The sequence below is a fragment of the Bacillus cereus group sp. MYBK15-3 genome (assembly GCF_051916765.1).
Taxonomy (GTDB): domain Bacteria; phylum Bacillota; class Bacilli; order Bacillales; family Bacillaceae_G; genus Bacillus_A; species Bacillus_A cereus.
This window is the reverse complement of the sequence record NZ_JBQAHG010000001.1, coordinates 634,387-865,072: the sequence shown is the minus strand read 5'-3', so window position 1 is coordinate 865,072 and position 230,686 is coordinate 634,387. Positions and strand designations below refer to the sequence as shown.

The window sequence follows — 230,686 nt, the reverse complement described above, 5'->3', positions numbered from 1 at the left end:
ACTTATTATTTAAGATACTTAAAGCAAATAAATCGAAAAACAATTGATTTAGAGCATCAATTAAATCAGTCAATGAAAAATAAAGAGATTTTCACATTGTTAGGCCTTGAGAAAAGCTTAGTATACTTTACAACGTCATTAAAGGCTAATAAAATTGTAATTCAAAAGTTAATGCGTAATAGTACATTTTTAAAAATGTATGAAGACGATCAAGATTTATTAGAAGATGTATTAATTGAAAATAAACAGGCTATTGAAATGGCGGAAATATATAGTCATATTTTAAGTGGAATGATGAATACTTTTAGCTCCGTTATATCAAATAATTTAAATAGTGTTATGAAACTGTTAACGTCAATTACGATCATTTTATCTTTACCGACGATGGTTTCTAGTTTCTTTGGAATGAACGTAAAGGTTCCGTTTGAAGGAGAAGCCCACGGTTTTGTAATTGTACTCATCATATGTGTAACACTATCTTTCACGTTAGCTTTTGTTTTTTGGAAGAAACGTTACTTTTAAAGATAAGAAAGCTGCTCTAGCATAGTTATACAACTACGCTAGAGCAGCTTTTTTGCTATGAAATCTCAAATTTTGAATAGAATATAACTTGTACAATGTAATGTATATAAAGGGTATGTATTCCATATAAGCCTTGTTCAATTAATGAAATGGGGTTAAAATTACATATTGTTAATGAAAAGTTGGAGGAAATACATCATGGAATTGTTTCAATTACCGAAAGCATTCCTGCAAATGAATACAATTTTTATCTCCATATTGATCGAAGCACTTCCTTTCGTGCTCATTGGTGTATTTATTTCAGGATTCATTCAAATGTTCGTGACAGAAGATATGGTGGCAAAATGGATGCCGAAAAACCGATTTCTGTCTGTTTTATTAGCTACTTTTTTAGGTATGTTGTTTCCGGGCTGTGAATGTGGAATTGTTCCGATTGTAAGACGATTAATTGGAAAAGGTGTTCCACCATACGCAGGGATTGCATTTATGTTAACTGGACCTATTATTAATCCAGTTGTATTATTTGCTACTTATGTTGCCTTTGGGAGTAGTATGCACATGGTATGGTATCGTTCTATTGTAGCGATTATCGTAGCCATTATCGTTGGAATTATATTATCCTTTATGTTTAAAGAACATCAATTAAGAGATGATCACTTCCCAGAAGTGAATAATAAGCGTCCACTGCGTAAAAAAATGTGGGATGTATGTACACACGCTGTTGAGGAATTCTTCTCAATGGGAAAATATTTAGTACTAGGTGCGTTAATTGCAGCAGCGGTACAAACGTTTGTACAAACTTCAACACTTCTTGCTATTGGACAAGGTCCGTTTTCTTCATCAGCTGTTATGATGGGACTTGCTTATATATTATCACTTTGTTCAGAGGCAGATGCATTTATCGCTTCTTCGTTCCAAAGTACGTTTTCAACAGCTTCACTTGTCGCGTTCCTCGTTTACGGACCGATGGTGGATATTAAAAATATGTTTATGATGCTTGCGACATTTAAAACGAAATTTGTAATTGTTGTTATAGTTACAGTTACTCTTGTTGTTTATGCAAGCTCACTACTCATTTATGCGATGGGGTGGTAGGTTATGTTTCGAGCATATATATTATTAGGTTTTACAATATTAATTGCGCAGCTTCATATTTCTGGTAACATTACGAAGTATATCAATATGAAGTATGCCTATTTATCAACAACAGCAGCAATTATTTTAGGTTTCTTAACGATTATACAAATTATCGTCGTTTTCCAAAAAGAGCACCAAAAGGAAAAAGAGAAAAATGATTGCAGTTGCGACCATAGCCATTGCGGGCATGATCATTCAAAAGATGAGAATACATGGTGGAAAAAAGCATTTTCGTACTCATTGTTTTGTTTTCCAATTATCTCAGGGTTATTTTTCCCAATTGCGACGCTAGATTCGGATATTGTTAAAGCGAAGGGCTTTCACTTTCCTGTTGCACAAGCAGAAAGTAAGGATCCATTTATGACAAGACAATTCCTAAGACCTGATACGAGCATTTATTACGGGAAAGAAGGATACCGCGGTGTAATGGAAAAAGGGAAGAAAGAGTTTGTTACGAAAGACAATATTAATTTGAAAGATGAAGACTTCCTAAAGGGTATGGAAACAATTTATAATTATCCTGGCGAGTTTACTGGGAAAAAATTATCTTTTAAAGGGTTTGTTTTTAGAGATGATTCTTCTAAAAAAGAACAATACTTCTTATTCCGTTTCGGTATTATACATTGCGTAGCAGATTCTGGTGTGTATGGTATGTTAGTGAAAAAACCAGAAGGCGTAGAGTGGAATAATGATGACTGGATTCAAGTAGAAGGAGAGATAACTACTGAGTTTTATCAGCCGTTTCATGCGAATATTCCTGTATTAGAAGTAACAAAATGGAATAAAGTTGAACAGCCGAAAGAACAATATGTATTTAGAGGAGCCGATTGATAAAATCGGTTCTTTTTTGTGGACTAAAAGTTCTGAATGTTGTTAATATTAAACGTGTAGTTCATTTAGTATAGTGATTATTGAAATATTAGGGATAGATCATTAAAGGGGTGATAACAATGACAGAAGTAAAGGGGAAAACAGCCAATGAGTCAAGGGTGTTCAAAACGAGCCGAGTCTTCCCAACAGATTTAAATGATCATAACACGCTATTTGGTGGGAAGATATTAGCGGAGATGGATATGGTTGCTTCTATTTCAGCATCCAGACATTCAAGAAAGGAATGTGTCACAGCATCTATGGACTGGGTCGATTTCTTACATCCTGTTCGTTCTTCAGATTGTGTTAGTTATGAATCTTTCGTAATTTGGACGGGAAGAACTTCGATGGAAGTGTTTGTGAAGGTAGTGGCTGAAGATTTAATTTCAGGTGAGAAGCGTATAGCGGCAACGTCATTCGTTACTTTTGTGGCACTTAGTAAGGAAAATAATCCAGTTCCAGTACCGCGTGTTATCCCTGAAACCGAAGAAGAGAAAGAATTACATCGTATTGCTGTGTTACGTGCAGAACAGCGTCATATACGTAAGGCAGAGAGTAAGAAAGTAGCCACATTGTTAACCTTTTGAGATGAATATTTAGCCATTTAAGTTACTATAGCAGTCGGAAATGGTTTTAAAATGAAAAGCGGACACCTAAAAATAGGTGTCCGCTTTTATAGTTTTTTCATCCACATATCATATGACAGTAGCTACTTAGCAGAAGCAAGCAGCACCGACGATGATTAAGAGGATAAATAATACGACTAATAGCGCAAATCCATTACCATGTGCGAAGCCCATTGTTATTTCCTCCTTTTATTTTAAGATACAACATACAATATGCAAATGAGCTATTGTTTGATATGGACATATATCATGCAATGACATATTTTCTTGAATGATAATGTAATAAAAAAGGGAAGATATAGAAATAACAGTAAGTGGAGAAAGGAATTTATCCATGAAGCACTTTTTCGCTATAATCCTTTGTTTAATAGGTGTATTCATTTGGATGAACATCGATGTGGAAATGGGGAAGGAAATGGCTAGTGAATATGAATTAGGACAAGTTCGATTAGGGGAATTTCAACTATATACGAACGGTGAAGAGTTATATAGAAAATTATTTGACGATATAAACGATGCAGAAAAGTATATATATATCCATTTTTATATTGTAGGAAAAGACGAAATAAGCCAAGAGTTTTTACAGTTATTAGAGAAAAAAGCATCTAGCGGAGTAGAAGTGAAATTGTCAGTCGATCGGGTAGGCGGATATAAGCTGAAGAAAAAGGTAATTAGCCGATTAAAAGAAAACGGTGTGAAGTTTACATTTAGTAAAAAACCGAAACTGAAAAATATGTTCTATTCTTTGCATCAACGAAATCATAGACGTATTGTTACGATAGATGGAAAGGTATCATACGTCGGTGGCTTTAATATCGGAAAGGAGTACCTTGGACAAAATCCAAAGTTTGGGCCATGGCGTGATTATCACGTGCGTATCCATGGTGAGGGTGCAGCGGATATGGAAAGAAAGTTCGCCGAAGATTGGAAAGAAGATACAGGAGAAAAAATGCCTATACATGAAAGTATACCTACATTAGGGAATGTGAAATATCAATATTTATTTTCAAATGGAAAAGGCTTATGGGAAAAATATGGAGCACTATTAAAGCAGGCTAAAAAGTCTTTAATTATCGCTACACCATATTTTGTACCAAGTAAAGAAATGGTGAAAGAGTTAAAAGCTGCATTAAATCGTGGTGTTAATGTGAAAATTCTCGTGCCATTTAAAAGTGATGCCATATTGTTAAAACAAGCTGCCTATCCATATTTGAAAGATATGTTACATGCTGGAGCGGAGATTTATCAATATCGAAATGGATTTTTTCATGGGAAAGTAACAATCATTGATGGAGAAATTGTTGATATTGGGACAGCGAATTTTGATAATAGAAGTTTTTATTTAAATTGCGAGTCTAACTGTATCATATATGATAAAACCGTTGTTGATGAAGTATGGAGTCGATTACAGGTAGACTTTCATAAATCAAAACGATTTTCTGAAGAAGATTTTGAGAAAATTAGTAGATGGGATTGGTTTTTAGCAAGAATAGCGAATGTTTTAGCATCATATTTATAGTATATGGACAAAAGAGAAGGGAGGCGCTTTAATGGACTGTATGAAAGAATTAATGAGATATAGTTATATGCTAATATACAAGGTTGGAGAGTATGCTGGAAAGGTCAGAGACGAAGAATTAAAAAATCTATTACAGCACCATTTACCATATATGTTACAAGCATATAATGAACAAGTAAATTTTCAAGAAGGAGAGAATGTGCAGCATATAACCTGTGAAACAACGGAGTTTGATTTGCATGAAATGGAAAAGGAAACAGTTAGTAAATATACAGGGGATATTCATATTGCAACCAGTTATATTGCGCACTTGAAACGATTAGCTTTAAAGTTTGCTCAAGTTGCAGTGGAAGTTGCTAATCCAGAGTTTCGCTCATTTTTGGAAAATTGTTTCCTGAAAATGAACCGTTACGCTTATAGTGTGTGGCAATATGTTATGAAGAAGGAATATAAGATTACACATCTATATGAAAATGAAAAGTTTGCATGAGAAACTAAGGCGAAATGGTATGCGCCTTAGTTTTTTTACGTCCATTGAGAGAAAAAACTAGTTTTATTGTGTATCGATTGGAAATGAAATAAAATCAGGTTTTGTTATCAGAAGATTTACAAAAATTTACCGTATATTTACTGTTTTTCAATCTCTCCTTTAAAAATAGAGAGTAATATGAGGTTGTACATATTCTATCACAAGGAGGAAACGCAAATGAATAAATGGGTTAAATCATTAACTGCTATGGCACTTGCAAGTTCTTTATTAATGGTAGGTTGTAGTAAAGGTGAGGACAAGAAGAAAGAAGACGACACAACAACACAACAAGAGGATAAAAAGGATAAAGAAACAAGCGGAACCGAGAAGTCTACTGATTCTAAAGAAAAGAAATAAAGTAATAATAAAGCTTCCTCTCATATATGAGGAAGCTTTTTTGTTGTAAATTGACTGAGATTATTGAAAAATAGAAAGAGAATGAAAGAGGGGGAAAACAAATGAAAGTATGTATATTGGGAGCAACAGGACGAGTAGGTTCAAACATAATTAATTTAGCATTAAAGGATTCAGCTGAAGTGACTGCATTAGCGCGTGATTTAAATAGAATAGAAATACAACATGAAAGGCTACGAGTGATAGAAGGTAATGTATTGAACGAAAATGATATAAAGAAAGTGATAGAAGGAAGCGATATAGTAATTAGTACACTTGGAACGGATCAAAATGGAACATTAGGGAAGAGTATGCCACAAATCATTAAGCAAATGGAAGAAGAAGGGGTTCGTAGAATCATAACAATAGGAACAGCTGGTATTTTACAAGCAAGAACAAATCTAAATTTATATCGTTTTCAATCAACGGAATCAAAAAGGAAAACGACAACGGCAGCGGAAGATCATTTGGCTGCATATAAAGTACTAAGTAATAGTAATAATTTATGTTGGACAGTTGTTTGTCCGACACATTTAATAGATGGTGAGGCGACAGAGGTATATCGAACTGAAAAAGATATATTGCCAGAGGGTGGATCAAAAATTACAGTGGGTGATACAGCACACTTTGCATGGGATCTATGTAAGAAAAACATATATGAAAATAGTCGAGTAGGTATTGCATATTAAAAAACCATCCCGAAGTCGGGATGGTTAAAAGATGATATAACACAAGAAGATGATAATCATAATGATTTGGAGAATTGCTTTCGCTACTGTACTGCTTAAAAAACCAACTACAGTAGCGACTCCAACTAGAAAGGCATCTTTTGGCGCTTTTTTATGCACTAGTTCTGTTATAAATACTGATAAGAACGGTATGATAATAAGTCCGAATGGTGGGAAGAAGAACGATCCGACAATGATAGAAATCATTCCGACACGTTCGCCCCATTTAGAACTACCGTATTTTTTTAAGAAATATCCATTTGCAATAAAATCAGCAACGAAAATGAAAAGAGTGAAAATGACTTGAATAATCCAAAAAGAAGTTGTTAATTCGCCTCCATTTATACCGAAATGGTAAATCAAATATCCAGCCCAGACAGCTAGTATGCCAGGGATAATTGGATAAATAAAGGCGAGAAATGAAACAATGAAACAGGCAATGATACAAATTGTTAATAAAACAGTCACTTTATAGCTCCTTTTTAATATCTAGTTTATGTACAGCAACTTTTTTGACTTGATGTCCATCAAGTTCTAATACTTTAAATTGAAAACCAGCATATTCAATGGAATAGCCAGCTTCAATATTTAAGTCAACTGCTTGAGAAAGAAGCCATCCTCCGATTGTATCTAAATCACTATCATCAATATGTAGGCCAAACATATCATTTACTTCAGAAATAAGCACCTTTCCATCTAAAACAGTAAGCTTAGGTGTACGCTTTTCAATCATAGGTGATTCATCCGCATCGAATTCATCTTGAATTTCTCCAATGATTTCCTCAAGAATATCTTCCATTGTTAAAAGTCCGGCAGTACCACCATATTCATCCATAACGATTGCCATCTGAACGCGATTTTTTTGAAGATGGACTAACGTTTTACGAATTGGAACTGTTTCAAATACAGTTAGAACAGGATGTATATAAGATTCAAGTGGTTTATAAATACCTTTCGTTTGATCATGGAATACTTCTTTCGTATTGATCATCCCAATGATATCATCTTTATCTTTTTCGATAATTGGATAGCGTGTATATTTTTCAGTAGCGACGATATCCATATTTTCTTCTAACGTATTTTCAGTAGATAAGCAAATCATTTCGGTACGAGGAACCATAATTTCTTTTGCAACTCGATCATCAAATTCAAAAATGTTATTTACATATTTATATTCGGTTTGGTTTATTTCACCGCTTTTAAAACTTTCACCTAAAATGAGTCGCAATTCCTCTTCAGAATGAGCAAGTTCACTTTCTTTCGCAGGTTCTAATCCAAGTAATTTTGTGAAAAATATAGCAGTACTATTGAGTAGCCAAATGAATGGGTACATAATTTTATCAAATAAAATAAGCGGTCTTGCAAATTTGAGTGTGATTGCTTCTGCTTTTTGAATTGCGAAAGACTTTGGAACTAATTCACCTAATACAACGTGGAAAAATGTAATAACACTAAAAGCAATAACAAAAGATAAAGTGTTAGCCATTGTTCCAGTAATATTAATTTTTTCAAAGAGCGGTCGTAGTATATGTTCCACAGTCGGTTCACCAAGCCAACCAAGCCCTAAAGAAGTGATTGTAATTCCGAGCTGACAAGCTGATAAATAAACATCTAAATTAGATAGGACGCTTCTTGCAGCTAAAGCTTGTTTATTACCTTCATTTGCAAGTTGGTCAATTCGACTTTTTCGTACTTTTACAACAGCGAATTCTGATGCAACGAAAAAGCCAGAAATAAGAATAAGTACAAAGATGAGAAAAATATTTAATATGTCCAAGCGTGTTCTCCATTCCAAGGTTTGGAATAAAGATGTCACCTCCTGCAATTATGTTATACTTTTATAATAAATCCAAATGAAAAGAATAGTCAAAGGAAAAGGGTAAATATTGGTATGTTTCTGTAATAGTTTTTGAATTTGCTGTTATTTTGTCCGCTATACAAAAGGAATAACCCCCTACTTTTAGATTATAGAGGGTTATTTTAAATTAAGGTTTCGGAACACTTCTCGTTAAAGTGTATGACTGTTGCTTGGAGTAGTTTGTGGTCCATAGTGTTTGAAGGAAAGAAAGTATGCTATATGGGATATAGAGTAGTAATAAGCCGATTGTAACAATTATGGGTGAATTTCCGCCAAATTGAACGATAAATTGTAACAGTCCATTTGCATGAAAAACGCATTCCATAAAAACGAATGAAAGAATAATGGAACCTAAAATTGATTTATGATTCGAAGTAAGCGCCAAAAACAATGTATCCACAAGAAAAGAATCATGTTTTATTTCATATTCATTTGTGTTTTTTAAGAAAGGAATCCATTTTTTTACTGCTTGCATAACGATAATCATGGAAGTACTACATACGATGATAAATGATGAGTAGTAAGGAAGGTTTATAAATTGTGCGACGTATAGAAGTAGTAATAAGACTGAACATTGTAATACCACAGTACAAAAAGAGTAAGGAATCCATTTCAATACAGTAGTAAACTTTTTAAACGAGTTAGGTACTTTGAAAAATAAATGGCCGATACCCAAACTTATGAAAAATCCGATCGCAAGGGTAAAAGTAAAACGAACAATCGATATAAAATATATTTCCCATATGTAAGGGAATAATGGTGTTGAATGATTAGAAGTATGTATCATTTGGTTTGCTGAGAAAAAGATAGATTCATGCATCCAATCAACCTTTGGAATTGATATAGAAGAAAGCTGTGCGAAGTTTTGAAAAATGCTAATAAATCCATTTTGATAAGAATAATTGTGTGTAATAAAAAGAGCTGGAATAGGACTTATGGAAAAAATAACAATAATACCAATTATAAATTTACATATATGTGAGCGTAATAAGGACATATAACCACCTACTCTTAGAATATTCAGAAAATTCTTATTCTTATTTTAGCTTTTTTTGAAAGAAGTTACAATATATTTTTCATTCAGTAATTCAGAGAGAAGATTTGATAGCAAAAATATGCAAGTGAAGGATTCATGAATAAATTATGACAAGAAAATGAATAATTTTCAGAAAAATAAAATAAATTATTTATTTTTTTCTGAAAATATAATATAGTTATGGCACAGAAAGTATTTTAACATAAGGAGGCTTTTTATGAGGATTAAAGGGAATTACGTGCCGAAAAGGGAAGTTTTACTGTGCTCAAGTTCGATTACGATAGGGGAAGCGTTAGAGCATTTAAATAAAACGGGGTATCGTTGTGTACCAGTTTTAGATGAAAAAAAAGAGAAATTTTTAGGGAATATATATAAAGTAGATATTTTAGAATATAAAGGATCACTTGATGAGAGTGTAATACAATTATTAAACGATAAAGAAGGATTTGTGAGAGAAGATTCATCTTTCTTTAAAGTATTTTTTACAATAAAAAAATTGCCTTATTTATCAGTAGTTGATGAAAAAGGGGTTTTCCTTGGAATTTTAACGCATAAAAAAGTTTTTGAGTTATTAGAGGATGCATGGGGTGTTCACTCTAGTAAATACTCTGTCATGATTGGAACGCAAGACTATAATGGAGCAATCCAAAAGTTATCGACAGTTTTAAAGAAATACACTGGTATTCAAAGTTTGATGACTTTTGATAATGATGCCTTATTAGTTCGTAGAATTATGTTTACATTAGGAGAAGAGTTTAACGACGGTGAATTAGAGACATTATTGAAAGATTTAGAAGATCACGGATTTAGAGTTGTGTATGTGGAAGAGATGAAAAATCCACGCGAAGTTGAAACGATAGAGTAACATACAAAAGCCATCTAAATTATATTAGATGGCTTTTGTATGTTACGTGTATAAAGTTATTTGAAAATAACGATCGAATAATAGGTGAGATTATAACAATATTTGTGTAAGAGAATAAAAAATGTAGATAATTTCGATTTTCAAAAAAATCAATTTGAAAATATGTTTTTATTTTGCAACTAAATATGTTACTATATGTGTGATAAAAACAAAGAGGTCTGACAACTATACTCCACGTAATAACACTCTAATGATTTAAAAATTCAAAAAAATCAAAAATTAAAATAATAATTATATTAATGATTAGAGTAAAAATAAGGGGAATGGAGAAATTATGGAGAAAGACACTGCTTTGTAAGGGGCATATTTTATCATCTTGAGCAGAGAGGAGGATGCATAGCATATTGTAAAATATAGAGATAAACAATGAAAAAGTGCTATGCAAATGAAGAGCATGAAGGGACGTTTAAGGCCAGGTGATACGGTAGCAATTGGTTTAATGCTATTTGCATTATTTTTAGGAGCAGGAAATTTAATTTTTCCGCCAGTTTTAGGTCAACAAGCAGGAGAGAATGTTTGGATTGCTACAATAGGATTCCTTGTAACGGGAGTCGGATTACCCCTACTAGCTGTAACAGCTGTCGCGTTTGTAGAGGGGGACTTGAAAGCGCTATCTTCTAGAGTCCACCCTATATTTGCGTTTATTTTCCCATTGATTAGTTATTTAGCAATTGGACCATTTTTCGCGATTCCTCGTACTGGAGCTGTTTCGTTTGAAATGGGTATGAAGCCTTTTTTATCAGAGGCAATGGTTTCAGAGTGGTACATGCTATTTCTTTTCACGATAGTTTTCTTCGGAATAACGTGGTATTTATCATTAAATCCATCTAAATTAGTGGATTGGTTCGGAAAGTTTCTTACACCATTATTAGTATTAATTGTGGCTGTTATTGTCGGAAAGGCAATTATTGATCCAATTGGAGAGCCAGCTGCGCCGTTAGCTGCTTACAAAGAAAATGCTTTCTTTGGTGGATTTATTCAAGGATATTTAACGATGGATGCAATTAGCGCGCTCGTATTCGGAATTGTCGTTGTACAAGTTATCCGCTCTAAAGGGATAAAAGAGAGTAGTCAAATTGCAAAAATAACAGTAGTATCAGGTATTATTGCTGTACTTGGTTTAACGTTAATTTATTTATCACTTGCTTATCTTGGTTCAACAAGTACATCACTTGGTATCTCAGAAAACGGTGGTCTTATTTTAACGAATGTTGTAAATGAGCTATATGGGACGAGTGGTAAAATTTTATTAGGGCTTGTTATTATACTCGCTTGTTTAACAACTTCTGTTGGGTTAACATCTGCGTGTGCGGGTTTCTTTACAAACTTATTCCCAAAACTTTCGCATAAAACGATTGTAACAATGGTATGTGTATTTAGTTTAATTGTATCTAACCTAGGTTTAACACAATTAATCGCAGTAACATTACCTGTGTTAATGATCATTTATCCAGTTGCAATCGTATTAATTGTACTTTCGTATTTCCATAAGTGGATTGGGAAGCGTAATACAATTTATATTGGAGCTATTTTAGGTGCATTGTTAATTAGTTTCTTTAACGGTTTAGAAAGTGCGAAAATTAAAATTGACGCGATTTCTAATGTACTACAAATGTTACCGTTATATAACGAAGGAATCGGATGGTTAATTCCATCATGTATTGGCGGGATTCTCGGTTTCTTCTTCTATAAATCAAATGAATCAAGTGAATTACAAAAGAAAGGTGCTTAGGCACCTTTCTTTTTTTGAAGGGGATTTTTGTATTTTGTCTAAGTAATAATTGGGGGGGATGATAAATGGCTAATTTTGAAGATTTTTTAAATTTGGATTTGAGAATTGGAACTGTAATACATGCAGAGGAATTTAAAGAAGCGAGAGTACCAGCGATTAAACTAGCAATAGATTTTGGAGAAATCGGGATAAAGCAGTCAAGTGCTCAAATTACGAAAAGGTATAGTCCAGAAGATTTAATCGGTCAACAAATCGTTGCTGTTGTAAACTTTCCACCAAAGCGTGTAGCTGGATTCAAATCAGAAGTGCTTGTGCTTGGTGGTGTTCCTGAAGCTGATGATGTTGTGTTACTTCAGCCTAATATGAAATTGCCAAATGGAACAAAAATTAGCTAGGGTGAAGGTAGGGGCTAATATGGATATCGGACGAGAATATTTGCAATGTGCGATTTCGAACTTTAAAGCAACAAAGAAACAAGGGGAGCGGGCACTTTCTCAATTATCATATGAACAAATACAATGGTCTTCTCATGAAGAAACAAATAGTATAGCGATTATTATTAAGCATCTTCACGGTAATATGCGTTCTAGATGGACGGATTTTTTAACGTCTGATGGTGAAAAAACAGATCGTAATCGAGATGGTGAATTTGAAGGATGCTATCACTCAAAAGAAGAAACCCTTATAGCTTGGCAAGAAGGATGGAAATATGTTTTTAATACGATGAATACTTTAACGCCGGAACACTTATTGAAGACGGTATACATTCGCGGTGAAGCACATACTGTCATGCAAGCAATTGAAAGGCAAATTGCTCATTATGCATTGCATATTGGTCAGATTATTTACATTGGGAAGATGTTAAAAGAAAATGAGTGGGAATGTTTAAGTATTCCGAGAGGTCAGTCTACGCGTTCTGTAGAGAAAAAACGTTCAACATAATAATAAGAAAGAAACCGATAAAAAATGGGAAAAAAGAAAGTCAGCCAAATAATAGATGGTTCTGTAATCATAAGAATACTGCCAAAAATAAGTCCATATATAATAAGAAAGAAATTGAAAAGTGTATTCACAGGGAGAAATCGTGAGATAAACACTTGCTGTCGTTTAAAACAATCACTGTGAAATAAATAAAAGCGGAAGTACCATGTGGCTGTAATAAGGTCTTTCTTTCTCACAATTCTTTTTTTGCATGTATGACAGATAAATGGTGGTTGCATTTCATTACGCTCCATTTTTTATTTTCATAATAATGTGAGACAAAAGTAGGTACAAAGTGTATGTTCCTATATACGCTCCTGCAATAAGGAAAAATGGATTCAGTAAAATTCCATGAATGCTCGTCATGAAAACTAAATCTTGTATTAAAACATCGTATATATTAATGGAAATAATTATACCGAGTACATACAGTGCCAAGTACGCAGAAATATGTAGCACAATAGCGATTTTTGGTTGCTTAGCGGACAAATAAAAAATGAATGATAGAGCAATTGGTAATATTCCTATTAATAGCTTCAATTCATTTCACCTCATTAACAATATAGCCGAAATTTTAACGGTCTATTCTCTAGGGCTTGTACATAACTTGAAATAGAGAGGTGATAGTATGAATCGGGGCTTTTTTTTTATGAAGTTTACAAGTATGCGTAAGTTAGTTTTATTTGTTATTACTACAATGCTAGCGACTTTTTTTCTTATTAGTATGATGGTAACCTCTATGAAAGAGACAAAGTCAACGTATTTATATAATTGGTTAAATGAGTTATCGATGAATGGTTACATGTATGTACTTGGAAAAGAGAATCATTATTTTACACAGGAGTATCGAAATTTGAATCAAGATTTTTCAATTTCTTCTTTTCTCTTTTCTATGGCTACAAATATTCGCTTTAATGATGTACGCAGTTTCGTCGGGAAAGAGCTCCCGGGGTTTGGTAAGTACGATACAGAAATTGTTATTGCGGGTGAGGGTACAAATTATTCTAACTTACCGATAGAGTCGAGTGTTCCTCTTGAAGAAGTGGTGAAGGAACGGACTAGTGGAACTGGACAAGTACCTAAACAAGATACGAGTAAAGAGAAAAAACAGCCGTCCCAAACGACTGGGAAGAGACAAGTTGCGTTTATTTATCATACACATAGCTGGGAATCTTATTTACCTTTACTTAACTTAACGAATGACCCGAATCCGAATAAAGCAACGAGTTCTGTATCGAATATTTCTATATTAGGAGATCGTTTCCGTGAACAACTAGAAGGTGAAGGGATTGGAGCTACTAACGATAAGAGTGATGTTGGTCAAAAGTTAATAAGTAAAGGTTTAAACAGTAATAGTTCGTATAAAATGTCACGAGAAATTGTGCAGCAAGCTATGGCTGGAAATAAAGATCTTCAATACTTTTTTGATTTGCATCGTGATAGTGCCCGAAAGAATGTAACGACAAAAACAATTGGAGATAAGTCATATGCAAAGCTTGCATTTGTAGTAGGGAAAGGAAATAAAAACTATGAAAAAAACTTACAATTAGCGACAGCTTTACATGAGGCGATTAATAAGAAATATCCAGGAGTGAGCCGTGGGGTCATTCAAAAAGGGTTCCAGACAGGAAATGGAATCTATAATCAAGACCTATCAGGACAAGCAATATTAATTGAAGTTGGCGGTGTAGATAATACAGAGGAAGAATTGAATCGATCAATTGATGCACTTGCTAAAGCATTTGGTGAATATTTTTGGCAGGCAGAAAAAGTGAATGGATAAAGTGAAACGTGAATTAGCCAGGACATCTATCGATAATTATTAGCGCACTTCAATCTTGAAAAAACGTAAGTGTAATGCTTGCGTTTTTTCTTTGTAATGGTGAGACGTCACAGAATAGACATAATTTGTCGTTGTTATAGTAATATCGAAATTTGTCAATTTATAGTAGGAGATTTACAAAGGAATTTTCGGGAAAGTAGAGAAAATCTTTTTATAAGGAAAACTTTTTATTATGAAACTGGTAGGGTGATTGAAGTGATTAGGGAAATCGAAATAGAAGATGCAGCATCATTTTTGCAATTAAGTAAGCAATTAGATGAAGAAACGAAGTTTATGCTATATGAACCAGGAGAAAGGAAAACTACAGCTGAGCAACAAGAAAAAATGATCCATCGATTTATGGAAAATGAATATGCAACAATATTTGTAGCAGTTGAAGATGAGAGAATAGTAGGTTTTATATTAGTGAATGGAAATAACATTCAAAGAAAGAGGCATGTGGCAAGCATTGTAATTGGTATTTTGCAAGAGTATAGCGGGCGAGGTATTGGGACGAGATTGTTTAAAGAGGTTGAGAAGTGGGCAAAATTACATGATGTATGGCGTTTAGAATTAACAGTAATGGCCCACAATACAAGAGCTCAGGCACTATATAAAAAAGCTGGATTTGAGAAAGAAGGTGTCAAAAAAGCTGCTCTTATTATCGATGGAAAGGGCATCGATGAGTATGAAATGGCCAAATTATTAAAATAAGAGGTCGTTATATGAAAAAAAGATGGGCACTACTTGGTATTGTAGCTGCAATAATTATTATTGGAGTAGCAGGAATCAATTATAAAATGTATAAGGATAAGCAGGCGCGGGAAGTAAGTGTAAATAGCATATTTCCGAAAGCGAAAGAAACGATTGCTAATATGGATGGGGATATTGCGGTAATTAATAATCCGAATTCAATGCTTGTACTTGTAAATAAAAGTAGGCGTTTACCAGATGGGTATAGACCGCCAGATTTAGTTATTCCGAAAGTGCGCTACTCTAGTGAAGGTGATCAAGAAAAGAAAAAGATGAGAAAAGAGGCAGCGAGGGCGCTTGAGGATATGTTTCAGCAGGCTGACAACGAGCGTATTTTTCTTTTTGCAGTTTCTGGATTTAGATCTTTTGATCGACAAAAAGCATTAAATACGATGTATAAAAAACAAGACGGGGAAGCAAAAACAGCAATGTCTAGCGCGGTTCCTGGCACAAGTGAGCATCAAACTGGACTAGCTATGGATATTACGTCTCAATCTGCTAAATTTCAGTTAGAGACGGTTTTTGGGGAAACGAAAGAAGGTCAGTGGCTTTCTGAAAATGCCCATAAATTTGGTTTTGTTGTTCGATACACAAAAGCGAAAGAAACGATTACGGGTTATCGGTATGAACCATGGCACGTAAGGTATGTGGGAAATCCACAAGCTACATATTTGTATGATAATCAACTGACGCTTGAAGAAGTAACAGAGTAAATGATTGAGGGGAGAGACGTATAATGACGATGTTATATAAGAAAAAAGTACATGCATATATTACAAGAGAAAAAGAGGGGGTTATGCAATTACTTGTTTTTAAACATCGTGATATACATGAAGCTGGTATTCAAGTGCCAGGAGGAACGGTTAATGAAGGTGAAACGTTAGAAGCGGCTATATTGCGTGAAGTACAGGAAGAATCCGGATTGCGTCATTTATGCATAGAACGTTTTTTAGCAGATTACATCATACATATGAAAGAAAAACAGGAATATGAAAAACGCCACTTTTTTCATGTAACTTTACTAACAGATGTAAAGGATACTTGGGAACATATTGTAAGTGCTGGTGAGGAAGATAAAGGATTAGTATTTTGTTACGAATGGGTTGATATTGCAAAATGCCCTGAATTAGCTGGGAAACAAGGTGAGTTTTTACATTTGTTAGATGAAGTATACGCACAGTAATGTAAGAGTCTGAAGCGAAGGTTAATGCGTTTCAGACTATTTTTATTTTTCGGGAAATTAAAGGTGTTTAAATAAGGATATTGAATTTCTTTAAAGGGATATTAATTTAGGATGTGTTGAGGTGAAAAATTGAAAAATTAAGGGTTATACGCTAAAAAAGTTCATATAAGGGAGAATATAAATGGAAATTCAGTTTAATCCAATCTTAAAAAAGGAATTAACAATTCAAGATATTCAAAATGAAATGGAATCTGGAAAGTTAACTTCAAAAGAGCTAGTAATGTATTATCTCTATAGAATCGCAAAGTATGATCAAGACGGACCGAAAATCAATTCAATTTTAGAAATCAATCCAGATGCTATTTTTATTGCAGAAGCGTTAGATTATGAAAGAAAGACAAAAGGCGTAAGGGGACCATTGCATGGAATACCTGTTTTGCTTAAGGATAATATTGAAACGAATGACTCCATGCATACAAGTGCAGGTACAATAGCTCTAGAACAAAATATAAGCAGTGAAGATGCATTTCTTGTTACTAAACTGCGAGAAGCAGGGGCAGTGATAATTGGAAAAACGAATATGACAGAATTAGCAAATGCAATGTCTTTTGAAATGTGGGCTGGATATAGTGCAAGAGGTGGTCAAACAATCAATCCATACGGAACGGGCAAGGATCATATGTTTGTTGGCGGATCTAGTACAGGATCTGCGATAGCAGTTGCTGCTAACTTTACAGTAGTATCTGTTGGGACAGAAACCGATGCTTCTATTTTGAGCCCCGCTGTTCAAAATTCTGTAGTAGGTATTAAACCGACTGTCGGTTTAATTAGTCGTAGGGGAATTATTCCATTTACTTATTCACAAGATACAGCTGGACCATTTGCTAGAACGGTAACAGATGCTGCTATTTTGCTAGGGAGTTTAACTGGAGTGGATGAGAAAGATGTAGTTACTCGAAAAAGTGAAAATAGGGCATATCGGGATTATACATCTTACCTTGATGCAAATGGTTTAAATGGAGCGAAGATTGGTGTGTTTAACGATGCACCAAAAGATTATTACGAAAATGGTGAGTATGATGAAATCTTGTTTAAGGAAACGATTCAAGTATTACGTAATGAAGGAGCGACAGTAGTAGAAAATATTGATATTCCTTCTTTTCATAGAGAATGGAGCTGGGGAGTTCCGCTTTATGAGCTGAAGCATAGTTTAGATAACTATCTTTCTAAATTACCTTCTACTATCCCGGTACATTCTATTTCGGAGTTAATGGAGTTTAATAAAAACATAGCAGAAAGAGCTTTAAAATATGGACAAACTAAGTTAGAGGGAAGAAAAGATTTTCCTAATACGTTACGAAATCCAGAATATTTAAATGCGAGATTAGAAGATATATATTTTTCTCAAGAACAAGGCATTGATTTTGCATTGGAAAAATATAATCTTGATGCGATACTGTTTCCTTCCTATATAGGTTCTACTATATGTGCAAAAGCGGGTTATCCGTCTATAGCAATACCAGCAGGGTATATGGAAAGCGGGAGGCCTTTTGGAATTACCATTGCAAGCACTGCCTTTAGTGAAGGGATATTAATTAAATTAGCTTATGCTTTTGAACAAGCGACAAAGCATAGAAAAATCCCCAACTTATCATGAATAGAATAAACAAAGAGGACAGGAATCCCTGTCCTCTTTGTTTTAGTGATTAAAGTGAAATATCGTTCTGCTCTGTCTTATGATATTTTAATAAACTAAAAGATAAACAAGCGGAACATAAAATAAGAATAGAAGCGATGATATAAATTGTACGAACACCGAACATATCAGTAATAATGCCAATGCTAAGCATAGATAGTCCAGAGGCTGTTGAAAGAAGTGCACCATGTGCTGTATACATTTTGGATAATAAAGCAGGGGCGACACTTGATTGTAAAACAGTCGTTTGGGAAATATCTCTAATTTGATAACATGGTCCCATTAGAACACATAGAAAAAGCGCAATAAATCCGCTGCTTGTCATACCGTATAAAAATGTAAGAATACTAAACATAAGAGAGCCAATCGACATAGATCGTATTAAATTGTTTTGAATATAGGAACTCATTTTCCAGGCTAATAGACCACCGATTAACGTGCCAACATAATAACTTGTATTAATATATCCCCACCATTCTTCGCCCTTATGAAGGATAGTCGTAACGTATGCCATCGTAATAGCACCAATCCATATTGTCCCTGCGAAAGTTTCGATTAAGTCCATATATGTAACGGTACGGAGAGAAGGATTTTGAAATAGGAGTTTCCAACCTTCCAATAAAACAGTACTTTTGGAAGAGGGAGAATCTGCTATTCTTTCAGTATGTATGGAACGTAATGAAAAATGTAATGCAATGCATCCGAAAATCATTAAAATGTTATTAATCATGAGTGTAGAAGTAGCGCCAATGAGAAGAACGACAATACTCGTAAATGAATAAGCAACGGCTTGCACAATTTGTGTTGAAAAGGAAAAGATACTATTTACTTTTACTAATTTTTCTTTCGGTGTAAGGCGCGGGAGAATACCGTATAATAACGGAGCACCCCACCCACTACATAATGAAATGACAAAAATAAAAGTTAATAGAGCTATAATGTTTGTGGATAAGACCGGGAACAAAATCATTAATAATAGTAAAAAGACTGTTTTCAGCCATTGGAGGGTATATAACAGCGTATAAGATGGAAAACGATTTATTATAAGTGGTGCAGAGATGTTAGCAATTAGATTTGTGATAACTTGTAATAATGGAAAAAGAGCAGTAATAGTAGCTGATTTAGTTGCTATATAAATATGAGTTGTAATAATCATTACATATACGATGTCAGCGAGAGTAATGCATATTTTGGAACCTAAATAGTAGATTAGTGACAGGTTTCTCAATAAGATTATCACCTCTATAAAAAATAGTATTTAGTAATTAGAATAATTGTAATTTAAAAATTAAAATTTTTAAAGAATTTAATTTTTTGTCACTTTTTGAAAGGGATTTTCATGTATAATGAAGAATATATTGATATAGTATTATATTAATGATCATTGTAACAGTGAGTATGTACAATAGCTTGTAGCAAACGCCCAAGTGTAAGAAAGGGCGGATAAACCATTCTTTTCTTCATATACATATAGAAAATGAGAAAGAAAGTGAGGGTTGCATATGGCTGCTTGGGTAATTTGGTTTATAATAGCTGGTATTTTATTTATCGCAGAAATGTTGTCGATTACATTTTACATGCTTTGGCTTGGAATTGGAGCTGTTGTCGGAGGTCTTATTGCTTTGTTTGCTCCTGATGCACTACTGTTACAAGTTACTGTTGGTGCAATTGTGAGTTTAACTTTGACATTCTTTACGAAAAGAATTTCAAAAAACTTTCGAGAAGCAAAAGGTTTTACTGATACAGTAGATATGCTTGTTGGTAAAAAAGGGATTGTTATGCAAGCGATTACAAATGAAGCGAATGGTATTGTGAAAGTGGATGGAGATACTTGGACAGCTATTGCAGATTCTTCAATTGATGCTGGAGAAAAAGTCGTTGTTATAAAGAGGCATAGTACTATATTACAAGTGAAAAAGGAGAGTGAATAAATATGGTAGCATTAACGTTAACGATTATATTCGCACTAATTGTAGTTACATTTATCGCATTAACAATTAAAATTATTCCTCAGCAAAAAGTTGGGGTTGTTGAAAGATTTGGTAAGTTTCAACGTATCATGCACCCAGGGTTAAATATTTTAATACCAATTGTAGATCGTGTTCGTGTATATCATGACTTACGTATTCAACAAACGAATGTACCACCGCAAAAGGTAATTACGAAAGATAATGTTCAAGTAGAAATTGATACTATTATTTTCTATCAAATTGTTGAACCAGAACTTGCGACATATGGTATTTCAAACTATGAATATGGTGTTCGTAATATTACTTCAGCAACGATGCGTCAAATTATCGGTAAAATGGAACTGGATGAAACGTTATCTGGTCGTGAAAAAATTTCAACAGAAATCCGCTTAGCGCTTGATGAAGCAACAGAAAAATGGGGCGTACGTATTGAACGTGTCGAAGTTGTTGATATTAACCCGCCAAAAGATGTGCAAGCATCAATGGAAAAACAAATGAAGGCTGAGCGTAATAAACGTGCGATTATTTTAGAAGCTGAAGCAGCAAAACAAGATAAAGTCCTTCGTGCTGAAGGGGAAAAGCAAAGTAAAATCTTGATGGCTGAAGGGGATAAAGAAGCGCGTATTCGCGAAGCTGAAGGTATAAAAGAAGCAAAAGAATTAGAAGCGCAAGGGGAAGCAAGGGCAATTGAAGAAATTGCAAAAGCAGAACAAAATCGTATTGAATTGCTTCGTGAAGCGAATTTGGATGAGCGTATACTTGCTTACAAATCATTTGAATCATTAGCTGAAGTTGCAAAAGGACCAGCAAATAAAGTCTTTATTCCGTCTAATGCAATTGAAACACTTGGTACTCTTGGGGCAATTGGAGAAATATTTAAAGAAAAACAAGTGAAGAAACTACCTTCAAATGATACAGGAAAAGAACAATAAAAGTGAGGAAGAGAAATGGGATACCATTTCTCTTTTTTTGCGTATATTCCGAAAAGCTTGTACATATCCATGTATAAAGAAGGTGATGCAGTGAAAAAGTATGCAACTCGAATACATGGGAAGAAACTGATTTCGTTACTCCTTTTATATGCGCTAATAGTAATTATGATAGCGTCGATTTTGACGTCATTTTTACATACAATGAAATCGAATTATGCAAATCAATGGTTTGGAAAAGTATCGATGCAAGGTTTTGTTCAAATGATAGAAAGTGAGAATCGCTATTACGGATTTGATTATTTTAAGAAGAATAAAAGAGAGTCAGTTGGAAATTTAATGTTCTCTATTGCGACAGATTTGAAAATTAAAGATTTAAGAACATTCGTCGGTAAAGAAGTACCTGGTATGTCAAAGTATTATTCTAATATTATCGTAGCTGGGGAAGGAACAAACTTGACGAATATCCCAAATGAATCTAGTGTACCGATTGAAGAAGTAACGAAAGAACGGGAAGTAGCAAAAGATAAAGTTACAGAAGCGGAAAAGAATAATCCGGTTCAGAAAAAGAACGGAGCGAAAAAAGGTGAAAGTGCAGTATATATTTATCATACACATAGCTGGGAATCCTTCTTTCCATTATTACCAGGGGCTACGGATCCATCAAGTCCAGATGTAAATGTGTCCTTACTAGGGAAACGTATGAAAGAGCAACTTGAAGGACAAGGAATTCCGGTAGTTCACGATAAAACGAATATGGGTGATTTATTAGCGAGTAAAAAATGGAAATGGCCGCAATCATATAAAGCGTCTCATGAATATGTAAAAGAAGCATTAGCACAAAATAATAAAATTGCGTTTCCAATTGATATACACCGTGACGATCAGCGTAAGAAAGTAACAACAAAAGTAATTAACGGAAAATCGTATGCAAGATTATATTTTATAATTGGGATGGAAAATGAAGGCCGTGCTGAAAATGAAAAAATTGCAAGAGCGATCAATAGTTATTTAGATGAAAACTACTACGGATTAAGTAGAGGGATTTTTCCAAAGTATAAAAAAGATGGAAATGGCGTTTATAACCAAGATTTATCGAAAAATGCGATGTTAATTGAAGTTGGTGGTGTTGATAATACGTTAGATGAATTATATAACACAATTGATGTGTTAACAGAAGCGTTTAGTAAATATTATTGGAATGATGCGGAAAAAGTGAATGGATGAGGGACGGGAGACCGTTCCTTTTTTATTTTGGAATCTTAAAAAGTGATATAATGGAATTTTATGAATGTTAAATAAAGGGAGAGAGAAACATGCAAATACTACTAATACGCCACGGAGAATCAGAAGCTGATATTTTACATGTGCATGAAGGTCGAGCTGATTTTGAGTTAACTGACAAAGGGAGACAACAAGTACAAAGACTTGTACAGAAAGTGAAAAAAGATTTTGCGCCAGATTTCATTTGGGCAAGCACATTAAAACGCGCTCGTGAAACGGGTGAAATATTAGCAGAAGCAATTGGTTGTCCAATTCAATTAGAAGAGGAATTAATGGAGTTTAATAATGGAGTGCAAGCAGGCTTATCATTTGAAGAAGCAAAGAAATATCCAGAGCCAAAGTTTCTTCATGACCGTTTTGAAAACGGAGAATCATTTATTGAGTTTCGAATGAGAATAGAAGGAATCTTTTCTAAAATTATGATAGAGAATACATATGATCGAATTGCAATTGTTGCCCATGGAGGCGTAATTAATAGTCTATTACGTGCATTTTTCAAAATGCCAATTTCAATGGACTACTATTTCAAAATGGGAGATACGGGAATAAGTTTAATTGAAATTGAGGGTGAACAAAAAACGGTGCATTTCATTAATGATACGAATCATTTGGACGGGATGTAAAGACTTATGTACAAAGTTGTATTTTTCGATGTTGACGGTACGTTATTAAGTGAGATTGATAGAAGCATGCACGAAAGTACAAAAGAAGCGATACGAAGGTTAATAGATAAAGGAATTCACGTAGTTGTTACAACTGGAAGACCGTATAGTTTATGCTCACAATTTAAGGAACTAGGTATAAATACGTTTATTTCAGCAAATGGTGCACATATAAAATGTGGGAAAGAAGTTATACATAAATCAGTACTTTCAAGCGAAATCGTTCATGATATTTCAAATTTTGCTGAATTACATGGTCACAGTGTTTCTTACTTTACAGAAGAATTTGCAATGAATAATATTGCTTCCAAAGATGAACGTGTCATGCGGGCGTTAAATGAAACTTTAAATTTAGAGCGGTATCCTGACAAAGTTAGAAACTTATCAGATGAGATGTATTGCATATGTCTGTATGCTGATGATACAGAAGCTCAAAAATTCATTGAAAGATATCCAGCACTTACGTTTGAGCGTTTTCATGGTTACGTTATAAATGTATTGGAAGATAGTAAAGTATCGAAGCTAACTGCAATTCAAAAAGTATTGGAACATTTAAACATTAGTAAATTAGAAGCCATTGCTTTTGGCGATGGTGGAAATGATATTGAGATGTTGCAGTATGTAGGATTAGGAGTTGCGATGGGAAATGGTGGAGAGGAGTTGAAGAGAAGGGCTGATTTCGTTACAACGAAGGCGAGTGAAGGCGGAATTTCTTATGCCTTAAAGAAGTTGCGAATTATTTAAAACTAATAGTTAGTCAGTGTGAAAAATCCTGTTTTAATAATGGCTTTTGTTAATATGTATACTGTTTTAGGGAATTATTTGAGCTCTCCTACTTACAATTTAACTGCAGAACAAATCCTTTATTTTCGCTTAGCAGGGCTGTTTGGTATGTTGCTGTCACCACTTGCAGGTCTTTTAACAAAGAGGTTTGAAGTAAGGAAAGTTCTTCAAGGAGGATTGTTGATTGTTATTTTTAGTCTAAGTTCAATGGGCTTTGTTTCGGATCTATCTCTACTTGTAATGATGAGTGTCTGTTTTGTAATAGGTATTGCTATATCCGTTCCGTCTTTAGTTTCTCTTGGAGGTCAATTAGGAGGGAAAGCAAGGGGAATATACTTTTATTTTATTTTTAGGTACTAGTATAGGACCTATCATTTCTATTTATCTTATGAAAATAGGAGGTTATGCTCAAACATTTATTTTATTAGGAATGATACTTTTTATTGGTTTTGTAGCTAATTAATGAATGAGTGGAAAATCACTCAAATAAAGGAATGCGAGGATCTTTCATATGCTCGCATAATAAAATATGAATTTGTCCACGATGATGATAAAAGTGTGCAACGATTTCAAGTAACCATTCAAAGCGCGAATAAGAAATCCCCCAATAGGCAGTCATAACTTTTGCTAATTCTATTTGGGAGTAGGAAAGAAATGTTTTAGAGAGAAGGTTGTATCCTTCAATCATCGTTTGTTGCATGTGAGCAACTGTTACGGGTGTATGTTCTATATAAAAGGTATGTAATTCTTTTTCTGAAATACCATTTAAAATGAGTAAATCAGCATGACAAATAAGAGAAAGATGTGCACACATTTCAAATAATGATCGTTTTGAGTGAATCGGTTGTATTTTTAAATCGTTTTCACTATATTGGTTAAGCATATAAATAGAAGTATCAATAGCAACTTTTAGTTGATGCAATGCAGATTGAACAAACATTGTAATTCTCCTCGTCTCCGTATATAATAGTTTCTTGAGGATATTATATCATACTCAAAATTCCGAAAATTCTAGTAGTTTGACTAGCATAATGAAAAGTATTATATTGTAAAAGGTCATATGAAACGTGAAATAGAATGGAATGCAATTATTGAGTTAGGAGTTAGACCAATGAGTTTGAAATATGGAAGAGATACAATTGTAGAAATTGACTTAAATGCTGTAAAACATAATGTAAAAGAATTTAAAAAACATGTAAATGATGAAGAAATTAAGATGATGGCTGCTGTAAAAGCGAATGGGTATGGCCATGGGGCAGTTGAAGTTGCCAAAGCTGCAATTGAAGCGGGAATACATCAACTTGCAGTTGCATTTGTAGATGAAGCAATAGAATTAAGAGAAGCAGGAATTACTGTACCAATTTTAATTTTAGGATACACACCAGTAGCGGCTGTAGAAGATGTAATTCAATATGACGTTATGATGACTGTTTATAGAGTAGAAGATTTACATGGTATAAATGAAATTGCAAACCGTCTTCAAAAGAAAGTACAAATTCAAGTGAAAATTGATACAGGAATGAGTCGTATCGGTTTACAAGAAGAAGAAGTTAAACCATTTTTAGAAGAATTAAACCGTATGGAGTATGTAGAGGTAGTAGGGATGTTTACGCATTACTCTACGGCAGATGAAATCGATAAATCATATACGAATATGCAAACAAGTTTATTTGAAAAAGCTGTTAATACAGCGAAAGAATTAGGAATTCAAATACCATATATTCATAGTTCAAATAGTGCGGGATCAATGGAATTAAGTAACACATTTCAAAATATGGTACGCGTTGGAATAGGAGTGTACGGTATGTATCCATCAAAAGAAGTGGATCATTCAGTCGTTTCTTTACAGCCTGCGTTGTCGTTAAAATCAAAAGTAGCTCATATTAAACATGCGAAGAAGAATCGTGGTGTAAGTTATGGGAATACGTATGTAACAACTGGTGAAGAATGGATTGCGACTGTACCAATTGGTTATGCTGATGGTTATAATCGTCAATTATCTAATAAAGGCTATGCGTTAATTAATGGGGTTCGAGTACCTGTTATTGGCCGTGTTTGTATGGATCAGTTAATGTTGGATGTTTCAAAAGCGATGCCAGTACAAGTAGGAGACGAAGTAGTATTCTACGGTAAACAAGGTGAAGAAAATATCGCAGTAGAAGAAATAGCGGATATGTTAGGTACAATAAACTATGAAGTTACATGTATGCTAGATAGAAGAATTCCGCGTGTCTATAAAGAAAATGACGAAACAACTGCAGTTGTAAATATATTAAGAAAAAACTGAATCATTTCGATTCAGTTTTTTTATTTTTTTATTCATATCAAATGCGAATATACCCTCGTTATGTAATACGGAGTAAACTTTGTGAAACACACTTTTTAGTTCAACTAAATTAAACTATCACCGGCAGAGATGACCAGTCCCGCAACAAAGATCTAATATACGAGAGTAGGGAAGAGCATCTTGTAAAACGAGGCTGGATAGGAGTATTAAACAAAATGTCCCCAATGTTTATTATAGATGTCTGCTAAAATATCATAATTAGAATAAATTGTTTTTTTAACATATGTATTCACCTAAAAATTAATTAAATTATAATAGTCATGCCTCGTGTTAATTTCAAAACCACATTGTGTATATAGTTTTAAAGCGTGGATATTTTTCGTTTCGACGTCTAACTCAATTGTTGAAACTCCTTCTGTAATAAGAGTATGTACTATATTACAAAGAATATCTTTTCCGTATCCTTTACCTTGATAAGAAGGATGAACGGCGAATCCTGATAGTGTAGTAGATTGCTCTTGTTTAGAAACTGTAATTGTTCCTATCACTTTTCCAGCAATAAGGGCACTGTAAACTTGATGGGAAGATGAATTCATCATTTTTTGTAACCATGTAGCCGTATTTTCTACTGAATCACCAAAAGCTTTACTAGAAATTTCAATAAGATCAAGAAGTGATTCTGAAGGTGCAAGAGTAAGCTGTATATTATTATCTGTTGTTTTTTGAATTTCGTTTGTTTTGAACTCCATACTATATTCACTATATAAATATGGTAACTTCATATGTTTTACAAATTCATTCCCAGAAATAGAATCCCCATTAATAATAAGAAGAGCTTCATCTGTCTCTCTATTTTGTATTTCTTTCATTGCAGTTTGTAAAAGGATAGTTCCGAAACGTTGTTTTCTAAAATGAGGATGTACAAAGCCTATTAGTTCAAGCTTTGTTGGTCTTTCGAAATCATACATATTTAAAGCGCCAATTAATTGAGTACCGTTATAAAGAAGAAAATCGTTTATATAATCTTCATTTCGATTTTTTAAAAAGTTGATATGTAAATCTGAAGAGTAATCAAGATTGTCTTGTTGCCCACAAATATAAGCCAAATCCTTCATTTGCTGTATTTCACTTTCTGTTACATAACGCTTTTTCTGAATATCCATTGTATACTCCCTCTCATTTGTATTTAAAAATAGGATGGGTGACTTAACCATTTCTTTAATTCCACATTACCTTGCACAGATAACAGTCGGTATAAATAACGATAAGGCTGTCTATATTCTTCTAATTGAGGAATAGACATAATTGTTTCGTAACCACTTTTAAAGGCATGCGCTTCTTTTTCGGTAAGTACATATTCTAGTCCGATAAAATCAAGTTCTCGCGGAGCAACAGCGTAAGCTTCACTATCTACTAAACCCGTAATAGTTGTACCGTCAGATAAAAATTGAGTAGGATCCATATCAATTAAGACGAGTGTAGATTCCTTTGGTACGGACAGGGAAGAAAGTTGTGATTCAAAGGTAGGGAATGCATTTTTTATGCTTTCATCATCGGAATAAAACATATTCACAAGCTCTTTACTCACGTTTAAAATATGTGATTGGAATTCATCTAGTGGAACTTGGAACGTGCCTGACGGATTTCCTATGAAATCGGCTTTAAATTTATGTATTTCTGCAAGTCCTTTTCCTAGGCTGAATAAAATAGAATCTGGTTGCTCGATCAAAGATTGAACTGTGTTACCTACTAACTTTTCGACCACCACAAATTCACGGCTATTTAAAACATGTTTTTCTAATATTGTTGGGATAGGAAGATTCGTATGTTCTTGCAGCAATGTATGTACAGTTTCTAAATGATGGACGTTCCTTGGATCAATTCCAAATAGATTTTTACATCCCCACCAAAAATCATTATTTGGTTCTTCATTCATTTTAGAAGCACGAACGATAACTTCTGTATCTTCTGTTTGAACGAGAAAAACATCACTTGCATGATCTTCATAACCTGGGTGCAAGGCTTGAACGGATAGAATAGGTGAATTGAATAGTTGTTGTAACATGAAAAGACTCCTTTTTCTGTAAATTCCATAAATTCATTATATAACAGATGATGTGTTATGAGGATAAAGATAAAAAGATAGACAGCATACTTACATTTATAGTGAAAACTCATTAAAAATATTATATTTCTCTATTTTTGTATGAATTGTCTAAAAATAATGGTGGTAATACTTGAATGTAAGACTCGTATCTTTAAATCTATGAAGAGTAAAAGTAAAATTAAGCATTCATTTATAAGATTGTGAATCACAATAATGTAGACTATAGAAAATATTTCTCAATAATAAAATGAAGAGAAAAGCATGAAGAAGTAGAATGCATTCATTTATAATAGACTTAAATTAATTAATATAATTAATTGTTAATTTTATTATATTAATTGGATAGGAGAGAATGTTATGGCAAATGTACTCGTAATAAATTTTCCTGGGGAAGGTCATATTAATCCGACTTTAGCTGTTGTAAGTGAGTTAATTCAGCGAGGGGAAACAGTTGTTTCTTATTGTATTGAAGATTATAGAAAGAAGGTTGAAGCAACAGGTGCGGAATTCCGAGTGTTTGAGAATTTTCTCTCTCAAATTAATATTATGGAACGAGTAAATGAAGGTGGGAGCCCTTTGACGATGCTATCTCATATGATTGAAGCATCAGAGCGTATTGTTACTCAAATTGTAGAAGAAACAAAAGAGGAAAAATATGATTATTTAATATATGATAATCATTTTCCAGTAGGACGTATTATAGCGAATATTTTACAATTACCAAGCGTTTCATCCTGTACAACGTTTGCTGTTAATCAGTACATTAATTTTCATGATGAGCAAGAATCAAGACAAGTAGATGAAATGGATCCATTATATCAATCTTGTTTAGCGGGAATGGAAAGATGGAATAAGCAGTATGGAATGAAATGTAATAGTATGTATGATATTATGAACCATCCTGGTGATATTACGATTGTATATACTTCAAAAGAATATCAGCCACGTTCAGAGGTATTTGATGAATCGTATAAATTTGTAGGTCCATCAATTGCTACTCGAAAAGAAGTGGGGAGTTTTCCTACCGAAGATTTAAAAAATGAAAAAGTGATTTTCATTTCTATGGGAACAGTTTTTAATGAACAACCTGCTTTGTATGAAAAATGTTTTGAAGCGTTTAAAGATGTTGATGCGACAGTCGTATTAGTCGTTGGTAAGAAGATAAATATAAGTCAATTTGAAAATATCCCGAAAAACTTTAAGTTGTATAATTATGTCCCGCAATTAGAAGTTTTACAGCATGCTGATGTATTCGTGACACATGGTGGTATGAATAGTTCGAGTGAAGCGTTATATTACGGTGTTCCATTAGTTGTAATTCCGGTAACAGGAGATCAGCCATTCGTTGCAAAACGATTGACTGAAGTAGGGGCAGGAATAAGACTTAATCGCAACGAGTTAACTTCTGAATTATTACGTGAGACTGTAAAGAAAGTAATGGATGATGTGACGTTTAAGGAGAATAGTCGTAAAGTGGGAGAGTCGCTTAGAAATGCCGGTGGATATCAAAGGGCAGTTGAGGAAATATTCAAATTAAAAATGAAGCCGTACGTAAAGATTAAATAGATGTTAAAAACACACTTACTTTTAATTTGTAAGTGTGTTTTTAGTATTACGCGTTACATGTGTTACATAAAAATAGCGATAAAGGAGAAACTTTTGTGTATATAAATCGATACCTTTGAATTAGTAGTAAAATTACGTTAAAATAATACTAAGAAAATATATAAGTTTTGGGGGTAATGAATGAAGAAAGTATTTGAATACGTATTATTAACAATTGGCTCAATTATAGTAGCAGGTTCATTAGAGCTTATTTTAGCACCTAATGGATTAGTAGATGGCGGGGTAACGGCTATTGCTATTATGGCAAATAAAGTTGCAGGATTGCCGCTTTATGGTGTGTTCTTAGGAATTAATATCCCAATTTTATTATTTACTGCAAAAGTAATGGGAAAGAAATTTTTTATCCGTACATCTTATGCGAATGTAGTTACAACACTCGGATTAATTTATTTAAAACCCTTTCCAGCAATTACGACTTCTGAGTTATTAATTGTACTTTATGGTGGAGTACTGTTTGGAATTGGTGTTGGGATTGTTGTTAAAATGGGTGGAGCAATTGACGGTTCGGAAATGTTAGCAGTTTGGATGAATAAACACTTTAATGTACCGATTAGTACATTTTTACTTGCAGTAAATGCAGTTATTTTCATCTTTGTTGCCATTTTATTTTCAATCGAACAAGCGATGTTCTCATTAGCAATTTTCTATATTGTTACGAAGATGATTGATTTTATATTAGATGGTATTAATCAAGGTAAGAGCGTTATGATTATTTCTGGTAAGAATAAAGAAATAGGCGATTTACTTATGAAAGAATTACAACTATCTGTTACGTATCTACATGGAGAAGGTGGTTTTTTAGGGGAGCATAAGAGAATCATTTATTGCATTACAAACCGATTCATTTATCCGAAAATGAAAGATCTCGTTCTCTCTGTAGATCCAGCCGCTATAATCGAAGCTTCCTATTCAACAGAAACGACTGGTGTGAAACGTCCGGGAAGGAAAGCTAGGTCAGGTGAATAACTAGAAGAAGGCTGTCCAAAAAGTTATTTTGGACAGCCTTCTTTTTTATTTTGTTGAATTGTTAACATGTTACAAGTTAAATCCACTGTTAAAAAGTTTCCTTGCAACTAGGAAACCAAGCGTCTTTTAATAATGTAGCCAACGTTTCAATTTTATTTTCTGGAATACTACCAAAGCCGAGTAATACGTATGATTCCTTACGTAAATCATTCACGAAATCATATGGAGAAAGTGGGTATAATTTAACGCTTTGTTTTTTAGCGGATTCAATCAGTTCATTTTCATTCATACTGTTATGGACACATAAAACAATATGAAGTCCGGACTGTTCGCCAAGAATTTGAACATTAGCCCCCATTTCTTTCATAATGGATTTTACTAACGCATGATGTTTTCTTTTATATAGTGTACGACTCCGATTAAGGTGACGTTCCCAATTCCCGCTTTGTATAAAGTTAGCAAAAGCAAGTTGTTGTATTGTAGCGACTGTTTGTTTGAAAATTCCATGCAGTTCTTGATATGTTTTTAAAAGGTGTGGTGGTAAAACAACATATCCCATTCGTAAAGAAGGTAAAAAAGATTTTGAGAAAGTTCCCATATAAATAACGCGTTCATTTGAATCAAGACTTTGTAAAGAAGGAATCGGCTTACCAGCGTAGCGAAACTCTCCGTCATAGTCATCTTCAATAATGTATCCGCTGCAATTATTAGCCCACTTTAACAATTCTAATCTTCTAGATAAAGGCATAATAATCCCGAGCGGAAACTGGTGTGATGGTGTAACGTATGCGACATTGGAATTTGTATTGTATAAACTAGAAATATCAATCCCTTTTTCATCCAATGGTATGGGATGAATTTGTCTATCACAGCTTTTAATGATTGCGTGTATACGGTGAAATCCAGGGTTTTCAATGCCGTATTCTTTTGTAGGGCCAAGCAGTTGAAGTAGCAGCCAGAGAAGTGGCTGCGTTCCGGCGCCAATCACAATTTGATCAGGTGAAGAATGGACACCGCGAGAATGATATAAATATGTTGATATATGCTCTCGAAGAGCGAATTCACCTTGAGGGTCTTCTTTGGCAAATAGTGCATTTTCGTATGTAAGTATGGATTCTTGTAATGCTCGTTTCCAATTTGTAATCGGAAATGCATTTTGATCAATAAGTCCTTGGCTACAATCATATTCAAATTTTTCGTCTATCAAATTGCTCGTCTTCTTTGCTGCATTTCGCTTTTTATTTGGGATAACGTCAATATCGAAATTTGCTACAAAAATACCACGTTTCGGTTTACTTTCTACATAACCTTCAGCTAATAATTGTTGATAAGCTGATTCAACAGTAATGCGGCTAATATTAAGTTGTGATGCTAAATTTCTGTGTGAGGGTAGACGTGTGCCGACAGAAATAGTCCCTTGTATAATTTCAGCTTTTATATATTCGTAAATTTGCAAGTAAATAGGTGTGTTACTTTGTAATTGCAATGGGATAGTAAAATCCATATAAAACTCTCCTTTAAAACTGGCCTTATAAAAAACACTTAAACTGTCACTTAAGTGAAGGGTAGTTACTTTCTATAATAATGATATAACATTTAGAAAATTAAATAAATAGTTAGAGGAGAGTTAAAAATGAATGTTAAAGAAGTAGTAACAGAAGAGCAATTACATGAAGTATTACCTGTTTTACAGCAATTACGAATGAAACTTTCAAAAGAGGAAACAAGCTCTTTATTTCGAAATATGAAAGAAGAAAATTATAAACTATTTTCGCTGCGTAATGAGAATGATGAAGTTGTTAGCCTTGCAGGTGTAGCGATTTGTACGAACTTTTATAATAAGAAACACGTTTTCGTATATGACCTTGTAACAGCAGAAGCACATCGTTCAAAAGGACATGGGAAAGTATTACTTTCGTATATAGAGAACTGGGGAAAGGAAAACGGATGTGAGTCTATCGTCCTCACGTCAGCATTTTCAAGAATTGATGCTCATCGTTTTTATGAAAGAGAAGGGTATGATAAGGTGAGTTATTCTTTTTATAAAGAATTATAAAAAATAAGAAGAAGCTGTCCTGCAAAAGTTGGGAACAGCTTCTTCTTATTTTTTAAGTTATTATTAAACCGTAAATAGGTTGTAAGTTATGGTATATGTATTTGAAAAGGTTATATAGTGTATTTTGTCGAATTGTTTTAATTTAATAAAGAGGATGATTGGAGCGCTTATACTTGAAAAAAATAAAGAAACTATCAATCCCTAATGATGCTAGAGTTATCGTCATATCTGATATTCATGGAGAATTAAATCTTTTAAAAGAAGCACTACATAAAGTTAACTTTAAAGATGAAGATTATTTAATTATTAATGGAGATCTTTGCGAGAAAGGACGAGATAGCCTAGGCGTAGTAAACTACGTTATGAATCTTGTAAAGAACAATTCAAAGGTTCACGTTGTTGAAGGGAATTGTGAAGTTTTAGTTGATGCTCTTCTAAATGAAAATCCTGGTCTTATTAATTATTTATGTACGAGGAAGCATTCAATTTTTAATGAATGGCTAGAGCAATTGGGTTTTTCAGTTCATGAGGGCACTTCAATTCGTGAAGTGAAAGAAGCATTGTTAAGTGAATTTTCACAAGAACTATATTGGCTAACAGAGTTGCCAACGGCGATTGAAACAGAAGATTATATTTTTGTGCATGCCGGTCTAGAAGATAGAGTAGATTGGAAAGAAACTGAGCGCAAAAATGCGATAGCAATGCCGGAGTTTTTCAATCAATCACATAAAGCAAATAAGTATGTAATAGTCGGTCATTGGCCTGTCGTGAACTATTCTGAAGAAGCACCGTCTAATAATCCAGTTATTGATAAGGAGAAAAAAATTATTGCAATTGATGGAGGAAATGCAATTAAAGAAGCAGGGCAATTAAACGTATTTATTATTCAGAGGAAACAAACGGGCGATACGTTTTCTTATACATATGTAGACTATTTTCCAGAGTACGAAGTAATAGCGGATTTTAATGCGAATTCAGAAATGCAGGGCGGAGTGACATATCCGTATTATTACATAGAGCCTATCGAGAAGATGCAAGATTACACCGTATGTAAACAAAAGGAAACGAATAATGTGCTCACTGTAAAAAATGAATATATGAAACAACTTAAGTCAGGTGAATATACAGTGAAAACCGATATTTCTTGTGCGCAAATAAGCGTTAGGAAGGGAGATATCGTTTCTCTCATTGATGATAGCTGTTCAGGATATGATTTAATTAAAAAAGATGGCGTAGAGGGTTGGATAGAGAAAGGGATTTTAGTTGAGATAGAAAAAGTGAAAAATAAAACATTAAGCTGAAATAGGAGGGATATAACCTCCTATTTTTTTAAAGGAGTAGATTGCTTGCTGTCTTTAATAAGTAAATAAATCGTACTTGGCAGAATGATAAGCGTCATTCCTAAAAGAATTGCTAGTATAGCATAACCTCTATAGGGAGCAGAAACGATAAAAGGAAGTATCGCTAAAAAAATACCTGCTATCATCATTGAAATACTACTAATATTTGAAGCTCTTTTTTCAAGGTATTTATCATTCCATTCTAATGAAACGGTTGATTTAGTCGTATCAATTTTGGAACTGAAATAACCTATTAATATAAATAAAAGCCCTAATGCTAAAAATATGAAATGATCAAGAGGAAGTGAAAAGCCAAGAGCGATGAGGGCGATGACAATATCGACAAAAAATAAGAATAGTAACATTGTGTTGCCGATCCAATGGAGAAATTTCTGGTTACTCGCTGCTTTAGATAAAGCTAAAAATACAAAGAATAAGAAGGAACATATAATTATATTTACGATTACAAAAGTGCTTTTATCCATTGTTGATGTAGGCGTTCCATTAAAGTCCCATTTCGTAACAATACTTAATGGTAAGAAGAAATAGAGAATAATATTTGTCATAATAATAGTAAGAAATAAAGCAATACTAAATCGTTTATTCATTGAATCACCAGCTTTCTAAATCAATAATTGGTACCTTATAACAAAATTATACAATATAATAAATGATATTTGTTTTGATTTTTCAGAAAAAATATTATAATTATATATGAAATAAAGAGGAATGCAGGAGGGAATTATGCAAAACGTTGTATTAAAGGGGAAGAAAGTTACAATTCGTACAATAGAAGAATCGGATATAAAAACATTATGGAATATCATATTTAAAGAAGAAAGCCCAGAATGGAAGAAATGGGATGCGCCATATTTTCCGTTCTCAATGCAAGAATACTCTTCCTATAAAGAGAAGATGCAAACTCGTTTGCAAGAAGAACCACTGTCAAATTTAATTATAGAAAATAACGGTCAAATTATAGGGACGGTCGGATTTTATTGGGAGCATAAACCGACGCGTTGGTTGGAGATGGGAATTGTTATTTATAATCCAACTTACTGGAATGGTGGCTACGGTACAGAAGCGTTAACGTTATATCGAGATTTATTATTTGAAAAGATGGAAATTGGTAGAGTAGGGCTCACGACTTGGTCTGGTAATGAACGAATGATGAAAGTAGCGGAGAAAATAGGAATGAGCTTAGAAGGTAGAATGCGAAAGTGTCGTTATTATAACGGAACATACTATGATTCTATTCGAATGGGCATGATTCGTGAAGAATGGGAAGCGCTATGTGTAACGAAGGGGTGAGAAAGATTGTACGCTATTATTGCTACATTTGATCGTGTGTTTACTAATAAAATTACAGAACTGCAAAATGAATTAACAAATGTAATTGGAACAAATCAACTAGCTGGAGTAGAACCTCATATAACGATTGCGGATTATAATGAGTTAGATGTTCATTTGTATACTGAGAAACTAGGGGAGTTTGTAGCTATTCAAGAAAATATGGACGCAGTAACTTTTCTTTCTGTTGGAATTTTTCCTACTAATGGAACGGTCTTTCTAGCGCCGACCGTTACCGATGAATTGTTAAAACTTCATTATTCTTATCATGATTATTTTAAAACTTTTCATGACAACCCAAATTCATATTACGTACCGGGAAAATGGGTTCCGCATTGTACAATTGCAAATAGATTACATACAAAGCAGTTTTTAAGTGTAATGGAATATATTTATGGAAAGTTTGATTTTGTAACAGCTTCAATTGAGAAATTAAAATTAATTAAGGTGAATTATGAAAATGGTTCTGCCATTTCTTCTAGTATATTAGCAGAATATAATTTAAAGAGAATGGAGACATCGAGATGACATATATAATTAGAGAAATGAAGCAAGAAGATATTCATGCTGTACAATCAGTAGCAAAAATAGCTTGGCATGATACATATGAAGGCATTATTCCAAGAGAAATTCAAGACAGTTTTTTAGACGAGGCATATTCTGATGAAAAAATGAAATATCGTCTTAAAAATACGCATTTATTCGTTGCGGAAGAAGAAGGAGAAGTAATAGGGTTTGCGAACTTTTCACCTGTTAGACTACAAAATGAAGCGGAATTAGGTGCGATTTATTTGTTACCAGATCAGCAAGGAAAAGGGATCGGAAGTGCTTTATTACAAAAAGGAATTAAAGCATTAAATGGGATACGGAAGTTGTACATACATGTAGAAGCTGCAAATGAAAAAGGAAAACGCTTTTATGAAGCGAAAGGTTTTGCTGAATTAGAGCAATTTGAAGAAGACTTTGAAGGACATATGATGCAGACAGTAAGGATGGTTTTATACGTATAAGGAGGACTAGTAATGAAAATTTTTGATTTTAGTGAAAAAGTAGGAAAGCACCTATCAGTATTTCAATCTAATTTCATCATGTCGAAAATATTAAACCATCGAGGGAATATACATATCGGTGCTATGCATTTACACGAGAATGGAATCATCGGTAATCATGAAGCAGTTGTATCTCAACTGCTTCTTATTGTGAAAGGAGCAGGATATGTATGTGGGGTAAATAAAGAAAAGATAAAGATAGAGGCGGGACAAGCTGTGTTTTGGGAAAAGGGAGAGCTCCATGAAACAAGTACAGAACACGGATTAACAGCAATTGTTATGGAAGCGGAGAATCTTGAACAAGCGATAGTAATGCCTATTATTCAAGGGGAGTTGTAAAAATGATAATTAAGGCGAATCAAGAAGATACCAATGAAATATTAAAATGTGCGGCTCAATCGCTTTTTGAAGGGACGAGAGGCAATTGTCAATTAAGTACCGAGAAAGCGATTGAAATTACAAAGCCGATTGTAGAAAAAGGAGCATACTATTTAATCGTTAAAGAAAAAAATAAAGTAATGGGATGGATATTAATAGGGGAAAATACAGACTATTTTTCTCGTGAAAAACTTGGATTTATATATGAATTGTACGTTTTCCCAGAATATCGCGGGAGAGGATTATCGCGAGAACTGATGGAAGCTGGTATCAAGGAATTAAAGGAGAAGTATTTAGAAATTCGGTTGAATGTATTTGCTGGGAATTTTGCAAAAGAGATGTACGAAGAGTTTGGGTTTGTTGAAAGGCAGGTAATTATGACTTTGAAGTGAGTATTATATTCTGAATGGGAGAAAACAATGATTTAGTGGCTACTTTATCGCTGGAATTTAAAGCGATAAAGTATAAAATAGATGGTTTGCCTTTATTTTATAGTCGATTTATAGAGTGTGCTTAAAAAACAAATAAATTAGTATTATACAATATATCGTTATTATAGTAAAAGAGAAATTTTGGAAAAATATCATTTTTTTGTTTAGAAATTTTTAAATTATTGATATAATCAATTTGTAGAATTGATTATTGGTTAATTTTACTATTTTTTAATTTTAAGGGGGATTTAATAATGGCAGGACAAATTCGTATGTCACCAGAGGAGCTTAAATCGAAAGCGACTCGATATGGACAAGGTGCAAATCAAATTGAGGACATTTTACGTCAACTACAAAACTTACAAAATGAATTAAGAGGAGAATGGGAAGGTCGTGCTTTCGAAGGTTTTGACCAACAGTTCAATCAATTAAAGCCAAAAGTACAAAACTTCGCACAGCTATTACAAGAAATTAATATGCAGCTTAATAAAACTGCAGAAGCTGTTGCTAGACATGACGAAGATCTTTCTCGTAATTTCGGTCTACAATAAGACAGATAAAAAGAAATATATAATTTAGCCATGCAACCATAAGTTGTATGGCTAAATTACTTTAAAACTAGAGTAAGATACGAAGTCTTTCATCAGATAGACTCGCAGTCGCAGGAGTGATAAGTAGTGAAAAAGTTCAAATGGAGCATCTTGTTGTTTATTATTTTAGCTCTTGTACTATCGACAGGGGTCTCCTATTTAGCATTAAATCAAAATGTTAAGAAAGCTAATGAGAATACTACACCAAAAATGACAGTTGCGTTGGTAAATGAAGATCAGGGCACTGTATTTGAGGGCAATAAAATAGCGTTTGGAGATCAATTTGTTAAAAATGTAAATAAAAATACGAAACAAGAATGGTACGTAGTTAGTCGCGGGGTAGCGGAAAATGGATTGAAAAATAATAATTACAATATGATGATTGTTATTCCAAATGATTTTTCTAGGAAAGCAGTTGCGATTGATTCAGAGATTCCAGAGAAATTAACGTTAAACTACAAAGTAAATGCAACTGGGAATAAGGATTTGAAAGCTGAGGCAGAAAATACAGCTTCTGTTATTTTAGAAGATTTCAATACGCAAATAATCGACGTTTATTTTGCGAGTATTATCGGTAAGCTACAAGGTGCACAAGATAATATAGGTAAAATAATTGAAAAAGGAAACGTTCAAACAACTATGTATAAAAAAGATATACATAGTCCGTTAGCAAATTACACAAGTCAATTTAAAACAGTACAAGATTATACAGGTGTTTCTGTTAATAGTTTCAAAGGATTTCAGGATGTTTTAAAAGGTTTCGGTCAAGCGTTAGATGAAGGGAATAAATCTAACAGTACGTATTTAGATGGTTTTAATAACTTTCAAAAAATGCAAACTGATAACAATTTGTTAGCGAATAATTTCACAAATCAATTCAATCAATATATGAATGATATGAATACAGGCGATGCTTTAAAGCAATTAAGTGCATTGGAATCAGCTAATAAAAGTATTTCAAATCAATTTACGTTTTCAGAGAAAGAACCAAATATTTTAACTGATGCTGCAGCGATTCAAAAATATTTAGCAGATGTAAAAAAACAAGTATCTGAATATGATACAGAACTTGCAGGAAAGTTAGAAAGTGATATTCAAGAGACGGTAATTAAGAAGTTAAAGCAATCTATGTCGAATGATGGAAAGCAAGAAATCTTCATAAATACATTAATGAAACAACCAGATGCTCGAATAAAGAAACAAATCGAGAATTTAATTGCGAAATTACCTAGTTTAAACATGGAAGAAATCGGTCAAAGTGATTTGCCAGATACAACGAAATTACAACTGCAAAATGTAATTCAATTTACAAAAAAATATAATAAAGAAAATAATTTTTATTATGATCCTGTAAATAAAATATCTTTAGGAAACGCTATTAAAGAAGTAAAGGATAGACTTTATACAGAGGGAATTACATTTAGTGATACTGCGAAAGTAATTAAAATGGAATCTGCACAAACTTTGAAGATAAGTATTCCGGAAGAGTTTGAACTATATGGAAGTACAGAAGCTTTGAAGATAGATGATGTGGATTACACAAGTATGTTTCTGGAGAAAAACGGAGAAATCACTATACCTCCTCGTAATGAAGGGGATATAAAAATTAATCTGAATGTGAAGTTAAAAGATCCAAACATCAATATAGATGTTTTCTCTCCTGTAATGTGGCAGTGGGAATTGAGTGGGACTCATAAACCTGAAAAAGAAAAACCTAACAAAGAAGATAAAGGAACACAAACGGAAAATAGCAAGGTGGAAAATGTGGTTCATAAATCACAGTATGGCATAATGCCGTTAGTACACAATGCTAAAAACCCTATTATTAAAAAAATGGAAAACACAACAGGGAAAGATAACGGAACTGGAGGAAACCCAGGAGGCGGAACGGGGAAAGATAACGGAACCGGAGGAAACCCAGGAGGCGGAACGGGAACAGACAACGGAACCGGAGGAAACCCAGGAGGCGGAACGGGAACAGACAACGGAACCGGAGGAAACCCAGGAGGCGGAACGGGAACAGACAACGGGACCGGAGGAAATCCAGGAGGCGAAACGGGAACAGATAACGGTAAAGTTACTGAAAGTACAACGAATCAAGTAGTACATCAAAAAGCAGAAGTATTAACAAAAAATATATCTAGTGTATTAATAAAAGAAGCAGTAGATACAGTCGAAAGTTATCAAGGTTTAATGAGCCTTTACGAAATGTATTATGGGATTGATTTAAGAACGAAAGATGTAGGTCCTAAGTTAGAAGAGGGAAGTTTAGATGCAATTGCGACGGATCAATCTTTGTACTACGTATTAAATAAACAAAGTTTAATTGATTTAATTTCAAATCTTGTTTCATCAAGTATTACTACAGAAATAAAGCAAGATATGTCAGGTTTAAAACAAAAAATAAACTCTTATCAACAATCTATTACTAGTGCGGATCAAAATTCTATGCTACTAGCGGAGAAATTAAATGGAACGACGCAACAAGCAACTAGTATGAATGAAAATTTAGGAGAGTATTTAAAAGGTTTAGCGAAATGGCGTGAGAATAGCTTAAAGCTAGTTGAAGAGCAGCAAGTATTAACAACAAATCATGCTGGTGAGCAAACAGCTATTTTATCGTTAGATTCTGGTATTAAATCATTAATGATGCAAAGTCAGTCATTGGTCGAAAGTTCGAAGCATAGTTTAGCAACTTCAGACGATGTATATAAAACATTTGATCAAATTAATGGACAAGCAAAAGAAATTCAAGACAGCGGAACGACAATTGTTTCAAAAGCTGATCTATTATTAAATGACTTTACGAAGAAAATGGAAGATGATAAATCATTCTCCAAAAACTTTACGAAAATTTTAGCGAATAGCCGTATTGGAGATCGTCAAAATGAGATGCTATATGACTTTTTAGCTAGTCCAGTTCAAAAGCAAAATGATGGAGTAATTGTAGCAGGAAATGCTTTTACACCGTACTTAATTGTATTAACTTGTTTCATTGTTGCATTATTTACAGCATACGCAATTGCGAATCAAGAAAAGAAACGAATGCAATCAGATCATTTTGAAGAGAAATTCTCATTAATTGATATGAATGTACCAACTACAGTAGTAGCTTTCGGTATATCAATTGTGGAAGGGATTAGTATAGGTATCATTTCTGGGCGTCTTTTAAAGTTCGGTCAGGATCAAAGTTTACTATGGATTGCGTTCATCACATTTATTATGATGGCGTTTGTATTGGTCTCAACCTACTTATTACGACAAATAAAAATGGTAGGAATGTTTATACTATTAGTATTTTTAAGCATGTACCTATTTTTAACTGAGGCAGTTGGAAGTAAAGTAGATCAAATGTCGTCTGTCGGAAAGATACGTCAATTCTCACCGCTTCAGTATATAGAAAGTTTTCTAAATGATTTTATTAGTGGTAAAGATACTGGGAAAGTTATTTTTGTCGTATTGTTTGTAATTGCCATTATTGGATTGGTTAGTAATCTATTTGTATGGCATAAGAAATGGGAGGAAAAAGAAGTAAATGATCAAACAATGGAGCATAGTGGCTAAGTTATCATTTCTCTCTATCCTTTTACTGTTTGTCGCGCTACCGATAAGGAGCGCGGCTGACAGTTATCTTGGTGATGATGGGAAGATTAAGTTTAAAGTGGATCGACTTGAAGAAAGCGACCAAGAAAAAAATAAAAAGGAACATAAAGAAACAGAATTAGATAAAGCATCGATTGAGTTATTTAACAAAGATATTGAGGAAGAAATTGAGAAAAAGAAAAAGAAAGAACAAAAAGATATGGAAGCTTTGCGAGATTCTCTTTTTACAAAAACAAAAGAGAATAATAGTGTTAAAGATACGAAAAATAGTTTGTTTAGCAGTGAATACATTGTCAGAAAAAGTGCAGATGAAGTAGCGAGTAATGAAACAATGAATGAAGAGCCAATTAGTATAACAATAATATTATTATTTGGCGGCGGCATTCTACTTATTTGCATCGGTATTTATACAGTTCTTCGTAAAAGTTGGAGGTAAAGCGATGGCAATACAAACACATATCAATGTGACAGTAGATTTTAGTAAATGGAATGGAAATACATATGATTTGCGTATTCCGAATCATCAATCTATTAAATATTTATTAAAAAACTTATTAGATACGCTAAAGATTGATAATCATGAAGGTTCACATTTTGTAATTAAAGTGAAAAATAAGTCAATTGTTTTAACAGATAATGATCGTTTAATTGATCACCAAATAACAGATGGAGATATTTTGCAAGTTTTATAAAGAATATTTTTTACTTTTAGTTATTTGAAAATAAGTTATTACGGGTTATAAAGAAAAGGAGAAGAGGATAAACATGACGGAAAAAATAATTCAAATTGATGCAATGAACTATCAATTTCAAATAGAAAAAGAAAATTGGAAATTGGAGATGACCAAATCTCAAACACGTATAAAAGACTTCCGTCAATTCGATATAATTACGGGCGAATCATCTGAATTTGTACCATTAACAATAGAAGAAACGGATGATATGTTTACGTTTCTATATCAAGTAGATAAAAAATTATATAAGTGGGACGATCTTAGCCGTTTTGGAAGAAATGAGAAATTAAGACTACTTCGGAATGTTGCGCAGTTTCGTAAATATTTAAATAAACGAATCACGTTCTTTTTACATCCAGACAATATAGTTTTTAATGCTAATTTAATACCAAGTATTATACATAGAGGAATTCGAGATATTGTTCCGCCAACCCCGTTATTAGAAGAGCAATTTTTAACACAATATAAGTGTCTAATTATTGCTTTATTCTCCCAAAAACATAACTTTGATGATTTGTATGCTGGGTTACTAAAAGATGCGAAAGAAACAACATTTGAACAGACCGTTGCTCAAATGGAAAGCTTAGATGCATTACTGCAGTTTCTTGATGACAGCTTTGAGAAGGAACAAACAAAAACAGAAAAAAATATGCAGTTAGTACCTAAAAAAAGCTATAAATCGTTTAAATACTTAGCTTTTTCCTTCATAGCGGCGACAGTTATTTTAGCTGCTCCTTTAATATATTTCACTTTTATAAAATTTCCTTACCAAAATAAATTGTTAGAAGCAAATGCAAGTTTTATAGCAACTGATTATGACAAAGTCATTACGCAATTGAATGAAGAGGAGTTTGAATCATTACCGATTGCATCTAAATATGAGTTAGCATTTGCATACATTACAGCTGAAAAACTAGGTGAAGCTCAAAAGAAATCAATTATGAAAAATATTAGTTTGAAAAGTGATGAAAAGTATTTGCTGTATTGGATGTATAACGGAAAAGGTAATTTTGATAAATCATTAGATTTAGCTAAGACACTTGATGATCCTCAGCTTATTATGTACGGCCTTGTTAAACAAATTGAATCACTGAAAAATAATCCAGATTTATCAGGGGAAGAACGTGATCAAAAGTTAAAAACATATGAGCAACAATTAGATGAATATAAAAAGAAATATGGCAATTCATCAAACGATAAAAATTTGTCGGACACAGAGAAAAAAGAGTAAGCAATTGATGAGACAGTTGAAAAGGAGCAGTGAACACGGATGGAGCAACTATTAGTATTGACTTATGGAGACAAAATATATAAGTGCACATTACATCCAAATGAGCAATCAATAGTGTCGATTGGAAAAGAGTGGACAAATGATATTACGAATCCAAGTTTAGAACAAGAAGTAGAGTTAAAGTGGAATAATGAAGTAAATGCTTGGATGGTACAGGATCAATTAATAGTATTCAATAAGGAAATTGAGATTGGGAAAACAAGAGATGTGAGCTTGAAAATCTTTATATCTATTGTTGGCACAACTAAAGTGTTTGATATTGGAACGAAACATTCTCTTACAGTGAGTCAAAACGATTACGATGATATTTCTATTACCGGGACTAGTGTAGATTTAATGCTATCTCGCGAAACGTTGTACGATTCTTTTAAAGTGAACGTGTATGGCGGGGATGTATTTCATAATTATACGAAGTTAAAAGATAGCGTTATGTTGGAATCAGGAGACGTATTATATTTTGATGGTATTTTATTGGAGATTGGTAGTGAAGACATTCAAGTACTTTCTTCAGAAGATAAAGTGAAATCTGCGTTACCTATTTTAGTAGAATCAGAAACGAATTATCAAAGTGGTTATCCAGACTATCATCGTTCACCACGTATTATTTACCGTGAACCAGAAGAGAAAATGACAATTGCAAAGCCTTCAAGTATGCCATCAAAACCAACGGAGCATTTAGCAAGAATCATTGCACCTTCACTTGTCATGATTGTCGTAACTGTATTACTTGCTATTTTCATGAAATATGGAATGTTTATTATCGCATCGATTGCGATGACATTAGTAACAATCATTGTTTCTGTCACATCGTATATTAAAAATTTGAAGCAATATAAAGTCGACATTGTTGAACGAGATAAAAGCTATAGAGAGTATATAAAACAAAAAACGAAAGATTTACATGCAGAAAGTGAAAAACAGCGTCACGCATTACATTATCACAATCCAAATGTAGAAGTAATACGTAATATGGCAGTTCAAGTAAATCCTAGAATTTATGAAAAAACAATGTTACATCATGATTTCTTAACATTTAGCGTTGGAACAGGACAAGCTAATACGAGTTTTGAAATTCAATTTAATGAAGAAGAGTTTAGTCAAACGAAAGATGAATTAATTGATATAGCACGTGAACTAAGACAGCGTTATCTATCATTGGAAGATGTACCAGTTGTAACAGATTTAATGAATGGACCAGTCGGTTATATTGGCCAACGTTCTTTAGTGTTAGAGCAATTACAATTATTAGTTGCACAAACGGCTTTATTCCATAGTTATTATGACTTGCAGTTTATTACTATTTTTCCGGAAGAAGAAAAAGAAAAATGGGATTGGATGCGCTGGTTACCTCATGGAAGTGTTCGCGATATAAATGTACGTGGATTTGTATACCATGATCGTAGCCGTGATCAAGTGTTAAATAGTTTGTATCAAATATTGAAAGAACGAAAATTAAAACTAGATGAAAAAAGTTCTACTAATGAAAAAATGTACTTTGCACCGCACTATGTCGTTCTCATTACAGATGAAAAACTAATATTAGACCATGTTGTTATGGAATTCTTTAATGATGATCCGAGTCAATTAGGTGTATCACTTGTATTTGTACAAGATGTTATGCAAAGTTTACCGGAGCATGTGAAAACGGTAATAGATATAAGAGATGCAAAACAAGGGAACATCATCTTAGAGCAAGGAGAGCTTGTTAACCGTCAATTTAAACTAAATCACGTACCGAAAGGGTTTAATTTAGAAGATATTTCACGGGCATTAGCACCATTAAATCATTTGCAAAACTTAAAAAATAGTATTCCAGAAAGCGTAACATTTTTAGAAATGTACGGCGTTGAAAAAGTAAAAGAACTGAATATCACAAGTCGTTGGGAGAAAAATGCAGCGCATAAATCTTTAGCTGTGCCACTTGGATTACGTGGGAAAGAAGATATCGTAAACTTAAACTTACACGAAAAAGCACACGGACCACACGGGTTAATAGCAGGTACAACCGGTTCAGGTAAATCGGAAATTATACAATCGTATATTTTATCTCTAGCAGTCAATTTCCATCCTTACGAAGTAGCCTTTTTACTAATTGACTATAAAGGCGGCGGTATGGCGAATTTATTCAAAAACTTACCGCATTTATTAGGAACAATTACGAACTTAGATGGAGCACAAAGTATGAGGGCGCTCGCATCAATTAAAGCTGAATTACAAAAAAGACAACGATTATTTGGGGAAAATGATGTAAACCATATTAATCAGTATCAAAAACTGTATAAAGAAGGCTTAGTAAGTGAACCGATGCCACATCTATTTTTAATTAGTGATGAATTCGCGGAACTGAAGTCAGAACAACCAGAATTTATGAAAGAGTTAGTTTCAACAGCGCGTATCGGTCGTTCACTCGGAATTCATTTAATATTAGCTACGCAAAAACCAAGTGGTGTTGTAGATGATCAAATTTGGAGTAACTCGAAATTCAAACTAGCACTAAAAGTTCAAAATACGTCAGATAGTAATGAAATCTTAAAAACGCCAGATGCCGCTGAAATTACATTACCAGGACGTGCTTACTTACAAGTTGGGAATAATGAAATTTATGAACTATTCCAATCAGCTTGGAGCGGAGCAGACTATGTAGAAAATAAAGAGGATAAAGAACATTTAGACGCAACAATCTATGCAATAAATGATCTAGGACAATATGAAATATTAAGTGAAGACTTAAGTGGACTTGGTAGCAGTAAAGAAGTAATAAGCGTACCATCTGAACTGGATGCTGTTATTGACTACATTCACGATTACGCAGAAATAAATGAAATTGAAGCGTTAGCTAGACCGTGGTTACCACCACTTCCAGAAAGCGTATATTTACAAGACTTACACGCTATTCAGTTCAAAGAAGCATGGACGAAAGAAAAGAAACCATTACAAGCAACAATTGGTCTACTAGATCAGCCTGAATTACAATCACAAACACCATTAACACTAGATATTAGTAAAGACGGACACGTAGCGGTCTTCTCAAGTCCAGGCTACGGAAAATCAACATTCTTACAATCAGTCATTATGGATGTAGCTCGTCAGCATAGTCCGGAGCATTTGCATGTGTATTTAGTGGACCTTGGAACAAATGGTCTTCTACCTTTGAAAGGATTACCTCATGTAGCGGATACGATTACGATTGATGAATCTGAAAAATGTTTAAAGTTTGTTGAAAGATTAACTCAAGAAATGAAAAATCGTAAACGATTATTAAGTGAATATGACGTTGCAAATATTGAAATGTATGAAAAGGCAAGCGGGAAAGAAATACCACATATTATTATTGCAATCGACAATTATGATGCAGTAAAAGAAGCGAAGTTCTATGAAAGCTTTGAAATGCTAATTATGCAAATTGTCCGAGATGGTGCAAGTTTAGGAATTCATACCTTAATTAGTGCAGGGCGACAAAATGCACTTAGAATTCAATTGTACAATAATATTAAAATCCAAACTTGCCTATATATGATTGATCAAAGTGAAGTAGCTAGTATTGTAGGGAGATCTGATATAAAAGTGGAAGAAACAGCAGGAAGAGCGTTAATAAAACTAGAATCTCCTACATTATTCCAGGTTGCACTACCTACGAAAGCAGAAGATGAATTACAGCAAATTCAATTATTACAACAAGAAGCAAATGATATGGATCGAGAATGGGATGGAGAACGTCCGAAGGCAATTCCAATGATGCCAGAAGTGATTGATATTGCTACTTATCGTAAAAATAAAGACGTTACAAAAGCTCTACAAGCAGCAAGAATTCCAATGGGGCTTGATTTTGCAAACGTAGAAGTTGTAGCTCATGATATTGCAGTGAATGATCATTTAATGATTTATAGTGTAGATGATAGTATGAGAAAACAAATTGTATCTAGCATCCTATCTCAATTGAATAAAGATTATTTTGAAAGTGTGACGTTGGTGGATACAGCAGAGTATAGTTTCGTTCAATATAAAGACGATGTGACGCACTACATTGTAGACGAAAATGAAATCAATATGCATGCGAAGTATTGGATGGAAGTAATTCGTGAACGAGCTCTTGAATTAGCACAAGCAAGACAAGAAGGTAGAGAAATTCCTGCATTCACAAAACAACTCATTATCATGACAAATGTTGAAGAGTTTAGTAAATTTGTTTATTTAGAAATGGAGGATGCAGCGACTTTAATTGATTTATCTCGTACAGTAGGTATTTACTTTGTATTAGCAGGTCACCACGACTACATGGACCGAAATCGTGAAGCTCTACCTATGAAAATGAGAAGTAAACTAACAGCAGCAATTATCGCAATGCCATTAAATGATCAAAGTATCTTCAATATAAAATATATAAGCAACGAAGCACCATTAGGTAAAGATGAAGTGTATTACTATCAAAAAGGGAACATAATGAAACTAAAAATGCCTAGAGTAACTAACGAGGTGACAGTATGAAATTAAAAAAGAAAGCTAAGGTGATGATAGTCGTGTCAATAGTGGCAAGTTTATTAAGTGGATGTGGTTTTGGGGAAAAGCAAATAGATTATAAGCCATTTGTCAAAGCTTTGGATGAAGGTGACATGAGAAAGGTTATGTCTGCGAGTGATGATGGGTATGCGTATGTGAAGGAACGGGTTATTGATTTTACGACAGAAAAAAATGGTGATGACAGAATTCATAATACACTATATCAAACTACTGAAGGTATATATAATTTGAAAGAAAATTTATTGTATGGAGAGACCACTCAAAAAATAACAAGTGATATTAAGAACATAAAAGATAGACATAAGGATAATAAATATAAAGAAGAAGAAAAATATAGCACTAGGTTCATGTATAAAGATAGAAAGGGTTACAGTACTGATTCGAGCTTGGATGTTTCACATGTAAAACTAATTTTTAATAGATTGCAAGGTGTTGGGAGTTTACAACTGAAAGTAGATGGAAATAAAAAGAAATTTAATGAACCAAATACAGTTGGTTTTACGTTAACGGAATCACAATTTCAAGAAATAATTAACGATAAATTGAATTTGCAATATGATAGTTTTGAAACAGCATCAATTGTATTTAATTTTAACGATTCTAAAGATACGAAACAGCATCCAATGCAAATAATACAATTAATAATTTCAATTGTATATGAAAAGAAAAATAGTGAGGGAAAATTATTAACACATACTCAGCAAATATCTGTGAATTTTAGTAGTAAAAAGGATAATGATCAGGAAGCCAAGCAAGATTATGTGAATTATGAAAAGTCTTTTCAAAATAATAAATCATTCTAAGGGAGCTGATTTTTTTGAAGAAAGGTGTGGAAAAAAAAGAGGATTTAAGAATAAACTCTGATATGGGAAAGTTAGAGCTCGCTGGGCAAGATATATATAATTTTAGAGATGGCAAAGAACCGTATAATAATATTGGGGAGGATGCCGAAGAGAAAAACGAAGATCTCTTAGAAAAAAAATTTAATGCAAGACTAATAGATTCAGCAGAAGATAAAGACACCGGATTTGCTGCTTACGCATTTAAAGATAATAAAACAGGAGAAGTTATTATTTCATATGTTGGGACGGAACCTGGAAAAGACAACAATAGTGATGTAGTAGTAGATGCAGAGATAGGTGTTCACAATTTAACAAATGCAAATAAATTAGCATTTAGTAATTGGGAACATGAATTAAAAGTAAAACAATATGACCAAGGAGAGGCATTTTATGAAAAAATGAAACAATATGCTAATGGTAAAACTATTAGTATAACAGGACATTCTTTGGGCGGAGGTATTGCAAATACAGTAGCATTAAGGCATCAAAAAGACGATATTGATGTTTTAACACTAAATCCAGCTCCAGTTTTAAATCGAGATGTAGATAAATTCGGTAATGGGTTTGATATGAAAAATGTTCGGAATATCATTAATCAGAATGATCCTCTACATATTGGGATAAAGGCAGCAGACTTCACACTTCCAGGAAGAATGTATAAAATTCCGAATCAAGCAGGACACTCATATGCTTTTACAGAGAAGGATTATGATGAGAATGGACATCTAATATGGATTGATAAACTAACAAGTGATAATGACACGGGGTGGGATGCTATCCCGGGGTTTCTGGAATTTGCTCAATCTGCTGGGGCTATTTACACAGGAACTATACATGATGTATTTCATAGAAAAGTTTCTATACATGAAGAAAAGATAGCTGGAGTTACACTTAATTTGATATTAAGTGCAACGCCAATTTCTACTATTATAAACGGAATATTAGGTTACTCGGACATTGTACAAGGTAGCAAGGAGCTTGAAAAGCTAAAAGATAAAGTTCAAGAAGGTTTTTCAAGATTAAATACAAAGTATGAAGGGCTAAAATCTCAAATTACAGCAGAAGCAATCCAATTTAGTATAATGGCTACAGTTGAAATAAAAGGAGCGATAGATATCGCTGTAGAATGGATTGAAACAACTTTAGCGAAATGTAAGGAAAAAGTTTTAGAAGTATTAGAGTCTGTATTTAATACTGCTATAAATTTTTTAGCTGGAAGTGTTGTAGTATATTTAGCTACAAGTGAAATTTTAGAAATTGCAAAAGAAGTTGCAGCTTCTTACGTGCAAGATTTACTAGATTTGTTTAAAGGAGATTTTGTAGTTGATACAAATGTAGCTGCAATTGTATCTGAACATATATTAAGTCATCGTCACTCATTGTTAAATCTTTTTATGAATGACAACAGCAGGGGGATAAACCGTTCTTTATTAGGTGAAATTGCTAAAGATGTGAAGGAGTTATCAAAAGATTTAAAGCAATTAAACGACGATGTTTCAGAAGCGGTATTTTCTATGTTTGCAAAAGACGAAGAATTAGGAGCAGTTTCATATTATTAAAACTCCAAGTTTATAAATTTAAAAGAGAGGGGAATGAAGGTGGATTTACATACAATAATGTCAAGAGTTCATAGTACATTTCCAGCTAGTGGTGGACGAGAACAAATTATAAACGTTGTAGTGCAATTGGAAAAAGCAGCTGCATCTTTAACGGGGGATATTAGAAGGTTAGAGAGTAGTATTGATAGCACATTACAAGGAAAAACACGTGAGGCATTTATTGATCGTATCCGTCAATTAGAGAAAAAAAGACAAAAAATAGAAGAGAAAATTAGCGTACTAAAAGGGACAGTGAATTAATATGAAAGACTATATGGATAAAGTATTACCTTTAGGCAGTGTTGTAAGATTGGGTCTTAAAGAAGAGGAAGATGTGGAGTATGTAATCACTACGAGAGGTTTATTACTTGATGAAAACACATTCTATGATTATGGTGGAGTGTTGCATCCAGTGGGTTTAACCGAAGAAACGTATAAATTATTTAACCACACGGATATTGCAGAGGTTAAATTTGAAGGGTATCGAAATAAAATTGAAGGTCAATTCGCAGCTAAGTTTAAAATGTGGCGAAATGAGTTTGTTGAAAAAGTAATTGAAAAAAATAAAAAGCAACAACAAGCACAAGAGTTAGAAATAAAGGGAAAAAAAGAAATTTAAAAGGAAATAAGCTTTCCTCTTCCAAAAATGGAAAGAGGAAAGCTTATTTTGATTGAATAAGGGTGTCAGTATGAAGTTAAAGAAGAAAGCTAAGATGATAATAGTTCTGTCAATAGTAGCAAATTTATTAAGTGGATGTGGTTTTGGGGAGACGAAGATAGAGTATGAGAGATTAGTAAAGGCATTGGATGAAGGTGATATGAAGACGGTTATGTCTGCGAGTGATGAAGGGTATGTGTATGTGAAAGAAGAGGTTAGGGATAGCACTTTTATTGAGGATAATAATAAGCAAATAGGAGTAGTTTATCAAACAACGCAAGGTATTTATAGTATTAAAGATAATATTCTTTTTGGTGAGGCACAAAAGAAAGTCAATACTCCAGTTGAGGATGAAAAACATAGTGACAACCCACAATATAAAGAAGAAGTTGTATTCAAGTCAGATATAAGATACGAAAATGGACAGCTAGAAGCTTCAAATCGAGGGAAAGATATGTCTAATATAAAATTAATGCTTAATAGAGTGCAAGGAATAAAAGAATTGAAACCAAATGTGAATAAAAAAAGCTTCAGCCAACCAGCTACGATAAGCTATAATTTATCAGAAATTCAATTTAAAGAGATATTTAATGGGAATTTAGAATTAAAGTATGGGAAGTTTAGTTATGCAACACTACTAATTGAATTTAATTCTGCTAAGGATACAAAGGAAAATCCGATGGAAATAACAGAGATAACAATTTCGATAGGCTATAAACAAAGAAATGAAGAAAATAATATGATTAGGCATGATCAAGAAATAACAACATATTTACGTAATAAAGAAGAAAATAATCGGAAATCAAAAAAAGATTATTTACAATATGAAAAGAAATTTAAAGAAAGCCATTAATATATATAAGGGGGAGAATATGGCGAACGAGGAAGATTATAAATTAAGTAGTGATGTAGGAAAATTAAGATTATCGGCAAGAGATATTTATGATTATAATGCACAAGAAAAAATATAATAATTCTGATCCAATAATAAATAAATAGAAATTACAAGACAACTTTAATGCTAATCTTATAGTTTCTGATGATATTCATTCAGTAACTGGATTTGGGGCATATGCTTTAGAGGATAGAAACACGCATGAAATTTTCATTGTATACGTTGGAAACCAACCGAGCCAAATAGGCTATTTAGCAACCGATGGAGCAATTTGGCTGCATAATTTAACTAATTCACCTATATTGGGGTCATTAGCGGAATTTCAGTATAGTCAAGCAGAAAAATTTTATGAAAAAGTCAAGGCGGGTAATAAAGGAAAGAAGATAACTTTACTAGGGCACTCTTTAGGTGGCGGAGCAGCGAATACAGTTGCATTAAGACATCAAGAAGATAATATAAACGTATTAGCTTTAAATCCTGCGCCTGTTTTAAATAAGGATGTGGTTAAGTACGTATACGGGACCAATATGAAGAATTGCCGCAGTCTTATAAATGAATATGGTCCTTTGGATGGCGCCATTAAAGCCACAGATTTTGTAATACCTGGACAGGTTTATAAAATGGAAAATGGGGATATTTCGGTATTTTTATAGTTAGGAAAAAGTTATTCTAAAAGGAGTAAGTTGGGTGAATCATAGACGCAAGAAAAAGAAACCGAAACAAATAAGAAAAGAAGCTGTTCAGATAAAACCGATAGTAGAAGAAAAACCACTAAAGAAGAGTAGCAACAAGTTAGTTGATATTCTCCTAGGTATTCTTCTTTTTCCAATTCTTATATGGGCTGTCTTGGAAGGTTGTACAACACAAGTAAGCAAAGGGAAGACTTTCCTTATTATCGTTTTCTTTCTCTTAATTGCAATAGGGTTATCTATGATAGGAAACAAATAAGGGGGAGTGCAGATGTTTAAGAAGAAGGAGAAAAAAAACATTTACGTTAGATTGGTAAACACACAAGGGGAAATCATTCGAGAGTTTAATTGTACAGAAAAAGACTTGCGAAAAGTAAAAGAAAATGGTACTGAAATTCGTTTGGTTGGAGATAACTCATATGAGATGGTAGCAACCGATGAACAATTACAAAAACTAGCAAGAGCTGAAGCAGAAATCGAAGCGGAAATTAAGGCATGGGAAGATGCTTTAAATGAGAGTTTGGATGAACGCGAAGAAAGAGAAGCGAGACAGAAAGAATTGAAAGAAAAGAATAAATGGAGTACAAAGAAGAAAGTAATCGTATTTGGATTGATATTTTTTGTATTTATTGGATTACCTATTATCGAAGGGTATCAAAATAGTAAATTAGTTGAAGAAGGTACATCATTAAATGCAGAAATTGTAGGTAGGCATGTAGAGAAGGAATTCATGTTTACACACCCCACATTAGTAGTTGAGGTAGATGGTAAAAAGCATAATGTATGGGTAAGTGAAGAGACATATAACGGAGCAGAGTGGTTAGGTAGACTAAAAGTCATCAAAACAAAAGATGGTAAAGTTGAGAAAGACCCTAGATATGAGGGGAAAGACTTAATTACGAGTTATTAAGCAGTATGTTTTTAGTATTCGCTTCTCTCAAATTAAATAACATTATTATTTGCAAAAATCGAATCCATTAAAATAAAAAACAAATTTTAAATAACTGTAATAACCTCCTAGCATATTGTTGATGGGAGGTTATCACCTTTCTGAAGATAAAATTAAAGCTATATTATCTCGATACAATTGTGATGACAGTAACGTTTTTACTAAGTGAGTGCAATTTCAGAGAAACAAAAATAGAGTATGAGGGATATGGTTAAGTGAAAGAGAGAAGAATATTTAGAGCTTTTGAGGAGAAAGAAGGCTATTTGAACTATCAAAAGTATTCTGATTATGTACGGTAATTAATATAGAGATAATATTATCTGAATATAGTTACACAAAGATGAATGTACTTAAAAAGTTAGGAATGTAATGGGATTTTAGTGAATGAAAATTATTTAAACTGTATAGAAGGTGAAAAGTCAGGATGTGGAATATAAAAGAGGAAGATTTAGAAGCATTTCGGATGACATGCAGAAGGCGTTTAAGTCTTGAAGGTGCGACGGGATTTATGCTCGGAACGATATTTTATACTTCATTATTTATGGTTATTATTTTTATAGGAGGAATAGATTATTATACTACCTTGTTTGATAAGGTAATTGTTAGGATTGAATTAGTGTTATATGGTTTGCAAGTAATGTTTTTAATTCTATATTTATTCCCTAAAGCTCGTTATAAATTTCAAAAATTACAAACGCTCGTTATATTATTATATGCATTTCAACTTGGAACTATCGGATGCACGTTATTTGTTCTTTCTGGAATGATTGAGCATTCAATTGATCTCAATACACGTGTTTATGTAGGTCTATTAGTATTAGGTGGAATTATTGTTCATATTGTGACAACAGTTGATACATTTAAACAAGCAAGCGAAGGTGCATTTAGTAGTGGGGACAAATCAGATTCGTTTTTTAGTAAAACAAAGGGACATGTTATACAAGGTGCTGTAATTTATGTGTTAATTCTTCTTGTTTTGATTTATATAAATAATAATTACTCATTAAACACAATGTTTGGTTATGTTATGTGTAATGTTGTTATGTATGCAGTAGCCATTGGAGCGGCAGAATTCCAACTATTGGCGTACTGTAGATTTAAATCCAAGTCATTTAATATGTCATGGGAAGAGAATGAGAGAATGCGAAAGCGAAATACAAAATCTAAAACGAAAAGTAAATAAGGGTGAAATGTATTACTTTCCAAAAAGGAACATAATGAACTTAAAAATGCCTAGAGAAATCAACGGGGTGTCAGTATGAAGTTAAAGAAGAAAGCCAAGACGATGATAGTTCTGTCAATAATAGCAAATTTATTAAGTGGATGTGGTTTTGGGGAGACGAAGATAGAGTATGAGAGATTAGTAAAGGCATTGGATGAAGGTGATATGAAGACGGCTATGTCTGCGAGTGATGATGGGTATGCTTATGTGAAAGAAGAGGTTAGGGATAGCACGTTTGGGGCGGAAAATGATAATCGCATTAGCGTTGTATATCAAACAACAGGAGGAGTATACAATATTAAAGAAAAAAAGTTCTATGGAACAACTTTGCAAGAAATTGCTAGTTCATTAAATAGTGAGCAAAAAAAAGAAGAGATTGTATATAGAACTAGTATTAAATATGAAGATAATCAATCAAAAAGTCCAAATCAAAATTTGGATGTTTCGAATGTTCGATTTATATTTAATAGATTAAAGGGAATAGATAGTTTAAGACCAAAAAAAGATAAAAAAAGATTTAGTGAGTCATCCAAGGTAACATATTACTTAACTGAATCGGAATTTCAAGAAATAATTAATAATAAGTTAAAGGTGGACTACGATAAATTTGATGAAGCAATATTATTAATGGAATTTAGTTCGGCGAAAGATTCAAAAGAAAATCCAATGGAATTCACTACAATAAGCATCACAATGGGATATGAAAAAAAGAATAAAGAAGGCCGATTAATAAGGCATGATCAAAAAATAGCAATCTATTTAAATACTAAAGAAGATAACGATAAAGCTTCTAAAACCCGATATGAGGAGTATAAAAAACAATATTTGAATAATAAGTAATGTATAAAATAAGGGGAAAGGTGTAGTTATGGCATGAGTAAAAGGTTAGTTAAAAAAATAGTTATTGTAATGACAGTAACGTTTTTACTAAGCGCGTGCAGTTTCGGGGAAAAAATAGAATATGAGAGATTAGTAAAGGCATTGGATGAAGGTGATATGAAAACGGTTATGTCTGCGAGTGATGATGGATATGCATATGTGAAAGAAGAGACTAGCGACAGTACTTATGAAGAAAAAGAAGATGGTGAACATAGCAGGATAATATATCAAACAACCCATGGAGTATATAATGTGAAAGAAGACGACTTATATGGGAAAACAACTCAAAAGGTTGTTACTGATATAAAAAATGATAGAAACGTTGGTAGTAATCAAAATTACAAAAAAGAAACGGTCTATAGTACAAATTTAAAAAATGAAAAATCCCGTTCAGTAGCCCAGGATCAAGCTATGAATGTTTCATATGTAAAATTAATGTTTAGAGGATTAAATGAACTTAGTAAATTGAAACCGAGTGGAGATACAAAAAGATTTAGTGAACCGAGCATAATAAGCTATGATTTAACTGAATTACAGTTTAAAAACATCATGAATGATAAGTTAAATTTAAAATATGATAAATTTGATTCTGCAATATTGATGATTGAATTTAATACGCCTAATGATACAAAAGAAAATCAAATGAGAATAACACAAATAACAATATCGGTAAATTATGAAGAAAAAAAAGAAGATAAGCTTATAAAACGCAATCAAGAGATTTCAACATATTATCATACCAGGGAAGATAATAATCAAAGCTCTAAAAAAGAATATGTAAATTATGAAAAAGAGTATATAAATCAAAAATAATATATTTTAATTGAATTTTGAGAACGATAAATGTTGTGAAGATATGAGTAAAGGGGTAGTGAAAAATAGTTACTGTGATAACAGTTATGTTTTACTGAGCGCGTATAGTTTTGGTAAATCAAAATAGAGTATGAGAGTCTAATAAAGGCATTGGATGAAGGTGACAAGAAGACGGTTATACTTAATTGAAAGAAGAATATTTGGAACTTTTGAGGAAAAAAGACACTACTTGAACCATCAAAAAGCATTCTGATTAGATGATTATGGTAATTAATATGGTAATGATATACCTAAAAGATTATCTGAATTTAGTTGTACAAAAATCTATGTACTTAAAAATATTAAGAATGGAATAGAATTTTAGTGGATGAAAATTATTTAAACTGTATAGAAGGTGAAATGTCAGGGTGTGGAAAATAAAAGAAGAAGATTTAGATAAATTTCGAATAACATGTCAAGGCCGTTTAAGTCCTGAAGGTGCTACGGGTTTTATGCTTGGAACAATATTTTATATTTCAATATTTATGTTTATTATTTTTGTAGGGAATTTGAATTACTACAACAATTTTTTTGATAGAACAATTGTTAAAACTGAAATTGTGTTATTTAGTATTCAAATTATATTTTTAATTATATATCTATTTCCGAAAGCATGTTTTAAATTTCAAAAGTTACAAACGCTCGTTATATTATTATATGCGTTTCAGCTTGGAACGATATTATTTGTAGTTTCGATTGTCTCTGAAATGGCTGACAATTCAACTGGTAGGATGTATACTGGGCTACTATTTGTAGGGGCAGTTATTATTCATATTGTAGCAACGCTAGATACATTTAAACAAGCAAGTGAAGGTGCGTTTAGTAGTGGTGAAAGATCCACCTCTTTTTTTAGTAAGACAAAAGGAGCTATGATTAAGGGGGCTATAATATATGTATTAATACTACTTATTTTGATGTATTTTCAAAATGATTATTCAATTGATTTTTTTGTTATGTATGGAGTGGGAACTGTATTAATGTATGCGGTTGCAATTGGAGCGGCAGAATTCCAACTATTGGCGTACTGTAGATTCAAATTTAAGTCATTTCATATGACGTGGGAAGAGAATAAGAGAATGCGTGGGAGAATTCGAAAGCGAAATAAGAAATTCAAAACGAAAAATAAAGTGAAACTTTAATCAGTGGGGGTTTTCTTCATCCCCCACTGATTATTAGTTGAACCAATCGGACTTTAATGGGCAGTTGATCCCCCACCTAACTTCTTTGCTTTCGCTGCATTTTGAGGTGGGGGTCTTACTGCCCATTAAAGCGGGATAAATAATATATTAATAGAATTTTAGTGCGCGAAAAATAATTGAAACGTATAGAAGGTGAAGGGCCAGGATGTGGAATATAAAAGAAGAAGATTTAGATAAGTTTAGGATGACATGTAATGATCGTTTAAGTCCTGAGGGTGCTACAGGATTTATGTTTGGAGGAATACTTTATAGTTCAATAGCTGTTTTTTCTATTATTGTATCAGGTGATTGGGATTACTGTATGGTCCTCCTTAATATAGGAATTGTTAAGCTGGAAGTGTTGTTATATGCTCTGCAAGTAATTTTTTTCATTCTATATTTATTTCCAAAAGCTCAATTTAAATTTCAAAAGCTACAAACACTTGTTGTATTATTAAATGCATTTCAAATGGCAATAATCTTACTCGTAGTTTTGATTGGTACTAAAATGGCTAATAATTCAATTGATCAGATTACATTACTGTATGCAGGATTGTTATTTTTAGGAGCAGTTGTTGTTCATATTGTTACAACGCTTGATACACTTAAGCAAGCGAGTGAAGGTGCGTTTAGTATGGATGAAAGATCCGCTTCCTTTTTTAGTAAAGGAAAAGGAAAGATGATGAAGTGGGCTACACTATACGCAGTAACTATTCTTATTTTGATATATTTTCATAACGATTATGGGTTTGATGATTTATTTATGTATGTAGTAGGGACCTTTTTAATGTATACGATAGCAATCGGTGCAGCTGAATTTCAGCTATTAGCATATTGCAGATTTAAATTTCCATCATTTAATAAAACGTGGGAGCAACATAAAAGAGAGACTCCAAGATATCGAAAGAAAAATAAAAAAGGTAAATCGAAACGTAAGGCATAAAAAAAGTGCGTATTGTACGTTTTGATGATAGAAAAGTAATTATTTACAGGAGAGTATTTTCACTTCTAAAAGAAAATTTAATTATGTAAGGTGATTAAAGTGATTAGAAGGTTATCTGATCGAAAATGTAGAGTGGGTAGTGTGATGATGAAATGAACAAAAAAAGTGTTTCTAAAATAATTCCGATCATAATAGCAATCAGCCTACTACAAGCATGTAGTTTTTTTGAAGAAAAGATAGAGTATGAGCCATTTGTTAAGGCATTGGATGAAGGTGACATGAGAAAGGTTATGTCTGCGAGTGATGATGGGTATGCGTATGTGAAACAAAGAGGTATATATAGTACATATGAACAAAAGGAAGATGGAGAGCATAGAAAAACAATCTATCAAACTTCGGAAGGGATATATAATACGAAAGATAAAAGTTTATATGGAAGTACAACACAAGCGGTTACTTCAGCAGTAGACAGCAAAGATAATAAAAAAGAAGGTGTTTATCGTACCAATATTATGTATAAAAATGAAAAGGTGCAAAGTCCGGATTCAAATCTAGATGTTTCATATGTGAACTTAATTGTAGATCGTTTAAAAGGGATAGGGAAACTAAAGATGAAGCCCGGGGATGATATAAAAAAGTTTGATCAGCCTAGTACTGTTGGATACAAACTAACTGAATTAGAGTTTCAGAGTATCATTAATGATAAGTTGAAAATACAATATGATGAATATGATGGTGGATCAATCGCATTGCATATGGATTCTAAAAATGGTTCAAAGCAGATATTGGAAGTAAGTATTGTAATAAATTATAAGAAAAGAAATGATGAAGGCAAGTTAGTAAAATACATATCACAAATACATACATCTTTTGATAGTCACCAAGGTAATAACCAAGATGCGAAACAGGAATATATTGATTTTAAAGCAAAGTATAATAAGACGCAGTAATATTTAGAAGGGCATTTGTACGTAAAGATAATAGCGACATAAGTGTGATAAATGTTTCATAAATATAGTGGAAAGAATTTGAGGATAAACGCCCCAATTGCTGGAGTAGATGCAACAACTGGGGCGTTTATCTATCTAAATTTAGCTTGAATACATAACATGTTTTAGTTAGAGTCATTGCTCCGCAAGTAGCTTCTTTATCTTCATAATAACAGTATGAAATTGTGTATAATCTGCTTTTATTGTTAAGTTATAACTATTTCTGCTTATAAAGTACCCCTTATTATCGATACATCGTCCACATCCCAATGTCTTTAAATCCTAGTCGTTTATAAATTCGTCCAGCAGCTGGATTGTTATAAAATAAACAAAGTGTTCGGCCTTCTTTCGTAAAGTCTTGAATCATTTTTTGTAATAGGAGTGAAGCAAATCCATTTCCACGATAATTCGGGTGTGTACATACACCAACTACCATAGCGGATAATGAATTTTCAGCAGAAGTAGAGGCGGATGCGATGATTCCACCGTCTTTTTCAATATAATATGTACGTCCTGTATTTGTTTCAATAGATTGTCGTAAAATTTTTTCTGATTCATGAGCAGTTCGGAATTCAGTGATGCTACTTCTTAATTGCATAATTCGATCTACATCATCTATTGATGCAAGTTTAATCGTTTCATGAATAGGCGTGTCATGTAAGTTGTTGCCATTTAGACATTCACAAAAATACATATCACTTTTGACACCTAGTTGAATAGCAGGAGAAGTTTCAAATTTTTTTACGATAGTTGACTTACCAGATAGTTTAAGCGGCTTATACGCTGAAAGAAGTGCCTCATAATCAGTGGTAACAAAGTCTTCTTTACTATATGGTATAAATGAATCGTGGAATCGGAGTAAAATTGATTTTAATGTTCCATTCTCTTTAAATACTCCCCATAGTTCTTGAAAATCTGTGTCATAACCGAAAGCTTCAATATCTCCAATAATAAACAAGTTAAGGGCTGCTTCTTCTTTTAGGTAAGCGAATACTTGTTCATGATCTTTCTTTGTTAATTTTCGCATCATAACGAATCGACCTCTTTTTTATTTTTCTAAATATTACAACTTAAGTTTTTTGAAATCAATATTAAATTTTATGTTTAGTTCACAAACTTTCGGAAAAACTAGGAAAGATATGACAAAGGAGGTTATGAACGGTGGATCATCCAATTCAAGGGTTAATGAAAGCAGCAATGGAAAATTTAAAAGAAATGGTTGATGTAAATACGATTGTTGGAGAGCCTGTTCAAACGGCTGACGGTGGTGTGGTGTTAACGGTTTCTAAAGTAGCGTTCGGTTTTGGAGCAGGAGGTTCTGATTTCCAAACGAATGATGGACAAAGAGCGAACGGTAACGCTGCATTTGGTGGCGGTAGCGCGGGTGGTGTTTCTATTACACCAGTAGCATTTCTTGTGGTGAATAAAGATGGAGTAAATATTCTTCATCTACAAAATGCGACACATTTAGCAGAAAAAATGATTGAATTAGCTCCACAAACAATTGATAAAATTCAATCGATGTTCCAAAAAGAAGAAAAGAAAGAGGGAAATCATCATCCTCAAAACCCAGATGAAATCCTTTAAAAACGCCTGCTTATGAGCAGGCGTTTTTTCTTGTAATCACTATGTAATAAAACACATGAAATTGTAAATAGTTTTTGAAGTTTTTTCTATGTTTCTAAAATTTTTCATGTTAAAATATGCTATAGAATTGAAACATATAAAACGAAGGTGGCTAGGTGCTTTGTCTGGAGGATCTGACCAAGTAAAGAATATGATATATATTAATGGTAATCGTCGAGGTCATTGTTTTATTACATCAGGAATTACGTTTAAAGAGTTTGCGAGTAACATCCCTTCACCGCTTCATCAAGTGTTGCTTTTGAAGCACAACTTTGAATGGACGGATTTTCATTATCATACTTTATTTGAATATGTTGAGGAAGAAAATATACATAAGTTAATTCAAGCAGAGATTGATGAATTTGATGAATTTTGTTGGGTAGATTTTGATGATGCAAGCGATTTAGATGAATTAGAGCCGAAAGAAATTGCAGAATTATTATATTTGGCTCACAAAAAAGAACCACTTGCAAGAACATTCTTTCCGCTGTTGAAAAATCGATTTGTTTATTTTTCACATGATGACGGATGGTACAACAAAGTGTATTATCGTAGAATTGCTGATTTTGTAGGAATGTTAAGTAAAGTCATTCCGTATAAACTCGGTGCTTTCGGTAAGAAACGTTTTTCTTTCTTCCAAAAATCAAAAATTTTCCCAGCAATTTCAAAAGAATTGATCATGGGACTGATTCCACTAATGGAAGATGGTCTTTACATAGATCTAGCAGGGAAGATTGAGTCAAGAAGAGGTCTTGAAATTCCGGTATATGTAGTTGGTTCGTATGAAAGTACGGATGAGGTGTTAGATAATATCGATGAATTGAAAGAGGAAGCAACAGAAACAGGTTGGCTCATTTTTGATAAGAAAGAACAAGAGTGGCAATGGGTTGTTGACTAAGAAAACTTGGCGTATGAAGTCAAGTTTTCTTGTCATTTGAAAGGAGTACAAATGAAGAAATATTATACAATTGTGGGTATTATAAGTATTATTCTCGTGGCAATATTACTTATAACTTGTCCGAAAGAATCAGATTTTAAAGTGTATGTAGAGGATAAGTATGCGTTGAATTGTAATGAGAGTAGTTTTGAATGCACGCAAAATGTAGATGGTAAAAAAGAAAAACTACAATTTGAAAGTACAGATGCACGAAATGGTGTATTCTTTATGACTGTAAAGCAAACATTTAAAACAGAAGCTGGTGTTTCAAAAGAATATAGCGGAGTAGGAATGTTTGGTACATTTCTTTTTGTTTCAGAGAAGACTTTCTAGTAATAGAAGGTCTTTTTTTTATGCTTATGTTCATATAGATGAAGTAAGACAAGCATAGGAGGGATAGCGATGAAGAACACATGTATCGTTTGCGGTGGTGAGGAGTTTTTTTCCTCAACGTTATATGCACGTACGAAACAAGATTGGGCATATGCACCAAACATGTATCGATTTGAAAAAGTATTTATTGAGCATCGAGATGAAGAAAATTATCCAGTGTTTCAAGAAATTACAGCGAAACATTGTTGTGGATGCGGTCATATTATGTTGTATCATGAATGAACACACCAAGTATAACTTGGTGTGTTTTTTTAAAACGCTGACAAAGCAAGCGGATAAAGTAAAGTAAATAAAACAGAAAAACTACCAAAACCAATTGCTGTATATCCAAGTGTTCTTGCTCCGAAATTGACAGCTAATAAGCCGACTAAAATCGCAAGAGAGCCGAGTGTAACCGGATAAAATGCAATTGAGAAAAGCGAAAGAAATAAAGCGACATAGCCTACCATTGCACCGGTATTTGTACCTTCTATTTCATTTGCAATTTCTTTACGCTTATGTCTAATCGGAATGCCAGCTGGTGATATTTCAGCTGCATACTCTTCGTTTTTTTCACCACTTTTAAAATGATGATTTCTCTTTCTTCGCATGTACATCCCTCTCTTTCAATTGGGTGTACCTATAGTATCTTACATAAAGAGAAGAACATGAGTATGAGTTAAACCCAAGTAAAGCAAAAATTGGAGAATAAAGATTCCATTATTAGCTTGTACATCTCCTAATGAAGATAAACAGGAATTTTGGAAAATGATGTAGAATGAAATGAATGATAAAGCGTGAAGGTAGGGGAATGTATGACGAAATTTAATTGGCATGAATCAGCAGAAAAGAAATGGGATAGTAGTGCAGAGTTTTGGAATCAAAATAGTCAAGAGATGTGGGACAGTGGTAGCAGAAGTACAATTATTCCGTTTTTTGAACAATACGTGAAGAAAGAAGCACAAGTGCTCGATGTTGGTTGTGGTGATGGCTACGGTACATATAAATTAAGTCGCGCAGGCTATAAAGCAGTGGGAGTAGATTTATCGGAAGTGATGATTCAAAAAGGTAAGGAGCGCGGAGAAGGACCGAATTTATCTTTTATAAAAGGAGATCTTTCTGCATTACCATTTGAAAATGAGCAATTTGAATCAATTATGGCAATTAATTCTTTAGAATGGACGGAAGAGCCATTACGAGCGTTAAATGAAATAAAGCGTGTGTTAAAGAAAGATGGATATGCATGTATTGCAATTTTAGGACCGACAGCAAAGCCACGAGAGAATAGTTATCCTCGCTTGTACGGAAAAGACGTTGTTTGTAATACGATGATGCCTTGGGAATTTGAACAGTTAGCGAAAGAACAAGGTTTTAAAGTTATAGATGGCATCGGCGTATATAAGCGCGGAGTAAATGAGAAGATGTTAGGTCAACTACCTACAGAGTTGCAACAATCGTTAACATTCTTATGGGTATTTATGTTAAAAAACGTATAAAGAAATGAAAGAATTTTTAGGAGGTAAATAAGTGCAGAAAATACAAAAAACTGATACAATATCATCAGAACCAATTAAAGGGGGACTAGGGTATATGACAACTACTACAACAGTGAAATCCGATATTGAAATCGCACAAGAAGCGAGTATGAAGAAGATTCAAGAAATTGCAGCTGATTTAAATATTTTAGAAGATGAATTAGAGCCATACGGGCATTATAAAGGTAAGTTATCTCTTGATATTTTTAAGCGCTTACAAGATGAGGAAGACGGTAAAGTTGTTTTAGTAACAGCGATTAACCCAACTCCAGCTGGAGAAGGTAAATCAACAGTAACAGTTGGTTTAGGTCAAGCTTTTAACAAAATTGGTAAGAAAACAGTAATTGCACTTCGTGAACCATCTCTTGGACCGACGATGGGATTAAAAGGTGGAGCAGCGGGTGGCGGTTTTTCACAAGTCGTACCTATGGAAGACATTAACCTTCACTTTACTGGAGATATCCATGCGATCACAACTGCTAATAACGCATTAGCAGCGTTTATTGATAATCATATCCAACAAGGAAACACACTTGGAATTGATACACGTAAAATCGTTTGGAAACGCTGTGTTGACTTAAATGATCGTGCCCTTCGTAACGTAGTAATTGGTCTTGGTGGACCAGTTCAAGGTGTACCACGTGAAGACGGTTTTGATATTACAGTAGCATCTGAAATTATGGCGGTATTCTGCCTTGCAACAGATATTCAAGATTTAAAAGCGCGTCTATCACGCATCGTAGTTGCTTATAACTTTGCAAATCAACCTGTAACGGTTAAAGATTTAGGTGTAGAAGGTGCGTTAACATTATTATTAAAAGATGCATTAAAACCAAACTTAGTACAAACGTTAGAAAATACACCAGCTATCATTCACGGCGGACCATTTGCGAATATCGCTCACGGTTGTAACAGTGTTATCGCTACAACAATGGCAGCAAAATTAGGTGATTATGTTATTACAGAAGCTGGATTCGGTGCTGATTTAGGCGCTGAGAAGTTTTTAGATATTAAAGCTCGTGCAGCTGGCATTAAACCAGAAGCAGTTGTTATTGTTGCGACGATTCGTGCGCTTAAAATGCATGGCGGCGTTGCAAAAGATCAATTAAAAGAAGAAAATGTAGATGCATTAGCAAAAGGTATGGAAAACTTACAGAAGCATGTTGAAACAATTCAAAGCTTCGGTGTGCCTTTCGTAATTGCAATTAATAAATTCATTACAGATACAGATGCAGAAGTTACATACTTACAAGAGTGGTGTAATGAGCGTGGCTATGCAGTATCCTTAACAGAAGTTTGGGAGAAAGGTGGCCAAGGCGGAGTTGACCTTGCTGAAAAAGTACTAAAAGAAATCGAAAAAGGTGAAAACAACTACGCACCACTTTATGAATTAGAATTACCCTTAGAAGAAAAAATTCGTACAATTGCTCAAAAAGTATATGGCGCAAAAGATATTGAATTTGCTCCGAAAGCACGTAAGCAATTAGCTCAATATGAAGGAGAAGGTTGGAGTAACCTACCAGTTTGTATGGCGAAAACACAATACTCTCTTTCTGACGATGCAACAAAATTAGGTCGTCCATCTGACTTTATCGTTACAATTCGTGAGTTAAAACCATCTATCGGTGCAGGCTTTATCGTTGCGTTAACAGGTACAATGTTAACAATGCCAGGTCTTCCAAAACAACCAGCAGCACTTCAAATGGATGTAAATGAAGATGGAAAAGCAGTAGGTTTATTCTAAAAGGTTGTAATTCATCTCGTTTATCTGTAAACTATATATACATCAAGTGGCGCCTTTCCATCGAAAGGCGCCTGTTTTTTGGAGGAAATTATGTTTGATCCAACTGCTTTTGACAATTTAAAAGTAATCGTAGAAGGTGCTGTGTATGATTTTGATCTACATGGAGATATTCTTGTAACAGATCGAAAAGATATGATGGATCTTGCTTCATTAAGTCGTATATATCATATCTCATTTCAATTAACAGAACCGTTTGAACCATTAGTAGAAGCAACATTTTCATTATCTGTGGATGCAAAGAACTTGTCTGGTGAAATACTAGAAGTGCCTCAGTTTACACCAGGTTGTGAAATGAAGCTAGCATTTTCATTCCCGTTAGAGCAACCAGAAGTAAAATGCGAAGAAATTGAAACATTAATACGTTCTATATGGGGAAAAGAAAGAATGATTATGCAGAAAGTTTCATACGAATATAATAAGCAAGCGATTTCATATCATAATAAGGTAGAGATTCTATTTCAAAAAGCGATTACAGAAGACCATGTTGATGATTTAATAGCTGTTATTTCACACATGATAGAAACGGTGCGAACAATACAGCATTTTCTTCAAAAATAGAGATAAAGGAGAAAAACAAATGATAAAAGATATGCAACCATTTTTACAACAAGCTTGGGAGAAGGCTGGTTTTAAAGAGTTAACTGAAATTCAAAAACAAGCGATTCCAACTATTTTAGAAGGACAAGACGTTATAGCTGAATCTCCAACTGGAACAGGAAAAACATTAGCGTACTTATTACCACTTTTACATAAAATTAATCCTGAAGTAAAACAGCCACAAGTTGTTGTTTTAGCGCCAACACGTGAACTTGTAATGCAAATTCATGAAGAGGTTCAAAAGTTTACAGCAGGAACTGAAATTTCAGGTGCATCTTTAATTGGTGGTGCAGATATTAAGCGCCAAGTTGAAAAATTAAAGAAACACCCAAGAGTAATTGTCGGTTCACCAGGCCGTATTTTAGAATTAATTCGTATGAAAAAGCTAAAAATGCATGAAGTAAAAACAATTGTATTTGATGAGTTTGATCAAATTGTAAAGCAAAAAATGATGGGCGCAGTGCAAGATGTAATTAAATCAACGATGCGCGATCGTCAATTAGTATTCTTCTCGGCGACAATGACAAAAGCGGCAGAAGATGCGGCACGTGATTTAGCAGTTGAACCACAATTAGTACGTGTAACACGTGCAGAATCAAAAAGCTTAGTTGAGCATACGTATATCATTTGTGAGCGACGCGAAAAAAATGATTACGTAAGAAGAATTATGCATATGGGCGATGTAAAAGCAGTTGCTTTCTTAAACGACCCATTCCGTTTAGATGAAATTACTGAGAAATTGAAATTCCGTAAAATGAAAGCAGCGGCTCTTCATGCAGAAGCAAGTAAACAAGAGCGTGAAGCGACAATGCGTGCTTTCCGCGGAGGGAAATTAGAAATTCTACTTGCTACTGATATTGCAGCGCGCGGTATCGACATTGACGATTTAACACACGTAATTCACCTAGAATTACCAGACACAGTAGACCAATATATTCACCGCTCAGGACGTACTGGACGTATGGGCAAAGAAGGAACTGTCGTATCTCTTGTAACACCACAAGAAGAGCGCAAATTACTGCAATTTGCGAAAAAACTAGGCATCGTATTTACGAAGCAAGAAATGTTCAAAGGATCATTTGTAGAAACGAAACCGAAAGCACCAAAGAAAAAGAAACCAGCATTTACTGGGAAGAAAAAGCCTAGATAAATGATGGAGAAGGCGTAACTATTTGTAGTTACGTCTTTTTTGTTTGTAAACAAGTGATAATGGGAATTGTATTAGTGTTTTTAATGTGCCTATCATATATATGCTTCTACTGGGAGTATCGAAAAAAGGGTAGTTTATTTATTTGGTTTATACGAGGAAATAATATAAAAAAGTCGTATATTAAAATGATGCGAAATAATAAAAAGAAGGTACATATATGGATAGGAAATTAGGAATGTTTTTGAATACGAAATATATTGAAGTAAACGAAGGAATAAAAAAGGCGAGAGAATGGGGGTTAGAATATATTCAATTATATGCTATGAATAAAAACTTTAACTTAGCTAATATTCCAATGGCAGAGTGGAATGCTTTAAAGAAAAGCGTATCTTTTAATGGAATAAAGATTCCATCATTAGCAATTAGTTTTGGAGAAAATGGAATTATGGGAATAGAAGCTGAGAGTGCAATAGATCAGTTTAAATATATTACTGACAGAGGTTTGGAGCTTGGGGCAAAGATCATAACAGCTCATATTGGGAAAGTTCCAGATGATAAAAAAAGTGCCTACTATGATAAAATGCTACGTGTTTGTAATGAAATAGGGGACTTAGCGTTCAGATTTGGAGGATTCTTTGCCATTGAGACGGGATCTGAAAAAGCAATAGTATTAAAACGATTTTTAGAAACTGCAAACTCGAAAGGACTAGCTGTTAACTTTGACCCAGCAAATTTAATAAGTGATGTAAATGAAAATCCGGGAGAAGGTTTATTACTATTAAAAGATTATATAGTACAAACTCATATTAAAGATTGTAAAGAAGTGAAAAGTGATCGTTCAACTAAGTATATAGAAGTCGCAGCAGGGAATGGTGAAGTAGATTTCGATATATTCTTCAAAGTATTAGATAAAATTGGATTCGACGGATATAACATGATTGAAAGAAATGATTATTTTGATGAACTGGATGGGATGAGTCAGTCGATAAATTTTGCAAAGAAGTACATACCAACTCAAAAGGAATAACGATAGTATTTGTAGAAAGCTACATAGAATATAAAAACCATTAGGGGGAAATGTAATGATTCATAAAGTAGGACAAATTATGTTATATGTAAATAATCAAGATGAGGCAGTAAATTTTTGGACGGAGAAGGTAGGGTTTCATGTAGTTGCAGAGGAAGATAATAAGCAAGGAATGAGATGGATTGAAATCGCTCCGAAAAGCGGTGCGGAAACGAGCATTATATTACATAATAAAGAAGTTATTTCGAAAATGAGCCCAGAATTGAATCTTGGTACACCGTCTTTAATGTTCTTCTCAGAAAATCTTGATCAACTATATACAGATTTAACAAATAAAAATGTTACTGTTGGAGAAATGGTAACTATGCCTTCTGGTAAAGTGTTTAACTTTGCTGATAGCGAAGGGAATTATTTTGCAGTTATGGAGAAGAACCAATAATAATATTGCTATGTGAAAATCCCCCTCAAATATATTTGAGGGGGATTAAATTTTTGAAGTGGATTTTTCATTAGAGAGTTGTTTAATAAAAAATACTCCTTTTTCAATAGCTGTCTCAATATAGCCAACGATTTGATCAAACGTAAATACTTGTAAGTCTTCATGCAGATGTTGCTTTGGATACAACATATCTTCAAAAAGATACTTTCGAAAAGCTAAAACGTTTTCTTTAGAAACCTCTTCAATATCCACAATGTGAGCCTCTTGATTGAGAAGAGAGAAAAGCTGTTGTTCTTGATCGTAATGATGAAGCAACTTTGCATTTAACAATTTAAAATCGTTATAGTACAGGGGGGCGATAGTTTCGTCATTCTCTATTCTATTTTTTAGCCAAGGTAGAAAAAATCCACTTAGCCAATTATCATCGGCAATGAGGTGGGTATAATAGCCTAAAATAAATGGGGAATCTATATGTGATTCATATTTATGAAAAAATGAATCATAATCTATTCTTCTCGTATAGTTCTTCGTTGTACCGGCATAAAAATGTGAGGTTCCTTTTTCTTTTTTTGAATGAACAGCATCAGGGGCTACAGCTCCAAGTAAGAAAGAAGTCTTATCGTGAATTGATAGTTTCTCAGCAATACCACTAGCGATAATAACATGCATAATTCGTGATCCCATGAATGCCACCTCTGTTTCCAGTATTCATTTCAGGAAGAGGACTAAACAGTTAGTATTACTTTCCCTGTACTTTTTCTACTTTCGACCCATTCATGTGCTTTCCCTGCATTTTGAAGTGGAAAAGATTTCGTAGCCTTAATTTGTAAACGTCCGTCACGCAAATAACGGAAAACTTCATTTGCAGTTTCTTGGAGCAGTTCAGGACGCTTTTTTCGTGTGGTTCCAAAGCTAAAACCGAGTATAGAGCGGCAACTTGCATGTAAATCTTTCGTTTGAAAGTTACCAATTTCACCGCTAGCATTACCGAAATGAACGAGGCGACCGTAATAAGCAAGGCAGTTTAAACTTCTTTCAGAAACCGTTCCAGAAATAGAGTCTAAAATTACATCAACCCCTTCACCATTTGTCAGTTCATTGACTTTCTCTACAAAATCTTCATCTTGATGACAAATAACATAATCAGCTCCAGCATCTAAAGCAATTTCTTTTTTTGCTTCACTTCCGACAGTGCCTATAACTGTTCCAGCCTCTAATAGTTTAGCAAGTTGAATAGCAGTAGTGCCAATTCCGCCAGCAGCCGCATGAATGAGTACAGATTCACCTTGTTGAAGCCTTGTAACATTTGCGAGTAAATTATAGCTTGTAAAAGATACGATTGGACAAGCGGCTGCAGTTTGAAAGTCAACTTCATGGGGTAATACGAAAGTAAGATTTTCATTTGCAACAACGTATTCTGCGTAAGATCCATTTTGAGGAAAAGCAATGACACGTTGTCCAGGGTGAATATTTTTCACATGAGAACCGACACGTTCTACAATACCAGTGGCATCTATACCTGGAATAAAAGGTAGTGCTTTATTTCCTTTTTTACCATAACGTGATTTAATATCAGCGAAATTTACACTAGTAGCAACAACGCGAATTAAAACTTGATCTTCTGAAATAGCCGGTATATCCAAATCTTTATATTTCATCACTTCAGGACCACCGAACGACGTTACAACGATAGCTTTCATCATATATCCTCCTAAATTTGACTATATAAATTATTTTAAATCTTTATCAGAAATTGGAAAATTATATAATAGTTATGTGTGGTTATAAGTGAAGCTTATGAACTCAATGAATCATAATATTAATTTATATAAAAAAACTTTAAAAAAATCGAACGAAATATGAATTACCTGCCAATATATAGTGTAAGACAAAGGAGGGCTGGAATATGAAGGGTGAAATAGATTACGCACATTTAATCCAATTAACTTTATCAGGAAATAAAGAAGCATATAGCAAGTTGTATGATAAAACGATTCAAGAAGTATATAAAACAGCACATTTTTTAATAGAGGATAAAACGGATGTAGATGATGTCGTTCAAGAAATATACATACAACTATATGAATCGCTTCGTAAGTATGATAGCGAGAAGCCATTTCGTCCTTGGCTAATTGGACTTGCGATTAAACAAATTTACTCTTATAGAAGAAAGAGGTGGATGCGACTACGAATTATAAAAAAAGCAGAAGAGCAAAGAAAGTCAGTGCAAATTGATTTTTCTAACGATGTTGTAAGTAAAATATCAAACCAAAAACTAATTGAACTCATTCATAAATTACCGTATAAATTGAAACAAGTTATTATCTTAAGATACTTACACGATTATTCACAAGAAGAAGTAGCACAAATATTACATATTCCAATTGGTACTGTGAAATCTAGAATTCACGCAGCATTAAAGAAACTACGTCAAAAAGAGCAAGTAGAAGAAATCTTTTTAGGAGAGGTAGGGAATGTGAAATGAGTTTAGATTGTAGAGTTAGGGAATCTATACAAGAAGAAGCAAAAGGTATTGTTGCCCCGCCGGATTTAAAAGAAAAAGTAATCGTACAAATAAAAATGAAGCACGGGCGGAGTAAGAGGAAGAAACGCCTTATCGCAGGAGTACTTGCAGCAGCTCTTTTAATCCCGACGACTGGTTTTGCGTATCAATCTATTATGGCGGATGGTATATACGGATCTTTCGAGAATTTAAAAAAACATGCCGGAACGATGACATTAGAGGCGTATATGCGTTTTAGTGCAAAATTATCAGAGGCGAAAGATGAAATGGGTACGAAGGAATATGAAGAGTTTACAAAAGAACTAAAAAAATTAACAAATGCAAAACTTACGTACGGAGATTCGAACGGTAATATTGATTATGATCAATTATCACCAGCAAAAAGAGAAGAAATGAAAAAGGTAAGTATGGGTCTTCAGCCATACTTTGATAAATTAAATGGTCATAAGTCTAGTAAAGAAGTATTAACACAAAAAGAGTTTGACCGTTATGTGGAAGCTTTAATGACATATGAAATCGTACAAGTGAAGACAAAATCAACTGGTGGGATGAAAGTAGAAGAAGTACCTGAGGCGTACAAAGAAAGATTTATTAAAGCAGAGCAGTTTATGGAATATGTAAATGAAAAGGTGCAATAATTAGAAAAGCTCATAGCCTTAGCTTTGAGCTTTTTTATTGAAACAAAAAAGAGTGTTCAATTATACTTTTTCATATTTGCATTATCTTTTTGTATAAAACAATCTAAAAGGGAATAACCAGCTATTAAACTAATTATCGTAACAAAAGTTGTATTTATTAGAATAATATTAACTAAATAAGGTAGGTATTCTGCAAGTGGTGAAAAGAGTAGTGCTGGGGAAAAGGAAATGAATAGTGTAGGCACTGTAATAGCAATAAATTTATCCGGTTGAAAGCTCCAGTTTTGTTTACTTGTTTCGCGATTAATAGATTGAAGGAATCGTAATAAAATGCCAACTATAAGAGGGAAGAGTGTAAAGTAGAATAATCTTGGATAAACGTTAAAGTTCACTTGCGTGTCTGTATCTAAATAAAATTGAATTTTTACTCCTACAAATAATAATAAGACGATAAATAATGTAAAGCAGAGGTATAGCATCAATTTTTGCATTATATTCCACCATCCTTTACTCAAAATATATTCAAAAAAAGAAGAGATATACAATAACTACTGTTGTATATCTCTTCTTTTACTGTTAGTTAATAGTGGAGTTTGCTTTTTCTTGCTTCGTGAAATAATCAATAATGCCCATTGCACTAATTTCTATATCTAGATGTAAAATATTATAAACGGAATGATCTGATGGAACGTTTAACTTTGTAAGATGAGAAGATATTTTATCCATTAACAAAGTTTGTAAAGCTTTAGTCGCTTCATCGAAATCATTATACTTTTCAAAGACTTCCTTACCAGTCTGAACGAAAATAGGTAGCCAATGTTCCAGTTGATTGTATACTTCTGTAACATGAGAGGATGCGCCGTAATGACCGAAATAAATAGTATCTACATCCATACTTTGAATATGATTTTTAGAAGCAATCATCGCATCTGGTTGAAATTGTGAAGGGGACGTTGATGGTAGATACAGTTCTACACCAACGTTTGCGAGTTCTCTATAATAAATTCCAATTGTATCACCAGTGAAAATCCCGTTTGTTAATGAATCGTGAATGCTAATATGGTGCTTAGCATGCCCCGGTGTATCGTAAAATGTAAGGATACGTTCTTCGGCAATTTTTAACGTATCACCATGTTGTACAATACGAACACGTTCTTCTTCTATAGGAAGAATTGGATCAAATAGTTTATCAAAATCTTCTTTGTATACAGCTTTTGCACCTAAAATGAGTTTTGTTGGGTCAATCATATGACGAGCACCGCGAGAATGCACATATAAAGTAGCATTTGGGCACTTTTCCATCATTAAACCAGCAGCCCCTGCGTGATCTAAATGAACGTGTGTAACGATAATGTTTTTAACTGCGTTTAAATCAATATGTAATTGTTGTAAGCCGTCTAAAATATACGGAAGAGAAGGGGCTGCACAAGTTTCAATTAAAGTAATATCGTCACCTAATAAAACGTACGTACCAGTTCGTTCATTATGTTGTAAATCGAAATCATCAATCAGATATAGGTGAGAAGATAATTGCTCTACTTTTTTCATATTTACCACTCCTTATATACTTCATGTTTCTATTATACGCTAAAATAGAAAAAAGGCAGAAAACGAAGCTCGTCTTCTGCCTTTTTGTAATATTATTATTTCGTTTGTTGTTTATTAATAGACATAATGAACAGTCCAACAATCCCGCCTACTAATGGAAGCATAATTTCTCCTGCTAAATTAAAGTAGGAGCTTAAGAATAAACCATTTACATCGATTACCCAGCCAGTAACATACAATAACATCATATATAGTACGAAATAAAACTCGCGATTTGAAATCGTTTCATGTTGTGCAGTTTTCATAATGGACACCATCCTTTTCTTTTATAATGGAATATAAACTGTCACATTTTGTTCACATTTCAATTGTAAAACTTTCCATCATAAAAGTCTAGTAGTATGTGTCGAATTTTGAACGGAAATAAAGCGTTATCATTATATCTTATAAGTACGTAATAAGAGATGTATATTCACGAATGTAGTATAGTATAAACATAGAATGATAGTGAAGAGAGGGGCAAAGACAATGACAGTTTATGATTTTTCAGCTAAAACAATTACCGGTGAAGAAAAATCGTTAAAAGATTACGAAGGAAAAGCACTTCTTATTGTAAATGTAGCTAGTAAATGTGGTTTCACACCGCAATATAAAGGATTACAAGAGGTATATGATAAATATAAAGACCAAGGACTCGAAATACTCGGATTTCCTTGTAACCAATTCGGGGGACAAGAACCAGGTACAGAAGCGGACATTACTAGTTTTTGTGAATTAAACTACGGTGTAAACTTCCCGATGTTTGCAAAGGTTGATGTGAAAGGTGATAAGGCTCACCCTCTATATACATACATGACAGAACAAGCACCAGGTTTACTTGGTATGAAAGCAGTGAAATGGAATTTTACGAAGTTTTTAATCGGAAAAGACGGGAAAGTAGTAGGGCGTTTTGCTCCGCAGACGAAGCCGGTAGATTTAGAAGTTGAGATTGAGAAGGTGCTTGGGGAATAAGTAGGAGTTTCACTTTATTAAAAAACGTCTCAAAGAACAATGTAGTTCTTTGAGACGTTTTCTTTAAACTCAAATTTTCAAGATTAAATAACTGTATCAAAGCCATCTGATTTAGGTAGAGAACCTGCTTTTTTCATAAGCACTTCCCATAAGTGTACGGATTTCTTCCATTCTACCGTAGCCTGTCCCTGTTGATACATAGCGTTCTCATAACTGGCAGTAAGTTGTTGCATATCGGCCGAGTTGTAAAGTGTATCGATATGGAGAGCGTATTCTCGGAATGTTTGACTTTCACCCCGTGGTATGCCAATTCTCGCAAATTGTTTTAAAAGTGCACCGTAAGCTTTTTGATAAACAGCATCATCTTTTCGGTATTTATAGAAATGAATAATAAGAAATGTCATCCATTTCATTCTAGTGGTGAAGAGAATGTATCCTATAATACTAATTAGTATCGTAGAGAGGAATACGTACCACCAAGAAAAACTAGTTTTAGAATTTGTGACCTTTTTAGTAGAAGCTTCTTCTGTATTTTCAATTAAACTTTTAAGTTTTGCTTCATTATTTCGTTGTTGTATTTGCTCGTTATTAGAATTATTTGCTTCGCTATTTTGTGAAATAGGAGCAGGCGTATTATTTATAAAATTATAGGGATTAGTAAATCCTTTTGTCGGTTCGAATGGAATCCATCCGTATTCTGGGAAATATACTTCGACCCAAGAGTGTGCGTTATCGTTCGTGATTGTATAAACATCCTCACCTTCTGCAGAGGCAAGTGTATTGTCAAGAGTTCCTTCTGTATAGCCTTTCACCCAGCGAGCTGGAATCCCGGCAGAACGAAGTAGTATAATCATAGACGTCGAAAAATTATTACAGTAGCCGCTTTTTGTATCGAAAAGGAATTGATCTACATAATCTTGGCTTTTGGCAGGGAATGAGACATTCGTTGATTCGTATGTAAAAGAGTTGTCTGTGAAGTAATTTTCAATAGCTAATACTTTATCATATCGGTTGTCTTTATCATTTGTAAGATTGATAGCCAAGTCTTTTACGCGCTGTGGTAATGACTCGGGAAGTTGTGTGTACTTTGTCATAAAATAAGGATTTGTTTCTTGACCTTCATTTGTTTTTACAGCTTTCAAGTTTTCTATGGAAAACTCAGGGATCTCATATGTTACTTTATACGAATGTAAAGTAGTAGAAGAGTCTCCATTCATTGTATAAATTTTTTCTAAAAACGGGTCAACACTGTATGATACATCAGAAGAAGCCTCAACTGATACTAATCCTGCTGGATAGGTAAGGTGAGGGTAACTTTTTTGCATGGTAATTGTTGCCTCAGTAGTTTCCGTTTTTGTATTTTGTTCGTACCAGCTTACGACGTCGTTTTTATTTTTAAAAGAAACCTTTTTCGGATTTTCAGAAACCTCCCAGCCTTTTCCGGTATAAAAATCTTTCGTTTCGACTCTCCAATATTGTTTGTTTTGCGTTCGTGCTGTGAAAACAATTGTAGGATCCGCCTTAAAAGGACCACCTAATCGTGAGTCATCTAAACCATACCCAATTGTAGAAACTTTTTTTTCTTTACTTGCTTCAGATGTGTTGAATTTTAAAAAATCCATTGTGTTTGGCCATTGAGGGCCAAATTTGGGAGCAAAGTATGCGATGGTTGCTAATAATACAATAAATATTGTAAGTGGTCTAAGTAATTTTGAGATTTCCCTAGCATAATTTTGTAAGTGTTCACGTTCTTTTATTCGTTCTACTTGAAGAAGACTAAGCATAAAAAAGCCGATGACAACAGTACGAATAATAGCGTAGTTTGCATTGTATAAATGTAAGTTATGAAAAGTTGCGATATAAATAATAGTCAATACAAGAAATAGAAACCCACGTTTTTTATGAATAATCCAAAATGAAGTAAAAGAACTCAAAAACCAAAATGAGAGAAAAAATAAAACCGTCGGAAAAACTGGAGAAATATCTAGTAAATTCCCTTGGAAAAACAGGGAGGAATTTCGAAACATATCAGAAAAGAATGCTGTTAGCCAAGATGGATTTATAAAAGCATTTTTATAATATAGGGAATGAATGATAAATAGGACTGTGACAATTTTTATTGGAATCTGCCACCTCGTTTGAAAAAAAGAGAGAGCGAAGCAAATTCCTATAAATGTTACGAAAATATCTAATCTACCTACATTTGTAATACCTATAAGAGGTCTTAGCCATTCTAGTAAAAGAAGAAATACACATGCATGCATGAAGAATCTGTTCGTATCCCACTTGTATTTTGTTTGTAATGTTATCATTTGCTCACCTCAAAAAACACGTTTGTATACCGGTTTTCATAAACCGTGTTTACAAATATTTGTCGTTTTTTTAGAGTTTCTATTATACTGATTTCTCGGTGTGAAAGTTGATTCGCTTTTTCTTTCACGACAAAAACCATACATTTTCTATTTCTTATAGCAGCACAATCAGCCGCCTTTTGAATATCGGGAGAAAGATTACTGGTCACGAGTATAACCGTGACGGGCTCATAAATTTTTCTTAGTTCCATGTCTACACTCTGGGAGAGCGGGAATACACTGTCTGCTTGTACTTTTGCTAAATGACAAAGGATTTGTTGTAACTGCGTATCTCCATTGTCTAAAGGGAAAATAGTTTGTTCTTTTCCGATAGACACGAATGATGCTGGTGAATTTTGTTTCAAGACAGCCCTTACGATAGAGGCAGTAAATGTGACGACTGATTCGAATAGAGGAGACTCGGTTCTGTCTATGAATATCATGATATTATGGCTGCGCTGTTGTTCAAACTCTTTTGTCATAATATTGTTTGTTCGTGCAGTTGCTTTCCAATCGATCCATGAAAAGCGATCGCCAGGTTTATAGTCTCTGACACCGACCGAGATTGTAGAGTCTTTTGCTGAATTTATATTTGCTGAAAGCACTCCTTGTTCGAAATGATTTTCCAATTGTTGATACGCTATATCTACATACTGGGGATAGACTAAAAATGTATTTGGAACTGAAAAAGTTACTTCTTTCTCCATCATGCCGAATAAATCGCCAGTTTTGACACGAACGCTTGAAAAAGTGTGCTCGCCTCTAGGGATTGTGTCAATAACATATTGAAACGAAATATTTCGTTTCAATCCTGGGAAGAGTACTACCTTATTCATCTTTATTTGTTTACAACTTATAAATTGTGGTGGCAGTTCATCTTCTATAACTAAATAAAGTAAGGGAAAAGGAAATTTTCTTTTTATTGTAATCATGCTTACAAATTGTTCTCCTACTACATATCCATTTTGGTTTGTTATTCGCTTTACTTCAGCGTCCCGTAAAGCGTAGAAGGGGAGTAGTAGTGAATAAAGAGCAATGGGAATTATGCTGTAAAATAAAAACCAACTTACAAACCCTCCTTGAAACATAGCGTACACAAATGTTAAGACTAGGCAAAAAGGGAGTAGCAATAACTTCGTAACGTGATATAGCGCTCGCAGTATTCGTTTCATCAAGGGTTCATCGCCCTTTGAGTAGGCACAGTAGTTCGTGCAACGATTTTTGCGATAACTTGTTCGCCAGTTATTCCTTCAAATTTTGCTTCCATTTTTATAATGAGTCTATGTGCTAAAACGTAAGGGGCTAAAAGTTTAACATCGTCTGGAATAACATAATTCCTGCCATGGATAAATGCATAAGCTTGTGAAGCTTTCATTAAAGCAATCGAACCACGTGGACTTGCACCTAACTGTATAGAACTGTACGTACGAGTCTGATTAACAAGCTTTACAATGTAATGCTTAATTGCTTTGTCCATACTTACTACCCGTACGCTTTGTTGTAAATAAATTAATTCTTGTATTGTAGTAATGGTCTGTAATTGAGAGAGTGGATTTGTTTTTTCCATCCGGTTTAAAATTTCAAATTCTTCTTCTGGTGTAGGATATCCCATTTTTAGTTTCAATAAGAAACGATCGAGCTGAGCTTCTGGTAGAGAATATGTTCCTTCATATTCGACCGGATTTTGTGTAGCCATGACAAAGAACGGCTTTGGTAAAGGTCTTGTAATACCATCTATTGTAATATTGCCTTCTTCCATACATTCAAGTAAAGCAGATTGTGTCTTTGGAGATGTACGATTAATTTCATCAGCAAGTACAAGATTCCCCATAATTGGTCCAGGCTTGAACTCAAATTGGAGCTCTTTCGGATTATAAATAGAAACTCCTGTTACATCTGACGGCAATAAATCAGGTGTAAATTGAATTCGCTTATAATCAGCATCAATGGATTTAGAAAGAGCACGTACTAGCATTGTTTTCCCGACACCAGGAACATCTTCTAATAGCACATGACCTTCAGCTAAGAGAGTTGTCAAAACTAAGATGGTTTCTTTTCGTTTTCCGACCATTATTTTTTCAATATTATTGATTATTTTTTCTACAGTGGGATGTAATGAATCAAGCTGGGGCATCGTAATCCTCCTAATGTTATTATCGTTTTCTAATCTATTTAGTGGACATATTTCTAATTCTATTTGTAGATAGTAAAACTTCCACCTTTAATTCTGAGAATATTCAGATTATTTATTTCGATTACATCTAGTATAATTGTTTCCGTAACTAAGGGCAATACAGTAAATAATGATTTGTAGTTTTATGTAAAATATATCTTGATATAAACTATTGTTGTGGGTAAAACATATAGGAAGGGAAGGAAAGATTGTCCTCAATGAGCAAAATAAATAGCGTAGGAAACCCTACGCGTAAAGTTTGGAACATATATTAATATGCCTTGTGATTAAAATGTATATGAATAAAAAATAAAGTCGACTTCACATGAAGAGGTCAGCTATTTAATTTATTACACTCTTTTATTTTTTATCTTTCTTATATTCTTTTCGTTTATTTAACCAAATATGAATTAATTCTACCAATTCCATTGTTTCAATCTCACAATATTCTCCTTTACCATCTTCGGCTAAATTGTCTAATACAGTAGTTGTGTCGTTCCGAATTTCTAAACCACAAATATTGCCATTTACTACTACATAATTTTTTTCTCCGTTTAAAACATTATGTATTTCTTCTAAAATCCAATCTCCAAAAGCTGTAACTTCAATTCCTAAAAAAGTTTCAACAAGTTTAATTTCTTGAGGAAGTCTCATAACTAAATCACTACTGTTAAGCACTTCAAAACTATATGGATATTTCATGACTATTTTACTCCTTTATTTCTGGCTTTAGTGACTCTATTTACTTCTCTATTAATCTCATAAGCTCTATTAAGGTAATAAATTCTTATACTATCATCACTATTTTCCTACTTAAATTATAGTGAAAATAGATTATTATTAAACTTATCTATCCAATATTTCTCTGATGTAGGTATGAATTCAGTGAAATCTTCATATGTACCACTCCAATCTTTTGGTACATAGTTTTCGTAGGATGCCAGTTCTGGAAACATTGAATATAGTATTTTATTATCAAAGTTAATTAATAAGATTGGACTAAAATCTAATAGATCTTCTCCTGCATTTTTCCTTTTAATATTTTCAAGTAGTAAATAATTTAATTCTTCTTTAGTTGTTTTATATTGATTAATCCTTACTAAAAATACTTCTACATTTTCATGATCTAATACTTTTATTCCATTTCTTTCTTCCGTTTCGTCATTATCTTCAATGCTTATACCTAAATTTTTATATGCATTATCTAATTTATTATAATCTAAAAACCATAGTTCTTTATCTGTTACATACCATCTAAACTCATTTTTATATATGACGGCTACTATAATGTTTTCTGCGTAAAGCGGTTCTAATTTCATAATATACTCCTTGTATTATTATCTTAAAATCCTGCCATTCTTGTTGTATTCTTCTATTGATTCAATCTAAGTTGCTGACAATTCATATGGATTTCCTGGCGTTTTTTGTTCAACTATTTTCAGGATAGTTGCCCTTGATATGGTGGATTTAAAGTATTGTATTTTCATTTATTAACTCATCTAACGATTTAGGTATATTAAATTTAACTACTCCCAAATTACTGCCTCTATTATATAAGAAATTTTTTGCAAGCTCATTATTATCTGTACTTCATCTTAAACTTTGCTAGAAGCAAGGAAGTAATTTAACAGTCGGTGAAGGATGTGAGCCCTCCACACTGATTAGATTTTCACTTTTTTATATTTTTTCCGGAATTTTTGACAATCTCTTGAACTGTGCGAAATGTCACATCTGTATTTTACAACCTCTCTTATAGTAAGGGTATGTAAGAGAGACGTATTAAAGGAGTGAACAGTATGAAGAAAAAAACTTCAGCACTAATGAGACGTTTAAAATATTTTTCACCAATAGATCGTTATAACGATAATCATACACAAGAAACATATGAAGATCGCGAATGGGAAAATGTGTACAGAAAGCGTTGGCAGCATGATAAAGTAATTCGTTCTACACACGGCGTGAACTGTACTGGTTCATGTAGCTGGAATATATATGTGAAAGATGGAATTGTAACTTGGGAAGGGCAGGAGCTTAACTATCCGACTACAGGTCCTGATATGCCAGATTTTGAACCGCGAGGATGCCCACGTGGAGCGAGTTTTTCTTGGTACATTTATAGTCCACTTCGTGTGAAATACCCGTATGTACGTGGTGTTCTTTGGAATATGTGGCAAGAAGAATTGCAAAATAACGAGTCACCATTAGAGGCTTGGAAAAGCATTGTGGAAAACCGTGAAAAGGCACGTACGTATAAGCAGGCGCGTGGTAAAGGGGGATTCATTCGTGCGAATTGGGATGAAGTGTTACAACTCGTTTCAGCTTCATTACTGTACACAGTAATGAAATACGGTCCAGACCGAAATGTTGGCTTTTCACCAATTCCAGCTATGTCGATGTTAAGTCATGCTGCTGGTAGTCGCTTTATGCAACTTATGGGTGGACCGATGCTTAGCTTCTATGATTGGTATGCGGATTTACCACCAGCTTCTCCTCAAATTTGGGGTGATCAAACAGATGTACCAGAAAGTAGTGACTGGTATAACTCTGGTTACATTATGACATGGGGTTCAAATGTACCAATGACGAGAACACCAGATGCACACTTTTTAGCAGAGGTTCGATATAAAGGAACGAAAGTCGTTTCTGTCAGTCCTGATTTCGCTGAATCAACAAAGTTTGCGGATGATTGGATTAGTGTGAAACAAGGTACAGACGGTGCACTTGCGATGGCAATGGGACACGTAATCTTACAAGAATTTTACGTGGATAATCAAGTGGAATATTTCACAAAGTATGCGAAGCAATATACTGATTTTCCTTTCTTTGTCACATTGAAACAAAAAGGAGATCAATTCGTTGCTGATCGGTTCTTAAATGCTTCTGATATTGGACGAGAAACGAAGTTAGGGGAATGGAAACCTGTTCTTTGGAACGAGAATACGAATGATTTTGCAACACCTCACGGCACAATGGGGTCACGTTGGGATAATGAAAAGAAATGGAACTTGCGTTTAGAAGATGAAGAAACAGGTGAAAAGATTGATCCACGTCTTTCTTTACTTGGAATGGAAGAAGCGATTGGAACTGTACAAATTCCGTACTTCTCTGATGATGGAAACAAAGTATTAGAACGTACAATTCCAGTGAAAAAGGTTATGACAGAAGAGGGCGAATTGTTCGTTACAACTGTATACGACTTAACGTTAGCAAATTACGGTGTGAACCGAGGGCTTGGCGGACAAGAACCGAAAGACTTCAATGATGATATACCGTTTACACCTGCATGGCAAGAGAAAATGACAGGAGTAAAACGTGAGCTTATTATTCAAATCGCTCGTGAGTTCGCACAAAATGCTGTTGATACGAATGGTCGCTCAATGATAATTGTCGGAGCGGGTATTAACCATTGGTTTAACTCTGATACGATTTATCGCGCCGTTTTAAATCTTGTTCTTCTCGTTGGAGCACAAGGTGTAAACGGCGGTGGTTGGGCTCATTATGTTGGTCAAGAAAAATTAAGACCAGCAGAAGGATGGCAAACAATCGCGATGGCAAAAGATTGGCAAGGTCCACCGAAATTACAAAACGGTACATCCTTCTTCTATTTCGTAACAGATCAATGGCGTTATGAAGATACACCTGTTGGACATTTAGCATCACCAGTTGAAGGTAACTCTCGTTATCAACATCACGGTGATTACAACGTATTAGCTGCACGACTTGGCTGGTTACCTTCTTATCCAACATTCGAGAAAAATGGAATTGAATTATATAAAGAGGCTGTTGCTGCTGGTGCAACAACGCAAGAAGAAATCGGAAAATATGTTGCACAAAAATTAAAAGAAAAAGAACTGAAATTTGCGATTGAAGATCCAGATAACAAAAACAACTTCCCGCGCAACTTATTCGTATGGCGTGCGAATTTAATTTCGAGTTCTGGTAAAGGACATGAATATTTCTTAAAACATTTATTAGGTACAACAAACGGGTTAATGAATGACGACAGTGATTCATTACGACCAGAAGAAATAAAGTGGCATGAAGAAGCGCCAGAAGGGAAGCTTGATTTACTCATTAATTTAGATTTCCGTATGGCTGGAACAGCACTGTATTCTGATATCGTCTTACCTGCTTCAACTTGGTACGAAAAACACGATTTAAGCAGTACAGATATGCATCCATTTGTACATCCATTTAATCCGGCAATCGGTTCACCGTGGGAAGCGCGCTCTGACTGGGATATTTTCACTTCTCTTTCTAAAGCAGTGTCTGATTTAGCGAAGAAAATCGATCTTGAACCAATGAAAGAAGTTGTGGCAACACCGCTTCTTCATGATACACCGCAAGAATTAGCGCAACCACTTGGCAAAATTAAAGACTGGAGTAAAGGCGAGTGTGAACCGATTCCAGGTAAAACGATGCCACAAATTCACGTTGTTGAAAGGGATTATAAAACGATTTATGACAAAATGACTGCGCTTGGACCAAATGCCGGAAAACAACCGATTGGTACGAAAGGGATCTCTTGGTCAGCAGAAAAAGAGTATGAGCAATTAAAGAGCAAATTAGGAGTCGTTCGAACGGATTCTATCGCGAAAGGTTGTCCAGACATCAAAGAAGCAATCAATGCTGCTGAAGCGGTATTAACACTATCTTCTACAACAAACGGTCATATGGCAGTAAAAGCATGGGAAGCACTTGAAAAACAAACAGATTTAAAACTACGTGATTTAGCAGAAGAACGTGAAGAAGAATGCTTTACATTCGAACAAATTACAGCACAACCGAAAACAGTAATTACTTCTCCGGCCTTTACAGGTTCAGAAAAAGGTGGACGACGTTACTCACCGTTTACAACAAATGTGGAACGTCTCATCCCTTGGAGAACGATAACTGGTCGACAATCTTTCTACTTAGACCATGACATGATGAAAGAATTTGGTGAAACGATGGCAACATTTAAACCAATTCTGCAACATAAACCGTTCCGTAAATCACGACCTGAAGTAGAAGGGAAAGAAATTACATTAAACTATTTAACACCGCATAATAAGTGGTCGATTCATAGTATGTACTTCGATTCATTACCGATGTTAACGCTATTTAGAGGTGGTCCAACTGTTTGGATGAATAAAGAGGACGCTGCTGAAGCGGGTGTTGCAGATAATGATTGGATTGAGTGCTTTAATCGTAACGGTGTTGTTGTAGCGCGTGCTGTTGTAACGCACCGTATACCGAGAGGAATGGCATTTATGCATCATGCGCAAGATCGTCACATTAACGTACCTGGTACGAAATTAACAAGTAATCGCGGGGGAACGCATAATAGTCCAACTCGAATTCACGTAAAACCGACACATATGATTGGTGGATATGGTCAATTAAGTTATGGATTTAACTATTATGGTCCAACTGGGAACCAGCGTGATTTAAATGTTGTAATCCGTAAACTGAAGGAGGTAGATTGGCTTGAAGATTAAAGCACAAGTCGGAATGGTAATGAACCTAGATAAATGCATCGGCTGTCATACTTGTAGCGTAACATGCAAAAACACCTGGACAAATCGTCCAGGTGCTGAATATATGTATTTCAATAACGTAGAAACGAAACCAGGTATTGGTTATCCGAAACAATGGGAAGATCAGGAGAAATATAAAGGCGGTTGGGAATTGAAAAATGGTGAAATTCAGCTAAAATCCGGTTCGAAAATGAAACGTCTTATGAATATTTTCCACAATCCAGATCAACCAACGATTGATGATTACTTTGAACCTTGGAACTATGATTATGAAACGTTAACAAATAGTCCGCAGCGTAAGCATCAGCCAGTTGCTCGTCCGAAATCAGCAATTACAGGCGAATTTATCGACAAAATTGAATGGGGTCCAAACTGGGAAGATGACTTAGCAGGCGGACATATAACTGGATTGCAAGATCCAAACGTAAAGAAAATGGAAGAAGAAATTAAAACAGATTTTGAAAACGTCTTTATGATGTATTTACCACGCATATGTGAACATTGTATGAATCCATCTTGCGTATCATCTTGTCCATCTGGTGCGATGTATAAACGTGAAGAAGATGGAATTGTTCTTGTAGATCAAAATGCATGTCGCGCATGGAGATTCTGCGTATCATCTTGTCCATATAAAAAAGTGTATTTTAACTGGCAAACGAATAAAGCTGAAAAATGTACAATGTGCTTCCCACGTATTGAAGCTGGTATGCCAACAATTTGTTCAGAAACATGTGTAGGACGTATCAGGTATATTGGAGTAATGCTATATGACGCTGATAAAGTAAAAGAAGCAGCTTCTGTTGAAGACGAAAAAGATTTATATGAATCTCAGCTTACTGTTTTCCTAGATCCAAATGATCCAGAAATAGCAGCTGAAGCGAAAAAACAAGGCATTCCTGAAGAATGGATTAAAGCAGCACAACAGTCACCTATCTATAAAATGATTATCGATTGGAAAATTGCTCTGCCTCTTCACCCGGAGTATCGTACAATGCCGATGGTTTGGTATATCCCTCCGCTTAGCCCAATTATGAACATGGTGGAAGGGAAAGGTAGTAACTGGCAAGCAGAAGAGGTTTTCCCTGCAATTGATAATATGCGTATTCCAATTCAATATTTAGCGAATTTACTCACTGCAGGGGATGAATCACACATTCGTCTTACATTGAAAAAAATGGCTGTTATGCGAACATATATGAGAGCACTGCAAATTAATAAAGAGCCAAATGAAGCTGTATTAAAAGAACTTGGTTTAACGAAACAGGATGTAGAAGATATGTATCGTCTTCTTGCCATTGCGAAATATAAAGATCGCTTCGTTATCCCGACATCTCACCGTGAACAAGTGGCAGATTTATATAGCGAACAAGGAAGCTGTGGTTTATCATTCACAGGTGGTCCAGGCTCTTGTATGACAATTTCTTAAATAAAGGGGGCAGAAAATTATGAGACAAAGTTTACAAACAGCTTTTTCTTGTTCTTCTTTTCTTCTCTCCTATCCTGAACTAGGGTGGAGAGAAGCTGTAACTGAATTGCAAGAAGAGGTTGAAACAATAAAACAGGAAGACGTTAAAGCGTCACTTACAGCCTTTATAAAGCAAGTGCTAAATAAAACGAATGATCAACTCATTGATAGTTACGTATATACATTCGATTTTGGTAAGAAAACAAATATGTATCTTACTTATATGAACACTGGTGAACAAAGAGAAAGAGGTATTGAATTACTGGAGTTAAAACAGCATTATAAAAAATCTGGTTTTGAAGTAACAGATAAAGAATTACCTGATTATTTACCGCTATTGCTTGAGTTCTTTGCAAATGCAAATGAGATAGACAGTGAATCAATTATGAGTAAATACACGGAGAATATACAAGCGTTACACGTTCAATTAAAAGAAGCAGACAGTATGTATGAACCAATTCTTGCGGCTGTTCTACTCGCTATCGAAACATGGGGTGTACAGACAAATTAGAAAGGAGAGTTGTTAAAATGATGGATCAATTTCTATGGGTATTGTTTCCCTATATCATTTTTGCAATCTTTATCGGTGGACATATTTTTAGATACAACTATGATCAATTTGGATGGACATCAAAATCTAGTGAACTATTAGAAAAGAAAATGCTCCGACTCGGAAGTCTATTATTTCACTTTGGGATCATGTTCGTAATTGGCGGTCATGTTATGGGGATTTTAATTCCAGAAGCTGTATACCGTTCAGTAGGTATCTCTGAGCATATGTATCATGTAGTAGCAATTAGTTTTGGGCTTCCGGCAGGTGTTGCTTCTATTAGCGGTTTAATTATATTAACGTACCGCCGCGTAACTGTAAAACGTATCATTGCAACGAGTACAAAGGGAGATTATATTGCGCTTATTTTATTACTTATCGTAATGCTAGCAGGACTTTCCTCAACATTTTTAAATATCGATTCAAAAGGATTTGATTATCGTACAACGATTGGCCCTTGGTTCCGAAGTCTCTTTATTTTCCAACCGAAAGTTGAATATATGATGGAAGTACCAATATGGTTTAAAATTCACATTCTCGCAGGGATGGGGCTTTTCGCAGTGTGGCCATTTACAAGACTTGTACATGTATTTAGTGCCCCAATTAAATATGTAAGCCGTAGTTATGTGATTTACAGAAGACGTATTCCTAATGAGTTGAAAAAATAATACTGCTGTAAACGGATAGGAGCTAATGGTTAAAACGAAACGAGGTCTAATATGGAAGGCCTCGTTTTTGTTTACATAGGGAATAAATGTTAATAAGTAGTTTAAATTGAAAAAAGATTAGCATCTAAATAAGATGCTAATCAATGCTACAAACAGAAGCAGAGCAATCTTCACAAGCAATTTCACATTTTAAAAATTGTAAATCGTGGATTGTAATCTTTCCTTTATGAATTGAAATTGTACCTTGCTTTTTTAATTCATTTAACATTCGATTTACACTTTCACGTGAAGTTGCACAGAAATTAGCGAGTTCTTGATTCGTTAATGGTAAATCGATGAGAATACCATTTTCTTTTAATACACCGTAACTATTTGTCATTCGTATAAGAGTAGAGTACAGGGCACCTTTTTTGCCGTGTAATACTAAATCTCGGAACTTCGTTTGCATTCTTCTTAAATGTTCACTAATCCATTTCATAAATTCAAATACAAGAGCGGGTTTTTGGAGTAATGCTTTTTCTAACGCTTCACGTTTTATTACACCTACTTCAACATCTTCAAGACATTTTGAGTTTAATAAATATTTTGCATTATCCGTGAACAATGTTAATTCTCCAATAATGTCATATTCCGAACAAATTCGAAGTGTTAATTCTTGTCCGTCAGCACTAAGTTTACTAATTTGTACTTTCCCTGAGTGAATGATATAGAGTTCTGTTGCCTCCATACCTTCTTGAAAAATAAAACTACCTTTTTTTATCTGCATTTTATATTCAACAGATGCAAGTAATTCTTTTAAATCTTGAGATAATGTCATACTGTTTGCCACAGTGATCACCTTTCTTCTTATAAGCAATACATTTCCTATTTTGAGTGTAAGTATGATGAAAATGCAAGAGCTATTTAAAAATAAATTGAAATTTCAATGACCGTAAGGAGGAGTAGCTAAAGATGTGAACAAAATGCGAACAGATTTGTGAAAATTTTTTGAATGGGGAAAGTGATGTGAGAAAAGTCACATTGAATATGTAGCTTCTTTTTTATAATGAAGGCAAATAAAAAAATGAAAACTTACTAAGGATTGCAGCAGAAAAGAAGGGATATAGATGCACGAGAACATGAAAGATTCTTTAAAGCGGCCACTTCAAGATTTACGCATTTCAGTTATTGATCGTTGTAATTTTAGGTGCACATATTGTATGCCTGCTGAAGTGTTCGGACCTGATTATGCTTTTTTACAGGAAGAGTGTTTATTAACATTTAATGAAATAGAAAGGTTAGCTAGATTATTTATAAGTATGGGAGTTAATAAAATTAGGCTTACTGGCGGTGAACCTTTATTGCGTAAAGACTTACCGAAATTAATTGCAAGACTTACAAATCTAGAAGGCTTAAAAGACATTGGACTCACAACAAACGGAATTCATTTAGCAAAACAAGCTAAGGCGCTAAAAGACGCGGGATTAAAACGTGTAAATATTAGTTTAGATGCGATAGAGGACCATGTCTTCAAAAAAATTAACGGAAGAAATGTAAGTACAAAACCTGTACTGAAAGGAATAGAAGCAGCAAATGCTGCTGGATTAGAAGTAAAGGTAAATATGGTCGTAAAAAAAGGGATGAATGATAGTCAAATTCTTCATATGGCGCGTTATTTTAAAGAAAAAGAAATTCAGCTCCGTTTCATTGAGTTTATGGATGTAGGCAGTACAAACGGATGGAATTTTGAAGAAGTCATTACGAAGGAACAATTAATAGAGAAAATTAATCGTGTATATCCAATTGAGCCCGCTCAGCCTCGTTATTTTGGAGAGGTTGCGAAATTGTATCGATATGTAGGGAGTAATGCAGAAGTTGGATTTATTACTTCTGTTTCTGAGTCATTTTGTTCTTCTTGTACGAGAGCTCGTATTTCGGCAGACGGCAAGTTTTTCACATGCCTATTTGGAGCGAAAGGAACGGATTTGCGAACGCTTCTTCGAGAAAATATTTCTGATGCATCACTATTAAAAATTTTAAATGATACATGGCGATATAGAACAGATCGATATTCAGATGAAAGAACGGTTGAGAATACAAGTAAACGTCCAAAAGTTGAAATGTCTTACATTGGTGGATAGTGAAAGGAGGATTTCTTATGCAAGAGCGTTATTCAAGACAAGTGTTGTTTTCTGGAATTGGTGAAATGGGACAAAGAAAAATAAGAGAAAAGCATGTGCTCCTAATCGGTGCGGGTGCGCTAGGAGCTGCGAATGCAGAAGCACTTGCTAGGATGGGAATTGGGAAATTGACAATTGCTGATCGTGACTACGTCGAATGGAGTAATTTACAGCGGCAGCAGTTATATACAGAAGAAGATGCGCAGCAGTGTAAACCAAAAGCAATTGCAGCAGCAGAACATGTAAGAAAGATTAATTCTGAAGTGGAAATTGTACCAGTTGTAACAGATGTCACAATGCGAGAAATAGAAGAGTTAACAAAAGATGTGGATCTCATATTAGATGCGACTGACAATTTCGATACGCGTCTACTTATAAATGACATTTCACAAAAAGAAAATATACCTTGGATATATGGCGGATGTATTGGGAGTTACGGTGTAACGTATACAATTCTTCCTGGGAAAACACCATGTTTTCGCTGTCTAATGGATCATCCTATGGGCGGTGCAACATGCGATACAGCCGGAATCATTCAGCCAGCTGTACAAATGGTCGTTGCTCACCAAGTTACAGAGGCGATGAAAATATTGGTGGGTGATTATGAATCATTAAGAGGGACGATGTTGTCATTTGATATTTGGAACAATCAATATCTCTCATTAAAAGTAAATAGACAGAAGAAAAGTACATGTCCTTCTTGTGGGAAATCACGAACGTATCCAAGCTTAATATTTGAAGCGCAAATGAAAACGGAAGTGTTATGCGGACGGAATACAGTTCAAATCCGTTCAGGAATAAAGAGAAATCTTAATTTAACCGAAATTCAAAAACGATTACAAAAAAGTGTACATGTCAAAAAAACGCCTTACTTACTATCATTTCTAGTTGATGAATATCGTTTTGTTTTATTTATAGACGGTAGGGCATTTATTCATGGGACAAATGATGTGAAAATAGCAAAACGATTATACGCCAAATATATAGGATGAACAGAAAAATCGTTTTTTCCTTATTAAAACGAGGTGAAAAAGAATGTTAGATAAACGTATACCAATTCCAGTAGCAGAAGCAGTTGCTCGTGTAATGAAATATGCCTACCAAGGTGAAATGGAAAAGGTTTCTCTTATAGAAAGCTACGGTAGAACACTTGGAGAAGATGTTATTGCAGATCATGATGTTCCGCATTTTGATCGCTCTCCATACGACGGGTTTGCGATTCGAGCGGAAGATACAAAAGAAGCGAGTAGTAGTAACCCCATTCAGTTTGAAGTAATTGGCGAAATTGGAGCAGGCTTTGTTTTTACAGAAGAAGTGAAAGCATTTCAAGCTGTCCGTATTATGACAGGTGCCGCAATTCCGGAAGGGTGTAATGCGGTTGTTATGTTAGAGCTAACGGAAGGATTTGAAGAAAACGAAAAGATTTATATGGTATTAAAACGCTCTTTCTCTTCTGGCGATAACATTTCTTTTAAAGGAGAAGATGTAAACCAAAATAGCATCTTTGTGAAAAAAGGGACTGTTATTAATCCTGGAGTTGCAGCGCTTCTTGCTACGTTTGGTTATAGTACGGTATATGTTGTAAAACAGCCAGTCATTGGAATTGTAACGACAGGAAGTGAACTGCTCGAAGTACATGAACAATTAAAGCCAGGGAAGATTCGAAATAGTAACTCTTATATGGTAGCTGCTCAAATTGAACGAGCAGGTGGAATTGTACAGTATTATGGGCAATTCGCTGACAATTTTGAGACGTGTTATAACACTGTAAAAAAAGCGATAAAAGAAGTTGATATATTAATTACAACTGGTGGCGTTTCAGTAGGAGACTATGATTATTTACCGGCTATTTATGAGAGATTACAAGCTAATGTACTTTTTAACAAAATAGCGATGCGACCAGGAAGTGTGACAACTGTAGCTGAGTTAGAGGGAAAACTATTATTTGGTCTATCTGGTAATCCTTCTGCTTGTTATGTCGGATGTGAATTGTTTGTTCGACCTGTCATTGGAACATACTTGCATAGGAAAGATCCGCACATATATCGTGCAGAGGCAATATTACAGAAAGACATTTCGAAAGCAAATCCGTTTACTCGTTTTGTAAGAGGGAGAGTGGAATTTGTAGATGGTCAATTACAAGTTACACCAGTTGGTTTAGATAAATCTAGTGCAATTTCTTCACTTGCAGAGGCGAACGCATTTATCGTCCTGCCAGGAGGAACGAGAGGATTTGAAGCAGGAATAACTGTTTCGGTACTGTTATTAGAATCAAACGCTGGAAGTGAGTGGCCGTGGGAAGAACCACTTCGATCATACAAATAATAGAAAAATAGATTACTAACTTATACAAAGATAAGAGGTGCAAAATGATACAAACGTATTATGAAGTAATTGATACACCTATTTCAATTGAGGAAGTTACAAACAAAGTAATTCGTCGTGAGTGCGGCGCAGTTACTACTTTCGTTGGTACTGTTAGAGAATTTACGAAAGGGCGTCGTACGCTACATTTAGAGTATGTAGCATATAAAACAATGGCAGAAAAACAACTTGAGAGAATTGGTACTGAAGTAGGAGAGAGGTGGCCTGGGACATTTGTCGCCATTACACATCGCATTGGTACATTACAAATTTCTGATCTTGCTGTTGTCGTCGCTGTTTCTACACCACACCGGAAAGCTGCATATGAGGCGAACGAATATATTATGGAGCGTATAAAACAAATCGTTCCAATTTGGAAGAAAGAATTTTGGGAAGATGGTGAATCATGGATTGGTGATCAGTTAGAGAATGTAGCATATGAGAATGGTGAGCCTGAAGAGGAGATGAGAATATGATTGAAGTACTATTATTTGCACATTTACAAGAAGAAGTAAGTAAGCCAGCATTACAAATCGATTGTGAAAATATTACAGTTGCTGAACTAAAGAAGGTACTCATTAAGAAATACAACGTAGCGATTTCAAATGAAATCATGGTAGCTATAAATGAAGAGTATGCAAATGAGGATGACATCATTCAAACTGGCGATGTCATAGCGATAATTCCGCCAGTAAGTGGTGGTTGATTCTTTTCGACTTAATCATGTTACGACGTGATTAGGCTGGAGAGAATGAATATAAATATGCATACATAGGAGGGAACAGGATGAAAAGTCCTAATTTTCAATTAAGTTTACAAACTTCTAATCTAATTATAGGTTTTATGGTATGGGTCATTTTATCATCATTAATGCCTTATATTAAAGTGGATATCCCATTAACTGCGGGGCAAATTTCTATGGTCACAGCAGTACCCGTTATTTTAGGTTCTGTTCTTCGCATTCCAATTGGTTATTGGACAAATCGTTTCGGAGCAAGAAAATTATTCTTTATTAGTTTTATTCTATTATTACTTCCTGTCTTTTATATTAGTGTTGCCAATTCTATGATGGATTTAATTATTGGTGGATTATTTGTAGGAATCGGTGGTGCTGTATTCTCTGTAGGAGTAACTTCTTTACCAAAATACTTTCCGAAAGAGAGTCATGGTTTTGTAAATGGTATTTACGGTGTCGGTAACGCCGGAACAGCAATTACTTCATTTTTAGCGCCTGTTATCGCAACTTCAGTTGGCTGGAGAACGACAGTACAATGTTATTTAGTTTTACTTGCAGCATTTGCACTTATGAACTTTTTATTAGGTGATCGTAAGGAGAAAAAGGTGAATACACCATTAATGGAACAAATAAAAGGTGTATATAAAAATGAGAAACTTTGGTTTTTATGTATCTTTTACTTTTTAACATTCGGATCATTCGTCGCATTTACAGTATACTTACCAAACTTTTTAGTATCTCACTTCGGATTAGAGAAAGTAGATGCTGGTATGCGAACTGCAGGATTCATCGTACTCGCAACAATTATGCGTCCGATTGGTGGTTGGCTCGGCGATAAGTTTAATCCATTTAAAATATTAATCTTCGTATTTATCGGTTTAACACTTTCAGGTATTATTTTATCATTCATGCCTAGTATGAACGTGTATACATTTGGTTGCTTACTAGTCGCATTTTGTGCAGGCATTGGTAATGGTACAATCTTTAAACTCGTTCCAATGTACTTCTCAGAACAAGCAGGTATTGTAAATGGACTCGTTTCAGCTTTAGGCGGACTAGGAGGGTTCTTCCCGCCCCTAATTTTAACATTACTATTCCAACTAACAGGCCATTATGCAATTGGATTTATGGCATTATCAGAAGTCGCACTTGCTTGTTTAATCATTACAGTGTGGATGTATAGTCAAGAAAAGCTGTTAGTGATGTTAAAAAATCATTAATAAGGAAAAAGAACCATCCCAAAGTATTTTGGGATGGTTCTTTTAGTAATAGGCTTCAACATGTTTTTATTGATCTCTCAATAAACGCTTATTTTCTATAAGAATGTGCTTTTAAAATGAAGATGTCAAAAGTTATTCAATTAAAGGGCAGATTAGTTAAGGAAATCTTAAATCTATTCTAAAGATCGAACTCATTTTTAGAATGCAAATATTTAATTGAATCGGGATGTTTAGATGAAAAAAATATAAGTCCACTCAAGATAAACAAGTATCAGGTGTGTTAGGTAGTTTAAGCGACAAGTATAGGATTGATGCAAGTATCCTTCGCATAGTAACTGCATTATCAGATTTTTTTAGGGCCAAATTTTTTGGTAAGGTTAATGGATATTGTGAAAAAGTATACTTAAAATAAAGAAGATAGTTTAGGTCAATAAGATAAAATTATGAATTTGTATAAATAATCCATAATTTTCTTTATGATTTATATTTGGTATGTTAAAGAAAAGAGAGGAGAGGGAAATGAAATAAGAATTTTTGATGCACATTTTCATATTATTGGTTTAAGTTTTTCTGATTATTGAGAATTGAAGGGGTTTTCCGACTGATTAAATGTGATTCATATTTAGTAAAGTGTTTAATCCAACTAAAATATATTTAGAATGAGGTTTTACATGTTTGTTTTTATTATACTAGACGTAATATTACCAATATTAATATTAATGCTAATTGGTGCAATCTTACAAAGAAAGTTCCAATTTAACTTAAAGCAGCTTTCTACACTTATTACTTATTGCTTAATGCCAGCGGCTGTATTTGTGAATATATATGATATTAGTATAGAGACAGGTTTGTTGCTCCAAATAATATACTATTTAATGCTTTATAGTCTGAGTCTGATCATAGTAAGTCATTTCATTTCAAAAACATTAAAGTTAGAAAAAGGAGAAAGTGCAGCTCTAAAAAATAGCATTTCGTTAATGAATTCCGGTAATTATGGGTTACCAGTAAGTCAATTGATTTTCAGTCACAATCCAGTGGGGGTTTCCATTCAGATTTTTATTGTGATTTTCCAGAATCTTTTAACTTATTCATATGGGATATATAACTTACTATCAGCAACAAAAACAATCGGAGGTATTATTCAATCATTTCTAAGACTGCCTGTATTTCATGCGCTCGTATTAGGGGTTCTCTTTCAATCTTTTAAAATTCAAATACCTAATTCTATCTTGCTACCTCTTAATCAGCTTGCGAATGGTTTTGTTGCAATAGCACTCATATTGCTAGGGGCGCAATTATCCAACATTAAACTTAATTTTTTCCATCGAGTCATAACATGGGCTTTAATTGGAAGGTTACTGATGGGACCATTATTAGCACTTGCTGTAATATACATACTAAACATCGATGGTATTGTTGCACAATCGTTATTTATTGCAAGTTCTTTTCCTACTTCAAGAAATACATCAACCATTGCTATGGAATATCAAATAGAGCCTGAATTACATGCACAAATCGTTTTATTTTCAACAATTTTCAGCATTATTACAGTAACTGTCGTTATTTATTTATCATATATTTTGTTTTGAATATACGTGCAAAAACGAAAAGATTTGAGGCGGTAAATGATGGACAGAAGTCCTATAGATATGAGAAGAAAGCAGTCTTTCATATATTGGGTGTCGTTTACAATTGTACCATGTTTCAAAATCTAGTGATTTAATTCAAAAAAAGAAACTTATTAGGGTTTATTTCGTATGGAAATCTTTAAAGTATTTACATATAGACTGGCGAAAAAAAGACACAATCTCGCTTATAATTAAAGTTATATGAGCTTAGGGTGATAGCGATGGGGTGGGAGTGTCAAGTAAGAATTTTATGCATAATTGCCACTAAGGGAGATGATTAAAAGTTGAGTAAACAGAATATCAGCACAATAGTTTCAGGAGATTTGATTGTTACCCATCTAATTGGCCAGATTAATACAGAAGATGTGTATGAATGGTTTAATGATTTTGAGCAGGTTTGTCAGCAATTTATTTCTGAGGGTCGGAAATACAAAGTGTTGGTGGATAGAAAAGGGTATACCCCAAATCATTTTTCTGTTCAAAAAGTATGGAAAGATAAGTTCTTCAATGAAACCATTTTGAATCATAGTAAGGCAATTGCATTTCTTCTTGAAGAAGGAGAGATACTGAAGTATTTACAACAATCCAATACAAAAGAATCCGTGGAGTTTTTTGATGATTATGAACAAGCGCTAATTTGGTTGAATGAATATCCAATATAAAAACTGAATAGAAAGAGTTGCTCGTAATGTTACACTTGTCATGAAATTTATTTGTTTACAAGTTGCAAACACCATTTATTTTCTTCATAGATTACTTGTGAAATAAAAGAACGGAACTACAACAAAAAGAACAAACGTCCCCTAAAAAACGTTTGTCCAAAGGTAATTACTATTTTAACTAAGAAATAGATTACAATTTATGTGTACGAGAAATCTTTTTTATAAGTTTAGGCAATATAGATGTTAGTTCTTGCTTCAAACGCTTCGTAAATGATGGATCTTTACCAGAAGTTGAAATAGTGACAACATATTCATTATTTCTTATAACGCCAGGTGTGTGAAAAGATGATTCTGTACCATCACTTACAACGTTAACCCACTGGAAATCATGAGCGGCCTGTTTGACCATCATATTTACAGCGTGTTGATTTGTAGCTGCATAAATAAGGTGAGCATCTTTAATATCATCATTACTAAAAGCTTTTTGCTTCCAAGTAATATAAGAAAGTTCCTTCATTTCCTCGCAAATTTCTGGGCTGACAACAGTGACGAAAGCGCCTGTATCTTTTAATCCAGACGCTTTTCGATATGCAATTTTACCTCCACCAATGATAACAACGACTTTATTTTGTAGATTAAACATAAGAGGGTACATGTTATACATATATGCATTCCTCCATTCGTTCTAACAATGTTAGTTTCATATATGTATCAAACTGAAGACAGTTACAAGTCGTAACATGATTATATTTTTTTGTATGCAATTCAATTTTTTGAAGTAATAATCCGGTAAAGAGAAGGTATGGCATGACATATACATGGGACGCAGTCGATGTTATATCCTTGAGCTCGGCAGTAAAAGAGGGAGTTCCTTTCGTTAAAAAGGAACAGGATACTGGCATACCAAGTTTTCGTTCGACAGCTGCTCCGATTAGTTGTAACTCATGTATCGGTTGTGTATCACTACTGCCTCGTCCTACGAGTAAAATACTACTATTTTGCATTGGCATAGCTTCACGTATTCTTTTCACTACAAGTTCCACCATATGTGGATGTGTACTAAAAGGAGGTACAACTGAAAATGTTATTTGTGGATATTTCTTTTGTAGTTGTTCTATTTCAAAAGGAATATCACGTTTATAGTGAGCTGCTGCAAATAATAAAACAGGTACAATCATTATTTCAGTTACTCCCTCTATTATCGTTTCTGTAACTGCATCCGAAATAGTAGGTGTCGTTAGTTCTAGAAAAGCTATTTTTTGAATTCTTTCGTTTCGCTCTTTCATAACAGATTGAATAAATTGAATGAATTGTTCATTACCTTCTTGTAGCCGGCTCCCATGTCCAACATATACAATTCCTTTCATTGTCTCACCATGTCTTTCTTCATAAGAGTTTCTTGTAATTGATGATCTACGTTATGAAACCCAACTTTATTTGCATAGTATAAAGTTGGAACGTCGGTATACGAGAATGGGAGAGTAAGAATATTGATAAAGCCAAGGCGTTTTATTTCTGCTAGAAACGTATCAATAGAAGCACGACCTTCAAATACAATGCTATCCCATGAGAATTCAGAAAGCATACGTGAATGAATTTCATCGAAGCGATGATCAATTGTGTACTCATGAGTCATCATATAGGAACCAGCACCAATTTTTTCTTGTATAAAAGCAATTCGGTTAATGTTTCGTCCTAAATAAACTGTTGTATTGGAAGAGAACTCTGCTTGTTTACTTAGTAGCCCATATTGCATAAGTTTTTCTTGAGTGGCAACGTTCATATGTTGTAGTTGCGCTTGTAAAGAACGAATATCTTTTTGGTGTTTACTACATGATTGCATCAATATTTCTACACTTTCAGCTGAACAAAAAACAAGACGATTAACGTTAAAAATTTCATTGATTTGTTCAAGTGTTAATGTGTATTCTACCTTTTTGAAAGTAGGAATTTGATATATTTCTGCACCGGCTTCTTGTAACTTTTGCTTCATTGAACTTGTTTTATTCGTTGCAGATGCAAATAAAACTTTCTTGCCGTGCAATGGCTTGCGTTCTTTCCAAGAGATTTGATCCCGTAAGGAAACGACATCACCAACAATTGTCATAGAAGGATTAGAAATATTTTCGTTTTTGACAATAGAAACAATGGTAGACAGTGTCCCTGTGACAACGCGCTGTTTACCAGTTGTACCCCATTCAATGACTGCTACTGGCGTATCTTCTTTTTTTCCTGCTTGTAGTAAGTTTTCACAAATTGTAGGTAAGTTTTTTATACCCATGTAGTAGGCAATCGTGTCGCTATTGTAAGATGAATTATATTTTCCATGATCGGTTAAAGGACCTTTTGCATGTCCGGTTAATAAAGTGACGCTATTACTGTAGTCACGGTGGGTGAGGGGAATACCTGCATAGATACTAGCGGCGATGCTAGATGTAATACCTGGTACAATTTCATATGGAATATTTGCTGATGCTAAAGTTTCTGCTTCTTCACCAACACGGCCAAAAATAGATGGATCTCCGCCTTTTAAGCGGACTATGATTTTTCCTTCTTTCGCAAATTGAAGGAGGTGTGAGTTAATCATTTCTTGACGCATAGTATGATTCTTTGGCATTTTTCCGCAATAAATAAGTTCACATGTTTCTTTTGTATAATTAAGAAAGGACGGGTTTAATAAGCGGTCATATAAGACGATATCTGCACGATTTAAGCACTCTATCGCTTTTTTTGTAATAAGCCCTTCATCACCTGGTCCTGCACCAACTAAATATACATATCCGTTCATATTCGCACCTCGTCTATTTTTATTTAAAAGGAAGCCAGGGGAGGCTTCCTTTTTTAAATTACATGTATATATAAATATCCCCGTCAATAACTTCTACTTCATACGTTTGAATACAACCGTCATCAGGTTTTTGAACTTCACCTGTTAGTAGTGAAATTTTCCAATCATGTAGGGGACAAAAGACGAATTCTCCAGATACAATACCTTCCGCTAATGGCCCTTTTTTATGAGGACAACGATTTTCTACAGCTCGAATATCGCCATTTGAAAGGCGGAATAGGGCGAAAGACATACCTTTCATTTGCACCTCTTTACCGATTTGAATAGGAAGGTCTTCTGCACGCATAACTTTTATTTTTTCTTTCGTTTGTATCATATAGATCACAGCTCCTTATTTCACAGTTTCTACTTCATACATCGCTTTTAATGATTTCGTTTCTAGTGCTTGTCCCCATGCTTCTTTATATGTGCCACGAGCTTTTTGGAAACGTTCATTTAACTTAGTGACCATATTTGCATCTTGCAGTATTTCCTTTATGTGATCGAAGCCTAATCGTTCTGTCCAGTAGGCAGTACGCTCTCCATAAATACCAGTTTCACGATAATATTGCATGTAAGCTGTAGCGATGCGAAGGACATCATCTTCAGTAGGGACAATCATTACAAAATCAGCTTCGCGTACTTCCGTACCACCATTTCCGCCAATATAAAGTTGGTATCCATTTTCGACACAAACAACGCCAAAATCTTTCGTCAGTACTTCCGCACAGTTACGTGGACAGCCCGTTACACCCATCTTCATTTTATGAGGTGTATCTACCATTTCTAATGATTGTTCAAGCAACATACCAAGTCCTAATGAATCTTTCGTACCGAAACGGCAGAAACGAGAGCCAACACATGATTTTACATTACGAAGAGATTTTGAATACGCATATCCAGAAGCCATATTTAATTCAGCCCATACGTTAGGTAAATCTTGTTTCTTAACACCGTATAAGCCAATTCGGCTCGCACCTGTAATTTTCACAAGTGGAACATCGTACTTTTTCGCAACTTCAGCAATTTTCATTAAATCATCTGCTGTTGTAACGCCTCCGTACATACGTGGAATAACAGAGAAGGTACCATCGTGCTGGATGTTACCATTCATTCTTTCATTCACGAAACGGGATGATTTATCATCTTCATATTCTTCTGGAATCGCCATACGTAAATAGTAGTTTAAAGCAGGACGACATTTCGAACATCCATCTTCATGTACAAAACCAAGAACGTTTCGTACTTCTTTTGGAGATTTTAAACCTTTCTCATGAATGGCCGCTACGACTTCATCACGTGATAAAGGTGTACATCCGCACATACCGGTAGACTGTGCAGAAGCATCAAAAGCATCTCCAAGTGTATGAGATAAAACTTGTTCTACAAGCGGACGACATTTACCACAAGACCCTGCGGCTTTCGTACAGGCTTTAACTTCTTCAAAAGTCTTTAACTCCTGTTCTAAAATGGCGTGAACGATTGTGCCTTTCGTAACACCATTACATCCGCAAATTGTGTCATCCGCACTCATAGTAGCAACGTCAAGTTCACATTCTTCACCAGCTTTGTGAAGAATGGAAGCTGGTGTATATTCTTGTATATCTTCTTCTTTCTTTAACATGCTAAAGAGGCGGGTACCGTCAGCTGTATCACCGTATAAAACGATACCGACGACTTTATTATCACGAATTAATACTTTTTTATAGGAACGTTTACATTCATTAAAGATGGATATTGCTTTCGTTTGATCATCTTCATAAATTTGGCCAGCAGAGAATAAATCACAACCAGCAACTTTTAATTGTGTACCGACGATACTGCCCGAATATCCATCAGTTTGTAAATTTGTTATATGTTTTGCTAATATCGCACCTTGTTCATAAAGAGGAGCAACAAGTCCATATGCGATACCGTCATGCTCTGCACATTCTCCAACTGCATAAATGGACTCATCATTTGTTAGCATATAGTCATTGACTACAATACCGCGATTTACAATTAGACCAGCATCTTTTGCTATTTGCGTATTTGGGCGTATACCGACAGCCATTACGATTAAATCACAATCTACAACTTCACCATCTTCAAATTGAATGCCCTCAACATGGTCTGTACCAAGAATTTTTACAGTTTTCTTTTCCATTAAAAACTTCATGCTTTGTGCTTCTAAATCTTCACGCAGAAGAGCAGCTGCTTTCGTATCTAGTTGTTGCTCCATTAAGCTAGGCATTAAATGAACAACATGTACGTCCATTCCTAAATCAATTAGACCTCTTGCGGCTTCTAAACCGAGTAACCCGCCACCAATGACAACGGCCTTTTTCTTTTCTTTAGCGGTATCTATCATAAATTGTGTATCTTCAATAGTTCGAAATCCTGTTACACCAGAAAGTGCGGAACCTTCAACAGGTAAAATAAAAGCACTAGAACCTGTTGCGATAATGAGCTTGTCGTATGTAAGAGTACGCTTCTTTTCTGTAATAATAATTTTTTCTTCTCGGTTAATACTTTGAACTCTTTCATTCGTATACAAAGTTATTTCGTTTTCTTCATACCAACTGTATTCATTCATAATGATATCTTGCATATTTGTTTTGCCTTGTAAAACATGAGAAAGCATAATGCGGTTGTAGTTTGGATGCGGTTCATCTCCAAAAATAGTAATCTCATATGAATCACTATCATGTTTTAAGATTTCTTCCATACAGCGAATGCCAGCCATACCATTTCCGATCATAACTAAACGTTTTTTCATTTTCGTTTCCCCTTTTTATGTGAAATATTGAACAAAGGATTATATTTTTATTATAGAAAATCAAATAAGGGGAAGATGTGATATTTATCACATTTTTATAATGATTCACAAATTGTTAAAATTCGGTTTTATGTGAAGGGGATGTGAATATTTTTCGCAAAACGAAAAAGCAGGCCATAAGTATTTACACTCATGTCCTGCACTTGATTTATGCTTTCGTAATGGCACGCGGAAATAAAATATTATTTTCTAAATGAATATGCTCAAATAAATCATACTCTAGAGCTTCAAGACGTTGGTAGACAAGTCGATAAGTACCGCAAGCGCCTTCTGGAGGAGTAAAGTCATTTGTCACTTTACGAAGTTCTTTTATAATATTTCCGGCATGATTGTGCTCATTTTCTAGTTCATCCACTACTTTACGTAACTTTGTATAATTTTCATCAGTTGGATTTTGTTCAAATTCTAAAATTAATGGGAAATCTTCCATTTCTTCTTTAATTAAATGCTGTTCTAATTCCATTTTAAGTTCATGAAATAGCTTATGAATTTGAGCTAAATGAGGCTGACTTGCCCCATGAACACGTAATACTTTTGTCACATATGGACTTAACTGTGGTAATTCTTCATTTAAATAGCGATGATGCTTATTTATAACATAATCAATCAATTCACGATAAGAAGCATTTTTCCAATCAATTTCCGATTCATTTAATCGTTTCGTATTATGATAAAGCGTATTTAACTCTGTAAGCACTTCAGTAGCTGATAAATTTCTTTCATGAATTGCATCAATAAGTGGCTTATTACCGCCACAACAAAAATCTATTCTATATGATTTAAAAAGATCACTAGCTTTCGGAAATTGTGTAACAATCTCACCAACAATTGAAGTTTCAGTAAATGTATGTTCCATATGAATGCCTCCATAAAGTTTTAATGTAATATCTAAATTAAGAATAGCGATAAATTAAAATCTATGTAGTGATTGAAATCACTTATTCTGTGTCGTTTTTGAGAATAATAAGAAGAATGTTATTAAAATAAGGGGGAAAGTAATAAGTGGTAATATTTTACGTTAATAAAAAAGAAGCTTAGTAAAAGCTTCTTTTTTATTACTATTTTTCACATGCAATTCCATCGCCATCACGATCAAGATGAGAGCTATAACCTGGTTGCCCTTTATGTAAAGGAGCTTTCCCAGCTGCTCTAACTGCAGCACAATTTTTGTAGTATGCACTATCAGTATTACCATTAGCTGGTTGTGTTTGAGCTTGCTGTGCTTTTTGTTCTTCTTGTTGTTTACGAGCTTGTTCATCAGCCTGACGTTTTTGTTCTTCTTGTTGTTTACGAGCTTGTTCATCAGCCTGACGTTTTTGCTCTTCTTGTTGTTTACGAGCTTGTTCATCAGCCTGACGTTTTTGCTCTTCTTGTTGTTTACGAGCTTGTTCATCAGCCTGACGTTTTTCATCCTCTTGCTTACGAGCTTGTTCTTCGGCTAGACGCTTCTCATCTTCTTGCTTTTGAGTTTTTTCGTCTGCCTCTTTCTTTTCTAGCTCTTTTTTCTGTTCGCTATCTTTTGGCTCTTCATTATTAGAGGCAACTTTTGTACTAGTTGCTGTCGTTTTTTCAGAAGAAGGAGCTGAAATACCTAATAACGCAACAAAAATGACAAATAATACAGCTGTAATAATAAATTGTTTTTTCGCTACACCTGTTTTCTTAATAACAGATAAGATTGCTAGAACAAGGAAGAATATAAATAGAATGAAACTTAAAGTAGAAAAAAACTCGACGACGGGGTGTTCCGATTTTGTTGTACCGGCCGTTATTAATATAATAGAAATCATAAAAAGAATAACGGTAGGACGTCCATATTGTTTTGCTTTTCCATTTTTCTTAAAGAATGAAATGATACATAAGATTAAAAGAATAAAAGCAATAAAAAATAAAGCTGCACCAATATTACTTAAAATCGACATTTTCATACCTCCATTTGTAAGATTCTTCTTATTGATTATATAGGAGTTTATTGGATATTACACGGTTTGTATAAATTTAGAAAATTAATATTTTTAATAGACTTATAAACATTTATTTTATATATAAGGAAAAATGGATATATTTCCTATTACTTTTTGAAAGAGATTTCATAAATTATAGTATATCGATTGAAAGGAGGAGATTTGAATGGAATTTCAATTGTTGGTAACTTGTATATTACAAGAAGGTAATGCTTACTTTTTAGTAACGAAGGTAGATGATGTTATTACGTTAAAAGTACCGATTACTGCGGGAGTAGCAGGTTTATTTTTAGCTTTAGGTGTACCAAGATGTTCTTAATTTAAATCTCTATAGTAGAAGGGGAAGGGACATGCCTTCCTTTTCTACTATTACATAATATAATTATGTAAACTTAAATATCATATTTGTGATAGCACGTTTGAAATGGACATGCATATACTATAATGTTTCATTGGATGTTAGCGGTGAAAGGTAGTTTTAATAAGTGCATCCAGTGATATTTTTAAGCTATGAAAATAAAAGAGGTGCTATTATATATGAAAAGAAAAACATTGGATATTCCAGTTACATTGCGAAGAGAGTGGTTTTTAATAGAGTTAGCTCATTTAACGAAAAAATATGGAATTGAAATTGCAACTAGTAAAATGGATGCTGCACCGTTTTTAAAAGATCAAGTTACGGAGTCAAAGATAGGGAAAGGGCTACAATACGATAAATATGATGATGAGTATATAATTGAAAATTAAAGGGTAACAACAAAATTAAATTAATTTATAACAAAATATAAAATAAAGCAGATTCTAAATATAGAATCTGCTTTATTATGAAATACTTGTAGTCAACTAGCCTCTTTCTAGTGTTTTTCCTACATATTTCTCTTGCGTTATTCCAAAAGAGTCACGAAGAATGCGAGCATAATCTTTAGATTCTATTGGTCGTTTATTTTTGGTGCCTTTAAAGGTTTCTGTATAATTTTTATTTGTTAATGATATGTGACCATAAGTAGTTAATTTACAAGTGATAGCTCCTTTATTAAAAGGAGATTCTTTATGCTCTACAATCACTTTTTGAATCTTATTCACTTTTTTCTCATCTATTGGATCTACAGTGAAAGCATAGCCTATTTTCCATTCGTTTGAAGGTTCAGACTGTAAGAAACTTGTAGATTCCCCGTTAGCTCCTTTTCTCATTTCTAAAATATGCGTACCTTTTCGAGTATTTCGCTTACGAATTCGATATTCTCCTGTTTGAGAGGAGATGACTTCTCCGTTAAAAGGGACTGGATGTAAAGGGAGATGAGATGCAAAACCTGCATCCACAACATAATCTTTATCCTCATGACTTAATATGATAATGACATGACCATCATCGGGTTTCCATTTATTATCGTAAAGGTCATAAACAGTACCGGCTACTTTGTATACTTGAAACCCACAATCAATTAAAAAATAATACAATAGGGAGTTTAATTCATAACAAAGTCCACCTCGTTTTTGAATAAGTAACTTTTCTATTAAGTTATCTTTTGAGATATTTTTAATAGTACCAGCCATAATATCAAGATTTTCATAGGGGAGAATCATTCCCATTTTCAAGAGAATTTCATCTAAATCATCAAATGTTATTTCTTTTGCAGGAATTTCTAAGCGTTTAAAAAACTCCTTTTGTAATTTGGTCATCATAAAGTATTCTCCTTTCTTTTTACAGAATTTTCTTCTGTTCACCGATAGGTTAGTACTTCTAAAAAGTTAATTCAAGTGTGCAGAAATTATCATAATATATGTTTCTGGAAATATGATTTTCTATTCGGAAATTTCAGTTTAATTTTTAATCGTAGGAAAGTCTTATAATACAAGCTCCTTTAAAATTAGTTTGTATTTAATGAAAAGAAAGTACATATCTTTATTATATTTTTAAATAACTAACTAGTAATAAAATGTTTTTTTACTAAAATTTTTTCAAGATTTGTATGCTTTATATAAACAATAATGATTTAAAAAATATCTGGGTGTAGCGAAGGTAACAATTATTGAGAAACTTTTTTGTCGTATTCTATCAAAAGGAAGAGGTAGAAACAAAGAGAATAACGAGAGTTAAGGAAGAGGGTATACAACTAGTAACCTTCTAAAAATAGGGTTAACATCTTTTAAAAATAAAAGATTAGCTATTATTAAGGAAGGGAAAATATAAAATATTATAAAGAACACCTTCTTTCAAAAAAATAGGGGGAGTAATATGCGACTGATGAGAAGATGTGTGGCCTTACTAATTGTATTTTTTATCATGGCTCCAACGATTAGCACAAATGTACAGGCAGAAGTTATAAAAGAGCTTGGAAAGGGGTTTCCTGATACAGAAGTATTCACACCTGGAGAATGGTTTTTAGGCCAAAAACCTGCTAATTATGATGAGAATAAACCGCCAATTCTCTTTGTACAAGGAAGAAATGGTAATGCTGATAGTTGGTATGGAAAGACAGTATATCATGATATAAATGATATGTATGATTATGCTTTAAAAGCAGGCTATCAAACAGTGTTTATACAATTGTATGATGCTGCAGGGAAAGGTTCGGCTAGTCAGTGGGATAACGGAAAGTTGTTAGCACAAAAACTTGAAGAAATATATAATCATTTCGGTAAAAAAGTTAATATTGTAGCGCATAGTAAAGGTGGTATTGATACACAAGCCGCATTAGTTGAATATGGTGCGAATCGATTTGTTGGAAATGTTATTACACTTGCTACACCGCATCACGGCTCAAATTTAGCAGATTTGTCATATAGTTGGTGGGCAGGGTGGCTTGCTTCTATATTAGGTCAAAAAGATGATGGTACGTATTCGTTACAAATAGGTGAAATGGCAAAGTTTCGTTCAATAATAGATAACAACCCAGCAGCTAAATTAAACCGTTACTATACGGCTACTGGAACTAGCTGGGGGCCAACATTTTCTGCATTATCTATGGGTGGGTTATATTTATCATCGTACGGTTCAAATGATGGACTAGTAAATGAATGGAGTGCGAAGCTATCGTACGGTACACATTTATTTACAGATTCCAGATTTGATCATGACAATATAAGAAAAGGATCAGCTGTTTTTGCACGAATTGAACCATATTTACGTACGACAAATGTGGGATTACCAGCTTTAGTAGCATCCAGCACTAGTTCAAATGGAGATCTAGAACAATTAAATACAACTTCAAATCAAAATATTTTAGGAGGCGAATTACCACAAAATCAGTGGATAGAGCAAACCGTTACAGTTGATAAAAAAGCGGAAGGAATCGTTTCTATACTAACTGCTTCTTCTGATGTAGAAGTACAAATGGTATCTCCAAAAGGAAAAATCTATGCAAATAAAGATAGCGCTATAACTACTGGTGAAGGCGAATCTTTTTTTAATGGGGCGACAATTAGAACGTTTAAGTTTGATAAATTAGAAGTAGGCGAATGGAAAATCAAAATGATGGCGAAGCAGTCGAAAGATGCATATTTAGTTGTAAGCGATTACAAGGATGACGCACCATTTGTTCTTCGAATGCCTACAAAAGTTAAAATAAATCAACCTGAGTATAAACTGAAAAAATCACCTGTAGCACCTGAAATGAAAGGGGATCTTTCCATAACAGTAAGAGTCGTTAATAAAGAAGGTAAGTTAGTCTCTGAATTTAATGAATTACAAAATGTTAATACGAATACATTTACAGGTGCTTTGAAAGATATAAAACAACCGGGAGTATATAACGTTACGATGGATATAAAAGGGATGAATAAAGAAGGAAAACCATATAATCGTACGATTGTTAAGTCGGTTTATGTAGAGAAATAAGGAAGAATAAATAAGTATAATAAAAAGTGCAGAAATCTTGTGTTAGAAAGAATTCTGCACTTTTTTATGTGGGGAGAGATAATAAAAGTTGAAAAAACTGTTATTCAATAAAAAAAGATGCTGAAATAGCATCTGAATGTGAAGAAATAATTTTAACTTAGTTTTGTAACTGTTAATTCAACTGAATTTATACCATTGTCACAAGTTACAATACTTTGACGATTAAAACCACTATTATTTCTAAGTTGAAGAGTTGAATTAGCAGGCACTGTAACAATTGTTTCGCCAACGAGTTGAAGACATTCGTTATTTGATGAAGTATTCATTTGAATAGCGAAGTCACCTTGACTATTAGCAAGTGGATTGTTATTTAAAAATATAGTTATGACTGGGATATGTGGAAATACAGGATTTAAAGTAGTATTAATACTGGAAATGAACGAAACTCTATAATCACCAGCTTGTCTAAAGTGTATAGTAGTAGGATTTAGTAAGAAAACACCTCCTGCTAAAGGTCCAACGTGATTAAATGGAAAAGGATCTCCAAAAGGAACAGTTATAAATTCAGTTTGCCAAAAAGTTCCGTATGCAGGACAGCTTCGTTTATGTGAATGGTCACATGAACATTTTTTATTTGAACTGGAAGAAGATTTGCATGAGCATTTTTTATACGAGTTTGAAGAATGATAGTATGAACCCAAAATATTACCTCCTATTCTTAATAAATTTAAACCACATAGTAGTTTATGAAGATGAATCACAATTGGCGTGTATGCTTGTACTATAAAAGGAAATAGATTTGGAATATAAAGTGGTCAAATGATGAAGTGTAGTATTTGGGTATTACCTGTAACACCTTTTGAAGATGATAAGGTTTATAATTTGATAGAAAAATAAATGGAATTTCTAAATAGATTGAAGTAACGAGGAAACGTTTATCCCACTATTTTCCGAGCAGTAAGACTCCCATCTCAAAATTCAGCGAAAGCAAAGAAGTTAGGTGGGGGATGAATTAAACCCCCACTCATTAAAATTTCACTTTACTATATTTATTTAGTCTGACAAAACAGAAATATTACCTTTAGCTGTATGGATGTTATCATTTGGTGAAGTTATGATATTTAACTGTATGTATATTAGGCTATTCAGTTTATCTTTTATTTGCGTAGCTGAGCAGGAAAAAGTCAGAAAATATAGAATAATGTACATATGAAGCATCATTTGTTTTTGGTGTGAATAGTAATTAAAGATACGCTAAAATATTTAAAATTGTAACGAAAGAGAGATTAAATAATAGAAGGAGCAACTTACATGGAAAATATATTAAAGGTATCTTCAAAATCAAGCCCAAATTCAGTCGCAGGTGCAATAGCAGGAGTACTAAGAACAAGTGGTAATGTGGAAATTCAAGCGATTGGGGCTGGAGCTATAAATCAAGCGATTAAAGCAATTGCGATTGCAAGAGGGTTCGTCGCTCCAAGTGGTATTGACTTAGCTTTTGTTCCAGCGTTTCAAGAGATTTCTATCAATAATGAAGAGAGAACAGCGATTAAATTAATTGTAGGCCCTAGAAAGAAAAGGTCTTAGTAGAAGAGAGCGTTACTATAAGGGGAAAAGCTAATAGACTTCCCAGGTTAGATACGTTATTTTATGTAACCGATCCTTGGGTGTGGACACGGCATTATACCGGACTCATGTCTGTTAATTTCTCCTTAAATTTAGCGCGTGTTCTAGATACTTAAAAATGCCAAATCCTTTGTGATATAAGGGATTTGGCATTTTTGATGTTTTTAAAAATAAACAACCTTAAAACTGCTCATTTAGAAGATTTAGTTTTAGTAGCGGCCATTGAACGTTTTTATGATAGTTTACCTGATAAATGGAGAGAAATAGTAGCAGACAATATTGATTGTGCTAGTTATGTAGATGGGAAATATGAAGCGCACGTTTTAATGGAAAATGGTATGGAAATAAAAATAGAAATCTTTTATGTGGAAGAAGACAAAGATGAAGAATGGATATATAAAGCTTATAAAGTTTTATTATAGAAATTTCATTTTCATACAAAGGGGAATTGATATGAATTTTGTAAACTTTGAAACACAAGAGCAATTTAAACAGTTACAAAAAAATAATGTTGTAATTGTGAAATGGAAAAAAACGTAAGGCAGTACAAGGAATTAGGAGAAATCACACATCATAATTCTTACACAATTAATCGTATAAATGAATTGATTTTGAAAATAGTTTAGATATTGTTGGAAATATAGTTAGTATATGTCCGAACTGTCATAGGTTGATTCATTATGGAAGAGACAAAGATAAGAAAAAAGTTTTAGAACTTCTCTTTGAACAAAGAAAAGATTCTTTGAAGAAGTTCGGTATTGAGGTATTTCTCAAAGAGCTATTTGGATACTATGGAATTCTAAAATAAGAATATTCATAGCTATAGTGAAGGTAGAATGTTTCATACTTAAACATAGCTATTATTGTGATGGAAATTTAAATTTCGTCTTTTGAAAGTATCAATAATTTGTATTATTTTTATAGGGTTATATATTTTTCTTTTGCTCTGCTGTATAGCAGAGCTCTTTTTTTTGTCGTACAAAAGCCACCTATATATGTGAAGTGCACCCCAATTGTTAGGCTGTGTCTAACAATTGGGGTGCACTTCAGTCCTGTCGGGCGGCTTCTTTTAATTTATATTCACCAATTCATCAAACTTAAACTTAGTATTCAAACCAAAGGCATCTGTACAATATATAGTTTTCGTCATCGGTTCAATATGTAATACATTTATGTACATGTCTTGCACCATTCCATCACGATAGTATGAGATATGTATTTCTTCTTCCTCATGAAAAGATTGCATTAACGCTCTTTCTATTCGTTCCATAGTATCTTGTGTTAAAAAAGGTTTAGGTACTTTATATTGTTCCTCAAACATTCTATGTATTTCCTCGTATTGCTCCGGTATTGAAGCAAACGGATTCCATTTCACCATACCTCTTCCACGTACTACAGGAAAGCTGTTATATTCCATGATGTAATACCTCACTTTTGTTTTTTTAACTCCGCTACAAACATGTGTTCTTTTTTAAGGTTTGAAAAGGGACCATTTTGTTAACATGAATATTCAAAAATAATTTTTTCAAGTTAGAATATTCAAAAACTTATTTATGCAAACAAGCATGTCATGATAACATTTAACAAAAGGGGGTAGAAGTAGATGAGTGTTGACATTATTTCTAAAGAAGAAATCACAAAATTATTAAACGAATGGTATCAAGCTATGATTTCACAACGTGTATTACAGTCTCAGAAAATAAAAGAAGATATTGCAAATAAAATCAATAATATTAAGGAAGACCAAACAATATTAGTCTACTACGCTTTATTGAATGCCCGGTATAAACTGCTAATTCGGGATATGGATAGTACAAAAGATATTCTGGACAAAATCGAGCCTTTACCAGAGTCTACAGAAACATTTTTAGAGTACTATCATCATTTATTTAAAGCAATTTACGCTATTAATAAAGCAAACCATAGTGAAGCAAGAATGCAATTTGAAAAAGCTGAAACGTTTTTAGAGTACATGCATGATGAAATTGAAAAAGCTGAATTTAATTATTGGCTTGCAGTCCATTACTATCACGTATTAAAACCAATCCTAGCAGTTCAATTTGCTACAAAGGCGAATGAAGTATTTTCAATTAGTCCAGGGTATGAATTAAAAACTGCAGCATGCTTAAATACTTTAGGAATGGCACACATTCGACTAAATGAATTCGAAAGTGCAGAGGAATATTTACTTTCAGCACTAGGTACCTTCCAAAAATCTAATGATGAACTTCTTATTAAACGAGTTAAGCATAATTTAGGACTTTTATACGCAAGTCAAAACATGCCAGAGTTAGCAATTAAACACTTAGAGGATTCATTAGAAAATAACGCTAAAACTATGTTTCTTTTAGCAAGAGAACATTTTAAGTTAGGTTATAGTCATATCGCTAATGAATATATTGAGAATGGCTATAAGATTAGCGACTTATGTTATCGTCATCATTTCCGAATTTTAAAAGCAGTACATAACTATGTACCGCAAGAAGAATTAGAAAATGTGGTTATAGAAGGTATTTCGTATTTTGAAAAAGAAGAATTATATGATTGGGTAAAAGAATATGCTTCTCTTTTAGGTGAAAGATTCTATGGTTCAGAAAATCACAGAAAAGCAAGCAAGTATTTGCACATCGCTTTAGATGCAGACAAAAAGAGCATAGAAAGAAGGGCGCTAAAATGAAAAAAGCAATCTTATTAATGATGATGTTATCCGCTGTTTTTACTTTTGGTCTTACTAATGTAAAAGACATACCACAAAACGAAGCAATTGAAGTGTTTATGGATCATGGAGAACATATTTAAAACCTAAGGAAGAGGGCGCTTATAGTGTCCTCTTTTTAATATCTATTATTTATATGATGAGGTTGCAGGTACGTCTTTTGGTTATTGTTTGATAAACGTAAGATGTTTCTAAAAATGTGTATACAAAGGTGTAATTTTGTACTGTATATGTTCACGTACTATATAAAAAAGTATGAAAATCTATAAAAATAATTATTTCAATAAAATTTGTTTTATATATTAAAAAGTGCCAAAACCCTTGTGGTATAAGGGGTTTGGCACTTTTGTGTTTTTTATATTTTATCAAATAAACAATTCTAAAACTGTTCATTCTTCTCCCAAGATTCAACGATATAATGTGCGATCGTCGGATTGAAGCCTTTACCAACTAAAAACATAATCGCAGCAACTTCTGTTAATGAGTGTTCATGTGATGTATGTTTTGCTTCATTTAAACCGTAATCTACCCATGGTTTTACGAAATCTAGTACGGGTTTCTTGAAAGGTAAAAACTGTGTACCGACAACTTGTTGAATTTGTTGTTGTGTTGGTTCAGTAATTGGTCCAGGTGGCAATATTTGTGGTTGTGTAATGTCTAGTGTTGGTCCAGGCGGTAAAATTTGTGGTTGAGTTGGATCTATTGTTGGTGGTTTAGGTGGTGAGACACGTGCGTCGTAGTTTGGTTGATACATTTGTTGTTGGTATTGCGGTTGTTGTGGTTGAGTTGTGTATGGGTTTTGTGGTGCTACATATGGATTTTGAGGATATTGTTGTTCTTGGTTTTGTGGTGCTACATATGGATTTTGAGGATATTGTTGTTCTTGGTTTTGTGGTGCTGCATATGGATTTTGTTGATATTGTTGTTCTTGGTTTTGTGGTATTACATATGGATTTTGAGGATATCGCTGTTCTTGATTTTGTAGTGCTGCATATGGATTTTGAGGATATTCATAATTTGGACGTGTGTCATATGGATTTTGTTGAAATTCAGTTTCTTGGTTTTGCGTTGTTGCATATGGGTTTTCGTCATATTGTGGCTCTTGCTGTTGTAACTCTTGTTCTTCGTATTGTTCTGTGTATCTCTGTTCTTGTTGTTGAGGATACAATGGTTGCCTTGGATAAGGCGGTTGATTATTATAGAACATGTTTATTCCTCCTTCATGATGATGCCTACCACCTAGTGTATGGGCGGACAAGAAAATATGTGATGAAAAAATGCGGGCGTGTTACAATAAGTAACTGGGTGAAGATAAAATGACAAAACAAGAAAAAATTCAAAAAACAATTACTTTTGTAAAACATATTTTAGAAAAAGATGCGAGTGGGCATGATTGGTATCATATTGAACGTGTACATAAAATGGCGATTTCTTTATCTGAGCAAGAAGGTGGAAATCGTTTTATAATTGAAATGGCAGCATTACTTCACGATGTGGCAGATGAAAAGCTAAATGAAAGTGAAGAAGCAGGAATGAAAAAAGTTTCTGATTGGTTAGAAGAGCTACGGGTTGAAGAAGAGGAAAGTAAACATATTCTTCATATCATCGCCAATATGTCTTATAAAGGTGGCCATGGCGGCACAGTAGAGTCACTTGAAGGGAAAATTGTTCAAGATGCGGATCGTTTAGATGCTCTTGGTGCAATAGGAATTGCTCGTACATTTGCATATGGTGGGGCGAAAGGGAGATTAATGTATGACCCAACTATTCCGCCGCGTGAAGAAATGACGAAAGAAGAATATAGAAAAAATAATGATCCATCTTTAAATCATTTTTATGAAAAACTTTTGAAATTAAAAGATTTAATGAATACGAATGCAGCAAAACAAGAGGCTGAAATTCGTCATCGTTATATGGAACAGTTTATTGAACAATTTATGAAAGAGTGGAATGCACAAATATGAAAATGTTAACTGTGGAGAACTTATCAAAATCATATGGGGAAAAGCCGTTATTTGATGGATTATCATGTAGTATTACAGAAGGACAACGTGTCGGAATTATTGGTGTAAACGGAACTGGTAAATCGACATTATTAAAAATTATTGCAGGATTAGAAACTCCTGATACAGGTGATATGACGCATTCACGTGGGTATACAATTAGTTATTTATCACAGCAACCAGAGTTTGATGAAAAACTGACAGTATTAGAGCAAGTGTTCCATGGTGATACACCTTTAATTCGTCTTCTTCGTGATTATGAAAAAGCACTATTAAATATTGAAAAAGATCCAAGTAATGAAAAAGTACAGGAACAATTATTTGCAGTGCAGCAACGTATGGATGCAATGAGTGCATGGGAAGCAAATGCAAATGCGAAATCTCTTTTAACGAAATTAGGAATTACGGACTTCACTGCAATTGTTGGGAACTTATCTGGTGGACAGAAAAAACGTATCGCAATGGCACAATGTTTTATTGAAACACCTGATTTATTAATTTTAGACGAGCCTACGAACCATCTTGACCATGAGACAGTTGAATGGTTAGAAGAATATTTAGCGAGATATACAGGTTCGGTATTACTTGTAACCCATGATCGTTATTTCTTAGATCGTGTGACGAATCGTATTTTTGAATTAGATAATGGTAAATTATATAGCTACGAAGGAAACTATAGTACATTTTTAGAAGCGAAAGCACTTCGTGAAGAGCAAGAATTGGCACAAGAATCGAAACGCCAAAATTTATATCGTCGTGAACTTGCTTGGATTCGTCGTGGTGCAAAAGCCCGTTCTACGAAACAAAAGGCGCGTATTCAGCGTTTTGATGAGCTAAAGGCACAAGAAGGACCAGCTGCAAAACAGTCAGTTGATATTGCACTAAGCGGAAGTCGTCTAGGAAAGAAAGTACTTGAGTTAAAAGATGTAACGAAAAAATTTGGCGATAAGACGGTATTACATAATTTTAATCATATTGTGAAACCGGGTGATCGTATCGGAATTATTGGGGCGAATGGAAGCGGGAAATCTTCCCTATTAAATATGCTTGCAGGTAAGTTATCTCCTGATAGTGGTGAAGTGGAAGTAGGACAAACTGTAAAAGTTGCTTATTATACGCAAGAAAATGAAGAGATGAATTTAAATCAGCGTATGATTGAATACATTAAAGAGATTGCAGAAGTTATTCATACGACAGATGGAAAAGTAATTGGTGCATCTCAAATGTTAGAACGTTTCTTATTCCCGACGCATTCACATGGTACACCACTTGGTAAACTATCTGGTGGTGAAAGAAGACGTTTATATTTATTACGTATTTTAATGGGAGAACCAAACGTACTTTTACTTGATGAACCTACGAATGATCTAGATACACAAACATTAACAGTACTAGAAGATTATTTAGAGGATTTCCCAGGTGTCGTTTTAACTGTATCGCATGACCGTTACTTCTTAGATAAAGTAGTAGATGAACTGTTCATCTTTACTGGCGGAGGCGAAGTGCGTGAGTTTCTAGGTAGTTATACAGATTATTTAGAAATGGAAAAAACGAGAGAACTTATGGAGAAAGCGGAAGTTCAAAAAGAGAAAAAAGTAGTAGAAGAAGCTCCAAAACAACAACGTAAACGTAAACTTTCATACAATGAGCAGCGTGAATGGGAAACGATTGAAGATACAATTGCCGAACTTGAAGAAAAAATTGAGTCAATTGGAGAAGAACTTGCGAAAGTTGGATCTGACTTCACAAAGGCACAAGAATTATCTGAAGCACAGCAGAAAACAGAAGAAGAGCTAGAAAAAAAGATGGAAAGATGGAGTGAACTATCAGACATCGTTGAAGGATTAAAATAAAAACAAGCTGCATATATTGAAAAGTAAAGAGAAAAACTTTACACTATTGGTAGAACCTATTTTAGGAGGGAAAAAATGAGAACATCTAATCCAATGTTGAAAAAAGAGGCATTCCGTAAAGAGGGAGCAAGCGCTTCTGCGATGACGATTGGCGGAACAGTAGGCAAAACGTTTATTATGCTTATCTTGCTACTTGCAACGTCTGTCTATTCATACATACAGATGATGCAGGGGACGATGAAGATGCCAGTATTAATTGGTGCTTTAATCGTTGCGGCAATCATCGCATTCGCGTCTATGTTCTTCCCGCGTATTTCACCTTTTGGTGCACCAATCTATGCAGCGGTAGAAGGGGTTGTGTTAGGAAGTATTTCAGCAGTTTATACAATGAAATTTGGCGATTCTATCGTTTTAAATGCTGTATTACTAACAATCTCAATTCTATTTGCAATGTTAGTGTTATATGCAACACGCGTAGTAAAAGTAACGGATAAATTCCGTACAGGCGTTATGGCAGCAACACTTGGAATTATGGTTATGTATTTAGTCGTATTCCTACTAAATATGTTTGGTGTAACTGTTCCATACATTCACCAAGGTGGTACAATCGGTATTATTATTAGTGCAGTTGTTATTGTAGTTGCTGCATTAAACTTATTACTAGATTTCGATTTAATCGAAAATGGTGTACGTAGTCAAGCTCCGAAATATATGGAGTGGTACACTGCGATGGGACTAATGCTTACATTAGTATGGTTATACTTAGAAATTCTTCGTTTCGTTTCTTACTTTACGAAAAATGACTAATAAAAAAATCCTGCATGAGAAATGCAGGATTTTTTTATTTTTAAAGATAAATTGATTTTATGGTATAATATGGATATTTGTAACTTGAGTTAAGGGGGGATGGAATATGATGAAAGAGAAGAAAGGGGTTATGAAAAAGCTATTTTCTAAAAGTTTTTTCATAGAGCTAGATGATGCTTTAACGTATCCATCATCAAAAGTCATTACTTCAGCAATAGAGAGATATGCGGCTGAATGCAATGAAAGACTAAAATTTGAGAGTAAAGTTAAACCGATTACTTTCTACTTAGAAAATGTAATGTACCGTGCTGAAATAAAGATGGCTCGCGGAGGATATTACATATCTTGTACTGAAGTGTAATAAATTTTGAAACTATACATGTTTGAACTATGTATGGTTTCTTTTTTTGTTTTGTAAGGTCCAAAATAATACTTTCTACTTACGGATATATCATTTTGTGCTTTTTACCATTCAAACATTTCTCCTTACAATGAAGAAAAACATGTGAGGTGGTATAACTTATGATGAATCGAGTTGTATTAATCGGTAGATTGACAAAGGAGCCAGAATTATACTACACAAAACAAGGCGTCGCTTATGCACGGATATGTGTTGCGGTGAATAGAGGATTTCGAAATAGTTTAGGTGAACAACAAGTCGATTTTATTAATTGTGTCGTTTGGCGCAAATCGGCTGAGAATGTAGCTGAATATTGTAAGAAGGGGTCGCTCGTTGGGATTACAGGGCGTATTCAGACTAGTAATTACGATGATGAACAAGGCAAGAGAATATATAGAACTGAAGTTGTGATTGAGAGTATTACCTTTTTGGAGAGAAGGCGGGAGGGGGCATCGTAATAAAAGGTGATTTGAAGTAATAGCTTCGGAAAAAATTGTGGAAAGTATTTTAATAAACTTAAAGAGGGGGATACCGCCAGCTTTTTTGAAAAAACAAGTAAAGAGTATACAAAATTTTAGAACGTTTTTTGGCTAATCCAGTAACAAACGAGAATCGTAAAACCCATCACAGGATAGGAATGTATAAAAAGATGAATCGAGTGATAGAAAATAAAAAAAGGGATTCCTTCTGAGCGTAAGGAATCCTCCTTTTTGTTGCTACCGATAATGAGACGTTATGTTAACTTTACATGTATAGAATATACATGGTGTTATACAGTATCCCTTCTGATAAAATGGAATTAAAAGGAGACAAAGACTTTGAAAAAGAATTTGATACTGATTTTTTGTCTATCTATTTTATTCATATTGTCTGCTTGTCAAAAAGAATACAATGGAAAATATGTAAAATGGGGCGACACTATAGAAACTGTTAACACAGAAAGGCTAGAAAGAAATAACATTCCCTATAAAGTAGAGGGCAATAAAGTATATATTCCAGAAGATGCATTTGATGATGCTATAATGTGTTGTTCTTAGTAAGTAGCTTAGGCATTGTAAATCCGCATTTTCGAGACTGGACCCCTTAATCAACTTCCAATAACGAAAATTATGTAAATAAGCTATCCATATGGATAGCTTATTATATTTTTTTGCTTAGCGTGTTTTTTTCAAAAATAATGGCGATGCCTCAAGAAATGGATAAAAAATAAAAATCATCGGAAACGAAAGCTTTTAAAATCCCGTTCCTAATTTAAAATGTAAAAAGAATGAAATAGTATGGTAGCGGGAAGAAAGTAGTAAAATTAAGCATCCGAGTAGGAGTATAGAGTGATAACATGTTACAATACAGCTAAGAACATGCAATAAAGGAGAGTTTTTTACGTGAAGATTAAAGCAATTGAACCGACGCCAAGTCCAAATACAATGAAAGTTATTTTGAATGAAGTATTACCATCAGGAGCGCGTAATAATTATACAAATGAAAATAAAGAACAAGCACCAATGCAAGTGCAAGAAATTTTGAAAATTGAAGGCATTAAAGGTGTATATCATGTAGCCGACTTTTTAGCAGTGGAGCGAAATGCGAAGTATGACTGGAAAGTTTTATTACAACAAGTTCGTGCTGTTTTCGGCGAAGAAGTAGTGGAAGAAAGTGAAGAACAACAACTTGCTCATTTTGGAGAAGTGAAAGTGTTTGTTCAAATGTTCTTTACAATTCCAATGCAAGTAAAGTTAACAGATGGAACGACGGAAGAACGTGTTGGTTTACCAGATCGTTTTAAAGAATCAATTATGAAAGTGCAAATGTCTGCACCAAACGTTGTAAAAGAGCGTAAATGGGTGGAACAAAGTACACGTTACGGTAATTTTGAAGAAATTGGGAAAGAAGTAGTGGAAGAGATTGTTGCTGCTTATTCAGAAGAACGTGTAAATGAAACGGTTAAAGAATTATTAAATCAAGCAGGTGCTGTTGAAGTAACGATTCAAAAGCGTGAGCCATATAAAGTAACAGAAGAGATGATGAAAGATTCTGACTGGAAAAACCGTTTTGCAGCATTAGAACAAATGGATCCTACTGAAGAAGATATTCCAGTGTTGAAGATGGCGTTAGATGATGAAAAAGTTTCAATACGCCGCTTAGCAACAGCGTATTTAGGTATGGTAAAAGGTGATGAAGTATTACCGTTATTATATAAAGCGTTGTTAGATCGCTCTGTAAGTGTTCGCCGTACTGCAGGAGATTGTTTATCAGATGTAGGTGATCCGGCAGCGATGTTCGTTATGATTAAATCTCTGAAAGATCCAAGTAAATTAGTACGCTGGCGTGCAGCGATGTTCTTATTTGAACTTGGAGATGAAAGTGCGATTCCAGCATTAAAAGCAGCGCAAGATGATCCAGAGTTTGAAGTAGCGATGCAAGCACGTCTAGCATTAGAGCGTATTGAAGGCGGAGAAGAAGCAAAAGGTTCTGTATGGAAACAAATGACGGAGTCACGTAAAGGGGAATAATGTATGATTGTTTTCTATGATAGTTGGTGTCCGATGTGTACGGCCGTTGCAGAACGTACGAAAAAATTAGATAAAAAGGGTAAGATGAAATTTGTTTCATTTCGAAATGAAGATGTAGTTGAGAAGTATGAGCTTTCTCAAGAACTACAAAGTAAGATGGAACAAAGACTGTATATTTTAAAAAATAATAAGTGGTATGACGGTATTCAGAGCATAGATGTATTAGCAAAGGCCGTTCCATCTTATTGGTTTGCAGTTCCTTTTATAAAGCTATCTATCGTACTTGGTTTTGGAAGTAAAGTATACGATTATATCGCTAATAATAGAAAACTTGTTCCAGTGGGACATTGCCGCGGTGGGGTTTGTGAAATCCCTACAAAAAAATGAAATCATCGTTATCTTTCTTTTGCACCTATTAATAGAGCGTGATATGATGAATTTGGAATGAAAGTTGAAGGAGAGATTACAAGATGTCAAATGCTTATGAAGAATACATGCGCCAAATGGTAATCCCAATGCGCCAAGAGTTAGTGCGTTCTGGGTTTGAAGAGTTAACTACAGAAGAAGCTGTAACAGAATTTATGGAAAATACATCAGGTACAACTTTAGTAGTTGTAAACTCTGTTTGTGGTTGTGCAGCTGGTTTAGCACGTCCATCAGCAGGTCAAGCGGTTGTTCGTGCTGAAAAACAACCTGATCATCTTGTAACTGTATTCGCAGGTCAAGATAAAGATGCTACTGCAAAAATGCGTGAATACTTCGGAGAAATTCCTCCATCTTCACCATCTATGGCATTATTAAAAGGAAAAGAAGTTGTTCACTTCATTCACCGTCATGAAATTGAAGGTGCAACTATGGACGAAATTATTACGAACTTAGAACAAGCTTTCGAAAAGAATTGCTAAAGAAGGGGGAGAGTAAATCTCCCTCTTTTCTTTATATAGAGGTGAAACCATGATCGTAACAACAGCAGGAAGAACGAATAAAGAAATGACAGATTATGCAAACGAGGTAGCAGCAGAATTAAATGCTTCTTTCGTTAAACGTAATGACATACCAGTACATAAGCTGCATGAGCAGTATGAACAAGATGTGCTTGTCGTAGGGAAGAACCGATTAGCTATTTATCCGAAAGGTACGGAAGAATCGTTTTTCTTTCATCCGAACTCAGCGATGTTTCGTGTGAAAAGGTTAATGCGTGGAGAACACGATCCGTTTGTACAAGCCACGCAATTAGAGAGAGGAATGACAGTGTTAGATTGTACGCTCGGTATGGCATCAGATAGTATTGTAGCTAGTTATGTTGTTGGTGAAAGCGGAAAAGTAACAGGACTTGAAGGCAATGAGTATATGGCTTATATTATGGAAAATGGTTTGAAAACATGGTCTTCATCCGTTTCTGAAATTGATGAAGCAATGCAAAGAATTCAAGTAAAGCAAATGGAGCATTTTTCATTTTTAGCGCAATGTGAAGACAATAGTTACGATGTCGTTTACCTTGATCCGATGTTTGAAGAAACTGTCATAGAATCCGACGGAATTAAAGGATTAAAACACTTCGCTTTGTATCATGATATTACTGATGAAACAATTGCGGAGGCAAAACGAGTGGCGAGAAAACGTGTCGTTTTAAAAGATCATTTTCGTAGTTCTAGATTTGAAAAACACAATTTTTATGTATACAAAAGAAAAAGTGCTAAGTTTCACTTTGGTGTAATTGACCCTTGCTAATTGTTTGAAAAGATGTATAATAAGCAATAATTAATTAAATATACTGTCTGTGATGAAGAGAGTAGTCTTTTTTAGAAGGAAAGCGAGCTAGGGATGGTGTGAGCCTAGTACGGAAGAAAAAGATGAAGCGCACTTCGGAGATGCTTCTTGAACGAATAGTAGAGAAAGCCGAGGCCCCCTGTCCTCGTTATAAACGGGAAAGTGGTTCGTAACGAACAACAAGGGTGGTACCACGGGTTAAAACTCGTCTCTTTTTTAGAGACGAGTTTTTTGTGTTTTAAAAAATAAGGAGGTTGTATCATGGATTATAAAATGCAGTTTGTGGAAAGTTTATCTAATATTTTCACGAATGAATTAACGCAAAAACAAATTTTAGATTTAATTGAAACACCGAAACAAGATGAATTTGGAGATGCAGCGTTCCCATGCTTTTCATTAGCGAAGCAATATAAAAAAGCACCAGCTTTTATCGCAAAGGAAGTTGCTGAGAAATTCAATGATCCGTTTTTTACGAAAGTAGAAGCCGTTGGTCCTTATGTAAATGTATTTTTCAATCGTGAAACTGTAAGTGATGCAGTATTAAAAACAGTTTTAGCGGAGAAAGAAGAGTTCGGTCAAAACCACTTTGGCTGTGAAAAAACAGTAGTAATTGATTATTCCTCTCCTAATATCGCGAAACCTTTTTCGATGGGGCATTTACGTTCTACAATGATAGGAAATTCGCTGAAACATATCGCTGAAAAATGTGGCTATGAAGTTGTAGGGATTAATTATATAGGAGATTGGGGAACACAGTTTGGAAAGTTAATTACGGCTTATAAAAAATGGGGAAATGAAGCAGTAGTTAAAGAAGATCCAATACGTGAGCTATTTAAGTTATATGTCCAATTCCATGAAGAGGTAAAAGACGACGAAGAACTAGAAGAAGAAGGACGTGCTTGGTTTAAGAAATTAGAAGAAGGTGATGAAGAAGCGGTAGAGCTTTGGAATTGGTTCCGTCATGAGTCCCTTAAAGAATTTTCTCGCATTTATGAACTTCTCGGCGTAGAATTTACTAATTTTCAGGGAGAAGCATTTTATAATAATTTAATGGAAGATTTTATTGGGATTTTAGAAGAACATGAGTTGCTTGAAGAATCAGAAGGTGCATTAGTCGTTAATTTAGAAGAAGAAGGAATGCCGCCTTGTTTAATTAGAAAATCAGATGGTGCGACGATTTATGCAACGCGTGACTTAACGGCAGCTTTATATCGTCAAAACACTTATGGGTTTGATAAAGCGCTATATGTTGTTGGTCCAGAACAAAGCTTACATTTCAATCAATTTTTCACCGTATTAAAAAAACTTGGCTATACTTGGGTTGATGGTATGGAACACGTACCGTTTGGCTTCATTTTAAAAGATGGTAAGAAAATGTCGACACGTAAAGGAAGAGTTATTTTACTTGAAGAAGTACTCGAAGAAGCAATCGAACTTGCAAAACAGAATATTGAAGAGAAAAATCCAAACTTAAAACAAAAAGAAGTAGTAGCAAAGCAAGTCGGTGTTGGTGCAGTCATCTTCCACGATTTAAAAAATGAGCGTATGCATAATATCGAATTCTCATTAGAAAATATGCTGAAATTTGAAGGAGAAACAGGACCTTACGTACAGTACACACATGCACGTGCTTGCTCTATTTTAAGAAAAGAAAGTGTAGAATTTGAAACATGTACGTTTGCTTTAAAAGATGATTATAGCTGGAGTGTCGTAAAATTACTTAATAAATTCCCTCAAGTAATTGAAGCAGCTTTCAATAAAAATGAGCCATCTATTATTTCGAAATATATATTAGATGTAGCACAATCATTCAATAAATATTACGGTAATGTTCGTATATTAGAAGAGAGCGAAGAAAAAGACAGCAGACTCGCATTGGTTTATGCTGTGACGGTTGTATTAAAAGAAGGATTACGTTTACTTGGGGTGGAGGCACCTGAGGAGATGTAACATAGTAGTAAACTGACAAACTGGGTCTAGTATAAACCTGGTTTGTTTTTTTATTGGATATATATTTTTTTTGCAAAATCAATTAAAATCTTTTTAGAGAGGGTGATTCATATTGATTCGAACTTTTATTTTACAAATTCCTTGTCATAGAAGATTAGATAGGAGTTTTTTTAAACTACAAAAGTACATACCTTTATGTGCGCGTTGTACAGGCATGCTTATTGGTATTTTAATGTTTCCAATTTATTTTTATATGACACCTTCATTTCTTTTGGCAATCATACTATCATTTTTCGCTCAAATTCCGTTACTTATCGATGGGTTCACCCAAAAGTGGAAATGGAGAAGTAGCTCAAATTTGCTAAGAATAACTACTGGTGTATTAAGCGGTAATGGTATGGGATTATTCATTTCCTCTAGTGTTATATGGATATTATCTTAAGATATATAGTAATGGAGGTATTTACATAGATGTTCTGGATTTATTTAATTCTAATTTTTATTTCAGGCGGAAGTGGAATTGGTTTTATGATTCAAAATAAGTATACAGAAGCAATAATAGCTTTTGTTATTTGTATACTATTGTTTGGGCTACTGTATTATTATCTTAAAAGAAACAAAAGAAAGAGAAAAGCAGATTGTGACGATTTAGACTGTACGGATTGTTTTGATTGTGATTGTACTTGTTAAATTTTTCTTCCAAATAAAAAGCTAGTGTATTATTAAAAATACACTAGCTTTTTTGCTTTGAAGTTTTAAGAAAAGTGTAGGAATACGGCTATTATATAGAGAACTTTAGTTTTGTATATAAAAGGAGGCGTTAGATGTTGGAAACGTATAATTGGAACAATAAACTAACATATTTAAAAAACACGAGAGATTTATATTACAACGACGATTATGTAAGCTTTTTAGTAAATACAGTTTGGAAGATTACTAAGCCTGTACATATCGTTGATTACGGTTGTGGATATGGTTATTTAGGATTAGTATTAATGCCATTACTCCCAGAAGGTTCAAAGTATACAGGTATTGATAGTGGAGAAACATTATTAGCTGAAGCCAGAGAGTTGTTTCGTTTACTTCCGTATGATTCAGAATTTCTTGAAGGAGATGCTACAGAAATTGAACTGAACGATAAATACGATATAGCAATCTGTCATGCTTTCTTATTACATATGACTACTCCAGAAACAATGCTACAAAAAATGATACATTCAGTTAAAAAGGGTGGAAAAATAATCTGTTTTGAACCACATTGGATTTCTAATATGGCTTCTTATTTACTAGATGGGGAGAAACAATCGGAATTTATTCAGCTAGGTGTTTTGCAGAAATTATTTGAAAGTGATACGCAAAGAAATGGTAAAGATGGCAATATAGGCATGAAAATACCGATATATTTAAGTGAATTAGGTGTGAAAAATATTGAATGTAGAGTAAGCGATAAAGTGAACTTTTTAGATTCAAATATGCATCACAATGATAAAAACGATTTGTATCAATCATTAAAAGAAGAGGGGATTGCAGGTGATCCGGGTGATAAGCAACAATTTGTAGAACGTTTAATAGCCAGAGGATTAACATATGATAATGCGCTAGCTCAATATGAAGCTGAACTACGATTTTTTAAAATATTTCATGTGTATTCTTCTTTTGTATACGCTCCCAATATGAAAATTACATTTGGTGACATAGTTTGTTAAAAGGTATGATGTATAAGGCTTGTCGTTTAATGTCGATAAGTCGATATTCGACATATAATCGCTGATAAATGTTAAGAATCGGTCGATATAATTTGAAAATCGCCGATAAAATGAAAGAATCGCTGATATATTTGAATTATCGCCGATATAATTTTATGTACTAATTTCAGCTTCTACAAGATAAAAACCGCATGTTACGTTATTCCATATAATTAAACAAAATACGGAGAAAAACAATCGTTTTTACTATATTTTGTTATAAATTTGAATAATATTAATTAATACCATCCATTTTAAGAGATTTTAGTTGAATACATACTATATGGTGTGTAAAATCTAAGCAAGTAGCAGTTTAAATATAAATTCGAGGTGAATGCATGCTAGATTTTAAGCAATTAGAAACTTGTTTAAAAGACAAGAGATTTGTAGATGGATTACAGGAAATAAATAATGAAATTGCATATATAAAAGAAACGAATACTTTATCCTATGTGAAGAATTGGCTTGCCAATATTCCTTCGCATAAGGAGTTCGATATATTAATTCGCCTTACTGATGAAGGGCTTATGCACCAATACAGTTCATTCCTCATTCGTTACGCTTATAAAAAATTCCCAAATATGAGAACGCTCTCTTTATATTGTGATGAGTTAATTGATGAGCGGAAAATTCTTGAAGCAGAGCAGTTGTTAAAATCTTCTTTAGAAGAGTTAAGTAAAGAAGAAATAGATGCAGATTTTTTAGCGAAAACATATTTTACGTTAGTACGATGTCTTTTAGAAATGAAACGAAACGAAGAAGCGTTAATGTATATGCAAAAAGCAGAGGAGTACAGTGCGCGCGCAGTGTTTGATAAATGGGGCTACGTTTATATGCATACAGGTGAATGGGAGAAAGCGGAAGAACAATTTATTGCTGGCATGCAGCATGAAGATTGTGAAGAGTTATCTACCTATTTATTATCACAATTGTATGCGAATAAAGGAGAACAAAAACGCGCGATACAGTTAATCGATGATGCGATTGTAAAATTCCCACAAGTACCATATTTTCATTTTGAGAAGATAAAGTATTTATTAGATTTAGAGCAATATGAAGAGATGTTAGCGGTAATAGATAACATAAATACTCAGCTGCCATATCATGCCTATAATACTTACTTTGTACATTTACGTGCAGAAGCACTGTACAAAATGAATAAATTTGCAGATTTACAAAAACTATTAAAAGAAGAAAAGAGTTTAAAAGAATCTTTATATCATAATTTAGAAAAAAATCCGGATGGAAAAAAGGTTCACTTGCCGATAGTTCCTATTGTACAAAAGGATAATTATTGTGTTCCGACAAGCTTAGAGATGATGTTGCGTATATGGGGAGAGAAACGTACACAAGATGAAATAGCAGAGTTTATTTTTGATATGACAGGTTCGAAGTTTTCAGATACTGTTTCTTATTTAGAAGAATTAGGTTATGAATATCGTTATTTTAAAGGGAATGAAGAGAATTATAAGAGACTGATTGACGAAGGAATTCCTGTTTTATTAAGTATAGATATTGAGCATGCTTCACACGTACAAGTTCTATCTGGATATGACGATACATTGCAAGCTTTCTATGTTCAAGATCCAAACTTTATAGAACCAGTTCTTGTGGAATATAGTAAATTACAAGAAAAATATCGTTATACAGGCTGTTTAGCAATCACGTTTGTTCCGAAAGAAAAGAAGGAGCAACTAGCGTTTCTAAGTGAAGAAGAAGATCGTTATTTTAAATCTATTTTTTCTCTTACGGATCATTTAGATGAACATGACAAAGAGGGAATTAGTAACTTAGTACAATTTTTAAAAGAAACGAGTGATAATCCAAATACGTGGTTATATACGATAAAGCACTTAGATGTTGAAGTAGATAAAGAATTTATTTTATATTGTATCGATAAGTTAATGGAAAAGTTTCCGAACTCGGACTTTGTTAAATTGCATGGTGCACAGTGTTTTATTCGTCTTCAGGAAGTAGAGAAAGCGGAGCAAATGCTGACAAGCGTTGAGAAGAAAAATAATCGTGCTTTATATCATTTAATAAACGGAAGATATGCGTTTGAACAGGAAAGTTATCTAGAAGCGATTTCAAGCTTTCGTTCATCGTTACAATTAGACGCAGATCAGCCTATTGCTTGGAGTTTTCTCGCTTTATCCTATATGTATATTGATCAATCTGAAAAAGCATTGCAATACTCTCAAGTTGCGTTAGAGCGTAGTCCTGAAAGGTTCACTTTAACAAATCACGGTTTAATATTAATAGATTTAGAAAGATATGAAGAAGCATATGAAATCTTTAATGACTTGTTAAAAGAGTATAAATATGAAGCGCATGTATGGTATGAACGAGCGAGATGTGCACATCAACTAGGGAAATTATATTTAGCAATAAAAGGGCTTAAAGTAGCGATTCATTTGGATAGTAATGCACCTTACATTTATACGAAACTTTCGGAAATATACGAATCTGATTTGAAGGATGAGGAAAGTGCGAAAGAAATTTTATTAAACGGTATTGAGAATTGTGATGATAAAGCACCTCTTTACGTAAAATTAGGTGACTATCATTTTCAAAATGATAGCTTGGAAGAAGCAGAAGTATTGTATAAGCGTGCTTTAGAAGAAAATGATGAGGATGTTTATTCTCACTTCGGACTTACACAAGTTTATATGGCAAGAGAACAATATAAGGAAGCAAAAGAATATATTCTTGGTCTTGAGAAGCAAATTGAAAAGAGCCAAGATTTCCTCATGAATGCAGGAATGGTTTTATGGGATGCTGAAATTGAACTTGGTGGAAATGAAGAAGGATTTAAAGTAGCGCTATCTAAGTTAGAAAATGGTATAAAGAAAAGTGATTATAATGTAGCAAGTGCGTTAGATGAATATGTGAATCGAATTAAAGGAACGGAATTTGTACAACGAGGTATAGCATTTTTAAGAACGTTACACAAAGAAAGAAATGAAGTAAGTGAGTACGGTTGTTATGCAGGTATTTTGTATGAATCTATTGGACAGTACGGCCAAGCGATGAAAAGATATAATAAGGCGATAGAACAAATGGAAACGGCATTACCGTATTACCGAATTGGCGAAACACTTATGGCATTAGGGCAATTGACGGAAGCAAAGCAGGCGTATGAAACATGTTTAGAGCTTGATGGGAATTTCGTAGGTGTACATTTACAGCTTGCGGAAATATACGAAAAAGAAGAAAACCGTTCTAAAGAACAAAGTCATATGGTTCAGGCGATGAAAGAAGAGCCGTTGCATATTAATATGGAATATTTGGCACAGCTTTCAGTAGAAATGAACCTTCAGGAAGAATTGCTGATTGAACTAGAACAATTAGCGGACGAAGTACCTGAAATATGGCGTTTAGATGCGATTGCATATGTGTACGGAGCGATGAATGAAACAGATAAAGAACAAGCACAGATTGAATACGCGCTACAATTAGATGGTGAGCATATAGAAGTACTATATCATTATGCAAAAGTATTAGTGAAAAAAAGAAATGTAAAAGCAATTGAAGTTGCAATGAAAGTAATACAAAAAGATTTTGATAATGAACGTATATTTGATGTTTATGTAAAAGCAGTAGAGCAACATAAAAAATTGTCTAACATACGAGATTTTCTTCATACATTAAAGGTGAAAAAAGCAGAAAGAAGTGCAGCATTCATGTATGCTGCAGCTGCGGTTACGGAAATATGGATTGAACGCCAGCTGCATGAACAGCCGAAACGATCTATCATTACGAGAGCTTTTTATCGTATGAAAAATCGTGCGAAAGAAATTTCAATGGTTACTATGATAATTGATTTATATGAAATCTCTTTAAAGTTAAATCCGAAAAATAGTATGGCAGCACAGCGATTTGCGCTATTTTATGAGAATGTAGAGATGAATAAAGAAGCAATAGAGATTCTGCACACGTCACTAGAAAATAAATGGGATTATGACGTAGCGAAGCAACTTGTAAATCTTTTCGTTGAGTGCGAGGAAGAAGATATGTTAAGAGATGCTTTGGAATTAACGAAACAAATGGTTCGAGAACTACCAGATGATTATGATACTCTTCTTCTGCAAGCACAAGTATTCTTTAAAGCAGGGGAAGAAAGAAAAGCAGAAAAGATTATCTTACAATTAACAGAGCAAACACCGTTTGTAAGTAGAGCATTTCTTGCTTTAGGAGAAATATATCAAAGTCAAGAAAGGTTTGAAGAGGCAATTCAAGTATTAGAAAATGCTTCTATACATCATCCAAATGAAACAGTAATTCTTCTTTCTTTAGCGTCTTCATATCATGGTGCCGGCCAAACACTAAAGGCAGAAAAAATAACAAATGAAGTATTAACAATGGATGCAAGTGATTTGTTAGCAAGATATGATCGTGCTTGTTATTTAGCACAGTTAAATAGAAATGAAGAGGCGAAGGAAGAGCTTGAAATTGTCCTTCGTGAGGATGACTCGGGATTCTTTGTTGAACTTATTGAGGATGATGAAAATTTAGCAGCATTGCGAGAATTTGAAAAGTAATTGTATAAGAATAGGGGAAAAAGATAAGGATATATTTTGAATTAGTTGACAATTAGTTGCTAAATGGCATAAAATAACTTTTAACAAAGTATACAAATCTGAAGACGAGAAAGAGTAAAATAGTGAGCTGTTCTCCAGAGAGCCGGTATATTGCTGAAAGCCGGTGTGCAGACGTTATTTGAAAATCATCTCCGAGGAGCTGAGGCTGAAAGTAAGTAAGCCCGGACGGATGTCTACCGTTACAAAGAACACGTATGATAGTACGTTGCTAAGTGCTATTAGTGAAAAAGCTAATAGAATTAGGGTGGTATCGCGGGTAAACCCGTCCCTACTTTATAGGGACGGGTTTTTTGTGTGCTTTAAAATATTCAAAGGAGTGATTGTATATGGAAAAAGTAGATGTAAAAGAATCAGCTGTAGGAAGAGAAATGCGAATTCGCAAACAGTGGAACGAACAAAATATTTTCGAACAATCAATTCAGAATCGAGAAGGCGCACAGTCTTTCGTATTTTATGAAGGACCACCAACGGCGAACGGACTACCGCATGTAGGTCATGCACTTGGACGAACAATTAAAGACTTAGTAGCAAGATATAAAACGATGGCTGGTTATAAAGTGTTAAGAAAAGCGGGATGGGATACACATGGTTTACCTGTAGAATTAGGCGTTGAGAAGCAACTTGGTATTTCTGGTAAACATGAGATCGAAGAATATGGCATTGAACCATTTATTCAAAAGTGTAAAGAGAGTGTTTTCACATATGAGAAGCAGTGGCGTGAATTCACTGAAAGTATTGGTTATTGGGTAGATATGGATGATCCATATGTAACTTTAAAGAATCCATATATCGAAAGTGTATGGCATATTTTGGGGACAATCCATGAAAAAGGATTGTTATATAAAGGACATAGAGTTTCACCATACTGCCCAAGCTGCCAAACCTCATTGAGCTCACATGAGGTTGCACAAGGGTATAAAACAGTAAAAGATTTAAGTGCAACTGTGAAGTTTAAAGTGAAAGATAGTGAAAATGAGTATTTCTTAGGTTGGACCACAACACCTTGGACACTTCCAGCAAACGTTGCGCTTGCTGTCCATCCAAATATGGAATACGTTAAAGCAAAACAAGAAAGTCATGTATACATTGTTGCGAAAGAACGTGTACAAGAAGTATTAAAAGAGAACTATGAAGTATTATCTGTTCATAAAGGCGAAGAATTATTAAACACATCTTATACAGTGCCATTTCCGATGAAAGAAGTTACAAATGGTTACCGCGTTATTGCAGCAGATTTTGTAACGGGAGATAGTGGTACAGGACTTGTTCATATTGCTCCAGCATATGGAGAGGACGATTATAGAGTCGTTCAAAGTGAAGGATTGTCATTCTTGCACGTTGTAGATGAAAAAGGTGAGTATACAGAAGCGGTACCATTTTTGAAAGGGAGATTTGTAAAAGATTGTGACGTGGATATCGTTCGTTATTTAGCGAAGGAAGGTTTACTGTATCATAAAGAAAAATATGAACATAGCTATCCGCATTGCTGGCGTTGTGATTCACCACTACTTTATTATGCAGGAGAAAGTTGGTTAATCCGAACAACTGCAATTAAAGATACATTTTTACAAAATAATGATTCTGTTACTTGGTATCCGGATCATATGAAACATGGACGTTTTGGTAAGTTTTTAGAAAATATGGTGGACTGGAATATTAGCCGAAATAGATATTGGGGAACACCATTAAACGTGTGGGAATGTGAAAGTTGTAATCATCAGTTCGCACCGAAGAGCATTGCCGAATTAAGAAAGCATAGTACGAAAGAAACACCGGAAGATTTGGAATTGCATAAGCCGTATGTAGATGAAGTGCAAGTCTGCTGCGAGAAATGCGGAGGAACAATGAATCGTACACCAGAAGTAATTGATGTTTGGTTTGATAGTGGTTCTATGCCATTTGCACAATATCATTACCCATTTGAAAATAAAGAGTTATTTGAAGAGCAGTTTCCAGCGGATGTTATTGCAGAAGGAATTGATCAAACACGCGGCTGGTTTTATAGTTTATTAGCAGTATCAGCACTATATACAGGAAAAGTACCGTATAAACGAGTGTTATCACTAGGGCATGTTTTAGATGAAGAAGGGCAGAAAATGTCTAAAAGTAAAGGAAATGCACTAGACCCAGTTGATTTAGTAGATAAATTTGGTGCAGATGCGCTAAGATGGGCTTTACTTGTTGATAGTGCCCCGTGGAATGCGAAGCGTTTTTCTGAAAGAACAGTACTGGAAGCGAAATCTAAATTTGTAGATACATTAGTCAATGTGTATAGCTTCTACGTTTTATATGCAAATTTAGATGAGTATAATCCGAAAGAAACGTATGATGTAAAGCTTACGAAATTAGACGAATGGGTATTATCAAGGTTGCATAGTACAACGAAAAAAGTGAGAACTGGACTTGATGATTATCAATTTACGAATGCAGCTCGTGAAATTGCAACACTTGTAGATGAAGTGAGTAACTGGTATGTAAGACGCTCACGTAATCGTTTCTGGGAATCTGGTATGAACGCTGAGAAAGCAGCTGCGTATGAGACACTTCATGAAGTACTTGTAACAATTAGTAAATTAATTGCACCATTTACACCATTTGTCGCGGAAGACATTCATCTGAATTTAGAAGGAAGCAGCGTTCATTTAGCCGATTATCCAGTTGTAAATGAATCACTACTTCAGCCGAAATTAGAAGCGGAAATGGATGCTGTTTTACAAGTTGTTGAACTTGGAAGAAGTAACCGTAATCAGCATTCTTTAAAAGTAAAACAGCCGCTAGCAGAACTTGTATTACTTGAGCATAACGAGAATGATATGGATTGGGAATCTTATCGTGATATCGTTATGGATGAGTTAAATGTAAAAGCGTTCCATGTTGAACTCGATGAAACAAAATACACATCATATCAATTGAAGCTTAATTTTAAAACAGCGGGGCCGAAGTTCGGTAAAAATGTGAATGCAGTGAATGGTTGGCTAAAACAATTATCACAAGAAGAAGTGCAAAACTTTGTATCAACAGGAAGAGCAGTTTACGAAGCAACACCAGGAGAAGAAGTAGTTGTAACTGCTGAAGATGTGTTAGTTGAGAAAGTTGCAAAATCAGGATTCTCTAATACGACTAACGGACAATATACAGTTATGTTAGATACGAATGTAACGGAAGAATTGTTGCAAGAAGGAGTAGCGCGTGAATTCATTCGTGCGGTTCAAGAATATCGTAAACAGTTGAATTTACCAGTTAATTTACGAGTCGATGTTATTCTTGATACAGAAGTAGAGCTACAGCGAACGTTAACGAACCATAAAGATTTATTGGAAGAAAACTTACTCGTTAAACAATTTACATTTGGTCACTTAACGAACGAAGACGATGAACTTTCTTTGGGTGAAACAAAACTTAGAATTAAATTAAGTGCAGCTAATTAAAGAAAAAAGGAAGTTGGAATGATTCCAACTTCCTTTTTGTATGATGGAAATTTATCCGGCTAATTTCCTCATAATCCATTCGATAGGACCTCTAGAAAATTTCTTTCTCCATAACACACTAATTAAAATGCTGAAAATGAAAAATGCAGTAGCAAATAATAAAACGAATAGTAGTGATTGATTTTCCATTCTATTTAATAGAATTAATGTCCCAATACCGATAAATACATGACTGACATAATGAGTTAATGTTAATTGTCCTGTTTGCACAATGGAAGTGACAAACCAATTATTTCTATATTTTTCAGCGATATAGAGGCAAATGATTAATATAGCAATAGAGGATCCTGTAGCAGATAAAATATATAATACATTTGGTAAGATGGGACCTGTATTAAATAAAAATGTGGCGGTCTCTCTGCCGATGTATGGAATAAAAAAGTGTGTAAGTCCTTTTGATAAAAGTTCTGTCAATATTGTGATTGTAATACCGAGTAAGAGTAATCTTTTTTTTATTTTTTTATTATGAAGATCTAACCTGCCAATTAACATACCGATTAAGAAGAACGAGAACCAAGGGAAAATAGGGTGATAGCCATTAAAGAATAAGTTGCGAAGAAAACCCTTTATTGTCCAGAAGTCTACATAATTTATAAATGGAGTTGGACCTACCCAACCCTCGAAAGTATTGAAAGTAAGCTGAAGAGATTGTGCGAACAATAAAATAATGATAGAAAGAAAAAGTAATAGTTTTTTGCGTACTGTCATGAGTAATGCAGCAACGAAAAGGTAAACACCATAGTAGTGTAATATATCCCCAGTCCACTCCATTACATATAGTAGTAATCCTAAAATAAATAAGAAAAGTGATCGTTTCCATATGGTCTTTCGGCTATTAGAAATTTTTATTTGTTCATTGCTAGCAACGGCTGACCTAGTCATTAAAGTTATACCAATGCCAGCAAGTATAACAAACAAAGCAGAGGCTCTACCTTCAAATAGTGACATGAAGGTTATTAAAAAAGGGGGACCATTTCCTTCTGCACCTGTTATCACCATGAAATTAACAAGTAGCATACCAAACATCGCCCAAGCTCTAGCAAAATCTAAGCCGATAATGCGTTTTTTTGTATTCACTTCAACCCCTTCTTTCAAAAATGTTATTTACAGCTTCAATCCAAATTTGTTTATAATCTATCTTTGCATCAATCATCATAAAATTTCCGATATTATCAAGCACTAATGCTAACATATGAGCTTTTGAAACTAGATTTTTATTTTCAATTAATTGAAGTTCATTTGCTTTTGTAAGGAGTACTTCAAATCCATGTAAGTATTCTGTTTGCACAGTTAGTAATCGATCTTTGTACATCTTGTTTCTTGAAGATAGTAATACATATTCTTGTAACACTCGGTTAAAATAAGGGTCGTTTCGCTGTTCATCAATTATTTTAAGGCCAATTGCAATACATTTTTCAATAAAATTTGACTTTGTAAACTCTTCTGTATGGAAATAAGAAGAGAACTGCATAGCTTTACATAATTCAGTAAAAATACATTCAATTAAAGCATCTTTAGACTTAAAGTAGTAATATATAGATGGTTTTGCGATACCAACCTCCTCACCAATCATCGTATAAGTTGTTTTAACAATACCGTACGTAGCAAAAAGGCGATAACTTGCTTCCATTATTGAAGAGAGTGTTTCTTCACTTTTACTCATATAGATCCTCCTAAAAAAAGGTTATTTAAATCGTATCATTTACAAGTGATTTTTTCAACCTACCGTTAGGTAAAAAAAAGTCTATTTTTTAAACAGTAATATGAAAAGCTTTAGGGATAAGGAATGGATTTAGAAATTTCTTTCTAAAGTATTGTGTTCACTTTACACATAAATATTGAGAAAATTTCACTTACCCTAAATGGAAAGGTAATAGAAGTGTTCATAGAGAATTACTCGTAGATTCAATTTTTATCCATCCGTTTTGCGGGGAATGATTGCCTAGTGGTAATGGGATAAGGTTGAGCTACTTTATTAGGGGGAGTGGTTCTATGTTTAATAAAAAAATGGTGGCAATGGCAATGACCGTGCCGTTAGTAATGGGGACGATTTCTACGGTTTCGGCATTGGAAAAACAACAGCAAGTAAAGTTAGAAGCTTATTCGCCACAGAAAAAAGCAACTGAATATTTAAAAGAAAATGCTGCGCAGTATGGATTGAAAACAGACCTTTCAGACTTGCAATATATTTCTACAACAGAAACGTCAGTAGCTTCATATGTTAGGTTCCAACAAGTTGTTAATGGTGCACCTGTATTTTCAAAACAAATAACAGTTACGCTTAACGGAGAGGGAAAGGGAGTACTCGCTGTTTCTGATTATCAGCCTGTTACAGGTGTGAAGGAAGTAACGACAAAAATTAGTGAAAAAGATGCAATACAAAAATCAATGGCGTATGTTGGAGAAGCAAGTGAGCAAAATTTATGGGCTCCTACAGATAAAGAGTTCGGATATATTGTTGAAGAAGGAATTGCTCGTCCAGTATATAAAGTTGTAGTCCATTCTAATAATCCATTTGGTGCATGGGAAACATTTATTGATGCAGAAAATGGAAAGTTAATTAAAAAGGTTGATATAAACCGAAAAGCTGAAGGGTCAGGAAAAGTATTTTTACCTAACCCAGTCGTATCTAGCGGTAGTAAAGTAGGCTTAAAAGATAATAACGATGCAGATTCAACAGCTCTAACGAACCAATTAAAAACTGTTACGTTAAAAGGTTTAGATGGAACAGGATTTTTAATTGGAGAATATGTAACGATTTCTTCAAAAGCGAAAACAAAATCTACAAACTTACAATTCAACTATACACGTGCAAATGATAGCTTTGAAGATGTAATGTCATATTATCATATTGATACATTGCAACGTTACATTCAAAGTCTAGGGTTTAAAAATATTAATAATCGTTCGATTAAAGTGAATGTGAATGGAACAACAGCTGATAACTCATTCTATTCACCGACAACGAAAGCTTTAACATTTGGTACTGGCGGTGTTGATGATGCAGAAGATGCTGGTATTATCGCACATGAATATGGGCATTCGATTCAAGATAACCAAGTTCCTGGCTTTGGTAGTTCAGCAGAAGGTGGAGCGATGGGAGAAGGATTTGGCGACTTCTTAGGTGCTACATATGAAGACGCAGTATCGACTACTGGATATGGTAAAGCATGTGTTGGAGAATGGGATGCGACAGCTTATTCTAGTTCAGATCCAACATGCTTACGCCGATTAGATACGAATAAAGTATATCCGAAAGATATAACGAATGAAGTGCATGATGATGGTGAAATTTGGGCTCAAGGTCAATACGAAATGGCACAAGCTTTTGGCCGTGATGTAGCAACGAAAATTATTTTACAATCGCACTGGTCATTAACACCAAACTCTAAATTCAGTGATGGAGCGAAAGCGATTAAGCAAGCGGATGCTCTTTTATATGGCGGACAACATGCTGCTGATATCGATCGCATTTGGGCAGCGAGAGGCATTAGTACGAATTAATATAAAAAGTCGTGGCATTTATAAGCCACGACTTTTTAATTTGCTTAAGAACTGGTACTAGTAAATAAAGCTATATCAATGATAGTGTGAATATATCCGTATCCCATTTACTTTTTAGCTTCTTTAAAAACAAAATGCTCTTTAAATTTTCTAGATTCAACTTTTTGACCATTTCGCATCGATCGGAATGGGTGTTCTTGCCATGTAATAATAACATCAACTTCATCTGCTTTTGTAGCAACGGGTAAATTAGCGTGTTCAAATCCAGTTTTTCCACTTGCCAAACGACTTTCCTTTAGGGAAAAGAGTTCATATTTCGTTTTCTTATTTGGTTCGTTGCGGAATACTTCGACGTTTACATTATATACTTCACTATTCCCGACATTCTTTACTGAAAAATGATATGTTTGAAATTCATCTTTTTTAGCTTGAAGCATATTCTTGTTTGTTTTTTTCGGTTTATCAATATTCACTTGCCATTGATCAGAGTTTTGAGAGATTGGTAAAGATTTTGGTGAATAGGCATACGTTTCGTTTACTACAATTAAGCAAAACAAAAGGAGAAAGAAACTAATTGCTTTTTGCATATACACACCTCGCTTTAAAATTTTTATTAATATGCGTAAATGAATTAGTTTTTATGTAAAAATTGGAAAATATTAAAGGTGTAATTTTGGATGTAATACATAAGAATATGTATTACAAAATTAACTTTTCACACTTTAGAAGAAGTTAGGAGTTATAAAACCAGAATGTTTCAAAAAAAGCTTGCGTTTTATAAGGTAAGGAGTTAGAATACTCTGTAAATATAAAAAGTGATGATCAGGAAAAGTACATGGTGCAAAGGTCTACAGAGAGCAACCAGTTGCTGGGAAGGTTGCGATACCGCATGATGGAAAGACACCTGTGAGTGTTGCTTTGAACGTGATTATTAGTAAAAGCAAACGGTACCTACCGTTATCAGGGCTAAGATGGTCAGTATGACAATTTGGGTGGTACCGCGGAAAAAATCCGTCCCTATATTTATAGGGGCGGATTTTTGTATTCTTTGAAAGGGGGTGAGTGACCGTGGATGATGACGATGACAACAATAACGTAAATAAATATAAAATTACTGGAGGGAAAAATAATGGATTCAATAATGAAGCGTTCACTCACAAAAGAATGTACAAAGCAAAGTGGAAAAGTTGTATTACTTCAAGGATGGGTAAAAAAGATTCGACATCTTGGAAATGTTAGTTTTTTATTATTACGAGACAGAACAGGAGTAATTCAATGTGTATTAGAAAATGAATTGGCTGGATATAAAGTTGATGTAGAAAGTGTCGTCCACGTAATTGGTGAAATAGTCGAGACATCGAAAACAAAATTGGGTGTTGAAGTACTTGCTCATGAAGTGAAAGTAATAAACGGTGCAGAGCCACTTCCATTTGAAATAAATAAAAAGAAGTTACAAGTTGGCTTAGATCAACTACTTAATGAGCGAGTAATATCATTAAGGCATGAGCGAACCGCAGCAATTTTTAAAGTGAAATCTACACTCGTTCAAAGCTTTAGTGAATTTCTTATAGAGAACGATTTCACGCGAATATTTACGCCGAAAATTGTTTCGCAAGGGGCAGAAGGAGGAGCAAATGTTTTTAAGCTTCCATACTTCCAAAAAGAAGCTTATTTAGCACAATCACCACAGTTCTATAAGCAAATGATGGTGGCAGGTGGGTTAGAACGAGTTTTTGAAATTGCACCTGTATATAGAGCGGAACATCATAATTCTTCCCGTCATTTGAATGAATATATATCGTTAGACGTAGAGCTTGGTTTTATTCATGATTTTTATGAAGTGATGCAACTAGAAACGGATGTTTTACGATATATGTTTCAACAAGTAGCGAAAAAATGTGAAATAGAACTACAACTATTACAAATAGAAGTACCTGTTATTACTGAAATACCTAAAATTACATTGTTAGAAGCACAAGAAATTTTGAAAAGTAAGTATCGTAAAGAATCTCCTGTAGGGGATTTAGATACAGAAGGTGAAAAGTTACTAGGGAAATATGTGAAGGAAATATATAATAGTGAATTTGTTTTTATTACGCATTATCCGAAAAAAGCGAGACCGATGTATACGATGCTGAATAAAGAGAATCCAGCTATTACTGATTCATTCGACTTATTATATAAAGGATTAGAAATAACGTCAGGGGCACAGCGAATTCATAATTATGAAATGTTACTCGCTTCGTTTAAAGAAAAAGGATTACACCCAGATAAATTTCAATCTTATTTAAATACATTTCGATATGGTTGTCCACCACATGGAGGTTTCGGAATTGGGTTAGAAAGGGTTGTATATAAACTTTTAGAATTAACAAATGTACGAGAGGCGAGTGCTTTTCCGAGAGATTGTACTCGTCTCATACCGTAAAAAAAATCTTCGCGATTATCGCGAAGATTCTTTTTTTATAGTTCGTTTAAAAAGGTGAAAATATAGACTCTTTCTTTTTCTAATAAGCTTAGTAAAAGTCAGTTGAAATATGAACCATTTCGACAAAAAAATCAATATACCCTTGACAGTTACAAATATAACAGATATACTTCATATTAATTTCAAAAGAAAATATATTCTAAATATTAAAATGTGTTGAATAGGAGTAGTAAGGTCATGTATTTGTACAGAGAGCTATGGGTTGGTGTGACATAGTCAAATGACATCCTGAACTCGCCTAGGAGCAGTAAGGTGGAACGGAATTACATTCTTAGTAAATCTTAACGGTTAACCTTCGATATTAGGTTTGTAATCAAACGATTACTACTAAGGTGGATTCATAATGGAATCAATAAGGGTGGTACCGCGTTAAGTAAATGGCTTAGCGTCTCTTTATATAGAGATGCTAGGCCATTTTTTTATTATATGGAAGAAGAAATGGAGGGTTTATTTGAATAGGTTTATAAAATTTATTTATTCATATAAAAAAGATTTAATTAGGAGGAAAATGAGATGAAACAGACGGAGCAATGGACTTCGAAATTAGGTTTTATAATGGCGGCAGCCGGATCAGCAATTGGACTTGGTGCGATATGGAAGTTCCCTTATATCGCTGGGAAGAGTGGGGGAGGAGCGTTCTTTTTAATATTTATATTATTTACTGTTTTAATTGGACTACCGCTACTTATAGCTGAATTTATGATTGGACGCAGTACGCAGAAACAAGCAGTTGGAGCATTTAAAAGCATCGCACCAAATACAGGATGGCATTGGATTGGACGCCTTGGTGTTGGAACTTGTTTTATACTACTTTCGTTTTATAGTGTTGTAGGTGGATGGGTACTAATTTATTTATTCAGAGGAATAACTGGACAACTGATTATTCCAGGACAAAATTACGGTACATTATTTACTGAAACAATTGGGAATCCTGCTTGGGCTATTATGGGACATTTCGCTTTTATGTTCATTACGATATGGGTTGTATCAAAGGGTGTACAAAACGGAATTGAAAAAGCAAGTAAATATATGTTGCCAGCATTGTTCGTTTTATTTGTCGCTCTTATTATTCGTTCGTTAACACTTGATGATGCAATGAAAGGTGTGAAGTTTTTCTTACAACCAGATTTCTCAAAGATTACTTCGGAAAGTATTTTGTTCGCAATGGGGCAATCATTCTTTGCAATTAGTATCGGGATTTCAATTATGGTTACGTATAGTTCCTATTTAAATAAAAAAGAAAGTTTACCAAAATCAGCAATAACAATTGTTGGATTAAATTTATTTGTTTCATTATTTGCAGGTCTTGCTATTTTTCCAGCCGTATTTTCATTAGGAATGGAGCCAACAGAAGGACCTGGATTACTGTTTATCGTATTACCATCTGTATTTAGTCAAATCCCATTCGGTGGATTTTTCTTAACAGTATTTCTTGCACTATTTACATTTGCGACATTAACATCAGCATTTTCTCTACTAGAAACTGTTGTTTCAGCATTAGCAAATGGTGAACAAGAAAGAAGAACGAAATTATCATGGATGATCGGCTTCTGCATTTTCTTAGTAGGTATACCATCTGCGTTATCATTTGGAGTATGGAGTGATATTACGATTTTTGGAAAGAATATTTTTGATGCAGTAGACTTTTTATCTAGTAATATATTAATGCCACTTGGAGCACTATTTATTAGTATTTTCGTTTCATTCAAAATGGAGAAGAAGGTACTAGAAGCAGAGTTTTTTGTAGGTGGAAATTATGGAAAGAAAGTATTTACTTGTTGGGTATTTTTACTTCGATTTGTAGCACCACTTGCAATAATTATCGTCTTCTTAAATGTGATAGGGATTATTTAATATTAAATGTTATAATATTCAGTAAAAAAAAGGGGTGATGATCATAAAGAAAAATTTGATAGAAGCAGGGAAATATATGAATATTAGAGGGAAAAAGCTATACGTTGAAACACATGGAAATCCTAAAAATAAGCCAGTCTTATACTTGCATGGTGGACCAGGAGAAAGTTGTTATGATTTTTCATTTCATCAAGCGGAACGTTTAAAAGATTCTCTATATGTAATTATGATAGATCAAAGAGGTGTTTGTCGCTCAGAAGAAATTACTGAAGACGAAGCTTTTGGATTAAATGATTTGATTGAAGACTGTGAGGAATTAAAAAAAGTATTACAAATTGAGAAGTGGTCTATAATTGGACACTCTTTCGGTGGATATGTAGCATTGCTTTATGCGTCGATATATCCAAGTTCAATAGAGAAAATAATATTTGAAGGACCAACTTTTGATTTTGCATTAACAAGTAGGGCTTTGTTACAAAAGACAGGGCATTTATTAAAAAAGTATGGAAAAGAAGAAGTAGCAGAAGAGTGCTTTGCTTATTCATCTAGCGAGGCTAGTTCAGAAGAGTTGTTAGAAGCTTATATAAGACTAAGCGCTGAATTAGAAGAAAAAAGAATGGAGATTTACAATAATAAGGAAGATAGGACAGATGAGAGTTTATACAGTGATGAAGAGTGGGAAATATTTTCAAATCGCTCCAAAATTCACTTTGATAGATTAAAATTAGAGGGAGCATGTCATACATCATTATTATCAAAAATAAAAGATGTACAAAATCTAATGTTATTAATAGTAGGAAAAGATGATGTAGTAACGTGTGAAGAACAAATTAAAACATTTAATAAAGATGCCCGAAACGGCAAGTATATCGTATTTGAAGAGAGCGGTCATTCACCTCATTATGAGGAAGCAGATAGATTTGCAGAAACAGTCATACATTTTTTGAAATGAAGAAAAGGGTGCTTCTATAAATGAGAGGCACCCTTTCTAAATTTCTGGATATGTGATTGTGATGTTAGGCCACTTACTTTGCCAATTCTTTTTTATAACTCTGTTTTTGTACAAATGTAATCGTTCTTTCGATTCAAGAAAATGAGCTGTTGGTTTCACTTGTAAGGAAAGGACATCTTCAATACCACATGGGGCTGTTAAGATAACGTTGTTTAGTTCATCAAGTGTAACTCCTAAAGCCGTTGCTGTTTCAGGGAATTTAGAAATAGCATTAACAGAAGAAGAATATGGTGGCATATTATTCACTACATGCATACGAGCTTGATTTTTTACAGACCAAGGGATAGTAGCATCAATATTCATTAATTTCGTTTCTAATGATTGTTCGTATATCTCATCTTGATGTAGACTATCATAATAAATCACATCAACATCAGGCATAGCCGTTTTAGCTTCATAGTCATGTAAAGTATCCCAAATTTTAGAACGAACAAATCCGGCACAAATCCACCAATCAGGTAGCTCTAGTGATTTTGCCATTTGTAATACATTCATCATCCATTCGTCGTTTTCTATTAAGCGAATTATATCTTTCTCTGTTTTGATCTTCATTGATAAATTCACCTTTCTAGTAAATTAATGCATCAGTTCAATAATCCATAAAATCCAGTAAGCACCTGGTACAAATAGCAGTTGTGCTAATAATGTGCCGAGAAGTCTAGAAATCATTAGCCAACCATACATTTTACTCATAGATTCAGCACCGCTTTCTGATTGTAGAGCACGTTCTGTTAAAAGAGCAATGCGTGGATCGAGTAATACAGTTAATAAAATAGTGGCGAAACCATTTACAAGGCCAGAAGCTGTACTTGCATTTGTTGCATAATCTGGATTTAAAAAAGAAGCGTAAAGGGCTGAAAGTACCCCTGCTGTATAAATAGCAGTAGCAAACATGTTAATAAGCATAATACGCTTTGGAATACCACCGATACGCAGTCTATGAATCATTTCTAACTTTGGAAAACGGACATATTTTTTTGTGTACTTTAATTTTTGAATGTTATTCGTTTTCATCATTCGAATGAAAGAACCGTCTGTTTCAAAGTTTTGAATGACATATCCAAATAATTTTGTCAAAGTTGGATAAAGAATGATCGCGATTAATGTACCGATAGAAGCCGATAATAGTACGAGTCGTATAATATGCTCTAAATTAATAGAAGAATCTAGTTTTGCTTCATCGACAATACCACCGATTAAAAAGGCTTGTAGTAAGTTTGATGTTCTTGAAATAAGTAAGACCATTCCTACAACAGACAAGGCAACCGCAATCTTCTTTAAACGTACTCCAGCTAATCGAATACTATAAGAGCTTGTTTCAACTGCGTGGATCACAATTGTGAAAGCCATTATAAAAATTAACGTAATTGACATTTGTTTCACCAGTTTCTATTAAAATAATTGTAACTTTTTTACTGTATCATATCTATCGTATTTTGTAACTGAAAGTATGTGACATATGGAAATTGATTTTTCGAAAAAATAGATAATAATAGTATAATAGGGAGAAGTGGAAGAGATGTTAGCACTTATTTATACAGCAAATTAAGTGGAGGAATGAAGCATGTATAAAACATTTCTATTTGATTTAGATGGAACTTTAACGGATCCGAAAGAAGGGATTGTAAACTCGGTTTTATATGCATTAAAAAAAGTAGGAATTGAAGAAGTACATATAAGTGAGTTAGATTCATTTATAGGTCCTCCTATTCAGCAATCATTCATAGAGAGATATAATATGAGTGAAGGAGAGGTTGAACGTGCTGTTTTTTACTTCCGTGAGTATTTAAAGCAGCGTGGATTGTTTGAAAATAATGTATACGAGGGGATTCTGAAGCTCTTGCAACAATTAAAAAGTTCAGGGAATCGCATATTCGTAGCAACTTCAAAGCCCACTGTATTTGCGAAACAAGTTATAGAGCATTTTCGATTAACGAATTATTTCGAAGACATCATTGGAAGTAATTTAGATGGTACGAGAATAAAAAAAGAAGAAATAATTGCTCATATTTTACAAACACATGAAGAACTAAATAAAGAAGAAATGATAATGATTGGTGATAGAAAGCACGATATAATAGGTGCAAATCAGAATGGAATTGCTTCAATTGGTGTTTTATATGGCTATGGCTGTGAAAAAGAACTGACTGAAGTTAGTGCGACCTACATAGTGAAAGATGTTGAAGAACTGTATCATTTTTGTGTAGAGAAAAATTTAATACAGCAGTAAATATAGATTCTAGCAATCCCTTTATAACGTATGACGATGAATTCGTTTCTGTTTAAAGGGATTTTTCATATGTAATCGAATAATTATAATTAGACATTTTTAGCATAAAAATTTGTATGAATAAGAGGAGGGATGTCAGAATTGAAAGGTTAGTAGAAATTTATCAATAAAATTTAGAATATTCTGTTTAATGGAGGGGTAAAATTGGAGTTAGTTATTATATTATTAGCACTAAGTTTACTTATGTTCGTAGCATACAGAGGTTTTTCTGTTATTTTATTCGCGCCGATATTTGCATTATTTGCAGTATTTTTGACAGAACCTAGTTATGTATTACCTTTCTTTTCTAATATCTTTATGGAGAAAATGGTTGGATTTATAAAATTATATTTTCCTGTGTTTTTATTAGGAGCAATATTTGGAAAAGTAGTGGAAATGTCAGGAATTGCAGATTCTATCGCAAAAACAATTATTGAGTTAGTTGGTGAAAAACGTACTATATTAGCGATTGTATTAATGGGGGCTATTTTAACGTATAGTGGTGTTAGTGTGTATGTAGTAGTGTTTGCTGTTTATCCGTTCGCAGCTAAGTTGTTTCGACAAGCTAATATTCCAAAGCGTTTAATCCCTGGAACGATTGTTCTTGGAGCAGTAACGTTTACAATGGATGCGCTACCTGGATCACCACAAATTCAAAATGTAATACCTACAACATTTTTTAAAACGGATATTTATGCTGCACCGATACTTGGGATTGTAGGAGCAATTTTTGTTCTTACATTAGGTTTACTATATTTAGAGAGTAGACGTAAGAAGGCAAAAGCAGCAGGTGAAGGATATTTTGGTTTTAATGATGGAAATACTGAAATGGCAGCATCTTTGCAAGTAGAACAAAAAAATATGCCATTAATTAATAACATTGAAATCACAAGAGCGCAACAACTTATTGCATTTATACCACTTATTTTAGTAGGTGTAATGAATAAAGTGTTTACTATTATGATACCGAAGTGGTATCCAAGCGGTTTTGATTTTTCTGCAATTGGTATGAAAGCATTTGGAAAAGTAGAATTAAGTGCAGTAGTAGGAATTTGGTCTGTAGAATTGGCACTTATTATAGGGATCTTAACAACGTTATTATTATATTGGAAGCGAGTAGTAACAGGTTTCCAAGCTGGATTGAATACAAGTATTGGTGGAGCGCTACTTGCAACGATGAATACAGGAGCTGAGTTTGGATTCGGTGGTGTCATTGCAGCACTTCCAGGCTTCGCAATTATGAGAGATGGCATCTCTGCTACTTTCACAAATCCGTTAGTGAATGGTGCAGTAACGACGAATATTTTAGCTGGAATTACAGGCTCGGCATCAGGAGGAATGGGAATAGTATTAAGCGCAATGGGAGATAAATTTATTGCAGCGGCCAATCAATTTGATATTCCATTAGAAGTTATGCACCGTATCGTATCAATGGCATCAGGAGGAATGGATACACTACCACATAACGGGGCTATTATTACTATTCTTACAGTAACGGGATTAACACATAAACAGTCATATAAAGATATATTTGCTATTACTATTTTGAAAACGGTTGCTGTATTTTTAGTTATCGCATTCTATACTTTAACAGGACTCTATTAAAAAATTTGAATCGTAAAGATTCATCAAATCGATAATTTATATTATAAAATATTAATTAGGATAAGAAGGGGTGGGGGACTTGCAAGAGGTTTCTGAGTTTCGTATGCCAAAGTCGGTATTATATGGAAGGAATTCGCTTGAAAAACTGGGAGAACAATCAAAAAAGTTAGGGAAAAGAGCTTTTATAGTTACTGATACAATTATGGAGAAATTAGGATATGTTGAAAAGTGTATGCAACAACTAAATAAGAAAGGTATTATTGTTAGCACATATAATAAAGTGGATGCTGAGCCTACAAATATACACGTATTAGAAGCGTTATCTCTTTGTAAAGAGGAAAAGTGCGATTTTATTATCGGTATTGGTGGTGGAAGTTGTATTGATGCTGCGAAAGCGGTATCGGTTTTATATACAAATGGTGGAGAAGTTGAGGATTATGTCCAAAAGGATATTGAAATAGAAAACAATCCACTACCACTTATTGCAATTCCAACAACTTCTGGTACTGGTTCGGAAGTTACAAGTGTAGCAGTAATTACGAATAAAAAAACAGATGTAAAAATGATGATGAAGCATCCTAGTTTTATACCGAAAGTAGCAATTATAGATCCAGTTTTGACAAGTTCGTTACCACCACAAATTACGGCAGCAACAGGAATAGATGCGTTATGTCATGCGATTGAAGCTTATATTTCTAAATTTTCACAACCACTTACAGATGTACTTGCTCTTTCAGCTATTGAAAGTATTATGAAATATTTACGTATAGCATATGAAGATGGACATAATATGGAGGCAAGAGAAGCGATGATGATTGCTTCCTTACAAGCTGGAATTGCATTTTCGAATGCATCAGTTACATTAGTTCATGGAATGTCAAGGCCAGTGGGAGCATTATTTCATGTACCGCATGGAATATCAAATGCCATACTATTACCTACAGTGTTAGAGTTTACAAAAACAAGTGCAGTGAAAAGGTTAGCAAAAATTGGACGTAACTTAAATAAGGATTTGTATTCGAATTCTGATGAGGAAGTAGCAGACTACACGATTGGGGAAATAAAAAAGCTTTGCTATGATCTTCGTATTCCAAATTTAAAAGAATACGGTATCGATGAAATTGAATTTGAAAATGCTATCTCTAAAATGGCATCAGATGCAATTGAAAGTGGTAGCCCAGCTAATAACCCACGTGTTCCATCATATGATGAAATCAAAGAGTTGTATCGAGAGTGTTTTAATTATAAGTATAAAGAATTTATAAAAATATCAGATTATTAATTTCGGAATATTCTATAAAAATTTCCTTGGAAATGAAAGTACAATTATTCTATATTATTACGTTAAAACAAGACTTTATATTCCAAACTTAAAGTCTTGTTTTATTGTGTATAATATACATAATAAAACGTTGTTATTAGTTTTATAAAAAAGTTTAGGTAGGTGTTTATATGAAAACGATAGGTCTTATAGGTGGTATGAGTTGGGAATCAACTTCTGAATATTATCGAATTATTAATGAAGAAATAAAAGAGAGATTAGGAGGGCTACATTCAGCAAAATGTTTGATTAATAGTGTGGATTTTGAAGAGATTGAACGATGTCAGTCTAGCGGAGATTGGGATGGTGCTGGAGAAATTCTAGGGAATGCGGCATATTCATTACAAAAGGGAGGAGCAGACTTTATAATCATTTGTACAAATACAATGCATAAGGTAGTTGGAAAAATAAAGGCCAAAATTGATATTCCAGTCTTACATATTGCTGATGCAACTGCAAAAGAAATTAAAAGAAAAGACATTCAAAAGGTTGGTCTGCTTGGAACTAAATATACAATGGAGCAAGATTTCTATAAGTCACGTATTGAAGAGCATGATATAAAAGTAATAGTACCATCAGAAAAAAATAGAAAAGAAATAAATAAAGTAATATATACAGAATTATGTTTAGGAAAAATAGTATCTCAATCTAGAGAATATTATAAAAGAGTCATCGAAGAGTTAGTGCAAAAAGGAGCACAGGGAATCATATTAGGTTGTACAGAAATAGGGTTATTAATAAAGCAAGAAAACGTATCTGTCCCGATATTTGATACAACTCATATACATGCAATTGAAGCAGTCAAGGTAGCTCTAGATAGAGTATAATTATATTATGTAAACTTTATTCGTATATCTGGAAAACATTCAGAAAATATTTTATAATGTAAGTGGTTACATTTAAGGGGGAATGCGTATGTTTTCAGTTCAACCAATCGCATTTGTACATAATGAAAGAAAGGAAATAAAAGATGATGAGTGGGGAGAAGTAAGATCTCGTATAACTTTAACTGAAATGTATGCAGAAGAGAGTATACAAGGGGTTGAAGATTTTTCTCATATTGAAGTTGTTTTTTATTTTCATAAAGTAACTGACGAGCAAATTCAGTATTTTGCTAGACATCCTAGAAATAATAAGGATTATCCTGAAGTAGGTATTTTTGCACAGCGCGGGAAAAATCGCCCAAATCGCATAGGTGTAACAATTGTAAAGGTGATCAAAAGAGAAGGTAAATCAATTATTGTTGAGGGATTAGATGCTATTGATGGCACTCCTATATTGGATATAAAACCAATAATGAAAGAGTTTATGCCGACAGAAGAAATACACCAGCCTAAATGGGCAACGGATATAATGAGACAGTATTGGAAGGGGAATGGAGTAAAATGAGAATATATGAGGCAACAATTGCAGATTTAGATGGACTAGCATCAGTTTTTAATAACTATCGCATGTTTTATAGGCAAGATTCTGATTTAGAAGGGGCAAAAGTATTTTTACGAAATAGAATTGAGAAAAAAGAGTCTGTTATTTTCGTAGCAGTTGAAGACGGCGAATATATTGGGTTCACGCAACTATATCCATCATTTTCTTCTATTTCAATGAAAGAATTATGGATTTTAAATGATTTATTTGTACAAGCGGCGAAGCGTGGAGCCGGAACAGGTAAAAAATTATTAGAAGCTGCTAAAGAATACGCATTAGAAAATGGAGCAAAAGGTGTAAAGCTGCAAACGGAGATTGATAATTTATCAGCACAACGATTATACGCTGAAAATGGTTATTTGAGAGATAATCGTTATTTCCATTACGAATTAACGTTTTAAAAAATTAAGTTGAAAGAGACATTTTCAAGAAAAAGAATTTCTTTGTAATGAGAAATTCTTTTTTATTTTTGCCTAAATTAAAAAACATGACAAAAATAAAACGATATTTATTTATTGTTAAACAATAAATGTTGTGATAAAATTATGTTGCCATTAAATAAGTGAGGTATTATAAATGAATCTTAAACGAAGTTCAACAACGTTCTTAAAAGTAATTATTTTTCTTGCTGGAATTTCAGTACTTGCTTTATGCATATTTTTAGTGCCGGAAATGGCGAATTTCGCAGCAAATTTGTATCCTAATATTGCTCCGATGAAATATCTTGTTTTCATTGTGATGTATGGAGCAGCTGTGCCTTTTTACGTTGCTCTTTATCAGGCTTTCAATCTTTTACAGTACATTGATGAGAACACAGCGTTCTCGGAATTATCAGTAAAGGCGTTAAAGAATATAAAGCGCTGTGCAATTACAATCAGTGGTTTGTATGTATTAAGTTTGCCACTTTTTCATTTTATAGCGAAAAAAATGGACCCTCCTATTGGGCTAGTGGGACTCATTATCGTTTTTGCTTCGCTCGTTATCGCCGTTTTTGCTGCTATCCTCCAACGACTTCTACAAGAGGCAATTAACATAAAATCAGAAAATGATTTGACGGTCTGAGGTGGCGGATATGACAATCATTATTAATATTGACGTCATGTTAGCAAAACGAAAAATGAGTGTAACGGAGCTTTCGGAGAAGGTTGGAATTACGATGGCGAATCTTTCTATTTTGAAAAATGGGAAAGCAAAAGCGGTTCGTTTTTCAACATTAGAAGCGATATGTAAAGCTTTGGAGTGTCAGCCAGGGGATGTTTTGGAGTATAAAAACGATGAGAATACTCAATAAAAACAGATAACAAATGTAAATAATAGAAGTCAATAAAGAAGGGATAGCCACTAAGCTATTCCTTCTTTACGTTAATTGCTGTTACTAATAAAAAATATAATTTGAATTGCAATGTTTGCGTATCAAAAGGGAACTTGCTACCTTTTGAGGTGATCCGTTTTGTGGAAGACAATTATTTGCCAAAAAGGCTATTTAAACTATGTTTTAAATTATTTCGAGTGAATCAAAAACTTCATTTGTATTATAGTTGATTTAAAACCCAGTTCGTTGCATCTTCAAAGTTATCTGCAATGTAGTTTGGTTCAATATGTGCCCATTTGTCTCGGTACGTATGCAAAGCATCATATCCAGCGCCTGTTCGGACTAGAATCGTAGTCGCATTTACTTTTGCTCCTGCAACAATATCAGTCCAGCGATCACCAACTACAGCACATTGTGTTAAATTAAGTCCATGTTTTTTTGCTGCTTTAAGCAGCATGCCTGTACTTGGTTTACGGCATTCACAACCATCACCGTGTTTATGAGGACATACATAAATATCATCAAAACCGAAGCCTTCTAATTCTTGTACAAAATCGGCTACAGTTGCAATTCCATCTGCGATACCAGGTTGATTTGTGAAAGAGAAAATTTTTATATTTTTAGCTTTTAGTTTTTGCAAGGATGTTTTTGTGAATGGAAATAATGAAAAAGATCCTGGATAATGTATTGTAGTGTCACCACCAATTGTACCGTCACGATCAATGAAAATTGCTTTAATGTTTGTCATAGTTATAGTCCCTTCAATTTATAAGTAGTTTAAAAATGTTTTACAAATCTGTAGCCATTTACTTCATATCCTAATTTTTTGTAAAAAGGATGAGCTTCTACTCTTTTTGTTCCACTAACTAGCCATGTGCCAATGCAATTATGTTTCTTTGCTAATTGCTCGGCATAATCCATCAACACTTGTCCAATGCCTTTCCGTCGTATGTTAGAATCAACGCTAATAATTGAAATCTCTCCATAACGTGTTACATCTTCTAAATTTTCACGTATACGAAATCCAAGTAATCCAAATATAGCTTCTTCTTCCTCGTAAACATATAAAAAATCAAACGGACTCATTTGTACGAATTGTAATCGGTTGTTCATATCTTCATAGGAAATAGAGGAACCTTTTAATTCTTTCGTTAAAGAACAAAGTGCGTCTATATCATCTATCGTTGCTTCACGAATTTGAAAAGACATATTATCCACTCCAATAAAATGTAATCAAACATTTAATATTCTGTTAAAAAATGTTTTTTCCTGCTATGAAAATAAATATTTTATAATGATATATAGATAGTTATATGTTATTCTTTTCCTTGATTGTATTAGAAATGGAAAGAAGGGGAATGCATGTTAAAAGTAAATATCCGCTCAGCTGGATATGAAATGGGCGAAAAAATAATTCATGATATAGCTTTTTCTATCGAAAAAGGTGAACTAGTTGCTCTTATTGGAGCAAATGGTGCTGGGAAGAGTACGACGATTAAAACGATACTCGGATTACTTGTAAATATGGACGGTGAAATATCATTCGGTGAAAAGAAAAATCCGTATGCATACGTACCAGAACATCCAACATACTATGATTACTTGACGCTCTGGGAACATATTGAATTATTAATGGCAGCTCGTGGAAGTGAAATGGGAAGTTGGGAAGAACGAGCGGAACAATTATTACATACTTTTCGAATGAATAAGCATAAACATGAGTATTTATCAAAATTTTCAAAAGGCATGAAACAAAAATCGATGCTAATATTGGCGTTTTTAACTGAGCCAGATTTTTATATCATTGACGAACCTTTTATCGGTTTAGATCCGGTAGCTACGAAAGAGTTTTTAAATTATTTATATAAAGAAAAAGAGCGCGGGGCAGGAATTTTACTTTGTACGCACGTATTAGATACTGCTGAAAAAATTTGTGAAAGATTTTTACTCATTTCACAAGGTACATTAGTCGCAGATGGACATTTAGAATCTATTCAAATATTAGCGGAAATGCCGGGTAGTTCATTATTAGACTGCTTTGATGTAATTGTAAGGCGTGAACAACATGATTAAACAACAATTTTATAAGAGATTACGCCATGAACTCCAGCGGAAATGGAAGTCTATACGTTCGGTAACAGATTGGACAGTCGCATTATATATTATTATTCCAGCACTTATATTTATGGGAATCTATTATCGATCGCTATGGATAAATGAATTATCAACGGAAGAGACGATTTATTTCGGATTAGGATTACTCGCATTTTATCTAGTAACATATCCAAGAGGAGTTCGTTCATTTTTTGAGCAAGCGGATAGTTTATTTTTAATTTCGTATGCAACACATATGCGAAAATTAGTCCAGTATGGCATGATGTACACATTTGTTCGAATAGCGATAACGAATATAATAGTAGTCGTTATTATGTTACCGGTGTTGATGAAAAGTATCGAAGTAACAGAGATACAAGTCCTATTATTTTGGGTATTCTTTACTATATTTCGATTTATGTTGTCGTTGTTAACGAGATTTGTTCATGTACATGTGGGGAAACGATGGGTTTTATGGATTGTAAAAAATGTAGTATTTTCTATGAGCGTGTCCTTTTTTGGAATTAGTTTATTTTTTATTTATAAAAATCCGTTGTATTCAATTTTATTTATCGGTCTAGTAATTTTCTTAAGTAGTGTATTAGTAAAAGAGAAAATGAATTATAAAAAGTTCTTTTTTAAAGAAATCGAGAAAGAAAAGGAGGAAAGCATGCGCTGGACGAGCGGAATTATGCAAGTTGGTGGTCATGCGGCTAAACCGAGTAGTTCGAATAAAAAACCGTGGATGTTTCCGCGCTCTAAAAGACTTTTAGGGAAAAAAGCTGATTCTCGTATTGTCGAATCTTTTTTGAAAGAATTTTTCCGTACAAGTACTGCACGAATATTTTATATTCAAATTGTATGTATCAGTACTGCAAGTATAATTATGACTCCAAGGTGGATTGCAGCTATTGTTCTCGTATTTGCTGTAGTTGCAATTTCTCGCTATGCACGTGATTATTGGAATGAATTTACGAATAAGATGTTTCTTCGTTTATATTGTGATGAAGGGAAATTACTATTGTTAAGATGGAAGGCAGATCGTTATTTACTACTACCAGCAATACTTTTATATGGAATAGTTATACTTTCACAGTTTTATTTATTGCCAGCTGTGGTAGGCAGCGTTGTTTTTATTTTATTAATTGTATGGATTGTATTTCTACCATTAAAAAAGAGCCATTGACGGCTCTTTTTCTAGTCTGTAACACATTGATAAATAAAATATACTAAAACGAGTATGCTTGCGGCGGAATACATGACATCTAAAGTCATTCAAGTGCCTCCTCAATATCGTGGTATTAATATTGTATGAAATCTTACAATTTCATATTCAAGTGAAAAATATGTGAACGTTAACAAAATTGTAAAGTGCAAAAATTACAATCATTTTGTATAATAGAAGAAACCACCGTTATATAAAAAATAATGAGTGAAAGGGGAGGGAACATAAATGCCAAATTGGTTTAGAAAAACCTTAGTCGCATTAATTACCGTATTTACATTTGGTTTAGTGACGCCTCCTTCCATATTGCTTGATAATGCCAAAGCTGCGGACAAGCCTACGAGCACAGCTGGGCAACAAAGTTTGGAGAGTACGTCCTATACATATGAAGAAACGAATGACAGGTTAACCACCGATACTTTTATTACTTATGCGATGCAAGAAGCAGAGAAGCAGTCGATGCAAAAGTTTGGTACTAAAATTGGTCCAGTAATTGAAGATGAATTTAAAGATGTAATATTACCAAAGATTGAAGAGGCAATTGCTGAGCTTGCTAGTGATGTACCAGAAGATTCACTACAATCATTAGCGATTTCTCAAAAACCAGCTGGTGGGAATAATGAAAAGATTTTTCATGTCTACGATACGAAATCAGGAAATGATTTATTGCGTTTCCATGTAAGAAGAGATCATCCACCGCAAGATGGTTATTATTTTAATTTCCATTATCATCGTTTTGATGATGGATACTCAGGACATCATGAGTTAGGAAATATTTATTGGAATACGAATGTACCGCCGAAATGGCTTTCTTAAAAAGAACAAGAGAAAATCTTGTTCTTTTTTATTTTTATAGAAGGGACAGACAACCATGTTGTTGAATAACATAGGTTTAGAAAAAAGAAGCAAAGGGAGTATGGGAATGCAAAAATATATTGTTTTTGACTTTGATGGCACATTAGTAGATTCACAAAATATATTTGTACCAATTTATAATCAAATTGCTGAAAAGCACGGATATAAAACGGTAAGAGAAGAAGAAATTGAGTATTTACGCAAGTTAACGATGGCGGAGAGATGTAAACAACTCGATGTACCACTGTATAAACTACCGATATTAGCGCTGGAGTTTTATAAATTGTATCAACCTGCTATAAAAGATCTTATTTTGTTCCATGGGATGAAGGAAGTATTAGATGAACTACATAAAAAAGGCTACGGAATTGCAGTCATATCATCGAACTCAGAAGAGCATATTCGGGCGTTTTTACAAAAGAATGATATAGAAAATATACAAGAAGTGTATTGTTCTAAAAATTTGTTCGGTAAAGACAAGATGATAAAAAGATTTTTAAAATCGAAAAAGATAACAGAGAAAGATATGTTATATGTCGGTGATGAACAGCGAGACGTAGCAGCGTGTAAAAAGGCTGGAGTGAACGTAATTTGGGTATCTTGGGGATATGATGTTATTGAAACAGTGAAAAAAGATGCACCAGATTACATGGTTCATAAGCCGATGGAAATTGTGCAAGTAGTACAAGGAGCGTATTCTTAATATGAATACACTGCGAGCAGGCATTCATCATATTGAATTTTGGGTAGCAAATTTAGAGGAGTCCATTTCTTTTTATAATAAGTTGTTTTCCATAATTGGGTGGAGAAAGTTAAATGAAGTAGCATATAGCACAGGAGAAAGTGAAATATACTTTAAAGAAGTAGATGAGGAAATTGTAAGGACGTTAGGGCCTAGACATATTTGTTATCAAGCTATTCATAGAGAAGTAGTTGATGAAGTAGCAGATTTTCTTTCTAGTACGAAAGTGAAGGTAATACGTGGTCCAATTGAAATGAATCATTATTCGGAAGGTTACTATACGATTGATTTTTACGATCCGAATGGATTTATTGTAGAAGTTGCCTATACACCAAATGCAGAAATGTAAGGGGAATAGATATGAAGATAATTACAGCACGGCAAAGCAATATACAAATAGTAAAAGATGCAGCGAATATTGAAGAAATTTCTAAAGGTTTCTCTCCAGATAAGAAATATGTAATTACGAATGCAAATAATGAAAAATATTTATTTCGGACAGGCGATATAAAAGAGTATGAAAGAAAGAAAATAGAGTTTCAAATTTTAAATGAAATGGTAAAACGTAACGTACAGGCACAAAGGCCAATTGAAATAGGTATATTGGAAGAAGAAGGTGTATGCTATAGTATTTTTTCATATTTAGAAGGGGAAGATGCGAAGAAGCTATTGCCTACGTATTCACCAAAAGAACAATATGATATTGGTATAGAGGCAGGAAAAGATTTAGCAAAAATGCATACATTTGAAGCTCCTAAGGATATACTTCCATGGTATGAAAGAGCTATGAAAAAACATAGTAAATATGTAGAGGTATATAAAACATGCGGAATAAAAATAAAAAATGATGATAAAATCATAAAGTTTATAGAAGAAAATGAAATATATTTAAAGAGCCGCCCGAATCGATTTCAACACGATGATTTTCATTTAGAAAATATAATTGTACGGGATGGAAAATATGTAGGTGTTGTTGATTTTAATGGCTATGACTGGGGCGACCCAATTCATGATTTCGTAAAAATTGCACTGTTTGCAAGGGATATTAGTATTCCGTATTCAATCGGACAAATAGAAGGATACTTTAATAGGAAAATACCAGAGGAGTTCTGGAAATTATACACGGTGTACGTTGGCATGACAGTTTTCTCCTCAGTTGTCTGGACATTACGAGCAGCGCCGCATATGTTAGATGATATGTTGGAGCGTCTTACTATAGTTTTAGAGGATCATAATAACTTTGAGTTATCGAAGCCAATTTGGTTTCAACCAGATAAGATTGATATGAAATAGAAAAGGTAGGTGTGATTCGCACCTACCTTTATTTTTTAACATCAAGATACTTATTTAATTTTCTTAAATGTAAGCGGCTGAGTACTTAATGTAGCTGGTACATGTAACTGAAGGGATGGGAATTCACCACTTACATTCATTTCATAAGCGAATAATAAGCTCATTTTCATTTGGAATAAGTCAACTTTTGTGGAGAAGATGTCGTAATGATGATGCCCTAATTGAATATCCATTTCCATAAATTGTACATATAACGAATCATCTCGTTTGTATACTTGTAATGTTCCGTATGCAGGATGTTCAAAAGTACCAGTATAATCCTCTAACTTGTGCGAAGGTGTAGTCCCTTTAATTTGTTCAGGGAGGGATTCAGTTGCTTCTTTCATCATTTCCTTCATTTTTTTAGTATCTTCTACAGCACGTTTATGCCAATCAATGGATTCTAATTCAAGTAGTTCGTCATAAATTTGATTAGCGAGATAAGTAGGAAGTAATGTTCCTCCAGCATTCGTTAAAATAACAAGGCCTATGTTTTCTGTTGGTATGAATGAAACAAGCGCTGAAAATCCATCGATATTACCGCCATGATGAATCACTTTTTTACCACGATAAGCGCTAATAAACCAACCAAGACCGTAACTATTTAATGGAGATTCAGGGAGTGATAAAACCGGTTGGTCTGGAATTGAATTGTGTGGTGTATACATTTGTTGTAATAATTCAGAGGAGATTAATTCATGATCTCCAAATTTTCCTTCATTTAAGTGGAGAAGTACCCAATTTGCCATATCTTCAATTGTGGAATTAATACACCCAGCAGCGCCAACTGTATCGATGTTACGGAATGGAACTGCTTTTATTTCACCGTCATTTTCAATGTAAGGTAAAGCGTAATCATCTGTAGTTTGTGAATCGTTAACAGAGAAGTTTGTATGTCTCATATTTAAAGGTTCTAAAATATGTTCTGTAGTGTATTGCTCCCACGTTTGATTTGTAATGTTTTCAACAATGTAGCTAATTGTTGCATACATTAAGTTGTTATATAGAAATGCAGTCCGGAACGGTGCATCAAGTGGTAAATGTTTTATTTTTTCAACGAGATCTTTTCGAGATAAGGAAGAACTGTACCAAAGAGTCTCATGACGACTCACTCCAGTTCGATGAGAAGCTAAATCCCGTCCTGTAACTTGTGAGCTAGCAAGTAGTTCAGATAAAGTAAAGTTAGGTATATAAGACGGGACAGGAGCATCCCAATTAAACTTTTTTTGCTGTGCTAACAAGCTTAATGAAAGTGTACCAAACGCTTTCGTTGAGGAACCGATTGCGAATCGAGTATTCGGTGTAACAGCCTCTTTTGTTTCTATATTACGATAGCCGAAACCTTCTGAAAGAATAACTTCACCGTCTTTTATAACAGCGACAGCAACACCAGGAACATTTAAATCCTTCATCATTTTTTCAACCGTGGTTTGTAAAGAAGTCATAACAGGTGTTTCAATTTTAGACATATTTCTAACCTCCAAATATAAATTTTGATCTACCGCACTATACTTTCGGTAATAGAAAATGAAAACCTTTTAAAATATGGAAAGTTAATAATTTTGTAAGAATTAGCATAAGAAATTTTATTAATTAAGATTATTAAATTTACCATTTTTCATGTTATGATAAATTCCATATACGATTGAAAGAAGGTTTTCCTACATATGAAACATGCTGAAAATGAATACTTAAATTTATGCCGCCATGTAATGGAACATGGTACGAAGAAAGAAGATCGTACAGGGACAGGAACTGTATCTGTATTTGGATATCAAATGCGTTTTGATTTGAGCAAAGGATTTCCTTTATTAACGACAAAAAGAGTACCATTTCGCCTTGTAGCAAGTGAACTACTTTGGTTTATGAAAGGTGATACAAATATTCGCTATTTATTGCAGCATAATAATAACATTTGGAATGAATGGGCGTTTAAGAGCTGGGTAGAAAGTGATGAGTATACTGGTCCTGACATGACTGATTTTGGTCTTCGCTCACAACAAGATGAAGAATTTAAAGTACAGTACGATGAGCAAATGGAATTGTTTAAAAAGAACGTTTTAGAAGATGATGAGTTCTCAAATAAATATGGTTATTTAGGAGACGTTTACGGTAAACAATGGCGTGCTTGGAAAACGACAGCTGGTGAGACACTTGATCAATTAAAAGATGTAATTGAAATGATTAAAAAAACACCAGACTCACGTCGTTTAATCGTTTCTGCTTGGAATCCTGAAGACGTACCGAGTATGGCATTACCGCCTTGTCATACATTATTCCAATTTTATGTAGCGGACGGAAAACTTTCTTGTCAGCTATATCAAAGAAGTGGTGACATATTCCTTGGAATTCCATTTAACATCGCAAGTTATTCACTACTAACACATTTAATTGCACATGAATGTGGTCTTGAAGTAGGAGAATTTGTTCATACAATTGGAGATGCACACATTTATACGAATCATTTTGAACAAGTAGAAAAGCAATTGGCACGTGAACCACGTCCATTCCCGAAACTTACATTAAATCCAGATGTGAAATCTGTGTTTGATTTTGAAATGGAAGATTTAACGATTGAAGGATACGATCCGCATCCAGCAATTAAAGCACCGGTTGCAGTATAATTGTAGAGGAGATGAAAAAATGATTGTTTCATTTATGGTCGCGATGGACGAAAATAGAGTAATTGGTAAAGATAATAATTTACCTTGGCGTTTGCCGAGTGAATTACAATACGTGAAGAAAACAACGATGGGTCACCCGCTTATTATGGGAAGAAAGAACTATGAAGCGATTGGTAGACCACTGCCTGGAAGACGTAATATTATTGTAACTCGTAATGAAGGGTATCATGTTGAAGGTTGTGAAGTTGTTCATTCTGTAGAAGAAGTGTTTGAACTATGTAAAAATGAAGAAGAGATTTTTATTTTTGGTGGAGCGCAAATTTACGACCTCTTTTTACCTTATGTAGACAAGTTATATATAACAAAAATCCATCATGCATTTGAAGGAGATACATTCTTCCCAGAAATGGATATGACAAATTGGAAAGAGATTTTTGTAGAAAAAGGTTTAACGGATGAAAAAAACCCGTATACGTATTATTACCATGTATATGAGAAGCAACAATAATAAAAAAGATTGATGTGAGAATTCGCATCAATCTTTTTATTTATATTCACCAATATAAGTTTATAGATGAGATTCGATAGTGCTATAATGATAGGTAGCATGTAAAAATGCTAAAATTTTCAAAAGTACTAATATAGAAAGAGGAGGAGAATCGATTGAGAAAGATATGGGGGATTCTTTTTCTTTGCTTAACATTCATGTTAGTTGGATGTGGTAAAGAAGAAAAACCACAAGAAGCGTTTGATACATATGTAAAAGCGTGGAATAAACAAAAATTTGCAGATATGTATGATCAACTATCAAAAAATGCAAAAAAAGATATTTCAAAGAAAGAGTTTACTGAGAAATATGAAAAAATTTATTCTGGTATCGAAGTGAAAGACTTAAAGGTAGAAACAGGGGAAGTAAAAGAAGATAAAAAAGATGAAGGTCCTGTTCCTTTTAAAGTAAGCATGGATACAGTTGGTGGTAAAATCACATTTGGTCATGAAGCAAAAATGGTGAAAGAAAAAGATGGAGATAAAGAATCTTGGAAAATAGATTGGACTCCTGATTTTATTTTCCCTGGCATGACGAAAGATAGTAAAGTGCGTATGCAGACAACACAGCCAAAACGTGGTGAAATATACGATCGTAATGGAAAAGGTCTTGCAACGAATGGGAAAGCTTCTGAAATCGGATTGATTCCTGAAAAGTTAGGCGATACTGCTCCGCAAACGAAAGAAACAGTAGCGAAGTTATTAAATATGTCTGTAGAAGAAATTGATCAAAAATTAGCTGCTAAATGGGTAAAACCAGGGTATCTCGTACCAATTGGAATTTTGCCTGAAGGGGCAACACAAAATACGTACATTGATTTACCAGGTGTTTCAACAAAACCTGTAAATGTTCGTACATATCCGTTAGGGGAAGCGGCAGCTCATCTGACTGGTTATATTGGAAAGGTAAATGCTGAAGATTTAAAAACGCTACAAAAGAAAGGCTATCAAGCTGATGACCCAGTTGGTAAAGCTGGCTTAGAGCAAGTATTAGAGGAAAAGCTACGCGGTAAAAAAGGTGGCCGTGTCTTTGTAGAAGATGCGCAAGGAAAAGAAATTAAAAATTTAGCAAAAACAGATGCTGTTGATGGAGAAAATGTAACTTTAACTATTGATAGTGCTGTTCAAGAAAAAACGTATAATGAAATGAAGGGCGAAGCTGGTTCAAGTGCAGCAATTAATCCGAAAAGTGGAGAAACAATTGCACTAGTAAGTAGTCCAGCATATGATCCTAATATAATTGCACGAGGGACATCGAAGGCACAACGCGAAGCTTGGAATAATGATCCGAAAAAACCAATGACAAATCGCTTTACACAATTGTCGGTACCAGGTTCTGTATTTAAACCTATTACAGCTGCAATTGGTCTTGAAACGAAAACGATTGATCCAAAAGAAGAGTTGAAAATTGAAGGATTAAAATGGACAAAAGATTCTTCTTGGGGTAATTACTATGTAACGCGTGTGAAAGATGCAAATCCGATTGATCTTGATAAGGCGATGAAATACTCGGATAATATTTACTTCGCACAAGAAGCTTTGAAAATTGGAAAAGACAAGTTTATGAGTGAAGCAAAAAAATTCGGATTCGATGAGAAACTACCAATTGAATATGGATTCCCTGCTTCTAAAATTGCAAATGACGGCATTAAAAATGATATTCAAATGGCAGATACGGGATATGGACAAGGACAAGTATTAATGACTCCTCTTCATTTAGCTTTAACGTATGCGCCAATTGTAAATGATGGAACGATTCCGTCACCGTATATTATTAAAACAGATAAACAACCAAAAGCTTGGAAAGAAAATGTAATTTCTAAAGGAAATCAGGATATATTAAAAACTGCAATGACGAAAGTAATTAATGATCCAGATGGTACAGGGAAAATTGCTAAAATTGATGGCATGACTCTTGCTGGAAAAACAGGTACAGCGGAATTAAAAGTATCAAAAGAGGCCGAAGGAAAAGAACTAGGTTGGTTCGCTGCATTTGATTTAAATTCCCCAGATATGGTCATTACAATGATGATTGAAGATGTAAAAGGTAGAGGCGGAAGTAATATTCCAGCTGAAAAAGTAAAACATGTATTTCAAAAATAATATGTAATAGTAGGCTATCTCTATAAGTTGTAGAGGTAGCCTTTTTATATGAAAGAGTTCTTAATATCTGTATACTGAATTTTAAGGAAACAAAGTAAATCTAACTTACGAAAAAAAAGTAGCTATTTTTTATTGACATTGATTAAAACTTTTTGTATTATACTTACATAAGGTAAGTTATTAACTTTTAAAAAACAAATCTTGAATTAAAGATAAAGAGAAAAAAGGGAGAGAATACAATGACAAAAGTACTATTTATCACAGCAAATCCAAATTCAGCAGAAGGTTCTTTCGGAATGGCAGTAGGGGAAGCTTTCATCGAAGCTTATAAAAACGAACATCCACAAGACGAAGTTGTAACAATTGATTTATTCAACACTACAGTACCAGCAATTGATGCAGATGTATTTGCTGCTTGGGGTAAATTTGCAGCAGGTGAAGGCTTTGAAGCTTTAACTGAAGTTCAACAACAAAAAGTAGCAGCAATGAACACAAACTTAGAAACATTTATGAATGCAGATCGTTATGTATTCGTAACTCCAATGTGGAACTTTAGCTATCCACCAGTAGTAAAAGCATACTTAGATAACGTAGCAATCGCAGGTAAAACATTCAAATATACTGAAAATGGTCCAGTCGGCTTATTAGAAGGTAAAAAAGCACTTCACATTCAGGCAACAGGTGGCGTATATTCTGAAGGAGCATACGCAGCTGTAGACTTCGGTCGCAATCACTTAAAGACTGTATTAGGATTTGTTGGTGTAAATGATACTGAATATATCGCAGTTGAAGGTATGAATGCAAACCCTGAAAAAGCACAAGAAATTAAAGAAGCAGCAATTGCTAATGCTCGTGAATTAGCAAAACGTTTCTAATATAGAATGCTTAAAAAGTCCGAACACTTGCTGTTTGGACTTTTTTTCTTCTTTTTCCTTCGTTTGTCTAGTATAATGAAGGTCGGAATGATAATAGGTGGGGGTTCTGTATGATTCAAACGTTTTTTAAAATCTTTTATTTAATTTTAATCGTAATTGCGATTACACCGAGAATGTGGCGTCTTAAAAGACAAGTAAATACGATGGCGCCAAAAGAAAAAGATAATGCTGTGTATAAAACGACAAATTGGTTTGGTAAGAAAATGGTACGTGTAGCTGGAGGGGCAGTAGAAGTGAAAGGACTTGAAAATGTTCCGAAAGACAAGCCAGTACTAGTTGTAAGTAATCACCAAAGTAATATGGATATCCCTGTTTTACTAGGTTACTTAAATAAACCAATTGGATTCGTTTCAAAAGCAGAGATTAAAAAGTTCCCAGTTGTACCAACTTGGATGGAACTTATGAATTGTGTATTTATGGATCGTAGCGATCGTCGTCAATCTCTTCAAGCGATTAAAGATGGAATTGAACTATTAAAGAATGGACATTCTATCGTAATTTTCCCTGAAGGAACGAGAAGTAAGGGTGGCGAAGTTGGAGAGTTTAAGGCTGGTAGTTTTCATCTGGCAGTAAAGTCAGGTGTAGCAATTTTACCTGTAACGTTAGATGGTACATATAAGATGTTTGAAGCGAATGGAAATCGTATGAAGCCAGCTCATGCAACAGTAACAATTTCTAAGCCGATTACACCTGAAGATTATGCGAATATGGATATTAAAGAATTAACGAAGCATACACAGGAAGTTATCGCATCACAATTACATAAGTAATAAAAAAGGATTCAGCTTATAGTAAGCTGAATCCTTTTTTATTATGCTGTAGGTAAGACATAAAAGAGTACACAGAAGAACATCATCGCACTACCACCTAAAACGAACAGGTGCCATATAGCATGGTTGAAAGGTAGCTTTTCCCAAAGGAAGAATATAGCTCCGACAGAATATAAAATTCCACCTGCTAAAAGTAGTGAAAAACCATGTCCAGTTAGATTTTCATAAAGTGGTTTAATGGCAACGATTATGAGCCAACCCATAATGATGTAACATAAAGTTGAAGCCTTTATAAAGCGACGTACAAAGAAAATTTTGAAGACGATACCTCCGATTGCTAGTGTCCATATTATAGCAAGCAACGTCCATCCTAATGGGCCACGAAGTGTAATAAGTAGAAAAGGAGTATACGTGCCAGCAATCAATAAGTAAATGGCTGAATGATCTAAAATAGTAAATATTTTTTCTACTTTAGGATGATGAATGCTATGTAGCAATGTTGAAAACAAGTACAGTAAGAACATGCTTACACCATAAACAGTAAATGCAACTACAGCTGATGCGGTACCGTGCTTAGAAGCATGAATAATCAATATGATTAAGGCAGGAATGCTTAAAATGGCACCGATACCATGTGTAATTGCATTTGCAATTTCTTCTTTTACAAATTGAGTCATTCGTGTCATTTTTTCAGTCATAATGCAAATCCTTTCTACTATCATAAAATAATATGTCATTTCCCTTACCATATCATACACAAGAGCAATAGAAAATGAAATTTGTATAATTGATTATATTTTTGAATTTTTTTGACAAAAGACAATGGATTTGTTGACGTTTTCAAACTTTTTTGACAAAATAAAATTATGTAATAGTAGGACAAGGAAACTACTAATAAAGGGGATGGGGAAATGTTTTCAAATATTGGCTTTCCAGGGTTAATTTTAATTTTAGTAGCAGTACTCATTTTATTTGGACCTAAAAAATTGCCGGAAATCGGGAAGGCTTTAGGAGAAACGTTAAAAGAGTTTAAAAAATCAACGAAAGAATTGACAGATGACGCATTTCAAGAAAAGGAAAAGAAAGAAAAAATGTAGTGTATTTTCCTTGTAATGGATAAATAAAGTGTGGTGAACGAGATGGAAGATCGGGAAATGAGCGTAGTAGAACATATTGTTGAGCTTCGAAAAAGAGTAATATATACGGTGTTATCCTTTGTACTATTTTTAATTATTGGATTTACTTTTACAAAGGATATTTATTTTTGGCTTGTAAAAGATTTACCAATGAAATTAACTGTTCTCGGTCCAAGTGATGTATTGTGGATTTTTTTCTCGATTGCTACAGTATTTGCTATCGTTTGTACAATTCCTTTTGCTGCTATACAAATTTGGTTATTTGTAAAACCGGGTTTACATCCAAATGAACAAAAGATGACAATAATGTATATACCGGTATTGTCTATATTATTTCTCGCAGGTTTATGTTTTGGATATTTCATTGTAATGCCGTTTCTATTTCACTTTTTAACTACGATAGGTAATGAAATGTTTAATACGATGTTTACGACAGAAAAGTATTTTCATTTTGTACTTAATTTAACAGTTCCATTTGCTGTGATTTTTGAATTGCCAGTCGTTGTAATGTTTTTAACTAGTATTGGAATACTTACGGCGGAATTTTTAATAAAAATAAGAAGGTATGCTTACGTAGCATTAATTATCATTGCATCTTGTATATCACCGCCAGACTTTTTATCTCATAGTTTAGTTGCAGTGCCGCTTATTTGTATTTATGAAGTAAGTATTGCGTTATCAAAGGTTGTTAGTAAGAGGAAAAAGAAAAGAGAAGAAATGCAGTCGAAAAGTGCCTCGTTATAAAGGCACTTTTTTATTTATTTGTTATACTATAGCTATAAACGTATACAATATATAGAAGAAAAAAATTATAGAATCTCCAAAATTTAGACAAACTTTGCGCTTTTATAAGCTTATACTAAATGTATTAAACAATTGATGGATAATGAGATTCCCGTCTCAGAGATATTTAGGACGGGAAGGTGAATTAGGTGGAGATGAATAGAGTATAAATCTTCTAGCCATAAGGACTACAGAAATCATATAAGTCTGATTTTACTCCACTTTAAACAACGTGTTACAGCGCAAAGTAGAGGAAGTTCAAAAATCCAATGAAAAAGAGGATTGATATTGTGATTACGAAAAGTTTTTATTTCACTCATTCAACAGGGGATTGCATTAAAATATTCGAAATCCCTGTCCTACAGGCACAGCATCCATTATCGTTTCTAATTCAGTCTCGTCTTCAATTATTTATTGCAAAAATTCAAAAACAAAAACACCCAAGATTTTCGTATTCTTTCCGTGAATATTTACAAAATTGTTTGAAGTGGAATGATTATTTAAATGTATATAAAACAAATACCCTTGAAAAAAATGCATGATACGAAGTACGGACAGGGTTAGTAAACTCTGTCTTTTTCATTTTAGATATGAAAATATAATTAATTTGATGAAATTTCGTTCCAAATTGTTGAAAGCAATGGGAATACTAGTATAATAACAAGGAGAGCGTATTGGAAAGGGAAGAAGTATAGTATGCAAAAAATTAAAATTGTAACAGATTCAACGGCAGATTTATCACAAGACGTAATCGAAAAGTATGACATTCATGTTTTACCATTATCAATCTCTGTAAATGGAAAAACATATTTAGATCGCGTTGATTTACAACCTGACGAATTTATTGAAGAAATGATTAAATCAGAGGAATTACCAAAAACATCACAACCAGCTATGGGTACATTTGTAGAAATGTATGACAAGCTAGGGGAAGATGGAAGCGAAGTCCTTTCTATCCATATGACAAGTGGAATGAGCGGTACTGTAGCAACTGCAAATAGCGCTGCATCAATGACTGATACAAAAGTAACAGTTGTTGATTCTCAATTTATTACACATGCTTTAGCATATCAAGTAATTGAAGCTGCCAAAATGGCAAATGACGGACGCTCACTAGAAGAAATTTTAAAACGTGTAGATGAAGTAAGAAAGAATACTCGTTTATATGTAGTAGTGGATACATTAGAAAACTTAGTGAAGGGTGGACGTATCGGTAAAGGAAAAGCGTTTATCGGTTCGCTACTTAATATAAAGCCGATTGCTAGTCTTGAAGACGGTGTTTATAATCCTGTAACGAAAGTTCGTAGCCAAGGCCAAATTGTAAAAACATTAGCTAAGTTATTTGAGCAAGATACGGCTGGAAAAGTCGTAAAAGCTGTTGCAATTCCGCATGCGAAAGCAATTCCTTTAGCTGAAAGTATGAAAGCGGCGGTTGAAAAAGTGAGTGGATTTGCTCAATCAGAAATTTTCTACACAACGCCTATTATTAGTACTCATACAGGTCCGGGCGCAATCGGATTTATGTATTTAGCAGAGTAATAAAAAAGCTACTTGAAAATATATTTCAAGTAGCTTTTTTATGTAAATAGAAAGTAAGAAATAAGAAGAGCTACACAGGCACTACCGCTAATGATATAGCGAGTCTGTAAATATTCATTCATAGAAAACACCCTTTATCCCGCTATTTGCGGACAGTAAAACTCTCTACCTCAAATTTAGCTGGAGCAAAGAGGTTAGGTAGCGGGCTGCCCGTAAAAGCTTGATTGATGAAGGTAAATAATCAGTGGGGATGAAGAAATCCCACTAATTAAAGTTTCACTATAGGATTTTCTATATTATATGTTGGATATAGAAAATCAGTCATTACGTTACACATGTAAAGTTTCAATTTTTTCGTTTATTTGCTTATCATTTGTTGCGTTACTATAAATAAAAGTTTGACCTAAAAAGAGTACATGCAGTTGTTCCCACGGTAACATGCGCAAATTCCAATTATTTCGAAGTCTAGTTATTGCTTCACGAGGTGTTTCATCGGCGAGTGCAAAAGCTCCGTAATGCATTGGTATAAAATGTGTAGCGTTTAAATCTAAATAAGCTTGCACGGCCTCTTCAGGTGAAACATGAGATACTTTCATAAACCATTCTGGTTCATAAGCGCCAATGGGCATAAGAGCAATATCAATTAAAAAGCGTTCACCAATTTCTTTGAAACCTTGGAAATAGCCACTGTCGCCACAAAAATATATGGTTTCCATAGTCGTTTCATTATCAATAATCCATCCGCCCCAGTGAGACGTATTCATATCAAATAAGAATCTTCTCGTCCAGTGCTGAGCAGGTACGAAGTGAAAAGAAACTTCGTTAATTATCGTACTTTCCCACCATTTATACTCTTCTACATGTTTAAATTTCTTACGAGTAAATAATTTTTTTAATCCAATAGGTACAAGATATAGAACATCATCATTCAACTGACGAAGAGTTGAAAAATCTAAATGATCATAATGACCATGTGAAATAAGGACAATATCAATTTTAGGTAGTGCTTCTATAGAGAGTCCAGGTTCTGTAAGTCTTGGAACTAGCTTTAATTTATTAGCCCATACTGGATCTGTTAATATATTAAGTCCATTCGTTTGGATAAGAAAAGTGGAATGCCCAATCCATGTGATAGTCGTTTTTTCAACATTACTTTGCAAAAATGCACTTTGTTTAACGGGTGATTGTTCTACTAAGAAAGAAAAATCTTTTTTGTTTTGCTTTCGTTCTTTACGCCAGCGTAAAAAAGAGCGAATTGATTTTTTTGTACTAACATTATCCATATTTTCATAGCGCTTTGCCATGAACATCACCTCATTTAAAATCGTTGTATTTGTATTGTACCGAAATGTTGTTAAGGAATACAGTGTAAAACATGGATTAATGTTTAAGGAATTGTTAAAAAATAGGGAGAGGTATTTACAAAAGTAACAATGAAATTAGTTTTATCACTTTTATTTAGAGAAATAATAGTAAAAAAATATATTTTGTCTAGTAATTCGCTTGAAATAAAGAAGTAACATACGTAAATTCGTACGATTTCGTGAACAAATGTAGTAAACAATTTTCTCGTAGTGTTAACTTTTGTTATTATAAACATAACCTATTTAAATTTAGGATAGAGAAAAGAGGTTTATAAATGAAGCGTTATCAAAAAATAATTGGTCTTATGGTTGTATTTTGTCTCTTTGTACTTGCTGGATGTAGTGAATCAGGTTCAAAGCTTCGTAAACCATTAAATTGGGATTTAGAAACCTTCCAATTTACAAATCAAGATGGAAAGAAATTTGGTACAAAAGATTTAAAAGGGAAAGTTTGGGTTGCAGATTTTATGTTCACAAATTGTCAGACAGTTTGTCCACCAATGACTGCAAATATGGCCAAGCTTCAAAAGATGGCAAAAGAAGAGAAATTAGACGTTCAGTTTGTTTCATTTAGTGTAGATCCAGACCTTGATAAGCCAGAAAATCTGAAAGCTTTTATTCAAAAGTTTACAGAGGATACTAGTAACTGGAATTTATTAACGGGGTATTCGTTAGAAGATATTACAAAGTTTTCAAAAGATAATTTCCAATCACTTGTTGATAAGCCGGAGAACGGTCAGGTCATGCATGGGACATCATTTTATTTAATTGATCAAAACGGAAAAGTAATGAAAAAGTATAGTGGCATTAGTAATACGCCATACGAAGACATTATACGTGATATGAAGCGATTAGTGGGTTAAAAATAAGGGTGCATAGCACCCTTATTTTTTTTGTATTAGTCTATCGATAAAATGTCATGTTGCTGGGGAAGTTTCGGCGCACGAATTTCTAATACGCCGTTTTGATAAGAAGCTTTTGCCGCTTTTTTATTAATTGAATACGGCAATTTAATCAATCTTGATGCTTCTGAAATGGAACGTTCTCGGCGATAATAGTTATGGGATGTTTGTTCTTCTTCTTCTTCAAGTATCTCTTCTTTTACAGAGACTTTTAAGTATTCACTTTGTATTTCAATTTGGATTTGTTCTTTTTGTATACCTGGTAGTTCAGCTGTAACAACGAGTTCTTCACCAACTTCATATAAATCTACAGGGAATGTTAATAAACGGTTTCCTTTTTGGAAAAAATGATTTAAATCAGCGATTACATTGCGAAGAGGTGTTTGCTCGAAGAAATCATCAATTTGCTTTAAGTAATTACGAACCGGTGGGCGAGAAGAATCTTTTTTTTCTTCACTCATGGTATTTCCTCCTAGAAATCAATTTGCAATATCATATGACAAAAGCGGAGAAAGGTGAGTGCCTAGTTTTCATGTTTTCATAAAAAATTGTTAAAAATGTGAAATGGAGTGATTTTTTTATAGTTTTTGGTCGCCATATTCAGTTGATTATGCTAGTATAAATAGGGTTGATATAGTAGTATAGAGACAGAATGAAAACTGAAAGAGGGTAAGAAGTATGTGTGGTTTTGTAGGATGTTTATGTGAAAACCCTAGAGAGTTTTCAGAAACAGAAAAACATCAATTTGAAAATATGAACACGATGATTTTCCACCGTGGTCCAGATGACGAAGGATATTTTCGTGATGAACATGTACAATTTGGCTTCCGCCGTTTAAGCATCATTGACTTAGAGGCAGGACATCAGCCGCTAACTTATGAAAATGATCGATATGTAATTATTTTTAATGGTGAAATTTACAACTATGTAGAATTACGTGAAATGTTACTTGAAAAAGGTGCAACGTTTGCAACGCAATCTGATACAGAAGTTATCATTGCATTGTATGCACATATGAAAGAAAAATGTGTAGACTACCTTCGTGGTATGTTTGCATTTATGATTTGGGATCGTGAGGAAAAGAAACTTTTCGGTGCACGTGACCACTTCGGTATTAAACCTTTATACATTGCACAACAAGGTGATACTACATTCTTCGCATCTGAGAAGAAAAGTATTATGCATGTGATGGAAGATAAAGGCGTTAATCCAACGTCACTACAACATTACTTTACGTACCAATATGGTCCAGAGCCAGAAACGTTAACAATTGATGTTAATAAAATCGAGCCTGGTCATTATTTCGTAAAAGAAATCGGTAAAGAGATGGAAATCCATCGCTACTGGAAACCTTATTTCAACGCTTCAAGTGCAACGAAAGAGGAGCATATCCAAGCAATTCGTGATGTGTTATATGATTCAGTAAAAGTGCATATGCGTAGTGATGTACCAGTAGGTTCATTCTTATCTGGTGGTATCGATTCATCTATCATCGCTTCTATCGCAAGAGAAATGAATCCAAATCTTTTAACATTCTCTGTTGGTTTTGAGCAACGTGGTTTCAGTGAAGTTGATGTTGCGAAAGAAACTGCTGAGAAATTAGGCGTTAAAAACCATAACGTATTCATTTCAGCGAAAGAATTTATGGATGAGTTCCCAAAAATCATTTGGCATATGGATGATCCTTTAGCTGATCCAGCAGCTGTACCATTGTACTTCGTTGCGAAAGAAGCACGTAAACATGTAACAGTTGTTCTTTCTGGTGAAGGCGCAGACGAGCTATTTGGTGGTTATAACATTTACCGTGAGCCAAACTCACTAAAAATGTTCTCTTACATTCCTAGCCCAGGTAAGAGCGTTCTAAAAGCATTAAGTGGTGCTCTTAAAGAAGGATTTAAAGGTAAGAGCTTCCTAGAGCGTGGATGTACACCAATTGAAGAGCGTTACTATGGAAATGCTAAAATCTTCCGTGAAGAAGAAAAAGCTGAATTAATGAAGTATTACAATGAAAGTGTTAACTATATGGATATCACGAAACCATTGTATAACGAGATTAAAGATTATGATGATGTAAGTAAAATGCAGTACATTGACATGTTCACATGGCTACGCGGTGACATTTTATTAAAAGCTGATAAAATGACAATGGCAAACTCATTAGAACTTCGTGTACCGTTCTTAGATAAAGAAGTATTCGATGTTGCATCTAAAATTCCAACTGAATTTAAGATTGCTAACGGAACTACGAAAGCTATTTTACGTGAAGCAGCACGCGGAATCGTTCCAGATCACGTATTAGATCGTAAAAAACTTGGATTCCCAGTACCAATTCGTCACTGGTTAAAAGACGAAATGCATGATTGGGCTATAAATATTATAAACGAAAGTAAGACAGAGCATTTAATCGACAAACAGTATGTATTAAACTTACTGGAAGCACATTGTGCAGATAAAGGCGATTATAGCCGTAAAATTTGGACTGTACTTGCGTTTATGGTATGGCACCAAATTTATGTTGAGCATAAATACGATACGAATAAGTTCCATGAAGAAACAAAACGTGCGTATAGCTTAGTTTAATTAGAAAAACCTTAAGATCGCATACGGTCTTAAGGTTTTTTTCATAAATAGGAAGTATTATTGATACAATAATAGTAAAAGGATGGACAACATATGATTACGTTTGAGAAAGTTACTGTAGAAAATGAAAGCGTTGTTAAAGAAATGTTTAAATCGCATAGTTTAGGTGAGAAAAAGGTACAGTACTGTGTGAAAGTTGATGATACATATATTGGTGTAATAGATTATAGTGTACAAGAGGAACGGGCTGTTTTATCACAGCTAATTATTCATTTTGATTACCAAGGTTACGGTTATGGTACAAATACGTATTTTACATTTGAAGAAATGATGAAACAAAGAAATGTGAAAGAAATAAAAGTGCTACAAGAGAAATTAACAGAAAAGGCGAAGTCTTTCATAGAGAGTTTTGGTTTTGCTTCAGAAGATGAAGAGTATGTAAAGAAAATATAACGATGATTATTTATGCGATACAATAAATATAAGGCAGGTGGATGTATGACGATGACTTCTGGTCTTGTATTAATTGGAGGGTGCTTTATAGTAGCAGAATTATGTCATATAATCATTCGGAAAAGAATGAGTAAGAAAAAAAAGCCGTATGAATTACAATACATCCCTGTCTTTTTCATTATGTTTTGTATGCTTAGTACATTACAAAATTTAATGAACTTTCCACCACTTGTAAATGTTTTTTTAAAGTTTGGTTTACTTTATAGTGGTGTTGGAATAGCACTTTTATTTATTTTATTTTGCATACGTTATGTTCACTATCAATCGTATATATTTATTTTAAATTGGTTAAAGCAAGATGATAGAAACCGCCTTACATAAGGCGGTTTTTTTATTTGCAATTGTAACAGAACCTGTACATTTCACATAAAATAGGACGAGTAGAAATGCAAACATATTACAAGAAAGGGGCGGGGCAATAAAATGAAACTTGTTATAGACGCAGGGCACGGTGGATATGATTCTGGTGCTGTTGGTAATGGTTTAGTAGAAAAAAACTTAACACTTCAAATTGCTAGACGCGTTCGAGACATTTTAACGGTAAATTACCCAATTACAATTAAAATGACACGTGATAGTGATGTGTTTATTTCTTTATCGGAACGTGCTAATATTGCTAATGCTTTCAGTGCGGATTATTTTATTTCATTTCATATTAATAGCGGCGGGGGTACAGGTTTTGAAAGTTATATTTATAATGCGTTATCCAATAGCAGCACTGCATATGCAAAGCAACAAAAAATGCATACAGCTGTCAATCCTGTATTAACAAAATATGGTCTTCGTGATCGAGGAGCAAAAAAAGAAAATTATGCGGTATTAAGAGAAACCGCAATGGATGCAATTTTAACTGAGACTGCTTTTATTGATACAGCGTTTGATGCAAATTTATTAAAAAATCCACAATTTATTGAAGATCTAAGTCAAGCGTATGCAAATGGAATAGCAGCTATTTTTGGAGTAGCTCCAAATCCACAACCTCCTAACCCACAACCGACACCTCAAACGAAGGGAATCGCTTATATTCTTGGGAAAAATGTAAATTTAAGAAATGGTCCATCAACTTCTTCCTCAGTTATTCGTCAATTAAATTCACCAGAATCTTACGTTGTATATCAGGAAAGTAACGGATGGCTAGATTTGGGGAATGGACAATGGGTGTATAATGATCCTTCGTACATTAATTTTGTAAAGACAAGCAATAGTGATGGAAGCCCGATTGGGGTTGCATATATACAAGGGATGAATGTAAATTTAAGAAGTGGTCCATCAACTACATCTGCAGTTATCCGCCAATTAAATTCTCCAGAATCTTATTTAGTATATATAAATGAAAATGGTTGGTTAAACCTTGGTGGAAATCAGTGGGTATATAATGACCCAGCGTATATTAAATATACTCAATATTAGGAATTAAAATGATAATGCAATATGGATGCGTATCCTTGTTATGTATAACAAGGATGCGCATTTTAATAACAACATTTATTTTCATACTTATGCACTATATTTTAAAAAGAAACATTAGAAAAGCGGATAGAATCTAAAAAGTATATATTAAAAAAGTTTTCTTATATACATTGACAATGTATGTAAGATACATTAATCTTTAAATGTTAATGATAATCGATTTCATCTAGGGAGGACATATGATACATACTAAAAAACTAATTATGTTCTGCATTATGATACTCATGGTTGTAATTGCAGGATGTAGTAAAGAAGAGAAAAAAGAAAATAATATATCAGCGAAAGCAAAAGATTCATATACGGTAAAGCATGCAATGGGTGAAACGACAGTAAATGGTACACCTAAAAAAGTTGTTGTTTTAACAAATGAAGGCGCAGAGGCTCTCCTAGCTGTGGGCGTAACGCCAGTGGGGACTACGAAACCACGTGCTGGTGATGAATGGTATCCTCATTTAGCGAAAGAGTTAAAAAACACGAAAGTTGTAGGAACTGAACGTGATATTAATTTAGAGGCTGTAATGAAGCTTAAGCCAGATTTAATTATCGGAAATAAAATGCGTCATGAAAAAATATATGATCAGCTAAAAGAAATCGCACCAACTGTTTATGCAGAAACATTACGCGGTGATTGGAAAGAAAACTTTACACTTTATACAAAAGCTGTAAATAAAGAAAAAGAAGGGCAAAAAGCTCTTGATGATTATAAAAAACGCATTGAAGGAATGAAAGAGAAGTTAGGCGATAAATTGAATTCTAAAGTTTCTATTATTCGTTTCGTGCCAGGTGATGTTCGCATTTATCAAAAAAACTCATTCTCGGGCGTTGTTTTAAATGATATTGGATTTAAACGACCACCATTACAAGATAAATATGATTTTGCGATAAAAGGAATTACAAAAGAGCAGATTCCAAATATGGACGGAGACTACTTATTCTATTTCACGTCTGATAAAGATGCAGATAAGAATAATGAAGGAAATTCGTTAGCAAAGGAATGGACAGAAGATCCACTCTTTAAGCAACTACAGGCTTCTAAAAATAACAAAGTATTCCAAGTAGATGAGGTAATCTGGAATACAGCAGGCGGTATTAAAGCTGCGAACCTTATGTTAGATGATATTGAAAAATATTTCCTTAAATAAATGATAAAATACATCACTTTTACGAAGTGATGTATTTTTTGTTTGTGAAAATACAGAAAATTCCTTCTTTCAGGGTGTCATAAGTTGTACAATAAAATCAATCATGTGATAAAGGAGTGGGGAAGAATGAAAGCTACTCATAAAGATTGGATCTTGTTTAATGGGAGAATGATTAATACGAAGGAAGAACAGCCGATGGTCGCATTAGAAGAGCGAGGCTTCCAATTTGGTGATGGGATTTATGAAGTATTTAGACTATACGATGGCAAGCCTCATTTATTAGATTTACATTTGGAACGATTCTTTAACTCTATGGCGGAAATAAAACTAATTCCACCATTTACGAAGGAAGAATTAGTAGAAGAGTTATATCAAATGATTAAAAAAAATCAATTTCAAGAAGATGGGAATGTATATTTACAAATATCAAGAGGGGCACAACCGCGCAATCATGTATATGAATCAGATTTACAACCGACATATTTTGCAAATCTCGTTTCGTTCCCAAGACCAGTTGCTTCAATGGAGGCAGGGATTAAGGTGACAGTAGAAGAGGATATCAGGTGGAAGTTTTGCCATATAAAATCTTTAAATCTGCTTCCTAATATCATGATCAAAAACAAAATAAATGAACAAGGGTATCAAGAAGCAATATTAGTACGAGATGGTATTGTGACTGAAGGGTGTCATTCCAATTTCTTTATCGTGAAGAATAATAAGTTGATTACACATCCAGCGGATCATTTCATTTTACATGGTATTACACGTCACTACGTAATTACATTAGCGAAAGAGTTACATATCGATGTAGAGGAACGAGAGTTTTCATTACAAGAAGTATATGACGCTGAGGAGTGCTTCTTTACAGCGACGCCGCTTGAAATATTCCCAGTCGTTCAAATTGGTGATGAACAGTTCGGGGCTGGTGAAAGAGGACCAATTACGAAAAAACTACAAGCTGCATACGAAGAGAGTATTCGTTTATTTAAAGTGACAAATTAATTATGAAGAAAAAAGCTGGTATTCTTCCGGCTTTTTTTCATGATATAATTCAAGCATAGGACAAGTTTTGAAAACGCTGTAAAAAGGGGATTTAATATATGAATTATGAAGATTTTAAAGAAGTAATTCACGGAAGACGAAGTGTTAGAAAGTTTACAGATCAAGAAGTATCTACTAATGATATAAAAGAAATAATTGATTGTGCTCGTTACGCACCGAGTGATACGAATTCACAAACGTGGGAATTCGTAGTTATCATGAATCGAGAGAAGATTAAAGAAATTGAACAAATGACATGGGATGCATTACATAAACTTGCGACAAAAGCAGCAGAAAATGGAGAAGAGAAAGCAGGGAAATTACTTACACGTTCTTTCGGACCATATGCAACAGCTTTCTCGGAGGCACCAGTATTAATCGTATGTTTGGCAACACCATATGAATCAAAGTTCCGTGAAAAGATATTTGATCCAATTGCTTTTGTTCCAGATTCAGTTTGGGAAGAAGAAGGCATTAAGAGTAGCTGTTTAGCGGCACAAAACTTAATGTTAGCTGCACATGCAAAGGGACTTGGTACTTGTCCAATGACAGGGCCAGTATTGCTAGCTCAAGATGAACTGCGCCAATATTTACAAATTGAGCCTGAAAAACAAATAAATATGGTTATTTCACTCGGATTTCCGAAAGATAAACCGAAGAAACTTCCAAGAAAAGAAGTAGATGAGATTACAACGTTTGTTTTTTAATTGCTGTATAGAAAAGACATTGAACTAACAATGTCTTTTTATTTTTGAGGGTATGTAATTCATATGTTGGGCTAAAATGATAGATAAGAGGAAATTACTATTTATTTCATAAAAAAAATTAATGTTCTATTAAGGAAAGTATGATACATTAATCGTGAGCAAGATTCTATTTGTTCATGAAAGTGTTGAAAGTAGTCTCAAAATTTAAAAGTTATTTTTGTATAATAAATTATAATGAAGTTACAGGGGGGATGAATTTTGAAAAAATTCATAATCACTGGATTGTCTGTATTGTTATTAGTTGGTTGCGGTGCTCCACAGGAAAAAGAGGACGCGCAATCAAAACAGGAAGAACAAGTTGTAAACGCAAGTGATGAGAATATGGTTGTATTTCCTGAAGGAGCAATGTCAATTGGAGAAGGGAAAGTAAAAGTTATTACTCCAGATGGTACTTCTGAAAACGGCAATATACCGACTGTATTCATCAAAAAGGATACGTTAATTCAGCAAGTTGAATTAGAGCTTTCTAATTTTCAAAGTGATAAAGAAACATTCGTATTTGTAGATCAAATGTATACGGATAAACATCAAGTAACTAGTACAACGCAGACAACAGTGCAGTTAAAAGAAAAAACGCTGGAAACAGGTAGTCATACAATTACTGCAGTTCAGTATGAAAACAATGACCCGAAAGGAAAGGTTATTAGTTTTAATCAAGCAACATTTGAGACAAAACCAGCGTCTTAATATGAATAAAAAGTACATTACTCAAAAAGTAGTGTGCTTTTTTGTTTGGACTAGAGTGTGCAAGAGTGAATAACTTATTTCATTTTCTAATACGATTAAATAGGAAGTAATCACTTGTTACTACTATGACAGAGAAAGAGGTTGAAGATGTGAATCGGTGTATTCGTATCATTTTGATTAGCCTAATGATGGCAGTAATTTGGTTTACGATACAAGAGTTTATGCAAATAACGCTCAATTATCAAATTCATGACTTGTTAATAGGAGCTATTTGTTTTACCATTGTTTAACTATTATATGATAAACTCGGGCTAAGGTAAGTTTCAGAAGAAAAATGTAGGTATTTCATTTGAAATGTCGAATAGTACATACGATGTCGTAATAACAAATTTTCTATTGTTTACTGTGAAACAGAAGAAGGAGAGATAGTAATGAAACGAGCTCTTATAAATATTGATTATACATATGATTTTGTAGCTGAGAAAGGCGCTTTAACATGCGGGAAACCAGGACAGGAAATTGAGAAGGAAATTGTACATATAACGAAGCAATATATTGAAAATGGAGATTACGTTGTCTTTGCTATTGATAAACATGAAGAAAATGATGTATATCATCCAGAATCAAAGTTATTCCCGTCTCATAATATAGCTGGTACAAATGGAAGAGATTTGTTTGGTGAATTACAAGATGTGTACGAAACATATAAAAATGCAGAGAATGTATATTACATGGATAAAACACGGTATAGTGCATTTGCTGGAACGGATTTAGAGATGAAGCTAAGAGAAAGAGGAATTGAAGAGGTTCATCTTGTAGGGGTATGTACTGATATTTGTGTTCTTCATACAGCAGTAGATGCGTATAATAAAGGGTTTAAAATTGTTGTTTATGAAAAGGCAGTTGCATCTTTTAATGCGCAAGGACATGAATTTGCACTTGGACATTTTAAGTCATGCTTACATGCAGAAGTGAAGTGAAAAAAGAGGCCTTTAAAAAAGGTCTCTTTTATTTGTCCTTGTTCATTGAAAACAGCTACCGCAACGCCTAATAAATTGAGTGGTCTTGATCCGACAACTTTTCTAAGTTCTTCAATATATCCCATTGTATGTAACCTCCGTAAGAAAAAATAAGAGCAAATAAACTATTCGTTATTATGTAAATATATTCCTCTTTATAAGGGGAGAGAAGACATATAACTTATTTGTGTTATTTGGTAAAATATACATCAAAAAAGGTCAAACAAAACCTTTGACCTTTTTTGACCAAATGTTATAATAAAGGCAGAAAGAGATAATCTTTCATTCATAAATAATAAGGAGGAAAAAATATGCGTAATTTATTTCCAGAGATAACAAAACGTCAAAATGGTATTTTTGATTTTGGGCCTTCTTTATTAGAAGGGATGACAGATGCTTTCTTTAAGCCACTGAACATGGATACTTTTAAAGTAGATGTTCATGAGCAATCTGATAAATATACTGTGAAAGCAGATTTACCAGGTTTTCAAAAAGAAAACATTCAAGTTGATTTTGAACAAGATGTATTAACGATTCAAGCAACTAACCATAATGAAGTAGAAGAAAAAAATGAGAATGGCACATATATTCGTAAAGAACGTTCTATAGGTTCTGTAACTCGACGCTTTAGTTTTAAACAAGTTGAGGAAGAAAATGTTAGAGCAAATTATAAAGATGGCGTACTGACAATAGAATTACCAAAACTGAAAGAAGAAAAAAACAGTAAGACAACAATTAACATCGAATAAAAGAGCTGATGATTTCAGCTCTTTTTTGTACTTAGTTAATAAATTAATTGAAATCGTAATGAGTAGAATAAAGTTGTAATATTAAAAAATCACTATTAGCTCCCTTTAGATTATTAAAAAGGGTATATTTAAAGGGACAGGAAAAAGAACAGCTAGACATACTGTTTAAAGTGAATTAGTAATAGAGTCAAAATACATAGTAAGGGTAGTGGCATTTAAGATTAGGATAATAGATTTTTCTGGAACAAACTTAGGCGATTATGAATTTTTTAATTAGTAAGGAAGTGGTTAAATGAGCTTATTAACGTATACGGAAGAATTTTTTAATTATGTACGAGAGTTTTTACTTTTAAGATTTTTACTATTTGCTTTAGTTTTAATCATTATTTCTTTTGTAATAAACCGTATTATTGATTGGTTTTTTAGGAAATCAAGCTTTTTTGATGAAGAGGTAGAGCAGACAATTCAAAGTGTAATTCGATCTATTTTTAGATATATCATTATCATCAGTCTTATCATATATTTAATTAGCCAATTTGTAGATATAAAAAGTATTATTGCAGGTGCAGGGATAGCTGGAGTTGTCATCGGTTTTGCTGCACAACAGATGCTAAAAGATGTTATATTAGGCTTTGCAAGATTAGCGGACAAAGAGTTTCGGGTTGGTGATTTTGTAACTTTTAACGGAACAAATTCAGGAACTATTGAAGAGATTAGTATTCGTTTTATGCAAATTCGTGAATGGTCAGGAAAACTACTTACCATCCCGCACGGAGAGATTAGAACGATACAAAATTTTAATAAAGGATGGATGCGTGTAATTGAACGCATCACGGTAAGTTATCAGGAAGATCCAACAAGAGTGAAGGAATTGTTAGAAGAAGTATGTGTTATATGCAATGAAAAATTGAATCAAACTCTTTATAGAGTAGAGGATGAGGCTGTTGAACCATTTAAATACGTCGGTGTTACAGACTTAAATCCTAACTTGAAATATGTTGGCTATGAATTTTGTATTACAGGTTTAATAAAGCCAGAAGATTATTTTGAAACTTCTAGACAAGTAAGATTTGAATTAATGTCTATGTTCCATAAAAATCAAGTGCAAATGCCAGCAGCGAATATGGTTGTTACTACTGAAGGTTTACAGCATATCCATGGTGGACAATCTTTATCGGACAGCTAAAGTAGAATCGTTTGTTAACAAAAATTCTGCTTCCAACATTGGATAGAATAACAATAATAAAATGATTGATATAAAGAAAGGGCTGAAGGAATTCGGTTCTTTTTTTATTTATAGAATTTAGAAATTTCTTAATGTTATAATTGTAGTTGGTGATGAGAATGAACTTTGAAGAAAAAGAGATGCGTCGTTTAGAAGCATTAAAAGAAATTGCTGAATTATTAAATGAAGCAACAAACTTACAGGATATGTTAGAAAAAGTGTTGCATACATTGTTACAAGTAATGAATTTACAAACAGGGTGGATATTCTTTATTGATGAAAGTGGAAAGCACAGTATGCTTGTAGACGAAAATTTACCAGAGGCTCTTACGTGGCAAAAGAAGAAGCCGATGTGTGAAGGAAACTGTTGGTGTGTAGAACGTTTTGTGAATGGGAGATTGGAAAAAGCGACTAATATTATTGAATGTAAGCGAATAGAAGATGCAATTGAATGTAATTGGGGAGAGACAGAAGATGTTACACATCATGCGACAATTCCGCTTAGGTCTGGATCAGAAAAATTTGGTCTACTAAATGTGGCTGCACCTCATAAGACTCATTTTTCTGAGGAAGAGTTAGCATTATTAGAATCAATTGCATTTCAAATTGGAACGACAATACAACGTATTCAATTAGTTGAGAAAGAACGTAAATATGTAGTGGTAGCGGAAAGAAATCGACTTGCACGTGATTTACATGATTCAGTAAAACAATTGTTATTTTCTATTATGCTAACAGCGAAAGGTACTCTGAATATGACGCAAGATAGAGAATTGCAAGAGATGTTAAGTTATATTGGGGAATTATCACAAGAAGCATTACAAGAGATGACGCTATTAATTTGGCAATTAAGACCTGAAGGATTGGAGAAAGGATTAGCAGAAGCAATTCAAAATTACGGGAAGTTATTAGGAGTTCAAGTGGAAGTTCGAATTGATGGGATGGTTTCAATGGGGGATGAAATAGAAGAAGTTTTATGGCGTATTAGCCAAGAGGCGCTACATAATTGTAAAAAGCATGCTTCGTGTGAAAAGGTACATATTCTTTTGAAAATAGAAAATAACCAGTTACATTTTTACATAGAAGACAATGGAATAGGATTTATACAAGAACAAGTAAGGGAATCAGCACTTGGCCTGAAAAGTATGAAGGAACGTATTCAGTTAATGAAGGGATCGTTTCAAATTATAACAGAGCTGAAAAAGGGTACAAAAATAGAAATTCAATTGCCGATTTGAAGGGGAGAATAAGGTTGAAGATTAAACTGCTACTAGTTGAGGATCATCATATCGTTCGAAGAGGACTTGTATTCTTTTTGAAAACGAGAGAAGAATTTGAAATTATTGGGGAAGCGGAAAATGGCGAAGAGGCATTACATTTCGTGCAAAAAGAAAGACCAGATGTCGTACTAATGGATGTATCGATGCCGAAAATGGATGGAATTGAGGCAACAAAACGTCTAAAGCAATATGATGAGACAATAAAGGTACTTATATTAAGTAGTTTTTCAGAGCAAGATTATGTTATACCAGCACTTGAAGCTGGAGCAGATGGTTATCAATTAAAAGAAGTACAACCTGAGCAACTTGTCGCTTCTATTATTGCAGTACATCAAGGAAATGCGAATTTTCACCCGAAAGTAACACCTGCATTAATGGGGCGTTCTGCAGTAAAGAAGGAAGTAGAAAATCCTTTTTCAATGTTAACGAAAAGAGAGCAAGAGGTACTTCGCGAAATTGCGAAAGGAAGAAGCAACAAGGAGATTGCAGCAGAACTTCATATTACAGAACAAACTGTGAAAACACACGTTTCAAACGTTTTAGCTAAATTGGAAGTGGATGATCGTACGCAAGCCGCATTATACGCAGTGAAACATGGAGAGAATTATTCATAAGCATGAATAATTCTGTTATATCGTATGACAGAATACATAGGAGCAATTAAAAATTATAGTAATCCCTAATATAGGTTTTTCTTCTTTCGATAATTAGGTACAATAAAGTGAAACTCTAATCAGTGGAGGACCATCCCCACTGATGATTAGTTCAACTAATCGGTTTTTACAGGATAAAGCTACGATGGAAGGGGAGGATATGCTATGCCTGGTACAAGAAGTGGGATTGGAAAGATTCAGGCTTCGTTAAATGGTTTATCACCGAAATTGCGAAGTATTGCCGAACATATTTTGAAACATCCACAAGATGTTGTACATAAATCTATTACAGAATTAGCTGAAGTTACGAATAGTTCCGAAGCTACGATATTCCGCTTATGTAAAAACCTTGGTTTGCAAGGTTTTCAAGATTTAAAGATTACATTAGCTCGTGAAATTGTACATACACCGATGCAAAATATCCATGAAGAGGTATCAGCAGAAGATAGTATGGTAACTGTTGCTAAAAAAGTTTTTCATTCGCATATTACAGGACTGCAAGATACTTTACATTTGCTTAATGAAACGGCACTTGAGCAGGCTGTACGAGCCTTACAAGAAGCAAGTCGAATTGAGTTTTATGGAAATGGTGGCTCTGGTATTATTGCAATGGATGCGTATCATAAGTTTATGAGAACGGGTATTTCTTGTATCGCTCATACTGATTCGCATTTTCAAATTATGGGGGCAGGTTTACTCTCGGAAAATTCAGTTGTTATTGGTATTTCTCATTCTGGTAGCAATAAAGGATTACTTGAAGCGTTAGAAGTAGCGAAAGCAAGAGGAGCCAAAATTATTGCGATTACGAGCTATAAGAAATCAGCATTAAGTCAACTTGCTGATATAACGTTATATACATCAACACGTGAGACTGAATTCCGCACAGAAGCAAGTTCATCACGATTAGCACAGTTAAGCTTATTAGATACTTTGTATGTAGGGTTGTCGTTGCAGCGACAAGAGGAAACTCTAAAAAATTTACAAAGTATACGTGAAACGATTTCGATGAAGCGAATATAAAAAAGCTCTTCAAATGAAGAGCTTTCAGACTGTAGACAAACTATTTTTGGAGAGTTCAAATGCTAAAAATAGTTTGTTTCTTATTTTAGGGATAATTTATCCAATGGAATTTATATGTAGTGCTTTCTATACTATAATTTACTATAAGTGAGGAAGGTGTCTTATGAAAATATCTGTTTATGTTGCAAGTGCATTTAGCAAGGATCATAAAGGCGGAAATAAAGCAGGAGTGGTATTTATTGAGAATACATTGACCACTACTCAAAAAATGGAAATAGCCAAACAACTGGGCTATGCGGAAACCGCATTTATATCAGAATCTGAAATTGCTGATTATAAATTTGAGTATTTTACACCAAAAGAAGAAGTTGATTTATGTGGTCATGCCACAATTGGCTCTTTCGCGATACTGATGCATTTAAATAAACTTTTCAGGAATCGCTATACGATTGAAACGAACAGCGGTGTTCTTACTATTACTATAAAAGATGACATCATATTCATGGAACAAAATAAACCGATATTCTATGATGTTGTATCTCCAAACGAGTTCATCGACTGTTTTGATAGTAAAGATATAGAAAATAAATACCCAATTCAAATTGTCTCCACGGGCTTAAAAGATATTTTAATTCCTATAAAAAGCGAAACACAATTACATGCACTGCAACCTAATTTTGAAAAAATTAAAGAAATTAGCAAGTATTATAATGTTGTCGGGATGCATCTATATACTTTTAATGACAATCGAATTATATGCAGAAATTTTGCTCCGCTATACGACATCAATGAAGAAGCAGCGACTGGAACTTCGAACGGTGCATTAGCTTGCTACCTTTATGAACAGGACTACTTGAAAAAAGAAGTCTATGTATTTGAACAAGGTTATTCTTTACACTCGCCTTCTGAAATATTAGTTAAATTAGCAACCAATAGCAAAAATAAAATAGAAAAAGTTTATGTTGGTGGCAAAGGATATTACTGTGAAACTAAGTGTTTACATGTAGAAAATATTGAGTGAAGAGCTTTTTTATCGGTGAGAAGTTTGTTAATTTATTTTGTTTTAGAAATATGTGACTTACTTATAGTCAATGATAAACTCTCATTTTTAAAAATTTAAAATAAAGACCGATTTGTGTAATAATTCAAATATTGTTCATAATTTCACAAGTTGTTTATGAAGTGTCATGTTATGATGAAGATGTAATGATGATTGAACACTTAAATTTGGTAGAATAACTAGCCAAAGTAGTGAAGAAAGTAGTTGTGAGATAAACTCATTAAAATGCTAAAACACTAAAGGGGAGATCACATATGAAAGCAGTAGTGGTTAATAAAAACAGCAAAGCAAACATCGAAGTGATTGACAAAGAATTACGTCCGTTACACTCAGGTGAAGCGTTAGTAGATGTAGAGTATTGTGGAGTTTGCCACACTGATTTACACGTTGCGAATCATGATTTTGGTAACACTGATGGCCGTATTCTTGGTCATGAGGGTGTAGGTATTGTTACGAAAATAGCTGATGATGTTACTTCACTAAAGATAGGTGACCGTGTAAGTATTGCATGGATGTTCCAATCTTGTGGACGTTGTGAATATTGCGTAACTGGTAGAGAAACATTTTGCCGTGAAGTTAAAAACGCTGGTTATTCAGTGGATGGTGGTATGGCTGAACAATGTATCGTTACAGCTGATTATGCGGTAAAAGTACCAGAAGGATTAGATCCTGCTCAAGCATCATCAATTACTTGTGCTGGTGTAACTACATATAAAGCTATTAAAGTATCAGATATTAAACCTAGTCAACCTATTGTAATCTATGGCTGCGGTGGATTAGGTAACTTAGCTATCCAATATGCTAAAAATGTATTTGGTGCAAAGGTAATCGCAGTAGATATTAATGACGACAAATTAGCCTTAGCGAAAGAAGTTGGTGCTGATATGACTATCAATCCAATTTCTCAAGGTCCTGCTGATAAAATTGTGCAAGAGGAGTTTGGTGGCGCTTATGCTGCGGTAGTAACAGCAGTCTCTAAAGTAGCCTTTAACTCAGCAGTTGATGCAGTACGTGCTTGCGGTAAAGTAGTTGCAGTAGGGCTACCAGTAGAAACAATGGACTTAAACATCCCACGACTTGTACTGGATGGAATTGAAGTAGTTGGTTCTCTAGTTGGTACTCGTAAAGATTTGGAAGAGGCGTTTATGTTCGGGGCAGAAGGAAAAGTAGTGCCAGTTGTTCAAACTTGTTCTCTAGATAAAGTACAAAATGTATTCGAAGAAATGGAACAAGGTAGAATTCAAGGGCGTATGGTAATTGATTTTAAAAAACATAATTGTGATTGCAAATAATTCACTTTAAATATAAAAAGCATGAGTCTAGCAAATACATGTAAAAAAGTTAGACAGCATAAGAAGATGATCCCTGTATTTAATAGGAATCATCTTCTTTATTTTCTATAATATCAATGCCAATTAATACTTGATTAATGAGAAATGAGAAATGATTAAAGGTTTACTTTATTTGCAAACGAAAAGGAATCTTTATGTTTAACAAATTTTTTATGATCTGGAACGTTTTGAATTGCTACAATTTGCGAATCTCTTGCTTTCAGTGCATCTTGAATCCCGATGGTCATAAGCTTAATAAATAGAATCGTAATAAAGAATGAAGCGAGAGTATAAAAAATAATCCACCATGAAAGATTCATTTCATTACGATTTAATCCAATAAGACCTGCCCAATCATTAGATAGAGAAACAGGTTTGAGCACTCCGTCATAGAGTTCACGCATTTGTATGCCGCCAATTACAATGTTAAGCAACGCTAAATGGATAACGAGTATGAGTGTTTGGACGATATGTTCCATAAATAATACAAATAAGCGGTCAAGTAATAAGACTCGTAAGTGTTTTTTTATAATATGAAAACGACTAGCCCCCAGTAATTGTGAACTTAAGATGTAATCTTGTTTCATAAATTCATCAACTTCTGAGGATATGTATAAAGAAAGTGTAGGCAGAGCGACGAAAATAAGTACGAGTACTTGATAAAACGTAAATGAAATATTTGGATCTACCCCATCAGAATTTGATGTGATTATAATATTAACGGGCGTGATGAGTATGAATGCGATAAATAGAGTTGGAATATAATAAAAAACTTCTGAGCATGACTGGAAAAATCTCTTGAGTTTTGGAGCAAATAAACTTAAGAGGATTCCTATACATGTTCCGCATAAAATTCGAAAGAAGCTAATTGCCACGGCTAATAAAATAGTGAATTTTGCTCCTTCTACAATTTGTAAGAAAACAGACTCTCCAAAACGATCAGATCCAAAAGGTGGAATTAACGATGGCGGAAAGGGGGCCTTTCCAAGTAATTCGTTATTTTCATTGTAAAGTAACTGAGGAGGTTTTGGGATGTTATCTTTAAAGAACCAACTATAAATAAAACTAGCTGAAATAAGTATGAATAGATAAGCAAAGCCGATTAAAAAGCGTTTTGATTTCCAAATAGATTTCATAATGATACTCCTTTCAATTGCTTTTTCCATCTATTCATCATGAATGAGACTATTTGGAAAATGGCGTAAAATGGTAAAACAATCATAACAAGTATGATAAATGCAGCTGGAGGTGAAACAAACGCCTTATTAAATAAAAATTGAATAATGCCTTCCATATTAAAAACAAATTCTAAAATGAATAAATTAGAAAGTAAGAAAACAAAAATCGTTTTTAAATGGTGGAAGAAGTGGATAGATATATTTTTGAATAAATGAATGCATAGTATATAACTTGATGAAAGGCCTTTTCCATATGCAACCTCTACGTAATGTTTTCCTTGCTCTTCTTTTATGTATAACACCATCATCCGAAACATTTGTAATGTAGGTAAGACAGCTAATGATAAAATAGGAAGTAAATAAGCTCGATTTTCATTAAAAGAAATAATAGTGACAGGAGATTCCCCAAATTTCTGAAGTACCCATATGAAAAATATTTGCAAACAAATCATCATCATCATATCAGGGACAGCTTCTAATATGAACACAATTCGGTTTATCCATTTTTTTATATAATCTTTTGCTAAAAAATAAAAAAATGCCATGCTAGATGATAAAAAGAGAGCAAGAAAAAAGGCTAAAAATAATATAGTAAATGAATATAGGTAAGGTTCTAAAACAGTTGGAAATAATGGTGTTTTTTTGAAATGGCCAAACTTCGGGTCTGATCCTATAATCACTAATGATTCAGGGGAAAAAACCTGTTTTAACATAGTAACGGTCTGATTAAAAAAATAAATTGGTTGAAAGGTAAATCCTTGTTGAGTGATAAATAAATAAGGTAAATTTAATAATAGTAAGAGTGATAAAAGAATTGATGAAAGCTTAATTGTGAATTGAGATATTTTATTTAACATTAAATCCCTCCGACATCTTTTTACAACATTATACAATAAATTTCATGTTATTGTTTTTATTTTTCTGAAAAATAAAAATACTTTTCGGTTTTATAGTATGCAAGATATATTTACAAGATAAAAAAGTGATAGTAGGGGGGCCGCGCTCTATGTTTATCAAGATAAAAGGACTAGTGAACCTAAAACAATAAACAAGAGCAAAATGCACAGAATTCTCATTCTGCGGTTAGTTACTTTTCTTGGCTTGATGGTGATGTTACGTGAACCCTAAAAATGAATATTGCGTTTCAACTCTTTCTTCATGCAAATAAGTAGAACGTATGGAGGAGTATGTATGTATTGTTAATGGGAGGAAAGAGTGTATTGCGTAACGAATATAACGTAAGTTTACCGCATGGAAAAGCTAAATGTAGTATATAAGTGAAATGGAATGAGGGGATTTATTTTTTTGGTATGAAAAAAATTTTCTTTATATAACTTGATAAATGAAAAAATATTTTATATACTAATTCATGTAAACGGTTTACTAAATCGTATTTTGCTAGAAATGAAGGGAAGATTCGCATGGAAACAAGGGGGAGAGTAATCGGGATTGATATCGGTACCACAAGTACAAAAACGGTTGTGTTCACAGAAAAAGGAAAAGTCATTGCATCACATGCAATCGATTACCCAATTATTCAACCGAATGTAGGATGGGCTGAGCAAGATCCTGATGTAATATGTGCCGCTGTATACAAAAGTGTAAGCGTTGCCATTGAAAAAGGTAATGTATTACCAGAAGATATTTCTTCAATCGGTATTAGTACAGCTATGCACGCATTAATTGCAGTAGATGAAAATGGTGCGCCATTAACGCGTTCTATCATTTGGGCAGATAATCGAAGTACGAAGCAATCAGAAAAATTATTACAACAAATGAATGGGCATGAAATTTATAGACGTACAGGTACACCGATTCATCCGATGTCACCACTTTCTAAATTGTTATGGATGAAAGAAGAGGAACCAGAGTTATATACAAGTGCCTATAAATTCATTTCCATTAAAGAGTATGTGATTTACCAATTATTTTCACGCTACGTAGTTGATTATTCGATTGCTTCTGCTACAGGGTTATTTAATTTAGAAACATTAAACTGGGATGAAGATGTTTTAACTATGTTACATATGTCACCAGAACAATTATCAACCCCAGTACCAACTACATATATTTTATCGGGTATGAAACGAGAAATAGCACAAAAGATGGGTATTCGTGAAGATACTCCAGTTGTTATTGGTGCAAGTGATGGTGTTCTTGCGAATGTAGGCGTTGGGGCAATATCGCCTGGCTCAGCTGCGATTACGATTGGAACGAGTGGTGCAGTTCGAACAATCTCATCAAATATAAATACAGATGAGAAAGGGAGAACGTTTTGTTACGCATTAACAGATGAGCACTGGGTAATCGGTGGTCCAACGAATAACGGCGGAATATTACTGAGATGGTTACGTGATGAATTTGGTAGTCCAGAGCAAGAAGTAGCAAGAAAGCTCGGCATTGATCCTTATGATTTATTAATTAAATATGCAGAAAGCGTACCAGCTGGAGCGGATGGGCTATTGTTCTTACCTTTCTTATCTGGAGAACGCGCACCTTACTGGAATGCAAATGCTCGTGGTACATTCTTTGGAATCAATCTTCAGCATAAGCGAGAACATTTTATACGTGCAGTGATGGAAGGTGTTTGTATGAGTGTATATTCAGTAGCACTCGCAATCAGGGATTGTACAGGGCCACTTACTGAAATACGAGTTTCAGGAGGGTTTGCAAAATCTGCATTTTGGAGACAAATGTTGTCCGATATGATGGGAAAAGAATTGCTTGTACCTGAAAGTCATGAAGCATCTGCGCTTGGGGCAGCGGCAGTTGCTTTGTATGCTGTAGGAAAAATTGATTCTCTTGAAGAGGTAAAGGATTGGATTGATATTGTCCATCATCATGTACCGAATAAAGAAAATACGGCTATATATTTAGAAATGTTTTATATGTATGAACGACTTTACAATCGCTTGAAAGAAGAATTTGATTGTATAGCTGCTTTCCAACGTAAACAATAGGGGGATTGGGAGAAATGGTAGTTGGGATCGTACTAGCGGCAGTTGTCATACTACTTTTACTTATTACGGTAGTAAAATGGCATCCATTTGTCGCATTAATTTTAACAGCAATTGGTGTAGGATTAGCAATGGGAATGCCTTTAATTGGAACTTCACCAAAAGATCCAGGGATTATTGATTCTATTAAACTAGGGCTTGGTAATACGTTAGGATTTTTAGCAATAGTTTTAGCACTAGGAACGATGCTTGGAAAAATGATGGCCGAATCTGGTGGTGCTGAACGTATCGCTAACACATTAATTAATCGTTTTGGGAAGAAACGAGTTCACTGGGCGATGATGTTCGTTGCATTTTTAGTAGGGATTCCGGTATTTTTCCAAGTTGGATTTGTACTATTAATTCCGTTAGTATTTACAATTGCATTAGAAACAGGGGTATCACTTATTACAATCGGTATCCCGCTAGTAGCAGGACTATCCGTTGTGCACGGACTAGTGCCACCGCATCCAGCGGCAATGGCGGCAGTTGGTATTTTTAAAGCAGATGTAGGGAAGACAATTTTATATGCATTAATTGTCGGACTTCCAACTGCAATTATTTCAGGTCCACTTTACGGGAAATGGATTGGTGCTCGTATACATAAGGAAGTACCATTAGATATAGCGGAGCAATTTATTGAAAAAGATAATAAAAAAGAGCTTCCAAGCTTTGGGAATACATTGTTTACAATTTTACTTCCAGTATTTCTTATGCTTGGTGCATCAATAGCGGAAGTTGCATTAAATAAAACAAGTCAACTAGCACAAGTATTACACTTTATTGGAGATCCGATTGTCGCTTTATTAATTGCAACCATTTACTCTTTCTTTAGTCTTGGATATGCAAAAGGTTTCTCAAAAGATAAAGTGTTACAATTTACAAATGATTGCTTTGGACCTATTGCAAACATATTATTAGTTATTGGTGCAGGCGGCGCATTTAATAAAGTACTATTAGATTCTGGAATTGGAACGACAATTGCAGATATGGCGAAAGAATCACATATTTCACCGATATTATTAGGGTGGGGAATTGCGGCACTTATTCGAATTGCAACTGGATCGGCAACTGTTTCTATGATGACAGCAGCTGGTATTGTTGCGCCGATTGCAGCAAGCACACCAGGTGTAAATGTTGAATTATTAGCACTTGCAACTGGTGCAGGGTCATTAATTTTATCACACGTGAATGATTCAGGATTTTGGATGATTAAAGAGTATTTCGGAATGACTGTGAAAGAAACATTATTAACATGGACTGCAATGGAGACTATATTATCTGTAGTAGCACTTGGGCTAATTTCGATATTAAATATATTTGTATAGAATAGGAGATTGATTAATATGAAACTAGGTTTAATTGGATTAGGAAAAATGGGATTCCCATTAGCTGAACACTTATATGAAGACAAGCATGAAGTAGTAGTATACGATGTAAATAAAGAGCTTGTTGAAAAGGCAGGAAAACTAGGAATTACTGCACGTCATACATTAAAAGAAATGATCGCTGAACTAGAAGCTCCTCGTACAATTTGGGTAATGGTGCCTGCAGGAGAAGTTGTAGAGTCAGTACTAAAAGATGTTTATCCATTATTAGATGAAGGTGATATCGTTATTGAAGGCGGAAATTCATTCTATAAAGATACGTTACGCCGTGCTGAAGAAGCAAAAAGCTTCGGATTACATTATGTAGATATCGGTACATCAGGCGGTGTAGAAGGAGCTAGATACGGTGCTTGCTTAATGGTTGGTGGAGAAAAAGAAATTTACGACCAATTAGAACCTTTATTTAAAGATTTAGCAGTAGAAAATGGCTATTCTTATGCTGGCCGTGTTGGTAGTGGTCATTTCTTAAAAATGGTTCATAACGGTATTGAGTACGGCATGATGCAAGCAATCGCTGAAGGATTTGAAGTACTAGATAAGAGTGACTTTGATTTCAATTATGAAGATGTTGCAAAAGTATGGGCGAACGGATCAGTTATCCGTGGTTGGTTAATGGACTTAACTGAAAAAGCATTTGCAGAAGATCCGAAACTAGATGGCATTAAAGGTGTAATGAACTCTTCAGGAGAAGGAAAATGGACTGTTGAAACTGCACTTGAACTTCAAGCTGCAGCACCAGTAATCGCTATGTCATTATTTATGCGCTATCGTTCTCAGGAAGATGATACATTCCATGGAAAAGTAGTTTCAGCACTACGTAATCAGTTCGGTGGACATGAAGTTGTGAAAAAATAAGGATGTTTTTGAAAAGAAACTTGTGCATAAGCGCAAGTTTCTTTTTTATAGTTTAAGAAACTACTAATTTAAAAATACCAATCAATCATCGTTTTTTTGTCACAAATGACACTAACCTCCTCTTAGACTTTGAAATGTACGGATTCCCGCATTATGTTTTTTGTATTGATTGTATCAAATATAAAGCGCTGCATGAAATATGTCCCAACATAAAAGTAAGAATAAATAAAATGAAGTTTTCATAAATAGTAAAAGGGTGCTTATGTCATCAGTATAGCTAAGAAATGTTGTTACATATGAGAAGAGCGTGTTAATAAAATATGAGGTGGTTAAATGGGAAATGAGCAAGTGAAGTCTGTAAAGGAAGAAAAAAAGTTATGTCTTTGTATGATCGTCAAAAATGAGTCTAGAATTATGGAAAGATGTTTAAATGCAACAAAATCAATTGTAGACTTTGTTTCTATTTGTGATACTGGATCGACGGATAATACGCCTGAAATTATTGAAAATTGGTGTAAGGAAAATGAGATACCTGGGACGGTTCATCATGAGCCGTTTAAAAACTTTGGTTATAACAGAAGCTTAGCTGTTTCGTTAGCGCAAAAAACATACCCAGAAGCAGATTATTTATTAATATTAGATGCGGATATGATTTTAGAGGTTGATCCGAATTTCGATAAAACGAGCTTAACGGAAGATCATTATCTTACATTACAATATGATGTTCATATTAAATATTGGCTTACGCGTCTTTTAAAAGCTTCTTTACCATGGAAATCTGTCGGTGTTACTCATGAGTATTGGGATATAGATCGTTCAAAAGTTGGAGCGAATTACAATACGAGGGTAGCTCGGTTAGAGACTCTTGTCGTGAATGATCCCGGAGATGGCGGGAGCAAAGCTGATAAATTTGAAAGAGATGAGAGGTTGTTGTTACAAGGAATAAACGACCCAGAAACAACGCCAGATTTGCATATAAGATATTTATTTTATTTAGCTCAGACTTATTTTCATTTAAGTCAATTTGAGAATTCAATTAAATGGTATAAAAAACGAGTGGAAGCAGGAGGATGGGTTGAAGAGGTATTCTATTCGTTATTGCGAATAGGATTTTGTTATGAGCAGTTAGCAAATCGTTCAGCAAATAAACAAAATGAAGTGACAGATGCTGATGAAAAAGAAACTGTTAAAGGGCAAGAAGAGCAATATTTAGCATTAGCTGTTTTTTATTTTCAAAAAGCTTGGGAATATAGACCAACCCGGGCTGAACCATTATACCAACTTGCAAGGTTGTATCGATTACGATCTCAAAACAATATTGCTTTGATGTACGCTCTGCAAGGGAAGGAAATTCCTTTTCCAAAGGATGATCTTCTATTTGTAGATTATCATGTGTATGATTACTTATTTGACTATGAAATTTCTATTAGTGCTTTCTATATACCTCATAAAAAACATTTAGGGGCGGTATCGCAAAAGTATTTGGAATCGATAAAAGAAAAGATTCCATTTCATATAGCAAATATAGTAGAGAATAATGCGAAATTTTATTAAATACATTTTCGGTTAAAGGAGTAGTGGAGTAATCATGGAATTAATGAGATGGGCGATTGAACTAGGAGAATCGGTGCATGGAAATACGTATGAAGAATTGATGCCACTACTAGACTATTATTATGATCGTGATCATTTAAAAGCGTATTGTATCGCAAATCTTCTTTTAAACATGGATGTATTAGATGAGGACCGGGAAAGAATCGAATTAAGAAGATGCATCGCTGCTTATTATGCTGGATTATATAAAGTAGCAAGAAAACATGCAAATGAGTTGGTACTTAAACATCCAGATGTAGATTTATATAAAAATAATTTAAGATTAATGGAAGTTTATTTGAATAAAGAATATGATTATTGTCTTTTTATATGCCCAAAGACATACGGTAGTTTCATAGATGTTGCGCGAGCTTTAAAGTGGCGGTTGGAGCAGGAGGGTAATACAGTAATTATATCAGAAACAATACTGGAAAATGCAAAGAATACAGTTGTTTTTGGAGCACATACATACGCATATAACCCGAATCTTCTTCCGAAAGATGCAATTATTTATAATTTAGAACAGCTATACGAAGGAAGTCCATATGCGCATCCCCTTTATTTAATATTATTAAAAGATAGAGTGATTTGGGATTATAGTAAACAAAATATAGAATGGCTTCAACAAAAAGGGGTAGGAAAAGAAATAAAACATGTAGAAATGAACTATGCTCCAACTTTGGAAATAAAAAAAGATGCGTTTGAAGATGAGATTATTGAAGATATTGATATTCTGTTTATAGGTGCTCTTAATCCGAGGCGACAAGCTATTTTTGATCATCTAAAAGCGATTGCCCCGAATTTAAATATAGTTTTTAAAAATAATGCGTGGGGAATTGTTAGAAATGAATTGATTGCTAGAGCTAAAATTATATTAAATATTCATTTTTACTTATCAGGAATTCTTGAAACACCTCGCGTGTCTTATGCAGTTGCGAATAAGAAATTTATTATTTCCGAAAATAGTAATCCAGAAGATGAGGTAGAGTGGCCAGGAATTGTATTTACTCCGTACGAAAAAATAATTGAAAACGTAATGAAATATATAGAATTACCAGAAGAACGGAAAAGATTAGCGGAAAAAGCATATAATCATTTTGAAGCAAATGAAAGTTTAGGTACATTGAGCATGAGAGATGAATCAAAGTAATTGTACGAAACTCATACGAAAGTATGAGTTCTTTTTTGTTTATCATACTATTTTATGAAACAAGTTAACTCTTTATATTGTGTTTTGTATAGAAATTTCTGATAATATAATAAGTAGAACTTGAAAACAAAGGGGAGAAATAATCATGAAACTAGTCGTTATTAACGGTACACCAAGAAAATTTGGTAGAACTCGCGTGGTGGCAAAATATATTGCGGATCAATTTGAAGGGGAATTATATGATTTAGCAATTGAGGAGTTACCTTTATACAATGGAGAAGAGTCGCAACGTGATTTAGAGGCAGTAAAAAAATTAAAAACGTTAGTGAAAGCTGCGGATGGGGTTGTATTATGTACACCAGAATATCATAATGCGATGAGCGGTGCGCTGAAAAACTCTTTAGATTACTTAAGTAGTAGTGAATTTATTCATAAACCAGTTGCATTGTTAGCGGTTGCTGGTGGCGGTAAAGGTGGAATAAATGCATTAAACAGCATGCGAACGGTCGCTAGAGGTGTTTATGCAAATGCAATTCCAAAACAAGTTGTGCTTGATGGATTACATGTGCAAGATGGTGAACTTGGGGAAGATGCAAAACCATTAATTCATGATGTAGTTAAAGAATTGAAAGCATATATGAGCGTATATAAAGAGGTGAAAAAACAACTAGGAGTGGAATGATATGTCCTCACTTTATCATGATTCTCGCTTGTATTACATTCTAGGAGCCAATAGTCTATCTGCTATTGGTTCCGGAATTGTTATGATAACGATTCCTTGGCTGTTAATTAAAGAGAGTGGAGGAGAGACAACATTTGGTTATGTTTCTATCATTGCAACCCTCATTATGTTTTTATTAACACCATTCATTGGGCAAAGTATTGATCGTTTTTCAAGAAAATCTTTATTGCTATGTAACGAAGGAATCGGAATAGCCGTAATCGGAATAATGGTTATATGGGGATTTGCTGGGCAACCTTATCATTCTATTCACTATATTCTTATTTATATAGCCGGATCATTCTACTATTTATTATTTTATCCTACAATATTTGCGTTCAACCAAGAGATATTTCAAGCAGAACATTATAAAAGTTTAAGTGGAACGATGGAAATACAAGGACAGTTAACACAAGTTATTTCTGGAGCGGCGGCGAGCTTCTTAATTGAAATTGTATCTTTGAAGTGGATTTTGTTAGTAGACATGTTAACTTTTGCTGGAGCATTTTTTCTTTTCTTATGTATACCGTACGTAAAGAAAAAAGAAGTGAAAAGAAAAATAACATTTAAGAAGCAATTGTTTGAAGGAATTCACTTTATGAAAAAACGTCCTAAGCTCTTTTGGTTCTTACTGGCCACTTATATGCCGTTTATAGGTGTTATGATGGCAAATTATTTAATACCAGTTTATATTTCGGATATACTTAAAGCCAATGCCTCTGTATACGCAATAGAGGGGATGATGTACGGTGTCGGAGCGGTTGTTGCAGGAATCTGTATTCCACTCATAATGAAATATGTAAAAACAGAAGTTTCAATCGTTATGACGATGTTCATTTATGTAATTTCAATTACCGTAATGATTATTGAACCTTCCGTAATTTTCTTATATGGACTTGCAATTTTTCAAGCAGTTGGAAATGCGGGTACAAGAGTGGCGAGAAATGTATTGATGATGGAGGAAATTCCAAACGAAGTAATGGGACGTGTAGACAGCTTATTTCGCCTAATTGGTACTGGAATACGAATTGTATTATTAATGCTGTTTACAGCGGGTGTATCTAAAGCCGGAGTAATGCTTCCGTTTTACGTATTAAGCTGCATATTGATCTTCTCATTAGGAATCGCTATTTATTATGTACTATCACAACGTAAAGTAGCGGCGAATGTTTCTAATAAATCAATCGTTTAAAAAAAACACTTCTGCCGCCCTTTCTTTTTCTGTATAATAAAAAGAAAGGGAGTGCAAACTTATTTATGAACAAATGGATCTTTCTTATCATTTTATTATTACCGCCACTATACATCATTTATATGACGTTTAGAATGAACAAAGTTGCTCGTGAAAAGTTGAGCTATCACTCTCCGTACGTTCTTATACTGGGTGCAAAGTTATTTGGAGATAGACCGTCTTTATCTCTTCAAAATCGTTTGGATGTAGCGTTGGAGTATTTATTTTCCCATCCTGAAGCGAAAGTAATTGTTTCAGGTGGTCAAGGAGAAGATGAAGATATACCGGAAGCTCACAGCATGAGAAACTATTTAATGGTACACGGTATAGATGAGAGTCGTATTTTAATAGAAGATCAATCTACAAATACGTATGAAAACTTAAAGTTTAGTATGGATTTATATAATGTGAAACATGCGGTAGTTGTAAGTAATACGTATCATTTATATCGAACGAAAATAATTGCAAAGCGTTTAGGCATGAAGATGGAGGCACTAGCTGCTGAAACACCAATTCGTTCTAAGAGAAAAATGTATGTTCGCGAATATGCTGCTATTATGAAAACAATATTGTTCGACCGTTAGAGCTCAAATGTGAGCTCTTTTTTAATTTAAAAGCGTATCATTTGAAATGAATGCCATATTCCATCAAAATAAAGGAAACAACAGTAAAGGAGTTGTATTTGTGATTCAATTTAATCATGTGTCAAAATCGTATGAAGATGGCACGAAAGCAGTGGATTCATTGCATTTAGAAATTAAAAAGGGAGAATTTTTTGTTCTTATCGGTCCGAGTGGTTGCGGGAAAACCACGACAATGAAGATGATTAATCGTTTAATCGAAACGACTGAAGGATCGATTTTAATCGATGGAAAAGATATTCAACAATATAATATAAACGAATTACGTTGGGATATAGGATACGTGTTGCAACAGATTGCTTTGTTTCCTCATATGACAATCGCTGAAAATATTGCAGTTGTTCCTGAAATGAGGCAATGGAGCAAAAAAGAAATTAAAGCACGCGTCGATGACTTGTTACATATGGTTGGATTAGAGCCGGATATATATCGAGATCGTATGCCTGATGAATTGTCAGGAGGACAAAAACAACGTGTCGGTGTCGTGCGAGCATTAGCCGCAAACCCGAAAATCGTTCTTATGGATGAACCATTTAGTGCGTTAGATCCATTAAGTAGGGAACAGCTTCAGAAGGATATTGTACAGTTGCAAAAAAAGATTCAAAAAACAATCGTGTTCGTAACACATGATATGCAAGAAGCATTATCACTTGGAGATCGCATTTGTATTATGAAAGAAGGAAAAGTTGTTCAACTAGATACACCAGAAGGAATTATACATAATCCGAAAAATGAATTTGTAGAGGAGTTCATTGGAAATCATGGGCGAACTTGGTATGAGGGGAAAAGTGTAGCAGATGTATTGCCACTTGATCAAAGTGTGCAATTAGAAGGGCAGGCGCTATCATTACATTCTTCCTTACAAGAAGCACTAGTTCGTGTGCGTGATGAAGAGGTCGTTCCAGTTGAAGAAAACGGTCAATATATTGGAGCGTTAACAAGTCGTCATATTGTCAATTACATTGTTGAACAAATGAAGGAAAGAGGCTAAACAGTGACTAATTTTATACAAACGTTCCAAGAACGAAAAATAGAATTACTAACTGCATTAAGTGAGCATTTACAAATATCGCTTATTTCATTATTTTTTGCAGTAATTATAGCAGTGCCACTTGGCATCTTATTAACAAGAAAAGAACGAATGGCTGAATTTATAATAGGAACTTCTGCAGTAATGCAGACAGTGCCATCACTTGCATTGCTTGGACTCTTAATTCCGTTAGTAGGAATCGGAAAACTTCCAGCGATTATCGCATTAGTTGTGTATGCACTATTACCTATTTTACGAAATACATATACAGGAATAAGGGAATTAGATGAATCTCTAATAGAAGCCGCGAAAGCTATGGGGATGAATAGTTGGAGAAGATTGTGGAAGGTAGAACTTCCTCTTGCATTGCCTATTATTATGGCCGGTATTCGTACAGCGATGGTATTAATTGTTGGAACGGCTACATTAGCAGCTCTCATTGGTGCTGGTGGGCTCGGTAAGCTTATATTATTAGGTATAGATCGAAATGATCATGCACTTATCATTTTAGGGGCCGTACCAGCCGCGTTACTCGCTTTATTCTTTGATATAGTACTTCGCATACTTGAACGACCGAAACGCTCTTCTAAGCGTGTTATATTGACGATATGTATTGTTTGTATAATGATTGCTTCTCCACTTCTTTGGAGTACAGAAAAGAAAGATATTGTTATTGCGGGCAAACTTGGATCAGAACCTGAAATTTTAATTCAAATGTATAAGCAGCTTATTGAACAAGATACAGATTTACACGTACAATTAAAACCAGGTCTTGGGAAAACAGCATTTGTATTTGAAGCGTTGAAATCAGGGGAAGTAGATATATACCCAGAATTTTCAGGAACAGCTTTATCTACTTTCGTGAAAGAAGAACCAAAGAGTACAAATCGTGATGAAGTATATGAGCAGGCTCGCGTTGGAATGGAAAAGAAATATAATATGATTATGTTGAAGCCAATGGAGTATAACAATACATATGCACTAGCCATGCCGAAAAAAATAGCAGATCAAAAGAATATAAATACAATTTCTGATTTAGGGAATGTTGCGCAGGAAGCCAAAGTAGGATTTACATTGGAATTTGCTGATCGTGAAGATGGTTATAAAGGAATGCAAAAATTATATAACTATAAGTTCTCAAATGTTAAAACGATGGAGCCGAAGCTGCGTTATAGCGCAATTGAATCTGGAGATGTTAACGTAATTGATGCATATTCAACAGATAGTGAATTGGAGCAATACGGACTGAAAGTGCTAAAAGATGATAAAGGGTTATTCCCACCTTATCAAGGAGCACCATTATTAAGAAAAGAAACGTTACAGAAATATCCTGAACTTGAAAAGGTATTAAATAAATTATCTGGAAAGATTACAGATGAAGAAATGCGAAAAATGAATTATGAAGTTAACGTAAATGGTAAAAGTAGTGAAGAAGTCGCAAAACAATTTTTACAAAAAGAGAATTTACTTCGTTAAATTTACAAGAAATATACAAATTTATATGTTTGAAATGACCGTTCATTACAAAATGAGCGGTTTTTTTGTGCATACTTATACATTTTTTCAAAAAAGTATTCCATTTTTGCTCATTTTCTTTTAGAATAAGTAATGTTTTCCTGAAAAAATATAAGAGAAACGTCTATTAGAGAAAAAGGTGACTTTAATAGTTGAACGAACATAACACCTAGAATGACAGATGGGGTGGTACAAATAGAAAAGAAGTTAGGATTTTTTCCATTAATCGCATTAGTAGTTGGAACAATGGTTGGTGGCGGTGTTTTTAGTTTACCGCATGATTTAGCAGTAGGAGCAAACAGTGGTGCAATAATAATTGGCTGGTGTATTACAGCGATGGGAATGATTCCCCTTGCGCTCGTATATCAAACGTTAGCAAGACAAAAACCGGAACTTGAAGGTGGAATTTATAGTTATGCACGTGCTGGTTTTGGTGAATATATTGGATTTAATAGTGCTTGGGGATATTGGCTAGCAGGAATCTTAGGTAATGTCGCAACAATTATGTTACTGTTTAGTACATTAGGTTATTTCTTTCCAATTTTCAAAGGAGGAAATAATGTTGCGTCTATCGTTGGGGCATCACTTTTATTATGGACACTTCATTTTCTAATTTTATTTGGGATCCGTGAAGCTTCTATTATGAATGTTATCGCAACAATAGGGAAGTTAGTTCCAATCGTTTTATTTATTGTTGTAATGGTAACAGCCTTTCGCTGGGACACATTTACACATGATTTTTGGGGAGAAGGAACGATCTCACTTTCCGCTATACTTGGTCAAGTGAAAAATACAATGCTTGTAACACTTTGGGTTTTCATTGGAGTTGAAGGAGCGGTTGTATTATCTGGAAGAGCGAAGAATAGTCGAGATGTTGGTAAGGCAACAGTATTGGGACTTATTTTAGTAATGTCCATTTATATTTTAATTTCTGTCCTGTCAATGGGAGCTATGACAAGAGGCGAACTTTCTGTGTTAGAAACTCCGTCAATGGGACATGTATTAGAGCACGTTGTTGGCCCATGGGGTGCAGTTGCGATTAACATCGGATTAGTTGCTTCACTTGTCGGTACATTAATTGGCTGGTTTTTACTTGTTTCTGAAATTTCTCATGTAGCAGGAAAAGATGGCGTATTTCCGAAAGTCTTTACGAAAACAAATAAAAAGCAAACACCGCACATGGCATTATGGATTTCAAATGGTGTTGCCCAAATTATATTTATCATCGTTTTGTTTTCGGAATCAACATATCAAATTATGTATTTCATTGCATCAACATCAATTTTATTACCATATTTATTATCAGCGTTATTCCAATTTAAATTAGTCATTACAAACGAGCTAAAAGACGCAAAATTAAAAAACGGAGCGTTGGCTTTAATTGCTTCTATTTACTCTGTATGGCTTCTTTATGCAGCTGGTTTAAAGAATTTACTACTCGTTTCAATTGTGTATGGAATTGGAATTATTGTTTACACGTTTGCAAGAAAAGAACAAGGGAACCGTTGCTTTGTAGGTGCAGAGAAATATGTGATGTGGGCAATTATTGTTGCGGCTATCACATCCATATATATGTTATTAACTGGAAATATAAAAATGTAAAAAGTCCTTTTCATTTAAAGGGCTTTTTTCTTTGTTTAGAGAATATTTACTACATAAGATATTCAGGAGGGATGAGAATGGAAAAAAAAGAACAGTTGTCTAGAATAATTGATTTAGCTAGTGAGTTAAGGAAAGTATTAGTGCAAGAATCTTTTTTTAATCATCATCCTGAACTGAGAGGAGTCATTGAAAATTTAGCAAGTTCTGTTGAAAATTTGGCGGAATTACAAATAAGTAAAGATGAAAACGCTGAAGATCGATTACGTTACGTACTTGCGAAAATGAAAATTGCTCATAATGCAATTTTACAAGAGAAAAAAGCATTTCCTTCTCATTAATATAAGTTTTTATTTTGAACCTGGCGGATAACGTCAGGTTTTTTATTTCTAGTTTTTCGTTTCTTTCATACACTAAGAATAGTATGAAAAAAGAAGGTGACTAAGGTGAAATTACATAAAGCTCTTCAGCCAAGTTTTATAAAACGAATGTACTATATGAGATTTTTAGGGAAATTTACAAAAGCTGAGAAAGAGAAGAGTGGAGAGAATTTCTTTGTACAATGCTTATCGCCAATACCATTCACTTTACAGGAACAATTTACAAATGAACCATATGTATTTGAAGGGTTATGTAGCAATAAAAAGAATGAAAAAATCTTTTCGGAATTAAAGAAGAGGAAAGTAGAAAAGCAACTAGTAATGTTTCGTCTTTATTATGAAAGAGGAAATGTATACGTGGAGTTAATATGTACAGAAGAACCGAAAGAAATAGCAAGCAGCTATAAAATGATTCCGGCACCTAAAGTTACAAATAATAAAAAAAGAGAATCTTTAGAACGAAAACTTAGCAACGGTTATTTATCATTTCTTATGCCAAAATTTCCGAAAGACTTTGAGCCTCCCGAATTATTGTGGCACGATGGAAGACTTTACGGAAACATATCCCTAAAGTCATCAATTAGCTCAATTGCCTATTTTGAACAGAAACGTGAATGTAAATATATAAACTGCAGTGACTGGACGAAGTATGTAGAAATAGCGGTAGAAGATCAATTATATTTTGTAAGTGATTATGTGTATGAGCAATTAAAAAAACGAATGCATGAAGAAGGTAAGCTAGTTGAAGTAGAGGATATAAAAGTACAAAAAGATGAATGGGAATGGGATGAGCGTGAATCGTCTTTTTTACAGTATGTACAAAGTATGGTGCATAATAAAGGGTTATATTTGGATGAAACGGATATTTATAATTTCCATATAAGTGTAAAAACAAATATGTTAACGATTCTTGGTGGTATACCGGGCGTTGGGAAATCACGGTTTGTGCAAACTTATGCAGAAGCATTAGGGTTACAGTATGGGGAAGAGTTGGTTTGGATTCCGATTTCGCCATCGTATCAAGAACCACATGATTTACTTGGTTACCTTCATCCAAATGGTACTTTTATTGAAAGTGAAACGAAGTTAGTTAGGACGTTAATGAAGGCGAAAGAAAATCCAAATCAACTGTATATAATCGTTTTTGATGAAATGAACATGTCTCATATTGAGCATTGGTTTACTCCGTTTCTATCTGTTCTTGAACTTGAAACAAAAAATCGTATTTTAAACTTGTATGAGGGTGTACAGGACATAGAGAATTCAATTCCATCAACAATTGAAATTGGAGAAAATATTATATTTGTAGGTACTGTGAATTTTGATGAAACAACAAAAGAGCTCTCTGATCGATTATTAGATCGAACGAACCTAATAACGTTACAGAAAATTCCGTTTTGTGAGATGGACATGGAACAGGGGAAAGTCGTATTACATCCACCTTTGAAAGTAACAGCGGGAGAATTTCGGATAAATTGGATGAGAAATAAAGCGATGATTGAAGTGTTTTCTGAAGAAGAATTAGAGCTATTAGATAAGTTGCATGTCGTATTGTCATCACATGACGCGTCTAAGGGAATTTCTTTCCGATGTGCAAATGCAATTGCGACTTATTTGCAAAACATACCTTTCCAAAATAATCATACCTATATGATCAGTAGAGAAGAGGGGTTTGATTTACAAATAAAGCAGCGTGTATTGACGAAAATCAGAGGGACCGAAATGATGGTTGGGCCTTTACTTTCTGAAGAAGCAAAAAGGGGGGCGACCTTAGTACCTCTTTTGCAATCTGCACTTGCAAACAGAGTATCTACATTTGAACACTCTTTAGCATATATACGAGAAAAACGTAGAGAACTGGAGCTGTATGGATATGCAAAATGAAGGGCGTTACGAAACAAAAATCGTTGATACGAATGAAACGCTCCCTTTTGTATTAAAGTTAATCATTGGAAATGAGGGGAAAGGAGATTATATTTTATTAAATCGTCTTTGTACATCTACTACAGCATTAGTTCAATGTATTTATAAAGTACAAGAATTAAAACCAATAAGATTGCAGTACAATTATGAAATTCCAATGAATATTACTTTTATATGGAATAAAGTATATGAGGGACAGAAAAATATAAAAGAGGCTCAATATGAAATAAATGAAAAAAAACAAAGAGTATTAATATATGAACATGGGAAAACAGAATTCTTTTATCCATGGCGCTGTGGTTTATACCATTTTGAAGTGCGTATAGAAGATACAACGTATTATGGCGCATTTCAAATCGTACCGAAAAACTTTTTTGATGATCAATTTGAAATGATTCAAGACTATGTGAAGTCAATTTTAAATGAGTTGATTTTGGATAGAGGTTACTATAAAAAGACCTTCTCTGCACTTAGCGATATTGAGGATTCTTCTTATTTAGTGTTACTTAGAAAGTTACCCCAAAAAATGAAAATGATAAAGCAAATCTTTAAGAAAATAGAATCAAGCTCAAAATTTATAAATGAATATAAATGGGAAGGAAAAGAGCGAAGGCCAACAAGAAAAGGAACTATAGTGGCAGAACGAAAACCTTATGCCAAACATTATAATCGTAAGTTTATGGAACAAAAAAATAGTAAGGAAAATGCATTTCTTAAATATAAAGCGATGCAATTTTATCATTATTTAATTGAAGCAAAAAGTTTTTTACGTCAAACAATTGAAATCTTAGAAAGAGAAAAAAAGAAAAAATCAGAAGAGTTTCAAGCCGTAAAAACGATTATACAAACAATTGAGCGTAATGGATCGGTAACTGATAGAGAGAAGCAAAAATATAAAAATATACATTTACTAAAAGAAGCTGATTTACGAAAGAGCTCAATGAAAATACAAGAATATAAAATATTGGCGCATATTGTGCGTGAAAATGTACAATACTTTCAAATGTTAATGCATTCTTCGTTTTGGAGGGAAGTTACTGAAACAAGTAACATGAACTTACATGATTTACCGATACCACATCAACAATTACTACATCATTTAGAAGTACTCCCGCAATATACGGATCAATCTCCATCGTTATTATTTGTTTATAAGCCAACATTTTTAGTGTATGAATATTACGCTTTTTTTATCGTTATTTCAATTTTAGAGCAAATTGGTTTTGAAGCTAGAAACCCTATCCGTGAACAAATACAAGAACATTTTTATGTAGATGGATTACAAGATGGAACGACAGTAGTTTTAGAACGAGATGATATAAAGGTGCATGTTGCATTTAATGACTTAATTGAAACACATCCTCTTATTGCATTAAGTAAAGGTAGTAATTTTTACAATGGTGAGGATACGAAGAAGCCAGATATTCGCTTAGACTGTTATGTAAAAGAAGATGGGAAATACGTATATAAATCTTCTATTATTATTGAAGTGAAGTATAGTCCAATGTACAATATTTTTCAGCACGTCGGAAATACGAAAGCAACTGAGCAAATGTATAAGTACTGGTCTATAAAGTATGTAGAAGAACAGGATGGAAAGCGAGTCTATTATCGAAGGTCAATTTATGAAGTCATTTGTGTATATCCAGGAAGCCATATGCATAGTAAAAAAATTGAGTCTGGATGCGGTGTTTTCTTGCAGTTATATCCATATAAGACGAAACAAGGGGAAGAGAAATTAGCTGGAAAACATGGGATGGTACAAATTTTTGAAAAATGGTTAAAAAGCATTAAGAAGTAAAAGAAATCCTTTTTCATAAAGGATTTCTTTAGATTAAGAAGAATTATATGCTGTATGGAAAGAAACATAATGTAATTTAGATTTGAAAAGTGCTACAAATGTGTTATTAAAAGGAATTTGAGCGCGGGATAAAAGTCGATTAAATTGGAATCTAATTCGTTTTGCAGAATATAATAAGTCATAAATATTTTTAGTTGCATACGAAGATTTGTTCTTATATGATAGATAGTGAAAGCGTTATCAAAAACAGAGCGGCGATGGGAAAGGCGGTTAAATATGTTCCAGCGTGTTCAAACAAAGGAAGAACATTTTGGGTTCGAGCAACTATGGGGAGATTTTTGTGAGGAAAGAAACTTAATGTTCGTAGAACGTAATTTAAATCCATCACGATTTTTATTAATAGAAGATGAACATCCTATTGGTACAGTGGAATGTATTAAGTATACGGTACCTGAACAATCAAATTCTGAGTTTTTCTATCCGTTTTCTAAAAATGATTTAGTAAAAGATTTGAAGAATGTATATGAAATAGGCAAGTTAAGTATTTCGAAAACGTCTCGTGGGAGAGGACATTTCAAAAGGCTAACAGCTATTTTATTTATACATGCGTTAGAAACAAAAGCTGAATGGTACATTGCAGCAGTAACAAAAAGAATGTATATGTATTTACTTACACTTGGTTTTCCAATTGAGCCAATAGATAATCCATTTCAGTTTCATGATACTTTACAAGGTGTACCAGTAAGAATTCATGCTCGAAAAGGGGTTACGCATTTGTATTCTTTAAAAGAATTTCGTGATGTGATTCAAGGGAATGCTCATGCACAGGCATTAATTGCAGAATACAGTAAAAATATTATGTTAACGAAATAAAGCGAAGTGAATATGTATAATAAAGAGAATAATATTTGTATAGGATATAACTCTTCATTAAAAAAGACCCTTATTATTTTAATAAGGGTCTAAAAATTATAATCCAAATATACTAAAAATCATTTTGCGGCGCTTCGGTTTCTTTTCTCGTTCATATGTTGGTTTTGAATCAGGAGTAATATAAATGGGTTCTTCTTTCGTTAGGGCAGCTTCTAATTTTTGAATTCGCTCTAACATTTCCTCCATTTCACGACGGTGTTGTAAAAGTTGGTACGTGACGACATCATTTGCCTTATCTTGCATTTGTTCTTCCATTCGATCAAGTCTTCTCGTAATAGTGTTTAATTGATCAGCTAATTGCTCAAAATCATTGGGTAATATGTTTTGAACAATTGTATTAACTTGAGTTTTTAATTCCTCAACTTCATTTGAGGAAGCCTTTTGAGTAGATTGAGAATTTTGAGATTGCTCTATTTGAAATCGATGGTGTTCTAACATTTGATCGACATCCTCTTGTGTGAAAATAAAGTGGCCATATTTGTTTTTCTCTATCGTAAGATTTAATTGTTGTGCGATCCGGACAACAGCCTTTGGGCTAACACCTAATTTCTTTGCGATAAATGGTGTTTTATATTCCAAAATAATCCCTCCTATATATATCCTGTTGAATGATTTCGAGCTATGAAGTAAGTTCCCTTCTAGTGCGACAAAAGAAGTGTGGAATCGGCAAAGAAAGTGTTTTTTCACGAAATTGAGTTGAGAAGAATAGTTCGTTTAAATAAAAATGTTTTATCGTAACATTTAGAATAATTTGACGAGTGTAAATGAATTAGATTATCATAATGATAAATATCTTTTTTATGTATGCATATAATATATAAAAAGGTGGTTGCTAATGTAGAATTTTGTTAGAGTATTAGAATGCTTACTTCACTTGAATAAAATTAAGTAGGAGGTGGCTTCCTTGCTTACAAAGTAAGTAAGGAAAAGTATTTGGACATATATAGTATAAGTATAGTGATTGTTTTAATTGCTTTAACGGCATTTTTCGTTGCAGCAGAATTTGCAATTGTTAAAGTGAGAAGTTCACGAATTGACTATTTAATTGCAGAAGGAAATAATCGTGCAACATCGGTCAAAACAGTCATTACAAACTTAGACGAATATTTATCTGCTTGTCAGCTGGGAATTACTGTTACAGCTTTAGGAATTGGGTGGTTTGGTAAACCTGCGTTAAAGCAAATGTTTGATACGCTTTTTGCAAATTGGAATATCTCTACTCAACTAGCAGACATTTTTGCTGTGATTTTAGTGTTTTTGTTAATTACTTTTTTGCATGTTGTAATAGGTGAATTGGCCCCAAAAACATTTGCAATTCAAAAATCTGAACAAGTGAGTTTACTTGTTTCTAAGCCGTTAATTTTCTTTTATCGTATTGCATTCCCATTCATTTGGCTATTAAATGGTTCAGCTCGAATCATTACGAAGCTGCTAGGGCTGAAACCGCCGAAGGGACATGATGAGGTTCATTCAGAAGAAGAATTACGGTTGTTAGTTTCAGAAAGTTATAGAAATGGTGAGATTAATCAATCTGAATATAAATATGTGAATAAAATTTTTGAATTTGATGATCGGATTGCAAAAGAAATAATGGTACCTCGAACTGAAATGAATATTATAAGTAAAGAGATGTCTGCTGAAGAAGCTCTGCAAAAAATGTCTCGTGAAAAATATACAAGGTATCCAGTTGTTGATGGCGACAAAGACCACGTAATAGGTTTTGTGAATTTTAAAGATATTTTTACTGAATTTGTACAACATAAAGCTGTTAATAAGAAGACAGTAGAGCAATATATGAGACCAATTATTTTAGTTATCGATTCTATTCCAATTCATGATTTGTTTTTAAAAATGCAAAAAGAAAGAACACATATTGCTATATTGATAGATGAATATGGTGGAACATCTGGACTTGTTACTGTTGAAGATATTCTGGAAGAAATTGTTGGAGATATTCAGGATGAGTTTGATACGGATGAGCAGCCAGAAATTCAAAAGGTTAGTGAAACGAAGACGATACTAGAGGGAAAAGTACTTGTTAGTGAAGTGAATATGTTATTTGGTTTAGGGATTGATGATGATGGTGTTGATACAATCGGTGGTTGGATTTTAACGAAGAATATAGAGATTGCTGAAGAGGATTCCATTGAAATTGAAAATTATAAGTTTTGTGTGAAAGAATTAGATGGACATTATATAAAAAGATTAGAAGTTACAAAGATAGTAGAATCGATTGTTATTTTAGAAGATGAAAAACAAATTTCGTTACAAGAGCAAATTAGCTCGTAAACTCTGCTATATAGCAGAGTTTTTTTGAGCATAATGTTTTTTGAGGGATAAGGGCTATGATACAATGACATAAGTCAAACCTTTCACTAGGTGAAGTATTGTTGTATACATATATTTGGAAGGAGAAGAAGTATGAAAAAGCATTTATATATAAATGGAGATTGGAAATCTGTAAACACGTATAAACCATTATATGCACCATATTCTGAAGAAACACTAGCTGAAATTGCACAAGGCACGGAAGAAGATGTAAAAGAGGCTGTTACCGCTGCAAAAAATGCAATGACAAAAATGAATACATTATCTGCATATGATCGTGCGACTATTTTAGAGAAAGTTGCACAAAAAATGGATGAAAGAAGAGAAGAATTTGCAGAGATTATTGCAAAAGAAGCTGCAAAACCAATACGTGCTGCAAGGGGAGAAGTAGATCGTACTGTTCAAACATACAAATTTGCAGCTGAAGAAGCGAAGCGTATATATGGTGAGACATTGCCATTAGACGCCGCACCTGGTGCAGATGGGCGTATTGCATATACAATCCGAAAGCCGATTGGGGTTATAGGGGCTATTACACCATTTAATTTCCCATTAAATTTAGTAGCGCATAAAGTTGGACCAGCAATCGCTGCCGGAAATACAGTTGTATTAAAGCCAGCTGATCAAACGCCATTATCATCTTATGCATTAGTTGAGTTATTTGAAGAGGCAGGATTGCCAAATGGAGCTTTAAATATCATTTCTGGTCCTGGCTCCACGGTTGGTGAGGCAATCGTCAAAAATGATTACGTTGCTTCTATTACTTTTACCGGAAGTCCAAAAGTTGGAATCGGAATAAAACAAAAGGCTGGGCTAAAACGAGTTACGTTAGAACTAGGCTCAAATGCTGCTGTTATCATTGATGAAGATGTAGAGTTAACAGATGAAATAATTGAACGTGTAAAATGGGGAGCATTTGTTAATAATGGGCAAGTTTGTATTTCAGTACAACGTGTTTTTGTACATGAAACGAAAATGCATGAATTTCTTTCGAAGCTAAAGAAAGCGATGGAATCAGTTGTTGTTGGTGATCCACTGCTTGAGGAAACGGATGTATCAGCTTTAATTTCAAAAAGAGATGTAGAGCGAATTGATATGTGGGTTCAAGAAGCAATTAAGGAAGGAGCAACTGTTTTATGCGGTGGTAAGAAGCGGGATGCAAGAATTTTTGAACCGACTGTATTAACAAATGTTCCAGATCATGTATCTGTGCAGTGCCAAGAAGTATTCGGTCCACTCATGACAGTAAATACATTTAAAGAATTTGATGAAGCGATTGAACAAGTAAATAATTCGCGTTACGGCTTACAGGCAGGTGTATTCACAAATAATTTATTTAAAGCAATGCGTGCAATTGATGAGCTAGAGGTTGGTGGTGTCATGATTAATGATATTCCAACGTTCAGAGTAGATCATATGCCTTATGGTGGCGTGAAAGAAAGTGGTACGGGGCGTGAAGGAATTAAATATGCAATAGAAGAAATGACAGAAATGAAATTAGTATGTATTAAAAAATAAAGTAGAAAAACTTAAAACTTGCACTAAAAAACGAGTAGGAAATGTTTACGATTCCATACTCGTTTTTTACGCTTCTAGTAACTATTTAATTAAGTGTAACTTTTACTTCATTTCTTGTTTGAAAATAGTATCTTCTACATAAATTTGTTCTTTATCTACAGCAGTAGCATGAGTTAATACTAAACCGATTGGTGTTTTTGTATCTTTATTTTGAACAATTGTAAAAGGAACATTTTTTTCGTTTGCTAATTTAATGTATTTTGATAAATGTGGGTAAGCAATGCCACCATTTAGGAGGAGTTGTAATGATTGAGAAGGGCGCATGCTACCCGCCACTTCAGAGTATACATTACTTTGCATTACTTGACCGATCGTTAAAGCGATTTCCACACGCTCACGTAATGTAGTTAAATACATATTACGTTCTTCTGGTTTGTTTTGCTTTTGGCCGTAAATGCCTTCTTGGAGATAATCTTCCACATTTTTATTTACCATATTTTTCACACCTTTCATTTTCTATTGTACGCAAGAATTAAAAATGATGCAAAAAAAGTCGTTTTGACTACGGAAATAATGAAAATATGTGAAGGAAAAAGGGGATTTGCATACAATTAGTTAAATAAGAAAGAAAAAATAATTTTATCAACAGAAATTAACAAAATGTGACAAAAATCTATTAACGAATCGTATTTTTTGTGTTAATATTCAAAATATAAAGGGTATTCGTCGTATGGAAATGGAGGGAATGGAGGTTTTTCCAATCGATAAGGATATTAAAGAAATATTTTGTTCACACTTGAAAAACAATAGGCACCAATTCGTAGAGAACTGGAAAAACAAAATGATAATTTCCGAAAAAGATCCATTTAAACTAGAAGTAGTTCAAAATGGAGAGGATTTACTAGAGTTAATTATCGAACTTACTATGGAAGATAAAGATATAAATTATCTTCAACCGTTATGTGAGAAAATTGCTATTGAACGTGCTGGAGCAGATGCGAATATTGGAGATTTTGTTTATAACGCAAACGTGGGAAGAAATGAACTTTTCGAAGCGATGTGTGAATTAGATGTTAGCGCTCGTGAATTGAAACCAATTATGGCAAAAATACATACTTGTTTTGACAAATTAATTTATTATACCGTTTTAAAATACTCGGAAATTATATCGAAGAATTTAGAGGAAAAACAGCAATATATTAACGAAACACATAAAGAAAGACTGACGATTTTAGGACAAATGTCAGCTAGTTTTGTACATGAATTTCGTAATCCGCTTACTTCCATTATGGGGTTTGTCAAATTATTAAAGGCAGATCATCCGAGTTTATCGTATTTAGATATTATTTCGCATGAATTAGATCAATTAAATTTTCGTATTTCGCAATTTTTACTCGTATCAAAAAAAGAAATGTGGAATGAATCGGAACGGTTTTGGCTTAATGACTTGTTTCAAGACATTATACAATTCTTATATCCGAGTTTGGTCAATGCGAATGTTTTGATTGAAAAGAATTTACCGTATCCAATTCCGCTTGTTGGTTATCGGAGTGAAGTGAGACAAGTATTTTTAAACATATTAATGAATTCAATTGATGCTCTTGAATCAATGAAAGAAGAACGAAAAATTATCATTGATGTATTTGAAGAAGATCAAGCTATTCGAATTGTGATAAAAAATAATGGACCAATGATTCCAGCTGAAAATGTAGAAACGATTTTTGAACCATTTGTAACTACTAAAAAGTTAGGAACTGGTATTGGATTATTTGTATGTAAACAAATTGTGGAAAAACATAATGGATCCATTATGTGTCGATCAGATAACGATTGGACAGAATTTCAAATTGCATTTCAAAAATAAACAGTCTACACCAAATGAATGGTGTAGACTGTTTTAATTTGTGAGTATAACGGCTTCTAATTTAGGATCTTTAGTTGAATAACCTACTATTGAAATTGTATAAATAACATTTGGTTCAACATTGAATTTCGGTATAGTCAATAAAATGTTTTTATTATCTGCGAGTGAAATTTCAATATCTGCTGTACCAGGGCTAACTTGCAAAAAATCGGTTATTTGTTTAAAGAGTACATTTTCAAATAAATGATCTCCATCTTTTAAATCTACATTTACAACAGGGGTATCTGGAGAGAAATGTGCAAAGCGTATTTTTGCTTGACCAGCTGGTAAATGTGTATTATCAAGTATAGGTTGTAATTGTAGGTGATTATCACTATTTATTGCAGCAAGAGTATAAGTATGATTTCCCATTATTGGTACCAACGCTGAAAAGATTGGAGTTTCATTTCCGACAGGAACAATATCTATACGGTATTTCCCTTGCACTAATGATAAATAAGGGCTGAATTGCTTAAATGAAATATTTTTAATAACCTTTTGTCCGTTTACTAAAATGTCAACCGCCGGTATATTTGGATCGGCATGAAAAATTCTTATATGTGATGGTAAAGCAGCTTCTTGTGAGTCTCTTGTTTCATACGCCTGTACAAGTTTTGATAGTGCATCGTAATATTTCATATATAATTCTATATATTTTTTAGGGTTACGAAACTGATAGTAACGTGCGAGCTGTTCGTATTGCGTAACTTCTTGTCCATATTTTTCGATTTCAGATTGAGACATGAACATTCCTCCTTTGTCATCATTAAAACTATATGCGAAGCAAGAAAGCGGTTATGCAAAAAAAATGATTTTATAAAGGGAAAATTAAAAAGTGACAACAAATATGTTTTCATAAAGAGGTGCTGGTGCTTACGAGAATTTCACAGAGTAAAGCAGTACATATGACTGTACGAAAGTAAAATAAATGCCAAATTGAAAGTGCATTTCAATTAACATATTGAATACATGTCCAAAAATCGCTAGAAAACTAGGGATTTTTTTAATTATAGGCAAATACACATACAAAGTGATAATTGTCCTACATAAATTATAAAGGAAAGATACTTTGAATCTGAGGAAAGGAGTGCCACTTCGGGATAGGGATATCCCGATAGTAATTGTGAATGAAGTTATGAAAAGGTTTTGTGTTATAGACTGTAGGATGAATTTGTAAACTTCATTTTTCTATTTATTTTAGCAATTGACAGTATTAACCCATAAGAGAGCGTCATGACGAACTGATTAGTGTGGTTAATCGGTTCTTTTTTTATAGTTTAAAAATGAAAAGTTTACATAATGAATAGGAATCTGAATTGATTAGTAAGGTGGGTGTCGAAATTTGTTTTAAAATATGCAATTTAAAGTAGGATAATAGGAAGGAGTTTAACGGGAGTTCCGTCGAAGTGTACAGAATGTCGGTATTTAAGGACAGCTGGCATTATGCTATAAAAACATTTGGTGATGCAGTCATTTCATATAAAAAGGAGGGTCATTTGGGCGTATAGAAAAGGGTTGGTCTTCGGTTTTTTAGTTCTGAATTTTCTGTTTTATAAAATTTTTTAAGCACTCATTTGTATATTTTATAATAGTTTTTTGATAAATTCACTGCTTTTGCAGAGGATTCTTTTTTATGAAAGAAACGTCAATTTTCTTCATATATATATACAAATTGGAGAAATGGGGGAGCGCTATGCGCGATTACTTAATTAAACCACTTGTTGGTCAGCCGTATCCAATGATTTCACATGGAAAAGGTGTTTATTTGTATGATCAAAATGGCAATAAATATTTTGATGGTTCGTCAGGAGCAATTACGGCAGGTATTGGGCATGGCGTAAAGGAGATTGCAGACGTTATTAAAAAGCAAGCTGAGGAGATTGCTTTCGTTTATAGATCACAGTTTACGAGTGAACCAGCTGAAAAATTAGCGAAGAAGTTAAGTGATTTAAGTGTAGGAGATTTGAACTGGAGTTTTTTTGTAAATAGTGGTACGGAAGCGAATGAAACAGCTATGAAAATTGCAATTCAGCATTTTCAAGAGCGAGGTATTCAAGGGAAACATAAAATTTTATCAAGATGGATGAGTTATCACGGTATTACGATGGGTGCTTTATCAATGTCTGGGCATCCACTACGTAGACAACGTTTCGTATCTATTTTGGAAGATTATCCGACTATACCAGCTCCATATTGTTTCAGATGTCCTGTTCAAAAGGTATATCCAACTTGTCAGCTGGCATGTGCGACTGAACTAGAAAGATCAATTGAAAGAATTGGTGCAGAGCATATTGCTGCTTTTATTGCTGAGCCGATTATCGGAGCAGCTGGAGGCGCGGTTGTTCCGCCGAAAGACTATTATAAAGTCATTAAAGAGATTTGTAATCATTACGATATTTTATTTATTGCGGATGAAGTAATGACTGGGCTTGGTCGTACTGGAGCATGGTTTGCGATGGAGCATTGGGGCGTAGAGCCGGATATTATGACACTTGGTAAAGGGTTAGGAGCGGGATATACACCGATGGCAGCGACAGTTGTAAGTGATCGTGTTATGGAACCAATATTACGTGGATCACGTTCAGTAATGAGCGGTCATACGTTAAGTGCAAATCCATTGTCTGCAGCAACGGCTTTAGCTGTTATTGAATATATGGAGAAACATAATCTTCCTGAAAAAACAGCAGAAAAGGGAGAGTATTTAATAAAAGGCTTACAGAAAGTTCAGCAACAATCGACAATCATTGCTGATGTGCGCGGAAAAGGGTTGCTAATCGGAGTAGAATTGCAACCGTTTACAAAAGCGTCAGAGCTTATTTCAGTTGCAGCTAAAAACGGCCTGCTTTTATATCAAGCAGTTTCAGGGCAAGCAGGAAAAGAAGATAGTGCACTGCTTGTAGCACCGCCAATGACAACTACATATTCCGAGTTAGATGAATTACTTTCAATTTTCTCTAAAAGTGTGGAAGAGATGATGCAAAAAGGAGGGCATAGTATCGCATGACAACTATTACAAATACATTCGGTAAATTAAAAGAAATTGAGGAAGTAATTTCTTTGTTCCATGATGATATGACATTAATGTTTGGGGGATTTGGAGGGATTGGATCCCCTCCATCTTTAATACAGGCAATTTTAGAAAAAGGCGTTACAAATTTAAATTTGATTGGAAATGACACTGGATTTCCTGATGTAGGTATCGGTCGTCTTGTTACAAATGAAAGAGTTAAATCACTAATTACTTCTCACATTGGCTCCAATCCAAATGCAGGAAGGCAACTAAACGAGGGAAGATTACAAATTGAGTTTTCTCCGCAGGGAACATTAGCAGAGCGCATTCGCGCTGGTGGCGTTGGTCTTGGTGGTGTTTTAGTTGATGTTGGTGTTGATACGATTGTGGAAGAGGGAAAACGAACAGTTGAAATGAATGGTAAGACCTACTTAGTTGAAACAGCATTAACTGCTGAAGTTTCAATTGTATATGCAAAAAAGGCAGATCCGTTTGGTAACCTTGTATTTGACAAAAGTGCACGAAATATGAATCCTCACGTAGCGATGGCTGGGGATATAACAATTGTAGAAGCGGAAGAAATAGTCCCGCTTGGAAGTTTAGATCCAGAGGAAATTGTCGTTCCAGGTGTTTTCGTAAATTATATTGTACCGTCGGAAGGAGTGAACTGGAAATGGGTATGGGCGTAGAAGTGAGGGATAAGATTGCTAGGCGTGCGGCGAAAGAAATACAAAATGGTATGATTGTAAATTTAGGTATTGGCATACCATCGCTTGTACCAAATCATTTGCCTGACGATATAAATGTTATGTTTCATGCCGAAAATGGAATCGTGGGCATGGGACCAACGCCAAGTAAAGGAAATGAAGACGAAAATTTGTGTAATGCAGCAGGTTTACCAACTTCTCTTATAACAGGAGCGAGTTATTTCGATAGCTGCACAGCGTTTGGGATGATTCGAAAAGGTTTGCTAGACATAACGATTCTTGGTTCATTACAAGTAAGTGAAAATGGCGATTTAGCAAACTGGATTGTACCTGGAAAACGTGTTCCAGGTATTGGTGGAGCAATGGATTTAGCACAAAAAGCGAAGCGGGTCGTTGTTGTGATGAATCATGTTGATAAGTACGGAAATGCAAAAATTGTTTCAGAGTGTACATTGCCATTAACTTCAAAGAAATGTGTAGATTTAATTATTACTGATATGGCAGTCATGGAGGTAACTCCGAGTGGACTTATATTACAAGAATTAATGAGCCCATACACAGTAGAAGATGTAAAACGACATACAGAAGCTGATTTTCAAATTAGTTCTAACTTACTAGTAATTGAATGAAGGGAGATGTAATATATGGAGCAATTAAAAAAGCAAGTTTGTGATTATATTGAGAGCCATGAAGAGGAAAGTGTGAAATTTTTAAAACGATTAATTCAAGAAAAGAGCGTATCTGGTGATGAAAGCGGTGCGCAGGCAATTGTGATTGAAAAATTACGTGAATTAGGTTTAGATCTCGATATATGGGAGCCCTCCTTTTCTAAAATGAAAGATCATCCTTATTTTGTATCACCCCGTACAAGTTTTTCAGATAGCCCAAATATTGTAGCAACTTTAAAAGGAAGTGGCGACGGGAAATCTATGATATTAAATGGGCATATTGATGTAGTTCCAGAAGGGGATGTGAATCAGTGGGAACATCATCCTTATAGCGGTGAGAAAATAGGGAATCGTATATATGGCCGTGGAACGACGGATATGAAGGGCGGAAATGTCGCACTTATGCTTGCGATGGAAGCGATCATTGAATCTAGTATTGAATTAAAAGGAGACATCTATTTTCAAAGTGTAATAGAAGAGGAAAGTGGCGGAGCAGGGACATTAGCAACTATATTACGAGGATATAAAGCAGATGGTGTCATTATTCCAGAGCCTACTAATATGAAGTTTTTCCCGAAACAACAAGGTTCCATGTGGTTTCGTCTACGTGTAAAAGGGAAAGCTGCACACGGTGGAACGCGCTATGAAGGGGTTAGTGCAATTGAAAAAAGCATGTTTGTTATAGAACATGTAAGAAAGCTAGAGGAGAAAAGAAATAGTCGAATTACAGATCCGTTATTTAAAGGAATTCCAATTCCAATTCCAATTAACATTGGCAAAATTGAAGGAGGGAGTTGGCCAAGTTCTGTTCCCGATGAATTAATTTTAGAAGGAAGATGCGGTGTTGCGCCGAATGAGACTATAGAGGCGGCAAAAGAAGAGTTTGAGAATTGGATTGTTGAATTAAATGATGTGGACAATTGGTTTGTTGAAAATCCGGTAGAAGTAGAATGGTTTGGAGCGAGATGGGTTCCTGGTGAATTAGAAGAAAATCATGAACTCATTACAACACTTCATCATAACTTTGTTGAAATCGAAGGGAACGAACCAATTATTGAAGCATCTCCGTGGGGGACTGATGGAGGTTTATTTACACAAATTGCAAACGTACCAACAATAGTATTTGGTCCAGGAGAGACGAAAGTAGCACACTATCCAAACGAATATATAGAAGTTGATAAAATGATAGCTGCCGCAAAAATTATTGCATGTACATTACTAGATTGGTGTGAGGTGAAAAAATGAAATACTATGAATCTTTTAGAGAACAGACGAATTGTTATACAGTAGAAGGCGTTTTAGATTATTTTAATAAACGTATCCGGGTAGATCACTATACAGGAAATGTTGAAAGTATTATACAGACAATTGACGAACTAGCAGAGAAACATTCTTTCACTAAATGTATTATTAAAGGAAAGGGAGAGCATGTTTCAACATGGCTCTCTTTCGGTTTTTTGTTGGAAGCAACGATACCTCATTATTTTCAAGGACACGATGCATACTTTTTTGTGAAATATAATAATGATGAAAGACGAAATAGTATGCATTGGACTGAGGAAGATACTATATTAAGCGGTGTAAAAGGAAAAGAAATAAAAGAAAAAGTAGTTCCAGAGAAATTTTTGCTGAGAAAAGCGACTGAAGAAGATGCAGAAGAATTAGCAACTGTCTTCGGAAAAGTATTTGAAGTGTATCCGACACCTTTAAATGAAGCGAGTTATGTATTACAGACGATGAAAGAAGACGATACAATTTACTACGTGTATGAATTTGAGGGGAAAATTATTAGTACAGCATCTGCAGAAATGAACATAAAGGAAGGGAATGCAGAATTAACGAATTGTGCTACTTTACCTGAATATCGTAAACATGGATTTATGAAAAGTTTACTAATTAAATTAGAGGAAGAGCTTCGAGAAAGATCTATTTTCTGCTCCTATACAATTGCTCGATCCCTTTCTTTCGGAATGAATGCTGCCTTTCATCAATTAGGCTATACGTATACAGGAAGACTGGCGAATAATTGCTACATTTTCGATAAGTTGGAAGATATGAATATATGGGTGAAAGATCTATCTAGTTATTCGAAAGCAGTAAAACTTCCGTCTCAAAATTTGGTTGTAAAGCAAAACAGTTAGGTGGAGCTGGGTGTTCGAAAAGCTGTACTAATTAGAGTTTCGAGTTATCTAATTAAAATATAAAATTGGTCAAAATTATAGAACGGAATCGTCATGCTTACAATCGCACATAGGTGTGCCGAAAATCCGGCATGTAATTGCTGGATTTTCGGCAAGAGGGGGGGATGACATTGCTAGCAGTTTCGACACAAGAAGTCATTGAAGCGATTTTGGGCAGTATTGATGAGGCTATACACGCTGTAGATGAAAATGGAATTACAATATTTTATAATTCTGTAGCTGCAAAACACGATGGATCCAAGATTGAAAAAGTGTTAGGGAAACATCTGTTAGAAGCGTTCCCGTCTTTATCAAGGGAAACGAGTACATTGATGAAAGTACTAGATACAAAAAAACCTATCGTACATCAGGTACAACATTATCAAAATTTAAATGGTGAAGATGTTTGTACAGTAAATACGACGTTACCTATTTTTATAGATGGGAATATTGCTGGGGCTGTTGAAATTGCAAAGGATTACTCTACAATTCAAAAACTTACTGACACAATTGTTGACTTACAGTCGAAAATAAAGCGATCATCTAGAAAAAAAGTGATTAAAAAGCACGCTGCATTTGAGACGATAGTGACAAATGATACGCGGTTTAAACAGACGAAAGAGTTAGCACAAAAAGTAGCACCAACAGACGCGAATGTTTTAATATATGGTGAAACAGGAACAGGAAAAGAACTGTTTGTACAAGCAATTCATGAAGCTTCTAAAAGAAAAAACAAGCCATTTATTGCACAAAACTGTGCAGCTTTACCAGAGTCGCTATTAGAAAGTTTATTGTTTGGAACGACAAAAGGAAGCTATACGGGAGCGATTGAAAGAGCTGGGCTATTTGAACTTGTTGATGGTGGTACATTATTTTTAGATGAACTGAATTCAATGCCTCTTGATTTGCAGGCAAAAATGTTACGAGTGTTAGAAGATGGAGTCATTAGAAGAATTGGTGATAATAAGACGAGAAAAGTAGATGTTCGTGTTATTACCGCAATGAACCAGCCTCCAGAAATATGTTTACGAGAGAATAAAATTCGCACTGATTTATATTATCGCTTAAACGTATTTTCATTATATATCCCACCGCTTCGTGAAAGAACTGAGGATGTACTATTATTAGCATCTTATTTTTTGAAAGAATATAATAAAAGTTATAAAAAAGGTGTACTTCAAATTGATGAGGAAGCGAAAGATAGACTGCAAGCTTATCAGTGGCCTGGAAATGTCCGGGAGTTAAAACATACGATTGAACATGCTGTTATTATTGCAGAAGGGAATACATTAACAGCCAATTGTTTACCACGTACATTTCGGAAAGAGAAGTTTTCGAAGAAGAAGGGTATAATGCCACTTAGAGAAGCACTTCATCAAACAGAAAAAGAATTAATAGATCAAGCGTTGATTGAAACGGAAGGGAATATATTACAAGCCGCAAAAATGTTGGATATCCCTCGTCAAACGCTTCAATATAAACTGAGCAAGTACGACAAAACCGCCGAATAATCGGCGGTTTTTGTGTGTTTGCACCAATAAAAGAGCGTTTACATATATAAAAAGTAATGAATATGATGTTAAGTATTGATTTCATACAACGCTTAAAAATATTTTTTTGCTTATGTAATAGGATTCTCCGCACATTTACTTATCAACAATGTAAAGTTGGCATAACTATTGCTTATATAAAGGATGAGCGTATAAAAAGGGGGAATAGCAATGTTACATGATGTATACAAACCAAATCGTCACTGGAAGGATATCGAATTATGGAAAGATGTTACTGAAGAGCAATGGAATGATTGGGTTTGGCAATTAACGAATACGATCAAAACGTTAGATGACTTAAGAAAAGTGATTAACTTAACACCTGAAGAAGAAGAGGGCGTTAAAATTTCAACGAAAACGATCCCGTTAAACATTACACCGTACTATGCTTGGCTAATGAATCCTGATGATCCACGCTGTCCGATTCGGATGCAATCAGTACCGATTTCGGAAGAGTTATATAAAACAAAATATGATTTAGAAGACCCACTTCACGAAGACGAAGATTCACCAGTTCCAGGGCTAACACATCGTTATCCGGACCGTGTACTATTCTTAGTAACAAATCAATGTTCTATGTATTGTCGTTACTGTACACGTCGTCGTTTTAGTGGACAAATTGGAATGGGTGTACCGAAGAAACAATTAGATGATGCAATTGCTTATATTCGTGAAACGCCACAAGTACGAGATGTATTAATCTCCGGTGGTGACGGACTTCTAATTAACGATAAAATTTTAGAATATGTATTAAAAAATTTACGAGAGATTCCGCATGTTGAGATTATTCGTATCGGAACGAGAGCACCAGTAGTATTCCCACAACGTATTACAGAAAACTTATGTAACATTATTAAAAAATACCATCCAGTATGGTTAAATACACATTTCAATACATCTATTGAAATTACTGAAGAATCGAAAAAGGCATGTGAAATGTTAGCGAATGCTGGTGTTCCAGTCGGAAACCAAGCAGTAATTTTAGCTGGTATTAACGACAGCGTTCCAATTATGAAAAAACTTATGCATGACTTAGTAAAAATCCGTGTACGTCCATACTACATTTATCAATGTGACTTATCTGAAGGTATCGGTCACTTCCGTGCACCAGTATCTAAAGGTCTTGAAATTATTGAAGGTTTACGTGGACACACATCTGGTTATGCTGTTCCGACATTCGTTGTTGATGCGCCAGGCGGAGGCGGTAAAATTGCACTTCAACCAAACTATTTAATCTCACAAAGTGCAGATAAAGTTGTACTTCGTAACTTTGAAGGTGTTATTACGACGTATCCAGAGCCAGAGAGCTATATTCCAGGAAGAGCGGAAGGATACTTTAAAGAGATTTATCCGAACTACGAAGAAAAACGTTCAGATGTTGGTATCGCAGGTCTTATGAGCGATAAGAAATTTAACCTCGTTCCAGACGACTTACAGCGTATGAACCGTCGTAAAGACTACGAAGATAATGATACTCATGCATCTTTAAAAGATAAACGTGATAAGCGCGATCAATTAAAAGATAAAAAATATCAAGCACAAATGGCTAAGTTAGAAGAAAACGACAAAAAAACTGAGGGTGATGCAGTATGAATTGTATGTGGTGTGACAGTACAGAAGCGAAAGAAAGCTTGAATACTGTATATTGGGAATTACCAGATGGTACGAAAGCCATTGAAATCCAAGAGACACCATGTATTTCTTGTTCCTCGTGCGGGATGGACTATCAATCAGACCATACAGTAAAAGAAATTGAAGATCAATTATTCTTAATTTACACGAAAGATTTACCAAAACAACTAACATATGAAGAATTAATGGGAAGACCGCGTCTATTAAAAAGAAATTATTTCGACTTTTAACCAGCTTTTATGCTGGTTTTTTTCTTTTTTGCCTTGTATAATGTACCCAAGTTAGAAAGGTAGGGAATATTTTTGAAAAAGACATTTTACCATTATATGATGAAGCATCGTGCAGCTTTATTTAGAAATGAAATTTCAGATTTAGCAGAGGCGATGTATGATGATTTAAGTTTTCCGAAGCAATCTGAAGACTATGATGAAATTAGTTCATACTTAGAGTTGAGCGGAATGCTAGAAAGTATGTCTATATTTGATGAAGCCTGGGATTTATACATACAAGATAGATAAAAACTATTTAAAAACATACAGAATACATTACTTTATTTAAAGTGAAGTATTCTGTATGTTTTTTTATTATGAAATTTGTTGATTTGAAGCTAGTCTAGTTACTAGCTTTTGTTTGAGTGTAATGTAAATTTTATAAGATTATATTTTTTATTGAAAAAATTTATGAATATAAGCTTCTGTGATAAGCGTTTTTATGTAGGTTGCATATACTGATATCAAAATCACGACGTCAAAAAAAGGAGAGATAGAGATGGCAAGAAAAAAACAACCTAAATACAACGTAGGGGACATAGTCGTGATTACGCTATATGGAACCGTTGGGAAAATCACAAATATGAAGGTTTTAGATGGAGTTTATGTATACGAAGTCAATAATCACGATGGATTTTACGTAGAGCAAACTTTGCAGCACGTTACAGAGCAAGATATGAAAAAGGGCGATACGGAGTGGATTGAATTAAATTATAATTTCACGTTTGGTGATCTTGTGCAAGTAACTGGATATGATAAAGATGTTTTCCGTATTGTTGGTTTTCGTACAGAAGTATGGAGATATAAGAATGACGCATGGGAAGATACAATTTATGAATTGTCACGGATTACGGATGGTGAATGGTTAGAAGCGGATGAATCAGATTTAACGTTACTAGCCAATGCTCAAACGGCAAATGCAATTTTGAAGAAAATGAAACAAGATAAAGCAGGTATGAATAAATTGGATTTAGGAAAGTTAAAGTCAATTAACAACTCGAAAAAAGTGAGTGTTAAGACGAATCGTCAAGAAATCATTGATGGATTACTTGACATTTATAACGATTATCAATTATTGTTCGATACATTTAAAGATGAAGAATATAAAATTGTAATGGATGTTGTTCATAATTATTTAGTTAAATTGACAGAGAAAAAGTAGTTAACTAGAAAGAGAGAATAAATTGAACAACAACATATGCAGTATAAGGTATGCCTACAACTATTAAAAAAATAAAAAGCCACTTTATAAGAGAGTCTGCCCATTGATCTTCATGCATGAACTCTTCTTTTGTTTGTCCTACTTCATATTGATTTTCCATTATTATTTCCCCCTTTGAATAGCTTGTACTACAATCGTATGCATCTCGTCCAAAGCTTATGACCTATAAAAAAATAAAATCTATTTTTCTAATCTCATATACATAATTTTGAGATTTTTTCATAAAACAGAAATAAAGGAGTGATGCTCATGAAGGAAATTGAAGTCGTGATTGATACGGAAGAGATTGCGGAGTTTTTTTATGAGCAACTAATTGAAAGAGGGTACGTCCCAAAACGAGAAGAAATTGAAGATCTCGCAGATATTACATTTGAGTATTTATTAGAGAAATGCATGATTGATGAAGTTTTTGATGAAGAGGATGAATGAAAGTAACGACGGGCATAACTCGTCGTTTTTTACTCTTTACAAACCTGTCACAAATATAGTCAATAATTATTGATATAATGAAAAGGAAATTTTACTCAAGAGGTGAAGGAATGTTCAAAAAAATTATTGATTCTTTATTAGGAAAGAAAAAATATCGTTCGTATTCAAGTAGTGATTATCGTCGTAGAGGGCGCTCGTATTCAAGTAGCGATTATAAACGACGTTCATCTGGTTATGGACATCAACATTATAAAAGAAAACGTAAAAGCCGTAGCTTCTTTTCAAGTAGCTGATGAAATGGCGTCGTGTACTAGCATTATTTGATAGACCACTGCGAAAAAATACAATTGTTGCAGAGCGTTATAAAATTGAATCAGTAATTGGAATGGGCAGTTATGGGGTTACATATGTCGTTAATGATTTACAAATAAATAGATATAAAGTCTTAAAACAATTAAGACAAAGTAAACAAAGATATGAGTCTGGTAGAAAATCATTTGAACAAGAGAAAATGATTTTACAAACATTAAATTATCATGCAATTCCTAGTCTATATGATCATTTCATATGGGAGAAAAAGAGCTTCTTTGTGATGGAGTACATGCCTGGTAAAAATTTTGAAGATTATATTTTCATAGATGGGTATGTATATACAGAACGTGAAGTTTTTGAGATTTTATATGAAATATTAGAAATTGTATCGGTGTTTCATAGTGAAGGCATTATTCACCGAGATTTACGCATTCCAAACATATTAATGAAAGAAAATCAAATTAGTATTATTGATTTTGGATTAGCTAAATGGAAAGGTGAGGATGATGAGCGAGCTACAACTTACGAAGGTGAACAAGCTTTGATGCGAGAAGTTCAATTTCGTAGCGACTTTTATGCGCTCGGTCATTTCTCATTATTTTTATTATATGCAGGATATGAATCTAATGAAAAACAGGAAAAACCATGGTACGAAGAATTAACTTTGGAAAATTATAATCGCGAAATGCTTATGCGAATGTTACAAATAAAAACGCCGTACTATGAGAATGTACAAGATTTAAAACAAGATGTAGCTTCTGCTTTAGAAAGGATGGAGACTCCATGTTTCAAAAGTTTTTAGCAAGCGTTGGTATTGGAAGTGCAAAGGTAGATACTGTTCTTGAAAAAGATGAGTATATTGTTGGGGAAGAAATAGTTGGAAAGGTTCATATAACTGGAGGTTCAGTTAGCCAACAAATTGAAAGCATTTACTTAACATTATCGACGTCGTATGTACGAGAAGTGGATGATAAAAAAGTAACAGCAACATATGATTTAGAGCGAGTACGCTTAACCGAACCTTTTTCTGTAGAACCAAATGAAACAGTTGACATTCCATTTTCTTTTCCAATGCCAATTGAAGCACCACTTACACTTGGTATGAAAACGGTTTGGATTCATACAGGTCTTGATATTAAACGTAGTATAGACCCAAGTGACCGCGACTACGTTCAAGTGTTACCTAATGCATTATTAAGTAGTGTTTTAGATAGTGTAAATGAATTAGGGTTTAAAGCACGTCATATAGAATGTGAAGAATTACCGCATCGATTACGTAAACAAGTTCCATTCGCACAAGAATTTGAGTTTATTCCGGTTTCTGGAGAGTACTACGGCAGATTAGATGAATTAGAATTATTAATTTTGCCACGTGCATACGACCGATTAGAAATAATTATGGAAGTAGATAGAAAATCACGTGGATTAGCTGGTTTATTCGCTGAGGCACTTGATCTTGATGAGAAGGTTATTCGCTTCACTGTAACAAGAGAAGATATCCCTGAGATGAAGCAAAAAATTAATAATTATATTTTTTAATAAACTATGCATAAAAAAGAAATGGAGAGGAAAACTAAAACAACCGCTCCATTTTTTTGCATAGTGAGGTTATGTATGTGAAACGATATCGACATTTATACTTGCTAAGTTTTACGTTACTCATTTGTTTTGTCGTATTATCACTTTCGTATCATACCGCTTGTATTGAGAACTTTGACAATATAGTCGCACATTTTATTCAAAGCTTTCGAAACGATTATTTGACGACCTATTTTACTTGGGTGTCTTTTATCGGTTCCAAAAGAATATATTTTCCATTACTCATTATTCTTGTAATGTATTTTCTCGTTAGAAAAAAGTTGCTTAGTGCGTTACTTCTAACAATTAATTACTACGGATCTCGTTATTTAAACAGTATGCTTAAACTATGGTACGAACGAGCAAGACCTGATGTCACGCAGCTTGTTACTGCAACTGGATATAGTTTTCCGAGCGGTCATACGATGAATGCTACTGCTTTTTTAGGATTTATTGCATACGTCACAATTACTGAAGAGCGTATTTCGTTGCATAAAAAATTGTTAATTATTCTTATAGCAAGCTTTGTTGTATTATCTATTTCAGTTAGCCGAATATATCTTGGCGTGCACTATCCATCTGACATATTAGCAGGATGGGCAGCTGGTGGTAGCTGGCTCGTTTTATGTGTTATATTCCATAAAACGTTCATAAAAAAAGAACCTATGTCATAATAGGTTCTTTTTTCATTGGCTCAACATGAATGTGTGCATGGTAAATTCCAAACTTTTTGCGAAGCATAGCTTCGATGTTGTCGGTAATACAGTGACTTTCTCCAACATCCATGCGAGCATCTACTTCAATTGTAATATCAACGTACGTTTGATTCCCATACATACGTGCTCTAATATCTACAATGTTTTCCACACCGCCAATATGCTCAATAGCATCAGCGTATTCTTCCATTTTATCAGGATCAATTCCATCTGTAAGCATATGAGAAGATTCTACGAAAATCTCCCATGCAGTTTTACAAATAATAAGACCGACAATTAAAGCGGCAATAGGGTCTAAAATAGGCATTTGGAACTGAGAACCGACAATACCTACTACGGTACCAATACTTACGAGTGCATCTGATAAATTATCCTTTGCAGCGGCTTCTAATGATTTACTTTTTGTTCGTGCTGCAATTTTTTTCGTATACAAATACACGCAGTACATAACGACAGCAGAAAATAAAGCAACCCATGCAGCGAGTATATTAGGCGCTGCTTGTTTCGGATTTAAGAAAGATTGAATGGCACTAATAACAACTTCTAATCCGACTGTTGCCATAATGAAGGACGCAACAAGTGATGCGATTTGTTCGGCCCGCGAATGCCCATACGGATGATCTGGGTCACGAGGTTTACGAGATATTTTTAGACCAATTAATATCGCTAAAGAAGCACCGATATCCGTTAAGTTATTTAAACCGTCAGCACGTAATGCGCTAGAGAGGGTAATATAACTGATGATGATTTTCATAGAGGATAAAAATATGTAGGCCATAATGCTGACAATAGCGCCTTTATCAGCTTCTTTATGAGAAAGAGTATCCATTTTAATCACTCACCTTTCTTTAAAGGAATTTCTTTCTATAAATAGAGTATCAAACGAAAGTCGTGTGGGTCTATACAAACATTGTTGACGTTTTATAGCTTTTTAAGAAGGGGATAACAAAGTTTCGTGAAGGAAAAATATGTTGAAAAGTACAAAGTCAGGGTGTAAACCTAATTAGAGTCTATTTACTAAAGAGATAGGAGGGGAGATGGATCAAGAAACGAATACTTTTCTTACTACATATTATTCTTATCATGACAAGGTGTAATTCATTAAACGAGGAAAAACGTCAAAAGATAATTATGAAAACAGATGAAAGCCCTCTGGAAAATATTTTCCAGAGGGCTTTCATCTTAGTATGCTTCTAAAAACTCAGTAACTTGCTCTTCTGTTTTTGCGTTAGCACTATGTAAGTGGCCTAGCTTCTCACCGTTTTGGTATACAAGTAAACTTGGAATACCCATGACTTGATACTCTTCAGCGATACTTGGAAACTCATCTTTATTAATAGAATACCATTCAAATTTATTGAACTCTTCCATTACATCTCCGATAAAGTTGTCCATACGTACGCAATCTGGGCACCATGTAGTAAAGAACTTAACAACTACTGGCTCCTCGCTTGCGATGATGTCTTTGAATTCTTGTTCTGTTTTAATTTCTTTCATAAGTAAAACTCCTTTCAATATCACACGAATTTATATGCAAAATTCGCATTTGCAAACATGTTGCAAACTTATTATTTGTTTTTTAGTTTTGTAGTTCGTTCACACTTATAAAATTGTATGTAACATGGCTGCGCTACTAAGTGTGAAAATAACGGAACCTCACTTTTCTTTATAAGCTTTTTCCAGGATTGTGTCAAACTTTTGAATTTTATACAGAAATTAAAGAAGCCGACACTTTGATTAAGTATGGGCAGAGTGACTAAAATTAATCGCTTATTAATTTCGAATAAATATTTAAATCGATAAGCTTTCCAGCTGATTTTTCGCTTTTTCTCAGAGTACCTTCAAAAGTAAAGTTTAATTTTTCTAATACTTTTATGGAATTTACATTTGCTGGTTCAACTTTTACAAAAATTGAATCAGGTTAGAAATTATATGGTTGTAATGGGAATTGAGGGATATGAATAAAAAAATTGTATCCCGCATTAACGGGCAGTAAGACCCCCACTGATTAAAGTTTCACTTTATTAGGGATTTGCCTTAAACATTTATTACAGTCAAGAATATTTATAATAATATGAACTAAAAAAGGTCCAATTTTTGTAATGTTGGAGGGGATTATTGTGGACATAACTCAAAGCGTGGCAAGAATAGTGGTTAATGGGAAAGACCTTTCTTTCACTTCAGTTCAAACCTCTGCATGGAATCATGGACCTGTAAATGATTTAATCATTACGACGAATCAGAGGGTGAATGAGCTTTTTCAATTCATGTGGTCACAAGTACCGGTTACGATGTCGATATATTTTCTTCAAGGGGCGGATTTACTTAGGTTCGTTAGGGTTGCTGGAATCGATGAGCGTGTAACAGGAGAATATGTATATCATTTCATTTGGTAATAAGAAGAATTCAAAGTAGTCTAGCAGCTACTGTTTTATTTTGTCATTTGAATATAAGCGAGCGGACTAGCTTATAGTACCTACTGAAATAAAGAATCATAATATAATTTGTAATAAATTATACGGAAGTGAGTTGAAGATCATGTTTTATTCATATTTTAATTCTGAAGCTGGCATGCGACCAGCGTATGGTACGTCTATAACATATAGTGGAGCACAAAGTACAGTCCAAGCTATTCAACAAGCATTGCAAATGCAACAACAAATGCAAATGCAGCAGCAAGGAGTACAACCATATTACTCATCCGTAGAGTATTTTTACCCAGTACATCATGTTACACCGTACGGAAGTTCTTTTCTTACTATTCCATATGGAACTATATACAACTTATAACTAGTAAGGAATGAAGTGGTGTATATAAATAAGGGTGCAGATTAATAGCGCCCTTATGAATAATAAAAATAGCTAGTCCAAACCGTATAAATCAATCTTACATAATATGTAGTAATAAGTTTGAAAGGGGAATTAGTATGTCTTGTTATTACTACTGTAAGTATTGTCAGGAGTATAAAGATAAGCATCATGATTGTTGTAAGAACACTAGTAAGTGTCATGATAACAAGGACAATCTTGTTAGAGCATCGGCATTTAGAGCTAGAAATACTGTGAATCAAAATGTTCCTGCTAATACTTTTGTGAAAGTGTTATTTCAAAATGAACAATTTGATTTAGCGAATGAGTATAATCCAGCAACATCTATTTTTATGCCGAAGACTAAAGGTGTATATTCTGTTATTGGAACAATTGGTTTCTTTCCAAACGATCCAACTTTAAATTATAGAGCGCGTGTAGAAATTCGTGTGAATGGAAACGCAGCGATAGCTATAGATAATGACTTTTTTGGTCCAATAAGTTTTGGAAATGTCGTAAGTGTTTCGACGATTGTTCAATTGAATGCAGGGGATGAAGTTGAGATTTATGCACAAAGTAGTATAGATGGGGTTTTAAGTCCTTTAGAAGATGGGGCACATTTTGAAGCGGCAAGATTTCCTTCTCCAACTAAATAAAACTGATCATTAAATGTTTTTTAGTAGGTTTAGTTAATCCCCTTACCAAATGGTGGGGGATTATTATTGTTTTTCTAGGATATATATAAGTAAATAGGTAAAGTGTAGTTTAATTTGTAGGGGCTTCAACCTTCTTCAGATAATGAACAAAATAATATGCAAATAAGTAACATGCTTGTGAAAACTCATTGTTAGTAAGTTTACTAGTTTTCTTATTGAACAGAAAGACGGAATACATAAAAGATCGTATCATTACGTTTTTTCTTTACTATATAGAAATTACATATTGAACACAGCTTTGTATAGGTAATGCTAATACACTGAAAAGAATAACATAAAGGCGATTACACTATATAAAAACAAAATCAATCCTAAGATGAGTAGTATTGGATGCAACTTGAACATATTTGAC

The 230,686-nt window shown here is 34.0% G+C and carries 236 protein-coding genes, 7 pseudogenes and 4 other annotated features (1 of these 247 cut by a window edge); of the genes and pseudogenes, 185 read left to right on the top strand and 58 right to left on the bottom strand.

Annotated elements, in window-relative coordinates:
- The 4 genes from ACTFR8_RS04400 to ACTFR8_RS04385 all read left to right on the top strand — a co-directional run.
- Positions 1–522 carry the 3' portion of a magnesium transporter CorA family protein gene (locus ACTFR8_RS04400; protein WP_000932389.1) on the top strand. The gene continues 420 nt to the left of window position 1, outside the view, so 522 of the gene's 942 nt are visible here — the last part of the coding sequence; its start codon lies beyond the left edge, outside the window; it ends in the stop codon at positions 520–522.
- Between the two features lie 198 nt (positions 523–720).
- Positions 721–1,617, top strand: coding sequence for a permease (locus ACTFR8_RS04395; protein ID WP_000418716.1), 897 nt, complete (start codon positions 721–723; stop codon positions 1,615–1,617).
- Positions 1,618–1,620: 3 nt separating this feature from the next.
- Positions 1,621–2,490 (top strand): TIGR03943 family putative permease subunit, encoded by an 870-nt coding sequence (locus ACTFR8_RS04390; protein WP_000488043.1) that lies wholly within the window; start codon positions 1,621–1,623, stop codon positions 2,488–2,490.
- 119 nt (positions 2,491–2,609) lie between these two features.
- Positions 2,610–3,116, top strand: coding sequence for an acyl-CoA thioesterase (locus tag ACTFR8_RS04385; protein WP_000141164.1), 507 nt, complete (start codon positions 2,610–2,612; stop codon positions 3,114–3,116).
- Positions 3,117–3,242: 126 nt separating this feature from the next.
- Here ACTFR8_RS04385 and ACTFR8_RS04380 read toward each other — a convergent pair whose 3' ends face one another.
- Positions 3,243–3,329: a YjcZ family sporulation protein gene (locus tag ACTFR8_RS04380; protein WP_000505094.1), complete on the bottom strand. Its 87-nt coding sequence runs from the start codon at positions 3,327–3,329 to the stop codon at positions 3,243–3,245.
- A gap of 160 nt (positions 3,330–3,489) precedes the next feature.
- Here ACTFR8_RS04380 and cls point away from each other — a divergent pair, with 160 nt between their 5' ends.
- The 4 genes from cls to ACTFR8_RS04360 all read left to right on the top strand — a co-directional run bounded on the left by cls (position 3,490) and on the right by ACTFR8_RS04360 (position 6,285).
- Positions 3,490–4,674 carry a cardiolipin synthase gene (gene cls / locus ACTFR8_RS04375; RefSeq protein ID WP_002004934.1) on the top strand — a complete coding sequence of 395 codons (1,185 nt, stop codon included), beginning with the start codon at positions 3,490–3,492 and terminating at the stop codon, positions 4,672–4,674.
- A 31-nt stretch (positions 4,675–4,705) separates the two neighbouring features.
- Entirely contained in the window at positions 4,706–5,164 is a 459-nt protein-coding gene (locus ACTFR8_RS04370) for a spore coat protein (RefSeq protein ID WP_000340542.1), read from the top strand.
- Positions 5,165–5,380: 216 nt separating this feature from the next.
- Positions 5,381–5,560, top strand: coding sequence for a hypothetical protein (locus ACTFR8_RS04365; protein ID WP_001045960.1), 180 nt, complete (start codon positions 5,381–5,383; stop codon positions 5,558–5,560).
- Between the two features lie 101 nt (positions 5,561–5,661).
- The gene (locus ACTFR8_RS04360) at positions 5,662–6,285 is read left to right on the top strand and encodes an NAD(P)-dependent oxidoreductase (RefSeq protein ID WP_000861655.1); all 624 of its coding nucleotides are present in this window, start codon (positions 5,662–5,664) and stop codon (positions 6,283–6,285) included.
- Between the two features lie 24 nt (positions 6,286–6,309).
- On the opposite strand, the gene ACTFR8_RS04355 is transcribed toward ACTFR8_RS04360, so the two are convergent.
- The 3 genes from ACTFR8_RS04355 to ACTFR8_RS04345 all read right to left on the bottom strand — a co-directional run bounded on the left by ACTFR8_RS04355 (position 6,310) and on the right by ACTFR8_RS04345 (position 9,179).
- Complete coding sequence (locus tag ACTFR8_RS04355; RefSeq protein WP_000217334.1) at positions 6,310–6,792, bottom strand: DUF456 domain-containing protein; 483 nt, start codon at positions 6,790–6,792, stop codon at positions 6,310–6,312.
- Position 6,793: 1 nt separating this feature from the next.
- Positions 6,794–8,101 (bottom strand): hemolysin family protein, encoded by a 1,308-nt coding sequence (locus ACTFR8_RS04350; RefSeq protein WP_000353738.1) that lies wholly within the window; start codon positions 8,099–8,101, stop codon positions 6,794–6,796.
- Between the two features lie 208 nt (positions 8,102–8,309).
- Positions 8,310–9,179 carry a hypothetical protein gene (locus ACTFR8_RS04345; RefSeq protein WP_000055263.1) on the bottom strand — a complete coding sequence of 290 codons (870 nt, stop codon included), beginning with the start codon at positions 9,177–9,179 and terminating at the stop codon, positions 8,310–8,312.
- 256 nt (positions 9,180–9,435) lie between these two features.
- On the opposite strand from ACTFR8_RS04345, the gene cbpA reads away from it, so the two are divergent.
- The 4 genes from cbpA to ACTFR8_RS04325 all read left to right on the top strand — a co-directional run bounded on the left by cbpA (position 9,436) and on the right by ACTFR8_RS04325 (position 12,817).
- Positions 9,436–10,083, top strand: a complete 648-nt coding sequence (gene cbpA / locus ACTFR8_RS04340; RefSeq protein WP_001220526.1) for a cyclic di-AMP binding protein CbpA — start codon at positions 9,436–9,438, stop codon at positions 10,081–10,083.
- Positions 10,084–10,537: 454 nt separating this feature from the next.
- Positions 10,538–11,875 (top strand): branched-chain amino acid transport system II carrier protein BrnQ4, encoded by a 1,338-nt coding sequence (gene brnQ4, locus ACTFR8_RS04335; RefSeq protein WP_011110049.1) that lies wholly within the window; start codon positions 10,538–10,540, stop codon positions 11,873–11,875.
- A gap of 65 nt (positions 11,876–11,940) precedes the next feature.
- On the top strand, positions 11,941–12,270 hold the full coding sequence (gene csaA, locus ACTFR8_RS04330) for a chaperone CsaA (RefSeq protein ID WP_001263016.1): 330 nt from the start codon (positions 11,941–11,943) through the stop codon (positions 12,268–12,270).
- Positions 12,251–12,817 carry a DUF1572 domain-containing protein gene (locus ACTFR8_RS04325; RefSeq protein WP_000435829.1) on the top strand — a complete coding sequence of 189 codons (567 nt, stop codon included), beginning with the start codon at positions 12,251–12,253 and terminating at the stop codon, positions 12,815–12,817. Before csaA ends, ACTFR8_RS04325 begins: the two co-directional genes overlap by 20 nt.
- On the opposite strand, the gene ACTFR8_RS04320 is transcribed toward ACTFR8_RS04325, so the two are convergent.
- Both ACTFR8_RS04320 and ACTFR8_RS04315 read right to left on the bottom strand, forming a co-directional pair.
- Positions 12,778–13,095: a hypothetical protein gene (locus ACTFR8_RS04320; RefSeq protein ID WP_002098535.1), complete on the bottom strand. Its 318-nt coding sequence runs from the start codon at positions 13,093–13,095 to the stop codon at positions 12,778–12,780. The genes ACTFR8_RS04325 and ACTFR8_RS04320 overlap by 40 nt on opposite strands.
- Positions 13,096–13,099: 4 nt before the next feature.
- Entirely contained in the window at positions 13,100–13,396 is a 297-nt protein-coding gene (locus tag ACTFR8_RS04315) for a hypothetical protein (protein WP_000770734.1), read from the bottom strand.
- An 88-nt stretch (positions 13,397–13,484) separates the two neighbouring features.
- On the opposite strand from ACTFR8_RS04315, the gene spoIIP (ACTFR8_RS04310) reads away from it, so the two are divergent.
- The 5 genes from spoIIP (ACTFR8_RS04310) (at position 13,485) to ACTFR8_RS04290 (ending at position 18,271) form a co-directional block, all read left to right on the top strand.
- A complete protein-coding gene (gene spoIIP, locus ACTFR8_RS04310) occupies positions 13,485–14,639 on the top strand; it encodes a stage II sporulation protein P (RefSeq protein WP_001079280.1) in 1,155 nt (384 codons plus the stop codon).
- Between the two features lie 255 nt (positions 14,640–14,894).
- Complete coding sequence (locus ACTFR8_RS04305; RefSeq protein WP_000617574.1) at positions 14,895–15,392, top strand: GNAT family N-acetyltransferase; 498 nt, start codon at positions 14,895–14,897, stop codon at positions 15,390–15,392.
- Between the two features lie 11 nt (positions 15,393–15,403).
- Positions 15,404–16,144, top strand: a complete 741-nt coding sequence (locus tag ACTFR8_RS04300) for a M15 family metallopeptidase (RefSeq protein WP_000747647.1) — start codon at positions 15,404–15,406, stop codon at positions 16,142–16,144.
- A gap of 23 nt (positions 16,145–16,167) precedes the next feature.
- Positions 16,168–16,614, top strand: a complete 447-nt coding sequence (locus ACTFR8_RS04295) for an NUDIX hydrolase (RefSeq protein WP_000178289.1) — start codon at positions 16,168–16,170, stop codon at positions 16,612–16,614.
- 181 nt (positions 16,615–16,795) lie between these two features.
- A complete protein-coding gene (locus ACTFR8_RS04290) occupies positions 16,796–18,271 on the top strand; it encodes an amidase family protein (protein ID WP_000405398.1) in 1,476 nt (491 codons plus the stop codon).
- 49 nt (positions 18,272–18,320) lie between these two features.
- Here ACTFR8_RS04290 and ACTFR8_RS04285 read toward each other — a convergent pair whose 3' ends face one another.
- Positions 18,321–19,538, bottom strand: coding sequence for an MFS transporter (locus ACTFR8_RS04285; protein ID WP_001245222.1), 1,218 nt, complete (start codon positions 19,536–19,538; stop codon positions 18,321–18,323).
- Between the two features lie 274 nt (positions 19,539–19,812).
- On the opposite strand from ACTFR8_RS04285, the gene ACTFR8_RS04280 reads away from it, so the two are divergent.
- The 6 genes from ACTFR8_RS04280 to ACTFR8_RS04255 all read left to right on the top strand — a co-directional run bounded on the left by ACTFR8_RS04280 (position 19,813) and on the right by ACTFR8_RS04255 (position 24,298).
- Positions 19,813–20,241: an NfeD family protein gene (locus ACTFR8_RS04280; protein ID WP_000741974.1), complete on the top strand. Its 429-nt coding sequence runs from the start codon at positions 19,813–19,815 to the stop codon at positions 20,239–20,241.
- Positions 20,242–20,243: 2 nt separating this feature from the next.
- A complete protein-coding gene (locus tag ACTFR8_RS04275) occupies positions 20,244–21,212 on the top strand; it encodes an SPFH domain-containing protein (protein ID WP_000226253.1) in 969 nt (322 codons plus the stop codon).
- A 15-nt stretch (positions 21,213–21,227) separates the two neighbouring features.
- Complete coding sequence (gene spoIIP / locus ACTFR8_RS04270) at positions 21,228–22,436, top strand: stage II sporulation protein P (protein ID WP_002098533.1); 1,209 nt, start codon at positions 21,228–21,230, stop codon at positions 22,434–22,436.
- A gap of 89 nt (positions 22,437–22,525) precedes the next feature.
- Positions 22,526–23,116, top strand: a complete 591-nt coding sequence (locus tag ACTFR8_RS04265; RefSeq protein ID WP_001166433.1) for a histidine phosphatase family protein — start codon at positions 22,526–22,528, stop codon at positions 23,114–23,116.
- A gap of 6 nt (positions 23,117–23,122) precedes the next feature.
- Positions 23,123–23,899: a Cof-type HAD-IIB family hydrolase gene (locus ACTFR8_RS04260; protein ID WP_000278964.1), complete on the top strand. Its 777-nt coding sequence runs from the start codon at positions 23,123–23,125 to the stop codon at positions 23,897–23,899.
- 39 nt (positions 23,900–23,938) lie between these two features.
- Complete coding sequence (locus tag ACTFR8_RS04255) at positions 23,939–24,298, top strand: hypothetical protein (protein ID WP_003284084.1); 360 nt, start codon at positions 23,939–23,941, stop codon at positions 24,296–24,298.
- A gap of 118 nt (positions 24,299–24,416) precedes the next feature.
- Here the strand turns inward: ACTFR8_RS04255 and ACTFR8_RS04250 are convergent, their stop codons facing one another.
- On the bottom strand, positions 24,417–24,878 hold the full coding sequence (locus ACTFR8_RS04250) for a DinB family protein (protein WP_000498004.1): 462 nt from the start codon (positions 24,876–24,878) through the stop codon (positions 24,417–24,419).
- 171 nt (positions 24,879–25,049) lie between these two features.
- Between ACTFR8_RS04250 and alr the strand changes: the two genes are divergently transcribed.
- Positions 25,050–26,225 carry an alanine racemase gene (gene alr / locus ACTFR8_RS04245; protein ID WP_021727885.1) on the top strand — a complete coding sequence of 392 codons (1,176 nt, stop codon included), beginning with the start codon at positions 25,050–25,052 and terminating at the stop codon, positions 26,223–26,225.
- Between the two features lie 30 nt (positions 26,226–26,255).
- Here the strand turns inward: alr and ACTFR8_RS04240 are convergent.
- The 3 genes and pseudogenes from ACTFR8_RS04240 to ACTFR8_RS04230 form a co-directional block, all read right to left on the bottom strand.
- Positions 26,256–26,518, bottom strand: a pseudogene (locus tag ACTFR8_RS04240) (class I SAM-dependent methyltransferase); the annotation flags it as partial.
- Positions 26,519–27,388, bottom strand: a complete 870-nt coding sequence (locus tag ACTFR8_RS04235) for a GNAT family N-acetyltransferase (RefSeq protein WP_000354431.1) — start codon at positions 27,386–27,388, stop codon at positions 26,519–26,521.
- Between the two features lie 23 nt (positions 27,389–27,411).
- A complete protein-coding gene (locus ACTFR8_RS04230; protein WP_000941376.1) occupies positions 27,412–28,290 on the bottom strand; it encodes a hypothetical protein in 879 nt (292 codons plus the stop codon).
- Positions 28,291–28,689: 399 nt separating this feature from the next.
- Between ACTFR8_RS04230 and ACTFR8_RS04225 the strand changes: the two genes are divergently transcribed.
- A complete protein-coding gene (locus ACTFR8_RS04225; protein ID WP_000024492.1) occupies positions 28,690–29,898 on the top strand; it encodes a macrolide family glycosyltransferase in 1,209 nt (402 codons plus the stop codon).
- Positions 29,899–30,078: 180 nt separating this feature from the next.
- On the top strand, positions 30,079–30,924 hold the full coding sequence (locus ACTFR8_RS04220; RefSeq protein WP_000755125.1) for a YitT family protein: 846 nt from the start codon (positions 30,079–30,081) through the stop codon (positions 30,922–30,924).
- 88 nt (positions 30,925–31,012) lie between these two features.
- Here ACTFR8_RS04220 and pdxR read toward each other — a convergent pair whose 3' ends face one another.
- Entirely contained in the window at positions 31,013–32,428 is a 1,416-nt protein-coding gene (gene pdxR, locus ACTFR8_RS04215; RefSeq protein WP_000348039.1) for a MocR-like pyridoxine biosynthesis transcription factor PdxR, read from the bottom strand.
- A 129-nt stretch (positions 32,429–32,557) separates the two neighbouring features.
- Here pdxR and ACTFR8_RS04210 point away from each other — a divergent pair, with 129 nt between their 5' ends.
- On the top strand, positions 32,558–32,980 hold the full coding sequence (locus ACTFR8_RS04210; RefSeq protein WP_001101112.1) for a GNAT family N-acetyltransferase: 423 nt from the start codon (positions 32,558–32,560) through the stop codon (positions 32,978–32,980).
- A gap of 173 nt (positions 32,981–33,153) precedes the next feature.
- Positions 33,154–34,281 carry a metallophosphoesterase gene (locus tag ACTFR8_RS04205; RefSeq protein WP_030025422.1) on the top strand — a complete coding sequence of 376 codons (1,128 nt, stop codon included), beginning with the start codon at positions 33,154–33,156 and terminating at the stop codon, positions 34,279–34,281.
- Positions 34,282–34,301: 20 nt separating this feature from the next.
- Here ACTFR8_RS04205 and ACTFR8_RS04200 read toward each other — a convergent pair whose 3' ends face one another.
- On the bottom strand, positions 34,302–34,928 hold the full coding sequence (locus ACTFR8_RS04200) for a DUF1648 domain-containing protein (RefSeq protein WP_001042099.1): 627 nt from the start codon (positions 34,926–34,928) through the stop codon (positions 34,302–34,304).
- Positions 34,929–35,064: 136 nt separating this feature from the next.
- Between ACTFR8_RS04200 and ACTFR8_RS04195 the strand changes: the two genes are divergently transcribed.
- The 27 genes and pseudogenes from ACTFR8_RS04195 to ACTFR8_RS04065 all read left to right on the top strand — a co-directional run bounded on the left by ACTFR8_RS04195 (position 35,065) and on the right by ACTFR8_RS04065 (position 59,919).
- Positions 35,065–35,631 carry a GNAT family N-acetyltransferase gene (locus tag ACTFR8_RS04195; RefSeq protein WP_001181857.1) on the top strand — a complete coding sequence of 189 codons (567 nt, stop codon included), beginning with the start codon at positions 35,065–35,067 and terminating at the stop codon, positions 35,629–35,631.
- 6 nt (positions 35,632–35,637) lie between these two features.
- Positions 35,638–36,198, top strand: a complete 561-nt coding sequence (locus ACTFR8_RS04190; RefSeq protein ID WP_000270886.1) for a 2'-5' RNA ligase family protein — start codon at positions 35,638–35,640, stop codon at positions 36,196–36,198.
- Positions 36,195–36,680, top strand: coding sequence for a GNAT family N-acetyltransferase (locus ACTFR8_RS04185; RefSeq protein WP_000221048.1), 486 nt, complete (start codon positions 36,195–36,197; stop codon positions 36,678–36,680). The genes ACTFR8_RS04190 and ACTFR8_RS04185 overlap by 4 nt, the downstream gene beginning before the upstream one ends.
- Positions 36,681–36,692: 12 nt before the next feature.
- The gene (locus ACTFR8_RS04180; protein WP_000688078.1) at positions 36,693–37,058 is read left to right on the top strand and encodes a hypothetical protein; all 366 of its coding nucleotides are present in this window, start codon (positions 36,693–36,695) and stop codon (positions 37,056–37,058) included.
- 2 nt (positions 37,059–37,060) lie between these two features.
- Positions 37,061–37,489, top strand: coding sequence for a GNAT family N-acetyltransferase (locus tag ACTFR8_RS04175; protein WP_000584232.1), 429 nt, complete (start codon positions 37,061–37,063; stop codon positions 37,487–37,489).
- Positions 37,490–37,782: 293 nt separating this feature from the next.
- Positions 37,783–38,079 carry a WXG100 family type VII secretion target gene (locus ACTFR8_RS04170; RefSeq protein ID WP_000918601.1) on the top strand — a complete coding sequence of 99 codons (297 nt, stop codon included), beginning with the start codon at positions 37,783–37,785 and terminating at the stop codon, positions 38,077–38,079.
- Positions 38,080–38,205: 126 nt separating this feature from the next.
- A complete protein-coding gene (esaA, locus tag ACTFR8_RS04165) occupies positions 38,206–41,682 on the top strand; it encodes a type VII secretion protein EsaA (RefSeq protein WP_440026998.1) in 3,477 nt (1,158 codons plus the stop codon).
- Positions 41,654–42,157: a type VII secretion protein EssA gene (gene essA / locus ACTFR8_RS04160; RefSeq protein ID WP_000595658.1), complete on the top strand. Its 504-nt coding sequence runs from the start codon at positions 41,654–41,656 to the stop codon at positions 42,155–42,157. Before esaA ends, essA begins: the two co-directional genes overlap by 29 nt.
- A gap of 4 nt (positions 42,158–42,161) precedes the next feature.
- Positions 42,162–42,413, top strand: a complete 252-nt coding sequence (locus ACTFR8_RS04155) for an EsaB/YukD family protein (RefSeq protein ID WP_001007571.1) — start codon at positions 42,162–42,164, stop codon at positions 42,411–42,413.
- Between the two features lie 73 nt (positions 42,414–42,486).
- Entirely contained in the window at positions 42,487–43,686 is a 1,200-nt protein-coding gene (gene essB / locus ACTFR8_RS04150) for a type VII secretion protein EssB (RefSeq protein ID WP_000136611.1), read from the top strand.
- Between the two features lie 39 nt (positions 43,687–43,725).
- A pseudogene (locus ACTFR8_RS04145) lies at positions 43,726–44,007 on the top strand (FtsK/SpoIIIE N-terminal domain-containing protein); the annotation flags it as partial.
- A pseudogene (gene essC, locus ACTFR8_RS04140) lies at positions 44,002–48,231 on the top strand (type VII secretion protein EssC); the annotation flags it as partial. The pseudogenes ACTFR8_RS04145 and essC, both read left to right, overlap by 6 nt.
- The gene (locus tag ACTFR8_RS04135; RefSeq protein ID WP_070183744.1) at positions 48,228–49,067 is read left to right on the top strand and encodes a DUF3952 domain-containing protein; all 840 of its coding nucleotides are present in this window, start codon (positions 48,228–48,230) and stop codon (positions 49,065–49,067) included. The pseudogene essC and the gene ACTFR8_RS04135, both read left to right, overlap by 4 nt.
- 14 nt (positions 49,068–49,081) lie before the next feature.
- The gene (locus tag ACTFR8_RS04130) at positions 49,082–50,665 is read left to right on the top strand and encodes a lipase family protein (RefSeq protein ID WP_000715953.1); all 1,584 of its coding nucleotides are present in this window, start codon (positions 49,082–49,084) and stop codon (positions 50,663–50,665) included.
- A gap of 39 nt (positions 50,666–50,704) precedes the next feature.
- Positions 50,705–50,965 carry a hypothetical protein gene (locus ACTFR8_RS04125; protein ID WP_000363098.1) on the top strand — a complete coding sequence of 87 codons (261 nt, stop codon included), beginning with the start codon at positions 50,705–50,707 and terminating at the stop codon, positions 50,963–50,965.
- Between the two features lies 1 nt (position 50,966).
- Positions 50,967–51,323, top strand: coding sequence for a DUF4176 domain-containing protein (locus ACTFR8_RS04120; RefSeq protein ID WP_000656384.1), 357 nt, complete (start codon positions 50,967–50,969; stop codon positions 51,321–51,323).
- Positions 51,324–51,393: 70 nt separating this feature from the next.
- Complete coding sequence (locus ACTFR8_RS04115; RefSeq protein ID WP_000768454.1) at positions 51,394–52,215, top strand: DUF3952 domain-containing protein; 822 nt, start codon at positions 51,394–51,396, stop codon at positions 52,213–52,215.
- A 19-nt stretch (positions 52,216–52,234) separates the two neighbouring features.
- Positions 52,235–52,907: pseudogene (locus ACTFR8_RS04110) on the top strand (lipase); the annotation flags it as partial.
- A 37-nt stretch (positions 52,908–52,944) separates the two neighbouring features.
- On the top strand, positions 52,945–53,205 hold the full coding sequence (locus ACTFR8_RS04105) for a hypothetical protein (protein ID WP_001016548.1): 261 nt from the start codon (positions 52,945–52,947) through the stop codon (positions 53,203–53,205).
- Positions 53,206–53,217: 12 nt separating this feature from the next.
- A complete protein-coding gene (locus tag ACTFR8_RS04100) occupies positions 53,218–53,856 on the top strand; it encodes a hypothetical protein (protein WP_000473571.1) in 639 nt (212 codons plus the stop codon).
- 463 nt (positions 53,857–54,319) lie between these two features.
- Positions 54,320–55,078, top strand: coding sequence for a hypothetical protein (locus ACTFR8_RS04095; protein WP_100619979.1), 759 nt, complete (start codon positions 54,320–54,322; stop codon positions 55,076–55,078).
- A 75-nt stretch (positions 55,079–55,153) separates the two neighbouring features.
- Positions 55,154–55,957, top strand: a complete 804-nt coding sequence (locus ACTFR8_RS04090) for a DUF3952 domain-containing protein (RefSeq protein ID WP_069604982.1) — start codon at positions 55,154–55,156, stop codon at positions 55,955–55,957.
- Between the two features lie 33 nt (positions 55,958–55,990).
- Complete coding sequence (locus tag ACTFR8_RS04085) at positions 55,991–56,809, top strand: DUF3952 domain-containing protein (protein WP_000044423.1); 819 nt, start codon at positions 55,991–55,993, stop codon at positions 56,807–56,809.
- 117 nt (positions 56,810–56,926) lie between these two features.
- A complete protein-coding gene (locus ACTFR8_RS04080; RefSeq protein WP_117616460.1) occupies positions 56,927–56,998 on the top strand; it encodes a DUF3952 domain-containing protein in 72 nt (23 codons plus the stop codon).
- 218 nt (positions 56,999–57,216) lie between these two features.
- A complete protein-coding gene (locus tag ACTFR8_RS04075) occupies positions 57,217–57,987 on the top strand; it encodes a hypothetical protein (RefSeq protein ID WP_100619977.1) in 771 nt (256 codons plus the stop codon).
- A 205-nt stretch (positions 57,988–58,192) separates the two neighbouring features.
- Positions 58,193–58,969 carry a hypothetical protein gene (locus ACTFR8_RS04070; RefSeq protein WP_061113314.1) on the top strand — a complete coding sequence of 259 codons (777 nt, stop codon included), beginning with the start codon at positions 58,193–58,195 and terminating at the stop codon, positions 58,967–58,969.
- Between the two features lie 152 nt (positions 58,970–59,121).
- Positions 59,122–59,919 carry a DUF3952 domain-containing protein gene (locus ACTFR8_RS04065; protein WP_440026992.1) on the top strand — a complete coding sequence of 266 codons (798 nt, stop codon included), beginning with the start codon at positions 59,122–59,124 and terminating at the stop codon, positions 59,917–59,919.
- Positions 59,920–60,202: 283 nt separating this feature from the next.
- Here the strand turns inward: ACTFR8_RS04065 and ACTFR8_RS04060 are convergent, their stop codons facing one another.
- Positions 60,203–60,988, bottom strand: a complete 786-nt coding sequence (locus tag ACTFR8_RS04060; protein ID WP_100619975.1) for a GNAT family N-acetyltransferase — start codon at positions 60,986–60,988, stop codon at positions 60,203–60,205.
- A 131-nt stretch (positions 60,989–61,119) separates the two neighbouring features.
- Between ACTFR8_RS04060 and ytfJ the strand changes: the two genes are divergently transcribed.
- The 4 genes from ytfJ (at position 61,120) to ACTFR8_RS04040 (ending at position 63,136) form a co-directional block, all read left to right on the top strand.
- The gene (gene ytfJ / locus ACTFR8_RS04055) at positions 61,120–61,545 is read left to right on the top strand and encodes a GerW family sporulation protein (RefSeq protein WP_000349986.1); all 426 of its coding nucleotides are present in this window, start codon (positions 61,120–61,122) and stop codon (positions 61,543–61,545) included.
- Between the two features lie 160 nt (positions 61,546–61,705).
- Positions 61,706–62,482, top strand: a complete 777-nt coding sequence (locus tag ACTFR8_RS04050; protein WP_000014087.1) for an oxalate:formate antiporter — start codon at positions 61,706–61,708, stop codon at positions 62,480–62,482.
- A 51-nt stretch (positions 62,483–62,533) separates the two neighbouring features.
- Positions 62,534–62,854, top strand: coding sequence for a hypothetical protein (locus ACTFR8_RS04045; protein WP_000761171.1), 321 nt, complete (start codon positions 62,534–62,536; stop codon positions 62,852–62,854).
- Positions 62,855–62,923: 69 nt separating this feature from the next.
- Positions 62,924–63,136, top strand: a complete 213-nt coding sequence (locus tag ACTFR8_RS04040; protein ID WP_000798747.1) for a hypothetical protein — start codon at positions 62,924–62,926, stop codon at positions 63,134–63,136.
- Between the two features lie 29 nt (positions 63,137–63,165).
- On the opposite strand, the gene ACTFR8_RS04035 is transcribed toward ACTFR8_RS04040, so the two are convergent.
- Positions 63,166–63,504 (bottom strand): hypothetical protein, encoded by a 339-nt coding sequence (locus ACTFR8_RS04035; protein ID WP_001253201.1) that lies wholly within the window; start codon positions 63,502–63,504, stop codon positions 63,166–63,168.
- Between the two features lie 204 nt (positions 63,505–63,708).
- Between ACTFR8_RS04035 and ACTFR8_RS04030 the strand changes: the two genes are divergently transcribed.
- The 6 genes from ACTFR8_RS04030 (at position 63,709) to ACTFR8_RS04005 (ending at position 69,445) form a co-directional block, all read left to right on the top strand.
- Positions 63,709–64,389: a class I SAM-dependent methyltransferase gene (locus tag ACTFR8_RS04030; protein WP_000160043.1), complete on the top strand. Its 681-nt coding sequence runs from the start codon at positions 63,709–63,711 to the stop codon at positions 64,387–64,389.
- 94 nt (positions 64,390–64,483) lie between these two features.
- Positions 64,484–66,172, top strand: coding sequence for a formate--tetrahydrofolate ligase (locus ACTFR8_RS04025; protein ID WP_013141915.1), 1,689 nt, complete (start codon positions 64,484–64,486; stop codon positions 66,170–66,172).
- A 90-nt stretch (positions 66,173–66,262) separates the two neighbouring features.
- A complete protein-coding gene (locus ACTFR8_RS04020) occupies positions 66,263–66,790 on the top strand; it encodes a hypothetical protein (protein ID WP_044584397.1) in 528 nt (175 codons plus the stop codon).
- 19 nt (positions 66,791–66,809) lie between these two features.
- Entirely contained in the window at positions 66,810–67,979 is a 1,170-nt protein-coding gene (locus tag ACTFR8_RS04015; RefSeq protein WP_000588613.1) for a DEAD/DEAH box helicase, read from the top strand.
- A 217-nt stretch (positions 67,980–68,196) separates the two neighbouring features.
- Positions 68,197–69,006, top strand: coding sequence for a sugar phosphate isomerase/epimerase family protein (locus ACTFR8_RS04010; RefSeq protein WP_000375211.1), 810 nt, complete (start codon positions 68,197–68,199; stop codon positions 69,004–69,006).
- A 55-nt stretch (positions 69,007–69,061) separates the two neighbouring features.
- Positions 69,062–69,445, top strand: coding sequence for a VOC family protein (locus ACTFR8_RS04005; protein ID WP_000581467.1), 384 nt, complete (start codon positions 69,062–69,064; stop codon positions 69,443–69,445).
- Positions 69,446–69,490: 45 nt separating this feature from the next.
- Here ACTFR8_RS04005 and ACTFR8_RS04000 read toward each other — a convergent pair whose 3' ends face one another.
- Complete coding sequence (locus ACTFR8_RS04000; protein ID WP_000535630.1) at positions 69,491–70,129, bottom strand: zinc dependent phospholipase C family protein; 639 nt, start codon at positions 70,127–70,129, stop codon at positions 69,491–69,493.
- A gap of 41 nt (positions 70,130–70,170) precedes the next feature.
- The gene (locus ACTFR8_RS03995; RefSeq protein WP_000644618.1) at positions 70,171–71,145 is read right to left on the bottom strand and encodes a quinone oxidoreductase family protein; all 975 of its coding nucleotides are present in this window, start codon (positions 71,143–71,145) and stop codon (positions 70,171–70,173) included.
- A gap of 206 nt (positions 71,146–71,351) precedes the next feature.
- Here ACTFR8_RS03995 and ACTFR8_RS03990 point away from each other — a divergent pair, with 206 nt between their 5' ends.
- Both ACTFR8_RS03990 and ACTFR8_RS03985 read left to right on the top strand, forming a co-directional pair.
- Complete coding sequence (locus tag ACTFR8_RS03990) at positions 71,352–71,930, top strand: sigma-70 family RNA polymerase sigma factor (RefSeq protein ID WP_000675564.1); 579 nt, start codon at positions 71,352–71,354, stop codon at positions 71,928–71,930.
- Positions 71,927–72,607, top strand: a complete 681-nt coding sequence (locus ACTFR8_RS03985) for a DUF3600 domain-containing protein (protein ID WP_000050676.1) — start codon at positions 71,927–71,929, stop codon at positions 72,605–72,607. Before ACTFR8_RS03990 ends, ACTFR8_RS03985 begins: the two co-directional genes overlap by 4 nt.
- Before the next feature lie 56 nt (positions 72,608–72,663).
- Here ACTFR8_RS03985 and ACTFR8_RS03980 read toward each other — a convergent pair whose 3' ends face one another.
- The 3 genes from ACTFR8_RS03980 to ACTFR8_RS03970 form a co-directional block, all read right to left on the bottom strand.
- Complete coding sequence (locus tag ACTFR8_RS03980; RefSeq protein ID WP_001170916.1) at positions 72,664–73,098, bottom strand: hypothetical protein; 435 nt, start codon at positions 73,096–73,098, stop codon at positions 72,664–72,666.
- A gap of 85 nt (positions 73,099–73,183) precedes the next feature.
- The gene (locus tag ACTFR8_RS03975; protein ID WP_000754961.1) at positions 73,184–74,155 is read right to left on the bottom strand and encodes an MBL fold metallo-hydrolase; all 972 of its coding nucleotides are present in this window, start codon (positions 74,153–74,155) and stop codon (positions 73,184–73,186) included.
- A 95-nt stretch (positions 74,156–74,250) separates the two neighbouring features.
- Positions 74,251–74,460, bottom strand: a complete 210-nt coding sequence (locus tag ACTFR8_RS03970; RefSeq protein WP_000844984.1) for a DUF3925 domain-containing protein — start codon at positions 74,458–74,460, stop codon at positions 74,251–74,253.
- Positions 74,461–74,683: 223 nt separating this feature from the next.
- On the opposite strand from ACTFR8_RS03970, the gene bsaA reads away from it, so the two are divergent.
- Positions 74,684–75,166: a glutathione peroxidase gene (gene bsaA, locus ACTFR8_RS03965; RefSeq protein ID WP_000219434.1), complete on the top strand. Its 483-nt coding sequence runs from the start codon at positions 74,684–74,686 to the stop codon at positions 75,164–75,166.
- A gap of 83 nt (positions 75,167–75,249) precedes the next feature.
- Here bsaA and ACTFR8_RS03960 read toward each other — a convergent pair whose 3' ends face one another.
- The 5 genes from ACTFR8_RS03960 to ACTFR8_RS03940 form a co-directional block, all read right to left on the bottom strand.
- Positions 75,250–77,478 (bottom strand): transglutaminase TgpA family protein, encoded by a 2,229-nt coding sequence (locus tag ACTFR8_RS03960; RefSeq protein WP_000631792.1) that lies wholly within the window; start codon positions 77,476–77,478, stop codon positions 75,250–75,252.
- Positions 77,475–78,689 (bottom strand): DUF58 domain-containing protein, encoded by a 1,215-nt coding sequence (locus ACTFR8_RS03955; RefSeq protein ID WP_000821907.1) that lies wholly within the window; start codon positions 78,687–78,689, stop codon positions 77,475–77,477. The genes ACTFR8_RS03960 and ACTFR8_RS03955 overlap by 4 nt, the downstream gene beginning before the upstream one ends.
- Entirely contained in the window at positions 78,689–79,651 is a 963-nt protein-coding gene (locus ACTFR8_RS03950; RefSeq protein ID WP_098962994.1) for an AAA family ATPase, read from the bottom strand. The genes ACTFR8_RS03955 and ACTFR8_RS03950 overlap by 1 nt, the downstream gene beginning before the upstream one ends.
- Positions 79,652–80,050: 399 nt before the next feature.
- A complete protein-coding gene (locus ACTFR8_RS03945) occupies positions 80,051–80,392 on the bottom strand; it encodes a hypothetical protein (RefSeq protein ID WP_000877039.1) in 342 nt (113 codons plus the stop codon).
- Between the two features lie 116 nt (positions 80,393–80,508).
- Entirely contained in the window at positions 80,509–81,009 is a 501-nt protein-coding gene (locus ACTFR8_RS03940) for a hypothetical protein (protein WP_000764324.1), read from the bottom strand.
- Positions 81,010–81,486: 477 nt separating this feature from the next.
- Between ACTFR8_RS03940 and ACTFR8_RS03935 the strand changes: the two genes are divergently transcribed.
- The 4 genes from ACTFR8_RS03935 to narI are packed head-to-tail and all read left to right on the top strand — an operon-like array spanning position 81,487 to position 87,892.
- A complete protein-coding gene (locus tag ACTFR8_RS03935) occupies positions 81,487–85,170 on the top strand; it encodes a nitrate reductase subunit alpha (protein WP_000730782.1) in 3,684 nt (1,227 codons plus the stop codon).
- Complete coding sequence (gene narH / locus ACTFR8_RS03930) at positions 85,160–86,635, top strand: nitrate reductase subunit beta (protein WP_000692664.1); 1,476 nt, start codon at positions 85,160–85,162, stop codon at positions 86,633–86,635. Before ACTFR8_RS03935 ends, narH begins: the two co-directional genes overlap by 11 nt.
- Positions 86,636–86,654: 19 nt before the next feature.
- Positions 86,655–87,185: a nitrate reductase molybdenum cofactor assembly chaperone gene (gene narJ, locus ACTFR8_RS03925; protein WP_001249926.1), complete on the top strand. Its 531-nt coding sequence runs from the start codon at positions 86,655–86,657 to the stop codon at positions 87,183–87,185.
- A 17-nt stretch (positions 87,186–87,202) separates the two neighbouring features.
- A complete protein-coding gene (gene narI, locus ACTFR8_RS03920) occupies positions 87,203–87,892 on the top strand; it encodes a respiratory nitrate reductase subunit gamma (RefSeq protein WP_000969222.1) in 690 nt (229 codons plus the stop codon).
- Positions 87,893–88,028: 136 nt separating this feature from the next.
- Here the strand turns inward: narI and ACTFR8_RS03915 are convergent, their stop codons facing one another.
- A complete protein-coding gene (locus tag ACTFR8_RS03915) occupies positions 88,029–88,721 on the bottom strand; it encodes a Crp/Fnr family transcriptional regulator (protein WP_000013866.1) in 693 nt (230 codons plus the stop codon).
- Positions 88,722–88,998: 277 nt separating this feature from the next.
- Here ACTFR8_RS03915 and moaA point away from each other — a divergent pair, with 277 nt between their 5' ends.
- From moaA to ACTFR8_RS03870, 9 genes and pseudogenes are all read left to right on the top strand, one after another.
- A complete protein-coding gene (gene moaA / locus ACTFR8_RS03910; RefSeq protein ID WP_000545029.1) occupies positions 88,999–90,012 on the top strand; it encodes a GTP 3',8-cyclase MoaA in 1,014 nt (337 codons plus the stop codon).
- 17 nt (positions 90,013–90,029) lie between these two features.
- The gene (locus ACTFR8_RS03905; RefSeq protein ID WP_001158130.1) at positions 90,030–91,043 is read left to right on the top strand and encodes a molybdopterin-synthase adenylyltransferase MoeB; all 1,014 of its coding nucleotides are present in this window, start codon (positions 90,030–90,032) and stop codon (positions 91,041–91,043) included.
- A 43-nt stretch (positions 91,044–91,086) separates the two neighbouring features.
- Entirely contained in the window at positions 91,087–92,376 is a 1,290-nt protein-coding gene (locus ACTFR8_RS03900; RefSeq protein ID WP_252209943.1) for a molybdopterin molybdotransferase MoeA, read from the top strand.
- Between the two features lie 44 nt (positions 92,377–92,420).
- Entirely contained in the window at positions 92,421–92,891 is a 471-nt protein-coding gene (locus tag ACTFR8_RS03895; RefSeq protein ID WP_000616829.1) for a molybdenum cofactor biosynthesis protein MoaE, read from the top strand.
- Positions 92,888–93,121, top strand: coding sequence for a molybdopterin converting factor subunit 1 (moaD, locus tag ACTFR8_RS03890; protein ID WP_000573681.1), 234 nt, complete (start codon positions 92,888–92,890; stop codon positions 93,119–93,121). Before ACTFR8_RS03895 ends, moaD begins: the two co-directional genes overlap by 4 nt.
- 80 nt (positions 93,122–93,201) lie before the next feature.
- A complete protein-coding gene (gene narK, locus ACTFR8_RS03885; RefSeq protein ID WP_000841857.1) occupies positions 93,202–94,371 on the top strand; it encodes a nitrate transporter NarK in 1,170 nt (389 codons plus the stop codon).
- 238 nt (positions 94,372–94,609) lie between these two features.
- A pseudogene (locus ACTFR8_RS03880) lies at positions 94,610–94,738 on the top strand (PspC domain-containing protein); the annotation flags it as partial.
- A gap of 304 nt (positions 94,739–95,042) precedes the next feature.
- The gene (locus ACTFR8_RS03875) at positions 95,043–95,960 is read left to right on the top strand and encodes an AEC family transporter (RefSeq protein ID WP_000497508.1); all 918 of its coding nucleotides are present in this window, start codon (positions 95,043–95,045) and stop codon (positions 95,958–95,960) included.
- Between the two features lie 323 nt (positions 95,961–96,283).
- Positions 96,284–96,661, top strand: a complete 378-nt coding sequence (locus tag ACTFR8_RS03870) for an STAS/SEC14 domain-containing protein (RefSeq protein ID WP_000043364.1) — start codon at positions 96,284–96,286, stop codon at positions 96,659–96,661.
- 190 nt (positions 96,662–96,851) lie between these two features.
- Here the strand turns inward: ACTFR8_RS03870 and ACTFR8_RS03865 are convergent, their stop codons facing one another.
- The 7 genes from ACTFR8_RS03865 to ACTFR8_RS03835 form a co-directional block, all read right to left on the bottom strand.
- The gene (locus ACTFR8_RS03865; protein ID WP_000282595.1) at positions 96,852–97,325 is read right to left on the bottom strand and encodes a precorrin-2 dehydrogenase; all 474 of its coding nucleotides are present in this window, start codon (positions 97,323–97,325) and stop codon (positions 96,852–96,854) included.
- On the bottom strand, positions 97,318–98,028 hold the full coding sequence (locus tag ACTFR8_RS03860) for a sirohydrochlorin chelatase (protein WP_000676474.1): 711 nt from the start codon (positions 98,026–98,028) through the stop codon (positions 97,318–97,320). The genes ACTFR8_RS03865 and ACTFR8_RS03860 overlap by 8 nt, the downstream gene beginning before the upstream one ends.
- A complete protein-coding gene (locus ACTFR8_RS03855; RefSeq protein WP_061139406.1) occupies positions 98,025–99,449 on the bottom strand; it encodes a uroporphyrin-III C-methyltransferase in 1,425 nt (474 codons plus the stop codon). The genes ACTFR8_RS03860 and ACTFR8_RS03855 overlap by 4 nt, the downstream gene beginning before the upstream one ends.
- Before the next feature lie 58 nt (positions 99,450–99,507).
- Positions 99,508–99,825: a nitrite reductase small subunit NirD gene (nirD, locus tag ACTFR8_RS03850; RefSeq protein WP_000616682.1), complete on the bottom strand. Its 318-nt coding sequence runs from the start codon at positions 99,823–99,825 to the stop codon at positions 99,508–99,510.
- 15 nt (positions 99,826–99,840) lie between these two features.
- Positions 99,841–102,246 (bottom strand): NADPH-nitrite reductase large subunit, encoded by a 2,406-nt coding sequence (gene nirB / locus ACTFR8_RS03845; protein WP_044584405.1) that lies wholly within the window; start codon positions 102,244–102,246, stop codon positions 99,841–99,843.
- A 208-nt stretch (positions 102,247–102,454) separates the two neighbouring features.
- Positions 102,455–103,162 (bottom strand): iron-sulfur cluster repair di-iron protein, encoded by a 708-nt coding sequence (gene ric / locus ACTFR8_RS03840; protein ID WP_252209944.1) that lies wholly within the window; start codon positions 103,160–103,162, stop codon positions 102,455–102,457.
- Between the two features lie 202 nt (positions 103,163–103,364).
- Complete coding sequence (locus ACTFR8_RS03835; protein WP_000025810.1) at positions 103,365–104,228, bottom strand: excalibur calcium-binding domain-containing protein; 864 nt, start codon at positions 104,226–104,228, stop codon at positions 103,365–103,367.
- Between the two features lie 208 nt (positions 104,229–104,436).
- Here ACTFR8_RS03835 and exsG point away from each other — a divergent pair, with 208 nt between their 5' ends.
- Together exsG and ACTFR8_RS03825 are read left to right on the top strand one after the other, a co-directional pair.
- Complete coding sequence (exsG, locus tag ACTFR8_RS03830) at positions 104,437–104,589, top strand: exosporium protein ExsG (protein WP_000395679.1); 153 nt, start codon at positions 104,437–104,439, stop codon at positions 104,587–104,589.
- A 218-nt stretch (positions 104,590–104,807) separates the two neighbouring features.
- Complete coding sequence (locus tag ACTFR8_RS03825; RefSeq protein WP_000824205.1) at positions 104,808–105,017, top strand: hypothetical protein; 210 nt, start codon at positions 104,808–104,810, stop codon at positions 105,015–105,017.
- A gap of 96 nt (positions 105,018–105,113) precedes the next feature.
- On the opposite strand, the gene ACTFR8_RS03820 is transcribed toward ACTFR8_RS03825, so the two are convergent.
- On the bottom strand, positions 105,114–105,953 hold the full coding sequence (locus tag ACTFR8_RS03820) for an arylamine N-acetyltransferase family protein (RefSeq protein WP_000988427.1): 840 nt from the start codon (positions 105,951–105,953) through the stop codon (positions 105,114–105,116).
- Between the two features lie 553 nt (positions 105,954–106,506).
- Between ACTFR8_RS03820 and ACTFR8_RS03815 the strand changes: the two genes are divergently transcribed.
- Entirely contained in the window at positions 106,507–108,108 is a 1,602-nt protein-coding gene (locus ACTFR8_RS03815) for an esterase/lipase family protein (protein ID WP_001238692.1), read from the top strand.
- Between the two features lie 152 nt (positions 108,109–108,260).
- On the opposite strand, the gene ACTFR8_RS03810 is transcribed toward ACTFR8_RS03815, so the two are convergent.
- Positions 108,261–108,809: a hypothetical protein gene (locus ACTFR8_RS03810; RefSeq protein WP_000536151.1), complete on the bottom strand. Its 549-nt coding sequence runs from the start codon at positions 108,807–108,809 to the stop codon at positions 108,261–108,263.
- 610 nt (positions 108,810–109,419) lie between these two features.
- Between ACTFR8_RS03810 and ACTFR8_RS03805 the strand changes: the two genes are divergently transcribed.
- Both ACTFR8_RS03805 and ACTFR8_RS03800 read left to right on the top strand, forming a co-directional pair.
- Positions 109,420–109,695, top strand: coding sequence for a stage V sporulation protein S (locus tag ACTFR8_RS03805; protein WP_000427801.1), 276 nt, complete (start codon positions 109,420–109,422; stop codon positions 109,693–109,695).
- Between the two features lie 197 nt (positions 109,696–109,892).
- Positions 109,893–110,156, top strand: a complete 264-nt coding sequence (locus tag ACTFR8_RS03800) for a hypothetical protein (protein WP_000478848.1) — start codon at positions 109,893–109,895, stop codon at positions 110,154–110,156.
- A gap of 647 nt (positions 110,157–110,803) precedes the next feature.
- On the opposite strand, the gene ACTFR8_RS03795 is transcribed toward ACTFR8_RS03800, so the two are convergent.
- A complete protein-coding gene (locus ACTFR8_RS03795) occupies positions 110,804–111,151 on the bottom strand; it encodes a YolD-like family protein (protein WP_000456233.1) in 348 nt (115 codons plus the stop codon).
- A 186-nt stretch (positions 111,152–111,337) separates the two neighbouring features.
- On the opposite strand from ACTFR8_RS03795, the gene ACTFR8_RS03790 reads away from it, so the two are divergent.
- Positions 111,338–112,411, top strand: a complete 1,074-nt coding sequence (locus ACTFR8_RS03790) for a tetratricopeptide repeat protein (protein WP_000109862.1) — start codon at positions 111,338–111,340, stop codon at positions 112,409–112,411.
- Complete coding sequence (locus ACTFR8_RS03785; protein WP_000709202.1) at positions 112,408–112,533, top strand: hypothetical protein; 126 nt, start codon at positions 112,408–112,410, stop codon at positions 112,531–112,533. The genes ACTFR8_RS03790 and ACTFR8_RS03785 overlap by 4 nt, the downstream gene beginning before the upstream one ends.
- A 296-nt stretch (positions 112,534–112,829) precedes the next feature.
- Here ACTFR8_RS03785 and ACTFR8_RS03780 read toward each other — a convergent pair whose 3' ends face one another.
- Positions 112,830–113,657 (bottom strand): hypothetical protein, encoded by an 828-nt coding sequence (locus tag ACTFR8_RS03780; RefSeq protein ID WP_098963520.1) that lies wholly within the window; start codon positions 113,655–113,657, stop codon positions 112,830–112,832.
- 109 nt (positions 113,658–113,766) lie between these two features.
- Between ACTFR8_RS03780 and ACTFR8_RS03775 the strand changes: the two genes are divergently transcribed.
- The 16 genes from ACTFR8_RS03775 (at position 113,767) to ileS (ending at position 133,517) form a co-directional block, all read left to right on the top strand.
- Complete coding sequence (locus ACTFR8_RS03775; protein WP_000165966.1) at positions 113,767–114,414, top strand: HD domain-containing protein; 648 nt, start codon at positions 113,767–113,769, stop codon at positions 114,412–114,414.
- Positions 114,411–116,306, top strand: coding sequence for an ABC-F family ATP-binding cassette domain-containing protein (locus ACTFR8_RS03770; protein WP_000783169.1), 1,896 nt, complete (start codon positions 114,411–114,413; stop codon positions 116,304–116,306). The genes ACTFR8_RS03775 and ACTFR8_RS03770 overlap by 4 nt, the downstream gene beginning before the upstream one ends.
- Positions 116,307–116,381: 75 nt before the next feature.
- On the top strand, positions 116,382–117,113 hold the full coding sequence (locus ACTFR8_RS03765; RefSeq protein WP_001260655.1) for a Bax inhibitor-1/YccA family protein: 732 nt from the start codon (positions 116,382–116,384) through the stop codon (positions 117,111–117,113).
- Between the two features lie 106 nt (positions 117,114–117,219).
- Positions 117,220–117,474 carry a DUF4318 domain-containing protein gene (locus ACTFR8_RS03760; RefSeq protein WP_098963518.1) on the top strand — a complete coding sequence of 85 codons (255 nt, stop codon included), beginning with the start codon at positions 117,220–117,222 and terminating at the stop codon, positions 117,472–117,474.
- A 161-nt stretch (positions 117,475–117,635) separates the two neighbouring features.
- Positions 117,636–117,971: a single-stranded DNA-binding protein gene (locus ACTFR8_RS03755; RefSeq protein WP_000982014.1), complete on the top strand. Its 336-nt coding sequence runs from the start codon at positions 117,636–117,638 to the stop codon at positions 117,969–117,971.
- Positions 117,972–118,331: 360 nt separating this feature from the next.
- Positions 118,332–118,550, top strand: coding sequence for a hypothetical protein (locus ACTFR8_RS03750; RefSeq protein WP_000739870.1), 219 nt, complete (start codon positions 118,332–118,334; stop codon positions 118,548–118,550).
- 345 nt (positions 118,551–118,895) lie between these two features.
- The gene (locus tag ACTFR8_RS03745; RefSeq protein WP_000692580.1) at positions 118,896–120,023 is read left to right on the top strand and encodes a conserved virulence factor C family protein; all 1,128 of its coding nucleotides are present in this window, start codon (positions 118,896–118,898) and stop codon (positions 120,021–120,023) included.
- Between the two features lie 3 nt (positions 120,024–120,026).
- Positions 120,027–120,410, top strand: coding sequence for a thiol-disulfide oxidoreductase DCC family protein (locus ACTFR8_RS03740; RefSeq protein ID WP_000634887.1), 384 nt, complete (start codon positions 120,027–120,029; stop codon positions 120,408–120,410).
- 83 nt (positions 120,411–120,493) lie between these two features.
- Positions 120,494–120,928 (top strand): BrxA/BrxB family bacilliredoxin, encoded by a 435-nt coding sequence (locus tag ACTFR8_RS03735; RefSeq protein WP_000063706.1) that lies wholly within the window; start codon positions 120,494–120,496, stop codon positions 120,926–120,928.
- A 49-nt stretch (positions 120,929–120,977) separates the two neighbouring features.
- Complete coding sequence (locus tag ACTFR8_RS03730; protein WP_000637458.1) at positions 120,978–121,754, top strand: class I SAM-dependent methyltransferase; 777 nt, start codon at positions 120,978–120,980, stop codon at positions 121,752–121,754.
- A gap of 40 nt (positions 121,755–121,794) precedes the next feature.
- Positions 121,795–122,009 (top strand) — a binding site (T-box leader).
- A gap of 45 nt (positions 122,010–122,054) precedes the next feature.
- Positions 122,055–123,743: an arginine--tRNA ligase gene (gene argS, locus ACTFR8_RS03725; RefSeq protein ID WP_098963517.1), complete on the top strand. Its 1,689-nt coding sequence runs from the start codon at positions 122,055–122,057 to the stop codon at positions 123,741–123,743.
- Positions 123,744–123,855: 112 nt separating this feature from the next.
- Positions 123,856–124,185 carry a DUF2085 domain-containing protein gene (locus ACTFR8_RS03720; RefSeq protein WP_000621475.1) on the top strand — a complete coding sequence of 110 codons (330 nt, stop codon included), beginning with the start codon at positions 123,856–123,858 and terminating at the stop codon, positions 124,183–124,185.
- 29 nt (positions 124,186–124,214) lie between these two features.
- Positions 124,215–124,433, top strand: coding sequence for a hypothetical protein (locus ACTFR8_RS03715; protein ID WP_000498601.1), 219 nt, complete (start codon positions 124,215–124,217; stop codon positions 124,431–124,433).
- A gap of 137 nt (positions 124,434–124,570) precedes the next feature.
- Complete coding sequence (locus ACTFR8_RS03710; protein WP_153045361.1) at positions 124,571–125,449, top strand: class I SAM-dependent methyltransferase; 879 nt, start codon at positions 124,571–124,573, stop codon at positions 125,447–125,449.
- 377 nt (positions 125,450–125,826) lie between these two features.
- Positions 125,827–130,029, top strand: a complete 4,203-nt coding sequence (locus ACTFR8_RS03705) for a bacteriocin-processing peptidase family protein (RefSeq protein ID WP_088046004.1) — start codon at positions 125,827–125,829, stop codon at positions 130,027–130,029.
- A 92-nt stretch (positions 130,030–130,121) separates the two neighbouring features.
- Positions 130,122–130,362, top strand: a binding site (T-box leader).
- 53 nt (positions 130,363–130,415) lie between these two features.
- Entirely contained in the window at positions 130,416–133,517 is a 3,102-nt protein-coding gene (gene ileS, locus ACTFR8_RS03700; RefSeq protein ID WP_100616949.1) for an isoleucine--tRNA ligase, read from the top strand.
- Between the two features lie 51 nt (positions 133,518–133,568).
- On the opposite strand, the gene ACTFR8_RS03695 is transcribed toward ileS, so the two are convergent.
- The gene (locus ACTFR8_RS03695; protein ID WP_001093123.1) at positions 133,569–134,654 is read right to left on the bottom strand and encodes a DUF418 domain-containing protein; all 1,086 of its coding nucleotides are present in this window, start codon (positions 134,652–134,654) and stop codon (positions 133,569–133,571) included.
- A gap of 1 nt (position 134,655) precedes the next feature.
- A complete protein-coding gene (locus ACTFR8_RS03690) occupies positions 134,656–135,240 on the bottom strand; it encodes a TetR/AcrR family transcriptional regulator (RefSeq protein WP_000045224.1) in 585 nt (194 codons plus the stop codon).
- 329 nt (positions 135,241–135,569) lie between these two features.
- Here ACTFR8_RS03690 and ACTFR8_RS03685 point away from each other — a divergent pair, with 329 nt between their 5' ends.
- Complete coding sequence (locus ACTFR8_RS03685) at positions 135,570–137,081, top strand: M36 family metallopeptidase (RefSeq protein ID WP_044584412.1); 1,512 nt, start codon at positions 135,570–135,572, stop codon at positions 137,079–137,081.
- 107 nt (positions 137,082–137,188) lie between these two features.
- On the opposite strand, the gene ACTFR8_RS03680 is transcribed toward ACTFR8_RS03685, so the two are convergent.
- Entirely contained in the window at positions 137,189–137,668 is a 480-nt protein-coding gene (locus ACTFR8_RS03680; protein WP_001167912.1) for a hypothetical protein, read from the bottom strand.
- 222 nt (positions 137,669–137,890) lie between these two features.
- Positions 137,891–138,103 (top strand) — a binding site (T-box leader).
- Positions 138,104–138,210: 107 nt separating this feature from the next.
- Between ACTFR8_RS03680 and aspS the strand changes: the two genes are divergently transcribed.
- From aspS to ACTFR8_RS03665, 3 genes are all read left to right on the top strand, one after another.
- Complete coding sequence (aspS, locus tag ACTFR8_RS03675) at positions 138,211–139,509, top strand: aspartate--tRNA(Asn) ligase (RefSeq protein ID WP_100616948.1); 1,299 nt, start codon at positions 138,211–138,213, stop codon at positions 139,507–139,509.
- A gap of 207 nt (positions 139,510–139,716) precedes the next feature.
- Positions 139,717–139,965, top strand: a binding site (T-box leader).
- A gap of 117 nt (positions 139,966–140,082) precedes the next feature.
- Complete coding sequence (locus ACTFR8_RS03670) at positions 140,083–141,423, top strand: sodium-dependent transporter (protein WP_000814530.1); 1,341 nt, start codon at positions 140,083–140,085, stop codon at positions 141,421–141,423.
- 76 nt (positions 141,424–141,499) lie between these two features.
- Complete coding sequence (locus ACTFR8_RS03665) at positions 141,500–142,375, top strand: alpha/beta fold hydrolase (RefSeq protein ID WP_119781923.1); 876 nt, start codon at positions 141,500–141,502, stop codon at positions 142,373–142,375.
- Between the two features lie 36 nt (positions 142,376–142,411).
- On the opposite strand, the gene ACTFR8_RS03660 is transcribed toward ACTFR8_RS03665, so the two are convergent.
- Together ACTFR8_RS03660 and ACTFR8_RS03655 are read right to left on the bottom strand one after the other, a co-directional pair.
- On the bottom strand, positions 142,412–142,987 hold the full coding sequence (locus tag ACTFR8_RS03660; RefSeq protein ID WP_252209947.1) for a nucleotidyltransferase family protein: 576 nt from the start codon (positions 142,985–142,987) through the stop codon (positions 142,412–142,414).
- A 24-nt stretch (positions 142,988–143,011) separates the two neighbouring features.
- Positions 143,012–143,809: a lipid II flippase Amj family protein gene (locus ACTFR8_RS03655; RefSeq protein ID WP_000028915.1), complete on the bottom strand. Its 798-nt coding sequence runs from the start codon at positions 143,807–143,809 to the stop codon at positions 143,012–143,014.
- A gap of 190 nt (positions 143,810–143,999) precedes the next feature.
- On the opposite strand from ACTFR8_RS03655, the gene ACTFR8_RS03650 reads away from it, so the two are divergent.
- The 8 genes from ACTFR8_RS03650 to ACTFR8_RS03615 all read left to right on the top strand — a co-directional run bounded on the left by ACTFR8_RS03650 (position 144,000) and on the right by ACTFR8_RS03615 (position 150,346).
- Positions 144,000–144,665, top strand: coding sequence for an HAD family hydrolase (locus ACTFR8_RS03650; protein ID WP_030025512.1), 666 nt, complete (start codon positions 144,000–144,002; stop codon positions 144,663–144,665).
- A 204-nt stretch (positions 144,666–144,869) separates the two neighbouring features.
- Positions 144,870–146,309, top strand: coding sequence for a GntP family permease (locus tag ACTFR8_RS03645; RefSeq protein WP_000424327.1), 1,440 nt, complete (start codon positions 144,870–144,872; stop codon positions 146,307–146,309).
- Positions 146,310–146,388: 79 nt separating this feature from the next.
- Positions 146,389–147,591, top strand: coding sequence for an iron-containing alcohol dehydrogenase (locus ACTFR8_RS03640; RefSeq protein WP_252209948.1), 1,203 nt, complete (start codon positions 146,389–146,391; stop codon positions 147,589–147,591).
- A gap of 170 nt (positions 147,592–147,761) precedes the next feature.
- Positions 147,762–148,457: an aspartate/glutamate racemase family protein gene (locus tag ACTFR8_RS03635; RefSeq protein ID WP_000848569.1), complete on the top strand. Its 696-nt coding sequence runs from the start codon at positions 147,762–147,764 to the stop codon at positions 148,455–148,457.
- Positions 148,458–148,545: 88 nt separating this feature from the next.
- On the top strand, positions 148,546–149,019 hold the full coding sequence (locus ACTFR8_RS03630) for an SAM-dependent methyltransferase (protein ID WP_000493255.1): 474 nt from the start codon (positions 148,546–148,548) through the stop codon (positions 149,017–149,019).
- Positions 149,016–149,456, top strand: coding sequence for a GNAT family N-acetyltransferase (locus ACTFR8_RS03625; protein WP_001223866.1), 441 nt, complete (start codon positions 149,016–149,018; stop codon positions 149,454–149,456). The genes ACTFR8_RS03630 and ACTFR8_RS03625 overlap by 4 nt, the downstream gene beginning before the upstream one ends.
- A gap of 175 nt (positions 149,457–149,631) precedes the next feature.
- Positions 149,632–150,117 (top strand): DUF2975 domain-containing protein, encoded by a 486-nt coding sequence (locus ACTFR8_RS03620; protein WP_001050149.1) that lies wholly within the window; start codon positions 149,632–149,634, stop codon positions 150,115–150,117.
- Between the two features lie 10 nt (positions 150,118–150,127).
- Complete coding sequence (locus ACTFR8_RS03615) at positions 150,128–150,346, top strand: helix-turn-helix domain-containing protein (RefSeq protein WP_000152535.1); 219 nt, start codon at positions 150,128–150,130, stop codon at positions 150,344–150,346.
- 241 nt (positions 150,347–150,587) lie between these two features.
- On the opposite strand, the gene ACTFR8_RS03610 is transcribed toward ACTFR8_RS03615, so the two are convergent.
- Both ACTFR8_RS03610 and ACTFR8_RS03605 read right to left on the bottom strand, forming a co-directional pair.
- Positions 150,588–151,115, bottom strand: a complete 528-nt coding sequence (locus ACTFR8_RS03610) for an HAD-IIIA family hydrolase (RefSeq protein WP_000181772.1) — start codon at positions 151,113–151,115, stop codon at positions 150,588–150,590.
- Positions 151,116–151,144: 29 nt separating this feature from the next.
- Entirely contained in the window at positions 151,145–151,576 is a 432-nt protein-coding gene (locus ACTFR8_RS03605; protein ID WP_000009776.1) for a GNAT family N-acetyltransferase, read from the bottom strand.
- 153 nt (positions 151,577–151,729) lie between these two features.
- On the opposite strand from ACTFR8_RS03605, the gene ACTFR8_RS03600 reads away from it, so the two are divergent.
- From ACTFR8_RS03600 to ACTFR8_RS03575, 6 genes are all read left to right on the top strand, one after another.
- Positions 151,730–152,440 carry an ABC transporter ATP-binding protein gene (locus tag ACTFR8_RS03600; protein ID WP_000921914.1) on the top strand — a complete coding sequence of 237 codons (711 nt, stop codon included), beginning with the start codon at positions 151,730–151,732 and terminating at the stop codon, positions 152,438–152,440.
- The gene (locus ACTFR8_RS03595; protein ID WP_000595456.1) at positions 152,433–153,647 is read left to right on the top strand and encodes an ABC transporter permease; all 1,215 of its coding nucleotides are present in this window, start codon (positions 152,433–152,435) and stop codon (positions 153,645–153,647) included. The genes ACTFR8_RS03600 and ACTFR8_RS03595 overlap by 8 nt, the downstream gene beginning before the upstream one ends.
- Positions 153,648–153,914: 267 nt before the next feature.
- Complete coding sequence (locus tag ACTFR8_RS03590) at positions 153,915–154,502, top strand: YpjP family protein (RefSeq protein WP_001134421.1); 588 nt, start codon at positions 153,915–153,917, stop codon at positions 154,500–154,502.
- A gap of 106 nt (positions 154,503–154,608) precedes the next feature.
- Positions 154,609–155,244, top strand: coding sequence for an HAD family hydrolase (locus tag ACTFR8_RS03585; protein ID WP_001987851.1), 636 nt, complete (start codon positions 154,609–154,611; stop codon positions 155,242–155,244).
- A gap of 1 nt (position 155,245) precedes the next feature.
- Positions 155,246–155,632, top strand: a complete 387-nt coding sequence (locus ACTFR8_RS03580; protein ID WP_001094668.1) for a VOC family protein — start codon at positions 155,246–155,248, stop codon at positions 155,630–155,632.
- Positions 155,633–155,643: 11 nt separating this feature from the next.
- Positions 155,644–156,576, top strand: coding sequence for an aminoglycoside phosphotransferase family protein (locus tag ACTFR8_RS03575; protein WP_000692082.1), 933 nt, complete (start codon positions 155,644–155,646; stop codon positions 156,574–156,576).
- 50 nt (positions 156,577–156,626) lie between these two features.
- Here the strand turns inward: ACTFR8_RS03575 and ACTFR8_RS03570 are convergent, their stop codons facing one another.
- On the bottom strand, positions 156,627–158,084 hold the full coding sequence (locus tag ACTFR8_RS03570) for a serine hydrolase (protein WP_000034352.1): 1,458 nt from the start codon (positions 158,082–158,084) through the stop codon (positions 156,627–156,629).
- Positions 158,085–158,282: 198 nt separating this feature from the next.
- On the opposite strand from ACTFR8_RS03570, the gene ACTFR8_RS03565 reads away from it, so the two are divergent.
- The 5 genes from ACTFR8_RS03565 (at position 158,283) to ACTFR8_RS03545 (ending at position 163,593) form a co-directional block, all read left to right on the top strand.
- Positions 158,283–159,239: a thymidylate synthase gene (locus ACTFR8_RS03565; RefSeq protein ID WP_000679609.1), complete on the top strand. Its 957-nt coding sequence runs from the start codon at positions 158,283–158,285 to the stop codon at positions 159,237–159,239.
- A gap of 19 nt (positions 159,240–159,258) precedes the next feature.
- A complete protein-coding gene (locus ACTFR8_RS03560; RefSeq protein WP_000637206.1) occupies positions 159,259–159,747 on the top strand; it encodes a dihydrofolate reductase in 489 nt (162 codons plus the stop codon).
- Positions 159,748–159,902: 155 nt separating this feature from the next.
- Positions 159,903–161,888, top strand: a complete 1,986-nt coding sequence (gene pbpC / locus ACTFR8_RS03555) for a penicillin-binding protein 3 (RefSeq protein ID WP_001227243.1) — start codon at positions 159,903–159,905, stop codon at positions 161,886–161,888.
- A gap of 239 nt (positions 161,889–162,127) precedes the next feature.
- Positions 162,128–162,763, top strand: coding sequence for an FMN-dependent NADH-azoreductase (locus ACTFR8_RS03550; protein WP_000170025.1), 636 nt, complete (start codon positions 162,128–162,130; stop codon positions 162,761–162,763).
- 110 nt (positions 162,764–162,873) lie between these two features.
- Positions 162,874–163,593 carry a lysophospholipid acyltransferase family protein gene (locus ACTFR8_RS03545; protein WP_000616577.1) on the top strand — a complete coding sequence of 240 codons (720 nt, stop codon included), beginning with the start codon at positions 162,874–162,876 and terminating at the stop codon, positions 163,591–163,593.
- 41 nt (positions 163,594–163,634) lie between these two features.
- Here ACTFR8_RS03545 and trhA read toward each other — a convergent pair whose 3' ends face one another.
- A complete protein-coding gene (trhA, locus tag ACTFR8_RS03540; RefSeq protein WP_000136889.1) occupies positions 163,635–164,291 on the bottom strand; it encodes a PAQR family membrane homeostasis protein TrhA in 657 nt (218 codons plus the stop codon).
- A gap of 213 nt (positions 164,292–164,504) precedes the next feature.
- Here trhA and ACTFR8_RS03535 point away from each other — a divergent pair, with 213 nt between their 5' ends.
- From ACTFR8_RS03535 to ACTFR8_RS03520, 4 genes are all read left to right on the top strand, one after another.
- On the top strand, positions 164,505–164,690 hold the full coding sequence (locus ACTFR8_RS03535; RefSeq protein ID WP_000492443.1) for a twin-arginine translocase TatA/TatE family subunit: 186 nt from the start codon (positions 164,505–164,507) through the stop codon (positions 164,688–164,690).
- A gap of 42 nt (positions 164,691–164,732) precedes the next feature.
- A complete protein-coding gene (gene tatC, locus ACTFR8_RS03530; RefSeq protein ID WP_000390120.1) occupies positions 164,733–165,473 on the top strand; it encodes a twin-arginine translocase subunit TatC in 741 nt (246 codons plus the stop codon).
- Positions 165,474–165,802: 329 nt separating this feature from the next.
- Entirely contained in the window at positions 165,803–166,054 is a 252-nt protein-coding gene (locus tag ACTFR8_RS03525) for a DUF2535 family protein (protein ID WP_000629012.1), read from the top strand.
- 154 nt (positions 166,055–166,208) lie between these two features.
- Complete coding sequence (locus ACTFR8_RS03520; RefSeq protein WP_001169468.1) at positions 166,209–167,051, top strand: DegV family protein; 843 nt, start codon at positions 166,209–166,211, stop codon at positions 167,049–167,051.
- A 329-nt stretch (positions 167,052–167,380) separates the two neighbouring features.
- On the opposite strand, the gene ACTFR8_RS03515 is transcribed toward ACTFR8_RS03520, so the two are convergent.
- Positions 167,381–168,355: an MBL fold metallo-hydrolase gene (locus ACTFR8_RS03515; protein ID WP_001129628.1), complete on the bottom strand. Its 975-nt coding sequence runs from the start codon at positions 168,353–168,355 to the stop codon at positions 167,381–167,383.
- A gap of 335 nt (positions 168,356–168,690) precedes the next feature.
- Here ACTFR8_RS03515 and ACTFR8_RS03510 point away from each other — a divergent pair, with 335 nt between their 5' ends.
- The gene (locus tag ACTFR8_RS03510; RefSeq protein ID WP_000833331.1) at positions 168,691–169,278 is read left to right on the top strand and encodes an SCO family protein; all 588 of its coding nucleotides are present in this window, start codon (positions 168,691–168,693) and stop codon (positions 169,276–169,278) included.
- Between the two features lie 35 nt (positions 169,279–169,313).
- Here ACTFR8_RS03510 and ACTFR8_RS03505 read toward each other — a convergent pair whose 3' ends face one another.
- Positions 169,314–169,778, bottom strand: coding sequence for an Hsp20/alpha crystallin family protein (locus ACTFR8_RS03505; protein WP_001288085.1), 465 nt, complete (start codon positions 169,776–169,778; stop codon positions 169,314–169,316).
- Between the two features lie 217 nt (positions 169,779–169,995).
- On the opposite strand from ACTFR8_RS03505, the gene asnB reads away from it, so the two are divergent.
- The 17 genes from asnB to adhP all read left to right on the top strand — a co-directional run bounded on the left by asnB (position 169,996) and on the right by adhP (position 185,815).
- Positions 169,996–171,897 carry an asparagine synthase (glutamine-hydrolyzing) gene (asnB, locus tag ACTFR8_RS03500; RefSeq protein WP_000333816.1) on the top strand — a complete coding sequence of 634 codons (1,902 nt, stop codon included), beginning with the start codon at positions 169,996–169,998 and terminating at the stop codon, positions 171,895–171,897.
- 93 nt (positions 171,898–171,990) lie between these two features.
- On the top strand, positions 171,991–172,350 hold the full coding sequence (locus ACTFR8_RS03495) for a GNAT family N-acetyltransferase (protein ID WP_000627522.1): 360 nt from the start codon (positions 171,991–171,993) through the stop codon (positions 172,348–172,350).
- Positions 172,351–172,401: 51 nt separating this feature from the next.
- Positions 172,402–172,731 carry a hypothetical protein gene (locus tag ACTFR8_RS03490; protein WP_000200459.1) on the top strand — a complete coding sequence of 110 codons (330 nt, stop codon included), beginning with the start codon at positions 172,402–172,404 and terminating at the stop codon, positions 172,729–172,731.
- A 102-nt stretch (positions 172,732–172,833) separates the two neighbouring features.
- Entirely contained in the window at positions 172,834–173,820 is a 987-nt protein-coding gene (locus tag ACTFR8_RS03485) for an N-acetylmuramoyl-L-alanine amidase (RefSeq protein ID WP_000779890.1), read from the top strand.
- Between the two features lie 239 nt (positions 173,821–174,059).
- Positions 174,060–175,022 (top strand): ABC transporter substrate-binding protein, encoded by a 963-nt coding sequence (locus tag ACTFR8_RS03480; protein ID WP_252209951.1) that lies wholly within the window; start codon positions 174,060–174,062, stop codon positions 175,020–175,022.
- A 126-nt stretch (positions 175,023–175,148) separates the two neighbouring features.
- A complete protein-coding gene (gene dat / locus ACTFR8_RS03475; protein WP_000648387.1) occupies positions 175,149–176,024 on the top strand; it encodes a D-amino-acid transaminase in 876 nt (291 codons plus the stop codon).
- 98 nt (positions 176,025–176,122) lie between these two features.
- On the top strand, positions 176,123–176,770 hold the full coding sequence (locus ACTFR8_RS03470; RefSeq protein ID WP_001105291.1) for a nitroreductase family protein: 648 nt from the start codon (positions 176,123–176,125) through the stop codon (positions 176,768–176,770).
- Between the two features lie 258 nt (positions 176,771–177,028).
- A complete protein-coding gene (locus tag ACTFR8_RS03465) occupies positions 177,029–177,517 on the top strand; it encodes a hypothetical protein (RefSeq protein WP_000713496.1) in 489 nt (162 codons plus the stop codon).
- 149 nt (positions 177,518–177,666) lie between these two features.
- The gene (locus ACTFR8_RS03460; RefSeq protein ID WP_162490180.1) at positions 177,667–177,807 is read left to right on the top strand and encodes a hypothetical protein; all 141 of its coding nucleotides are present in this window, start codon (positions 177,667–177,669) and stop codon (positions 177,805–177,807) included.
- Positions 177,808–177,948: 141 nt separating this feature from the next.
- Complete coding sequence (locus ACTFR8_RS03455) at positions 177,949–178,497, top strand: cysteine hydrolase family protein (RefSeq protein ID WP_000816766.1); 549 nt, start codon at positions 177,949–177,951, stop codon at positions 178,495–178,497.
- A gap of 350 nt (positions 178,498–178,847) precedes the next feature.
- Positions 178,848–179,285, top strand: coding sequence for an Hsp20/alpha crystallin family protein (locus ACTFR8_RS03450; RefSeq protein WP_001245052.1), 438 nt, complete (start codon positions 178,848–178,850; stop codon positions 179,283–179,285).
- Between the two features lie 292 nt (positions 179,286–179,577).
- On the top strand, positions 179,578–180,471 hold the full coding sequence (locus tag ACTFR8_RS03445; protein ID WP_000055434.1) for a mechanosensitive ion channel family protein: 894 nt from the start codon (positions 179,578–179,580) through the stop codon (positions 180,469–180,471).
- A 179-nt stretch (positions 180,472–180,650) separates the two neighbouring features.
- Entirely contained in the window at positions 180,651–181,748 is a 1,098-nt protein-coding gene (gene casK, locus ACTFR8_RS03440; RefSeq protein ID WP_170924154.1) for a two-component system sensor histidine kinase CasK, read from the top strand.
- A gap of 14 nt (positions 181,749–181,762) precedes the next feature.
- On the top strand, positions 181,763–182,404 hold the full coding sequence (gene casR / locus ACTFR8_RS03435) for a two-component system response regulator CasR (RefSeq protein WP_000694629.1): 642 nt from the start codon (positions 181,763–181,765) through the stop codon (positions 182,402–182,404).
- 204 nt (positions 182,405–182,608) lie between these two features.
- On the top strand, positions 182,609–183,463 hold the full coding sequence (locus tag ACTFR8_RS03430) for a MurR/RpiR family transcriptional regulator (protein ID WP_001119646.1): 855 nt from the start codon (positions 182,609–182,611) through the stop codon (positions 183,461–183,463).
- Positions 183,464–183,626: 163 nt separating this feature from the next.
- Entirely contained in the window at positions 183,627–184,484 is an 858-nt protein-coding gene (locus ACTFR8_RS03425; RefSeq protein WP_000704316.1) for a PhzF family phenazine biosynthesis protein, read from the top strand.
- Between the two features lie 293 nt (positions 184,485–184,777).
- On the top strand, positions 184,778–185,815 hold the full coding sequence (adhP, locus tag ACTFR8_RS03420) for an alcohol dehydrogenase AdhP (protein WP_000649109.1): 1,038 nt from the start codon (positions 184,778–184,780) through the stop codon (positions 185,813–185,815).
- A gap of 155 nt (positions 185,816–185,970) precedes the next feature.
- Here the strand turns inward: adhP and ACTFR8_RS03415 are convergent, their stop codons facing one another.
- Positions 185,971–186,990, bottom strand: coding sequence for an ABC transporter permease (locus tag ACTFR8_RS03415; RefSeq protein WP_153045360.1), 1,020 nt, complete (start codon positions 186,988–186,990; stop codon positions 185,971–185,973).
- Positions 186,987–187,889 (bottom strand): ABC transporter permease subunit, encoded by a 903-nt coding sequence (locus ACTFR8_RS03410; protein WP_000932684.1) that lies wholly within the window; start codon positions 187,887–187,889, stop codon positions 186,987–186,989. Before ACTFR8_RS03410 ends, ACTFR8_RS03415 begins: the two co-directional genes overlap by 4 nt.
- Positions 187,890–188,453: 564 nt before the next feature.
- Between ACTFR8_RS03410 and gntK the strand changes: the two genes are divergently transcribed.
- From gntK to gnd, 3 genes are read left to right on the top strand one after another with little or no spacing between them, the layout of a single operon-like run.
- On the top strand, positions 188,454–189,992 hold the full coding sequence (gene gntK / locus ACTFR8_RS03405) for a gluconokinase (protein WP_000450002.1): 1,539 nt from the start codon (positions 188,454–188,456) through the stop codon (positions 189,990–189,992).
- A gap of 14 nt (positions 189,993–190,006) precedes the next feature.
- Positions 190,007–191,356, top strand: a complete 1,350-nt coding sequence (locus ACTFR8_RS03400) for a GntP family permease (protein ID WP_252209953.1) — start codon at positions 190,007–190,009, stop codon at positions 191,354–191,356.
- Between the two features lie 18 nt (positions 191,357–191,374).
- On the top strand, positions 191,375–192,271 hold the full coding sequence (gene gnd / locus ACTFR8_RS03395) for a phosphogluconate dehydrogenase (NAD(+)-dependent, decarboxylating) (RefSeq protein ID WP_000765995.1): 897 nt from the start codon (positions 191,375–191,377) through the stop codon (positions 192,269–192,271).
- 114 nt (positions 192,272–192,385) lie between these two features.
- Here gnd and ACTFR8_RS03390 read toward each other — a convergent pair.
- Positions 192,386–192,465: pseudogene (locus ACTFR8_RS03390) on the bottom strand (DUF2711 domain-containing protein); the annotation flags it as partial.
- A gap of 139 nt (positions 192,466–192,604) precedes the next feature.
- On the opposite strand from ACTFR8_RS03390, the gene ACTFR8_RS03385 reads away from it, so the two are divergent.
- The 12 genes from ACTFR8_RS03385 (at position 192,605) to ACTFR8_RS03330 (ending at position 206,728) form a co-directional block, all read left to right on the top strand.
- Positions 192,605–193,825, top strand: coding sequence for a glycosyltransferase (locus ACTFR8_RS03385; RefSeq protein ID WP_000526219.1), 1,221 nt, complete (start codon positions 192,605–192,607; stop codon positions 193,823–193,825).
- 34 nt (positions 193,826–193,859) lie between these two features.
- A complete protein-coding gene (locus tag ACTFR8_RS03380; RefSeq protein WP_000422324.1) occupies positions 193,860–195,014 on the top strand; it encodes a hypothetical protein in 1,155 nt (384 codons plus the stop codon).
- 145 nt (positions 195,015–195,159) lie between these two features.
- Positions 195,160–195,696, top strand: coding sequence for an NADPH-dependent FMN reductase (locus tag ACTFR8_RS03375; RefSeq protein ID WP_000780355.1), 537 nt, complete (start codon positions 195,160–195,162; stop codon positions 195,694–195,696).
- 1 nt (position 195,697) lies between these two features.
- Positions 195,698–196,927 carry an MFS transporter gene (locus tag ACTFR8_RS03370; protein ID WP_000097163.1) on the top strand — a complete coding sequence of 410 codons (1,230 nt, stop codon included), beginning with the start codon at positions 195,698–195,700 and terminating at the stop codon, positions 196,925–196,927.
- Positions 196,928–196,992: 65 nt separating this feature from the next.
- A complete protein-coding gene (locus tag ACTFR8_RS03365) occupies positions 196,993–197,550 on the top strand; it encodes a YdcF family protein (protein ID WP_001045713.1) in 558 nt (185 codons plus the stop codon).
- Positions 197,551–197,650: 100 nt separating this feature from the next.
- Entirely contained in the window at positions 197,651–198,598 is a 948-nt protein-coding gene (locus ACTFR8_RS03360) for an ABC transporter ATP-binding protein (RefSeq protein ID WP_000614082.1), read from the top strand.
- A 3-nt stretch (positions 198,599–198,601) separates the two neighbouring features.
- Positions 198,602–200,113 carry an ABC transporter permease/substrate-binding protein gene (locus tag ACTFR8_RS03355; protein WP_000181018.1) on the top strand — a complete coding sequence of 504 codons (1,512 nt, stop codon included), beginning with the start codon at positions 198,602–198,604 and terminating at the stop codon, positions 200,111–200,113.
- A gap of 213 nt (positions 200,114–200,326) precedes the next feature.
- The gene (locus ACTFR8_RS03350) at positions 200,327–201,754 is read left to right on the top strand and encodes a basic amino acid/polyamine antiporter (RefSeq protein ID WP_000129444.1); all 1,428 of its coding nucleotides are present in this window, start codon (positions 200,327–200,329) and stop codon (positions 201,752–201,754) included.
- Positions 201,755–201,831: 77 nt separating this feature from the next.
- Positions 201,832–202,092, top strand: coding sequence for a hypothetical protein (locus ACTFR8_RS03345; RefSeq protein ID WP_000412089.1), 261 nt, complete (start codon positions 201,832–201,834; stop codon positions 202,090–202,092).
- Between the two features lie 105 nt (positions 202,093–202,197).
- Positions 202,198–204,015: an AAA family ATPase gene (locus ACTFR8_RS03340; protein ID WP_158314093.1), complete on the top strand. Its 1,818-nt coding sequence runs from the start codon at positions 202,198–202,200 to the stop codon at positions 204,013–204,015.
- The gene (locus ACTFR8_RS03335; protein ID WP_047386082.1) at positions 204,005–205,855 is read left to right on the top strand and encodes a hypothetical protein; all 1,851 of its coding nucleotides are present in this window, start codon (positions 204,005–204,007) and stop codon (positions 205,853–205,855) included. Before ACTFR8_RS03340 ends, ACTFR8_RS03335 begins: the two co-directional genes overlap by 11 nt.
- A gap of 276 nt (positions 205,856–206,131) precedes the next feature.
- Positions 206,132–206,728 carry a hypothetical protein gene (locus ACTFR8_RS03330; RefSeq protein WP_000487795.1) on the top strand — a complete coding sequence of 199 codons (597 nt, stop codon included), beginning with the start codon at positions 206,132–206,134 and terminating at the stop codon, positions 206,726–206,728.
- Between the two features lie 96 nt (positions 206,729–206,824).
- Here ACTFR8_RS03330 and racA read toward each other — a convergent pair whose 3' ends face one another.
- Positions 206,825–207,367 (bottom strand): chromosome-anchoring protein RacA, encoded by a 543-nt coding sequence (gene racA, locus ACTFR8_RS03325; RefSeq protein WP_000456021.1) that lies wholly within the window; start codon positions 207,365–207,367, stop codon positions 206,825–206,827.
- Positions 207,368–207,721: 354 nt separating this feature from the next.
- Between racA and ACTFR8_RS03320 the strand changes: the two genes are divergently transcribed.
- Together ACTFR8_RS03320 and ACTFR8_RS03315 are read left to right on the top strand one after the other, a co-directional pair.
- On the top strand, positions 207,722–209,077 hold the full coding sequence (locus tag ACTFR8_RS03320; protein ID WP_044584423.1) for a hemolysin family protein: 1,356 nt from the start codon (positions 207,722–207,724) through the stop codon (positions 209,075–209,077).
- Positions 209,078–209,209: 132 nt separating this feature from the next.
- Positions 209,210–210,634, top strand: coding sequence for an aldehyde dehydrogenase family protein (locus ACTFR8_RS03315; protein ID WP_000716459.1), 1,425 nt, complete (start codon positions 209,210–209,212; stop codon positions 210,632–210,634).
- A 102-nt stretch (positions 210,635–210,736) separates the two neighbouring features.
- On the opposite strand, the gene ACTFR8_RS03310 is transcribed toward ACTFR8_RS03315, so the two are convergent.
- Entirely contained in the window at positions 210,737–211,129 is a 393-nt protein-coding gene (locus ACTFR8_RS03310; RefSeq protein WP_000247557.1) for a YueI family protein, read from the bottom strand.
- A 235-nt stretch (positions 211,130–211,364) separates the two neighbouring features.
- Between ACTFR8_RS03310 and ACTFR8_RS03305 the strand changes: the two genes are divergently transcribed.
- The gene (locus tag ACTFR8_RS03305) at positions 211,365–212,498 is read left to right on the top strand and encodes a BA2291 family sporulation histidine kinase (RefSeq protein WP_000425086.1); all 1,134 of its coding nucleotides are present in this window, start codon (positions 211,365–211,367) and stop codon (positions 212,496–212,498) included.
- 33 nt (positions 212,499–212,531) lie between these two features.
- Here the strand turns inward: ACTFR8_RS03305 and ACTFR8_RS03300 are convergent, their stop codons facing one another.
- Positions 212,532–213,281, bottom strand: a complete 750-nt coding sequence (locus ACTFR8_RS03300) for a DUF4397 domain-containing protein (protein WP_030025541.1) — start codon at positions 213,279–213,281, stop codon at positions 212,532–212,534.
- 949 nt (positions 213,282–214,230) lie between these two features.
- On the opposite strand from ACTFR8_RS03300, the gene ACTFR8_RS03295 reads away from it, so the two are divergent.
- From ACTFR8_RS03295 to ACTFR8_RS03250, 10 genes are all read left to right on the top strand, one after another.
- Positions 214,231–215,541 (top strand): aspartate aminotransferase family protein, encoded by a 1,311-nt coding sequence (locus tag ACTFR8_RS03295; protein ID WP_001205884.1) that lies wholly within the window; start codon positions 214,231–214,233, stop codon positions 215,539–215,541.
- Positions 215,538–216,236: an acetate CoA-transferase subunit alpha gene (atoD, locus tag ACTFR8_RS03290; protein WP_000208107.1), complete on the top strand. Its 699-nt coding sequence runs from the start codon at positions 215,538–215,540 to the stop codon at positions 216,234–216,236. The genes ACTFR8_RS03295 and atoD overlap by 4 nt, the downstream gene beginning before the upstream one ends.
- Positions 216,221–216,883, top strand: a complete 663-nt coding sequence (locus ACTFR8_RS03285) for a CoA transferase subunit B (RefSeq protein WP_000525278.1) — start codon at positions 216,221–216,223, stop codon at positions 216,881–216,883. Before atoD ends, ACTFR8_RS03285 begins: the two co-directional genes overlap by 16 nt.
- 15 nt (positions 216,884–216,898) lie before the next feature.
- Positions 216,899–218,167 (top strand): peptidase, encoded by a 1,269-nt coding sequence (locus ACTFR8_RS03280; RefSeq protein ID WP_000436691.1) that lies wholly within the window; start codon positions 216,899–216,901, stop codon positions 218,165–218,167.
- A complete protein-coding gene (ablB, locus tag ACTFR8_RS03275) occupies positions 218,164–219,063 on the top strand; it encodes a putative beta-lysine N-acetyltransferase (RefSeq protein ID WP_000878603.1) in 900 nt (299 codons plus the stop codon). The genes ACTFR8_RS03280 and ablB overlap by 4 nt, the downstream gene beginning before the upstream one ends.
- A gap of 164 nt (positions 219,064–219,227) precedes the next feature.
- Positions 219,228–220,613: an arginine utilization transcriptional regulator RocR gene (rocR, locus tag ACTFR8_RS03270; RefSeq protein ID WP_144608096.1), complete on the top strand. Its 1,386-nt coding sequence runs from the start codon at positions 219,228–219,230 to the stop codon at positions 220,611–220,613.
- 210 nt (positions 220,614–220,823) lie between these two features.
- Entirely contained in the window at positions 220,824–222,245 is a 1,422-nt protein-coding gene (ablA, locus tag ACTFR8_RS03265) for a lysine 2,3-aminomutase (RefSeq protein WP_000902142.1), read from the top strand.
- Positions 222,242–222,514 carry a YokU family protein gene (locus tag ACTFR8_RS03260; protein ID WP_000995763.1) on the top strand — a complete coding sequence of 91 codons (273 nt, stop codon included), beginning with the start codon at positions 222,242–222,244 and terminating at the stop codon, positions 222,512–222,514. The genes ablA and ACTFR8_RS03260 overlap by 4 nt, the downstream gene beginning before the upstream one ends.
- Before the next feature lie 72 nt (positions 222,515–222,586).
- On the top strand, positions 222,587–222,802 hold the full coding sequence (locus ACTFR8_RS03255; RefSeq protein WP_000750717.1) for a YozE family protein: 216 nt from the start codon (positions 222,587–222,589) through the stop codon (positions 222,800–222,802).
- Positions 222,803–223,052: 250 nt separating this feature from the next.
- Entirely contained in the window at positions 223,053–223,715 is a 663-nt protein-coding gene (locus ACTFR8_RS03250) for a hypothetical protein (protein WP_000101499.1), read from the top strand.
- Positions 223,716–223,719: 4 nt separating this feature from the next.
- On the opposite strand, the gene ACTFR8_RS03245 is transcribed toward ACTFR8_RS03250, so the two are convergent.
- On the bottom strand, positions 223,720–223,875 hold the full coding sequence (locus ACTFR8_RS03245; protein WP_000431486.1) for a DUF3930 family protein: 156 nt from the start codon (positions 223,873–223,875) through the stop codon (positions 223,720–223,722).
- A 149-nt stretch (positions 223,876–224,024) separates the two neighbouring features.
- Here ACTFR8_RS03245 and ACTFR8_RS03240 point away from each other — a divergent pair, with 149 nt between their 5' ends.
- The 5 genes from ACTFR8_RS03240 (at position 224,025) to ACTFR8_RS03220 (ending at position 226,768) form a co-directional block, all read left to right on the top strand.
- Positions 224,025–224,204, top strand: coding sequence for a YozD family protein (locus ACTFR8_RS03240; protein ID WP_000658451.1), 180 nt, complete (start codon positions 224,025–224,027; stop codon positions 224,202–224,204).
- 110 nt (positions 224,205–224,314) lie between these two features.
- Complete coding sequence (locus ACTFR8_RS03235) at positions 224,315–224,497, top strand: hypothetical protein (protein ID WP_000473371.1); 183 nt, start codon at positions 224,315–224,317, stop codon at positions 224,495–224,497.
- Complete coding sequence (locus ACTFR8_RS03230) at positions 224,497–225,318, top strand: serine/threonine protein kinase (RefSeq protein WP_000872067.1); 822 nt, start codon at positions 224,497–224,499, stop codon at positions 225,316–225,318. The genes ACTFR8_RS03235 and ACTFR8_RS03230 overlap by 1 nt, the downstream gene beginning before the upstream one ends.
- Positions 225,300–226,055, top strand: a complete 756-nt coding sequence (locus tag ACTFR8_RS03225; RefSeq protein ID WP_000486631.1) for a sporulation protein — start codon at positions 225,300–225,302, stop codon at positions 226,053–226,055. The genes ACTFR8_RS03230 and ACTFR8_RS03225 overlap by 19 nt, the downstream gene beginning before the upstream one ends.
- A gap of 77 nt (positions 226,056–226,132) precedes the next feature.
- Complete coding sequence (locus ACTFR8_RS03220) at positions 226,133–226,768, top strand: phosphatase PAP2 family protein (RefSeq protein WP_000833370.1); 636 nt, start codon at positions 226,133–226,135, stop codon at positions 226,766–226,768.
- On the opposite strand, the gene ACTFR8_RS03215 is transcribed toward ACTFR8_RS03220, so the two are convergent.
- The 3 genes and pseudogenes from ACTFR8_RS03215 to ACTFR8_RS03205 form a co-directional block, all read right to left on the bottom strand.
- The gene (locus ACTFR8_RS03215; RefSeq protein ID WP_000380380.1) at positions 226,758–227,639 is read right to left on the bottom strand and encodes a cation diffusion facilitator family transporter; all 882 of its coding nucleotides are present in this window, start codon (positions 227,637–227,639) and stop codon (positions 226,758–226,760) included. The genes ACTFR8_RS03220 and ACTFR8_RS03215 overlap by 11 nt on opposite strands.
- A gap of 353 nt (positions 227,640–227,992) precedes the next feature.
- Positions 227,993–228,307 carry a thioredoxin family protein gene (locus ACTFR8_RS03210; protein WP_000658787.1) on the bottom strand — a complete coding sequence of 105 codons (315 nt, stop codon included), beginning with the start codon at positions 228,305–228,307 and terminating at the stop codon, positions 227,993–227,995.
- Positions 228,308–228,572: 265 nt separating this feature from the next.
- Positions 228,573–228,722, bottom strand: a pseudogene (locus ACTFR8_RS03205) (GNAT family N-acetyltransferase); the annotation flags it as partial.
- Between the two features lie 208 nt (positions 228,723–228,930).
- Here ACTFR8_RS03205 and ACTFR8_RS03200 point away from each other — a divergent pair.
- The 3 genes from ACTFR8_RS03200 to ACTFR8_RS03190 all read left to right on the top strand — a co-directional run bounded on the left by ACTFR8_RS03200 (position 228,931) and on the right by ACTFR8_RS03190 (position 230,274).
- A complete protein-coding gene (locus ACTFR8_RS03200) occupies positions 228,931–229,206 on the top strand; it encodes a hypothetical protein (protein ID WP_000355689.1) in 276 nt (91 codons plus the stop codon).
- A 142-nt stretch (positions 229,207–229,348) separates the two neighbouring features.
- Positions 229,349–229,600 (top strand): DUF3947 family protein, encoded by a 252-nt coding sequence (locus ACTFR8_RS03195; RefSeq protein ID WP_000500092.1) that lies wholly within the window; start codon positions 229,349–229,351, stop codon positions 229,598–229,600.
- A gap of 137 nt (positions 229,601–229,737) precedes the next feature.
- Positions 229,738–230,274 (top strand): C1q-like domain-containing protein, encoded by a 537-nt coding sequence (locus tag ACTFR8_RS03190; protein WP_002098484.1) that lies wholly within the window; start codon positions 229,738–229,740, stop codon positions 230,272–230,274.
- The last annotated feature ends 412 nt before the right edge of the window (positions 230,275–230,686 follow it).

Coding starts and splice junctions, on each gene's coding strand:
- ACTFR8_RS03550 (WP_000170025.1), top strand. CDS start 162,128: ATGACAAAAGTACTATTTATCACAGCAAATCCAAATTCAGCAGAAGGT.
- ACTFR8_RS04010 (WP_000375211.1), top strand. CDS start 68,197: ATGGATAGGAAATTAGGAATGTTTTTGAATACGAAATATATTGAAGTA.
- ACTFR8_RS03570 (WP_000034352.1), bottom strand. CDS start 158,084: ATGTCTAAAATTGAAACACCTGTTATGACTTCTTTACAAACCACGGTT.
- ACTFR8_RS03350 (WP_000129444.1), top strand. CDS start 200,327: ATGACAGATGGGGTGGTACAAATAGAAAAGAAGTTAGGATTTTTTCCA.
- ACTFR8_RS03855 (WP_061139406.1), bottom strand. CDS start 99,449: ATGAACGGATATGTATATTTAGTTGGTGCAGGACCAGGTGATGAAGGG.
- ACTFR8_RS03860 (WP_000676474.1), bottom strand. CDS start 98,028: ATGAAAGGAATTGTATATGTTGGACATGGGAGCCGGCTACAAGAAGGT.
- ACTFR8_RS03285 (WP_000525278.1), top strand. CDS start 216,221: ATGGGTATGGGCGTAGAAGTGAGGGATAAGATTGCTAGGCGTGCGGCG.
- ACTFR8_RS03655 (WP_000028915.1), bottom strand. CDS start 143,809: ATGTCAATTACGTTAATTTTTATAATGGCTTTCACAATTGTGATCCAC.
- ACTFR8_RS03660 (WP_252209947.1), bottom strand. CDS start 142,987: ATGAAGATCAAAACAGAGAAAGATATAATTCGCTTAATAGAAAACGAC.
- ACTFR8_RS03300 (WP_030025541.1), bottom strand. CDS start 213,281: ATGTCTCAATCTGAAATCGAAAAATATGGACAAGAAGTTACGCAATAC.
- ACTFR8_RS03620 (WP_001050149.1), top strand. CDS start 149,632: ATGAATCTTAAACGAAGTTCAACAACGTTCTTAAAAGTAATTATTTTT.
- ACTFR8_RS03450 (WP_001245052.1), top strand. CDS start 178,848: ATGCGTAATTTATTTCCAGAGATAACAAAACGTCAAAATGGTATTTTT.
- narJ (WP_001249926.1), top strand. CDS start 86,655: ATGAGACAAAGTTTACAAACAGCTTTTTCTTGTTCTTCTTTTCTTCTC.
- ACTFR8_RS03445 (WP_000055434.1), top strand. CDS start 179,578: ATGAGCTTATTAACGTATACGGAAGAATTTTTTAATTATGTACGAGAG.
- ACTFR8_RS03665 (WP_119781923.1), top strand. CDS start 141,500: ATGAATATTAGAGGGAAAAAGCTATACGTTGAAACACATGGAAATCCT.
- ACTFR8_RS03415 (WP_153045360.1), bottom strand. CDS start 186,990: ATGAAATCTATTTGGAAATCAAAACGCTTTTTAATCGGCTTTGCTTAT.
- ACTFR8_RS03765 (WP_001260655.1), top strand. CDS start 116,382: ATGAGAACATCTAATCCAATGTTGAAAAAAGAGGCATTCCGTAAAGAG.
- ACTFR8_RS03425 (WP_000704316.1), top strand. CDS start 183,627: ATGAAAATATCTGTTTATGTTGCAAGTGCATTTAGCAAGGATCATAAA.
- ACTFR8_RS03215 (WP_000380380.1), bottom strand. CDS start 227,639: ATGGATACTCTTTCTCATAAAGAAGCTGATAAAGGCGCTATTGTCAGC.
- ACTFR8_RS03960 (WP_000631792.1), bottom strand. CDS start 77,478: ATGATAACATTACAAACAAAATACAAGTGGGATACGAACAGATTCTTC.
- casK (WP_170924154.1), top strand. CDS start 180,651: ATGCGTCGTTTAGAAGCATTAAAAGAAATTGCTGAATTATTAAATGAA.
- csaA (WP_001263016.1), top strand. CDS start 11,941: ATGGCTAATTTTGAAGATTTTTTAAATTTGGATTTGAGAATTGGAACT.
- ACTFR8_RS04300 (WP_000747647.1), top strand. CDS start 15,404: ATGAAAAAAAGATGGGCACTACTTGGTATTGTAGCTGCAATAATTATT.
- ACTFR8_RS03345 (WP_000412089.1), top strand. CDS start 201,832: ATGGAAAAAAAAGAACAGTTGTCTAGAATAATTGATTTAGCTAGTGAG.
- ACTFR8_RS04290 (WP_000405398.1), top strand. CDS start 16,796: ATGGAAATTCAGTTTAATCCAATCTTAAAAAAGGAATTAACAATTCAA.
- ACTFR8_RS03780 (WP_098963520.1), bottom strand. CDS start 113,657: ATGTTCTATAATAATCAACCGCCTTATCCAAGGCAACCATTGTATCCT.
- cls (WP_002004934.1), top strand. CDS start 3,490: ATGAAGCACTTTTTCGCTATAATCCTTTGTTTAATAGGTGTATTCATT.
- ACTFR8_RS04185 (WP_000221048.1), top strand. CDS start 36,195: ATGACATATATAATTAGAGAAATGAAGCAAGAAGATATTCATGCTGTA.
- gntK (WP_000450002.1), top strand. CDS start 188,454: ATGGAAACAAGGGGGAGAGTAATCGGGATTGATATCGGTACCACAAGT.
- ACTFR8_RS03235 (WP_000473371.1), top strand. CDS start 224,315: ATGTTCAAAAAAATTATTGATTCTTTATTAGGAAAGAAAAAATATCGT.
- ACTFR8_RS03575 (WP_000692082.1), top strand. CDS start 155,644: ATGAAGATAATTACAGCACGGCAAAGCAATATACAAATAGTAAAAGAT.
- ACTFR8_RS03805 (WP_000427801.1), top strand. CDS start 109,420: ATGGAAAATATATTAAAGGTATCTTCAAAATCAAGCCCAAATTCAGTC.
- ACTFR8_RS03685 (WP_044584412.1), top strand. CDS start 135,570: ATGTTTAATAAAAAAATGGTGGCAATGGCAATGACCGTGCCGTTAGTA.
- ACTFR8_RS03605 (WP_000009776.1), bottom strand. CDS start 151,576: ATGTCTTTTCAAATTCGTGAAGCAACGATAGATGATATAGACGCACTT.
- ACTFR8_RS03760 (WP_098963518.1), top strand. CDS start 117,220: ATGATGAAAGAGAAGAAAGGGGTTATGAAAAAGCTATTTTCTAAAAGT.
- ACTFR8_RS03900 (WP_252209943.1), top strand. CDS start 91,087: ATGTTAGATAAACGTATACCAATTCCAGTAGCAGAAGCAGTTGCTCGT.
- ACTFR8_RS03365 (WP_001045713.1), top strand. CDS start 196,993: ATGAACAAATGGATCTTTCTTATCATTTTATTATTACCGCCACTATAC.
- ACTFR8_RS04210 (WP_001101112.1), top strand. CDS start 32,558: ATGAATGTTAAAGAAGTAGTAACAGAAGAGCAATTACATGAAGTATTA.
- ACTFR8_RS04025 (WP_013141915.1), top strand. CDS start 64,484: ATGACAACTACTACAACAGTGAAATCCGATATTGAAATCGCACAAGAA.
- ACTFR8_RS03815 (WP_001238692.1), top strand. CDS start 106,507: ATGCGACTGATGAGAAGATGTGTGGCCTTACTAATTGTATTTTTTATC.
- ACTFR8_RS03650 (WP_030025512.1), top strand. CDS start 144,000: ATGTATAAAACATTTCTATTTGATTTAGATGGAACTTTAACGGATCCG.
- ACTFR8_RS04325 (WP_000435829.1), top strand. CDS start 12,251: ATGGAACAAAAATTAGCTAGGGTGAAGGTAGGGGCTAATATGGATATC.
- ACTFR8_RS04040 (WP_000798747.1), top strand. CDS start 62,924: ATGAAGAACACATGTATCGTTTGCGGTGGTGAGGAGTTTTTTTCCTCA.
- ACTFR8_RS03865 (WP_000282595.1), bottom strand. CDS start 97,325: ATGTATAACATGTACCCTCTTATGTTTAATCTACAAAATAAAGTCGTT.
- ACTFR8_RS03280 (WP_000436691.1), top strand. CDS start 216,899: ATGGAGCAATTAAAAAAGCAAGTTTGTGATTATATTGAGAGCCATGAA.
- ACTFR8_RS04220 (WP_000755125.1), top strand. CDS start 30,079: ATGAAGAAAGTATTTGAATACGTATTATTAACAATTGGCTCAATTATA.
- ACTFR8_RS03430 (WP_001119646.1), top strand. CDS start 182,609: ATGCCTGGTACAAGAAGTGGGATTGGAAAGATTCAGGCTTCGTTAAAT.
- ACTFR8_RS03790 (WP_000109862.1), top strand. CDS start 111,338: ATGAGTGTTGACATTATTTCTAAAGAAGAAATCACAAAATTATTAAAC.
- ACTFR8_RS03730 (WP_000637458.1), top strand. CDS start 120,978: ATGATCGTAACAACAGCAGGAAGAACGAATAAAGAAATGACAGATTAT.
- ACTFR8_RS03600 (WP_000921914.1), top strand. CDS start 151,730: ATGTTAAAAGTAAATATCCGCTCAGCTGGATATGAAATGGGCGAAAAA.
- rocR (WP_144608096.1), top strand. CDS start 219,228: ATGACATTGCTAGCAGTTTCGACACAAGAAGTCATTGAAGCGATTTTG.
- ric (WP_252209944.1), bottom strand. CDS start 103,162: ATGGAACATACATTTACTGAAACTTCAATTGTTGGTGAGATTGTTACA.
- ACTFR8_RS03940 (WP_000764324.1), bottom strand. CDS start 81,009: ATGAAATTAGAACCGCTTTACGCAGAAAACATTATAGTAGCCGTCATA.
- ACTFR8_RS04280 (WP_000741974.1), top strand. CDS start 19,813: ATGGCTGCTTGGGTAATTTGGTTTATAATAGCTGGTATTTTATTTATC.
- ACTFR8_RS03240 (WP_000658451.1), top strand. CDS start 224,025: ATGAAGGAAATTGAAGTCGTGATTGATACGGAAGAGATTGCGGAGTTT.
- ACTFR8_RS03670 (WP_000814530.1), top strand. CDS start 140,083: ATGAAACAGACGGAGCAATGGACTTCGAAATTAGGTTTTATAATGGCG.
- ACTFR8_RS04320 (WP_002098535.1), bottom strand. CDS start 13,095: ATGCAACCACCATTTATCTGTCATACATGCAAAAAAAGAATTGTGAGA.
- ACTFR8_RS04250 (WP_000498004.1), bottom strand. CDS start 24,878: ATGTTTGTTCAATCTGCATTGCATCAACTAAAAGTTGCTATTGATACT.
- ACTFR8_RS03380 (WP_000422324.1), top strand. CDS start 193,860: ATGGAATTAATGAGATGGGCGATTGAACTAGGAGAATCGGTGCATGGA.
- aspS (WP_100616948.1), top strand. CDS start 138,211: ATGGATTCAATAATGAAGCGTTCACTCACAAAAGAATGTACAAAGCAA.
- cbpA (WP_001220526.1), top strand. CDS start 9,436: ATGAGGATTAAAGGGAATTACGTGCCGAAAAGGGAAGTTTTACTGTGC.
- ACTFR8_RS04235 (WP_000354431.1), bottom strand. CDS start 27,388: ATGGATATTCAGAAAAAGCGTTATGTAACAGAAAGTGAAATACAGCAA.
- ACTFR8_RS03315 (WP_000716459.1), top strand. CDS start 209,210: ATGAAAAAGCATTTATATATAAATGGAGATTGGAAATCTGTAAACACG.
- ACTFR8_RS03335 (WP_047386082.1), top strand. CDS start 204,005: ATGCAAAATGAAGGGCGTTACGAAACAAAAATCGTTGATACGAATGAA.
- ACTFR8_RS03955 (WP_000821907.1), bottom strand. CDS start 78,689: ATGAAACGAATACTGCGAGCGCTATATCACGTTACGAAGTTATTGCTA.
- ACTFR8_RS03310 (WP_000247557.1), bottom strand. CDS start 211,129: ATGGTAAATAAAAATGTGGAAGATTATCTCCAAGAAGGCATTTACGGC.
- exsG (WP_000395679.1), top strand. CDS start 104,437: ATGGAATTTCAATTGTTGGTAACTTGTATATTACAAGAAGGTAATGCT.
- ACTFR8_RS04120 (WP_000656384.1), top strand. CDS start 50,967: ATGAAAGACTATATGGATAAAGTATTACCTTTAGGCAGTGTTGTAAGA.
- pdxR (WP_000348039.1), bottom strand. CDS start 32,428: ATGGATTTTACTATCCCATTGCAATTACAAAGTAACACACCTATTTAC.
- ACTFR8_RS03615 (WP_000152535.1), top strand. CDS start 150,128: ATGACAATCATTATTAATATTGACGTCATGTTAGCAAAACGAAAAATG.
- bsaA (WP_000219434.1), top strand. CDS start 74,684: ATGACAGTTTATGATTTTTCAGCTAAAACAATTACCGGTGAAGAAAAA.
- moaD (WP_000573681.1), top strand. CDS start 92,888: ATGATTGAAGTACTATTATTTGCACATTTACAAGAAGAAGTAAGTAAG.
- ACTFR8_RS04170 (WP_000918601.1), top strand. CDS start 37,783: ATGGCAGGACAAATTCGTATGTCACCAGAGGAGCTTAAATCGAAAGCG.
- ACTFR8_RS03245 (WP_000431486.1), bottom strand. CDS start 223,875: ATGGAAAATCAATATGAAGTAGGACAAACAAAAGAAGAGTTCATGCAT.
- ACTFR8_RS03535 (WP_000492443.1), top strand. CDS start 164,505: ATGTTTTCAAATATTGGCTTTCCAGGGTTAATTTTAATTTTAGTAGCA.
- ACTFR8_RS03690 (WP_000045224.1), bottom strand. CDS start 135,240: ATGAGTAAAAGTGAAGAAACACTCTCTTCAATAATGGAAGCAAGTTAT.
- tatC (WP_000390120.1), top strand. CDS start 164,733: ATGGAAGATCGGGAAATGAGCGTAGTAGAACATATTGTTGAGCTTCGA.
- ACTFR8_RS04230 (WP_000941376.1), bottom strand. CDS start 28,290: ATGTTACAACAACTATTCAATTCACCTATTCTATCCGTTCAAGCCTTG.
- nirD (WP_000616682.1), bottom strand. CDS start 99,825: ATGATACAAACGAAAGAAAAAATAAAAGTTATGCGTGCAGAAGACCTT.
- ACTFR8_RS04295 (WP_000178289.1), top strand. CDS start 16,168: ATGACGATGTTATATAAGAAAAAAGTACATGCATATATTACAAGAGAA.
- ACTFR8_RS03485 (WP_000779890.1), top strand. CDS start 172,834: ATGAAACTTGTTATAGACGCAGGGCACGGTGGATATGATTCTGGTGCT.
- ACTFR8_RS03385 (WP_000526219.1), top strand. CDS start 192,605: ATGGGAAATGAGCAAGTGAAGTCTGTAAAGGAAGAAAAAAAGTTATGT.
- ACTFR8_RS04255 (WP_003284084.1), top strand. CDS start 23,939: ATGGCTTTTGTTAATATGTATACTGTTTTAGGGAATTATTTGAGCTCT.
- ileS (WP_100616949.1), top strand. CDS start 130,416: ATGGAAAAAGTAGATGTAAAAGAATCAGCTGTAGGAAGAGAAATGCGA.
- ACTFR8_RS03975 (WP_000754961.1), bottom strand. CDS start 74,155: ATGAAAAAAGTAGAGCAATTATCTTCTCACCTATATCTGATTGATGAT.
- ACTFR8_RS03990 (WP_000675564.1), top strand. CDS start 71,352: ATGAAGGGTGAAATAGATTACGCACATTTAATCCAATTAACTTTATCA.
- ACTFR8_RS03580 (WP_001094668.1), top strand. CDS start 155,246: ATGAATACACTGCGAGCAGGCATTCATCATATTGAATTTTGGGTAGCA.
- ACTFR8_RS03590 (WP_001134421.1), top strand. CDS start 153,915: ATGCCAAATTGGTTTAGAAAAACCTTAGTCGCATTAATTACCGTATTT.
- narK (WP_000841857.1), top strand. CDS start 93,202: ATGAAAAGTCCTAATTTTCAATTAAGTTTACAAACTTCTAATCTAATT.
- essA (WP_000595658.1), top strand. CDS start 41,654: ATGATCAAACAATGGAGCATAGTGGCTAAGTTATCATTTCTCTCTATC.
- ACTFR8_RS04260 (WP_000278964.1), top strand. CDS start 23,123: ATGTACAAAGTTGTATTTTTCGATGTTGACGGTACGTTATTAAGTGAG.
- ACTFR8_RS04070 (WP_061113314.1), top strand. CDS start 58,193: ATGTGGAATATAAAAGAAGAAGATTTAGATAAGTTTAGGATGACATGT.
- ACTFR8_RS03800 (WP_000478848.1), top strand. CDS start 109,893: ATGTTTTTAAAAATAAACAACCTTAAAACTGCTCATTTAGAAGATTTA.
- ACTFR8_RS03835 (WP_000025810.1), bottom strand. CDS start 104,228: ATGTCGATTTTAAGTAATATTGGTGCAGCTTTATTTTTTATTGCTTTT.
- ACTFR8_RS04005 (WP_000581467.1), top strand. CDS start 69,062: ATGATTCATAAAGTAGGACAAATTATGTTATATGTAAATAATCAAGAT.
- ACTFR8_RS03715 (WP_000498601.1), top strand. CDS start 124,215: ATGTTCTGGATTTATTTAATTCTAATTTTTATTTCAGGCGGAAGTGGA.
- ACTFR8_RS03495 (WP_000627522.1), top strand. CDS start 171,991: ATGATTACGTTTGAGAAAGTTACTGTAGAAAATGAAAGCGTTGTTAAA.
- ACTFR8_RS03585 (WP_001987851.1), top strand. CDS start 154,609: ATGCAAAAATATATTGTTTTTGACTTTGATGGCACATTAGTAGATTCA.
- ACTFR8_RS04065 (WP_440026992.1), top strand. CDS start 59,122: ATGAACAAAAAAAGTGTTTCTAAAATAATTCCGATCATAATAGCAATC.
- ACTFR8_RS04380 (WP_000505094.1), bottom strand. CDS start 3,329: ATGGGCTTCGCACATGGTAATGGATTTGCGCTATTAGTCGTATTATTT.
- ACTFR8_RS03775 (WP_000165966.1), top strand. CDS start 113,767: ATGACAAAACAAGAAAAAATTCAAAAAACAATTACTTTTGTAAAACAT.
- ACTFR8_RS03250 (WP_000101499.1), top strand. CDS start 223,053: ATGGCAAGAAAAAAACAACCTAAATACAACGTAGGGGACATAGTCGTG.
- ACTFR8_RS04135 (WP_070183744.1), top strand. CDS start 48,228: ATGAAATTAAAAAAGAAAGCTAAGGTGATGATAGTCGTGTCAATAGTG.
- ACTFR8_RS03295 (WP_001205884.1), top strand. CDS start 214,231: ATGCGCGATTACTTAATTAAACCACTTGTTGGTCAGCCGTATCCAATG.
- brnQ4 (WP_011110049.1), top strand. CDS start 10,538: ATGAAGGGACGTTTAAGGCCAGGTGATACGGTAGCAATTGGTTTAATG.
- ACTFR8_RS03705 (WP_088046004.1), top strand. CDS start 125,827: ATGCTAGATTTTAAGCAATTAGAAACTTGTTTAAAAGACAAGAGATTT.
- nirB (WP_044584405.1), bottom strand. CDS start 102,246: ATGAAAAAACGTTTAGTTATGATCGGAAATGGTATGGCTGGCATTCGC.
- ACTFR8_RS04180 (WP_000688078.1), top strand. CDS start 36,693: ATGAAAATTTTTGATTTTAGTGAAAAAGTAGGAAAGCACCTATCAGTA.
- ACTFR8_RS04390 (WP_000488043.1), top strand. CDS start 1,621: ATGTTTCGAGCATATATATTATTAGGTTTTACAATATTAATTGCGCAG.
- ACTFR8_RS04060 (WP_100619975.1), bottom strand. CDS start 60,988: ATGATGCGAAAATTAACAAAGAAAGATCATGAACAAGTATTCGCTTAC.
- ACTFR8_RS04395 (WP_000418716.1), top strand. CDS start 721: ATGGAATTGTTTCAATTACCGAAAGCATTCCTGCAAATGAATACAATT.
- ablA (WP_000902142.1), top strand. CDS start 220,824: ATGTTACATGATGTATACAAACCAAATCGTCACTGGAAGGATATCGAA.
- trhA (WP_000136889.1), bottom strand. CDS start 164,291: ATGACTGAAAAAATGACACGAATGACTCAATTTGTAAAAGAAGAAATT.
- ACTFR8_RS03510 (WP_000833331.1), top strand. CDS start 168,691: ATGAAGCGTTATCAAAAAATAATTGGTCTTATGGTTGTATTTTGTCTC.
- ACTFR8_RS03995 (WP_000644618.1), bottom strand. CDS start 71,145: ATGAAAGCTATCGTTGTAACGTCGTTCGGTGGTCCTGAAGTGATGAAA.
- ACTFR8_RS03305 (WP_000425086.1), top strand. CDS start 211,365: ATGGAAATGGAGGGAATGGAGGTTTTTCCAATCGATAAGGATATTAAA.
- ACTFR8_RS04175 (WP_000584232.1), top strand. CDS start 37,061: ATGATAATTAAGGCGAATCAAGAAGATACCAATGAAATATTAAAATGT.
- ACTFR8_RS04155 (WP_001007571.1), top strand. CDS start 42,162: ATGGCAATACAAACACATATCAATGTGACAGTAGATTTTAGTAAATGG.
- ACTFR8_RS04345 (WP_000055263.1), bottom strand. CDS start 9,179: ATGTCCTTATTACGCTCACATATATGTAAATTTATAATTGGTATTATT.
- atoD (WP_000208107.1), top strand. CDS start 215,538: ATGACAACTATTACAAATACATTCGGTAAATTAAAAGAAATTGAGGAA.
- ACTFR8_RS03370 (WP_000097163.1), top strand. CDS start 195,698: ATGTCCTCACTTTATCATGATTCTCGCTTGTATTACATTCTAGGAGCC.
- ACTFR8_RS03210 (WP_000658787.1), bottom strand. CDS start 228,307: ATGAAAGAAATTAAAACAGAACAAGAATTCAAAGACATCATCGCAAGC.
- ACTFR8_RS04045 (WP_000761171.1), top strand. CDS start 62,534: ATGAAGAAATATTATACAATTGTGGGTATTATAAGTATTATTCTCGTG.
- ACTFR8_RS03330 (WP_000487795.1), top strand. CDS start 206,132: ATGTTCCAGCGTGTTCAAACAAAGGAAGAACATTTTGGGTTCGAGCAA.
- ACTFR8_RS03970 (WP_000844984.1), bottom strand. CDS start 74,460: ATGAAAACTGCACAACATGAAACGATTTCAAATCGCGAGTTTTATTTC.
- ACTFR8_RS04020 (WP_044584397.1), top strand. CDS start 66,263: ATGTTTGATCCAACTGCTTTTGACAATTTAAAAGTAATCGTAGAAGGT.
- essB (WP_000136611.1), top strand. CDS start 42,487: ATGACGGAAAAAATAATTCAAATTGATGCAATGAACTATCAATTTCAA.
- ACTFR8_RS03785 (WP_000709202.1), top strand. CDS start 112,408: ATGAAAAAAGCAATCTTATTAATGATGATGTTATCCGCTGTTTTTACT.
- ACTFR8_RS04000 (WP_000535630.1), bottom strand. CDS start 70,129: ATGGGATCACGAATTATGCATGTTATTATCGCTAGTGGTATTGCTGAG.
- ACTFR8_RS04095 (WP_100619979.1), top strand. CDS start 54,320: ATGTGGAATATAAAAGAGGAAGATTTAGAAGCATTTCGGATGACATGC.
- ACTFR8_RS03770 (WP_000783169.1), top strand. CDS start 114,411: ATGAAAATGTTAACTGTGGAGAACTTATCAAAATCATATGGGGAAAAG.
- ACTFR8_RS03950 (WP_098962994.1), bottom strand. CDS start 79,651: ATGCCCCAGCTTGATTCATTACATCCCACTGTAGAAAAAATAATCAAT.
- ACTFR8_RS04030 (WP_000160043.1), top strand. CDS start 63,709: ATGACGAAATTTAATTGGCATGAATCAGCAGAAAAGAAATGGGATAGT.
- ACTFR8_RS03455 (WP_000816766.1), top strand. CDS start 177,949: ATGAAACGAGCTCTTATAAATATTGATTATACATATGATTTTGTAGCT.
- ACTFR8_RS03565 (WP_000679609.1), top strand. CDS start 158,283: ATGAAACATGCTGAAAATGAATACTTAAATTTATGCCGCCATGTAATG.
- ACTFR8_RS03230 (WP_000872067.1), top strand. CDS start 224,497: ATGAAATGGCGTCGTGTACTAGCATTATTTGATAGACCACTGCGAAAA.
- dat (WP_000648387.1), top strand. CDS start 175,149: ATGAAAGCTACTCATAAAGATTGGATCTTGTTTAATGGGAGAATGATT.
- ACTFR8_RS03935 (WP_000730782.1), top strand. CDS start 81,487: ATGAAGAAAAAAACTTCAGCACTAATGAGACGTTTAAAATATTTTTCA.
- ACTFR8_RS04265 (WP_001166433.1), top strand. CDS start 22,526: ATGCAAATACTACTAATACGCCACGGAGAATCAGAAGCTGATATTTTA.
- ACTFR8_RS03985 (WP_000050676.1), top strand. CDS start 71,927: ATGAGTTTAGATTGTAGAGTTAGGGAATCTATACAAGAAGAAGCAAAA.
- spoIIP (WP_002098533.1), top strand. CDS start 21,228: ATGGGATACCATTTCTCTTTTTTTGCGTATATTCCGAAAAGCTTGTAC.
- ACTFR8_RS03875 (WP_000497508.1), top strand. CDS start 95,043: ATGTTTGTTTTTATTATACTAGACGTAATATTACCAATATTAATATTA.
- argS (WP_098963517.1), top strand. CDS start 122,055: ATGGATTATAAAATGCAGTTTGTGGAAAGTTTATCTAATATTTTCACG.
- ACTFR8_RS04085 (WP_000044423.1), top strand. CDS start 55,991: ATGAGTAAAAGGTTAGTTAAAAAAATAGTTATTGTAATGACAGTAACG.
- ACTFR8_RS04100 (WP_000473571.1), top strand. CDS start 53,218: ATGTTTAAGAAGAAGGAGAAAAAAAACATTTACGTTAGATTGGTAAAC.
- spoIIP (WP_001079280.1), top strand. CDS start 13,485: ATGAATCGGGGCTTTTTTTTTATGAAGTTTACAAGTATGCGTAAGTTA.
- ACTFR8_RS04015 (WP_000588613.1), top strand. CDS start 66,810: ATGATAAAAGATATGCAACCATTTTTACAACAAGCTTGGGAGAAGGCT.
- gnd (WP_000765995.1), top strand. CDS start 191,375: ATGAAACTAGGTTTAATTGGATTAGGAAAAATGGGATTCCCATTAGCT.
- ACTFR8_RS03225 (WP_000486631.1), top strand. CDS start 225,300: ATGTTTCAAAAGTTTTTAGCAAGCGTTGGTATTGGAAGTGCAAAGGTA.
- ACTFR8_RS03825 (WP_000824205.1), top strand. CDS start 104,808: ATGAAAAGAAAAACATTGGATATTCCAGTTACATTGCGAAGAGAGTGG.
- ACTFR8_RS03740 (WP_000634887.1), top strand. CDS start 120,027: ATGATTGTTTTCTATGATAGTTGGTGTCCGATGTGTACGGCCGTTGCA.
- ACTFR8_RS03895 (WP_000616829.1), top strand. CDS start 92,421: ATGATACAAACGTATTATGAAGTAATTGATACACCTATTTCAATTGAG.
- ACTFR8_RS04365 (WP_001045960.1), top strand. CDS start 5,381: ATGAATAAATGGGTTAAATCATTAACTGCTATGGCACTTGCAAGTTCT.
- ACTFR8_RS04360 (WP_000861655.1), top strand. CDS start 5,662: ATGAAAGTATGTATATTGGGAGCAACAGGACGAGTAGGTTCAAACATA.
- ACTFR8_RS03610 (WP_000181772.1), bottom strand. CDS start 151,115: ATGACAAACATTAAAGCAATTTTCATTGATCGTGACGGTACAATTGGT.
- ACTFR8_RS04370 (WP_000340542.1), top strand. CDS start 4,706: ATGGACTGTATGAAAGAATTAATGAGATATAGTTATATGCTAATATAC.
- ACTFR8_RS03560 (WP_000637206.1), top strand. CDS start 159,259: ATGATTGTTTCATTTATGGTCGCGATGGACGAAAATAGAGTAATTGGT.
- ACTFR8_RS03400 (WP_252209953.1), top strand. CDS start 190,007: ATGGTAGTTGGGATCGTACTAGCGGCAGTTGTCATACTACTTTTACTT.
- ACTFR8_RS03480 (WP_252209951.1), top strand. CDS start 174,060: ATGATACATACTAAAAAACTAATTATGTTCTGCATTATGATACTCATG.
- narI (WP_000969222.1), top strand. CDS start 87,203: ATGATGGATCAATTTCTATGGGTATTGTTTCCCTATATCATTTTTGCA.
- ACTFR8_RS03635 (WP_000848569.1), top strand. CDS start 147,762: ATGAAAACGATAGGTCTTATAGGTGGTATGAGTTGGGAATCAACTTCT.
- ACTFR8_RS03505 (WP_001288085.1), bottom strand. CDS start 169,778: ATGAGTGAAGAAAAAAAAGATTCTTCTCGCCCACCGGTTCGTAATTAC.
- ACTFR8_RS03735 (WP_000063706.1), top strand. CDS start 120,494: ATGTCAAATGCTTATGAAGAATACATGCGCCAAATGGTAATCCCAATG.
- ACTFR8_RS04090 (WP_069604982.1), top strand. CDS start 55,154: ATGAAGTTAAAGAAGAAAGCCAAGACGATGATAGTTCTGTCAATAATA.
- ACTFR8_RS03410 (WP_000932684.1), bottom strand. CDS start 187,889: ATGTTAAATAAAATATCTCAATTCACAATTAAGCTTTCATCAATTCTT.
- moaA (WP_000545029.1), top strand. CDS start 88,999: ATGCACGAGAACATGAAAGATTCTTTAAAGCGGCCACTTCAAGATTTA.
- ACTFR8_RS03905 (WP_001158130.1), top strand. CDS start 90,030: ATGCAAGAGCGTTATTCAAGACAAGTGTTGTTTTCTGGAATTGGTGAA.
- ACTFR8_RS03545 (WP_000616577.1), top strand. CDS start 162,874: ATGATTCAAACGTTTTTTAAAATCTTTTATTTAATTTTAATCGTAATT.
- ACTFR8_RS03470 (WP_001105291.1), top strand. CDS start 176,123: ATGAATTATGAAGATTTTAAAGAAGTAATTCACGGAAGACGAAGTGTT.
- ACTFR8_RS04195 (WP_001181857.1), top strand. CDS start 35,065: ATGCAAAACGTTGTATTAAAGGGGAAGAAAGTTACAATTCGTACAATA.
- ACTFR8_RS04200 (WP_001042099.1), bottom strand. CDS start 34,928: ATGAATAAACGATTTAGTATTGCTTTATTTCTTACTATTATTATGACA.
- ACTFR8_RS03945 (WP_000877039.1), bottom strand. CDS start 80,392: ATGAAATATCCATATAGTTTTGAAGTGCTTAACAGTAGTGATTTAGTT.
- ACTFR8_RS04115 (WP_000768454.1), top strand. CDS start 51,394: ATGAAGTTAAAGAAGAAAGCTAAGATGATAATAGTTCTGTCAATAGTA.
- ACTFR8_RS03595 (WP_000595456.1), top strand. CDS start 152,433: ATGATTAAACAACAATTTTATAAGAGATTACGCCATGAACTCCAGCGG.
- ACTFR8_RS03190 (WP_002098484.1), top strand. CDS start 229,738: ATGTCTTGTTATTACTACTGTAAGTATTGTCAGGAGTATAAAGATAAG.
- ACTFR8_RS03755 (WP_000982014.1), top strand. CDS start 117,636: ATGATGAATCGAGTTGTATTAATCGGTAGATTGACAAAGGAGCCAGAA.
- ACTFR8_RS03795 (WP_000456233.1), bottom strand. CDS start 111,151: ATGGAATATAACAGCTTTCCTGTAGTACGTGGAAGAGGTATGGTGAAA.
- adhP (WP_000649109.1), top strand. CDS start 184,778: ATGAAAGCAGTAGTGGTTAATAAAAACAGCAAAGCAAACATCGAAGTG.
- ACTFR8_RS03195 (WP_000500092.1), top strand. CDS start 229,349: ATGTTTTATTCATATTTTAATTCTGAAGCTGGCATGCGACCAGCGTAT.
- ACTFR8_RS03680 (WP_001167912.1), bottom strand. CDS start 137,668: ATGCAAAAAGCAATTAGTTTCTTTCTCCTTTTGTTTTGCTTAATTGTA.
- asnB (WP_000333816.1), top strand. CDS start 169,996: ATGTGTGGTTTTGTAGGATGTTTATGTGAAAACCCTAGAGAGTTTTCA.
- ACTFR8_RS04225 (WP_000024492.1), top strand. CDS start 28,690: ATGGCAAATGTACTCGTAATAAATTTTCCTGGGGAAGGTCATATTAAT.
- ACTFR8_RS03820 (WP_000988427.1), bottom strand. CDS start 105,953: ATGATGACCAAATTACAAAAGGAGTTTTTTAAACGCTTAGAAATTCCT.
- ACTFR8_RS04275 (WP_000226253.1), top strand. CDS start 20,244: ATGGTAGCATTAACGTTAACGATTATATTCGCACTAATTGTAGTTACA.
- ACTFR8_RS03520 (WP_001169468.1), top strand. CDS start 166,209: ATGCAAAAAATTAAAATTGTAACAGATTCAACGGCAGATTTATCACAA.
- ACTFR8_RS03490 (WP_000200459.1), top strand. CDS start 172,402: ATGACTTCTGGTCTTGTATTAATTGGAGGGTGCTTTATAGTAGCAGAA.
- ACTFR8_RS03515 (WP_001129628.1), bottom strand. CDS start 168,355: ATGGCAAAGCGCTATGAAAATATGGATAATGTTAGTACAAAAAAATCA.
- ACTFR8_RS03375 (WP_000780355.1), top strand. CDS start 195,160: ATGAAACTAGTCGTTATTAACGGTACACCAAGAAAATTTGGTAGAACT.
- ACTFR8_RS04035 (WP_001253201.1), bottom strand. CDS start 63,504: ATGCGAAGAAAGAGAAATCATCATTTTAAAAGTGGTGAAAAAAACGAA.
- ablB (WP_000878603.1), top strand. CDS start 218,164: ATGAAATACTATGAATCTTTTAGAGAACAGACGAATTGTTATACAGTA.
- ACTFR8_RS03625 (WP_001223866.1), top strand. CDS start 149,016: ATGAGAATATATGAGGCAACAATTGCAGATTTAGATGGACTAGCATCA.
- ACTFR8_RS03260 (WP_000995763.1), top strand. CDS start 222,242: ATGAATTGTATGTGGTGTGACAGTACAGAAGCGAAAGAAAGCTTGAAT.
- alr (WP_021727885.1), top strand. CDS start 25,050: ATGAGTTTGAAATATGGAAGAGATACAATTGTAGAAATTGACTTAAAT.
- ACTFR8_RS03980 (WP_001170916.1), bottom strand. CDS start 73,098: ATGCAAAAATTGATGCTATACCTCTGCTTTACATTATTTATCGTCTTA.
- ACTFR8_RS03630 (WP_000493255.1), top strand. CDS start 148,546: ATGTTTTCAGTTCAACCAATCGCATTTGTACATAATGAAAGAAAGGAA.
- ACTFR8_RS04385 (WP_000141164.1), top strand. CDS start 2,610: ATGACAGAAGTAAAGGGGAAAACAGCCAATGAGTCAAGGGTGTTCAAA.